This is a genomic window from Streptomyces sp. NPDC093598 (assembly GCF_044764825.1).
Taxonomy (GTDB): Bacteria; Actinomycetota; Actinomycetes; order Streptomycetales; family Streptomycetaceae; genus Streptomyces.
In genome coordinates, this window is the sequence record NZ_JBIWIV010000003.1 from 314,545 (window position 1) to 540,859 (window position 226,315).

204 protein-coding genes, 1 tRNA gene and 7 pseudogenes (1 of these 212 cut by a window edge) are annotated in these 226,315 nt (G+C 71.9%); 112 read left to right on the top strand and 100 right to left on the bottom strand.

Translation table 11 applies throughout. The features are described from left to right. Positions 1-672, bottom strand: partial view of a D-alanyl-D-alanine carboxypeptidase family protein gene (locus ACIRDU_RS13230; RefSeq protein ID WP_403578030.1) — the 5' portion only. It extends 228 nt beyond the left edge of the window; only the first 672 of its 900 coding nucleotides appear in the window; its start codon is at positions 670-672; its stop codon lies off the left edge, out of view. Between the two features lie 208 nt (positions 673-880). On the opposite strand from ACIRDU_RS13230, the gene ACIRDU_RS13235 reads away from it, so the two are divergent. Together ACIRDU_RS13235 and ACIRDU_RS13240 are read left to right on the top strand one after the other, a co-directional pair. Further along, a complete protein-coding gene (locus ACIRDU_RS13235) occupies positions 881-1,531 on the top strand; it encodes a GntR family transcriptional regulator (protein ID WP_403578033.1) in 651 nt (216 codons plus the stop codon). Next, the gene (locus tag ACIRDU_RS13240; RefSeq protein ID WP_403578035.1) at positions 1,528-2,823 is read left to right on the top strand and encodes a nitrate/nitrite transporter; all 1,296 of its coding nucleotides are present in this window, start codon (positions 1,528-1,530) and stop codon (positions 2,821-2,823) included. The genes ACIRDU_RS13235 and ACIRDU_RS13240 overlap by 4 nt, the downstream gene beginning before the upstream one ends. Before the next feature lie 207 nt (positions 2,824-3,030). Here ACIRDU_RS13240 and ACIRDU_RS13245 read toward each other — a convergent pair whose 3' ends face one another. Then, positions 3,031-3,771, bottom strand: a complete 741-nt coding sequence (locus tag ACIRDU_RS13245) for an SAM-dependent methyltransferase (protein WP_403578037.1) — start codon at positions 3,769-3,771, stop codon at positions 3,031-3,033. Between the two features lie 128 nt (positions 3,772-3,899). Next, positions 3,900-4,724, bottom strand: a complete 825-nt coding sequence (locus tag ACIRDU_RS13250) for a maleylpyruvate isomerase family mycothiol-dependent enzyme (protein WP_403578040.1) — start codon at positions 4,722-4,724, stop codon at positions 3,900-3,902. 181 nt (positions 4,725-4,905) lie between these two features. On the opposite strand from ACIRDU_RS13250, the gene ACIRDU_RS13255 reads away from it, so the two are divergent. Further along, on the top strand, positions 4,906-5,703 hold the full coding sequence (locus ACIRDU_RS13255; RefSeq protein WP_403578042.1) for a carbon-nitrogen family hydrolase: 798 nt from the start codon (positions 4,906-4,908) through the stop codon (positions 5,701-5,703). Positions 5,704-5,736: 33 nt separating this feature from the next. Here ACIRDU_RS13255 and ACIRDU_RS13260 read toward each other — a convergent pair whose 3' ends face one another. Both ACIRDU_RS13260 and ACIRDU_RS13265 read right to left on the bottom strand, forming a co-directional pair. Then, positions 5,737-6,228: an LURP-one-related/scramblase family protein gene (locus tag ACIRDU_RS13260; RefSeq protein WP_403578045.1), complete on the bottom strand. Its 492-nt coding sequence runs from the start codon at positions 6,226-6,228 to the stop codon at positions 5,737-5,739. Then, positions 6,225-7,223: a GlxA family transcriptional regulator gene (locus ACIRDU_RS13265; RefSeq protein WP_403578048.1), complete on the bottom strand. Its 999-nt coding sequence runs from the start codon at positions 7,221-7,223 to the stop codon at positions 6,225-6,227. The genes ACIRDU_RS13260 and ACIRDU_RS13265 overlap by 4 nt, the downstream gene beginning before the upstream one ends. Positions 7,224-7,275: 52 nt before the next feature. Here ACIRDU_RS13265 and ACIRDU_RS13270 point away from each other — a divergent pair, with 52 nt between their 5' ends. Further along, positions 7,276-7,668 (top strand): cupin domain-containing protein, encoded by a 393-nt coding sequence (locus tag ACIRDU_RS13270; protein WP_403578051.1) that lies wholly within the window; start codon positions 7,276-7,278, stop codon positions 7,666-7,668. A gap of 73 nt (positions 7,669-7,741) precedes the next feature. On the opposite strand, the gene ACIRDU_RS13275 is transcribed toward ACIRDU_RS13270, so the two are convergent. The 4 genes from ACIRDU_RS13275 to ACIRDU_RS13290 form a co-directional block, all read right to left on the bottom strand. After that, a complete protein-coding gene (locus ACIRDU_RS13275) occupies positions 7,742-7,996 on the bottom strand; it encodes a DUF6458 family protein (RefSeq protein WP_031137490.1) in 255 nt (84 codons plus the stop codon). A gap of 88 nt (positions 7,997-8,084) precedes the next feature. Next, entirely contained in the window at positions 8,085-9,383 is a 1,299-nt protein-coding gene (locus tag ACIRDU_RS13280; protein WP_403578054.1) for a M18 family aminopeptidase, read from the bottom strand. A gap of 75 nt (positions 9,384-9,458) precedes the next feature. Beyond that, positions 9,459-11,285 carry an acyl-CoA dehydrogenase gene (locus ACIRDU_RS13285; protein ID WP_403578057.1) on the bottom strand — a complete coding sequence of 609 codons (1,827 nt, stop codon included), beginning with the start codon at positions 11,283-11,285 and terminating at the stop codon, positions 9,459-9,461. A gap of 134 nt (positions 11,286-11,419) precedes the next feature. Beyond that, positions 11,420-12,241: an intradiol ring-cleavage dioxygenase gene (locus ACIRDU_RS13290; RefSeq protein WP_403578060.1), complete on the bottom strand. Its 822-nt coding sequence runs from the start codon at positions 12,239-12,241 to the stop codon at positions 11,420-11,422. Positions 12,242-12,363: 122 nt separating this feature from the next. Here ACIRDU_RS13290 and ACIRDU_RS13295 point away from each other — a divergent pair, with 122 nt between their 5' ends. Beyond that, entirely contained in the window at positions 12,364-12,828 is a 465-nt protein-coding gene (locus ACIRDU_RS13295) for an SseB family protein (protein ID WP_030846788.1), read from the top strand. A gap of 49 nt (positions 12,829-12,877) precedes the next feature. Here the strand turns inward: ACIRDU_RS13295 and ACIRDU_RS13300 are convergent. Continuing rightward, positions 12,878-13,072 (bottom strand): annotated as a pseudogene (locus ACIRDU_RS13300) (TetR/AcrR family transcriptional regulator); the annotation flags it as partial. A gap of 171 nt (positions 13,073-13,243) precedes the next feature. On the opposite strand from ACIRDU_RS13300, the gene ACIRDU_RS13305 reads away from it, so the two are divergent. Further along, positions 13,244-14,221: a pirin family protein gene (locus tag ACIRDU_RS13305; RefSeq protein WP_403578063.1), complete on the top strand. Its 978-nt coding sequence runs from the start codon at positions 13,244-13,246 to the stop codon at positions 14,219-14,221. A gap of 6 nt (positions 14,222-14,227) precedes the next feature. Here ACIRDU_RS13305 and ACIRDU_RS13310 read toward each other — a convergent pair whose 3' ends face one another. Further along, complete coding sequence (locus ACIRDU_RS13310) at positions 14,228-14,977, bottom strand: hypothetical protein (RefSeq protein WP_403578066.1); 750 nt, start codon at positions 14,975-14,977, stop codon at positions 14,228-14,230. 185 nt (positions 14,978-15,162) lie between these two features. After that, positions 15,163-17,301 carry a SpoIIE family protein phosphatase gene (locus ACIRDU_RS13315; protein WP_403578068.1) on the bottom strand — a complete coding sequence of 713 codons (2,139 nt, stop codon included), beginning with the start codon at positions 17,299-17,301 and terminating at the stop codon, positions 15,163-15,165. A 179-nt stretch (positions 17,302-17,480) separates the two neighbouring features. Between ACIRDU_RS13315 and aspS the strand changes: the two genes are divergently transcribed. Beyond that, positions 17,481-19,244 (top strand): aspartate--tRNA ligase, encoded by a 1,764-nt coding sequence (gene aspS, locus ACIRDU_RS13320; RefSeq protein WP_403578071.1) that lies wholly within the window; start codon positions 17,481-17,483, stop codon positions 19,242-19,244. Between the two features lie 66 nt (positions 19,245-19,310). Continuing rightward, positions 19,311-19,415: pseudogene (locus ACIRDU_RS13325) on the top strand (dioxygenase); the annotation flags it as partial. Between the two features lie 124 nt (positions 19,416-19,539). Here the strand turns inward: ACIRDU_RS13325 and ACIRDU_RS13330 are convergent. The 3 genes from ACIRDU_RS13330 to ACIRDU_RS13340 form a co-directional block, all read right to left on the bottom strand. Then, positions 19,540-19,773, bottom strand: a complete 234-nt coding sequence (locus tag ACIRDU_RS13330; RefSeq protein ID WP_403578074.1) for a hypothetical protein — start codon at positions 19,771-19,773, stop codon at positions 19,540-19,542. Positions 19,774-19,994: 221 nt separating this feature from the next. Then, the gene (locus ACIRDU_RS13335) at positions 19,995-20,606 is read right to left on the bottom strand and encodes a Uma2 family endonuclease (RefSeq protein ID WP_403578077.1); all 612 of its coding nucleotides are present in this window, start codon (positions 20,604-20,606) and stop codon (positions 19,995-19,997) included. A 47-nt stretch (positions 20,607-20,653) separates the two neighbouring features. Continuing rightward, complete coding sequence (locus tag ACIRDU_RS13340; protein ID WP_403578079.1) at positions 20,654-21,544, bottom strand: helix-turn-helix domain-containing protein; 891 nt, start codon at positions 21,542-21,544, stop codon at positions 20,654-20,656. Between ACIRDU_RS13340 and ACIRDU_RS13345 the strand changes: the two are divergent. Further along, positions 21,479-21,634, top strand: a pseudogene (locus tag ACIRDU_RS13345) (DUF397 domain-containing protein); the annotation flags it as partial. The gene ACIRDU_RS13340 and the pseudogene ACIRDU_RS13345 overlap by 66 nt on opposite strands. Here the strand turns inward: ACIRDU_RS13345 and ACIRDU_RS13350 are convergent. From ACIRDU_RS13350 to ACIRDU_RS13360, 3 genes are all read right to left on the bottom strand, one after another. Beyond that, positions 21,616-21,981, bottom strand: a complete 366-nt coding sequence (locus ACIRDU_RS13350) for a PH domain-containing protein (protein ID WP_030846758.1) — start codon at positions 21,979-21,981, stop codon at positions 21,616-21,618. The pseudogene ACIRDU_RS13345 and the gene ACIRDU_RS13350 overlap by 19 nt on opposite strands. A 126-nt stretch (positions 21,982-22,107) precedes the next feature. Further along, positions 22,108-23,826, bottom strand: coding sequence for a methionine--tRNA ligase (metG, locus tag ACIRDU_RS13355; protein WP_403578082.1), 1,719 nt, complete (start codon positions 23,824-23,826; stop codon positions 22,108-22,110). Between the two features lie 160 nt (positions 23,827-23,986). Next, entirely contained in the window at positions 23,987-25,996 is a 2,010-nt protein-coding gene (locus ACIRDU_RS13360; RefSeq protein WP_403578085.1) for a VWA domain-containing protein, read from the bottom strand. Between the two features lie 280 nt (positions 25,997-26,276). Here ACIRDU_RS13360 and ACIRDU_RS13365 point away from each other — a divergent pair, with 280 nt between their 5' ends. Continuing rightward, on the top strand, positions 26,277-28,358 hold the full coding sequence (locus tag ACIRDU_RS13365) for a PhoX family protein (RefSeq protein ID WP_403578088.1): 2,082 nt from the start codon (positions 26,277-26,279) through the stop codon (positions 28,356-28,358). A gap of 176 nt (positions 28,359-28,534) precedes the next feature. Here ACIRDU_RS13365 and ACIRDU_RS13370 read toward each other — a convergent pair whose 3' ends face one another. Continuing rightward, positions 28,535-29,536, bottom strand: a complete 1,002-nt coding sequence (locus ACIRDU_RS13370) for an endonuclease/exonuclease/phosphatase family protein (RefSeq protein WP_403578091.1) — start codon at positions 29,534-29,536, stop codon at positions 28,535-28,537. Positions 29,537-29,579: 43 nt separating this feature from the next. Further along, a complete protein-coding gene (locus tag ACIRDU_RS13375) occupies positions 29,580-30,389 on the bottom strand; it encodes an alpha/beta fold hydrolase (protein ID WP_403578094.1) in 810 nt (269 codons plus the stop codon). Between the two features lie 78 nt (positions 30,390-30,467). Here ACIRDU_RS13375 and ACIRDU_RS13380 point away from each other — a divergent pair, with 78 nt between their 5' ends. Further along, the gene (locus ACIRDU_RS13380) at positions 30,468-31,817 is read left to right on the top strand and encodes a PLP-dependent aminotransferase family protein (protein ID WP_403578097.1); all 1,350 of its coding nucleotides are present in this window, start codon (positions 30,468-30,470) and stop codon (positions 31,815-31,817) included. Here the strand turns inward: ACIRDU_RS13380 and ACIRDU_RS13385 are convergent. Further along, positions 31,714-32,682: a hypothetical protein gene (locus ACIRDU_RS13385; RefSeq protein WP_403578100.1), complete on the bottom strand. Its 969-nt coding sequence runs from the start codon at positions 32,680-32,682 to the stop codon at positions 31,714-31,716. The genes ACIRDU_RS13380 and ACIRDU_RS13385 overlap by 104 nt on opposite strands. A 69-nt stretch (positions 32,683-32,751) precedes the next feature. Continuing rightward, complete coding sequence (locus ACIRDU_RS13390; protein ID WP_403578102.1) at positions 32,752-33,192, bottom strand: hypothetical protein; 441 nt, start codon at positions 33,190-33,192, stop codon at positions 32,752-32,754. Positions 33,193-33,313: 121 nt separating this feature from the next. Between ACIRDU_RS13390 and ACIRDU_RS13395 the strand changes: the two genes are divergently transcribed. Further along, on the top strand, positions 33,314-34,519 hold the full coding sequence (locus ACIRDU_RS13395; protein WP_403578106.1) for a PP2C family protein-serine/threonine phosphatase: 1,206 nt from the start codon (positions 33,314-33,316) through the stop codon (positions 34,517-34,519). Positions 34,520-34,584: 65 nt separating this feature from the next. After that, entirely contained in the window at positions 34,585-35,646 is a 1,062-nt protein-coding gene (locus ACIRDU_RS13400; protein WP_403578109.1) for a hypothetical protein, read from the top strand. A gap of 36 nt (positions 35,647-35,682) precedes the next feature. On the opposite strand, the gene ACIRDU_RS13405 is transcribed toward ACIRDU_RS13400, so the two are convergent. Continuing rightward, positions 35,683-35,829 carry a hypothetical protein gene (locus tag ACIRDU_RS13405; RefSeq protein WP_403579030.1) on the bottom strand — a complete coding sequence of 49 codons (147 nt, stop codon included), beginning with the start codon at positions 35,827-35,829 and terminating at the stop codon, positions 35,683-35,685. A 134-nt stretch (positions 35,830-35,963) separates the two neighbouring features. Between ACIRDU_RS13405 and ACIRDU_RS13410 the strand changes: the two genes are divergently transcribed. The 4 genes from ACIRDU_RS13410 (at position 35,964) to ACIRDU_RS13425 (ending at position 40,164) form a co-directional block, all read left to right on the top strand. Next, a complete protein-coding gene (locus ACIRDU_RS13410; RefSeq protein ID WP_403578112.1) occupies positions 35,964-37,307 on the top strand; it encodes a tetratricopeptide repeat protein in 1,344 nt (447 codons plus the stop codon). A gap of 70 nt (positions 37,308-37,377) precedes the next feature. Next, complete coding sequence (locus ACIRDU_RS13415) at positions 37,378-38,385, top strand: permease (protein ID WP_403578115.1); 1,008 nt, start codon at positions 37,378-37,380, stop codon at positions 38,383-38,385. After that, positions 38,382-39,113, top strand: a complete 732-nt coding sequence (locus ACIRDU_RS13420) for a TIGR03943 family putative permease subunit (RefSeq protein ID WP_403578999.1) — start codon at positions 38,382-38,384, stop codon at positions 39,111-39,113. Before ACIRDU_RS13415 ends, ACIRDU_RS13420 begins: the two co-directional genes overlap by 4 nt. Positions 39,114-39,372: 259 nt before the next feature. Beyond that, positions 39,373-40,164 (top strand): GAF and ANTAR domain-containing protein, encoded by a 792-nt coding sequence (locus ACIRDU_RS13425; RefSeq protein WP_403578118.1) that lies wholly within the window; start codon positions 39,373-39,375, stop codon positions 40,162-40,164. A 26-nt stretch (positions 40,165-40,190) separates the two neighbouring features. On the opposite strand, the gene ACIRDU_RS13430 is transcribed toward ACIRDU_RS13425, so the two are convergent. After that, positions 40,191-40,976, bottom strand: a complete 786-nt coding sequence (locus tag ACIRDU_RS13430; protein WP_403578120.1) for a hypothetical protein — start codon at positions 40,974-40,976, stop codon at positions 40,191-40,193. 349 nt (positions 40,977-41,325) lie between these two features. Here ACIRDU_RS13430 and thrS point away from each other — a divergent pair, with 349 nt between their 5' ends. Beyond that, the gene (gene thrS, locus ACIRDU_RS13435) at positions 41,326-42,546 is read left to right on the top strand and encodes a threonine--tRNA ligase (RefSeq protein WP_403578123.1); all 1,221 of its coding nucleotides are present in this window, start codon (positions 41,326-41,328) and stop codon (positions 42,544-42,546) included. A gap of 2 nt (positions 42,547-42,548) precedes the next feature. Here thrS and ACIRDU_RS13440 read toward each other — a convergent pair whose 3' ends face one another. Next, positions 42,549-43,094 (bottom strand): pyridoxamine 5'-phosphate oxidase family protein, encoded by a 546-nt coding sequence (locus tag ACIRDU_RS13440; RefSeq protein ID WP_403578125.1) that lies wholly within the window; start codon positions 43,092-43,094, stop codon positions 42,549-42,551. Between the two features lie 54 nt (positions 43,095-43,148). Then, positions 43,149-44,105, bottom strand: coding sequence for an RNA polymerase sigma factor SigJ (gene sigJ, locus ACIRDU_RS13445; RefSeq protein ID WP_403578128.1), 957 nt, complete (start codon positions 44,103-44,105; stop codon positions 43,149-43,151). 155 nt (positions 44,106-44,260) lie between these two features. Here sigJ and ACIRDU_RS13450 point away from each other — a divergent pair, with 155 nt between their 5' ends. Continuing rightward, positions 44,261-44,800, top strand: a complete 540-nt coding sequence (locus ACIRDU_RS13450; RefSeq protein WP_403578131.1) for a YceI family protein — start codon at positions 44,261-44,263, stop codon at positions 44,798-44,800. An 86-nt stretch (positions 44,801-44,886) separates the two neighbouring features. Beyond that, positions 44,887-45,861, top strand: coding sequence for a nucleoside hydrolase (locus tag ACIRDU_RS13455; RefSeq protein WP_403578133.1), 975 nt, complete (start codon positions 44,887-44,889; stop codon positions 45,859-45,861). Between the two features lie 63 nt (positions 45,862-45,924). Here the strand turns inward: ACIRDU_RS13455 and ACIRDU_RS13460 are convergent, their stop codons facing one another. Next, positions 45,925-46,860, bottom strand: a complete 936-nt coding sequence (locus ACIRDU_RS13460; protein WP_403578135.1) for an LAETG motif-containing sortase-dependent surface protein — start codon at positions 46,858-46,860, stop codon at positions 45,925-45,927. Positions 46,861-47,155: 295 nt separating this feature from the next. Here ACIRDU_RS13460 and ACIRDU_RS13465 point away from each other — a divergent pair, with 295 nt between their 5' ends. Beyond that, on the top strand, positions 47,156-48,838 hold the full coding sequence (locus ACIRDU_RS13465) for a glycoside hydrolase family 13 protein (RefSeq protein WP_403578138.1): 1,683 nt from the start codon (positions 47,156-47,158) through the stop codon (positions 48,836-48,838). Between the two features lie 147 nt (positions 48,839-48,985). Next, positions 48,986-49,714 carry an Ig-like domain-containing protein gene (locus ACIRDU_RS13470; protein ID WP_403578141.1) on the top strand — a complete coding sequence of 243 codons (729 nt, stop codon included), beginning with the start codon at positions 48,986-48,988 and terminating at the stop codon, positions 49,712-49,714. Here ACIRDU_RS13470 and ACIRDU_RS13475 read toward each other — a convergent pair. Both ACIRDU_RS13475 and ACIRDU_RS13480 read right to left on the bottom strand, forming a co-directional pair. Further along, positions 49,708-50,196: a hypothetical protein gene (locus ACIRDU_RS13475; protein ID WP_403578144.1), complete on the bottom strand. Its 489-nt coding sequence runs from the start codon at positions 50,194-50,196 to the stop codon at positions 49,708-49,710. The two genes, ACIRDU_RS13470 and ACIRDU_RS13475, sit on opposite strands and share 7 nt — an antisense overlap. A gap of 24 nt (positions 50,197-50,220) precedes the next feature. Further along, the gene (locus ACIRDU_RS13480) at positions 50,221-50,595 is read right to left on the bottom strand and encodes a DUF6479 family protein (RefSeq protein WP_403578146.1); all 375 of its coding nucleotides are present in this window, start codon (positions 50,593-50,595) and stop codon (positions 50,221-50,223) included. Positions 50,596-50,846: 251 nt separating this feature from the next. Here ACIRDU_RS13480 and ACIRDU_RS13485 point away from each other — a divergent pair, with 251 nt between their 5' ends. Continuing rightward, positions 50,847-51,098, top strand: a complete 252-nt coding sequence (locus ACIRDU_RS13485) for a hypothetical protein (protein WP_403578148.1) — start codon at positions 50,847-50,849, stop codon at positions 51,096-51,098. A 197-nt stretch (positions 51,099-51,295) separates the two neighbouring features. Beyond that, positions 51,296-51,709 carry a DUF5994 family protein gene (locus tag ACIRDU_RS13490; RefSeq protein WP_403578151.1) on the top strand — a complete coding sequence of 138 codons (414 nt, stop codon included), beginning with the start codon at positions 51,296-51,298 and terminating at the stop codon, positions 51,707-51,709. Between the two features lies 1 nt (position 51,710). Here ACIRDU_RS13490 and ACIRDU_RS13495 read toward each other — a convergent pair whose 3' ends face one another. Beyond that, positions 51,711-52,073, bottom strand: a complete 363-nt coding sequence (locus ACIRDU_RS13495) for a DUF1304 domain-containing protein (protein ID WP_403578154.1) — start codon at positions 52,071-52,073, stop codon at positions 51,711-51,713. Between the two features lie 318 nt (positions 52,074-52,391). Here ACIRDU_RS13495 and ACIRDU_RS13500 point away from each other — a divergent pair, with 318 nt between their 5' ends. The 5 genes from ACIRDU_RS13500 to ACIRDU_RS13520 all read left to right on the top strand — a co-directional run bounded on the left by ACIRDU_RS13500 (position 52,392) and on the right by ACIRDU_RS13520 (position 57,275). Continuing rightward, complete coding sequence (locus tag ACIRDU_RS13500; RefSeq protein WP_403578156.1) at positions 52,392-54,317, top strand: hypothetical protein; 1,926 nt, start codon at positions 52,392-52,394, stop codon at positions 54,315-54,317. A 221-nt stretch (positions 54,318-54,538) separates the two neighbouring features. Then, positions 54,539-55,090 (top strand): tellurite resistance TerB family protein, encoded by a 552-nt coding sequence (locus tag ACIRDU_RS13505; RefSeq protein WP_403578159.1) that lies wholly within the window; start codon positions 54,539-54,541, stop codon positions 55,088-55,090. A 181-nt stretch (positions 55,091-55,271) separates the two neighbouring features. Further along, positions 55,272-56,243: a class A beta-lactamase gene (bla, locus tag ACIRDU_RS13510; RefSeq protein ID WP_403578162.1), complete on the top strand. Its 972-nt coding sequence runs from the start codon at positions 55,272-55,274 to the stop codon at positions 56,241-56,243. Further along, positions 56,240-56,602, top strand: coding sequence for a DUF952 domain-containing protein (locus ACIRDU_RS13515; RefSeq protein WP_403578165.1), 363 nt, complete (start codon positions 56,240-56,242; stop codon positions 56,600-56,602). The genes bla and ACIRDU_RS13515 overlap by 4 nt, the downstream gene beginning before the upstream one ends. Before the next feature lie 4 nt (positions 56,603-56,606). Then, on the top strand, positions 56,607-57,275 hold the full coding sequence (locus ACIRDU_RS13520; protein WP_403578167.1) for a DUF4328 domain-containing protein: 669 nt from the start codon (positions 56,607-56,609) through the stop codon (positions 57,273-57,275). Here the strand turns inward: ACIRDU_RS13520 and ACIRDU_RS13525 are convergent. After that, positions 57,269-58,120 (bottom strand): putative RNA methyltransferase, encoded by an 852-nt coding sequence (locus ACIRDU_RS13525; RefSeq protein ID WP_403578170.1) that lies wholly within the window; start codon positions 58,118-58,120, stop codon positions 57,269-57,271. The genes ACIRDU_RS13520 and ACIRDU_RS13525 overlap by 7 nt on opposite strands. A 316-nt stretch (positions 58,121-58,436) precedes the next feature. Between ACIRDU_RS13525 and ACIRDU_RS13530 the strand changes: the two genes are divergently transcribed. After that, the gene (locus tag ACIRDU_RS13530; protein WP_403578173.1) at positions 58,437-59,429 is read left to right on the top strand and encodes a cytochrome c oxidase assembly protein; all 993 of its coding nucleotides are present in this window, start codon (positions 58,437-58,439) and stop codon (positions 59,427-59,429) included. A 10-nt stretch (positions 59,430-59,439) separates the two neighbouring features. On the opposite strand, the gene ACIRDU_RS13535 is transcribed toward ACIRDU_RS13530, so the two are convergent. From ACIRDU_RS13535 to ACIRDU_RS13550, 4 genes are read right to left on the bottom strand one after another with little or no spacing between them, the layout of a single operon-like run. Next, on the bottom strand, positions 59,440-59,979 hold the full coding sequence (locus ACIRDU_RS13535; RefSeq protein WP_403578176.1) for a hypothetical protein: 540 nt from the start codon (positions 59,977-59,979) through the stop codon (positions 59,440-59,442). Further along, positions 59,963-60,454: an RNA polymerase sigma factor gene (locus tag ACIRDU_RS13540; RefSeq protein WP_403578178.1), complete on the bottom strand. Its 492-nt coding sequence runs from the start codon at positions 60,452-60,454 to the stop codon at positions 59,963-59,965. Before ACIRDU_RS13540 ends, ACIRDU_RS13535 begins: the two co-directional genes overlap by 17 nt. Further along, complete coding sequence (locus tag ACIRDU_RS13545; RefSeq protein WP_403578181.1) at positions 60,451-61,065, bottom strand: class F sortase; 615 nt, start codon at positions 61,063-61,065, stop codon at positions 60,451-60,453. Before ACIRDU_RS13545 ends, ACIRDU_RS13540 begins: the two co-directional genes overlap by 4 nt. Next, positions 61,062-61,442 carry a sortase-dependent protein gene (locus tag ACIRDU_RS13550; RefSeq protein ID WP_403578184.1) on the bottom strand — a complete coding sequence of 127 codons (381 nt, stop codon included), beginning with the start codon at positions 61,440-61,442 and terminating at the stop codon, positions 61,062-61,064. Before ACIRDU_RS13550 ends, ACIRDU_RS13545 begins: the two co-directional genes overlap by 4 nt. Positions 61,443-61,667: 225 nt before the next feature. Here ACIRDU_RS13550 and ACIRDU_RS13555 point away from each other — a divergent pair, with 225 nt between their 5' ends. From ACIRDU_RS13555 to ACIRDU_RS13565, 3 genes are all read left to right on the top strand, one after another. Then, the gene (locus ACIRDU_RS13555) at positions 61,668-63,047 is read left to right on the top strand and encodes a hypothetical protein (protein ID WP_403578186.1); all 1,380 of its coding nucleotides are present in this window, start codon (positions 61,668-61,670) and stop codon (positions 63,045-63,047) included. A gap of 136 nt (positions 63,048-63,183) precedes the next feature. Then, positions 63,184-64,425, top strand: a complete 1,242-nt coding sequence (locus ACIRDU_RS13560; RefSeq protein ID WP_403578189.1) for an AAA family ATPase — start codon at positions 63,184-63,186, stop codon at positions 64,423-64,425. Beyond that, on the top strand, positions 64,422-65,690 hold the full coding sequence (locus ACIRDU_RS13565; protein ID WP_403578191.1) for a VWA-like domain-containing protein: 1,269 nt from the start codon (positions 64,422-64,424) through the stop codon (positions 65,688-65,690). The genes ACIRDU_RS13560 and ACIRDU_RS13565 overlap by 4 nt, the downstream gene beginning before the upstream one ends. A gap of 4 nt (positions 65,691-65,694) precedes the next feature. On the opposite strand, the gene ACIRDU_RS13570 is transcribed toward ACIRDU_RS13565, so the two are convergent. The 7 genes from ACIRDU_RS13570 to ACIRDU_RS13600 all read right to left on the bottom strand — a co-directional run bounded on the left by ACIRDU_RS13570 (position 65,695) and on the right by ACIRDU_RS13600 (position 74,124). Next, complete coding sequence (locus ACIRDU_RS13570; protein WP_403578194.1) at positions 65,695-66,333, bottom strand: response regulator; 639 nt, start codon at positions 66,331-66,333, stop codon at positions 65,695-65,697. Further along, positions 66,330-67,520 (bottom strand): sensor histidine kinase, encoded by a 1,191-nt coding sequence (locus ACIRDU_RS13575; protein WP_403578196.1) that lies wholly within the window; start codon positions 67,518-67,520, stop codon positions 66,330-66,332. The genes ACIRDU_RS13570 and ACIRDU_RS13575 overlap by 4 nt, the downstream gene beginning before the upstream one ends. Positions 67,521-67,525: 5 nt before the next feature. Continuing rightward, positions 67,526-69,730: an MMPL family transporter gene (locus ACIRDU_RS13580; protein ID WP_403578199.1), complete on the bottom strand. Its 2,205-nt coding sequence runs from the start codon at positions 69,728-69,730 to the stop codon at positions 67,526-67,528. 113 nt (positions 69,731-69,843) lie between these two features. Further along, a complete protein-coding gene (locus ACIRDU_RS13585) occupies positions 69,844-71,799 on the bottom strand; it encodes a glycoside hydrolase family 97 catalytic domain-containing protein (RefSeq protein WP_403578202.1) in 1,956 nt (651 codons plus the stop codon). A 236-nt stretch (positions 71,800-72,035) separates the two neighbouring features. Further along, positions 72,036-72,998: a prolyl aminopeptidase gene (gene pip / locus ACIRDU_RS13590; protein WP_403578205.1), complete on the bottom strand. Its 963-nt coding sequence runs from the start codon at positions 72,996-72,998 to the stop codon at positions 72,036-72,038. An 85-nt stretch (positions 72,999-73,083) separates the two neighbouring features. After that, positions 73,084-73,341 (bottom strand): hypothetical protein, encoded by a 258-nt coding sequence (locus ACIRDU_RS13595; RefSeq protein WP_403578208.1) that lies wholly within the window; start codon positions 73,339-73,341, stop codon positions 73,084-73,086. Between the two features lie 432 nt (positions 73,342-73,773). After that, positions 73,774-74,124, bottom strand: a complete 351-nt coding sequence (locus ACIRDU_RS13600; protein WP_403578211.1) for a winged helix-turn-helix transcriptional regulator — start codon at positions 74,122-74,124, stop codon at positions 73,774-73,776. A 48-nt stretch (positions 74,125-74,172) separates the two neighbouring features. Here ACIRDU_RS13600 and ACIRDU_RS13605 point away from each other — a divergent pair, with 48 nt between their 5' ends. Beyond that, positions 74,173-75,105, top strand: coding sequence for an NAD(P)-dependent oxidoreductase (locus ACIRDU_RS13605; RefSeq protein ID WP_403578214.1), 933 nt, complete (start codon positions 74,173-74,175; stop codon positions 75,103-75,105). A gap of 192 nt (positions 75,106-75,297) precedes the next feature. Here ACIRDU_RS13605 and ACIRDU_RS13610 read toward each other — a convergent pair whose 3' ends face one another. Continuing rightward, positions 75,298-76,284, bottom strand: coding sequence for a LacI family DNA-binding transcriptional regulator (locus ACIRDU_RS13610; protein WP_403578216.1), 987 nt, complete (start codon positions 76,282-76,284; stop codon positions 75,298-75,300). Positions 76,285-76,589: 305 nt separating this feature from the next. On the opposite strand from ACIRDU_RS13610, the gene ACIRDU_RS13615 reads away from it, so the two are divergent. Continuing rightward, a complete protein-coding gene (locus ACIRDU_RS13615) occupies positions 76,590-78,647 on the top strand; it encodes a glycoside hydrolase (protein ID WP_403578218.1) in 2,058 nt (685 codons plus the stop codon). Positions 78,648-78,758: 111 nt separating this feature from the next. Further along, positions 78,759-78,966: pseudogene (locus ACIRDU_RS13620) on the top strand (hypothetical protein); the annotation flags it as partial. Positions 78,967-79,062: 96 nt separating this feature from the next. On the opposite strand, the gene ACIRDU_RS13625 reads toward ACIRDU_RS13620, so the two are convergent. Beyond that, a complete protein-coding gene (locus ACIRDU_RS13625; protein WP_403578220.1) occupies positions 79,063-80,514 on the bottom strand; it encodes a DEAD/DEAH box helicase in 1,452 nt (483 codons plus the stop codon). Between the two features lie 151 nt (positions 80,515-80,665). After that, positions 80,666-80,869 (bottom strand): cold-shock protein, encoded by a 204-nt coding sequence (locus ACIRDU_RS13630; RefSeq protein WP_030846597.1) that lies wholly within the window; start codon positions 80,867-80,869, stop codon positions 80,666-80,668. A 349-nt stretch (positions 80,870-81,218) separates the two neighbouring features. Between ACIRDU_RS13630 and ACIRDU_RS13635 the strand changes: the two genes are divergently transcribed. The 3 genes from ACIRDU_RS13635 to ACIRDU_RS13645 all read left to right on the top strand — a co-directional run bounded on the left by ACIRDU_RS13635 (position 81,219) and on the right by ACIRDU_RS13645 (position 85,445). Then, a complete protein-coding gene (locus ACIRDU_RS13635; RefSeq protein WP_403578222.1) occupies positions 81,219-83,426 on the top strand; it encodes an MMPL family transporter in 2,208 nt (735 codons plus the stop codon). A 106-nt stretch (positions 83,427-83,532) separates the two neighbouring features. After that, positions 83,533-84,768 (top strand): sensor histidine kinase, encoded by a 1,236-nt coding sequence (locus tag ACIRDU_RS13640; protein WP_403578224.1) that lies wholly within the window; start codon positions 83,533-83,535, stop codon positions 84,766-84,768. Continuing rightward, on the top strand, positions 84,765-85,445 hold the full coding sequence (locus tag ACIRDU_RS13645; protein ID WP_403578227.1) for a response regulator: 681 nt from the start codon (positions 84,765-84,767) through the stop codon (positions 85,443-85,445). The genes ACIRDU_RS13640 and ACIRDU_RS13645 overlap by 4 nt, the downstream gene beginning before the upstream one ends. A gap of 9 nt (positions 85,446-85,454) precedes the next feature. Here the strand turns inward: ACIRDU_RS13645 and ACIRDU_RS13650 are convergent, their stop codons facing one another. From ACIRDU_RS13650 to ACIRDU_RS13665, 4 genes are all read right to left on the bottom strand, one after another. Continuing rightward, positions 85,455-86,618 carry a serine hydrolase domain-containing protein gene (locus tag ACIRDU_RS13650; RefSeq protein WP_403578229.1) on the bottom strand — a complete coding sequence of 388 codons (1,164 nt, stop codon included), beginning with the start codon at positions 86,616-86,618 and terminating at the stop codon, positions 85,455-85,457. Positions 86,619-86,713: 95 nt separating this feature from the next. Further along, on the bottom strand, positions 86,714-87,427 hold the full coding sequence (locus tag ACIRDU_RS13655; protein ID WP_403578232.1) for a response regulator: 714 nt from the start codon (positions 87,425-87,427) through the stop codon (positions 86,714-86,716). Continuing rightward, positions 87,424-88,599, bottom strand: a complete 1,176-nt coding sequence (locus ACIRDU_RS13660; RefSeq protein WP_403578235.1) for a sensor histidine kinase — start codon at positions 88,597-88,599, stop codon at positions 87,424-87,426. The genes ACIRDU_RS13655 and ACIRDU_RS13660 overlap by 4 nt, the downstream gene beginning before the upstream one ends. Positions 88,600-88,711: 112 nt before the next feature. Then, complete coding sequence (locus ACIRDU_RS13665) at positions 88,712-89,698, bottom strand: helix-turn-helix transcriptional regulator (RefSeq protein ID WP_403578237.1); 987 nt, start codon at positions 89,696-89,698, stop codon at positions 88,712-88,714. A gap of 61 nt (positions 89,699-89,759) precedes the next feature. On the opposite strand from ACIRDU_RS13665, the gene ACIRDU_RS13670 reads away from it, so the two are divergent. Next, positions 89,760-91,241 (top strand): MFS transporter, encoded by a 1,482-nt coding sequence (locus ACIRDU_RS13670; protein WP_403578240.1) that lies wholly within the window; start codon positions 89,760-89,762, stop codon positions 91,239-91,241. Between the two features lie 28 nt (positions 91,242-91,269). Here ACIRDU_RS13670 and ACIRDU_RS13675 read toward each other — a convergent pair whose 3' ends face one another. Genes ACIRDU_RS13675 through ACIRDU_RS13685 form a run of 3 tightly spaced genes read right to left on the bottom strand, consistent with a single transcriptional unit; the run spans position 91,270 to position 93,958 of the window. After that, positions 91,270-92,673 carry a tol-pal system YbgF family protein gene (locus tag ACIRDU_RS13675; RefSeq protein ID WP_403578243.1) on the bottom strand — a complete coding sequence of 468 codons (1,404 nt, stop codon included), beginning with the start codon at positions 92,671-92,673 and terminating at the stop codon, positions 91,270-91,272. Further along, positions 92,670-93,113, bottom strand: coding sequence for a hypothetical protein (locus tag ACIRDU_RS13680; protein ID WP_403578245.1), 444 nt, complete (start codon positions 93,111-93,113; stop codon positions 92,670-92,672). Before ACIRDU_RS13680 ends, ACIRDU_RS13675 begins: the two co-directional genes overlap by 4 nt. A 5-nt stretch (positions 93,114-93,118) precedes the next feature. Beyond that, a complete protein-coding gene (locus ACIRDU_RS13685; RefSeq protein WP_403578248.1) occupies positions 93,119-93,958 on the bottom strand; it encodes a glycoside hydrolase family 16 protein in 840 nt (279 codons plus the stop codon). A gap of 280 nt (positions 93,959-94,238) precedes the next feature. Here ACIRDU_RS13685 and ACIRDU_RS13690 point away from each other — a divergent pair, with 280 nt between their 5' ends. Further along, positions 94,239-98,042, top strand: coding sequence for a WD40 repeat domain-containing protein (locus ACIRDU_RS13690; RefSeq protein ID WP_403578250.1), 3,804 nt, complete (start codon positions 94,239-94,241; stop codon positions 98,040-98,042). Between the two features lie 6 nt (positions 98,043-98,048). Here the strand turns inward: ACIRDU_RS13690 and ACIRDU_RS13695 are convergent, their stop codons facing one another. Beyond that, positions 98,049-98,948, bottom strand: coding sequence for a hypothetical protein (locus ACIRDU_RS13695; protein ID WP_403578253.1), 900 nt, complete (start codon positions 98,946-98,948; stop codon positions 98,049-98,051). Between the two features lie 168 nt (positions 98,949-99,116). Between ACIRDU_RS13695 and ACIRDU_RS13700 the strand changes: the two genes are divergently transcribed. From ACIRDU_RS13700 to ACIRDU_RS13740, 9 genes are all read left to right on the top strand, one after another. Next, a complete protein-coding gene (locus ACIRDU_RS13700) occupies positions 99,117-100,028 on the top strand; it encodes a LysR family transcriptional regulator (RefSeq protein ID WP_403579002.1) in 912 nt (303 codons plus the stop codon). 153 nt (positions 100,029-100,181) lie between these two features. Continuing rightward, a complete protein-coding gene (locus ACIRDU_RS13705; RefSeq protein WP_403578256.1) occupies positions 100,182-101,351 on the top strand; it encodes a CaiB/BaiF CoA transferase family protein in 1,170 nt (389 codons plus the stop codon). 19 nt (positions 101,352-101,370) lie between these two features. Continuing rightward, positions 101,371-102,147 (top strand): crotonase/enoyl-CoA hydratase family protein, encoded by a 777-nt coding sequence (locus ACIRDU_RS13710; RefSeq protein WP_403578259.1) that lies wholly within the window; start codon positions 101,371-101,373, stop codon positions 102,145-102,147. A gap of 7 nt (positions 102,148-102,154) precedes the next feature. Continuing rightward, entirely contained in the window at positions 102,155-102,901 is a 747-nt protein-coding gene (locus ACIRDU_RS13715) for an acetoacetate decarboxylase (RefSeq protein WP_403578262.1), read from the top strand. After that, the gene (locus ACIRDU_RS13720; RefSeq protein WP_403578265.1) at positions 102,898-103,848 is read left to right on the top strand and encodes a 3-hydroxyacyl-CoA dehydrogenase NAD-binding domain-containing protein; all 951 of its coding nucleotides are present in this window, start codon (positions 102,898-102,900) and stop codon (positions 103,846-103,848) included. The genes ACIRDU_RS13715 and ACIRDU_RS13720 overlap by 4 nt, the downstream gene beginning before the upstream one ends. A gap of 1 nt (position 103,849) precedes the next feature. Continuing rightward, positions 103,850-105,052, top strand: a complete 1,203-nt coding sequence (locus ACIRDU_RS13725; protein WP_403578268.1) for an acyl-CoA dehydrogenase family protein — start codon at positions 103,850-103,852, stop codon at positions 105,050-105,052. A gap of 112 nt (positions 105,053-105,164) precedes the next feature. After that, entirely contained in the window at positions 105,165-105,353 is a 189-nt protein-coding gene (locus ACIRDU_RS13730; RefSeq protein WP_403578271.1) for a hypothetical protein, read from the top strand. Between the two features lie 912 nt (positions 105,354-106,265). Continuing rightward, positions 106,266-107,474, top strand: a complete 1,209-nt coding sequence (locus ACIRDU_RS13735; RefSeq protein ID WP_403578274.1) for a cation:proton antiporter — start codon at positions 106,266-106,268, stop codon at positions 107,472-107,474. Between the two features lie 410 nt (positions 107,475-107,884). Continuing rightward, complete coding sequence (locus ACIRDU_RS13740) at positions 107,885-108,328, top strand: hypothetical protein (protein ID WP_403578277.1); 444 nt, start codon at positions 107,885-107,887, stop codon at positions 108,326-108,328. Positions 108,329-108,403: 75 nt separating this feature from the next. Here ACIRDU_RS13740 and ACIRDU_RS13745 read toward each other — a convergent pair whose 3' ends face one another. Beyond that, positions 108,404-108,829 (bottom strand): organic hydroperoxide resistance protein, encoded by a 426-nt coding sequence (locus tag ACIRDU_RS13745; RefSeq protein ID WP_403578279.1) that lies wholly within the window; start codon positions 108,827-108,829, stop codon positions 108,404-108,406. Between the two features lie 171 nt (positions 108,830-109,000). On the opposite strand from ACIRDU_RS13745, the gene ACIRDU_RS13750 reads away from it, so the two are divergent. Next, positions 109,001-110,044 (top strand): alpha/beta fold hydrolase, encoded by a 1,044-nt coding sequence (locus ACIRDU_RS13750; protein ID WP_403578281.1) that lies wholly within the window; start codon positions 109,001-109,003, stop codon positions 110,042-110,044. A gap of 103 nt (positions 110,045-110,147) precedes the next feature. On the opposite strand, the gene ACIRDU_RS13755 is transcribed toward ACIRDU_RS13750, so the two are convergent. The 8 genes from ACIRDU_RS13755 to ACIRDU_RS13790 form a co-directional block, all read right to left on the bottom strand. Continuing rightward, positions 110,148-110,435 carry a DUF4190 domain-containing protein gene (locus tag ACIRDU_RS13755; RefSeq protein WP_403578284.1) on the bottom strand — a complete coding sequence of 96 codons (288 nt, stop codon included), beginning with the start codon at positions 110,433-110,435 and terminating at the stop codon, positions 110,148-110,150. A gap of 122 nt (positions 110,436-110,557) precedes the next feature. Continuing rightward, entirely contained in the window at positions 110,558-111,154 is a 597-nt protein-coding gene (locus ACIRDU_RS13760; RefSeq protein ID WP_403578286.1) for a TetR/AcrR family transcriptional regulator, read from the bottom strand. 19 nt (positions 111,155-111,173) lie between these two features. Beyond that, positions 111,174-113,237, bottom strand: a complete 2,064-nt coding sequence (locus tag ACIRDU_RS13765) for a discoidin domain-containing protein (protein WP_403578288.1) — start codon at positions 113,235-113,237, stop codon at positions 111,174-111,176. 225 nt (positions 113,238-113,462) lie between these two features. Then, complete coding sequence (locus tag ACIRDU_RS13770) at positions 113,463-113,813, bottom strand: MerR family transcriptional regulator (RefSeq protein ID WP_403578291.1); 351 nt, start codon at positions 113,811-113,813, stop codon at positions 113,463-113,465. Between the two features lie 457 nt (positions 113,814-114,270). Continuing rightward, positions 114,271-114,504, bottom strand: a complete 234-nt coding sequence (locus tag ACIRDU_RS13775; protein WP_403578294.1) for a CBS domain-containing protein — start codon at positions 114,502-114,504, stop codon at positions 114,271-114,273. Positions 114,505-114,547: 43 nt separating this feature from the next. Continuing rightward, a complete protein-coding gene (locus ACIRDU_RS13780) occupies positions 114,548-116,032 on the bottom strand; it encodes a DEAD/DEAH box helicase (protein WP_403578297.1) in 1,485 nt (494 codons plus the stop codon). Between the two features lie 179 nt (positions 116,033-116,211). Further along, a complete protein-coding gene (locus ACIRDU_RS13785; RefSeq protein ID WP_020119326.1) occupies positions 116,212-116,415 on the bottom strand; it encodes a cold-shock protein in 204 nt (67 codons plus the stop codon). Between the two features lie 577 nt (positions 116,416-116,992). Further along, the gene (locus ACIRDU_RS13790) at positions 116,993-117,718 is read right to left on the bottom strand and encodes an SDR family oxidoreductase (protein WP_403578300.1); all 726 of its coding nucleotides are present in this window, start codon (positions 117,716-117,718) and stop codon (positions 116,993-116,995) included. 103 nt (positions 117,719-117,821) lie between these two features. On the opposite strand from ACIRDU_RS13790, the pseudogene ACIRDU_RS13795 reads away from it, so the two are divergent. Continuing rightward, a pseudogene (locus ACIRDU_RS13795) lies at positions 117,822-118,678 on the top strand (LysR family transcriptional regulator). A 171-nt stretch (positions 118,679-118,849) separates the two neighbouring features. After that, positions 118,850-120,181, top strand: coding sequence for a phosphatase PAP2 family protein (locus ACIRDU_RS13800; protein ID WP_403578303.1), 1,332 nt, complete (start codon positions 118,850-118,852; stop codon positions 120,179-120,181). 99 nt (positions 120,182-120,280) lie between these two features. Here the strand turns inward: ACIRDU_RS13800 and ACIRDU_RS13805 are convergent, their stop codons facing one another. The 3 genes from ACIRDU_RS13805 to ACIRDU_RS13815 form a co-directional block, all read right to left on the bottom strand. Then, the gene (locus tag ACIRDU_RS13805) at positions 120,281-121,012 is read right to left on the bottom strand and encodes a cation transporter (RefSeq protein ID WP_403578305.1); all 732 of its coding nucleotides are present in this window, start codon (positions 121,010-121,012) and stop codon (positions 120,281-120,283) included. Next, a complete protein-coding gene (locus ACIRDU_RS13810; protein ID WP_403578308.1) occupies positions 121,012-121,347 on the bottom strand; it encodes an ArsR/SmtB family transcription factor in 336 nt (111 codons plus the stop codon). Before ACIRDU_RS13810 ends, ACIRDU_RS13805 begins: the two co-directional genes overlap by 1 nt. A 96-nt stretch (positions 121,348-121,443) precedes the next feature. After that, the gene (locus tag ACIRDU_RS13815; RefSeq protein WP_403578311.1) at positions 121,444-123,222 is read right to left on the bottom strand and encodes a hypothetical protein; all 1,779 of its coding nucleotides are present in this window, start codon (positions 123,220-123,222) and stop codon (positions 121,444-121,446) included. A gap of 96 nt (positions 123,223-123,318) precedes the next feature. Here ACIRDU_RS13815 and ACIRDU_RS13820 point away from each other — a divergent pair, with 96 nt between their 5' ends. Then, the gene (locus ACIRDU_RS13820; RefSeq protein ID WP_403578314.1) at positions 123,319-124,152 is read left to right on the top strand and encodes a polyprenol monophosphomannose synthase; all 834 of its coding nucleotides are present in this window, start codon (positions 123,319-123,321) and stop codon (positions 124,150-124,152) included. A 195-nt stretch (positions 124,153-124,347) separates the two neighbouring features. Here the strand turns inward: ACIRDU_RS13820 and ACIRDU_RS13825 are convergent, their stop codons facing one another. From ACIRDU_RS13825 to ACIRDU_RS13840, 4 genes are all read right to left on the bottom strand, one after another. After that, positions 124,348-124,773 (bottom strand): BlaI/MecI/CopY family transcriptional regulator, encoded by a 426-nt coding sequence (locus ACIRDU_RS13825; protein ID WP_403578317.1) that lies wholly within the window; start codon positions 124,771-124,773, stop codon positions 124,348-124,350. A gap of 264 nt (positions 124,774-125,037) precedes the next feature. After that, positions 125,038-125,715, bottom strand: a complete 678-nt coding sequence (locus tag ACIRDU_RS13830; protein WP_403578320.1) for a phosphatase PAP2 family protein — start codon at positions 125,713-125,715, stop codon at positions 125,038-125,040. After that, the gene (locus ACIRDU_RS13835) at positions 125,712-126,317 is read right to left on the bottom strand and encodes a phosphatase PAP2 family protein (RefSeq protein ID WP_403578323.1); all 606 of its coding nucleotides are present in this window, start codon (positions 126,315-126,317) and stop codon (positions 125,712-125,714) included. Before ACIRDU_RS13835 ends, ACIRDU_RS13830 begins: the two co-directional genes overlap by 4 nt. Beyond that, positions 126,314-127,006 (bottom strand): DedA family protein, encoded by a 693-nt coding sequence (locus ACIRDU_RS13840; protein WP_403578326.1) that lies wholly within the window; start codon positions 127,004-127,006, stop codon positions 126,314-126,316. The genes ACIRDU_RS13835 and ACIRDU_RS13840 overlap by 4 nt, the downstream gene beginning before the upstream one ends. Positions 127,007-127,121: 115 nt before the next feature. Between ACIRDU_RS13840 and ACIRDU_RS13845 the strand changes: the two genes are divergently transcribed. The 4 genes from ACIRDU_RS13845 (at position 127,122) to ACIRDU_RS13860 (ending at position 130,837) form a co-directional block, all read left to right on the top strand. Then, complete coding sequence (locus tag ACIRDU_RS13845) at positions 127,122-127,493, top strand: BlaI/MecI/CopY family transcriptional regulator (protein ID WP_403578329.1); 372 nt, start codon at positions 127,122-127,124, stop codon at positions 127,491-127,493. Beyond that, on the top strand, positions 127,490-128,431 hold the full coding sequence (locus ACIRDU_RS13850) for a M56 family metallopeptidase (protein WP_403578332.1): 942 nt from the start codon (positions 127,490-127,492) through the stop codon (positions 128,429-128,431). The genes ACIRDU_RS13845 and ACIRDU_RS13850 overlap by 4 nt, the downstream gene beginning before the upstream one ends. Positions 128,432-128,548: 117 nt before the next feature. Next, the gene (locus ACIRDU_RS13855; protein ID WP_403579005.1) at positions 128,549-129,349 is read left to right on the top strand and encodes a hypothetical protein; all 801 of its coding nucleotides are present in this window, start codon (positions 128,549-128,551) and stop codon (positions 129,347-129,349) included. Positions 129,350-129,601: 252 nt separating this feature from the next. Continuing rightward, positions 129,602-130,837, top strand: coding sequence for an ABC transporter substrate-binding protein (locus ACIRDU_RS13860; RefSeq protein ID WP_403578335.1), 1,236 nt, complete (start codon positions 129,602-129,604; stop codon positions 130,835-130,837). Between the two features lie 271 nt (positions 130,838-131,108). On the opposite strand, the gene ACIRDU_RS13865 is transcribed toward ACIRDU_RS13860, so the two are convergent. Continuing rightward, the gene (locus tag ACIRDU_RS13865) at positions 131,109-131,744 is read right to left on the bottom strand and encodes a TetR family transcriptional regulator (protein WP_403578338.1); all 636 of its coding nucleotides are present in this window, start codon (positions 131,742-131,744) and stop codon (positions 131,109-131,111) included. 154 nt (positions 131,745-131,898) lie between these two features. Between ACIRDU_RS13865 and ACIRDU_RS13870 the strand changes: the two genes are divergently transcribed. The 5 genes from ACIRDU_RS13870 to ACIRDU_RS13890 all read left to right on the top strand — a co-directional run bounded on the left by ACIRDU_RS13870 (position 131,899) and on the right by ACIRDU_RS13890 (position 140,081). Continuing rightward, complete coding sequence (locus ACIRDU_RS13870) at positions 131,899-134,433, top strand: beta-glucosidase (RefSeq protein ID WP_403578341.1); 2,535 nt, start codon at positions 131,899-131,901, stop codon at positions 134,431-134,433. A gap of 74 nt (positions 134,434-134,507) precedes the next feature. After that, positions 134,508-135,806, top strand: a complete 1,299-nt coding sequence (locus ACIRDU_RS13875) for an extracellular solute-binding protein (protein WP_403578344.1) — start codon at positions 134,508-134,510, stop codon at positions 135,804-135,806. A gap of 28 nt (positions 135,807-135,834) precedes the next feature. Next, the gene (locus tag ACIRDU_RS13880; RefSeq protein WP_403578347.1) at positions 135,835-136,812 is read left to right on the top strand and encodes a carbohydrate ABC transporter permease; all 978 of its coding nucleotides are present in this window, start codon (positions 135,835-135,837) and stop codon (positions 136,810-136,812) included. Between the two features lie 6 nt (positions 136,813-136,818). Further along, positions 136,819-137,694, top strand: coding sequence for a carbohydrate ABC transporter permease (locus tag ACIRDU_RS13885; protein WP_403578350.1), 876 nt, complete (start codon positions 136,819-136,821; stop codon positions 137,692-137,694). Positions 137,695-137,801: 107 nt separating this feature from the next. After that, positions 137,802-140,081 carry a discoidin domain-containing protein gene (locus ACIRDU_RS13890; RefSeq protein WP_403578353.1) on the top strand — a complete coding sequence of 760 codons (2,280 nt, stop codon included), beginning with the start codon at positions 137,802-137,804 and terminating at the stop codon, positions 140,079-140,081. An 81-nt stretch (positions 140,082-140,162) separates the two neighbouring features. Here the strand turns inward: ACIRDU_RS13890 and ACIRDU_RS13895 are convergent. The 3 genes and pseudogenes from ACIRDU_RS13895 to ACIRDU_RS13905 all read right to left on the bottom strand — a co-directional run bounded on the left by ACIRDU_RS13895 (position 140,163) and on the right by ACIRDU_RS13905 (position 145,122). Beyond that, positions 140,163-140,684, bottom strand: a pseudogene (locus ACIRDU_RS13895) (GH32 C-terminal domain-containing protein). A 342-nt stretch (positions 140,685-141,026) separates the two neighbouring features. Further along, complete coding sequence (locus tag ACIRDU_RS13900) at positions 141,027-144,791, bottom strand: FG-GAP-like repeat-containing protein (protein WP_403578356.1); 3,765 nt, start codon at positions 144,789-144,791, stop codon at positions 141,027-141,029. Positions 144,792-145,048: 257 nt separating this feature from the next. Continuing rightward, positions 145,049-145,122: transfer RNA gene (locus ACIRDU_RS13905), tRNA-Gly, on the bottom strand. A gap of 568 nt (positions 145,123-145,690) precedes the next feature. On the opposite strand from ACIRDU_RS13905, the gene dcd reads away from it, so the two are divergent. Beyond that, entirely contained in the window at positions 145,691-146,266 is a 576-nt protein-coding gene (gene dcd, locus ACIRDU_RS13910; RefSeq protein WP_053670409.1) for a dCTP deaminase, read from the top strand. An 11-nt stretch (positions 146,267-146,277) separates the two neighbouring features. Next, entirely contained in the window at positions 146,278-146,790 is a 513-nt protein-coding gene (locus tag ACIRDU_RS13915; RefSeq protein ID WP_403578360.1) for a phosphoribosyltransferase, read from the top strand. 61 nt (positions 146,791-146,851) lie between these two features. On the opposite strand, the gene ACIRDU_RS13920 is transcribed toward ACIRDU_RS13915, so the two are convergent. The 6 genes from ACIRDU_RS13920 to ACIRDU_RS13945 all read right to left on the bottom strand — a co-directional run bounded on the left by ACIRDU_RS13920 (position 146,852) and on the right by ACIRDU_RS13945 (position 154,028). Further along, positions 146,852-147,859 carry a Yip1 family protein gene (locus ACIRDU_RS13920; RefSeq protein WP_403578363.1) on the bottom strand — a complete coding sequence of 336 codons (1,008 nt, stop codon included), beginning with the start codon at positions 147,857-147,859 and terminating at the stop codon, positions 146,852-146,854. Between the two features lie 112 nt (positions 147,860-147,971). Continuing rightward, the gene (locus ACIRDU_RS13925; protein ID WP_403578366.1) at positions 147,972-149,324 is read right to left on the bottom strand and encodes an FG-GAP and VCBS repeat-containing protein; all 1,353 of its coding nucleotides are present in this window, start codon (positions 149,322-149,324) and stop codon (positions 147,972-147,974) included. Between the two features lie 16 nt (positions 149,325-149,340). Beyond that, positions 149,341-150,786 carry an FG-GAP-like repeat-containing protein gene (locus tag ACIRDU_RS13930; RefSeq protein WP_403578369.1) on the bottom strand — a complete coding sequence of 482 codons (1,446 nt, stop codon included), beginning with the start codon at positions 150,784-150,786 and terminating at the stop codon, positions 149,341-149,343. A 32-nt stretch (positions 150,787-150,818) separates the two neighbouring features. Next, positions 150,819-152,243 carry a hypothetical protein gene (locus ACIRDU_RS13935; protein WP_403578372.1) on the bottom strand — a complete coding sequence of 475 codons (1,425 nt, stop codon included), beginning with the start codon at positions 152,241-152,243 and terminating at the stop codon, positions 150,819-150,821. Positions 152,244-152,278: 35 nt separating this feature from the next. Beyond that, positions 152,279-153,694, bottom strand: a complete 1,416-nt coding sequence (locus tag ACIRDU_RS13940) for an FG-GAP repeat protein (RefSeq protein ID WP_403578375.1) — start codon at positions 153,692-153,694, stop codon at positions 152,279-152,281. Between the two features lie 64 nt (positions 153,695-153,758). Beyond that, the gene (locus ACIRDU_RS13945) at positions 153,759-154,028 is read right to left on the bottom strand and encodes a hypothetical protein (protein WP_403578378.1); all 270 of its coding nucleotides are present in this window, start codon (positions 154,026-154,028) and stop codon (positions 153,759-153,761) included. 298 nt (positions 154,029-154,326) lie between these two features. On the opposite strand from ACIRDU_RS13945, the gene ACIRDU_RS13950 reads away from it, so the two are divergent. Next, positions 154,327-155,394 carry a PP2C family protein-serine/threonine phosphatase gene (locus tag ACIRDU_RS13950; protein ID WP_403578381.1) on the top strand — a complete coding sequence of 356 codons (1,068 nt, stop codon included), beginning with the start codon at positions 154,327-154,329 and terminating at the stop codon, positions 155,392-155,394. Between the two features lie 88 nt (positions 155,395-155,482). Continuing rightward, positions 155,483-157,525: a SpoIIE family protein phosphatase gene (locus ACIRDU_RS13955; protein WP_403578384.1), complete on the top strand. Its 2,043-nt coding sequence runs from the start codon at positions 155,483-155,485 to the stop codon at positions 157,523-157,525. A 334-nt stretch (positions 157,526-157,859) separates the two neighbouring features. Here ACIRDU_RS13955 and ACIRDU_RS13960 read toward each other — a convergent pair whose 3' ends face one another. From ACIRDU_RS13960 to ACIRDU_RS13985, 6 genes and pseudogenes are all read right to left on the bottom strand, one after another. Further along, complete coding sequence (locus ACIRDU_RS13960; protein WP_403578387.1) at positions 157,860-158,441, bottom strand: dihydrofolate reductase family protein; 582 nt, start codon at positions 158,439-158,441, stop codon at positions 157,860-157,862. 98 nt (positions 158,442-158,539) lie between these two features. After that, positions 158,540-159,826 carry a glycosyltransferase gene (locus tag ACIRDU_RS13965; RefSeq protein ID WP_403578389.1) on the bottom strand — a complete coding sequence of 429 codons (1,287 nt, stop codon included), beginning with the start codon at positions 159,824-159,826 and terminating at the stop codon, positions 158,540-158,542. A gap of 41 nt (positions 159,827-159,867) precedes the next feature. Beyond that, a complete protein-coding gene (locus ACIRDU_RS13970) occupies positions 159,868-160,041 on the bottom strand; it encodes a hypothetical protein (RefSeq protein WP_403578392.1) in 174 nt (57 codons plus the stop codon). A gap of 27 nt (positions 160,042-160,068) precedes the next feature. Beyond that, complete coding sequence (locus ACIRDU_RS13975; RefSeq protein WP_403578394.1) at positions 160,069-161,334, bottom strand: nucleotide sugar dehydrogenase; 1,266 nt, start codon at positions 161,332-161,334, stop codon at positions 160,069-160,071. A gap of 787 nt (positions 161,335-162,121) precedes the next feature. Beyond that, positions 162,122-162,499, bottom strand: a pseudogene (locus ACIRDU_RS13980) (UTRA domain-containing protein); the annotation flags it as partial. 269 nt (positions 162,500-162,768) lie between these two features. Further along, positions 162,769-165,078, bottom strand: coding sequence for a (Fe-S)-binding protein (locus tag ACIRDU_RS13985; RefSeq protein ID WP_403578397.1), 2,310 nt, complete (start codon positions 165,076-165,078; stop codon positions 162,769-162,771). A 274-nt stretch (positions 165,079-165,352) separates the two neighbouring features. On the opposite strand from ACIRDU_RS13985, the gene ACIRDU_RS13990 reads away from it, so the two are divergent. The 7 genes from ACIRDU_RS13990 (at position 165,353) to ACIRDU_RS14020 (ending at position 173,589) form a co-directional block, all read left to right on the top strand. Then, positions 165,353-166,372, top strand: coding sequence for an MraY family glycosyltransferase (locus ACIRDU_RS13990; RefSeq protein ID WP_403578399.1), 1,020 nt, complete (start codon positions 165,353-165,355; stop codon positions 166,370-166,372). 94 nt (positions 166,373-166,466) lie between these two features. Continuing rightward, positions 166,467-168,326 (top strand): molecular chaperone DnaK, encoded by a 1,860-nt coding sequence (gene dnaK / locus ACIRDU_RS13995; RefSeq protein ID WP_403578402.1) that lies wholly within the window; start codon positions 166,467-166,469, stop codon positions 168,324-168,326. Next, the gene (gene grpE / locus ACIRDU_RS14000) at positions 168,323-168,988 is read left to right on the top strand and encodes a nucleotide exchange factor GrpE (RefSeq protein WP_403578405.1); all 666 of its coding nucleotides are present in this window, start codon (positions 168,323-168,325) and stop codon (positions 168,986-168,988) included. Before dnaK ends, grpE begins: the two co-directional genes overlap by 4 nt. A gap of 36 nt (positions 168,989-169,024) precedes the next feature. Next, on the top strand, positions 169,025-170,212 hold the full coding sequence (gene dnaJ, locus ACIRDU_RS14005) for a molecular chaperone DnaJ (RefSeq protein ID WP_403578408.1): 1,188 nt from the start codon (positions 169,025-169,027) through the stop codon (positions 170,210-170,212). Positions 170,213-170,217: 5 nt separating this feature from the next. Next, entirely contained in the window at positions 170,218-170,670 is a 453-nt protein-coding gene (locus tag ACIRDU_RS14010; RefSeq protein WP_403578411.1) for a heat shock protein transcriptional repressor HspR, read from the top strand. Positions 170,671-170,939: 269 nt separating this feature from the next. Beyond that, complete coding sequence (locus ACIRDU_RS14015) at positions 170,940-172,049, top strand: sugar ABC transporter substrate-binding protein (protein ID WP_403578413.1); 1,110 nt, start codon at positions 170,940-170,942, stop codon at positions 172,047-172,049. A 490-nt stretch (positions 172,050-172,539) separates the two neighbouring features. Continuing rightward, positions 172,540-173,589 carry a LuxR C-terminal-related transcriptional regulator gene (locus tag ACIRDU_RS14020; protein ID WP_403578416.1) on the top strand — a complete coding sequence of 350 codons (1,050 nt, stop codon included), beginning with the start codon at positions 172,540-172,542 and terminating at the stop codon, positions 173,587-173,589. 81 nt (positions 173,590-173,670) lie between these two features. Here ACIRDU_RS14020 and ACIRDU_RS14025 read toward each other — a convergent pair whose 3' ends face one another. Beyond that, the gene (locus ACIRDU_RS14025; protein WP_403578419.1) at positions 173,671-174,630 is read right to left on the bottom strand and encodes a helix-turn-helix transcriptional regulator; all 960 of its coding nucleotides are present in this window, start codon (positions 174,628-174,630) and stop codon (positions 173,671-173,673) included. A 370-nt stretch (positions 174,631-175,000) separates the two neighbouring features. Between ACIRDU_RS14025 and ACIRDU_RS14030 the strand changes: the two genes are divergently transcribed. Next, positions 175,001-175,336, top strand: coding sequence for a hypothetical protein (locus tag ACIRDU_RS14030; protein WP_031142435.1), 336 nt, complete (start codon positions 175,001-175,003; stop codon positions 175,334-175,336). A gap of 167 nt (positions 175,337-175,503) precedes the next feature. Here the strand turns inward: ACIRDU_RS14030 and ACIRDU_RS14035 are convergent, their stop codons facing one another. Then, on the bottom strand, positions 175,504-175,920 hold the full coding sequence (locus ACIRDU_RS14035) for a pyridoxamine 5'-phosphate oxidase family protein (RefSeq protein ID WP_062928194.1): 417 nt from the start codon (positions 175,918-175,920) through the stop codon (positions 175,504-175,506). A gap of 104 nt (positions 175,921-176,024) precedes the next feature. Here ACIRDU_RS14035 and clpB point away from each other — a divergent pair, with 104 nt between their 5' ends. After that, positions 176,025-178,622, top strand: a complete 2,598-nt coding sequence (clpB, locus tag ACIRDU_RS14040; RefSeq protein WP_403578423.1) for an ATP-dependent chaperone ClpB — start codon at positions 176,025-176,027, stop codon at positions 178,620-178,622. Positions 178,623-178,626: 4 nt separating this feature from the next. Here the strand turns inward: clpB and ACIRDU_RS14045 are convergent, their stop codons facing one another. After that, entirely contained in the window at positions 178,627-179,100 is a 474-nt protein-coding gene (locus tag ACIRDU_RS14045) for a hypothetical protein (RefSeq protein WP_403578426.1), read from the bottom strand. A gap of 165 nt (positions 179,101-179,265) precedes the next feature. On the opposite strand from ACIRDU_RS14045, the gene ACIRDU_RS14050 reads away from it, so the two are divergent. After that, positions 179,266-179,793, top strand: coding sequence for a YbjN domain-containing protein (locus ACIRDU_RS14050; RefSeq protein ID WP_033310117.1), 528 nt, complete (start codon positions 179,266-179,268; stop codon positions 179,791-179,793). Positions 179,794-179,907: 114 nt separating this feature from the next. Here ACIRDU_RS14050 and ACIRDU_RS14055 read toward each other — a convergent pair whose 3' ends face one another. Further along, a complete protein-coding gene (locus ACIRDU_RS14055) occupies positions 179,908-180,363 on the bottom strand; it encodes an ATP-binding protein (RefSeq protein ID WP_403578429.1) in 456 nt (151 codons plus the stop codon). A gap of 176 nt (positions 180,364-180,539) precedes the next feature. Between ACIRDU_RS14055 and ACIRDU_RS14060 the strand changes: the two genes are divergently transcribed. The 7 genes from ACIRDU_RS14060 to ACIRDU_RS14090 all read left to right on the top strand — a co-directional run bounded on the left by ACIRDU_RS14060 (position 180,540) and on the right by ACIRDU_RS14090 (position 184,717). After that, entirely contained in the window at positions 180,540-181,457 is a 918-nt protein-coding gene (locus ACIRDU_RS14060) for a Scr1 family TA system antitoxin-like transcriptional regulator (RefSeq protein ID WP_403578431.1), read from the top strand. Next, the gene (locus tag ACIRDU_RS14065; RefSeq protein ID WP_403578434.1) at positions 181,417-181,551 is read left to right on the top strand and encodes a DUF397 domain-containing protein; all 135 of its coding nucleotides are present in this window, start codon (positions 181,417-181,419) and stop codon (positions 181,549-181,551) included. Before ACIRDU_RS14060 ends, ACIRDU_RS14065 begins: the two co-directional genes overlap by 41 nt. A 262-nt stretch (positions 181,552-181,813) precedes the next feature. Continuing rightward, on the top strand, positions 181,814-182,689 hold the full coding sequence (locus tag ACIRDU_RS14070) for a hypothetical protein (protein ID WP_403578436.1): 876 nt from the start codon (positions 181,814-181,816) through the stop codon (positions 182,687-182,689). Positions 182,690-182,786: 97 nt separating this feature from the next. Further along, on the top strand, positions 182,787-183,443 hold the full coding sequence (locus tag ACIRDU_RS14075) for a DUF433 domain-containing protein (protein ID WP_403578439.1): 657 nt from the start codon (positions 182,787-182,789) through the stop codon (positions 183,441-183,443). After that, entirely contained in the window at positions 183,433-183,561 is a 129-nt protein-coding gene (locus ACIRDU_RS14080; RefSeq protein ID WP_403578440.1) for a hypothetical protein, read from the top strand. Before ACIRDU_RS14075 ends, ACIRDU_RS14080 begins: the two co-directional genes overlap by 11 nt. Beyond that, complete coding sequence (locus ACIRDU_RS14085; protein ID WP_403578443.1) at positions 183,521-183,676, top strand: hypothetical protein; 156 nt, start codon at positions 183,521-183,523, stop codon at positions 183,674-183,676. The genes ACIRDU_RS14080 and ACIRDU_RS14085 overlap by 41 nt, the downstream gene beginning before the upstream one ends. Before the next feature lie 321 nt (positions 183,677-183,997). Further along, positions 183,998-184,717, top strand: a complete 720-nt coding sequence (locus ACIRDU_RS14090; protein ID WP_403578446.1) for a response regulator transcription factor — start codon at positions 183,998-184,000, stop codon at positions 184,715-184,717. 14 nt (positions 184,718-184,731) lie between these two features. Here ACIRDU_RS14090 and ACIRDU_RS14095 read toward each other — a convergent pair whose 3' ends face one another. Next, the gene (locus ACIRDU_RS14095; RefSeq protein WP_403578449.1) at positions 184,732-186,369 is read right to left on the bottom strand and encodes a sensor histidine kinase; all 1,638 of its coding nucleotides are present in this window, start codon (positions 186,367-186,369) and stop codon (positions 184,732-184,734) included. Between the two features lie 290 nt (positions 186,370-186,659). On the opposite strand from ACIRDU_RS14095, the gene ACIRDU_RS14100 reads away from it, so the two are divergent. Next, a complete protein-coding gene (locus ACIRDU_RS14100) occupies positions 186,660-187,019 on the top strand; it encodes an SH3 domain-containing protein (protein ID WP_403578451.1) in 360 nt (119 codons plus the stop codon). Positions 187,020-187,122: 103 nt separating this feature from the next. On the opposite strand, the gene ACIRDU_RS14105 is transcribed toward ACIRDU_RS14100, so the two are convergent. The 5 genes from ACIRDU_RS14105 to ACIRDU_RS14125 form a co-directional block, all read right to left on the bottom strand. Continuing rightward, a complete protein-coding gene (locus ACIRDU_RS14105; RefSeq protein WP_403578454.1) occupies positions 187,123-188,433 on the bottom strand; it encodes an ABC transporter permease in 1,311 nt (436 codons plus the stop codon). Beyond that, entirely contained in the window at positions 188,430-189,140 is a 711-nt protein-coding gene (locus ACIRDU_RS14110; RefSeq protein WP_403578457.1) for an ABC transporter ATP-binding protein, read from the bottom strand. Before ACIRDU_RS14110 ends, ACIRDU_RS14105 begins: the two co-directional genes overlap by 4 nt. Next, complete coding sequence (locus ACIRDU_RS14115; RefSeq protein WP_403578460.1) at positions 189,137-190,399, bottom strand: peptidoglycan-binding protein; 1,263 nt, start codon at positions 190,397-190,399, stop codon at positions 189,137-189,139. Before ACIRDU_RS14115 ends, ACIRDU_RS14110 begins: the two co-directional genes overlap by 4 nt. 17 nt (positions 190,400-190,416) lie before the next feature. Then, positions 190,417-190,995: a hypothetical protein gene (locus ACIRDU_RS14120; protein WP_403578463.1), complete on the bottom strand. Its 579-nt coding sequence runs from the start codon at positions 190,993-190,995 to the stop codon at positions 190,417-190,419. 419 nt (positions 190,996-191,414) lie between these two features. Continuing rightward, a complete protein-coding gene (locus ACIRDU_RS14125; protein WP_403578466.1) occupies positions 191,415-192,614 on the bottom strand; it encodes a pyridoxal phosphate-dependent aminotransferase in 1,200 nt (399 codons plus the stop codon). Positions 192,615-192,742: 128 nt separating this feature from the next. Between ACIRDU_RS14125 and ACIRDU_RS14130 the strand changes: the two genes are divergently transcribed. The 19 genes from ACIRDU_RS14130 to ACIRDU_RS14220 all read left to right on the top strand — a co-directional run bounded on the left by ACIRDU_RS14130 (position 192,743) and on the right by ACIRDU_RS14220 (position 212,991). Continuing rightward, a complete protein-coding gene (locus ACIRDU_RS14130; RefSeq protein ID WP_403578469.1) occupies positions 192,743-193,021 on the top strand; it encodes a hypothetical protein in 279 nt (92 codons plus the stop codon). A gap of 567 nt (positions 193,022-193,588) precedes the next feature. Then, on the top strand, positions 193,589-194,116 hold the full coding sequence (locus ACIRDU_RS14135) for a DUF2617 family protein (RefSeq protein ID WP_403578472.1): 528 nt from the start codon (positions 193,589-193,591) through the stop codon (positions 194,114-194,116). Positions 194,117-194,278: 162 nt separating this feature from the next. Next, positions 194,279-195,934, top strand: a complete 1,656-nt coding sequence (locus ACIRDU_RS14140; RefSeq protein WP_403578475.1) for a polyamine aminopropyltransferase — start codon at positions 194,279-194,281, stop codon at positions 195,932-195,934. Positions 195,935-196,059: 125 nt separating this feature from the next. Beyond that, complete coding sequence (locus tag ACIRDU_RS14145; protein WP_403578478.1) at positions 196,060-196,887, top strand: SRPBCC family protein; 828 nt, start codon at positions 196,060-196,062, stop codon at positions 196,885-196,887. 271 nt (positions 196,888-197,158) lie between these two features. Then, positions 197,159-197,947 carry an aldose 1-epimerase gene (locus tag ACIRDU_RS14150; protein WP_403578481.1) on the top strand — a complete coding sequence of 263 codons (789 nt, stop codon included), beginning with the start codon at positions 197,159-197,161 and terminating at the stop codon, positions 197,945-197,947. A gap of 10 nt (positions 197,948-197,957) precedes the next feature. Then, positions 197,958-198,506 carry an orotate phosphoribosyltransferase gene (gene pyrE, locus ACIRDU_RS14155; RefSeq protein WP_184848200.1) on the top strand — a complete coding sequence of 183 codons (549 nt, stop codon included), beginning with the start codon at positions 197,958-197,960 and terminating at the stop codon, positions 198,504-198,506. 148 nt (positions 198,507-198,654) lie between these two features. After that, positions 198,655-199,677 carry a class II fructose-bisphosphate aldolase gene (fbaA, locus tag ACIRDU_RS14160; protein WP_403578485.1) on the top strand — a complete coding sequence of 341 codons (1,023 nt, stop codon included), beginning with the start codon at positions 198,655-198,657 and terminating at the stop codon, positions 199,675-199,677. A gap of 66 nt (positions 199,678-199,743) precedes the next feature. Then, positions 199,744-201,246, top strand: coding sequence for an MFS transporter (locus tag ACIRDU_RS14165; RefSeq protein ID WP_403578488.1), 1,503 nt, complete (start codon positions 199,744-199,746; stop codon positions 201,244-201,246). A 250-nt stretch (positions 201,247-201,496) separates the two neighbouring features. Next, complete coding sequence (locus tag ACIRDU_RS14170) at positions 201,497-201,910, top strand: DUF3151 domain-containing protein (protein ID WP_033310134.1); 414 nt, start codon at positions 201,497-201,499, stop codon at positions 201,908-201,910. Positions 201,911-202,060: 150 nt separating this feature from the next. Beyond that, positions 202,061-202,891, top strand: coding sequence for a tryptophan 2,3-dioxygenase family protein (locus tag ACIRDU_RS14175; protein WP_403578492.1), 831 nt, complete (start codon positions 202,061-202,063; stop codon positions 202,889-202,891). Beyond that, entirely contained in the window at positions 202,884-204,122 is a 1,239-nt protein-coding gene (gene kynU, locus ACIRDU_RS14180) for a kynureninase (protein WP_403578495.1), read from the top strand. The genes ACIRDU_RS14175 and kynU overlap by 8 nt, the downstream gene beginning before the upstream one ends. A 189-nt stretch (positions 204,123-204,311) precedes the next feature. Further along, a complete protein-coding gene (locus ACIRDU_RS14185) occupies positions 204,312-205,175 on the top strand; it encodes an alpha/beta hydrolase (RefSeq protein ID WP_403578498.1) in 864 nt (287 codons plus the stop codon). Positions 205,176-205,362: 187 nt separating this feature from the next. After that, on the top strand, positions 205,363-206,364 hold the full coding sequence (locus tag ACIRDU_RS14190) for an alpha/beta hydrolase (protein WP_403578501.1): 1,002 nt from the start codon (positions 205,363-205,365) through the stop codon (positions 206,362-206,364). Continuing rightward, positions 206,357-207,565, top strand: coding sequence for an acyltransferase (locus ACIRDU_RS14195; RefSeq protein ID WP_403578505.1), 1,209 nt, complete (start codon positions 206,357-206,359; stop codon positions 207,563-207,565). The genes ACIRDU_RS14190 and ACIRDU_RS14195 overlap by 8 nt, the downstream gene beginning before the upstream one ends. Next, entirely contained in the window at positions 207,558-208,934 is a 1,377-nt protein-coding gene (locus tag ACIRDU_RS14200; RefSeq protein ID WP_403578507.1) for a sensor histidine kinase, read from the top strand. Before ACIRDU_RS14195 ends, ACIRDU_RS14200 begins: the two co-directional genes overlap by 8 nt. After that, a complete protein-coding gene (locus ACIRDU_RS14205; protein WP_403578510.1) occupies positions 208,931-209,614 on the top strand; it encodes a response regulator in 684 nt (227 codons plus the stop codon). Before ACIRDU_RS14200 ends, ACIRDU_RS14205 begins: the two co-directional genes overlap by 4 nt. Positions 209,615-209,729: 115 nt before the next feature. Further along, positions 209,730-211,055, top strand: coding sequence for a sensor histidine kinase (locus ACIRDU_RS14210; RefSeq protein ID WP_403579007.1), 1,326 nt, complete (start codon positions 209,730-209,732; stop codon positions 211,053-211,055). Further along, positions 211,052-211,717, top strand: coding sequence for a response regulator (locus tag ACIRDU_RS14215; RefSeq protein ID WP_403578512.1), 666 nt, complete (start codon positions 211,052-211,054; stop codon positions 211,715-211,717). Before ACIRDU_RS14210 ends, ACIRDU_RS14215 begins: the two co-directional genes overlap by 4 nt. 53 nt (positions 211,718-211,770) lie before the next feature. After that, on the top strand, positions 211,771-212,991 hold the full coding sequence (locus ACIRDU_RS14220; protein WP_403578515.1) for a cytochrome P450: 1,221 nt from the start codon (positions 211,771-211,773) through the stop codon (positions 212,989-212,991). Between the two features lie 44 nt (positions 212,992-213,035). Here the strand turns inward: ACIRDU_RS14220 and ACIRDU_RS14225 are convergent, their stop codons facing one another. Beyond that, positions 213,036-213,917 (bottom strand): diacylglycerol kinase family protein, encoded by an 882-nt coding sequence (locus ACIRDU_RS14225; RefSeq protein ID WP_403578518.1) that lies wholly within the window; start codon positions 213,915-213,917, stop codon positions 213,036-213,038. A 185-nt stretch (positions 213,918-214,102) separates the two neighbouring features. Between ACIRDU_RS14225 and ACIRDU_RS14230 the strand changes: the two genes are divergently transcribed. Continuing rightward, positions 214,103-215,386 (top strand): adenylosuccinate synthase, encoded by a 1,284-nt coding sequence (locus tag ACIRDU_RS14230; protein ID WP_403578521.1) that lies wholly within the window; start codon positions 214,103-214,105, stop codon positions 215,384-215,386. Between the two features lie 280 nt (positions 215,387-215,666). Here ACIRDU_RS14230 and ACIRDU_RS14235 read toward each other — a convergent pair whose 3' ends face one another. From ACIRDU_RS14235 to ACIRDU_RS14245, 3 genes are all read right to left on the bottom strand, one after another. Continuing rightward, entirely contained in the window at positions 215,667-216,317 is a 651-nt protein-coding gene (locus ACIRDU_RS14235) for a hypothetical protein (RefSeq protein WP_403578524.1), read from the bottom strand. A gap of 121 nt (positions 216,318-216,438) precedes the next feature. Further along, positions 216,439-217,140, bottom strand: coding sequence for a GntR family transcriptional regulator (locus tag ACIRDU_RS14240; protein WP_403578527.1), 702 nt, complete (start codon positions 217,138-217,140; stop codon positions 216,439-216,441). Between the two features lie 118 nt (positions 217,141-217,258). Beyond that, positions 217,259-218,614 carry an aspartate aminotransferase family protein gene (locus tag ACIRDU_RS14245; RefSeq protein ID WP_403578530.1) on the bottom strand — a complete coding sequence of 452 codons (1,356 nt, stop codon included), beginning with the start codon at positions 218,612-218,614 and terminating at the stop codon, positions 217,259-217,261. A gap of 162 nt (positions 218,615-218,776) precedes the next feature. Here ACIRDU_RS14245 and ACIRDU_RS14250 point away from each other — a divergent pair, with 162 nt between their 5' ends. The 4 genes from ACIRDU_RS14250 to ACIRDU_RS14265 all read left to right on the top strand — a co-directional run bounded on the left by ACIRDU_RS14250 (position 218,777) and on the right by ACIRDU_RS14265 (position 223,586). Then, positions 218,777-219,394, top strand: a complete 618-nt coding sequence (locus ACIRDU_RS14250) for a type 1 glutamine amidotransferase family protein (protein ID WP_403578533.1) — start codon at positions 218,777-218,779, stop codon at positions 219,392-219,394. Continuing rightward, positions 219,391-219,849, top strand: a complete 459-nt coding sequence (locus ACIRDU_RS14255) for a MarR family winged helix-turn-helix transcriptional regulator (protein WP_403578536.1) — start codon at positions 219,391-219,393, stop codon at positions 219,847-219,849. Before ACIRDU_RS14250 ends, ACIRDU_RS14255 begins: the two co-directional genes overlap by 4 nt. Before the next feature lie 79 nt (positions 219,850-219,928). After that, the gene (locus ACIRDU_RS14260; RefSeq protein ID WP_403578539.1) at positions 219,929-221,902 is read left to right on the top strand and encodes a serine/threonine-protein kinase; all 1,974 of its coding nucleotides are present in this window, start codon (positions 219,929-219,931) and stop codon (positions 221,900-221,902) included. Between the two features lie 130 nt (positions 221,903-222,032). Continuing rightward, on the top strand, positions 222,033-223,586 hold the full coding sequence (locus tag ACIRDU_RS14265; RefSeq protein WP_403578542.1) for a substrate-binding domain-containing protein: 1,554 nt from the start codon (positions 222,033-222,035) through the stop codon (positions 223,584-223,586). 6 nt (positions 223,587-223,592) lie between these two features. On the opposite strand, the gene ACIRDU_RS14270 is transcribed toward ACIRDU_RS14265, so the two are convergent. Next, positions 223,593-224,351: an SLATT domain-containing protein gene (locus ACIRDU_RS14270; RefSeq protein ID WP_403578545.1), complete on the bottom strand. Its 759-nt coding sequence runs from the start codon at positions 224,349-224,351 to the stop codon at positions 223,593-223,595. 275 nt (positions 224,352-224,626) lie between these two features. Here ACIRDU_RS14270 and ACIRDU_RS14275 point away from each other — a divergent pair, with 275 nt between their 5' ends. From ACIRDU_RS14275 to ACIRDU_RS14285, 3 genes are all read left to right on the top strand, one after another. After that, a complete protein-coding gene (locus tag ACIRDU_RS14275; RefSeq protein ID WP_114254461.1) occupies positions 224,627-224,968 on the top strand; it encodes a YbaB/EbfC family nucleoid-associated protein in 342 nt (113 codons plus the stop codon). A 94-nt stretch (positions 224,969-225,062) separates the two neighbouring features. Further along, complete coding sequence (gene recR, locus ACIRDU_RS14280) at positions 225,063-225,662, top strand: recombination mediator RecR (protein ID WP_333932126.1); 600 nt, start codon at positions 225,063-225,065, stop codon at positions 225,660-225,662. Next, on the top strand, positions 225,655-226,314 hold the full coding sequence (locus tag ACIRDU_RS14285; protein ID WP_403578549.1) for a DUF5063 domain-containing protein: 660 nt from the start codon (positions 225,655-225,657) through the stop codon (positions 226,312-226,314). The genes recR and ACIRDU_RS14285 overlap by 8 nt, the downstream gene beginning before the upstream one ends. The last annotated feature ends 1 nt before the right edge of the window (position 226,315 follow it).

The window sequence follows — 226,315 nt, forward strand, 5'->3', positions numbered from 1 at the left end:
GGTCTTGGTGGTCGTCTTCGCCGTGTACTTCTTCGTCTTGACGACCGTGCGGAACATGCTGTTCTTCATCGCGGCGCTGGCGAGCTTCGTCAGGTCGCGCGGCGTGGAGTAGTTGGCGCCGTGGCCGATGCCGTCGAACGAGTCGAAGTGGGTGTTCTTCAGACCCAGGTTCTTGGCGGTGGTGTTCATCTTGCCGATGAACGACTTCACGCGCGCCGAGCGCGTCGAGCCCGAGCCGAACTTGTCGGCGAGCGCGTACGCCGCGTCGCAGCCGGACGGCAGCATCAGCCCGTACAGCAGCTGGCGGACGGTGACCTTGTCGCCGACGATCAGCTTGGCGTTGGACGCGTAGTTGTTGTCGACGATGTAGTCGCTGTACGCCTTCTGGACCGTGACCTTGCTGTCCAGGTTGAGGTTCGACTGCTTCAGCACCACCAGAGCGGTCATGATCTTGGTGGTCGAGCCGGTCGAGCGGCGGGTGTCGGCCGCCTTGGTGTAGAGCGACTTGCCGGTCGCGTTGTTCATCACGTAGCCGCCCTTGGCGGCGATGGAGGGCGCCGAGGCGGCCTGCGCCGGCGCGACGGTGAGGGCACCGGTCGCGAGCATGGCGCCGGTGGTGACGCCGACGGCCGCAGCTCTGCGGAGACGAGTGCCCTGAATGCCGGTTATCAAGTGAAGTACCCCGATTACGTCGAATGCCCCAACGGTGCGGCCGAGTTGAGGACGAGGGGAAAGGGGCCGCACGTGTCTGACTCGTAACTAGCACACGTGGTTGTGCTGTTGCCGAGGCGGACCCCCCGTTTGCCACAGATGTGTGACATTCGAGTCCGCATATTGGACGTATCGATCCATGCGTACCTGTTGTATCTATGCTGTCGGCATGACCCTGGCCGTGAAGCAACCGCCCGCCGCCGACCGTGTCTACGCCCACGTCAAACGGGGCGTCCTGGAGCGCCGCTACGAGGGCGGGACCCTCCTCACCGAGGGCGAGCTCGCCGAGGCCGTCGGGGTCTCGCGCACGCCGGTGCGCGAAGCGCTGCTCCGGCTGGAGGCCGAGGGGCTGATCCGGCTCTACCCCAAGAAGGGCGCCCTCGTCCTGCCCGTCTCCGCGCAGGAGATCGCCGACGTCGTCGAGACGCGGCTGCTCGTCGAGGAGCACGCGGCGCGCAAGGCCGTGCCCGCGCCCGCCGGGCTCATCGAGCGTCTGGAGGAGCTGCTGGCCCGGCAGAAGAAGCAGGCCGCCGCCGGGGACCTCGCGGGCGCCGCCGTCACCGACCGCTGTTTCCACGCCGAGATCGTCCGCAGCGGCGGCAACGAGATCCTCTCCCGCCTCTACGACCAGCTGCGTGACCGCCAGCTGCGCATGGGCGTCGCCGTCATGCACTCCCACCCCGACCGCATCGCCAAGACCCTCGCCGAGCACGAGGAGATCCTCGACGCGCTGCGCTCCGGTGACGCGGAGGCAGCGGTCGGCCTCGTCCACCGGCACATCGGCTGGTTCTCGCACCTGGCCCGGGGGGAGGTCCGATGAGCTCCACCACGCTCCCGGACGATCCGCCGGGCGGCCGACGGGCCCTGGGCGTCTGGGGCGTCGGCGTCTCGGTCTACTTCGTCGCGGTCATCTTCCGCACGTCCCTCGGCGTCGCCGGCCTCGACGCCGCCGACCGCTTCCATGTGAACGCCTCCGCCCTGTCCACCTTCTCCATCCTCCAGCTGCTGGTCTACGCGGGCATGCAGATACCCGTCGGCCTGCTGGTCGACCGGCTCGGCACCAAGAAGGTGCTGGCGCTCGGCGCGGTGCTGTTCACGGCCGGGCAGCTGGGCTTCGCGTTCTCCCCCTCGTACGGCACGGCGCTCGCCTCCCGGGCGCTGCTCGGCTGCGGTGACGCGCTGACGTTCATCAGCGTGCTGCGCCTCGGCAGCCGCTGGTTCCCGGCCCGGCGCGGGCCGCTCGTCGCCCAGTTCGCGGGACTGGTCGGCATGGCCGGCAACCTGGTCTCCACACTCGTCCTGGCCCGGTTGCTGCACGGCATCGGCTGGACGGCGGCGTTCGCGGGCAGCGCGGCCGCCGGGGCCGTGGTGTTCGTCCTGGTGCTGCTGTTCCTGAAGGACCACCCCGAGGGCCATGAGCCGGAGCCGCTCCCGCACCGGGGCGCGGCCTACGTGCGGCGGCAGATCGCCGCCTCCTGGCGGGAGCCCGGGACGCGACTGGGCCTCTGGGTGCACTTCACCACCCAGTTCCCGGCGATGGTGTTCCTGCTGCTGTGGGGCCTGCCGTTCCTCGTCGAGGCGCAGGGGCTCTCCCGGGCAGCGGCAGGCGAGCTCCTCACGCTCGTCGTGCTGTCCAACATGGTCGTCGGCCTCGTCTACGGCCAGGTCGTCGCCCGGCACCACGGGGCGCGGCTGCCGCTCGCCCTCGGGACGGTCGGCACGACGGCGGCCCTGTGGGCGGCGACCCTCGCCTACCCGGGCGCGCACGCCCCGATGTGGCTGCTGATCGTGCTGTGCACGGTGCTCGGGGCGTGCGGGCCGGCGTCGATGATCGGCTTCGACTTCGCCCGCCCCGCCAACCCGCCCGAACGGCAGGGCACCGCCTCCGGCATCACCAACATGGGCGGCTTCGTGGCCTCCATGACCACGCTCTTCGCGATCGGCGTGCTCCTGGACGCCACCGGCGACGACTACTCCGTGGCCTTCTCGGTGGTGTTCGTCCTCCAGGCGGTCGGAGTCTCCCAGATCCTGCGGCTGCGCAGGCGGGCGGCCCGGCGGGAGCGGGAGCGGCTGGTGGCCAGCCGCGTGGAGACGGTGCACGTCCCGGCGTAGGGCCTGTCGTATCCAAACGACAGGCCCTAGGGGGTGTCCGCAAAGTCCCGCCTGCCCCGCGACGCCCGGCACGCACTTCCGCCGCACCGGGCGAACACCCGAGTACAACCAGTACGCGGGTGCCCGCCCGGCACGCCGAGAGCACGCACCGAACGCCGCGGGGCCCGCCCTCCGGGCGAACGACGCGATGTGCGGACACCCCCTAGGTCAGCGGACCGCCACCGGTACGAGGGTGAGGTAGGCGAGGCCGAGGACGCCTCGGTAGGTGAGCCACCTGGCCCGGTGCCGGTCGACGCGCTCGCGGGTCTCCGCCGCCAGGGGGTCGTCGGGGTGCTCGGCGAGCCACACCTCGGTGTCCGCGAGGTAGCCCGACTCGAACTCCTCCCATTCGTCGAGGCTCGCGGTCTGCGTCCACTCCGGCCTGAAGCCCGCGTCGACCGCCAGGCCGATGAGCGTCGCGAGGTCGGGGTGGTCGGTGACCGCGGCGTCCGGCCACATGCGGGACAGTTCGGCGGGCGTGGGGGTGCGCTGCCAGAAGCCCTCGCCGAGCAGGACGCGACCGCGGTCGGTGACCAGGCGGCGGAGTTCCCCGAGCGCCTCGGGGAGTCGGTCGCCGAGGGCCTGGCTCGACCCGACGCACAGGACGAGGTCGGCGGGGCCGTGGGTCGTTCCGGTGGCGGACTCCTCCAGGAAACGGGCCCGGGACGCCAGTCCGCGGTCCGCGGCGGCCTTCCGCCCTCGTGCCAGGTCGTCGGTGTCCAGGTCGATGCCGGTGCCGGTGGCCTCCGGCGCGGCGGCCAGGACGCGGAGCATGAGCTCGCCGGTGCCGCAGCCGATGTCCAGGACCGTGGTGGGGCGGTGGCGGGTGAGGCGTCGCACGAGGGCGTCCGCCCGGGTTTCGGACAGGGGGCCGTGGAAGGTGAGGCGGGTGCGGTGGGGTGGGGTCATGCCGAGGGACGCTACGGGTGGGGGTGGGGCTGAGGCACGGGGTTTTCCGTGCTCGCGCCTCCCCCCAGCTCTCGGCTGCGCTCGGCAGGGGGCCTCCCCTCGCCCGCCCGTGCCCGCTGCCGGGCGGCTTACTGCGTCACCGTGAAGTTCCTCAGGATCGCCGCCGTCAGTTCCGGGTCGCCCTCCGTCTTCAGGCGGTCGGAGACCGCATCCGGGGTCACGCGGCCGCAGGCCAGGCGGACGTACGTCTCCCAGTCGAGCGTGAGGGTCGCGGCCGGGCCGAGGGCCGGGGCCGTCTCCAGGGTGCCGCGGCCCTGGATGTCGACGCGGATCGTGCGCAGGAACTCCACGGGCCCGTGCACGTCGAAGACGATCGCCGAGCTGCGCGGCGCCTGCGCGTCCTCGGCCACCACGCGCGGGAGTTCGCCGAGCAGCACGTCACGGGTGACCAGTGCGCCGGGCGAGTCGAGGTTGCCGGGGCGGCCGAGGGCCGTGCGCAGGTCCTGCTCGTGCACCCACACGTCGAAGGCGTGCCGCCGCATCGACTCCTCGAGGGTGAGCTCGCTGCCGAGCGGCCCGCGCACCTTCGTGCCCGGGTCACGCGACTCGTTCCGCAGCTGCCGGTTGCGGCGGATGATCACGTACTCCAGCTCGGAGGTCATCTCCGGCGCCGTGTGGTGGCGGCGGACGTCGACCTGCATCTCCATGTAGCGCTGGTGTTCGTTGGTGACGTGGAAGAGGTCGCGCGGCAGGCTGTGGATGGGGCGCGGGTCGCCGAGCATCTCGCAGTCCAGACCGATGACATGGGAGACCACGTCCCGCACCGACCACCCGGGGCACGGCGTCCGCCGGTTCCATTCGGCTTCCGCGAGCGGCTGGAGCAGCTCGGATATCGCTTCGATGGAGTGGGTCCAGGCGTCGGCGTAGGGCTGGAGGGTGGGATGCAGACTCACGGAACGGGACCCCTCGGCGGTCGGTGCACGGGCAGGTGGTGGCGGCGTTGCCAGTGGGAGGTGGCGGCTGTCGGCGGGCGTCTTGCGAGCTAAGTTACGCTGCTGAGAGGCACCCCGGCAGTGCTTTCGTGTGACGATCGTAGGCCCGTGTGGACGGCTCGAATGCCAGGACGGTGGTAGTGTGCGCGCCTCTGTGATCCAGATCGCCGTAAACGAGGACGAACCGGTCGAAGCGCGCCGTCAGCGGGCGGCTGCGATGGTCCGTGATCAGGCCGGAGCCGATCTCGTCGTCCTGCCGGAGCTGTGGACCACGGGTGCCTTCGCCTACGAGGAGTTCGGACGCGAGGCCGAGCCGCTCGAAGGGCCGACCTGCGAGGCGATGGCCAAGGCGGCGAGCGACGCGGGTGTGTGGCTGCACGCCGGTTCCATCCCGGAACGGGACCCTGACGGCCCGCTCTACAACACCTCCCTCGTCTTCACCCCCTCCGGCGATCTGGCCGCCGCCTACCGCAAGATCCACCGCTTCGGCTTCGACAAGGGCGAGGCCGTGCTGATGGGCGCGGGCACGGAGCTGGTGACGGTGCGTCTGCCCGCGACGACCCTGGGCCTCGCCACCTGCTACGACCTGCGCTTCCCAGAGCTCTTCCGCGGTCTCGTCGACGCCGGTGCCGAGACGCTCGTGGTGTCGGCGGGCTGGCCGGAGCGCCGCCGGTCCCACTGGACGCTGCTGGCCCAGGCGCGGGCCGTGGAGAACCAGTCGTTCCTCCTCGCCTGCGCAACGGCCGGGACGCACGCCGGGGTTCCCCAGTCCGGTCACTCGATCGTGGTCGACCCGTGGGGCGAGGTGCTGGCCCAGGCCGGTGCCGGCGAGGAGGTCCTCACGGTGGAGTTCGACCCGGGGAAGGTCGCGACGACCCGGGAGCAGTTCCCGGCCCTGAAGGACCGGATGCTGGGCCTCCAGCCTCCTCGCCGGACCTGAGGACGCGGCCCCGAGCACGGGCTCCCGGGCGGCTCAGTCCTCCCGCTCCTTCTCCGCCAGGTGGATCACACACACGGCCACCGCGATCAGCAGCGCCGGATCCGCGTCCTCGCGGACGACGACCACGCCGTAGGTGTCCCGTACGGTCAGCCACCGCCGGGAGATCACCGCCAGCAGTTCCCCGTCGTACTCGACGGCGAACTCCCGGTCGAGGATCTTGCCGCTGACGTCCAGTTCGTTGCCGTCGGCCAGGGACACGCGGTAGTGGTTGCGCAGCAGGGACAGCCGTTTCCTGCGGATCGTCGCCAGCGGCTCCCCGCTGCGCTGGAGCACCATCGTGTCGCGCAGGGCGAGCATCTTCTGGTGGATGTCGACGAGGACACGCCCCTGGGTGTCCTTCAGCTCCCAGGTGTCCCGCAGCCGCAGCGCCTTGCCGTCGACGAGGAACACCTTGCTGCCGTTCTCGTCCTCGATCCAGTAGTCGTCACCGAAGCCGAGGAGCCGGTCGTACACGAGGAATCTCATGAGACCAGGGCTTCCCCGCAGCCGGCTCCGAAACGCCGCCGATAGGCCGACGGGCTGAGGCCGGTCGCGCGTCGCAGCCGGGCCCGCAGGTTGGCGGCCGTACCGAGCCCGCTCCTGGCCGCCACCACGTCCAGCCGTTCCTCGCCCCGCTCGATCAGCCGGCAGGCGAGGGCCACACGCTCCCCGGTGAGCCATGCCAGCGGGGTCGTCCCGAGCTGGGCGCGGAAGCGGCGGTGCAGCGTGGCGGGACTGACCCGCACGCGTGCGGCCAGATCCGCCACCGTCAGCGGCTCGCCCAGACGCTCCTGCGCCCACGCCAGCAGGGGCCCCAGGGACTCGTCCCGCACCTCGGGCACCGGCCGCTCCACGAACTGGCGCTGCCCGCCGTCCCGGTGCGCGGCGAACACCAGCCGCCGGGACACGTGGTTGGCGATCTCCGCGCCGTGATCACGCCGCCAGATGTACAACCCGAGGTCGAGCGCGGCCGCGCTGCCCGCGGCGGTGAGGAGGTCGCCCTCGTCGACGAACAGCACGTCCGACTCCAGCAGTACCCCGGGGTGCAGCCGCCGGAAGGAGTCCGCCCAGCGCCAGTGGGTCGCAGCCCGCCGCCCGTCCAGCAGTCCGGCCTCGGCGAGGGCGAAGGTGCCGGTGCAGAAGCTGATGACCCGGGCGCCACGCGAGTGTGCGCGCCGGATGGCGTCGAGGACGTCGGGCCCGCGCGGCACGACGTTGTCCGGCCGGCCCGGCACGACCAGCGTGTCCGCCTCCGCCACGGCGTCCAGGCCCCGGACGCCGGTGAGGGTGAAGAAGCCGTGGTTCATCCGGATCTCCGGGGCGGGCGCGCACAGCGTCACCTCGTACAGCGGCCCCGGCAGCCCCAGTTCGGGCCGCGGCAGCCCGAACAGTTCGGTGGCCACCCCGACCTCGAAGGGGTTGGTGCCCTCGTCGACGATCACGGCGACCCGGTGCGGGCGCTGCGAGGATTCTTGCGGCATGTGCGATTCCTAGCACTCCCACGACGTCCACGGCACCCCGCAGGATCGCCTCATGACCCAGGAACCCGTTTCCCTGACCCGCGCCCTGGCTTCCTTCTCCGACCGGTGGAGCCCCCGCATCGTCACCGCCGTCAACGACTACGACGTCCGTATCGCGAAGGTCGAGGGTGAGCACGTCTGGCACGTCCACGACCACACCGACGAGTTCTTCCTCGTCCTCGACGGCGAACTCCACATCGGTCTGCGCGAGCCAGCGGGCGAACGCACGGTGGTGCTCCGCGGGGGCAGCGTCTTCACGGTCCCGCGCGGCACCGAACACAAGCCGTACGCCCCGGTGCCGACCGCGATCCTCATGTTCGAGCCGACGGGCACCCTGACGGTCGGCGACCGACACGACGACGTCCCGGACCACGTGGATGCCACGACGGGGCACGCGTTGGGCTGAGCGAAGGCCTCCTGGAGCTTTGCTCCAGGAGGCAGCCCGGGCCGCGAATCCCCTCCCTCGAGGGCGGGAGGATTCAGACCCCGTATCCGTCGCTGTAGCCGTCGCGGCGGTGGTGGTGTGCCGCCGGGTCTTCGACGACCTGCGTCGTGGGGGGCACCACCACGCGCCGGCGCCTGGCGATGCTGCTGAACGTGGTGACGCCGATCAGTCCGACGATCATCAGGATGATGCCGACCAGGTCGAGGTTGACCCCCTGCATGTCCCAGTCGGTCGCGAACGTGAGGATGGCTCCCACGGCGATGAGGATGATGCATCCGCCGAGGCCCATGTGTGTCGCCTCCCTGTACGGTCCGGTCGTTCCGGTCCCGGAACACCGGGTACCCCGGAGGCGAACACCCATGCGGTGACGGCCCGTTCTACCTCTCGAGGAACGCCGTCAGCGCGTTGGCGAGCAGGAACGGGTCGTCGGCGCCGCACAGTTCGCGTGCGCTGTGCATCGACAGGATGGCCACGCCGATGTCGACGGTCCTGATGCCGTGCCGGGCGGCGGTGATCGGGCCGATCGTGGTGCCGCAGGGCATGGAGTTGTTGGAGACGAAGGACTGGAAGGGCACGTCGGCCGCCTCGCAGGCCGCCGTGAACTCCGCGCGGCCCGAACCGTCCGTGGCGTAGCGGTTGTTGACGTTGACCTTGAGGATCGGGCCGCCGTTGACGCGCGGGTGGTGCGTCGGGTCGTGCCGCTCGGCGTAGTTGGGGTGGACGGCGTGGCCCGTGTCGGAGGACAGGCAGACCGTGCCGGCGAAGGCGCGGGCCCGGTCCTCGTAGGAGCCGCCGCGGGCGTAGACCGAGCGCTCCAGCACGTTGCCGAGCAGCGGTCCGTCCGCGCCGGTGTCCGACTGGGAGCCGTTCTCCTCGTGGTCGAACGCGGCCAGGACCGGGATCGACGCCGGTTCGGACGCTCCCGATGCCACGGCCGCGAGGGCGGCGGTGCCGGCGTGCACCGACAGCAGGTTGTCCATGCGCGGCCCGGCCAGCAGTTCGCGGTCGCGCCCCAGGTAGGCGGGCGGTTCCACCGAGTGGGTCATGAGGTCCCAGCCGGTGACCTCGCCCGCCGGGATGCCGGCTGTCTCCTCCAGGAAGGCGATCAGGTCGCCGTCGCGGACGTCGCGGCCGAGGCCCCACACCGGCTGCATGTGCCGCTGCTTGTCGAGCTTGAGGCCGTCGGCCGTCACCGAGCGGTCCAGGTGGATGGCGAGCTGCGGGACGCGCAGCAGCGGCCGGTCCACGTCGATCAGGCGCGTCGAGCCGTCGCGCAGGGTCAGCCGGCCCGCGAGGCCGAGGTCGCGGTCCAGCCAGGAGTTGAGCAGCGGTCCGCCGTAGATCTCCACGGCCACCTGGCGCCAGCCGTGCGCCCCGCTGTCGGGGAGCGGCTTGACGCGCAGGTTGGGGGAGTCGGTGTGGGCGCCGACGATCCGGAACGGTGTGTGGGGTGCGGCGCCCTCCGGCACGTACCAGGCGACGATCGCGCCGCCGCGCAGCACGTACTTGCCGCCGCTCGTCCCGTCCCACGCGGCCGTCTCGGCGACCTGCCGGAAGCCCGCCTTCTCCAGCCGTTCGGCGGCGGTGGCCACGGCGTGGTACGGCGAGGGGCTCGCCGCCAGGAAGGTCATGAGGTCGTCGGTGTGGCCGCGGTCGAAGCGGGCTGGTTCGGTCATGGGTTCACCTTAACGACGGACGAGGGCCCGTTCCCCTGGAAGGGAACGGGCCCTCGTACCGAGGACGTGAGGGTTCTAGAACGCGGCCTCGTCCAGCTCCATCAGGTCCAGCTCGACGCCCTCGGCGACCTTGCGGGCCAGGGTGACGCCCGGCAGGACGTTGGCGGCGAAGAACTTCGCGGCGGCGATCTTGCCGGTGTAGAAGGCCTTGTCCTTGGCGGAGGCCGTCTGAAGCTTCTCGGCGGCGACCGAGGCGCCCTTGAGCAGCAGGTAGCCGACGACGACGTCACCGGAGGCCATCAGCAGGCGGGTGGTGTTGAGCCCGACCTTGTAGATGTTCTTGACGTCCTGCTCGGTGGCCGCGAGGTCGGTCAGCATCAGGCCGACGATGGCCTCCAGCTCGACGGCGGCCTTGGCGAGGTGCTCGCGGGCGCCGGCCAGCTCCTCGCCGCCCGTGCCGAGCGCCAGGAACTTCTTGATGTCCTCGGCGAGGGAGTTCAGCGCGGCGCCCTGGTTGCGGACGATCTTCCGGAAGAAGAAGTCCTGGCCCTGGATCGCCGTGGTGCCCTCGTAGAGGGTGTCGATCTTGGAGTCCCGGATGTACTGCTCGATCGGGTACTCCTGGAGGAACCCGGAGCCGCCGAAGGTCTGCAGCGACTGGGCGAGCTGCTCGTAGCCCTTCTCGGAGCCGTAGCCCTTCACGATGGGCAGCAGCAGGTCGTTGAGGGCCTCCAGGGTGGAGGTGTCCTCGCCGGCGGCTTCCTTGATCTGGATCTCGTCCTGGATCGCGGCGGTGTGCAGCACCAGGGCGCGCATGCCCTCCGCGTACGCCTTCTGCGTCATGAGCGAGCGGCGCACGTCCGGGTGGTGGGTGACGGTGACCTTGGGCGCCGTCTTGTCCATGAAGTTCGCCAGGTCGGGACCCTGGACGCGCTCCTTGGCGTACTCCAGCGCGTTCAGGTAGCCCGTGGAGAGCGTGGAGATCGCCTTCGTGCCGACCATCATGCGGGCGAACTCGATGATGCGGAACATCTGGCGGATGCCGTCGTGCTTGTCGCCGATCAGCCAGCCCTTGGCGGGGTGCTGGTCGCCGAAGGTCATCTCGCAGGTGTTGGAGGCCTTCAGGCCCATCTTGTGCTCGACGTTCGTGGCGTAGACGCCGTTGCGCTCGCCCAGCTCGCCGGTCTCGAAGTCGAAGAGGTACTTCGGGACGAGGAACAGGGACAGGCCCTTGGTGCCGGGACCGGCGCCCTCGGGGCGGGCGAGGACGTAGTGGAGGATGTTCTCCGACATGTCGTGCTCACCGGAGGTGATGAAGCGCTTCACGCCCTCGATGTGCCAGGAGCCGTCCTCCTGCTGCACGGCCTTGGTGCGGCCGGCGCCCACGTCGGAGCCCGCGTCGGGCTCGGTGAGCACCATCGTGGAGCCCCACTGCTTCTCCACGGCGACCTTGGCTATGTGCTTCTGGACCTCGTTGCCCTCCTCGAAGAGGATGCCGGCGAAGGCGGGGCCCGAGGAGTACATCCACACGGCCGGGTTGGCGCCCAGGATCAACTCGGCGTACGCCCAGATCAGGGAGCGGGGCGAGGTGGTGCCGCCGATCTCCTCGGGCAGGCCCAGGCGCCAGTACTCGGAGTCCATGAAGGCCTGGTAGCTCTTCTTGAAGGACGCGGGGACCGGCGCGGTGTTGGTCTCCGGGTCGAAGACCGGCGGGTTGCGGTCGGCGTCGATGAAGGACTCCGCCAGCTCGTTCTCCGAGAGCCGGGTGAGCTCCTCCAGGATGCTCTTCGCGGTCTCGACGTCCATCTCCCCGAACGGGCCGGTGCCGTACACCTTGTCGCGCCCGAGTACTTCGAAGAGGTTGAACTCGATGTCGCGGAGATTCGACTTGTAGTGCCCCATGGTGACGGCTCCCGGCTCCGTAGAGAGATCGGCGAGGCACTGAATCCTCGCGCTAGTTCACGTACCAACAAGTAGCTACGATGATGCTACCCGCCAGTAATAAGACGCAACCCCATCCTGGCATCTGTGACAGGTCACACCGGAACGGTCAGTGTCGCGGTGTAGCCGTCCCCGGTGCTGCCCCTCGTCGTCGCCAGCTGCCGGTCGTAACCGTCGCTGAAGATGCCGTCGCTCTCAAGGGAGAGACCGCTCAGATTCCGCACACTGGCGCCGTAGCCGTCCGTGGCGTACACCGCGTCGCAGACGTCCTCGGGGAAGGCGAGCTGCGAGGTGTTCGTGATCGACGTGACCGCGGTGGCGTCGGCCAGGCTGCCGTAGACCTCGAAGTGGACGTGCGGCCAGCGGCCCGGGTAGCAGCCGGGGAAGACGCTCCGGAAGGTGACCCGCCCCTGGTCGTCCGTCTCCTGTACGCCCCGCAGGTAGTTCTCGTCGGTGACGCCCTCGGAGTACAGGGAGTAGGCGCCGTCCCGGTCGCACTGCCAGAGGTAGACGGCGGCGCCCTTCTTCGGCGCGCCGCAGCCGGAGTCCGCGTCCACCACCGTGAGCGTGATCGTCAGGGGAATCCCCTCGGCCGTGCCGCCCGCGGAGTCGCCGAAGCTCCGGGTGATGTCGCTGCGGACGACCCCGCTGTCCCTCGGGACGTTCACGCCGTTCGAGCCGTCGCCGGGGAAGGGCCCGGCCGTCTCCTCGGGGATCTCCGCGCACGCCGCGGACGAGGAAGGGGAAGGGGAAGGTGAAGGGGACGCCGGGGTCTTCTCCTCCGACGTGCAGCCCACCAGCGGGACCAGGCTCGCCCCCGCCATCAGCCGGATCATCCGGCGGCGGGCGAGGACGGGGAGATCGTGGCAGAGGCCTCCGCCGTGCTCGTGCGGGCCCTCGTCATGGCGTCCGTTCATGACACGACGCTACGAGCGACGACCGTGGCGATCCACAGAGCGGGCGCTGTCAACTCGCTGTCGGTTTGCCGGGAGGGCCGTACCGGCCCGCCGGCCCATCCGCTCTCGGTACGCTTGCGCTCATGTACGGCTACGACCAGACAGCGGGCCCGCAAGGGCAGTACGCCCCTCCGCAGCAGCCGATGTCCGGCGGGTACGGGCAGCAGCCGCCGCTGTACCCCGAGCCGTCCCCGCCCTCCCTGACGGACGCGGTGCGCGCCTTCACCACCGGGCAGATGGCCGCCGAGGACTTCCAGCAGGTCTTCGCGACGTCGAAGGTGTACTGCCCGCGCGGCGACAACCCCGGCTTCCTCGCGCTGCACAACACGCAGCAGCCGGTGATCCCCATGTTCAGCACGCTCAAGGAGCTGCGCCGGTACGCGGGCAAGGAGTCCAAGTACTTCGTGATCACCGGTGCCGAGGTGCTGGACCTGCTGCCGACCGGCTACGGCTTCGTCCTCGACATGGAGGGCGAGCACCGCATGGTGTTCGACGCGAAGGCCGTGGAGCAGATGGTCGAGTTCGCGATGCGCCGGATGTATGGCTAGACGCCCTTGCCGGACGGCGGCTGAGGCCCGCGTCCCTCCCTATGTCGTCGTCGGGGCTCAGGTGGGCGAGCCCCGCCTGCCCCAGCGCCAGGGTCGGCCAGGGATGCCGTAGCGCCGTCGTGCGGAAGGATCCGGCCGCCGCGGTGACGGCCGCGCGCCAGTCGGGGCCGCCGGCCGGCGGGACGTGGATCTCGGCGGCGTCCACCGCGAGCTCCATCAGCTCGTCCTTCGTCGCCACATGCCGGACACCCGAGGGCCGTCACCCCGCTGCGGGGTGACGGCCTTTCGCCGTGCCGGTCTCCCGTGGTTCGCTGCGCCGTCCCCCGGGTCGGGAATGCCCTCCCGGTTTTCTCTGTTCGGGGTAGCAGGAAGTTCAACGCTCAACTAAACTGGGCGTACACGAGGAGGAACCGACATGCCTGCAGTGACCGTCGAGAACCCGTTGACGCTGCCCCGCGTGACCGCGCCTGCCGATGCCGTGGCACGTCCCGTGCTCGTCGTCACCACCGCTCCGAGCGGTTTCGAGGGCGAGGGCTTCCCGGTGCGCCGGGCGTTCGCGGGGATCAACTACCGCCACCTCGACCCGTTCATCATGATGGACCAGATGGGCGAGGTGGAGTACGCGCCGGGCGAGCCCAAGGGCACGCCGTGGCACCCGCACCGTGGTTTCGAGACCGTCACGTACATCATCGACGGCATCTTCGACCATCAGGACTCCAACGGCGGTGGCGGCACCATCACCGACGGGGACACCCAGTGGATGACCGCGGGCTCGGGTCTGCTGCACATCGAGGCCCCACCCGAGCATCTCGTCGTGTCCGGCGGGCTCTTCCACGGCCTCCAGCTGTGGGTGAACCTCCCGGCCAAGGACAAGATGATGGCCCCGCGCTACCAGGACATCCGCGGCGGTTCGGTCCAGCTGCTCAGCACCCCCGACGGCGGCGCGCTGCTGCGGGTCATCGCCGGTGAGCTGGACGGGCACGCGGGCCCCGGCATCACGCACACCCCGATCACGATGGTCCACGCGACCCTCGCGCCGGGTGCCGAGCTCACGCTGCCGTGGCGGGAGGACTTCAACGGGCTGGCGTACGTCCTGGCCGGCCGTGGCTCGGTCGGTGCGGAACGGCGTCCGATCCACATGGGCCAGACGGCCGTGTTCGGTGCGGGCTCCTCGCTGACCGTCCGCGCGGACGAGAAGCAGGACTCCCCCACGCCGGACCTCGAGGTCGTCCTGCTCGGCGGGCAGCCGATCCGTGAGCCGATGGCCCACTACGGACCGTTCGTCATGAACACCAAGGACGAGCTCATGCAGGCCTTCGAGGACTTCCAGAAGGGCCGCCTGGGCACGGTTCCGGCAGTGCACGGCATGACCGCGAGCGGTCCGCAGGACTGACGCGCGTCACTGCGCCTCGGAGCTGTCCCAGAGGGTGACGTCCATGGTGACGGACGACAGGCCATTGCTGTCCTTCTGCCAGCCGAGGACAGTGATGGCGGCCACCCGGTTCTCGTCGGTGAGCACACACGCGGTGAGCCCCTTGCCGATGTTCTTCTGATCGATGGTGAAGCCGAAGTCGGTGGCCGCGGCGCAGCTCTCGGCGGTCGCCGGACCCTCCACGGTGGCGAGGTCGCCGCTGTCGCCGCCGAGGGTCCAGCCGCGGCCGTTCGACGGCATCGTGAAGGTGATGTCGGAGATTTGGTTGGTGAAGTCCAGATCGACGTTGGACGCGGACCGCAGCACCACCTTGCGGTGCTCCCGCACCACCGCCGCTCCCGCCCCGCCGTCGGCCGCCGAAGTCGCGCCGCCGGGCGGTGAAGCGGGCGGGCCGGAGGTGGCCGGCGCCGGATCTGTCGTGCTGCCCGTGGTCGCGGCCGTCGTGTTCGTGTCCGACGTCGCGCCGGCGCCGGACGTCACGCTCGTACCCGGCCCGGCCCCCGTGCCGCCGGCGTTGCCCTGGCCGTCGAGCAGCTGATGAGCGACCACGCCTCCCGCGGCCACCAGGGCGAGCGCCACCACGGCGGTGGCAGGGCCCTTGTACGAGAGGCGACCCAGTTCGACGTGGGTGGAGGGGTCGCGTTGGCCGGCGCCCTCGTACGACACCGAGAACGAGGACCTCTTGTCCCGGTCCTCCCGGGATGCGGACTTGCCCATGCGACTTCCTTGCCTGCGGTCGGAATCGGCCAGGGCACTCATCGTGCAGGCGGTGTGGGGGACGTCGTCGTCACTCACCCGGCGGTCACACGAAGGGGTGGATTGACGTCAGTCTGTTGACGCCGGTGTTGTGGTGGCGCCCCAGGCCGGTGTGGCGGTGCGACCGCCACGGCGCCCAGAACCCGTCACGGCGACCAGGTTCCGCCGCCCGAGCCATCCACGGATTCGTAGAGCTCGAACCAGATGCTCTTGCCCTCGCCCCGCGGCTCCACCCCCCAGGCGTGCGCGAGGAGTTCGATCAGGACCAGGCCGCGGCCGGAGGACGCCAGCTCCCCGGGGCTGCGCTTGTGCGGCAGGTCGTCGCCGGCGTCCGCGACCTCGATGCGCAGCCGCCGCTCACCCACCCCGCCGGTGATCTCGGCGACCAGCAGCGCGTCGGAGTCGGTGTGCACGAGGACGTTCGTCAGCAGCTCGGACAGCAGCAGTACCGCCGAGTCGACCTGGTCCGGCGAGGCCCAGTCGTGCAGCAGCTCGCGCATCTGCTGCCGGGCGGCCGCGACCCGCTCGGGCTCGGCCTGCGCGACGGTCAGCACCGAGCGGCGCACCGGGGGCCGGACGACCATCGAGTCACCGCAGCCGCAGCCGTCACCGTCCCGGCTCAGCAGCAGCATCGCGATGTCGTCCTCACGCCGGTCCGCCAAGGGGCCGGTGGTGTGGTGCGAGGACGGCCCGAGCACGGCCTGGACCAGGGTGTCGGCGAGTTCCTCCAGATCACCCTTGTGGTCCTCCAGGATCACCCGCAGCCTCCGCCAGCCGGTGTCCAGGTCGTGGCCGCCGGTCTCGATCAGGCCGTCCGTGCAGATCAGCATCGTCTCGCCGGGTTCCAGGACGAGCCGGGTCGTGGGGTAGTCGGCGTCCGGGTCGATGCCCAGCGGCAGACCGCCCGACGTCGGCCGGGACAGCACCGTGCCGTCGGCCAGCCGGATCGCCGGGTCCGGGTGCCCGGCACGGGCGATGTCCAGCACACCCGTCGCCGGGTCGACCTCGACGTACACACAGGTCGCGAAGCGCGGGTCCGCCGGGTCCTCGTCGCTGATGCCGTGCAGGAAGCGGGAGGCGCGCGAGAGCACCGCGTCCGGGCGGTGCCCCTCCGAGGCGTAGGCCCGCAGGGCGATCCGCAGCTGGCCCATCAGCCCTGCCGCCCGCACGTCATGGCCCTGCACGTCACCGATGACCAGCGCGAAGCGCCCGCTGGGCAGGGGGATCACGTCGTACCAGTCGCCGCCGACCTGGAGTCCGCCGCCGGTGGGGACGTAGCGGGCGGCGACGCTCATGCCCGGGATGCGCTGCGGGCCGAGCCTCGGCAGCATCGTGCGCTGGAGCCCGTCGGTCAGTGCCCGCTCGCTCTCGGCCACCCCCGCCCGGGCCAGGGCCTGCGCCAGCATCCGCGCCACCGTCGCCAGCACGGACCGCTCGTCCGGGGTGAACGCCACCGGGTAGGTGAACGCCGCCATCCACGCGCCCATCGTGCGCCCGGCCACGGTCAGCGGCAGGAACGCCCAGGAGCGGCGGCCGAAGCGCTCGGCGAGCGGCCAGGTCAGCGGATAGCGGGCCTTGTACTGCTCGGCGGAGGACAGATACACGGCCCGGCCGGTCCGCACCACCTCGGCGGCCGGGTAGTCCGTGTCCAGCGGCATCTCCGAGAAGGGGCTCTCGGTGCCCCGCTGCTGCCCGTGGTGGCCGATGATCGTCAGGCGGTCGCCCGAGACCCCGAACACCGCCAGGCCGTCCGGTGAGAACCCGGGCATCGACAGATTGGCCGTGACCCGCAGGACCTCCTGGGTGGAGCGCGCCTCGGCCAGCGCCCGGCCCGCGTCCAGCAGGAACGCCTCCCGCGAGCGCCGCCAGTCCCCGGTGACCGCGCTGCGCCCGGCCGGGGTGCCCGGCGTCGGCTCGGTGACCTCCTGGAGCGTGCCGATCAGCCGGTACGCCTTTCGGGCCCGGTCGAAGGACGGCTTGGAGCGGCTGCGGACGACCCGGACGACCCGGCCCTGCCCGTCCATGATCCGGATCCGGACCTCGGCGAGGGTGCCCTCGGCCACGGCCAGCTGGATCACGCCGGTGATCTCGTTCCAGTCGACCGGGTGCAGCCGGGCCCGGGCCTGGGCCTCCGTCAGGCTGACCTGCTCGGCGGGCAGCCCGAGCAACCGGGCTGCCTCGGCGTCGACCGTGACCAGCCCGGTGGCGGTGTCCCAGTGCCACAGGCCGGTCGCGAGGGCGGCGAGAGCCTCCCCCACGGCGGGCAGAGGCTCGCCAGTGCGCATTGCCCTACTTTAAGAAGACGCGATCGAACGCTGCCACCGATAGCGGACGGGTGCCCGAACCGCGACGAGAGTGTGCTCGGTCGATAACTGTGGAGAGCCGGTCTTCACCTGCCCGGTACGCTGGGGACCAGTTTCACGTGAAACACAGACCCCGATCAGCGAAGACTGGATGAACGACGATGCATCGGTACAGGTCCCACACCTGCGGCGAGCTCCGCTCCTCTGACGTCGGCAGCGACGTCCGGCTGAGTGGCTGGCTGCACAATCGGCGCGACCTGGGCGGCATCCTCTTCATCGATCTGCGCGATCACTACGGCATCACGCAGCTCGTGGCCCGTCCCGGCACCCCCGCCTACGAGGCCCTCGACAAGCTCTCCAAGGAGTCGACCGTCCGCGTCGACGGCAAGGTCGTCTCCCGGGGCGCCGAGAACATCAACCCCGAGCTGCCGACCGGTGAGGTCGAGGTCGAGGTGGGCGAGGTCGAGCTGCTCGGCGCCGCCCAGCCGCTGCCCTTCACCATCAACGCCGAGGACGGCGTCAACGAGGAGCGGCGCCTGGAGTACCGCTTCCTGGACCTGCGCCGCGAGCGCATGCACCGCAACATCCTGCTGCGCACGTCGGTCATCTCGGCGATCCGCCACAAGATGACGGCGCTGGGCTTCAACGAGATGGCGACGCCGATCCTGTCCGCGACCTCCCCCGAGGGCGCCCGCGACTTCGTCGTCCCGTCCCGCCTGAACCCGGGCAAGTTCTACGCCCTTCCCCAGGCGCCCCAGCAGTTCAAGCAGCTGCTGATGATCTCCGGCTTCGACCGCTACTTCCAGATCGCGCCCTGCTTCCGCGACGAGGACGCGCGTGCCGACCGCTCGCCGGGCGAGTTCTACCAGCTCGACATCGAGATGAGCTTCGTCGAGCAGGAGGACGTGTTCCAGCCCGTCGAGAAGCTCATGACCGAGCTGTTCGAGGAGTTCGGCAAGGGCCGCCACGTCACCTCGCCGTTCCCGCGGATCCCGTTCCGCGAGGCGATGCTGAAGTACGGCTCCGACAAGCCCGACCTGCGCGCCCAGCTCGAACTCGTCGACATCACCGACATCTTCGAGGGCTCGGAGTTCAAGGCGTTCGCCGGCAAGCACGTACGGGCCCTGCCCGTGCCGGACGTCTCCGGCCAGCCCCGCAAGTTCTTCGACCAGCTCGGCGACTACGCCGTGTCGCAGGGCGCCAAGGGCCTGGCCTGGGTCCGGGTCGGCGAGGACGGCTCGCTGTCCGGCCCGATCGCGAAGTTCCTCACCGAGGAGAACGTCGCCGAGCTGACCAAGCGCCTGTCGCTCGCGGCCGGCCACGCGGTCTTCTTCGGCGCGGGCGAGTTCGACGAGGTCTCCAAGATCATGGGCGCGGTGCGGGTGGAAGCCGCCAAGCGTGCCGGGCACTTCGAGGAGAACGTCTTCCGGTTCTGCTGGATCGTCGACTTCCCGATGTACGAGAAGGACGAGGAGACCGGCGCGATCGACTTCTCGCACAACCCGTTCTCCATGCCGCAGGGCGGTCTGGAGGCCCTGGAGACCCAGGACCCGCTGGACATCCTCGGCTGGCAGTACGACATCGTGTGCAACGGCGTCGAGCTGTCCTCCGGCGCGATCCGGAACCACGAGCCGGAGATCATGCTCAAGGCCTTCGAGATCGCCGGGTACGACCGCGAGACCGTCGAGGAGAAGTTCGCCGGCATGCTGCGCGCCTTCCGTTTCGGCGCCCCGCCGCACGGCGGCATCGCCCCGGGCGTCGACCGCATCGTCATGCTGCTCGCCGACGAGCCCAACATCCGCGAGACCATCGCCTTCCCGCTCAACGGCAACGCCCAGGACCTGATGATGGGTGCGCCGACGGAGCTGGAGGAGGCGCGGCTGAAGGAGCTGCACCTGTCGGTGCGCAAGCCGCAGCCGAAGTAGGACCTTCCGCTCGTGGAGTGGCTCGGAACCGGCATCGGTTCCGGGCCACTTTCGTACCCAGGGCTTTTAGACGAGGCGTCCGTGCTGGCCACGGCCGAGGTCGAGCCGTACTCCACCAACACCGCCACCCGCACCACCCTCGACGAGGACACCATCTACCCGGGCAACGGCCGCGGGCTGATGGGGTGGCGTGGCTACGGGGCAGCCGGTCGTGGGGGAGGCCCGTTGACCCGAGCCGACTCAGGCATGAGGCCCGCTCCTTGTGAAAGGGCGGGCCCTTGCCTTTGCCGCTCGATCACACGTCGGCGAACAGGTCCTCTGCCGTGGTGGCCGTCAGGGAGCGGTCGAACCAGAGGGTGAGGCTGTCGAGGTCGGTGCAGGTGGTGATGCGGTCGCGGGTGTCCTGGGGGATGTCGATGCCGCGCTTCTCCAGGACGCTCAGGATGGACTCGGCCTTGCCCTCCGCCTTGCCCTCCAGGTACGTCTCCTCGAAGAGGGTTCCCCTGCCCGGGAAGTAAGTGGCGACCATCTTCTCCAGCTCTCTCCATGTCTCCCGAACCGGAGTGTTCTCCAGTCCGACTTCCAGCCATTCGCACCAGTACTTTGCTGTTGCCTTGTCGAACGACCGCATCCCGCGGGCCAGCAATTCCAGTATGGCGGCGGCGTTTGCGCTTTCGCAGGCAGCGGGCGGGTGAGCGGACCGCTAGCCGTCTTGCGTCGTTGCTGGCCGCTTAGGCCACCGCAAGGGGCTCAGCGCTGCCGGCCCGTGCCGTCTTCGTAACGTGGCAGGTTCTCGGTGGGGATCGTCCAGTCGGCGATGGTGACGTCCTCGCCGTAGACGAAGTCCTTGCGGGTGGCGTAGCGGGGGCCGTCCGGGGTGGCATGGATGTCGGTGAGGACGGTGCCGGTGCCGGTGCGGGGGTCGAAGATCGCGTAGACGGGTACGCCCATGAGGGGGTAGTCGCGCATCTTGGTGACCCAGTCGTTGTCCGGGTTCGAGCGGGAGATGACCTCCACGGCGGCGACGAGCGACCGGGGGTCGAACGAGCCCTCCCCTTCCATGTCCGCCTCGGCGATCACCATCACGTCGGGGCGCCGCATGATGCCCTCGGGTTCGTCCTCCACGTCGGGCTCACCCGTGTGGGCCACGATCTCGTCCGGCATCACCTTTTCCAGGCGCTTCCGGACGCGCAGCACGGTGAGTTCGTGCGGCTTCATGGGCGACATCATGTCGAGGACGATCCCTTCCTTGGTGATCTCGAACTTGCCGGGGAGGTTGTCGTCCGCCGACTGAACGAAATCCCGCATGACCCGGTACAGGTGGGAGGCGCCCTGCCGCGCGTTCTCCGGGGCGATGGTCATGGCGCTCGCTCCTCGTCGTCTGTGCCCAGGGGCAAGGATCGTCACGTTCATGCTAGGCGGCCTCCGGGGGGATCGGGTCGGCACGTGCGGCAGCGGCCGGGGGCGGGGCCGCGGAAGGCGTGGTCGCAGCCGTCGCAGTTCTGGAGGGGGTGGCGGACGGCCGGTGGCGCCTCGGGCGTGCGGAACGGCGGCAGGGGCGGCAGTTGGGCCGTGAGGCGGTGGGCCAGGAGGGCGGCCGGGCGGCGCAGGGGTTCTGGTGGCAGGTCGCTGGTCAGGGCGTGGCGTACGGCGGTGGGGGTGAGGTCGCGTTCCAGCCAGGCGGCGACACCGGGGGCGAGGTGCTCGGCGTCGGTGGCGGAGAGGAGCAGGCGGGGGTCCGCGCGGCGGAGGCCGACGAGGACCTCGATGGCCGTCCGGAGGAGGGCGGGGGAGCTGTACACCGGCCGGGGCACGGCGGGGAGGGCCCGTGGGCGTGCGGGTTTCCGCTGAGGGGCGGTGGCCGTCCGGGGCGCCGGGGGCTCGGGCGGTGCCGCTTCGGGCGTGGCGTGGTCGCGTCGGCGGCCTGGCTGGTTGCAGGAGACGGTGCGGGTGACGATGCGGCCGGTCGGCGTGCGTTCGCGGGTGCGGCTCAGGTAGCCGTGGGTCTCCAGCTCGCGCAGAGCGGCGGCGATCCGGGTCGGGCCCTCGGGGAAGCGGGCGGCGAGGGACTTGATGTCGATGCCCGCGCCGGTGGGCAGCGACTGGATGTGGCAGGCCAGTCCGATGGCGAGGAGCGACAGGTCCGGGTGTTGTGTGAGGTGGTTGCCGATCACCGTGAAGCGGGTGGTGTGGCGGGTGTTGTCGTGGATGACGCCGCCGGATGAACTGCTCGGTCGGCGAGCGGAGGAAATGACGGCAACTCCTGCGTTGAGCTTGCCGTTACCCCCGGCGCCGTGCATGTTCGCGACTCCAAGAACGTCGAAGGCCCCCGGCTCGCCATCACGCCCGGCGCCTGGGCGGACTTCTTGCCCTACCTCGCCACGAACTGAGTCAGGATCGCCTGGACCTCGTAGATGTCGACGCCCTTGGTGAAGGTCTTCTCGATGGGGGTCGGGGTGCCGGAGATCCAGATCTTCAGCTCGGCGTCCAGGTCGAACGTGCCGGCCGTTTCCACCGCGAAGTGGGTGATGCTGCGGTAGGGGACGGAGTGGTATTCGACCTTCTTGCCGGTGATGCCCTGCTTGTCGATCAGGATCAGGCGGCGGTCGGTGAAGAGGATGGTGTCGCGGATCAGCAGGAACGCGGCGTGGACCTGCTCGCCGTGGCCGAGGAGGCGGGCGTAGTCCTGCTGGGCCGACTGCGGGTTCACCGTGTGTGCGTTGCCGAAGAGTGCCATGTGTTCCCCCTGGTCGAGTCGGGGCGGCCTTCGTGGCCGTCCTGAGGGGATCTTCGCAAAGCACGGGGCCCGGGAGAAGGCTCTCGTTCTCCCGGGCCCCGTGCTGTAGCGAGCGCGTTACGCCCGTTACGCGGCCGGTTCGCCGCCGAAGCGCTCCTTGTACGACTCCAGGTCCTCGTCCGTGAGCTTGGCGAACAGGACCGGCGGGATCGTGAAGGGGGTGCCGGCGGGGACGGCGGTGAGGGAGCGTGCCTCGTCCGCGGTGACCCAGAGCGCGGTGTCGTCCTTCAGGGAGAACGCCTCGCGCATCTTCTTCGCCGAGGTCGGGATGAACGGCTCGGAGACCACGGCGTAGAGGTGGATCAGGTTCATCGCCGTCCGGAGGGTCAGCGCGGCGCCCTCCGGGTTGGTCTTGATCTCCAGCCAGGGGGCCTTCTCCTCCAGGTAGGAGTTGCCCGCCGACCACAGGGCGCGCAGCGCGGCCGCCGCCTTGCGGAACTGGATGGCCTCCATCTGCGACTCGTACTCCGCGAGCAGACGGGCGATCTCCTCGCCCAGCTTCGCCTCCGCCTCGCCGGGCTCGGCGCCCGCCGGGACCTCTTCACCGAAGCGCTTCTTGGAGAAGGACAGGACGCGGTTGACGAAGTTGCCGAGGGTGTCGGCCAGGTCCTTGTTCACCGTGGCGGTGAAGTGCTCCCAGGTGAAGGACGAGTCGTCCGACTCCGGGGCGTTCGCCATCATGAAGTAGCGCCAGTAGTCGGCCGGCAGGATGTCGAGGGCGTCGTGCGTGAAGACGCCCCGGCGCTGCGAGGTCGAGAACTTGCCGCCGTAGTAGTTCAGCCAGTTGAAGGCCTTGATGACGTCGACCTTCTTCCACGGGGCGCGGGTGCCCAGCAGGGTCGCCGGGAACATCACGCTGTGGAAGGGGACGTTGTCCTTGCCCATGAACTGCGTGTAGTGGACGTTCGCGTCCGACTCCCACCACCAGGAGCGCCAGTCGCGGTTCTCCGGGTCCTGGTCCGCCCACTCCTTCGTCGCGCCGATGTACTCGATCGGGGCGTCGAACCAGACGTAGAAGACCTTGCCCTCCGCGGCGAGGTCCGGCCAGGTGTCGGCCGGGACGGGGACGCCCCAGTCCAGGTCACGGGTGATCGCGCGGTCGTGCAGGCCCTCCGTGAGCCACTTGCGGGCGATGGAGGAGGCCAGCACCGGCCAGTTGTCGGCGCGCTCGTCGACCCACGCCTCCACCTCGCCGGCCAGCGCCGACTGGAGCAGGAACAGGTGCTTGGTCTCGCGGATCTCCAGGTCGCTGCTGCCGCTGATCGCCGAGCGGGCGTCGATCAGGTCGGTCGGGTCCAGGACCCGGGTGCAGTTCTCGCACTGGTCGCCGCGGGCCTTGTCGTAGCCGCAGTGCGGGCAGGTGCCGATGATGTAGCGGTCGGGCAGGAAGCGGCCGTCGGCGTTCGAGTACACCTGGCGGATCGCGCGCTCCTCGATGAACCCGTTCGCCTTCAGCTCGCGGGCGATCTCCTGCGTGATCTCGTGGTTCTGCGGGGAGGAGCTGCGGCCGAAGTAGTCGAAGGCCAGGTTGAAGCCGTCGTAGATGGCCTTCTGCTGGTGGTGCGCCTCGGTGCAGAACTCGTCCACGGGCACGCCCTGCTCCTTGGCGGCCAGCTCCGCGGGGGTGCCGTGCTCGTCCGTCGCGCAGATGTACAGGACCTCGTGGCCCCGCTGGCGCAGGTAGCGGGAGTAGACGTCCGCCGGGAGCATGGACCCCACCATGTTGCCCAGGTGCTTGATCCCGTTGATGTACGGAAGGGCGCTGGTGATGAGGTGTCGAGCCATCGCGGGCTGCTCCCAAGTCGCTACGTGGGGTGACGATCTCGTGGTCTCGGTCGTCTACGGAACCTTGAAATCGTAGCTGACACGGGTACGCCGCCCGCCTCCCCTTTTACGGGGTGGGAAGCGGGCGGCGTCGGGTGGGCCGGGATGGGGCCGGGGAGGGTTACGGGCGCCAGTTCGCCAGTACGCCCTCGTAGAGCTCCTTGTCCGTGAGCTCGCGGGGGGTTTCGCCGGCGAGGAAGTGGGAGGTGTTCGGGGTCTTGAGCTTGCGGAGGTAGTCGAAGGCCTTGTTCTCCGGGTCTCCGAAGGCGACGAAGGAGAAGAAGACGGCGGGGTGGGACTCGGCGGCGGCGGTGAGGGCCTGGGTGGCGGGGGTCTTCGCGTCCGGGGCGCCGTCGGTCTGGAAGATCACCAGGGCGGGGGTGCCGGGGGCTTCGGCCTTGTCGTGCCGGGCGAGGACCGCTTCGACCGCCGCGTGGTAGCTGGTGCGGCCCATGCGGCCGAGGCTCCCGTGCAGGTCGTCGATCTTGTTCTCGTGGTCGGTGAGGGTGATCTCGCCGGTGCCGTCGAGTTCGGTGGAGAAGAAGACGACCGGGACGGTTGCCTCGGGGTCGAGGTGGGCCGCGAGGGCGAGGGTCTGCTCGGCGAGAGCCTGGGCGGAGCCGTCCTTGTAGTACGGGCGCATGGAGGCGGAGCGGTCGAGGACGAGGTAGACCTTGGCCCGGGTGCCGGTGAGGTTGTTGGTCTCGAGGGTGGTGGTGGCGGCCTTGTAGGCGGTGGTGAGGCCGGGGGCGCGGGTCTTGACGCGGGTGAGGGGGAGGGCGGGTCCGGCCTCGGCTTCGCCTTCGGCCGTGCTGTTGTTCCCACCCGCACCCGCATCACCCGTGCTGCTTTCGTCGCCGGGTGCGGGTGGCCCCTGCGGGGCCGGGTCACCGTCGGCGGCCGCGGGTTCGGGGACGGCGTCGGCCTTGGCTTCAGGGGCCTTGGCTGTAGGGGCCTTGGCTTCAGGGGCCGCCGTCTTGGGCTTCGTCCCCGTGTCGGCCTCCGCCTCCGCCTCCGCCTTCGGCGCGGCCTTCCCCTTCGCCTTGGGCTCGGGCTTCGGCTTCGCATCGGCCGCGGGCTCGGCCTCGGCCTTGGGCTCGGGCTTCGCGTCGGCTGCGGGCTCGGGCTTCGCGTCCGCTGCGGGCTCGGGCTTCGCGTCGGCTGCGGGCTCGGGCTTCGCGTCCGCTGCGGGCTCGGGCTTCGCGTCGGCTGCGGGCTCGGCTTCGGCCTCCTTCGGCTCCGTTTCGGGCGTCGCCTCGGCCGCCGGCTCCGCCTCCGGCGTGGAGTGCGCCTTCGGGGTGGGGGCCTCCGCGGCTGCCGGTGCGTCCGCCTCGGCCGCAGCCTTCGCGTCTGTCGTCACCGCGGGCTCGGGCTGGGCCTCGTCCGCCGCGTCGGCCTCAGGCTTCTCCGCCGTAGCCTCGTCCGTCACCGCCGGCTCCGCGGCGACCGGCGTCTCCGCCGAAGTCGCCTCCGTCGCCTGCTCCGCTACCGGCGCCGCCGCAGCCTCCGGCTCCTCGGTGGCCGTGGGCTCCGCGACAACCGCCGCTTCCTCGTCAGCAGCCGCCTTCTCCCCAGCCGGCTCTTCAGCAACGGCCGACTCCTCGGCGGCGGCCGGTTCCTCGGCAACGGCCGGCTCCTGGGCAGCGGCCCGTTCCTCAGCAGCGGCCGGCTCCTGGGCAACGGCCGGTTCCTCGGCGGCGGCCGGTTCCTCGGCAACCGTCGGCTCCCCGGCGGCGGCCCGTTCCTCGACAACCGTCGGCTCCTCGGCAGGCGTCGAGTCCGCCGCAGCGTCCGGCTCGCCCTCCGTCGACCGTGCGGGCCTGGGGACCGTCACATTGTCGAAGGCCGCCGACACCAGGTCGTGTTCGTCGGAGGACGACGTCCGGGGTTCGGGGACGTTGGCCGTGGGTGTGGGCTTCGGTTCCGGGGAGGGGGACGGCACCTTCGGGTCGGCGGAGGCGGTCGCCTCCTGGGGCCGATCGGCAGGGGTGAGCGTTTCGCGGCTGGTCTGTTCCTCGGTCCCGCTGGTCTCACCGGCGGCCGTCGTCGTCCGCGCCGCACCCTCCGCCTCGGCGGTCCGTGACTTGCGTGACCGTCCGAACGCGTTCCGCAAGAGAGTGAGAATGCCCATGTGCGCGCAACCCTTCGCGTGAGTTGAAGCCCGTCAATCCCTGGCCAGGACGGACACGTAAGGTTAGCGGCCCTCCTGCGTGATCTTGGGCAGGGTCTGTTGTGCCTGGTCCACCCTGTCAAGGGGGACATCCGGCCTGCGCAGGTGTCGCCCTGCTGAATGACCGCAACCCCCGTACGGCTGCCACGGGTTCACTCGTTGTTCACCAGGGCGCCCGGCTACCGCACGTATGTGCCCCTACGGTCACGCTGACACCAAGGGCATCCATGGGGAGAGTAAAGTGCGCAAGCTGCTGCCGTTGATCGGAACGCCGTCCGGTTCGCACCCTGGCGGCCGGTCCGCCATGACCTGTCGTTTCCGGTGTGGTGACGCCTGCTTCCACGAGGTGCCCAACACCAGTTCCAACGAGTACGTCGGTGACGTGATCGCCGGTGCGCTCAGCCGCCGGTCGATGATGCGCGCGGCGGCCGTGGTGACCGTGGCCGCCGCCGGAGCGGGTGCCGCAGGTGTCGCCCACGGCCCGCAGGCCGCCGCCGCACCGGCCTCCGCTGCCGCCTCCGAGGCTGCCCGGCGCAAGAACAAGGGCGCGCGTGGGCTGCGGTTCGCGCCCGTCGCGCCCAACACCGCCGACGCGGTGACCGTGCCGGACGGCTACCGGCAGAGCGTCGTGATCCGCTGGGGCGAGCCCATCCTGCGCGGTGCCCCCGCCTTCGACCCGGAGAAGCAGACCGCGAAGGCCCAGGCCGGTCAGTTCGGGTACAACTGCGACTTCCTCGCCCTCCTTCCGCTGCCCGGGGAGCGCGGCCGGCAGCTGCTCGTCGCCAATCACGAGTACACCGACGAGATGCTGATGTTCCGCGGCTACGACGCCGCCAACCCGACCCGTGAGCAGGTCGAGATCTCCTGGGCCGCGCACGGGCTGTCCGCCGTCGTGGTGGAGGGGGACCGCAAGAGCGGGAAGCTCACCGCCGTCTCCCGGCACCAGCTGAACCGGCGTGTCACCGCCACCACCGAGTTCCGGCTCACCGGGCCCGTCGCCGGGTCCGAGCTCGTGAAGACCTCCGCCGATCCGACCGGCACCAAGGTGCTCGGCACCCTCAACAACTGCTCGGGCGGCGTCACCCCGTGGGGCACGACCCTGCACGGCGAGGAGAACTTCAACCAGTACTTCGCCAACAGCAGCAGGGCGACCGACAAGCGGTACGGGATCGGCACCGGGGCGACCGAGCGCAAGTGGGAGAGGTTCGACAAGCGGTTCGACGTCGCCCAGGAGCCGAACGAGGTGCACCGGTTCGGGTACGTGGTGGAGTTCGATCCGTACGACCCCACCTCCACGCCCCGCAAGCACACGGCTCTCGGACGGTTCAAGCACGAGGCCGCCACCGTGCGGCTGACGCACGACGGGCGGCCGGTCGTGTACTCCGGTGACGACGAGCGCTTCGACTACTTCTACAAGTTCGTCGGCAGCAAGCGGATGAAGCACGGCACCTCCCGGGCCGTCCGCGAGCACAATCTGTCCCTGCTCGACGAGGGCACGCTGTACGTCGCCAAGCTCACCGGTGACTCTCCCGCCATCGAGATCGACGGCACGGGCAAGCTCCCGAAGGACGGCGAGTTCGACGGGAGCGGCGAGTGGATTCCGCTGGCCACCGCCACCGCGAAGGGAGCCGTCTCGCACGTGGAGGGCATGAGCGCCGAGGAGGTGTTCGTCTTCACGCGGCTCGCCGGTGACAAGGTGGGCGCCACCAAGATGGACCGGCCCGAGGACATCGAGCCGAACCCGGTGACCGGCAAGGTGTACGTCGCCCTCACCAACAACAGCAACCGGGGCGTCGGCTCCAACGCCAAGGCGGACGAGGCCAACCCGCGCAACGCCAACAAGCACGGGCACGTGCTGGAGCTCACCGAGCGGTGGAACCGGCCCGAGAGCACCCGCTTCGCCTGGTCGCTGTTCCTGGTCGCCGGTGACCCGGACGACCCGGCGACCTACTTCGCCGGGTTCCCGAAGGACGCCGTCAGCCAGATCTCCTGCCCGGACAACGTGGCCTTCGACCCCTACGGCAACCTGTGGATCTCCACCGACGGCGCCCAGCTCGGCTCGCACGACGGCCTGTTCGGCGTGGCGACCCGGGGTGAGCGGCGCGGTGAGCTCAAGCAGTTCCTGACCGTGCCGAAGGGTGCCGAGACCTGCGGCCCGATCATCCAGGACCGGCGTGTTCTGGTCGCCGTGCAGCACCCGGGCGAGATCGACGGCGCGTCCGTGGAGAAGCCCGCCAGCACCTGGCCCGACGGGCCCGGCACATACGTCCGTCCGGCCGTCGTGGCCGTGTGGCGTGCCGACGGGTGCGACATCGGCGTCTGAGCCGTTCGACGGCAGCGGTTCAGGGAAGGACCGGGCTCGGCGGTCCGAGAGGGCCGTCGGGTGCCGGTCTCCGTACGGGCCGCGGCGAGCAGCGCGACCGAGCGGTCCCGTGTGGACCGGCTGTGGGCCAATGGCCTGGCCGCGGCGGTGGACAAGGCCCTGAGGAAGTCGGCCCGTCAGCGGCGCTCGTGGAGCGTGAGGTCCGTGACGACCGCGCGGTGGTCGGTGTCGGCCAGGTCCAGGATGCGGGTGCGGTCCGCCCCGAAGTCCTCCGACACCAGGACGTGGTCGATCTGCGCGCCGAGCGTGGGGGCCGTCCGGGCCGGCCAGGTGGCCGTGCGGTCGGCGCCGTCCAGGCGGGAGGCGTCGCGCAGGCCGGTGTCGAGGATGCGGCGGAAGGCCGCGTGGTCCTGGGAGGCGTTGAAGTCGCCGGCCAGGACGAGAGGGGTGCCGGGGTCGGCGGCGGCCGCGTCGCGCAGGGCGCCGAGCTCCCGGCGCCAGAGATCCACCTGGCCGGGCAGCGGGGGCATGGGGTGGGCGAGTTGCAGCCGTACGGCGTGCCCGTCCACGTCGGCGACCGCCCCGGGCATGCCCATCGTGCCGCGCACGCCCTCGGTGGGCCGCAGCGGGAAGCGGCTGAGGATGACGGACCCCTCGGAGCCGCCGCCCTCCACGGCCCGGCGGTGCGGGTAGTCCTGGGAGAGGTCCCGCTTCAGCCGCGCGTCGCACGCGTAGTCGCATTCCTCCACGAAGAGCACGTCGGGCTGCTCGCGGCGGACGGCGGTGACCAGGGAGCCGGTGCCCTGCCCGAACTCGACGTTGGAGGTCAGCACGCGCAGTTCGGCGACCGGGCGGCCCCCGGGGTCGTCGGCCTTGCCGTACGGCTCGATGTACCAGGCCAGCACGCCGAGCAGGGCGACGCCCCACACCGTCCCGGGCCACCGGCGGGACAGCAGCGTGAGCAGCAGCCCCACGGCGGTGGGCACGAGCAGCCAGGGGAGGAAGGCCAGGAGCTGCGGGACGGGGGTGATGCCGTCGCTGTCGGCGGCGCGGAAACCGACGACCACGCTCACACCGGCGAACAGCAGGCCGGCGCACCAGGCGCCGAACCGCCGTCCGGGCGGACGGTGCTCGCGCCCGTCGTCCCCGGCGGTCCACTCGGCAGCGGCGGTGTCCAAGGCCCGGCCTTCCGTTCGCGGGGTGGGATGCCCGCATCCTCCCTCAAAGACGGGGTGGGGCGGGGGAAGGTTGCCGGGCATCGACCCGGGCCAGGAATTCCTCCAGCGCCCGGTCGAACACCTCCGGGCGTTCCAGGTTCGGCATGTGGGCGGCGCCCTCGATGATGTGCAGCTCCGCGTCCGGGAGGGCGGCGTGCATGGCCCGGGCGTCGGCCACCGGCGTGAAGGTGTCGTCGGCTCCCACGACGACCAGGGCCGGGACCAAGACGCGGGTCAGCAGGGTGTCGTAGCCGGGGCGGCGGGCCCGGGCGCGCAGGGCCGCGGCGGCGCCCTCGGGGGCGGTGGCGGTCATCATGCCGTGGACGTGCGCCTTGACCTCGGCGGACGCGTACGGCGCGACCATTCGCTCCAGGACCTCGTCGGCGTAGCCGCGCATGCCTTCCGTGAGGAGGCGGTCCGCCATGGCGTCCCGGGCGCGCACGCCCTCGGGGGTCTCCGCGGACGGGAAGGTGTCCGCGAGCACGAGGCCGCGCACGCGCTCGGGGAACAGGCGGTAGCAGTCCATGACGATCTGGCCGCCCATCGACAGGCCCGCGAGGACGAACGACTCCACCTTCAGCTCGTCCAGCAGGGCCTCGATGTCCCGGGCGAACCCGGAGAAGTCCGTGACGGCCGGGGCCGTCGGCGAGGCGCCGTAGCCGCGCAGGTCGGGGGCGATGACGCGGCGGGTACCCGGGAACCTGTCGAGCTGCGGGGCCCACATCGTGCGGTCGAAGGGGTGGCCGTGGACGAGGACCAGGGGCACCCGATGCGTATCGGGGCCTTTGTCCTCGTATGCGAGGAAGGGTGCCATGGCGTCGACCCTAGGCCGCTCAACTACTCGGTGCAATAAGATCTTTGCTCTCGGTGCAATCCAAGGGGGTCCGGGCCGATGAGTGACTACCGGCGTATCGCCGACCGCATCGCCGACGACATCGCCGCCGGACGGCTGCGGCCGGGGCAACGGCTGCCACCGCAGCGGGCGTTCGCGCGGCGCCGGGGCGTCGCCCCGTCGACGGCGGGGCGGGTGTACGGCGAACTCGTGCGCCGCGGGCTGGTCGTGGGGGAGGTAGGGCGCGGCACCTTCGTACGGGCCGCCCCGGCGCTGGGGCAGGCGGGGCGGTCGCTCACCGAACCCGGGCCGGGCGCAGCGCCCGTCAACCTGGAGCTCAACTACCCCTCCGCGCCCGGCCAGCCGGAGCTCCTCGCCCCCGTGCTCGCGCCGCTGCTGCGCCCCGACGTGCTGGCCGAGGCACTGTTACCGGCGGCCGCCACCGGCACCGAGGCCGCGCGGGAGGCCGCGGCAACGCTGCTCACCACCCCGGGCTGGCGCCCCGCCCCCGAGCGGCTGCTGTTCACCGGAAACGCCCGGCAGGCCATCGCCGCCGTCCTCGCCTCACTGGTCCGGCCGGGCGGCCGGGTCGGTGTGGAGCAGCTGACGTATCCGCTGGTCAAGGAGATCGCGGTGCGGCTCGGCATCACACTGGTGCCGCTGGCCGGGGACGCGGCCGGGCTGCTCCCGGAGGCCGTCGCCGCGGCACACCGTACGGCGCCGCTGTCCGCCCTCTATGTGCAGCCGACGCTGCACAACCCGACGTCCCTGACGACGAGCCGGCCGCGGCTGCTGCAACTCGCCCAACTGGTCCACGACCTGAACCTCCCCGTGGTGGAGGACCGCATCTGGTCCTTCCTGCGAGAGCCCGGTGATCCGCTCGCCGTGCACGCCCCGGCCCTCACCCATGTCGTCGACGGGCTCTCCAAGCGGGTCGCCCCGGGGCTCACCGTCGGATTCCTCGTCGTACCGCCGCACCGGGTCGCCGCCGTGGCCGACGCCGTGCGCTCGGGCGGCTGGAGCGCGGGGCGGTTCGCGCTGGAGGCGGCCGTGCGGTGGGCCGGGGAGGGGACGGTGGAGCGGCTGGTGGCGGCCAAGCGGGCGGACGCGGCACGGCGGCAGCGGATCCTCGCCGAGGAACTCGCGGGCTTCGCCGTACGGTCCGACCCGGGCGCCTACTTCGCCTGGTGGGAGCTGCCCGCCCCGTGGCGCGCGGACACCTTCACGGGCGCCGCCGCGGCGCACGGCATCGCCGTCACGCCCGGCCCCGCCTTCGCCGTCGCCCCCGGGCACACGCCCGACGCCGTCAGGCTCGGGCTCGCGTCGGCTCCGGAGCCGGATCTGCGCCGGGCACTGCGGACCCTCGCGCAGATCGCCGCGCGGCGAGCCGGGGAGCGAACCGGCCCGTGACCCAGGTGACGGCCGCCACCGTCAGGCCCAGCACGCACAGCAGCCAGGACACGGTGCGCAGGGTGGCCGTGAGGGCGTCGTAGACCGCGCCCGCGGCGGGGCGGTGCAACGCGTCGGGCAGGTCGGCGAGGGTGAGGCGGCGGCCGATCGCGACGGCGAGGACCAGCAGCGCGCCGCCCACGGCCGTGCCCAGGCCGAGGGCGGTGACCGCGCGGCGGCGGCAGGCGGCGACGGCGATCCCGGCGATGGCGAGGACGGCGGTGGCGAGCGGCAGCCAGAAGGCGGCGGTGTCCAGCACGTGGTACCCCTTGCGCAGTCGGTCCACGTCGTCAGCCGGGAGCACCGGGATCCGCGTGTGCGTGACCGGGATGCGGTGGGCGAACGGCACGTGGTCGTCGGAGAGTTGCTGCTTGACCCGGGCGATGACGGGGGCCGCGTCGACGGTGACCGGGGCTCCGTGGGCGCCGTCGTCGCGCAGGGCGCGCAGCACCGCGTCGTGCACGGCCCGGTTCGACGCGTCCCAGGCCGCGCGGTACGCCTCGGTGCGGGTGAAGGAACGCGCCGCGTCGTGCACGAAGGGCCCCACCGCCCCACGCAGCGCGCCGGTGTCGAACTCGTGCCCGGCCTCCCGCATGACGCCGTCCCCGACGGCGTCCGCGACCGCGCGCCGCACGTCCGGGTCGGCGGCGAGCGGCGCCATCGTCCGGACGTAGCGGCCCGTGTCGGTCAGCCCGTGGGCGGCCCAGGACGCCAGCGCGCCGAACGGCAGGAGGAGGCACGCCAGGCTGAGCAGAACGGCCGACAGGACGTTCCGCGTTCGTGGGGGCGCCTTCGCGGGTACGGGCGCCCGGTCGCGCGGGGACACCCTTCCAGGCAAGGCGCCCCGGGCCCGTTCCGCGAGCGCGGCTCCTCCGAACGGGTGTCCTGGTCCCCGTCAGCCGATGCGCCGGCCGGCGGCGTCCTGGTGCGTGTAGGAGCGGTAGAACACCATGGCGGACATGCCGGCTCCCACCAGCAGCCCCAGGCCGCTGGAGCTGTACACGGACGCCCCGGTCTGGTTGAAGAGGAAGCCGATCGCGCAGCCCGTGAAGACGAACCAGCTCAGCGCGTGCAGTTCGCGGGGCAGCCGCGGGGCCAGTCGCCACACGGCGGCGAACAGCACGGCGAACACGAGCGCCGTGACGAAGCCGAACAGCAGGTTCCAGCCCGTGACGGGCCCGCCGTAACGCTGGTTGGCCGCGGCCCAGAAGCCGTAGACCAACCCGAGGACGACGGGCAGCGCCACCTTCGCGACGGCGTGGGTCCGCGCGCTGAAGACATCGGGCCTACGACGTTGCGTGATCACCTTGCGCGAGGCGGGTGCCGCATGAGCCATGACAGCTCTCCTCTCTGTCCCTGCCCCTGGATCCAGGGCACACCGGCGGGCAGCCCCTGGCAAGTCGGCGGAGCGCCCGGAACGGGATGCGGCCGGTCCTGCCCCGTGTTTCGCTGGGGCCGTGAGCCGCCACCGTGGGGGGCACGGCCCGCTCGTCCGGCACGCCCGGGCCGGGGGCCGGAACGTCGTGCGGCGGCAGGAGCTGCTGCGGGTGCGGGGCCGCAGCGTGGCCTGGGCGCCGCCACTGCTGCTGCTCGTCGCCATCGCGGTGGCCGACTACCACACCATCGGCGAGTTCCGCATGATCTCCTGGATCGTGCTGGTGCCGGCCATCGCCGCCTCGATCTGCGGGGTGTGGGGCACGGCCTTCTTCGCGGTCCTCTCGCTGGTGACGTACGTCGTCGCGGACAGCGCCTGGCCGCACGAATACCGGGCCGGACGGGCCGACTTCGTCCTCGTCGCCCTCGGCGGCATCCTCGCCACCCTGGCCTGCGCGATCCGCGTGCGCGACGAGCGCCGGGCGCTGCACATGGGCGACGTCACCGACACCATCCGCCGTACCGTCCTGCGCCCGCTCCCGGCGGGCTGGGGCGGCCTCGACCACGCCGGTGTCTACCTCACCGCCGACGCCCACGCCCGCGTCGGCGGCGACTTCTACGACATCCAGCCCGGCCCGCACGGCACCCGCGTCCTGGTCGGTGACGTGCAGGGCAAGGGCCTGGGCGCGGTGGAGGCGGCGGCCGCGCTGCTCGGCACGTTCCGTGAGGCCGCGTACCACGAGGCGGACCTGGCGAGGGTCGCCGAGCGGCTGGAGACACGGATGATCCGGCACCGCGGGCACACCGTCGCCCTGGGCCGCTCGGACGGTGACAGGTTCGCGACGGCCGTCCTGCTCGCCTTCCCCGACGACCACCGGGAGGCGGTGGACGTCCTGCTGTTCGGGCACGAGCCGCCGCTCGCCGTCGGGCCGGGCGGAGTGCGCACCCTGTCGGCCGGGACCGGGCTGCCGCTCGGCTTCCGGGCCCTCGCGCCCGGGCCGCCGGAGATCCGGCGGTGGCGGGTCGCCGGTGACGAGACGCTGCTGCTCGTGACGGACGGGGTGACGGAGGCCCGGGACGGCACCGGGGCGTTCTACCCGCTCGCCGACGAGGTGGCCCGGGCCGTCGCCGAGGACCCGGGCACCGCCGAACCGGCCCGTCTGGCGGCCTTCGTCCGGGACGGCACGCTGCGGCACGGCGGCGGGCACCTCGCCGACGACACCACGGTGTTCGCCGTCCGCAGGAGCACGGGGGGCGAAGCCCCCGAAGGCGGACGTTTGCGGTCCTGAGACCCCCCTTTGCAGCCGCAGCGGTTACCGTGCTGACGTACGTGATCGACACAGGGGGTGGGGCGATGCCCGGAACCGTGCTGCTGCTGGCGGCCTCGCCGGTGGGCAAGGGGCGCCTGGTGGACGCCGCCTCCGTGCTCCCCGTCCTCGCCGCCGTACCGCCCGCCGTGCTGTCCGGCACCGACACCGCGAACGTCGTCGAACTCGCCGACCCGCTGGAGCCGCAGGCCGTCCTCACCCGGCTCCGCGCCGCCGCCGCGGCCCCCGGCCCGCTCACCGTGTACGTCACCGGCCAGCTCCAGCTCGACCGCCGGCAGCGCCTGCCCCACCTCGCGCTGGCCCGCACCACCGCCTCCACCACCCGCTACACCGCCTTCCCCTGGCACTGGTTCCGGGAGGAACTGCGGCTTCGGCCCGCCGGCGCCACGACCCTCCTGCTCGACCTGCACGCCGACGCCGAGACCTGGGAGCTGCTGCGCGGCGCCCCGCTGGACTCGGGCCGCGGCAACGCCGTTCACGGTCGCATCGCGCCCCCGCCGTCCAGACGCACGGTCGCGGTACCGGCGTACATGAAGGCCGTCGCGACGATCCTGCGCAGCGGATTCAGGCCGCCGGTCGAGCAGTTGCACCAGCAGGCGCTCACCCGGATCGCGCCGGAGAGCGCGGGCACGGACCTGGTGCTGAGCACGCCGGGCCCGACGGGCGGGGATCCGCACGCCGCCATCACCGCCGCCGTGCAGTCCGGCCGGCACGCCGACGCCGACGCGCTCGCCGCCCGGCACGAGCAGAGCGCCGTCACCGCGCACGGGCCCGCCTCCGAAGAGGCCCTGCACTGGGCCGAGGTCCGCGCCGACCTGGCGATGTTCGCCGGGGACGCCGCGCGCAGCTGCCGCACCTGGCTGATGATCGCCACCGCCCGCCTGAACGCCGGGCAGGCGCCGGACGCCCCCGCCGTCGAGGCCGCCGTGGACCGGGCGCACCACCAGTGGGGCCAGGTCCGCGACACCGCCCCCGCCCGCGAACTGGGCGCCGCACTCGCCGCGTTGCGCGGGCGGGTGCCCGGGCGGCGCGAGGGGGCGCTGGACCATGTGCAGCGGCAGCTGAGGCAGTTGCAGACCCAGGGCTGAGCCGGGTGCGCCGGGGCGCGGGGCGTGACGTCGTGCTCAGCGGGAGTCGGCGACGGCCTGTGGCACCGGGTGTGGTGTCTCGGCTCTCGCCGGTCCCGCGTTCGCCGCGAGCAGCAGGGTCGCCACGGCGACGAGGGCGGCGGTGAAACCTCGGGCGTACCGCTCGGCGGTGCGTGTGCGCATCAGCACGGCGACCTCGCAACTGGGGCGGCGACTACGGCGACAACGTGTTAAGCGTGTTCGACAATCAGGCTTAACACTCCGTTTAACCTAGGGGCAGTTCAGGCCGAACGGCAAGAGGCACAGGGGGAGTTGGCGTGGGGGAGCGTGACGATCCGGGGACCATCGGTCGCCGGGTGCAGCGGTTGCGTGCGGAACGCGGACTGACGCAGCGGCAGCTGGCGGAACCCGTGTACACGCCGGCCTACATCTCCACCCTGGAGTCGGGCCGGGTGCGGCCCTCCGACGACGCCCTGCGGCATCTCGCGGAGCGCCTCGGCGTCGCCTTCGACGAACTCGCCGGCGGGCGCTCCGCCCGGCTCGTCACCGGGCTGCGGCTGCGGCTGACCGAGGCGCAGCGCACCTTCGCCGTCGGCGAGGCCGAGGCGGCGGCCGGGCAGTACGCCGAGCTGCTCGTCGAGGCCGAGACGCACCAGCTGGCCGCCGAGCAGTACGCCGCCCTGCTCGGGCTCGGCGAGTGCGCCCTGGAGACGGGCGATCTCGTGGCCGGCCGGCAGTACTTCGAGCGGGCCGAGGAATGCCTGGCCGGAGCGCCGCTGCCCGCCCGGGTCCCGGCCCTGCGCGGCCGGGCCGTGGCCCACTACCTCGCCGGTGAACTGCGCTACGCCGTCTACCTGCTGGAGACCACCCTCGACGAGCTGAACCGCGGCGGACTGCACGACCCCGACGCCCTGCTGCTGCTCTACGCCAGCGCCATCGGCCCGTACATGGACATGGGCGCGCACGCCCGGGCCGCCCAGGCCGCCGAGTTCGCCCTGGCCCTCGCCCCGCGGTCCGGCGACCCCGCCCTGGTCGCCCGCATGCACCGGTCCGTCGCCCGCACCCTGGTCGCCGAGGGCCGCCTCGCCGAGGCCGACGCCTCCCTGGCCAAGGCCGCCGAACTGTACCGGGGCCTGCAGATCCGTACCGAACTCGCCAACTGCCACTGGATGCGCGGCTACGTCTACGCCCAGGACGGACAGCTGGAGCGGGCGGAGGCCGAGCTGCGGGAGGCCCTGGGCATGCTGTCGGCCAAGCGCGCCGCCCTCTACAGCAGCCAGGTCACCGTCGAGCTGGCCGACGTCCTGCACCGGCGCGGCAGGTCCGACGAGGCGGCGGCCCTGCTGCACGACGTCCTCGGGCACCTGTCCCCCGAGCGTGGCGCCGTCCACTCCGCCGCCGCGCACCGGCTGCTCGGCATCATCGCCGAGGACGCCCGCCGCACGGAGGACGCCGAGGAGCACTACGTCCGCGCCCTGAGCCTGCTGGAGCGGGCCGGTGCCGCCGGTGACCTGGCCGACCTGTGCCGGCTGCTGGGCGACCTGCTGCGGCGGACCGGGCGGGTGGAGGCGGCCCTGGACGCCTACCGGACGGGCCTCGGCCACCGTACGGCCCCCGGCACCACCACCCTCGGGCCCCCGCCCGCACAGCCTCCTCTGTGAGGAGACAGGGTCCTTCCACAGCCGTGCGGGTTAGCCTCCTTCCCGGGATGTGAACGACCGGGGCGGGCGCGTGGAGAACCGACGAACGGTGGCCGACGGCATACGGCTGGGCCTGCGGGCCGTGGTGTACGCCGTCCTCGGCGGCGCCGCACTGCTCGCCATCGCGACGGTGGCGTCGGTGCTCGGGCCCATGCTGGCGCTCGACCTCTACACCCCGCCCGTCGCGGCCTGGTGGACGGTGTTCACCGCGATCACCGTCCAGGGCGTGCCGTTCCTGCTGCTGGGCACGGTCGTGTCGGCGGCGATCGGGGCGTTCGTGCCCGAGCGGGTGTTCCAGCGGGTGCTGCCCCGCCGTACGGTGCTGGCCGTGCCGGTCGCGGGGGCGGCGGGGGTCGTGCTGCCCGGGTGCGAGTGCGCGTCCGTGCCGGTGGCGGGGAGCCTGATGCGGCGGGGTGTCGCGCCGGCGGCCGCCCTCGCCTTCCTGCTGTCGGCGCCCGCGATCAACCCCGTCGTCCTGGTGGCGACCTCGGTCGCCTTCCCGGGGAAGCCGGAGATGGTCCTCGGGCGGCTGGTCGCCTCGCTCGGCACGGCCGTGGTGATGGGCTGGCTGTGGGCGCGGTTCGGGCGGGAGGAGTGGCTGCGGCTGCCGAGACGGGGCACCGGGCAGGTACCGGGCGGCGGCCCGCGCGCCTTCGTCTCCGGGCTTCAGCACGACTTCCTGCACGCGGGCGGGTTCCTCGTCCTCGGGGCGGCGGCCGCGGCGACGTTCGACATCGTCGTACCGCGCGCGCTGCTGGAGGTGTTCACCGGGTCGGCCTGGCTGTCGGTGCTGCTGCTCGCGCTGCTCGCGGTCGTGCTGTGCGTGTGCAGTGAGGCCGACGCGTTCGTGGCGGCGTCGCTGAGCGGCTTCTCCCCGACCGCGCGGCTGGCGTTCATGGTGGTCGGGCCGATGGTCGACCTGAAGCTGATCGCGTTGCAGACGGGCACGTTCGGCAGGGCCTTCGCGGTGCGGTTCTCCTCCGCGACCTGGCTGGTGGCCATCGCGAGCAGCGTCCTGGTGGGGTGGTGGCTGCTGTGAGGCGCTACGGACCGGCCGTACTGCTCACGCTCGTGGGTGCGGCGATCCTGCGGGTGTCGCTCTTCAGCGAGCTGTATCTGAGGTACGTCCAGGCGGGGCTGCGGCCGTACCTGGTGGCGTCCGGGGCGGCGCTGGTGCTGCTGGGTGTGGCGGTGGCGGTGCTGACGCCCAGGGGGGACGACGAGCACGAACAGGGGGACGACCGCGGCCACGCAGGGCACGGTCACGGCCCCGCCGGGCCACGCGTCGCCTGGTTGCTCACGCTGCCCGCCCTCGCCCTCCTGCTGTTCCCGCCGCCCGCCCTCGGTTCCTACAGCGCGGAGCGCGAGGCGGCCCGGAGTGCCGCCCGGGGCCTCGGCACCTTCCCCGCCCTGCCGTCCGGCGACCCGGTCGATCTCGACCTCGGGGAGTTCGGCTCCCGGGCCGTCTACGACAGCGGCCGCTCCCTGGAAGGCCGTACGGTCCGGCTCACCGGCTTCGTCACCCGTGACGACGACGGCTCCTGGTACGTCACGCGCCTCCTCGTCTCCTGCTGCGCCGCCGACGCCACCACCGCCAAGGCCGAGGTACGCGGCGCGCAGGCCCCGCCGGTCGACACCTGGGTGACGGTCACCGGCACGTGGCACCCCGAGGGCGAGCCGGGCTCGGCCGCCGCCTGGCCACCGGTCATCGACGTCACCTCCGTACGGCGGGTGCCGCAGCCCGACAACCCGTACGAGAAGCGCTGAGGCCGGTCCGCCGCGCCGGGGCCCCGCGCAGGGGTTTTGCCCCCCTGGCTACGGGTAGTCGGGCACGGTTCCGGGAGGGCTCGGAGTGATCCGGGCGGGTGTCGGGCGCGGAGCCGTGCGGGTCGCGGCGGCGCGGGCGCCGGCCCGGCCGGAGGCCGCGCACCGGCCGTCCGCGCAGCCGGTCGTACGACGGTCCGCCCCGCCCGTGCGGCCCGCCCCGGAAACGGCGAGGTGCAAGCCGCGGTGATGCGAGGAGGCGGTGGCCGTGCGGCCCAGGGACGACCCGCGAGGCGCTCCCGACGGTGACCCGGGTCCCGGCCGCGCCTGGGGTGGTGGACCGGATCCGGACGGAGTCGTCGCCGCCGACGTGATCGCCAGAGGCGTGCGGGGCGCCGAGCCCGGAGAGGTGCCGGGGCGGCTGTGCGAGGTGGCGGTGGAACTGCTGCCGGTGATCGGCGCGAGCGTGTCGCTGCGCGGCGAGGGCATGCCCGTGCAGCTGAGCGCGAGCAGCGAGCAGGCCGCGCATCTGGCACAGATCCAGGCGACGTTGGGAGACGGCCCCTGCCAGAGCGCGCTGGAGGACGGCGCGCCCGTGCTCGCCTGCGACCTGACCACGGGCCGGGACGCCGGACGCTGGCCGGTCTTCGCCCAGCAGGCGACGCAGGCCGGGGTCCGGGCGGTGTACGCGGTGCCGCTGGGCAGCGGCGCGGTGTGCGTGGGCACCCTCGACCTGTACCGCGACCGCCCGGGCGGACTCACCGAACGCCAGCTGCACGTGGCCCGGATCGTGGCCGGTGTCATGACCGTGGCCCTGATGGCGCTGCCGCACGGGGACGAGCCCGGGACGCCGGACGGGGAAGAATGGCTGAGCGGGCTGGCCGCGGACCACGACGAGGTCTACCAGGCCGTCGGCATGATCATGGCGCAGCTCGGCGTGGGCGCGGACGACGCGCTGGCGCGGCTGCGGGCGGACGCCTTCGCGCGCGGGCGTACGGCCCTGGACGTGGCACGGGACGTGATCGCCCACCGCACGCGTTTCGACCGGTACTGAAGCCTGGGGCCGCTGGGACCGGGGCGTCAGATCTGTGCCCTGCCCTGCTTCCGGATCTCGGCCAGGCGCTGCGCCCCGAGCCGCACGGTCTGCTGGGTGACCTCCGCGTCCACCTCGTCGAGTCCGGCGTTGGTGAGGGTGATCGCCTCCTCGCCGACGCGGACGGCGGCGATGTCCATCGTGAGGTACGTCAGCTCCCCCTCCTCCGTCTCGCCGGCCAGCGTGACGCGCAGGGCCTGCCGGGCGTCTCCCACCGGCGGCAGCGGCAGATCGCGGACCTCGACGCCCTGGCTGACGCCTCGGGTGGTCGCGGCCGTGAACTGGCCGCATCTGCCGGGCAGCGACTGCATCCAGTGCAGTGTGCGGTCCACGTCCGCCGGGCGATGGGCGGCGACCTGGTAGCGCAGCTGGGCGTCGGTGTCCCCGTCGTCGAGTGCGGACGTCGCCTGCGGGCCCTTCGGGGTGCCGAAGGGCTCCTCCGTGTAGAGGACGTCCAGCAGCCGCTGGCAGTCCCGGTCCTCCGTGGTCGCCTTGAGCAGCCCGTCCCGCCAGGTCCGCGCGCCCCGGGTCGGCCCCCACGGCTCCCCCAGATCGGCCTCGGTGAGCAGCGCCGCCCGGGCCTGCGCCTCGGTGAGGGCGGCTCCGGAACCGGCCGGCTGCTCGACGGCGGGTGACGCGCCGGAGGCGGACGCGGAGGCGGAGAACCACCGGGGCCGCGGCTCGCCGTCGATGGAGCAGCCGGCCGTGGCCAGCAGGGCGGTCACGGACAGCGCGGAGGCGATGAGGGCGCGGGTGGCCGGAGGGTGGGTCATCGGAGTGCCTCCTGCGGGGGCTCATGGAGGCGCCTCCGGGCGGGGCGGGCTCTCCAAGATCGGGTGGGTGCTCTTACGGCACCACCGCGACCGCCCGCCCACCAGCGATACGGTCCGTCCGGGTGAGCGGACCGGGACACCCATGCCCCTCGTCCGAAAACCCTTCGTCCCGCTCGCGGCCCCTCTGTTACGGTCACGCCCATGCAGCGTGTCCAGCCGTTCCCGTCCGCCACGACGACGCCGGAGAGTGTCCCGGCGCGCTGACAGCTGACCCAGATGTCCGAAGCCCCGGGGCGAGTGCCCCGGGGCTTCGTCGCGTGGTGCTCGCCTCAGACCCTGAGGAGCCACCGTGCACGACCACCGCCGACTCGGCCGTGAACTGGACCTGTTCGACACCGATCCGCTGATGGGCGCGGGGCTGCCGTACTGGCTGCCCGACGGCGCGATCGTGCGGCACACCCTGGAGGAGTACATCCGCGACGCGGAACGGCGGGCCGGCTACCGGCACGTGTACTCGCCGGTCCTCGGCAAACGCGAGCTGTACGAGACCTCGGGGCACTGGGACCACTACGGCGACGACATGTTCCCGCCGATGGACGTGGGCGCCGAACAGGTCCTGCTGCGCCCCAGCCTCTGCCCCCACCACGCCCTGATCTACCGCTCCCGCTCCCACAGCTACCGCGAACTCCCCTTGCGCATGGCTGAGTTGGGCGGCATGTACCGCTCGGAGTTGTCCGGTGTCCTCGGCGGTCTGACCCGGGTGCGGGCCATCACCCTCAACGACGCGCACATCTTCTGCACCCTGGAGCAGGCCGTGCAGGAGGCCCGGGCCGCGCTCAAGCTGATCGGCCGTGCCTACGCGGACCTGGGCATCCGCGCGGCCCGATACCGGCTGTCCCTGCCCGGCGAGGGCGGCAAGTACGTGGCCGACCCGGAGCTGTGGCGGCGCGCCACCGCCCTGCTGCGGGAGGTCCTGGACGGCTCCGGCATCGCGTACGAGGCGGCCGAGGGCGAGGCGGCCTTCTACGGTCCCAAGATCGACGTGCAGATCACCGATCCGGCCGGCCGGGAGGCCACCCTCTCCACCGTCCAGATCGACTTCCACCAGCCCGAACGCTTCGATCTGCACTACATCGGCCCGGACGGGGCGAAGCACCGCCCGGTCATGGTGCACCGCAGCATCATCGGCAGTGTGGAGCGCGCGGTCGCGCACCTCGTCGAGGAGCACGGCGGCGCCTTCCCGCCGTGGCTGGCGCCGGTGCAGCTGGCCGTCCTGCCGGTGGCGGACGAGCAGTTCGAGGCGGCCGACGCCCTGGCCGGACGCGCCCGGGAGCTCGGTCTGCGCGCCGAGGTCAGCGGCCCGGAGCAGGGCACCCTCGCCGCCCGTGTCCGCGCGGCCCGGCTGGTGCCGTACCAGGCGGTGATCGGTGGGCGGGAGGCCGCCGCCGGGCTCGTGGCACCCCGCCTGCGTGACGGCAGCCGGCCGGACGCCCTGCCCGGCGCCGAGCTGCTGCGCCGTATCGGCGACCGGGTGGCGGCCCGCGGCACCGGGCTGTGGGACCCGTCGTAGGTTCAGAACGCCCAGCGCGTGTGGCTGTAGACCCCGTTGTCCCGGCCGAAGCCGTACGCCGTGTCCGGGGACACCGCGAACACGACGTCCTCGCCCCTGCGGATCGCGTCCCCGATGCCGTGGAAGGTGCCCTCGGGGGAGGTGATGTGCGGCCCGTACTTCGTCTCGAAGGCCGTGATCACCTCCTCCAGGGCCGCCGGGTCGTCGACCGTCCGCGCCCGGCCCTCGACCACGAGGTCCAGTCCTTCGGTGAGCGAGTTCCTGCCGGTGGTCAGCGCGCAGTGGGCGTCGTGCGCGAGGTTCTTCGCCTTCTGCTCCTGGCGGCCGGTGGAGAAGTACAGCGCCCCGTCGTGCCAGGCGGCGATGCAGGGCGTGACGTGCAGCCGGCCGTCGGGCCGCACGGTGGACACCCAGAAGATCTCGGCGGTCCCCAGGTGCCGTTGCGCCTCGGCCCATTCGGTGGCGGTGACCTCCGAGGCACCCGGGCGGGGGGTGAGTGCGGAGCTGTAACGGGCGTCGAGCTCGGTTGTCGGTCGCTGTGCGGACATGGCGGGACTCCTTCCTCGTTGTCTCCTCGTAACGACCGGCCGCCGGGGCAGGAATCATCGCCGCGTCCGTTCGTGTGGCCGGGGCGGGGCAGGGCGGTCCGCCGTCCAGGGCCGGAGCTTGTCGGGGTTGAGCACGGCCCAGACGTGCTGGATGCGATCGCCCGCGATGTCGAACGCCAGCACCGACACCGTGACGCCGTCCTTGCGGGCCACCAGGCCGGGCTGGCCGTTGACCGCGCACTCCAGGAGCGAGACGCCGGGTACCGCGCGGGCCCGTTCGGCGAAGAAACGGGCGACCCGCTCGGCGCCCTCGACCGGGTGGAGCGCGGCCGGCACGAGTCCGCCGCCGTCGCCGGTCGCGGTCGCGTCGGGGGCCAGCACGCCGAGGAGGCCGTCGATGTCCTGGTCCTCCCACGCCCGGCGGAACGCTCGGACGACCTCCGCGCGCCGGGCCGCCGGCGTCGCGGGAGGCCGCTCCGCCCGGACGCGGCGGCGGGCCGAGGAGGCCAGCCGGCGGCAGGCGGCCGGGGTCCGGCCGACGATCTCGGCCACCTCGGCGAAGGAGTAGCGGAAGACGTCGTGCAGGACGAACGCGACGCGTTCGGCCGGGGTCATCGACTCGAGCACGACGAGGAAGGCCATGGTGACCGACTCGTCGAGGGTGACGCGGTCGGCGGGGTCGGCCGGTCCGGCCGAGGCGCCGCCGACCCACTCCGTACGGCCGGGCAGCGGCTCCGGGATCCATTCGCCCACGTACCGCTCCCGCCTGGCCCGGGCCGAGCGGAGCAGGTCGAGGCAGATCCGGCCGGCGACGGTCGTCAGCCAGCCGCCGGGGGAGGCGATGGCGTCCCGCTGCTCCGCGGACTGGGCGTACCAGCGGGCATAGGTCTCCTGCACGACGTCCTCGGCCTCGGCCAGCGAGCCGAGCAGCCGGTACGCGAGATTGATCAGCTGCCGCCGCTCGCGCGTGATCGCGTCGAGGTCGTCGGCCGGTTCGGACGGGGTGCTCATGGTGTGTCCCTCGGTCGCGGGTGCTCTCACTCCTTCGACGAAACAGCACGCCGGAATGTGAGGCGCGCGCCGGCCTCACATTCGGCGGGGCTGTGTCGTCGTACCGCTGAGACCGAATCCAGGGGATCACCACCCCTCTCCCTTCAGGAGCGAGCATGAGCACTGCGACCGCACTCGGCGAACTGACCGGCGACTACGTCCTCGACACCGACCGCACCCGCCTCGGCTTCACCGCCCGGGCCGCGATGGTCAGCAGGGTGCGCGGACGGTTCGACGCATTCGAGGGCAGCGCGCGGCTGGACGGGGGCAGCCCCTCGAAGTCGGCCGTCCGGCTCACGATCCGGGCGGCGAGCGTCCAGACCCGCAATCCCAAGCGTGACGAGCATCTGCGCAGCGGCGACTTCCTGGACGCCGGCGCCCACCCGGCCCTCACCTTCACCTCGACCCGCGTGGAGCCGACCGGCGGGACCGGCTTCGAGGTCACCGGCGATCTGACCGTGCGTGGCGTGACCAGGCAGGTCACCGTGGGCTTCGAACTGACCGGCGCCGGCAGCGACCCGCAGGGCGCCTTCCGGGTCGCCTTCACGGGCCGGACGGTCATCGACCGCGAGGACTGGGGTGTCAGCGGGGCCCGCGGCCTGGTCGGCCGGAAGGTGACGCTGGAGTTCGACGTCGCGGCGATACGGCGGTCCTGACACCGCGCGCCCGGAACGGGCCGTCGCGCAGGCCGTAAGGTCGCAGTACGGAGCTTTCCCGCGCACCACTGGAAGGAGTCCTCGCCGTGACGGACGGTCAGCGCATCCCGGTGATCATCGACTGCGACACCGGCGTCGACGACGCCCTCGCCCTGCTGTTCGCCGTACGGCACCCGGCGCTCGACGTGCGGGCGATCACCTGCGTGGCCGGGAACACCGACGTGGACGGCGTCGTCCGCAACACCCTGACCGTGCTGGAGCAGGCGGGCGCCCCCGAGATCCCGGTCGCCCGGGGCGCCGAGCGGCCGCTGATCGAGGCTCCCCGGTCCGCCCGGCACGTGCACGGACACGACGGCATGGGGGACCTGGGCCTGCCGGAGCCGGCCCGGGGGCCCGCCGACGTCGACGCGGTGACGCTGCTGCGCCGCGAGATCCTCGCCTCCCCGCGCCCGGTCACCCTCATCCCCACGGCCCCCCTCACGAACATCGCGCTGCTCCTGCGCACACATCCGGAGGTGGTCCGCAACATCGAGCGGATCGTCTTCATGGGCGGCGCGGCGGCCGCGGGGAACGCCACGCCCGTCGCGGAGTTCAACGTCTGGCACGATCCGGAGGCGGCCGCGATCCTGCTCACCGCCGGGGTGCCGATCACGATGTACGGACTGGACGTGTTCACGCGGGTCGTGGTCCCCGCGGCGGATGTGCGCAGGCTGCGCGCGAGCGGCGAGCCCGGGGCGCGGCTGGCCGGGGAGCTGCTCGCCCACCGTCCGGCCCGTCCGGACAGCCGTCCCGACGACCCCTCCGAGACGGCCGGCGGTCTCGGTGACGCGGGTGCGGTGTGCGCGGTCGCCGACCCGGAGGGCCTGACGACCCACCGCCTCCCGGTGGACGTCTCCCTCGCGCCCGGACCCACGCGCGGCATGACGATCGTGGACCGCCGCCCCCGGCCCGGCGAGTCGGAGATCCACGAGGGCACGCGCGAACAGCCCCTGGTCGACGTGGGTTTGGACGTGGACGTGGAGCGCTACGTGAAGCTCTACCTGGCGACGGTCGAGGCATGACGACGCCCGAGGTGCTGTCGCCGCCGGACGACAGCACCTCGGGCGTCTTCGGGTTCCCGCGTCCTACGCGTCGCGCCTGGCCGCGCGGCGGCGGGTCACGACGACGAGGGCCGCGCCGCCCGCCAGCAGGGCCGCCGCGCCGAAGGCGATCGGGCCGGTGCTGCTGTCGGCGCCCGTCTCGGCGAGGTCGCCGCCACCGCCGTTCGGCTTGGGCGCGGTGGGCGTCGACTCGGAGGCGCTCGGGGTGGGCGTGTCCGTGTCGGAGGACGGCGGCGTCGAGGGCTCGGCCGGCTCGGACGGGGACGCCGGGGGCGTCGTCTCCTCGGCCGGCTCGGTCGGCGTCGCGGGCGGCGTGGAGGCGGGGGGCTCCTCCTCGGTCGGCGGCGGGGTCGTGCAGTCCTTCGTGCCGCCGTTCCAGGCCGCGATCAGCTTGTCCTTGATGACCGGGCGGTCCGGGCCCTTGGGCAGCTCGCCGTGCTCGAAGCCGTCCTTCGCGTCGAGCTCGCCGTCGAACTTCACCGCGCCCCGGTAGAGGTCGATCTGCCCGAAGCAGCCCTTGTCCGGGATGGCGATGTCGAGCGACTCGGTGCCGCCCGGCTTGACCGTCACCGTGTCGAAGTCGACGAACACCTGCTCGCCGGAGGTCGCGAACGTCGCGCCGTGGGCGAGGTAGGACGCGAGGGAGGCCGTGCAGGTGGCCGCGTCACCGGCGGTGCGGACCGTGACGTGGACCTTGCCGTCGTCGGTCGGCTTCAGGTTCTGGTCGTCGACCTTGACCGAGTCGTAGAAGTTCGTGCCGTCGAGCGAGAACTGGCAGCGGTCGGTCCCGGTCTCCGTGCCCGCGCCCGTGCCGGGCTTGTAGCTGCCGCCGGACGACCAGCCGTCACCGCCGGGCGTACCGTGGGCGAACGCGGTGGTGGCGGAGGCGGCGCAGAGGGCGAGGGCCGCGGCGCCCGTCCCCAGCAGGCGGCGCGCGGTGACACGTCTCGCTATGGACATGCGTATCCCATTTCTTGGCGTGTGCAGAACCCGGGTGACGGCATGTGGGCAGCGCGCGGCGCACGGCTGCCGGGGCCGAACCGGGGAGTGAGTGGTTGAGAAACACTGGGCTCATTGGTCACATGCACCTCAGTGAGCCCCCATCGTGGCGGCGCCGCAGCACGCTGTCAACCTGCGGTGATGCAAAGGAAGTTGCGCCGCCATCACACTTCCATCACAGCAGGAATGGATCACTCCGATCAACGCGATGGTTCCTTTTTCCGGCATTCTGGACAGATTCAATGCTGTCGCCCGTATGCCCTTCGAAGGAGGCCGCGTGACCGATCGCTCCACCCTCGACCTGTCGTCCCGGGACCCCGACTGGTGGCGCCAGGCCGTCGTCTACCAGATCTACCCCCGCAGCTTCGCCGACGCCGACGGCGACGGACTCGGCGATCTGCGCGGCATCACGCGCCGCCTCGGTCACCTCGCCGCCCTGGGCGTGGACGCGCTGTGGCTCAGCCCCTTCTACCCCTCCGAGCTCGCCGACGGCGGCTACGACGTCGCCGACCCCCGGGGCGTCGACCCGCGCCTGGGCACCCTCGACGACTTCGACGCCCTGGTCGCCGAGGCCCACCGCCTCGGCCTGAAGGTCATCGTCGACATCGTGCCCAACCACTCCTCGCACCGGCACGCGTGGTTCCAGGAGGCCCTGTACGCGGGACCCGGCTCGGCGGCCCGCGACCGCTACGTCTTCCGCGACGGACGCGGCGAGCACGGCGAACACCCGCCCACCGACTGGCAGTCCGTCTTCGGCGGCAGCGCGTGGCAGCGGGTGCCCGACGGCCAGTGGTACCTGCACCTGTTCGCCCCGGAGCAGCCCGATCTCAACTGGGAGAACCAGGAGGTCCGCGCCGACTACCGCACCACCCTGCGCTTCTGGTCCGACCGTGGCGTCGACGGCTTCCGCATCGATGTCGCCCACGCCCTCGTCAAGGACCTGAGCGAACCCCTGCGCGACCTCGGCCGGCCCGAGCTGAGCCGCGAGGAGGCGCTCACCGCCCTGCCGCCCGGCACACACCCCTTCTACGACCGTGACGACGTGCACGAGATCTACCGCGACTGGCGCAAGATCCTCGACGCCTACCGCCCGCCCCGCATGGCCGTCGCCGAGGCGTGGGTGCCCGGAGCCCGCCGCGCCCTGTACGCCCGCCCGGACGAGCTGGGCCAGGCCTTCAACTTCGAGTACCTGGAGGCCGGCTGGGACGCGCAGGAACTGAGGCAGGTCATCACCGACTCGCTCGCCACCGCCCGGGCGGCCGGCGCCTCGGCCACCTGGGTGCTGTCCAACCACGACGTGATCCGCCACGCCTCCCGCCTGATGCTGCCGCCGGACACCGACCCCAACGCCTGGCTGCTCTCCGGCGGCCACGCCCCGGCGGTCGACGAGGCGGCCGGGCAGCGCCGGGCCCGGGCGGCCACCCTGCTGATGCTGGCGCTGCCCGGCTCGGCCTACGTCTACCAGGGTGAGGAACTCGGCCTGCCCGAGGTCGCCGACCTGCCCACCGAGGTGCTCCAGGACCCGATCTGGGAGCAGACGGGCCACGTCCGCAAGGGCCGCGACGGCTGCCGGGTGCCGCTGCCGTGGACGACGGCCGGACCGTCCTACGGCTTCGGGCCGGGCGGTGCCTGGCTGCCGCAGCCGCCCGGCTTCGCCGCCTACGCCGTAGAGGCCCAGGACGGGGTCGAGGGCTCCACCCTGGAGCTCTACCGCACGGCCCTGCGGCTGCGCCGCAAACTCCTCGACGGCGAGGAGCTGACCTGGTCGGCGGACGCGCCGGACGGCGTGCTCCGGTTCGACCGCTGCGAGGGCTGGCGCTGCGTCACGAACCTGTCCGACGCACCGGTGGAGCTGCCGGCCGGTGAGGTCCTGCTGACCAGCGCACCCCTGGAGGACGGCCGGCTCGGCCCGGACACGACGGCGTGGCTCGGGCGTTAGCCCGCACCCGGGCGGGGCGGCGGGCGGGGCGGTACGACCCCTGCCGCCCCGTCACCCGAACGGCCCATCCGCACGCGCCACCGGCCCGCGCGGCCCGGAGACTCGCTGGCAGAGCGCCGTCGACGTCGCACAGGGAGCCCCGCCCGCATGAACAGGTACAGGAAGACCGCAGCCGTTGCGGGCGCCGTCGCGGCGGGGGTGCTCGCGCTCCCCGGCCCGCCCGCGGCGGCCCGGGACGGCGAGCTGTGGGGTGCGGCGACCATCGCACCCGGCCGGGAGGGCATCGTCGAGGTCGCGGGCGTCCAGGAGACGGCCGCGGGCGCGACGCTGACGCTGACCGCGCCACGGGGCACCCGGGTGACCGGCACGCCGCTCGACGCGTCCGGCTACCGCGGCTCGGTCGCCGCCGACGGACGCAGCGCGACGTACACCGTCACCGGTGACGCGGCCGGGCAGGACCGGGTGTTCCCCTTCGTGCTGGCCGTGCCCGGGACTGCCGTCCCGGGCAGCCGGCTGCGGGACTGCGCCCTGCGGGTCACCGACGCCCGGGGCGTGCAACGGGCCGTGGGCCGGTGTGCCGTGACCGTGGGCCTGGCCGGGCCGACGCTGACCCGCCCGCTGTCCGGCGTACCGCTGACCGCCCGGCCGGAGATCTCCGGCACGGCCCACCCGGGCGCCCAGGTCACCGTCCGTGACAAGGACGACCAGGAGGTCTGCACGACCACCGCCGCCGCCGACGGCACCTGGACCTGCACCCCGGGCCCCGGCCTCCCGGCGGGCGCCGGCCTGTTGCAGGCGGTCGCCTCCCTGAACGGGGTGAGTGCGATGAGCGAGCAGATAGACATCTCGGTCGCTCAGGACGGCGAGGGTCAGTAGCGGACCGCCCGGGCCACCTCGGTCCGGACCTCACCGGACAGGTCGTGGGTGCTGCGGGCGGTGGCCGTGGCGGAGTGGCCGGCCTGCACGTGGTCCACCGTGACGATGACCGTGTCGACCAGCTGTCCCCCGGCGTCCCGGAAGTCGACCTGGACGGCGAAGGACCGGGACGAGTCGTCGGTGTTGCGGGCGGTGACCTCCGTGCGGACCCGGCCGTCGGATGCGGTGACGGGCGGGCCGGTCGTCACGTCGTCCCGGACGTCGGTGCCGTCCTGGATGTCGTCGAGCCGCTGCCGGGCCTCGGCCGAGGCGGACTCCACCGCCTCGCCGGCCTCCGAGGCGATCGACCCCACCGCGGACTCGGCCTTGCTCGCGACGTCCGCGGGGCTGTCGTCCCCGGTGCAGCCCGCGAGCACCGCGGACAGGGCCAGCGCCGAGGCCGCCCCTCCCGTCGCCCAGCGCGTCCGGTGGCGGGCAGCCATGTCGCCTCCCTGGGGCCTACGGCCTCACGTGCGTCCGAGCCCGCCGCCGCCGAAGGACCCGCTGGATCCCGGCGACCAGCGGCGCGGTTTCTGGTCCTTCCCCGTCCGGGTGCTCGCACGGTGGAGCTCATGGGGCATGAGCCGCTGACCGTCGCGCGCCACGACCGGCACGTCGTCGGGCTCCCGCATCTCCCGCATCTCGCGGACCGGCCCGGTGTCCGGCATGTGCGGCTGCTCCTCCGGGGCGGGGTGATGGGTGTCCTTGTCCATGACCTGCATCCCGACCCGCACGGCCCAGATCAGCGCGCAGGCCACGATCAGCCCGCCGACGAAGGCGATGGTCACGGCGACCGCGTGATCTGACGACGCCGCCAGTTCTGCATACGTTGCCGTATTCATGCCCCAAGTATCGCCGACGAAATGCCATAAAGCGCCCGGAATGCCGCACGGTAGGGCCGGGCAGCCCCGGCCGCGCCGGGGACGACCTCACGGTGACACCCTCCCCCCGCACGAGGAGATCACCATGCGCAGACACCTGGCGCGGCTGCTCGCCGTGCCGGCGGCCGCGTTCGCCACGCCCGGCACGGCGTCCGGCAGGGCGCAGGCCGCCGACGAGTGGAACGGCCAACCGGGGCAGCGTCAGCTACTGCGTGAGCTGGGACTCCGACGCCCCGTTCAGCGCCGCCCTGCGCGACCGGATCCACGCCGCGCTGAAGAAGCAGTGCGGCAAGCTGATGTCCGCGATGGTGGTGAACGGCAAGGGGCACGACGCCTGGCCGTACACCACCGTCCCCGTCGGCATCGTGGGCTGGGCGGTGAAGAACCGCTCCACCCTCCAGTGGTCGACACGTGGATGCTGCGCGACTTCCGGCGCCCATCTGAAGAGCCGCTACGGCTTGTGACCGACCGTGGGCGGTGCGGGCGGCCCCGGCCCCCGTGCCGCCCCGCGGGGTACGGTGGAGGAACCGGGGGTACCTCGCAACCGGTGGCCGAACCGGTCTCGCCCCCGGCGCTCCACGCACTCCCAGGACCCTTCCCGACCGGGCTCGCGGCTTTGCCACCTCCTGGCCACGCACCCCTTCCGCAGCAGGAGCCCCCGATGACGTCCGCCTCTTCGCCCCCGCCGCCCGTCCCCGCGCCCTCCGAGGTCCGGCTACGGCTCGCGGACCAGCCGCGCCAGGGCCGCACGGCCCGCCGGATCGACGGGGCGTGGTGGCCCCGCTCGTACGACCTCGCCACCGAACTGCCCGGACTGCTCGGCGGACTGCCGGGCGCCTGGGGCCGGATCAGCAGCGTCCTGGTCAACGGGGACACCTGGCCGGACTGCCCGGATCGGATGGTCGTCGCGGGCCAGGAGGTGCACGTGGGCCGCACGGACTCGCCGACCGCGCCGCACACCGTCTGCCTGCTCGCCCCCGGCCGCGGCCGCTGGGACCTGCTGGTGGTGCCGCCCGCCACCGGGGAGGCGGAGGCCGGCCGGCTCATGGAACGCGCCGTCACACAGGGCGTCTGACTCAGCGGGCGACCAGCACCAGGGCCAGGGCGGCCAGCGCCGGGACGGTCTGGACGAAGAGGATCTTCCGGCTGGCGGTGGCCGCGCCGTAGAGCCCCGCGACCGCCACGCACACCAGGAAGAACACCGAGACCTGGAAGCCCACCGGGTCGGACGCCACCGCGCCCCACACCAGACCGGCCGCGAGGAAGCCGTTGTAGAGGCCCTGGTTGGCCGCGAGGGCCTTCGTCGAGGCGGCGAACTCGGCGCTCGTGCCGAAGGCGGCCCGGGCCCGCGGCGTGGTCCACAGGAACATCTCCAGCACCAGGATGTAGACGTGGAGCGCGGCGAGGGCCAGCACCGCGAGCGTGGCGAGGGTCGACATGCGCTCATCATCACAGGCCCACCCGGCCCCTCCCCGTTCGGGCCCTCCCGGGAGGCGGCGCGCTGCGCCGGGTGGCAGATTGCGGCCAGAGGAAGGCCGGGTCCGGCCGTCGCGTCCCCGCGTGTGCCGCTCGGGAGCCGGGCCCGGCCTTCCCGCATGCCGCGCCTGGGCAGGTCCGTCCCGTGTCCGGAATCAACCATTCTCGGTTGACCAAGGGCCTCAGGTTTGATCAGCTGTCCCACCAGTCGTGTTCGATTCTGATCGAGCAGTTCATGGCTCCCTGGGGGGGAGCTTGTGACAAGTGGGGGAGTTTTCTTGATGCATCACGGTTCCGCCGTGCCGCGGCGCGCCAGATTCCGGCGCGGCGCCGCGGCCCTGACCTTCGTGGCGCTGACCGCCGGCACCGCCCTGACGGGCGCGCCGGCCGCGACGGCCGCCGGCAGTGCGGCGCTCGCCGGGAAGGCGTGCACACCGACGGAGGGCTTCTCCGGCTGCCGCCTGTTCGATCCGACCACGGCGAAGCAGGAGTTCAAGGTGCCGTCCGGAGTGACGGGCCTGGACGTACGGGCCTGGGGAGAGGGCGGCGCCGGCAACTCCATGACGAACGGCGGTGCGGGCGGCTTCGTCGCCGGCACCCTGAAGGTCAGCCCCGGAGAGGCGCTGAGCGTCGCCGTCGCAGGGCTGAACGCCGGTGACGCCCTCGGCGGCAAGGGCGGCAGCAGCGGCGCCGAGCGCGGCGGCAACAGCAGCGCCATCCGCACGAGCGGCGGCTCGGCGCTGGTCGTCGCCGGCGGCGGTGGCGGCGGTGGCGGCGACATCGCCCACGGCCAGGCCGGTGCCGCAGGAGGCGAGAACGGCCAGGACGCCACCGAGAAGGACCGCGGCGGCAAGGGCGCCACCGGCGCCGAGGGCGGTGCGGGCACCGGCAACGGCGCCGCGGGCGCCGACCACGCCAAGGGCGGTGCCGGTGGCGCCGGCGGCGCGGGCCGCTACGGCGGTGGCGGCGGCGGTGCCGGCTACGCGGGCGGTGGCGGTGGCACGGGTGCCGAGACCGGCTCGTCCACCGGCAACGACCCGACCACCGGCAGCGGTGGCGGCGGCTCCAGCTACGCCGAGCCGGCCCGGGTGGACGATGCCCGGTTCGTCGTCGGCAGCGGCTACAAGGCGCCGGAGAAGTCCGATCCGTTCTGGGCCTCCTCCGACAACCCGATCGACTCCGGTGTGGCCGAGGGCGGCGTCAACGCGCCCGGCGGCCCCGGCCGGATCGTCCTGCAGTGGCGGGGCCTCCCCGTCGACCGGCTGGCCCGGGTCTCCGGCACCGACGTGACGACCCAGCCGGGTCACGACGTCAAGCCGCTGGCCGTGGTGGCCCAGGGCAAGGACGGCAAGCCGGTCGCGGACGCCTCGGTGACGTACACGATCGAGGACCCGGACGGCCTGAAGCCGCTCTTCTACCTCACCGGCGGCCCGGACGACGACGAGACCGTCGTGGCGACCGACGCCCAGGGCCGTGCGCAGACCCCGTGGATCAACCTGAGCGGAAGCAAGGAGGGCTCGTTCACCGTCCGGGCCGAGACGCTGGGCGCCTCGACGGCCTTCACCGTCCGGGTCAAGGAGTCCCCGTACATCGTGAGCGCCGCCGGCGGCGACAAGCAGAAGGCCGAGCAGGGGCAGGACTTCGCCGACGCGCTGATCGCCCGGGTGGTCGAGTCGGGCAAGGCGGCACCGGCCGGCACCGAGGTGGAGTTCCGCGTCGAGGACACCGCCGAGGACGCTCCCCGTTTTGAGGGCGAGGACCGGGTCGTCCGCGTGAAGACCGACGACTCGGGCCAGGCGACGGCCCCGGCCCTGACCGCCGGTGAGGGCACCGGCACGTACACCGTGGCCGCCTCGGTCGGCGACGCCATGACCCAGTTCGCGGTCGAGGTCGTCCCCGGTGACGGCACGGAGGAGCCCGGCCCGGGCGACGAGTCCGGTTCCCCGTCCCCGAGCCCCACGACCGACCCGAGCCCCTCCGCGGAGCCGAGCCCGTCGACCAGCACCGGCACGTCCGGCACGACCGGGGGCGACGGCACCTCGACCACGGGCGGCACGTCGACGAACCTCGACGGCGGCAGCCTCGCCTCCACCGGCGCGGGCGGCATCGGCCTGCTCCTCGCGGCGGCCGCGGCCCTGGCAGCGGTGGGCTTCGCGGCCTTCCGCTTCGCCCCGCGCCTGAAGCTCCGCTCCCGCGACGACGCCTGACACCCCGTCGCTGAGACTGCCCGCACCCGGCCCCCGGGTGCGGGCAGTCGCCGTTTCGACCGCGCGCACCCGGGCTGCCGACCCTGCCCCGGCCCGGCGGCGGTCCAGGTCATGAGACGGAGGCACTTTGCGGAACCTTTGCCCGGGGGCCGGGCGTTGGGTGGGTGTGCGCGCGTGAGCGGGTGCGGTAGGTGATGCCGACTAGTACCGAGGTGACGTCAATGGCAGTGTGGGACCGGCTCAAGGACCAGGCCAAGTCTCTCCAGCAGGGTCAGGCCGGGCGGGGCGCGACGCCCGGCGGGCACAGCGGCGGGACGAGCTCCGGCGGTGGCGGCAAGGCCCAGCTGGTCGGTCTGCTGAAGACGCAGCTCGGGTCGCTGAAGAACGAGTTGAAGAGCGGTGCCTACCGGGACGCGAGCATGGCGATGTGCGCCCTGGTCGCGGCGGCCGACGGGCATGTGGACCCGGCCGAGCGGCAGCAGGTCGAGTCGATGATCCTCAGCAACGACGTGTTGCAGAACTTCCCGCCGGAGCAGCTCCGCCAGCGCTTCCACAAGCATGTGGACCAGCTGACCGCCAACTTCCAGCTCGGCAAGTCGGAGGCCATGCAGGAGATCGCCAAGGCCGCCAAGAAGCCCACCGAGGCCAGGGCCGTGATCCAGACCGGCATGGTCATCGCCGGTGCCGACGGCCACTTCTCCCAGGCCGAGGCGACGGTCCTGCGCGAGGCCTGCGCGACGCTGGGGGTGTCCCCGGCCGAGTTCCAGCTCTGACCAGCGAGCCGGGCGAGCTCCTGCCCGCCGTGGCAGGAGCACGGCACGGCTCCTGTCCGCGGTGACAGGAGCCTCCCGGCGGGACCGCCGTGCAGGAGCACCGCGTAGGAGCACCGCGCATGAGCGGACCGCGTGACAGGAGCACCGCGTAGGACCGGGCCGCCTGACAGGAGCACCGCGTATGACCACCGACCGGATCGCGTCGTCCCGGCGTGCCCTGCTGGCCGCCGCGGCCCTGCTCCCGCTCGCCGCCTGCGGGACGGACGACCGTCCCGCCGACGGCGCGAGCCGGACCCCCACGCCCACCGGTGCGCCGTCGGGCAGCCCCCCGGTGTACCGCCCCCGGCTGGCGGACCTGGAGCGTGCGTACGGCGCCCGCGTCGGCGTCCACGCCCTCGCGACCGGCACCGGTGCCAGGGTCGTCCACCGCGCCGGCGAGCGCTTCGCGTTCTGCTCGACGTTCAAGGCGCTGGCCGCGGCGGCGGTCCTGCACCACCGTTCCCCGAGCGGCCTGGACCGCCGCGTCACCTACACCGAGGCCGACCTGCGCTCCACCGCGCCGATCACCGGCAAGCGCGTCGCGACCGGGATGACACTCCGTGAGCTCTGCGACGCCGCCGTGCGCTACAGCGACGGCACGGCGGGCAACCTCCTGATGCGCGACATCGGCGGTCCCGCCGGCCTCACCGCCTATCTGCGCCGGCTCGGCGACACCACGAGCCGTATGGACCACTACGAGCCCGAACTGCACGACGTACCGCCGGACGACCCCGCCGACACCACCACCCCGCAGGCGATCGCCACCGACTTCCACGCGCTCCTCCTGGGCACCGCCCTGCCCGCCCGCGAACGCGGGCTCCTCATGGACTGGCTCTCGCGCAACGCCACGGGCGTCGGCGCCCGCCGCATCCGGGCCGGGCTCCCCCGGGACTGGAAGGTGGCCGACAAGACCGGGACGGGCAACTACGGCAGGGCCAACGACATCGCGATCGTCCACCCGCCCCGCAGCGAGCCGCTCGTCCTGGCCGTCATGACCGACCGGCCCGGATACGACAGCGAGCCCTCGGACGCCCTGATCGCCGAAGCGACCCGGCGGACCATCGCCGCCCTGAAGCTCCCGGGGCTCCCGTCGGCGTCTATAACGGGGCCATGATCTATCACGTCGTACCGCACACCGTCTGGAGCACCACCCCCGGCCAGGCGTACGCGCCCGCCTCCCTCGCCGAGGAGGGCTTCGTGCACTGCTCCCCGGACGAGGCGACCACCCTGGCCGTCGTCGACGCCTTCTACCGGGACGCGCCCCGGCCCCTGCTCGTGCTCGCCCTGGACGAGACGCGGCTCACCGCCAGGGTGGAGTGGGAGGCGGCGGCCCCCGCCCCGCCGCCCGGCGTGTCCGGAGACGTTCTGTTCCCGCACGTGTTCGGGCCCCTCGACCGGGACGCCGTCGAGCACGTCCTGGAGGTGCGGTGGGACGAGGAGGGCCGGGCCTCGCAGCTGCGTACGGCAGGATGACCGGGTGACCGAACAGAAGTCCACCCCCACCGCCCCCACCTTGCGCCCCGTCCGCGGAGCGGCCCGCTGCGCCATCGTGGCCCTCGTCCTCGCCGGAGTCACCTGGGTGGCCCGGGCGGTCTGGCACATCCGGCTCGCCGTGACCGGGGAGCCGGCGTCCGGCCCGCCCGACCAGGGCGGCGGCGTGCACCGCCCCCTGAACGCCCTGGAGGACTCCTACCACCTGGTCGCCTCCGTGGGCGGCGGTGTCACGGCCGTCTGCGCCATCGTGTTCCTGTTCTGGCTGGACCGGGTCAGGGACAACGCCAAGGCCCTCTCGGGCGCGGCCCCGCGCTACAGCCACCCCTGGCTCTGGCTGGGCTGGATCGTGCCCGTGGTGAACCTGTGGATACCCCGGGGCCTCGTCGCGGACGTCCACCGCTCGGTCTTCCCCGAGCGGCGGCTGCCCGCCGTCGTGAACTGGTGGTGGGGCCTGTGGCTGGCCGGTCTGGCCGGTGGCGTGGGACTCATCTACGCCGACGACACGGACGAGGTCATCGCCCGCGCCTATCAGGGCGTCCTGCCCCTGCTCGCCGCCGACCTGGTGATCGTGGCCGCGGCCGGGGCCGCCGCCCTCATGGTCCACATGCTCACGACGGCGCAGCAGGAGCACATCGCCGGCCAGGACTACTGACCGGGCGTCAGCGGCCGGTACACCGACACGGCGAACGAGGCCGTCACCGGCGCCGGCGTGCGCAACCGCTCGGTGCGGCCGCGCAGTTCCGCGGCCGTGAGGTGATGCGCGGTCGGACTCATGCTCACCAGGCGGGTGATGTCCTCGGCCGTGAGCCTCATCGCGTACTCCAGCGACTCGGTGCGATCGAGCCGGAAGTGGGCGTCCAGGGCCCGGCGCAGGCGCTCCTCCTTCCTCGGGTCGACCGCCAGCAGCCCGACCGGGTCGTGCAGTTCGCGCAGGTGCCGACCGCTGGGGGTGACGACGAGCAGCGCCCCGTCCGGGGCGAGGACGCGGCGGAACTCGGCTCCGTTGCGGGGTGCGAAGACGTTGAGCACGAGGTCGGCGCAGCCGGTGCGGACGGGCCACGGCCGCCAGACGTCCCAGCCTGCGGCCTCCGCACGGGCATGTGCGCGGGCCGCTGCGCGCAGGGCGGGGACGGAGCTGTCCAGCCCCAGCCCCAGGGCCCGGGGGAGGGCGTCCAGGACCGCCGCGAGGTAGTGGCCGGTGCCCGCTCCCGCGTCCAGCACGGTCGCGTCGGGCGGGGCCAGTTCCGTGGCGAGCCGCGCGAGGGTACGGGCGAGCGGGTCGTAGTGCCCGGTGCCGAGGAACGCGGCGCGGCAGCGGACCATGTCGGGGGAGTCGGCGCTCGGGGCGCGCCGGTGGCCGGTCAGCAGGCTGACGTAGCCGTGGCGGGCGATGTCGAAGGTATGGCGGCCGGCGCAGCGCAGGGCGCCGCGGACGGGTTCGAGGCCGGCCGGGCACAGGGGGCAGGTCAGGACGGACAGGAGTCGGTCGGACGGCATGGGTGCTCCTCGGAACGCGGCGCACCGCCGGGAAGCGGGGGCGCCGCGTGCGGATGGCGGACGGTGAGGCGTCGGCGCCCGCCGGCCGGCCGCCGGGAACCGGCAGCCGGGGCGGGTACGCCGAGGACGGCGACGTGAGGGGCTCACGTCGCCGTCCTCACCGCGGCGTCAGAGGAAGCAGTGAGGCAGGGCGTTGCATGCCAGGGCCATACGGCAAGGCTACCGACCGCCGCCGGACGTCACGACGAGCCGCCCGTGCGAGGCGTGCGCCGACCCTGCCGCCGACCCCCGGAACTTCGGCGGTTATCGTCCGCTCGTGAGCGAACTGTCGGCTGTGTACCTGCCGGAACCGACCGCCGGACGGCTGCTGGGATCGTGGCAGCCGGACGTCCCCGCGCTGCTCCTCGTCGCCGTGCTGGGCGGGCTCTACGCCTGGGGTGTGATCCGGGTGCGCGGCCGGGGCGGGTCCTGGCCGCCGGTGCGGTGCGCCGCCTTCGTGCTGCTCGGGCTGGGGACGATCGTCGTGGCCACGATGTCGGGCCTGGCCGTCTACGACCGTGAACTGTTCTGGCCGGCCGCCGTGCAGAACGTCGGACTCGACCTGCTCGCGCCGCTGGGCCTCGCCCTGGGCGACCCGCTGCGGCTCGCGGTGGAGGCGCTGCCGGAGGGCGGCGCGGTCCGGGTGCGGCGGGCGCTGACCGGCAGGCTGGTCAGGCTGCTGACGTTCCCGCTCGTCAGCACGGTCCTGGTGCTGGCCACCGAACTGACCGTCTACTTCACGCCGTACTTCGCCACCGCGCTGCGCGTGGGCTGGCTGCACGAGCTGATGTATCTGCATCTGCTGGCGGCCGGCTGCCTGTTCGTCCTGCCGGTGCTCACCCGCGAGCAGGCCCTGCCCGCCTGGTGCACCCACCCGGTGCGGGCGGCCCTGGTCTTCCTGGACGGGGTCGTCGACGCGCTCCCGGGACTGGTGGTCATGACGCACGGCACCCTGATCGCGGGCGCCTGGTACCTGCACCACGCACCACCCTGGTCGCCCGACGTCCACCACGACCAGCAGGTGGGCGGCGGCGCCATGCTGGGCATCGCCGAACTGGTCGCGATCCCCTTCCTGCTGACGGTCCTCGGGCAGTGGGTGCGGGCCGAACGCGCCCAGACGGCCGTGCTGGACCGGCGCCTCGACCGCGAACTCGCCCCCGCCGCCCCCGCGGCGGCTGCGGAGGAGTCGTCCGAACTCGTCCGGCCCTGGTGGGAGACCGAGCAGGGTGAGGTGGCGGAGCGGATGCGGCGGCAGGGGCGAAACGGCTGACCCGGGCCGGTCAGCGGCTGTCGGCCGCTGACCGGTCCGTGCTCGGGCGGGCCGCCGAGGGGACGGGGCGTATCGAGGTGGGGGTGGCCGACGGGGCGCGGGACGGCGCCGCCTGGCCGGTCGCCGCCTCCTCGGGGGCGCGGGTGCCGGGGCTGGACGCACGGGGGTCGCCGGTGCCCGGGCGGAGCGTGCCCGGGGACGAGGGGCGGGAGTCGGATGCGGACGGGGACGGCACCGGGGTGGGGGAGGTCGAGTCGGTGGCCGGCGCCGGTCTCGTGGTGGGCGGGGCCATCGGGATCGTCGGGGTCGTGGGGTGCTCGGGCGCCGTGAGGCGCAGCGGGAGCGCGATGAGGGCGGCCGCGACGCAGCACAGGCCCGCCCCGGCCGCGGTGCGCAGCAGACGGCGGCGGTTCGCCCGGCGGCGGATCGCCTCGTACTGGCCGGCGGGCGCGCCCAGGTAGTCGGGTGAGGAGGGACGCAGGATCACGGCGAGCGGGTCGTCGGGGGCGGACTCCGGGTCGCCCGGGTCGTCGTCAAGGCGTGTGGTCAAGGCTTCTCCTCAGGTGGACGCGGAGCAGTTCCCGGGCCGCGTGCAGGTCGGCCTTGACGGTTCCTTCCTTGCGCCCGGTCAGTGCGGACACCTCCCGGATCGGCATGTCAGCGTAGTAGTGGAGGAGGATCGGGACGCGCAGTCGTTCGGGCAGGGACTGCACGAGCAGCCGCACCGACGGGTCGGCCTGTTCGGAGTGGGGGCGTACGGCGGCTTCCGAGGTGACGCGGTGCAGGGCCCGCCGCTCGCGCTCCAGCTTGCGCCAGTGGTCCCGGACGAGATTGGCCGCGGTGACGTAGAGGAAGCCGCGCGGCTCCTCCACGGACGTCCAGCGGGCCCAGAGCCGGGTGAACGCCTCCGAGGCGATCTCGTGGGCCGTCCCGTCGTCGTCGACGAGACGGCGGCACCAGCCGGCGAGGCGCGGGTAGAGGGCGGCGAACAGCTCGGACGCTGCCTTCTCGCGGGACCGTTTCAACGCTCTCCAGGGGTGGGGGACCCGGCACCGCTCAGCGCCGCGAACACGATCACGTTGTCCGCGTAACCGTCACCGGTCCGCGCACCGCCGCAGGTGATGAGCCGCAGCTCCGGGCGGTCCACGTTCCCGTAGACGTCGTCCGCCGGGAAGTCGGTCTTCGGGATCGTGCGTACGGCCGTGACGGCGAACTCCGCCGCTGTGCCGTTCTCCAGGCGCGCCACGATCCTCTCGCCCCGGCGCAGCCGGGCGAGGTGGCGGAAGACGCCGTCGCCGTACGGGCCGACGGTGACATGACCGAGGAGCACCGACGGGCCGGTCCGGCCGGGCGTCGGCGAGTGCTGGTACCAGCCCGCCCGGTCGTGGGCCGTGACCGGCGGCACCTGCACGGTGCCGTCGGCGGCCAGGCCCAGCCGGATGACCGGGGTGTCGACGCCGATGGCCGGGATCAGCAGCCGTACCGGGACCGAACGGGCCAGGGGGCGCGCCCTCTCGGCAGGAACCGGCGAAGCGGTGCTCTTCGGCGGCGGTGCGGTGGCCCCGTGGCCCGCGCACGCCGTCAGCAGGGCCGCCGGCGCCCCGGCCGTGAACGCGCGCCTGGAGAACGCCCTCATGCCCCGGTCGTCCGGCGGCGGCGTACGACGAACACCGTGCCGCCGCCCAGGGCGAGCACCGCGGCGGCGCCCGCGCCGATCGCCGTGCCGCCGGACCGGGACGCCGGGGACGCCGCCGTCACACCGGTGTCGGGCGCGCCGCTCGGCACGACGGAGACCTGGTCCTCGGCGGGTGCCGGGGTCGGTTCGGCACTGGCCGGCGCCCGGGTCGGTTCGGCCGCCCGGGTCGGTTCGGCGCTCTCCGCCGGCTGGGCGGTGGGCGCGGCGGACGACGGGACCGGGCTCGGGGTCGTCGCCCCGTCCGCGAACGCGGGCCCGGTGCCGATCAGTACGGCGGTGCCCGCGAGGGCCAGGGCACTGAGGACGGTTCGGCGCATGGAATCGCACTCCTTCATCGGTCCGCCCGACGGTCGGCGGGCTGGGTGACAGATCGTGCGGAGAGACGAGGCGGCGGCGGGGCAGGTTGTAAAGAGATGGCAAAGTCGTCGCGGTGGCTCTGAAATATCCGGCTGCGCGCGGGAGTCGGGGCGGCTAGCATCCGTCGCGATGACGACTCACTCCGTGAACAGATTGGGGGACCCGTCCGCGCAAGGTGAGTGCTGATGCTCACCGACCTCGCGAACGGGGACTTCCCGCTTTCCTCTTGGCCGCCTTCCTTCCGGCCGCTTTCCTTCTGGCCGCGCGTGCGCGAGTTCGCCGTGCCGCCCTCCATGATCGAGACCGCTACGGCGCGCCGCCGCGCCGGTGACTGGGCGGGCGCCTGTGCCGCCGCGCGCATCGACGTCGACCTCCAGCCACGCCTCGTGGCGCGGCGCCACGGCCGGGAGCTCGCCGCCCGGCTCCGGGCCGACCTCCGGCACCTCGCCCCCGACCTGCTGCGCTGGCACATGCCGAGGATCGCGCCCGACGGGCTGCTGCGGCCGGGCCTGACCCTCACCCTGGCCCGGTACGGCACAGAAGGCGCGGGACCACTGCACCTCGTGGTGCGGACCCCGCCGGCCCGGGCGGACGCCGGTCAGCGGATCAGTCTCGCCCTGTGGGACGCGTCCCGCGCACGGGAGGCCGACCGGCGTCATCCGCACCCCCGCCCCAGTCGGCGTTTCCGGCTCGACCTGCACCGCCACCTCTGGGACGCGCGCCGGGCCGGTGAGCTGCGGGCCCGGTCGGGCGACGGCCGTTCGGCCGGGGACCCGGAACTGCCCGGGCCGCTGCCGCACGGGCAGCGGTGTGCCGTCGACCGGTGGGCGGCCGAGGCGGAGATCCTGCTGCGCGCCGAGGGACGGTCCGCCGGCAGGGTCTGCGTGCGGCTCGGGGCGCGCCACCGGATCGTCCTGGCCGTGTCCGACGGCGGTGAAGAGACCGCCATGTCGTACGCGCGCGCCCCCGACTCCTCGCTCCCCGTGCTGCCCGACGCGGCGACCTGGGTGCTGCCCGACCTGGAGCTCCTCCACGCCGGGGCCATCGACGCCGGACGCCTGCATCCCCTGGTCGCCTCGGCGTTGGGGGTGGAGGGGGCCGGCGCCTCCGGCGGGGTGCCCGAACGGACGGGTGATCCACGGGTCGTGGAGTGCCGGGGTGCCCGGCACCGGATCGGCCTGGTCGGCGGCGAGCTGGCCGCGCTCGACCACGATCCGGCCGAGATCCGGCGGGAGGAACTGCTCGCCGCCTTCGGCGGACCGCCGCTGCCCTGTCTGCGGGCCGTCGACGAGGCACACCGCCGGCCCGACTGCCTCCCCGGCGTCCGCGAACGCCTCCACCACGGGGACGTCGCCGGCGCGCTCGCCGCCGTCGAGAGTCTGCTGGGCCCCGAAGCGGTGCTGCGTGACGGCCCGTTGCGGGACGCGCTGGAGACGGCCGCGCGGCGGCGCATCGCCCACGGGCTGTTCCGGGCGGGCCTGGAGGGCCCTTCGCCCGGCAGCCTGCGCCCCTGGGACCGCCGCCGCTCCCGCGGCGACGGCCCGCACCCTCGCCACATGACCTGACCCGCATGTGACCGGGTCCGGCTCCGCCCGTCCCTGTCCCCGTCCGCTCCTCGTTCCGCTCTGTTCTGCTCCGTTCTGCTCTGTTCTTCTCTTCTTCCGCCGAGACGGCTCACCACCGGCACACAGGTGATCACACATGCGCACTCACATCGCGTCCCTGCCCGACACCGCTTCCCGGCTCGACGTGGCCGGCGACCTGCTGGCCCTGCTGCGGGACACCACCGCCGAACCGCGCCCCGACGCCCAACTGGAGGCCCTCACCCTGGCCGTGGCCGCGGACCTGCCCGTGCTGCTGTGGGGCGAGCCGGGCATCGGCAAGACCGCGGCCCTGACCCAGCTCGCCGCGGCCCTGGACCTGCCGCTGACCACGGTGATCGCGAGCGTGCACGAGCCGTCCGACTTCTCGGGACTGCCGATCGTCGGCGACGACCCCGCCGAACAGGGCGTGCCGATGGCCCCGCCGGACTGGGCCGTGCGCCTGGTGCGGGCCGGCCGGGGGCTGCTGTTCCTCGACGAACTCTCCACCGCGCCGCCCGCCGTGCAGGCCGCCCTGCTCCGACTCGTGCTGGAGCGGCGGATCGGCGCGCTGCGGCTGCCGCCCGGCGTGCGGATCGTGGCCGCCGCCAACCCGCGCTCCTCCGCCGCCGACGGCTGGGAACTGAGCCCGCCGCTCGCCAACCGCTTCGTCCATCTGCAGTGGACGCACGACACCGACGTGGTCGTCCGCGGCCTCGGCGGGATCTGGCCGCGGGCCACCCTGCCCCGGCTCGACCCGGGGAAGCTGCCGGAGGCCGTGGACCACGCCCGCCGTGCCGTGTGCGGGCTGCTCACCGCACGGCCCGGGCTGGTCCACCGGCTGCCCAGCGGCGAGACGCGCCGGGGCGGGCCCTGGCCGTCCCCGCGCAGCTGGGAGATGACGCTGCACCTGATCGCCTTCGCGACCGCGGCCGGCTCCTCCCGCGACGTCCTCTCCCTGCTGGTGCGGGGTACCGTCGGGGACGGGCCCGGACTCGAACTGCTGGCGAGCCTGGACCGGATGGACCTCCCGGACCCCGAGACGCTGCTCACCGACCCGGCCGCCGCGGTGCTGCCCGAACGCGGGGATCTGCGCCAGGCCGCGCTGGACGGTGTCGTCGCAGCGGTCCGCAACCGCCCGGAGCGGCGCCGCTGGGACGCGGCCTGGGCGCTCCTGGTCAAGGCCGTGGAGACCGGCCCCCCGGACGTGGTGGTGGTCCCCGCGACCACGCTCGCCTCGCTGCGCCGCGACGACTGGGACGTCCCGGCGTCGATCGAGCGCCTGGCCGGGGTGGTGTCCCTGTCCCGGCGGGCGGACCGGACCACGGCCGCCGTAGCGGCCGCGGCGAAGGCGGGCCGATGACCACGAAAGCGCCCCGGACCACCCCCGAGACCGCCCCCGGCACCCTCGACCGGGACAAACTCTTCACGGCCCGCCTGCACGCCGCCCGCGTGCGCCCCTACCTCGCCACCGCCCTCTTCGCCCTGCACGTCGTCGAGTCGCGGCGGGTGCCGACCATGGGCGTCGACCGGTACTGGCGGTGCTACGTGAACCCGGGGTTCGTGGACCGCACGCCCGTCGAGGAACTGGCGGGTGTGTGGATGCACGAGGTGTCGCACCTGCTGCGCGACCACCACGCGCGCAGCGACCGGGTCGCCCGGGAACGGGGCCTGACCGGCCCGGGGGAGCGGCTGCGGATGAACATCGCCGCGGACTTCGAGATCAACGACGACGTCTACGGCGACGGCCTGGCCCGCCCGGAGGGGATCGTCGAGCCGGGTCATCTCGGCCTGGCCGAGGGCGAGTTGATGGAAGAGTACCTGCGGCAGTTCAGCCTGGGCCCGCGGATGCAGGACCTGGCCTGGCTGGACTGCGGCAGCGGCGCCGACGGCCTGGACCGGGAGTGGGAACTGGGCCCGGACGGCGCACACGGCCTGAGCGAGCAGGAGCGGGACGCGGTCCGCTTCCGGGTCGCGCAGGGCATCACCGGCCGCCCCGGCAACGCCCCGCAGGGCTGGCGGCGCTGGGCCGAGGAGGCCTTTCACCCACCGCAGCCGTGGCGGCAACTGCTGGGCGCGGCGGTCCGCTCGGCGGCGTCCGCCCCCGGCGCGGGCGAGGACTACACCTACGGCCGGCCCGCCCGGCGCTCCACCGCCCTGCCCGGTACGGTCCTGCCGAGCCTGCGCCGCCGCCCGCCCCGGGTGTCCGTCATCATCGACACCTCCGGGTCGGTCAGCGACGCCGAACTGGGCAGCGCGCTGCTGGAGGTCGCCGCGATCGCCCGGGCCGTGGGCGGCCGCCGCGACCTGGTCACCGTGGTGCCCTGCGACGCCTCCGCCGGGATCGCCCGCCGCCTGTGCCGTGACGAGGGGATCCCGCTCACGGGCGGAGGCGGCACGGACCTGCGCGCCGGCTTCACCCGCGCCCTGCGCACCCGCCCGTCCCCCGACGTCATCGTCGCCCTCACCGACGGCCAGACCCCCTGGCCGGGCACCCGGCCCCCGTGCCGGACGGTGGTGGGCCTGTTCCCCCGCCGCCACGAGAACCACTCCTACGACGAGTCCGACTCCGAGTACGTCCCGGACTCACCACCCGACTGGGCGCGTGTGGTGGACATCGGGTCGTGACGGGCTACGGTCTGTGCAGCAACCCCCGTTCCATCGCCACCACCACCGCCCTCGTCCGGTCGTTGACGTCGAGTTTGGCGAACAGGCGGAGCAGATGCGTCTTCACCGTGGCCTCGGCGATGACGAGGCGGCGGCCGATCTCGGCGTTGGTGAGTCCGTCCGCGACCGCGTTGAGGACGTCCGACTCGCGGGCGGTGAGCGGGATCTGGGCGGGCTGGCGCATCCGGGCGACCAGGCGTTCGGCGACCCGGGGCGCCAGCACCGTCTCGCCGCGGGCCGCCGCGTGGATCGCGTCGGCCAGCTGCTCACGGGTGGTGTCCTTCAGGAGGTAGCCGATCGCCCCGGCCTCCACCGCGCGCTCGATCTCCGCGTCCGTGTCGTACGTGGTCAGGATCAGCACCCGGGTGCGGGGGAAACGCGCCACGATCTCGGTCGTCGTGGCCACGCCGTCCAGGACGGGCATGCGCAGGTCGACCAGGGCGACATCGGGCTCGTGGCGCTCTACGAGGTCCAGGGCCGCGCGGCCGTCGCCCGCCTCGCCGACGATCTCGATGCCGGTCCCGGAGGCGAGGAGGGCCACCACTCCGGCCCGCATGACGGTGTGGTCGTCCACGACGACGATGCGCAGCGGTCCGTCCGTCATGCCGCAGCCTCCAGGGGTATCAGTGCCATCACCCGTGTCCCGTCCCCCACCGAACTCGTCACCGTCAGCCTCCCGCCCAGCTCCGCCAGCCGCTTGCGCATGCCGTCCAGTCCGAAGCCCGACGACTCCTCCACCAGGAACCCCGCCCCGTCATCGGTGATCTCGAGCTCCACCCCGTACGGCTGCCGGGCCAGGACCACGCCGACCGTGGAGGCGCGGGCGTGCTTGCGGACGTTGGCCAGGGACTCCTGGGTGCAGCGCAGCAGCGCGATCCGGGTCTGCTGGTCGCACTCCAGGTCCGCCAGTTCCGCGTCGACGGTCAGGCCGGTGTCCTCGGCGAAACGGTCCAGGGTGCGGCGGAGGGTTTCCGCCACCGAACCCGCCGCGGTCTGCTCCGAACGCTGGGCCGAGCCGACCAGCTCCCGCGCCTCGGCGAGGTTGTCCCGTGCGGTGGACTCGATCGACCGCAACTGGTGGGCACTGCGGACCGGATCGGCGTCGAGCCCCGCCCGGGCGGCCTCGGCCAGCACGATGATCGAGGCGAACCCTTGCGCGAGGGTGTCGTGGATGTCCCGCGCCATCCGCTCCCGCTCGTCCGCCGCGCCCTGGCGCTGGTGCGCCTGCGACAACTCGGCCTGCGCCTGTTCCAGTTCGGTGATCAGCCGGGCCCGCTCGGCGCTCTGCGCGACCACCGAGTGCGCCCACAGCCCGATCAGCACCCCCACGGCGACGACGATCAGCGTGGACACGAGGACCTCGGTGAAGAACTCCACCGTCCAGCCGTCCTGCCGCAGCACGTTCCCGGCCAGGGTCGCGGCCGTGGCGAGCCCCAGGAACACCATCGAGGCCCGGGGCGTCCGCCCGAACATCCAGTAGTGCGGCAGCGTCACCATGAACAGCGCCGCGTAGTTCCCGCGCAGATACGCCAGCCCGCCCAACACGACCACCAGCACGGAGAGATACCCGTGCGGCCGGACCACCGGGTTGGACGGGAAGCGGTCCAGGACCGCGTAGCACAGCACCATCCCGCCGAGCAGGGCCAGCGCCGCGTACTTGCTCCCGTCGGGCCGGTCGATGGCGACCAGCCCGACGGCCATCACGGCGAACAGCAGCCAGCACACCGCGTTCCAACGGCGCAGCGAGGTGGTCCAGAAGGCGTCGGCGGTGGACCCGGCGAGAGCGCTCATACCGATCAACGTACGTCGGCCGCCGCGCGCGAGGGGCTCCTTTTCTCCGGGGCGACCGACGTCCGCCGTACCGCCCGCGAGGGCCACCAGCTCGCCTCCCCCAGCAGCAGCATCGCCGCCGGCAGCACCATGACACGCACCACGAACGCGTCGATCAGCACGGCCGCCGCCAGGACGAAGCCGATCTGCTTCATCTCGATGATGTGCAGGAAGACGAAGCCGGCGAACACGGTCGTCATCACGACCGCGGCGCTGGTCACCACGCTCGCCGAGGACCGGATCCCGTCCAGCACGGCCTGCCGCGTGGGCACCCCGGCGAGCGTCGCCTCCCGGATCCGGCTCACCACGAACACCTGGTAGTCCGTCGACAGACCGAAGAGGATCACGAAGAGGAACAGCGGCACCCGGGAACCGATCGACCCGGTGGAGTCGAAGCCCAGCAGGCCCTCGGCCCAGGTCCCCTGGAAGACCAGCACGAGCAGTCCGAGCGCCGCCGCCGCGGACAGCAGGTTCAGGGCGACGCCGAGCAGTCCGAGGACCACCGAGCGGAAGGCGTACACGGTCATCGCGAACGTCACCAGCAGCAACGCGCCCAGCACCAGCGGCAGTTTGCCGTTCTGGTGGGCGGGATAGTCGGCGTAGCGGGCGACGTCCCCGCTCACGCCGTACTCGGCGCCGGCGATCCGGCCGACGGTGGCGGGCAGGAAGCCGTCCCGGAGCCGGTCGAGGGAGGCGTACGCCTCGTCGGAGTTGCCGAGGTAGGGCACCTTCAGTTCGAGGGTGCTGGTGCGGTCGTCGGCGGAGGTCCGGATCCGCGAGGCCCCGGTGAACAGCGGATCGGCCTCCACCCGCCGGACCACCTCCCGCAGGGCGGCGGTCACCGCCGCCGACCGCGAGGCGTCGGAACGCACCACGACCTGATGGGTCACCCGCAGCTCGGGGAACGCCTCGTTGAGCCGGTCGTACACCTTCATCGCGGGAATCTCGCGCGAGTGCGTGTCCCGGCTCATCTCGGTGATCTTCAGTCCGGTCAGCGGGACGGCCAGTGCCAGCAGTGCGACGACCGACACGCACAGGGTGGCCAGGGGATGCCGGGCCGCGGGCCGCAGCAGCGCGCTCCACGCCCGGCTGCCGCCACTCTCGCCCCGCACCCTGCGTACGGGCTTGCCGCGCTCGGCCCGCCGCAGCGCCCGGCGTTCCGCCCGCTGCCCCAGCTTCACCAGCAGCGCGGGCAGAGCGGTCAGCGAACTGGCCACCGCGACCAGCACGACCACGATGGTGCCGGTCGCGAGGGAGGAGAAGATCACGTCGGAGGCCAGGTACAGCGTCGCCGTGGAGGCGACCACCGCGAACCCGGAGACCACGACCGTCCGTCCCGAGGTCGCCGCGGCCAGCTCCACCAGCGCCTCGGAGGAGAGCCGGCCGCCGGAGCGGGCCCGTTCCTCCCGTTCCCGCTTGAGATAGAAGAGGGTGTAGTCGACGCCGACCGCGAGGCCGATCATCAGGATGACGTTGGTGCCGACCCCGGCGTCGGGCGACACGTGCGAGACGACCATCGACAGACCGACCGCCGCCGCGATCGACGACAGCGCCAGCAGCAACGGCACCCCGGCCATGGTCACCGACCCGAACACCACCAGCAGCGTCACCAGGGTGACGGGAAGGGTGATCGCTTCGGACAGCGCCAGGTCGTCACCGCGCTGCTTGTCGACTCCCTTGCTGACGGAGGGACTTCCGGTCTCCTCCAGCAACAGCCCGGGGTGGCCCTTCTGCACCGCGGCGGTCTGCGCCAGCAGCGCGTCCACCTTGTCCTTGGCGTCCCGCTCCTCGCCCTTCAGCGCCACCTCGACCATCAGGATCCGCCGGTCCCCGGAGAGCAACGGGTCGGCTACGCCCGCCACGTCCGGCAGTCGCCGCATCCGGTCGGCCAGATCCTCCGCGGCGGCCCGGGCGGCGCCGTGGTCCAGGGCACCGCCCGACCGTGAGGAGATCAGCACCTGCTCGGCGGATCTGCGTTCCAGGTGCGCCTCGGCCGCGAGGGCCTCGGCCCGGCCGGCCTCACCGACCCGGTAGTCCGCCGTCTTCGCACTGTTCATGCCGACAGCACTGCCGGCCCCCAGACACAGCACCACGAACACCAGCCAGCCGACGATCGCCCGCCAGGGATGTCGCGCACTCCAGCGCGCCACGCGCACAGACAATGAATTCATGCCCGAAAGCCTTGCCGAGCTGGGCAGTTGCCGGACAGAGGCACTCGGTTGAACCTGCCGTCCACCGATCGGTCGACCCGGGCCATGGGGGAAACCCCCGGCCCCCCTCGGGGTCAGCTCGGTCTCAGGACGACCGCCTGACCACCCGCCGGGGCCATGGCCACGTCGAGCGTGTCGTCACGGGTGACGGTCCTGGTGCTCACCACGACCGGGGTCCGGTACGGACTCGTGCCCGGCGTGCCGTCGGCGTAGACCGTCGCCGTGTAGGTGCCGCTGCCGAGGAAGGAGAGGGGGAGAGACAGGGTGCGGGACGACTCGTCGGTCATCGCGCCCAGGTACCAGTCGGAGCCGCTGCGCCGGGCCACCGCGATGTACTCCCCGATCGCACCGGCGAGGGTGCGGCTCTCGTCCCAGGTGACCGGGACGGCGTTGAACCAGGGCAGGCCGGGCCAGTTGGCCGGGTTGTTGTACTTGGACGGCTTGTCGTACCAGAAGAGGAAGTTGAGCGGCTGGTAGTAGACCGCGGCCATGGCCATCTGGTGGGCGTTGGTGGTCTTGTCGCGGGACTGGCCGTAGCAGATCGTGTAGTCCATCGGGCCGCCGATGTTGCGCGCGAAGGGCAGCGTCACGTTGTGCGTGGCCGTCGGGAACTGCTCGTTGCCGCGCACGCCCTCCAGGCTGATCCAGTTCGGGTAGGTGCGTTCGCAGCCGAACGGCCGGACGTCGTCGTGCATGTCGATGAGGAGTTCGTACTTCGCCGCCGTCCTCGCCCAGTCGATGATCTGGTCGGTCATCGTCCGCGTGCCGTCGTTGATGAACCCGAGCTTGATGCCCTGCACGCCCCAGCTCTTGTAGAGGCCGAACAGGGAGTCCGCGTCGGTCAGCGCGAGCCGGTTGACGTAGAGGAAGACACCGATGCCCTGGCTCGTGGCGTACGAGATGACCGACGGCAGGTCGATGGCGGCGATGGGCTCGGTGGCGTCGGGCGTGCTGAACTCCGGGCCGTACCAGCCGGCGTCGTACTCGATGTACTCAAGGCCCCGGGCCACGGCGAAGTCGACGCCTTCGAGGCCGGCGGCGGTGCTGAGCTCGCAGCGGAAGACCTTGCCGGGCTTGATCCAGGAGGTGTCGGGCAGGGCGTTCGGCGGGGCCAGGTCGAGGACCAGCTCGGCGTTGTCGACGAGTTCCGCGTGGGTGGCGCCGATGACGACGGCACGCCACGGGGTGGCGAAGGGCGTGGTGACGGTCGTGGTCGTCTCCACCGGGCCGGTGCCGCGGGCCGTGTGCTCCATGAGGAACGCGGCGAGCGTGTTCGGCTCCCCGGGGACCGAACCGAGCATGAGCCGCGGGTAGTTCACCCGGGACGCCTCGCAGACGCAGGCGATGAGTCCGTCGCTGAGGGTGGCGGTCAGCGGCAGGTCGGTCAGGGGGCCGTTGTCCGTGGTGGAGGTGCCGGTGACCGGGATGGCACCCGGCGCCACCGGCTCGTAGGGGTTCTCGTCGCGGGCGCTGTAGACGGTGGTGCCGTCGGGGAGGACGAACGTCGTCAGCTCGTCGGCGATGGTGGCGGTGCCCTGGTCGAGGAGGAGGTAGCGCAGGGCGACGCCGGTCCTGTAGGAGCGGACCTGCACGCCGAACCGGATGCCGGAGGCCCGGTCCCTGAGGTCCCAGCGCTGCTCGCGGTAGTGGTCGGTGACGGTCGCGTTGCGGCCGTAGACCGGGGTCCAGGTGGTGCGGCGGGTGCGGTGCCGCTCCCGGATCACCCGGACGTCACCTCCGAGGACGGTGCCGTCTTCGAGTCTGAGACCGAGGGCCGATGCGGCGATGACCGTTGTGCCGTTGCGGCGGGCGGACCAGCGGAGCCGTCCGTGGGTGACGGAAAGGGTGATGGAGGTGCCGCCCAGCCGGGCGGTGACGCTCTCCGGCCGGTCGCCACCGGCCGCGGACGCCGAGGGTGCGGTGCCGATCCCGGCGGCGGCCAGTCCGGCGGTGGCGGCGGCGCCCTTGAGCACGACCCGGCGGGAAGCCGACCCCGCGGTGGGCTCTTCCCGCTCTCCCGAAGCTCTCATCGTCAGGGACCTTCCCTCGCAGTAATAGGGTAGTAACCGTTTTCTGCCGGTGGCGAGTGCAGTTCTACGCGCAGCCGCGGAGGCGGGTCAAGACCCCGGAGCTCCCGTGGTGCCGTGGGGCGGCAGCTTCTCGAAGGCGGCCCGGGGGCCGCCGTCGCCGAACCCGCACGTGGCCGGGTCCGCCTTGCACCAGGCGAGGAACGAGGAGCTCCGCCGTGGTGTCGTGAGCGGCGCCCTCACGCCGTCCGGAACCGGTCCGTCGCCGCCAGCACCGCCGCCGTCGTGGACACCCCCGACAGCCCGTGTCCTTCGCCGCCGATCAGGACGAGCTCCGCGTCCGGCCACACCTGCGCCAGCCGCCACGCGATGTCCGGAGGCCCGCTGATGTCCATCCGGCCGTGGATCATCACCCCCGGGATGCCGGCCAGCTTCCCGGCGTCGCGCAGCAGCGCCCCGTCCTCCAGGAAGGCGGCGTGCCGCCAGTAGTGCGTGACGAGGCGGGCGAAGCGCATCCGGAAGCGCGGGTCCTCGTAGCGGGGGTCGGGCCGGTGCCCCGGCTGGGTGGAGACGTGCACGTCCTCCCAACGGCACCACTCCCGCGCGGCCCGCTCCCGAACGGCCGGGTCGGGGTCGGCGAGCATCCGGGCGTAGGCGTCCACCAGACTTCCGTCGCGCTCCGCCTCCGGTACGGCGTCCCGGAACCGGGCCCACTCCTCAGGGAAGATCCGCCCCATGTCCCGGGTGACCCACTCCACCTCACGGCGCGTGGTGCTGGTGACGCTGAAGAGAACCAGCTCGGACACGGAGACGGGGTGCTGCTCGGCGTAGGCCAGGGCCAGGGTCACGCCCCAGGAACCGCCGAGGACCAGCCACTTCTCGATGCAGAGGTGCTGCCGCACCTGCTCGATGTCGGCGATCAGACGCTGCGTGGTGTTGGCGGCGAGCGAGGTCTGCGGATCCGCGGCGTCGGGCGTACTCCGCCCGCACCCGCGCTGGTCGAGGAGCACGACGCGGTACGCCGCCGGGTCGAACAGCCGGCGCCAGAACGGCCCTGCCCCCGACCCCGGCCCGCCGTGCAGCACGAGAGCGGGCTTGCCCGCGGGATTTCCGCAGGTCTCCCAGTACACGCGGTTGCCGTCGCCGACGTCGAGCATGCCGTGTGCGTACGGCTCGATGCCGGCGGAATACAGCTCGGCCATGCGGAAGGTCCTCTCCTGACCTGCCTGCCCCGGATGTGACAGCGCGATGTGACAGCCGTGCCAGAGTACGAAGTTCAGACCTGGGCTACTTGATCTCGGTCCAGCCCGCAGGGGTCACCTTGAAGTGGTCCCCGTCGTCGGCGTCCATCCGCGAGCTCGCGTGCACCTGCACGTGGTCCCGCTCGAGGTGGTACCGGAAGCCGCCCATCATGCCGACCACCGTGAAGACGACCCGCACGGCGGGCCCCTCCGTGAGGGGAGCCAGCGGCGGCAGCAGGTGCTCGATCTCCTCGAAGCACCGGCCGGTCGTCTCCCGCATCAGGGTGTGGAAGTGCTGCTCCAAGGCGTCCGGCGGGGCGGGCAGGGGCCGTACCGTGACCGGTTCGAGGAGGTCGAGCAGGTGCGTGTGCCCCTGCTCCCGGGCGATGTCGACGGGGCGGCGGCCGTCCCGGGTGCGCTGGGTGCGCCAGGCGCCGGAGACGGTTCCAGTCGGCGTCCCGGGCCAGGTCCGCGAACTGGTCCCGCTCGTCCCGGTACCACCCGTTGAAGCGCTCCCGGTCGGTGAGACCGTCCCATTCCAGCAGCCTGATCACCCGGCCACGCCAACCGACCCGGTCCGGGGCGCGCAGGACGGCGAGGGCGGTGAGGCCTTCCCCCGTGCCCGCCGGAGTACCCACCTTTTTGTGGGGACTTGGCAGCACGCCGGCGCCGGGCGAACCTGGTGGTGGGCGGCCGGTGAGGCACAGGATCCGGAAGGAACGGAGGTGGCACCCGCTCAGGAGGCCGGCCGGGTGGCCTCGGCCAGTTTCTCCAGGTGACGGTGGCCCCAGTCGGACAACGGCGCCAGTGCCTCGGCGAGTTCACGGCCGAACGCGGTCAGGGAGTAGACCGTCTTCGGCGGCAGCACGTCGTACACCTCCCGGTGCACCAGCCCGTCCGCGGCCATCTCCCGCAAGGCCTCGGTCAGCACCTTCTCGGACAGGCCCGGCAGTTCCCGGCGCAGCTCCGCCGGGCGGCGCGGGCCCGACTCCAGCAGCCAGAGCAGGGCCGTCTTCCACTTGCCGTCGACCACGGCGATCGCGGCGGTCACGCCGCAGACGTCCGGATCCTGGCGCCGACGTGTCACATCCGCCCCCTTCGTCGTCCATTGTCATGCAGATCAGAGGAGTTCACGATGACTTCGTACAGCGCTTCCCCGGCCCCGGCGCATTCCGGCCGGCCGCCCGCCGATGGCCCGGCCGCCACGGTCACCGTCCTCGGTCTCGGCCCGATGGGCCGTGCCCTGGCCGGTGCGTTCCTCGACGCGGGCCTGCGCACCACCGTCTGGAACCGCACCCCGGGCCGGGACCGGGAGCTCCTCGGCCGCGGTGCGGCGGGCGCGGCGTCGGCGGCCGAAGCGGCGGCGGCGAGCGATGTGATCGTCGTCTGCGTGGTGAACTACGACGCCGCCGACGCCGTGCTGCGTCAGGACGAGGTCGCGACCGCCCTCAAGGGCCGTACGGTCGTGAATCTGACCGCCGACACCCCGGACCGGGCCCGCGACACCGCCGCCTGGGCCGCCGCGCACGGCGTCCGCTACCTGGACGGCGCGATCATGACCCCGACGACCACCATCGGCACACCCGGGGCGGTCTTCCTGTACAGCGGCCCCGAGGGCCTCTACCACGAACTCGCCCCCGTGCGCGAGGCGTTGGGCGGGAACCACACTCACCTCGGCGAGGAGACGGGCCGGGCCGCGGCCTTCGACATCGCCCTGCTCGACATCTTCTGGACGGCGATGGCGGGCTACGCGCACGCCCTGGCGGTGGCCCGGGCCGAGGGGGTCACCGCGACCGAACTGGCCCCCTTCGCCCAGGGCATCGGCGCGATCCTCCCTCCGCTGTTCGCGGAGACCGCCGCGGACGCCGACGCCGGCGCCTACTCCGGCGAGGGCAACCCGCTCACCTCGGCCGTGTCGTCCATGGCCCACATCGTCCACGTCTCCGAGTCGCACGGCATCGACGCCGGCGTCATGCGCGCGGCCGAGGGAATGGCCCGCCGCGCCATCGGGCTGGGTCACGGGCAGGACGGCTTCCTCCGCGTCGCGGAGGTCATCGGACGACGGTGACCGCTGCACGGCGCTGACGGGCTCGCCGAACGCCCGCCCGCGGTGCGCGTTGCCTGAGCGCGGCGTCGGCGGCAGCCAGGACGCGGAGGAAGCCGAGCACGGTCTCCCGTGCGGGCACGGCCCCGTGTGCCGGACCGGACCCTCCGCCGGACCGTCCCCGCGATCCGGGTCGGTCACCGCGATCCGGGTCGGTCACCGCGGCCTTGGCGCCGTACTCGCCCGCCGCACCAACCGCGTCGGCACCAGCGTCGTCCCGTGCTCCGTCCCGTCCTCACGCATCTTGCTGAGCACCCCCTCCACGCACAGCCGCCCCACCTGCGCGAAGTCCTGGTGGATGGTGGTGAGGGGCGGGAGGAAGGACGCCGACTCGGGGATGTCGTCGAAGCCGATGACGCTGATGTCGTCGGGGACGCGACGGCCGCGTTCGTGCAGGGCGCGGAGCAGGCCCAGCGCCATCTGGTCGTTGGCCGTGAACACCGCCGTGCAGTCCGGCTCGTCGGCGAGGAGGAGGCCGGCCCGGTAGCCGGATTCGGCCGACCAGTCGCCGCGGACCAGGGGTGGCGGGGTCCGGCCCGCCTCGGTGAGTGTGGTGCGCCAGGCGTTGGCGCGGCGCTGGGCGGCGAAGGAGCCCTCGGGACCGGCCAGGTGCCAGACCGTGTCGTGGCCGAGGTCGAGGAGGTGCCGTACGGCGTCCCGGGCGCCGCCCGCCTGGTCGGTGTCGACGACGGTGTAGCGGTCCCCGGCGTCGGAATCGGCCACCACGACCTGTACACCGGGCGGGAGGGAGACCGTCGCCGCGTCGAGCAGGTGGATCTCCATGATGACGATGACGGCGTCCACGGCGAGCTCACCCAGCCGGGAGAAGGCGCCGTTCACCTCGTCCTGGGTGGGGACGGCCACGGGCAGCAGGGTGACGGCGTAACCGTGCTCGGCGGCGGAGTTGGCGATGGCCTCCAGGGTGCGGATGTTGCCCATGGTGGAGAGGGAGAAGGTGATCACGCCGAGGGTGCGGAACTCGCCCCGGCGCAGCGCCCGGGCCGCGCTGTTCGGGCGGTAGCCCAGTTCCCGCATGGCGGCCAGGACCTGCGCGCGGGTGTCCTCGGTGACGCCCGGGAAGCCGTTCGAGACGCGGGAGACCGTCTGGGACGAGACCCCGGCGAGCTGGGCCACGTCCGCCATGGAGGCACCCTGACGGGGCCGGGCCGCACGTCTTCTCGTACGGCTCGTGCCCCTCGACTGGCTCTCGCCGTCCACTGTGCCCACATTCCCCTCCCTACGCGCCCGGCGCGCAAGTTTCGGTCCGGAACGAGTCCTTGACCCGTGAGATTCGGACAGTGTAGACATCCCGCCAGTGGATGTTTACGTAAACATTGCCTAGTCGAAATCGTATGAGAAGGCGCCAAACCCGCACCAGTCGCACCACGTAGGCCCCGATCTCTGCGTCCGCCGGGACGCGTGCACGCAGAAGAGCTGGAGTACTCGAGATGGCACACCGCACCCGTAAGAGAAGGCTCCTCGGGGCCATCGGCGTCACCTTGGCGACCGGAACCGTCCTGGCCACCGCCTCCCTGCCCGCCGCGCACGCCGAGACGACGGCTGCCGAGGCCGCCGCGGCCGGCGTCACCGTGCAGCCCGACCCCTCCTACTCGGGGGAGAAGTTCGAGGGCTGGGGCACGAGCCTGGTCTGGTTCGCCAACGCCACCGGCGACTACCCGCCCGCGGTCCGCGAGAAGCTCTACAAGCTCCTCTTCGGCGACGACGGCCTCGCCCTGAACATCGCCCGCTACAACATCGGCGGCGGCAACGCCCCCGACGTCAAGGACTACCTGCGGGCCGGCGGCGCGGTCGAGGGCTGGTGGAAGGCCCCGGCGGGCACCACCCGCGAGGACGTCGACTGGTGGGACGCGGACGACCCCGCGGACTGGAACAAGAACGCGGACAAGACGCAGCGCTGGTGGGTCGACCGCATCAAGAAGGACATCACCCACTGGGAGACCTTCAGTAACTCCCCGCCCTGGTTCATGACCGAGAGCGGCTACGTCTCCGGCAACTTCGACGCGGGCAAGGACCAGTTGAAGCCCGAGTCCGTCGAGGACTTCGCCAAGTACCTGGTGGGCGCGACCGAGCGGCTGGAGAAGGCCCACGGCATCAAGGTCGACACGCTCGACCCGTTCAACGAGCCGAACACCAACTACTGGGGCACCAAGCTCGGCCCGGACGGCGAGCCGGTCGGAGGCCGCCAGGAGGGCGCCCACATCGGCCCGGAGCTCCAGCAGAAGGTGATCCGCGCGCTGGCCCCGGTCCTGGAGAAGTCCCGCTCCGGCGCGGAGATATCCGCGATGGACGAGACGAACCCCGGCACGTTCGCGACGAACTGGAACTCCTACCCCCAGGAGGTCCGCGACCTCGTCGGCCAGATGAACGTCCACACCTACGGCACCGGCCAGCGCACCACCGTCCGCGACCTGGCCAAGGCCGCCGACAAACCGCTGTGGATGAGCGAGGTCGAGGGCGACTGGGGTGACGGCCAGAGCTTCACGGACATGCGGCCCGGCCTGGGCCTCGCCCAGCGCATGGTCGACGACCTGCGCGAACTGGAGCCCAAGGCCTGGGTGTTCTGGCAGCCCGTCGAGGACTACGACAACATGAAGCCGGGCGGGGAGTCCGCCAAGGGCGGCAACTGGGGCGAGATCCAGCTCCCGTTCAGCTGCACCTCGAAGGACACCCTGAAGTCCTGCCCGATCTACACCAACACCAAGTTCGACACGGCCCGCAACTTCACGCACTTCATCAAGCCCGGCGACCGGCTGATCAAGACGAACGACACGTCCAGCACCGCGGCGGTCTCCCGCAAGGGCGACGCGGCGACCGTCGTCCACGTCAACAGCGCCACCGAGGTGCATGAGGTCACGCTCGACCTGTCGAAGTTCGGCCGGGTCTCCTCCCGCGCCACGGTCACCCCGGTGGTGACCAGCGCCGACGGCAAGCTGGAGAAGCAGCAGCCGGTCCGCGTCACCGGCAAGCAGGCCACGCTCACGGTGCCCGCCCAGTCGGTGACGTCCTTCCTCGTCAAGGGCGTCTCGGGGGTCGCGAAGGACGCGGCCGAACTGCGCAAGGGCCACACCTACCGCCTGACCGGCGTCCAGAGCGGCAAGGACCTCACCATCGCCGGCAACGGCACGGGCCTGGTCATCAAGACCCCGAACGCGTCCGACCCCAGCGGCCGCCAGTGGCGGGTCGAGCAGATCCGCGGTGACGGCAACCGCAAGCGCTACGTCCTCACCGAGGCCGGCGCGGACAAGCGCCTGGCCATCCGCGACGGCGCCCTGGTCGCCGAACCCGACGAGGGCCGCCGCGACGCCGCCGCGCAGTGGATCGCGTCCTCGACCGGCGACGGCACGTGGACGCTCGTGAACGTGGCGACCGGCCAGCTCCCGGACGTCGGGGGCCAGTCCACGAACGACGGTGCGCCGGTGGGCGTCTGGCAGCCGAACTCCGGGTCCAACCAGCGCTGGAAGATCACGGACGTGACGGGCGGCTGACCTTTCGTCCGGCGTCCGGACTCGACGCCCCCGGCTGCGCGGCCCCTACCGGCCGCGGAGCCGGGGGCGTCGTGCGTCAGCCGGCCTCCGCGTGACTCCCGTCGCCCGCCGAGCGGGCAGGTCTGGCGCCTCCCGCCCGACGGCGGGGTGCCCGAGGTTGTCACCGAGGACGTGCACGACCCCGTAGCGGTCCGCTTCGACCAGGGCGGCGTCCTGCACGTCCTCTCACGCTGACCCGAGGGCATCGTCACCCGCGTCGACCTGCACGGCAGCGGCGCGCTCGCTCGTCACCAGCGGGGTCACGGGCCCGGACAAGGCACGGTCCTGCGGCTGGCGGCGAGCACCCAGGGGGTGCCGTTCGGATCAGGCCGCAGACGCGGGACCTGATCCGAACGACCCCTCCCAGGGGCCCGGTTCAGCGGCGGCGGCCCCGGGGCGGCCTGTTCCGCCGTCCGTTCGGGGCGGAACCCGTGCGCGCGGGGGCCTTCTCGGCGGCCGGCGGGGTGAGGACGACGGGCACGCCCGAGGGCTCCTGCGCCCCGGTGATGCGGCTCAGTTCGGCCTCTCCCGAGCGGACCCGGGTGACCTGCGGGGTGATGCCGGCATCGGCCATCAGCCGGGTCATCTCGCGCCGCTGGTGGGGCAGGACCAGGGTGACGACGGTGCCGGACTCGCCGGCGCGCGCCGTACGGCCGCCGCGGTGGAGGTAGTCCTTGTGGTCGCCGGGCGGGTCCACGTTGACGACGAGGTCGAGGTTGTCGACGTGGATGCCGCGCGCCGCGACGTTGGTGGCCACCAGGACCGAGACGTGGCCGTCCTTGAAGCGGGCCAGGGTCCTGGTCCGCTGCGACTGGGACTTCCCGCCGTGCAGGGCCATGGCGCGCACGCCCACGGCCAGCAGCTTCTTGGCCAGCCGGTCGGCGGCGTGCTTGGTGTCCAGGAACATGATCACGCGGCCGTCGCGGGCGGCGATGCGGGTCGTGGTGGCGTGCTTGTCGTCGTCCTCCACGTGCAGCAGGTGGTGCTCCATCGTGGTGACGGCGCCCGCCGACGGGTCGACGGAGTGCACCACCGGGTCGTGCAGGTAGGTGCGGACCAGCCGGTCGACGTTGCGGTCGAGGGTGGCGGAGAACAGCATCCGCTGCCCGCCGGGACGCACCTGGTCGAGCAGGGCGGTGACCTGGGGCATGAAGCCCATGTCGGTCATCTGGTCGGCCTCGTCGAGGACGGTGACGCCGACGTGGTCCAGCCGGCAGTCGCCTCGGTCTATGAGGTCCTTGAGGCGTCCGGGCGTCGCGACGACGACCTCGGCACCGGAGCGCAGGGCGTTCGCCTGCCGGCCGATCGGCATGCCGCCGACCACCGTGGCGAGCCGCAGCCGCAGCGCGCGGGCGAAGGGGGTGAGGGCGTCGGTGACCTGCTGGGCCAGTTCCCGCGTGGGCACGAGGACGAGGGCCAGGGGCTGCCGGGCCTCCGCCCGCTGTCCGTCGACACGGGCCAGCAGGGCGAGCCCGAAGGCGAGTGTCTTGCCCGAACCGGTGCGTCCGCGGCCCAGGACGTCCCGGCCGGCCAGCGAGTTCGGCAGCGTCGCAGCCTGGATGGGGAACGGCGCGGTCAGGCCCTCGGCGGTCAGCGCGGCCAGCAGCCGCTCGGGCAGGTCGAGGTCGGCGAACGCCTCCACGGCGGGCAGCGCCGGGGTGACGGTGGCGGGCGGTGCGAACTCCCCGCTGGGGGCGGGGCGGCGGCCTCCTCGGCCACCGCCGCCCGCGGGACGGGAAGCGGTGCCTGCGCCGCCCGACTTGCGGGACCGGAAACCGTTGCCGCGGGAGTGGGGGGAGCCGTTGTTCTTGCGAGCCGTGCGGTCCAAGGGGAACCTTCCTCGATGCGGCACGCGTCGAGGAATGCGCGGCGGCGCCGGAGTGCCGCAGGCTTCGCAAGAGTTGAGCCGGAGAAGAGCAAAACGAGCCGGGGCCCGCACCGCGAGGGTGCGGGCCCCGGTCAGGGCATTCGCGTACGCGTCAGGCGGGAACGATGTTCTCGGCCTGCGGGCCCTTCTGGCCCTGCGTGACGTCGAAGGTAACCTTCTGGCCTTCCTGAAGCTCGCGGAAGCCGGAGGTGGCGATGTTCGAGTAGTGGGCGAAGACGTCCGGGCCGCCACCCTCCTGCTCGATGAAGCCGAAGCCCTTTTCCGCGTTGAACCACTTCACGGTGCCAGTTGCCATGTGTATCTCCCTTGAGGGGCAGTACCCGAGATCCGCACTTTGCTGATTCGGGGTCGCTGAGATGATCACCCTCCGGAGAGATTCGAAAATCCTCGGATAACAAAAAGAGTGCTCGTCGACAAAGGTCGATAGAGCACTCGAAGTCTCTGGGAACCAAAACTGCAACGCCAACCAAGGTAGCACAGGTCGGCCCCGATGGCTCGGAAATCTCGTACCCCGGGTGGAGCCGCCCTCCCGTGCGTACTGCGTTTCGAGTACCGGAGAGTGTCGGCAGCCGCACGACGACGGGACGGCCCGCCCCCGGACAGGCTTGGCAGACGTTCGACACCAGATGTGGAGACTTCCTGCCGTGGCTGAATTCCTGTATCGAGTGGGCCGGTCGGCCTTCCGGCGGCGCTGGTACGTCGCCCTGGTCTGGGCGGCCGTCCTGGCCGCCGTGGGGCTGGGCTCCCTCAAGGCGCCCGGGGCCGTCGACGAGGAGTTCTCGATGCCCGGCATCGAGTCCCAGAAGGCGTTCGACCTGATGGAGGAGCGCTTCCCCGGAGCCACGGCCGACAGCGCGACGGCCAGGGTCGTCTTCATCGCGCCGGGCGGCGAGAAGGTCACGGCCGCCGGGAACAGGAAGTCCATCGAGAAGACCGTGGCCGGACTCGCCGACGGCACCCAGGTCGCGAGCGCCGTCGACCCGTTCGCGGCCAGGACCATCAGCAAGGACGGCTCGACGGCCTTCGCGACCGTCACCTACAAGGTCGGAGCGAACGACCTCACGGACGCCAGCCGCAGCCATCTGGAGCGGACCATCGACCAGGCCCGGGACTCCGGGCTGACCGTCGAGGCGGGCGGCACCGCGCTGGCCGCCGAGGGCGGGCCGGGCGGCACGGCCGAGGTGATCGGCATCGCGCTCGCCGCCGTCGTGCTCCTGATCACCTTCGGCTCGCTGGCCGCCGCCGGACTGCCCCTGCTGACGGCCGTGATCGGTGTCGGTGTGAGCATGGCCACCATCCTCGCCCTGTCCAGCGCCCTGGGCCTGTCCACGACCACCGGCACCCTCGCCATGATGCTGGGCCTGGCCGTCGGCATCGACTACGCCCTGTTCGTCGTCTCCCGCTACCGCGAGGAGCGCGCCAAGGGCCGCACGCCGCAGGAGGCCACCGGGCTGGCCGTCGGCACGGCCGGGTCGGCGGTCGTGTTCGCCGGGCTCACCGTCGTCATCGCCCTGGCCGGGCTCGCCGTGGTCGGCATCCCGATGCTCACCAAGATGGGGCTGGCCGCGGCGGGCGCGGTCGTCGTCGCCGTACTGATCGCGCTGACCCTCGTCCCGGCGCTCCTCGGCTTCTGGCCGAACGCCGTGCTCACCCGGCGGGCCCGCAGGAGCGGCCGGATCGAGGACGGCACCGAGGCCAACGCCGGCACCCGCTGGGCGCGGTTCGTGCTGCGCCGCCCCATACCCGTCCTGCTCCTCGGCGTCGTCGGCCTCGGCGCCCTCGCCCTGCCCGCCGCCGACCTCCAGCTGGGCATGCCCGGGGACGAGGCCAAGCCGGCCTCCACCACCGAGCGCCGGGCCTACGACGCGCTCGCCGAGGGCTTCGGGCCGGGCTTCAACGGGCCGCTGACCATCGTCGTCGACGCCAAGGGAGCTGCCGACCCGAAGGCCGCAGCCGGCACCATCGCGAAGGAGATCGGCGGCACCGAGGGGGTCGTGTCCGTGTCCCCGGCCCGCTTCAACGACGCCGGCGACACCGCGGTCTTCTCGGCCGTGCCGTCCACCGCGCCGACCGACGAGAAGACCAAGGCCCTGGTGACCACCATCCGGGACGAGCGGCCCGGCGTGGAGTCCGGCACCGGCGCGAGCTACGAGGTCACCGGCACCACCGCGATGAACATCGACATCGCCGAGAAGGTCCAGGCCGCGCTGATCCCGTACCTGGTCGTCGTGGTCGGCCTGGCGATCGTGCTGCTGCTGGTGGTCTTCCGGTCCCTGCTCGTCCCGCTCAAGGCGGCCCTCGGCTTCCTGCTCTCCGTCCTGGCCTCCCTCGGCGCGGTCGTCGTGGTCTTCCAGCAGGGTCACGGCGCTGAACTCCTCGGTGTGGAGCAGACCGGACCGATCATGAGCCTGATGCCGATCTTCCTGGTCGGCATCGTCTTCGGCCTCGCGATGGACTACGAGGTGTTCCTCGTCTCCCGGATGCGGGAGGCGTACGTCCACGGCGAGTCGTCCGACCGGGCGGTCGCGTCCGGCTTCCGGCACAGCGCCCGGGTGGTCGTGGCCGCCGCCCTGATCATGATCGCGGTGTTCGCCGGGTTCATCGGCGAGAGCGACTCCATGATCAAGATGATCGGGTTCGGGCTGGCCTCCGCCGTCCTGTTCGACGCCTTCGTCGTACGGATGGCGATCGTGCCGGCCGTCCTCGCCCTGCTCGGCGACAAGGCCTGGTGGCTGCCGAAGTGGCTGGACCGGGCGCTGCCCCGGGTCGACGTGGAGGGCGAGGCCCTCAGCCGGCCGGAGCGGGAACCGGCCCCCGAGACCGCGCCCGGCCTGGAGCCGGCGCGTACCTGAGGAAGCCGCTCCCAGGGCCGCCCGTGGCGAAGGACACGGCGGCCCCTCGGGCATTCGCGCCCGAAGTCGACCACGATGGTCCCAGCCCCACCGACCGGAGAGCCCGATGAGCATCCCCCTGGAGCGGCGCTACGCGGATCGCCTCGAGCAATTCGCCGAGCAGCACCCCTTCCTCGTCGACCTGGCGACGGCCCTGGCGCTGATGGGCTGCGCGACCTTCGGCACCTCCCTGTCCCTGCCCGGCGCGGATCCGCCCGCCCAGGACAAGGCGGGAGTCGCCCTCATGGGCGTGGCCTGCCTCGCCCTGGTCAAGCACCGCGCGTACCCGCGCACCGTCGTCACGATCACCGCCGGCTGCACCGTGACGGCCGTCGCGATGGGCTATCTGCTCACGCCCCTGCTGCTGGCGCCGATCATGGCGGCGCTGTACTGGCTCGCCACTCTCACCGACCGCGGAACCACCCGTGTCTACGGCGTCATCACCATGGTGGCGGTGATCGTCGCGGCCGTGTTCACCGACTCGATGGACCACCTCTCGCTGCTGCTGCGGACGATCGGCCCGTTCTTCTGGCTGATGCTGCCCCTCGCCGCCGGCAACATGACGCGACTGCGGCGCGCCTACCTCCAGGCCGTGCAGGCCCGGGCCGAGCACGCCGAGCGCACGCGGGAGGAGGAGGCCCGGCTGCGGGTCACCGAGGAACGGATGCGCATCGCCAGGGAGCTGCACGACGTCGTCGCCCACCACATGGCCCTGGCCAACGCCCAGGCGGGCACCGCCGCGCACCTGGCCCTCACCCGCCCCGAGCAGACCCAGAAGATCCTCAACGACCTGACCGGCACCACGTCCTCCGCGCTGCGGGAGCTGAAGGCCGCGCTGGGCCTGCTCCGCCGGGACGACGAGAGCCCCGGCTCCGAGTCGCTGGACCCGTCCCCGGGCCTGTCCCGGCTGCCCGAGCTGGTCTCGGTGTGCGAGTCGGCGGGCCTGGAGGTCACCGTCACCACGGAAGGGGAGCCGCAGCCGCTGTCGCCCGGAGTGGACCTGACCGCCTACCGGATCGTGCAGGAGGCCCTGACCAACGTCACCAAGCACGCCACCGCCGAAGCCGCCCACGTGCTCCTCGCCTACACCGGCTCCCGCCTGCTGATCACCGTCACCAACGACGGCCCCAGCAAGCCGGAGGTGGTCCGGGGCCGCGGGTTCGGCGTCATGGGCATGCGCGAACGTGCCCTGTCCATCGGCGGCGAACTGTGCGCGGGCCCGCGTCCCCAGGGCGGCTTCGAGGTCACCACCGCGCTGCCCCTGCAACCCTCCGTCCACCTCGCGGAAGGAACGACCGCATGAGCATCAGGGTGCTGCTCGCCGACGACCAGGCGCTGCTGCGGGCCACCTTCCGCATCCTCATCGACTCCTGCCCGGACATGGAGGTGGTCGCCGAGGCCTCCGACGGCGCCGAGGCGGTCGAGCTGACCCGTGAGGTGCGCCCCGACATCGTCCTGATGGACATCCGCATGCCCGGCACCGACGGCCTCACCGCCACCGCGGAGCTGTGCGCCGACCCGGAGCTGTCCTCGACCCGCGTCCTGATCCTGACCACCTTCGAGACCGAGGACTACGTCGCCCAGGCCCTGCGCGCCGGCGCCAGCGGTTTCCTCGGCAAGGACGTCACCGCCGAGACCCTCCTGGCGGGCCTGCGCACGGTGGCCTCGGGGGAGGCCCTCCTCTCGCCCGTCGCCACCCGATCCCTCATCACCCGCTTCCTCATGGCGCCCGCCCCCGGGGCCGGCCTCGCGCCCCCGGAGCGCCTCGCCGATCTCACGGTCCGTGAGCGCGAGGTGATGGCGCTGGCCGCGGAGGGCAGGTCCAACACGGAGATCGCCGAGGACCTCACGCTCAGCCCGCTGACCGTCCGCACGCACATCCACCGGGCCATGACCAAGCTGCACGCCCGGGACCGTGCGCAGCTGGTCGTCATCGCGTACCGGACGGGGCTCGTACGGGCGACGCCACCGGGGACGTGAGCAGGTGGCCTACGGCCTGCCGTAGGCCGCCACCATGAGGGCCTCGGCGGTCCTGTTCATGTCCTGGCCCTTCGCGTCGGTGGAGTTGACGCTGTACACGAGGGTGCGGGAGCCGTTGCGGGTGGAGGCGATGGCGGCGTTGTACCCCCAGCGCCCGCCCGTCTTGCCCCAGACCTCGCGCCCGCCCAGCACCTTCATGGACAGACCGGCGGAGTGGGCGGCCGGCTTCCCGGTCCTGAAGTCGGTCACCTCCGGCAGCGTGAACATCTCCTCCAGCAGCGGCCCGCGCACGATCCGCCCCCGGAACAGGGCGTTGGTGAACCGCTCCAGGTCGGCGGTGGTCGAGACGATGTCCCCGGCCGCCCAGCCGTCCGTCGCCCCCCAAACGGAGACGTCCCGGAGCCCGGTCGTGCCGTCGTCGAGACGCATGGTCTGGTAGCCGTGGTTGTGCGGCCCGGCGATGCGCGGGTTCGCCCCCGGCGCATAGGTGTTCCGCAGCCCCAGCGGCCGGAGCACCCGCCGGGCGACCTGGCGCTCGTAGGAGTCGTGGGTGACGCGCTCGATGAGCAGACCGGTGATGGTGTACCCGATGTTGAGGTAGTGCTGCCGCTCGCCCGGCGCGAACTCGGGCTTCTTCGACGTCGCCGAGCGGACCATGTTCCGGGGGTCGTGGACGCGGAAGCGGTTCGCGTACCACTCCTCGACGGTGGTGCCGGGGAAGTCCGGGGCCGGGATGCCGTGCGTGTGGTTGAGGAGCTGCCGGACGGTGACGTCCTCGTACGACGGCGGGATCAGGTCCGGCAGGTACGAGCGGGCGCTGCGGTCCAGGTCCAGCCGTCCCTCCTCGGCCAGTTGCAGGGCGACCGCGGCCGTGAACACCTTGGTGACGGACCCGGCCCGGAAACGGGCGGCCGGATCCGCGGGCCGGCCGGTCCGCAGATCGTGCACGCCCGAACTGCCGTGCCAGACGCCCTCCTTGCCGCCGACGCGGACGAGGGCGGCGGTGGCGTCGGCGCTGGGGAGGCCCGCGATGGCGGCTTCGAGCGCGGGGTTGGGGGACTGCGCGGCCGTCGACGCGGCCGGGGCGGAGGCGGCGGCCGGGAGGACGGACGGCCCCGCGGCGATCCCCACGACGAGCACGGCGGCGGTCAGCAGGCCGGTACGGGTTTTCATGTGAACTCCACTGGGACGGACCGAGGTTGTGTGACGGCTTCATCCTCCGGAGCCCAGCGGCCGCGCGGATCGCTCCCACAGGCGGTCCTGCGGCGTCACTTCCTCGCCGACGCGGGGGAGGTCCCGGCCCGGGCCGCTCCCCCGGGCGGGGGATCCCCGGCCGCGACGAGGCCGGTCTCGTAGGCGCAGATCACGGCCTGGATCCGGTCCCTGAGGCCCAGCTTCGCGAGCACGTTGCCGACATGCGTCTTGACGGTGTGGTCGCTGACCACCAGCTCGGCGGCGATCTCGGCGTTGGACAGACCTCGGGCGAGCAGCAGCAGCGTCTCGCGCTCCCGGGCGGTCAGGACGTCCAGCCGGGGATCGGGCCGGCGGGCCCGGGCGGTGGCGGGCCGGGTGTACTGCTCCACCAGACGCCGGGCGACGGAGGGCGCGAGCAGCGAGTCGCCCCGGGCGACGACGCGCACGGCGTGCACCAGGTCGTCCCGGCGGACGTCCTTGAGCAGGAAGCCGCTCGCGCCCGCGTGCAGCGCGTCGTACACGTACTCGTCGGAGTCGAAGGTCGTGAGCATCACCGTGCGGCAGTCGCCCGCCGCGCTGATCGCGCGGCAGGCCTCGATGCCGTCCATGCGGGGCATCCGGATGTCGAGCAGCGCCACATCGGGTGCGTGCCGCCGCACCGCGTCGACGGCCTCGCCGCCGTCACCCGCCTCGGCGACGACCTCGATGTCCGGCTGCACGTCCAGGATCATCGCGAAGCCGCTGCGCACGAGCTCCTGGTCGTCGGCGATCACGACACGGATCGTCACGACCCCACCTCGGCCGCCGCGGAGAGGGGAATCCGCACCCGCACCTCAAAGCCGTGCCCGTCCGCTCCCGGCCCGGCGACCGCGCTGCCCCCGTGGGCCGCGGCCCGCTCACGGATCCCGACGAGCCCGTGCCCGCCCCGGCGGGCCACGGCTTGGGCCCCTCGCCCGTCATCGGTCACAGCGACCTCCAACTCCGCTCCCGAACACGTCAGTTGCACTGTCACGGTCCGTGCATCAGCATGCCTGACGACATTGGTCAGGGCCTCCTGGACCACCCGGAAGACGGTGACCCCGACCTCGTCGGCCACCGGCCCGACGTCACCCACGGTCCGGTACACCACGTCGAGCCCGCTCCCGCGTACCCGGTCGAGGAGTCCGGGCAGCGCGGCGAGCCCGGGCTGCGGCTCGCGCGGTGCGGTGCCGCCGGTGTCGTCGGTGCCGTCCCGCAGCACCCCCAGCATGTGACGCAACTGCGCCATGGCGTCCCGCCCGGTCGCGGAGATGGCGTCGAAGGCGGCCTCCGCCCGCTCGGGCGCGGCACGGACCGCCACCGGCCCGGCCTCGGCCTGCACGATCATCAGGCTCACGGCGTGGGAGAGGATGTCGTGCATCTCCCGGGCGATCCGGGCCCGTTCGCGTGCGGCGGCCTGCTCGGCCTCGACGTGGTTCGCCCGCTGCCGGGCGTCGGTCAGCCGCCCGAAGACATAGGCGGCCGCGAACACGAAGAGCGAGAAGGTCAGTTCACGGGCGGACCGGGTGTTGAGCCACACGCCCACCGGCACGGCGACCAGCAGCACTCCGCTGGTGAGGAGCCGCTTGCGTGCCGACGACAGCGCCGCAATCGTGTACACGACCACCAGCCCGGTGTACGGCAGCGGCTGCCCGGGCCCGTCGACGGTCAGCCGGTACAGCGCGTTGGCGGCCAGCACCGCGAACAGCACAGCGACGGGGGCGGGCCGCCGCCAGACCAGGGGGACGACGGTGAGCGTGCTCAGCCCGTACGCGGCCCAGGTCGCCGGCGGTGCCTCGGCCGCCCTCGGCACGACGAACGGCATGGTCATCGCGCCCTGCACGAGGAGCGCGATCCCGATGTCGACGACCAGCGGCTTGGCGGCCCCCCATGCCCGCCCGCGCTCCCACCACTCCCGTATGTCCCTGCGTATGCCCCCCACGCCTGCACACGGTAATGGGCCGCGTCCCAACCCGGGGAGCCCGGACGGTGACTGCCGACGGACGGCTCCACAGGGTGCCGACCATGTTCACGACGTCGGCTGAGCTTGTCGTTCAACCCCTGGCGGCGCTGTCACCGGGACGCAGTCCTTCGTCGATGCGGGTGCGCAAGGAGCGCAGCGCCTGCCTCAGTTCTGCCGGTTCGATGTCCGTGAGGTCGGCGTCGAAGGTCAGGAGCAGTCCTGCCACCCCTGCCCAGGACCACGCGCCGAGCGTGAGCCGGCAGCTGGAGTCGGTGTGGTGCTCGACCGTCGATCCGCCGGGGGCGAACCGGGCGACGACGGGTGCGGGCAGGGCGATGAGCGCCGACCCGCGGCACGGCCATGCCGCCGGGGTGTCGCCGCGGTCGTGCGTGCTCATGACGAACGCGACCGGATCGCCGTGCGGGACGTCGCGGCGGTCGAAGGTCTTCCCCGTGGGCATGCGTGGTTCGATGCGGTCGACCCGCATCGCGCGCCATCGGTCCGCATCCGGTTCGAACGCGACGAGGTACCACCGTGCCGCCCACACGACGAGGTCGTGCGGTTCCAGCGTGAGCGTCGCCGGTTCGTCCTCGCCCGTGCAGTCCGCGCGGATGATGTGCTGCCGGTGGATCGCGCCACCGATGACGCGGATGATCTCGGCGTCGATGGGCGCCGCGGGGAACTCCCAGTAGTTGCGCGCCGCGGAGACGGTGAAGGCTTCGGCGTGGGCACGGCTGCGGGCGGGCATCGCCTGCCGCAGCGTGGCGAGGGCGCGGGCCGAGTTCTCGCGAATGCCGTACAGGATCGTGGGGACGGTCTGGAGCGCGACGGCCGCGGCGACCGCCTGGTCCTCGTCGAAGACGACCGGCGGCAATCGGGTGGCGCGACCGAGCCGGTAGCCTCCGCCCGCCCCGCGCACGGCCTCGATCTCGTACCCGAGCTCTCTGAGCGTGTCGATGTCGCGTCGCACGGTCCGCACCGACGTCCCGAGCCTGGAGGCGAGCTCCCCGGCGGTCAGGGTCACGCCGATCCCGAAGATCGACAGCAGCTTGAGCGTCCGCGCGGAGGTGGCGGCCATGGCTCTTCCCTCCACACAAAGCGGTCACTCGATGGCAACAATACCTGCCATGGTGCCCGGCATGACCGCTTCACAGAGTCCTCAAGAGGACACGCGTGCACCCGCCGCTGCCTCGGCACTCATCTCCGGCGCGGGCGCGAACGCAGCGCTCCTGGTGGTGCTCTTCGGTTCCTTCATGGACCTTCTCGACGCGACGATCGTCACCGTCGCGGCCCCGGCGGTGGCCCAGGATTTGGGGGCCGGCGACGCTCAGATCCAGTGGACGATCGCCGCCTACGTCCTCGCCCTGGGGGCGGGCCTGATCACCGGAGGACGGCTCGGTGACCAGTACGGCCGCAAACGACTGTTCATGATCGGGCTGGCGGGGTTCATGCTCACCTCCGCACTCTGCGCGCTGGCCGCCGATCCGGACATGCTCGTCGGCATGCGCGCCGCACAGGGACTGACCGCAGGGGTCATGGTCCCGCAGGTGTTCGGGATCATCCGGGCGTCGTTCGCTCCGGGCGAGCGTGCCAAGGCGTTCGGCGCCTACGGGGCGGTGCAGGGGCTGGCGGCGGTCGCCGGCCCGCTGCTGGGAGGACTCCTCGTCGACAGCGACCTGTTCGGTCTGGGATGGCGCACGATCTTCTGGATCAACGTGCCCGTCTCGATCCTGGCGCTGATCATCGGCGCGAAGGTGCTGCCTGAGTCCCGCTCCACCTCGACCGCGCGGCTCGACCTCCTGGGCGCGCTGCTCGCGGCCTCGGGCATCCTGCTGCTGCTCCTGCCGATCATCCAGACGGAGACGTGGGGATGGACCTGGGCCAGTCACGCCCTCCTCGCCGCCGGAATCATCGTGCTGACGATCTTCCTCGCCTACGAACGCCGCCTCGGCGGACGTGGGGACGAACCCGTCTTCGATCCGGCTCTGCTCCGAATCCGCGCCTTCGCGATCGGCCTGAGCGCGTCCGTGCTCTTCTTCGGCGGCATCGGGTCGTTCTTCCTCACCCTGTCGATCTACCTCCAGCTCGGCACCGCCCGCACCGCGTGGGAAACCGGCCTGGTGATCCTGCCCTACGCGCTCGGCTCGATGATCACGTCAGGAGCCGGTGTCGCTCTCGCCGCCAGGGCCGGGAAGGCTCTGCTGATCACCGGCTCGCTCACCATCGCGGCATCCCAGCTCGTCCTGTGGGCGATCATCAGGGACGGCAACGACCCCGGATACTGGCACCTTGCCCTCGCCCTCTTCATCGGCGGACTCGGGCTCGGTCTGGCCGCCCCCGTCCTCGTCAACGTCGTCCTGGCCGGCGTCCCCGGACGCCATGCGGGCGCCGCGGGCGGCGTTCTCTCCACCGTCAACCAGATCGGCGGCGCCATCGGCATCGCCGTGCTCGGCACGGTCTTCTTCACCACCGCCACCGGAACGACGAACGGCACACCGGGACGTGCCGACTACAGTCACGCGCTCGGCATCGTCCTCGTCGCCTCCACGGTGCTCTATGTCGTCGCGGCACTCATGATGCTCGCGCTCCCGAGAGCCGCGGCCGAGCAGGTCGATCAGTGACCCCGTGGCGGGGGAGAACCGCACCTGGTCAGCGGCCGACGACCGGGCGGAACGCGTCCCGTACGGCGGACTTGGACGTGGAGACGAACTGGTCGCCCGGCCCCAGGTCGTACATGTAGTACTCGTAGCGCAGCACGCTCGGGCAGCTGCTGCCGCCGATCTGGACCGAGCGCGGGTCGAGGCGCTTGCCGGTGCGCAGTTCGTAGACCTTCACCGGGATCTTGACCTTGTGGAACGTCACCTGGTGGGGGAGGTACCTGGACTTCTTGTTCTCGTACCTGCACGTCTCCACCGCTGCCCCGTTCTCCGCCTCGCCCGCGCAGACCACGAGGGCTGCCTTGGCGGGGTCGCCGGTGCGCCAGGAGCGGGGGAGCCGGTCGGTGTACTCGGAGTCGCCGAGGAACAGGGCGCGGCCGGAGCCCTTGCGGTGGGGCGGGGCTCCGCTGTACTTCGCCGGCTCGGCGCAGTAGCCGGAGGACGCGTCGGAGGTGTCGTCCACCAGGCCGCGCACCTCGGCCAGTTCGATGGCGAGGGTGGCCTTGCGCACGCCGCCGCGTGCCTCGGCCGTGCGCGGGTCGTCCGGGTAGGTGTCGAGGAGCTGCTGGTAGTGCTCCCGCGCCTGCGGCCAGGCGTCCTCGGCCAAGAGGTGGTCGCCGCAGCCGACCAGGGCGGCGGGTTCGGTGCGGGCCGCCGCGTCGGCGGAGCGGTCCAGGACGTCGTGACTCCGGCCGCGGTCGCGGAGCCAGGCGGTGAGGGCGGCGGTGTCGCAGGAGTCGTCGGTCGGCAGTGCGTCGAGGAAGGTGTCCAGGGCCGCCCTGACGGTCGGCTCGTTGCCGGGGCCGTCGTTCAGGACCTCTGCGAGCGTGCCGAAGCCGCGCCCCAGGTCCTCGGTGCTGCCGGTGCGCGCGGCGCGGGCCAGGGTGGACGCAGCCCCGGCGAGCCGGTGGCAGGCCCGCACGACCGCGTCGCCGGGTTCCACCACCGGCGCGCCCGCCAGCCGGTGGCCCCACCACACCTCGCCCTGTGCGGCGACGGCCGTCTCGCAGTCGCCGCTCTCCCGGGCCTCGGTGACGCGGTTCTCGATGCGGTACGCGTCGACGCGGAGCAGCGCGGCGGTCAGCACCACCGCCAGAGCGAGGGCGAGCGTGCCCGCGCGCTGACCGAGACGTACGGCGTGCTCGGGGCTGCGGCGGGCCAGGAACCAGCCGTGGGCGGTGCCGGCCGCCCACCACAGGAGCAGCAGGATCTCGTAGCGGGAGTCGGCGGTCGTGGCCGTGAGGTCGAGCAGCACGGCCGAGCCCAGCACGGCGATCGCGGCCGGCCGCCACCGGCGCAGCAGCACATAGCCGATGCCGAACAGGGTGGCGTTGCCGAGGGCCACCGCGAGGGGGTCGACGGACCCTCTCGGGGGTTCGTACGTCTGGTACGTCATGAAATCCGTACCTCCGCGCGTACGGAGAAGTACCGGCGGCCCGTCTCACCGCACACCGTCCACAGGGCCGCCAGGTCCGCGAACGCGAACAGGAACGCCGGGAGGCTCGGCGCCCCGGCGGTCAGCGAACCGAGCGCGGCGAAGACCATCCCCAGGGCCGCGATGGACAGGCACACGATGAGCGCGACACGCACCCAGGAGCGCCGCCCGCGCGCCAGCACGACGCAGGTGACCTGGAGCGCCGCCAGCCCGCAGCAGAACAGCGCCAGCAGCCAGGCCAGGGCCATCGGCATCAGGGGGTCCTGGCCGTGGTCCAGCTTGCTCCGGTTCTCGTCGATGATCGCCCAGCCGCCGAAGAAGGTTCCGAGCGCGTGCGCGCTGACCAGGACGAGGATCCAGATCAGGGACTTCGGCATGCGGGTCGTCGTGGAGTCCGGCATCGCGGTCACCTCACGCTCTCGTCGTCCGGCAGGCCGTAGACCCGCGCCCAGTCCACTTCGTAGACGGCGCTCTGCAGGCCGTTCCCGTGGAAGTTGTCCAGCTGGATGGTCTGGTGCATCGACGGCGCGCACTGGACGCAGTCCCGGTCCTCGTTCGCGCCGCCGGAGAAGCGGAACCACTCCTCGCCGTCGATGAAGCCGCGCAGGTGCTCAGGGGTCCACTCGACGGCGACGTCGTGCCACTGCGACAGGTCCACGCCGCACGTGCGGGCGGACTCCTGCTGTACGGGGACGTCCTCGGGGTGCGGGTAGTGCAGGAACGCCTCGGCGCAGCTCTCGCCGGGCGCGCCGTTCTCGAGGTAGTCGTACTCGCCGTCCTCGGGGTGCTCGTTCGAGTCCGGCCAGAGGATGAGCAGCGGGTGGTACGTCCGGCCGTTGTCGGGCGCGGTGGCCAGGGAGCGGACGCGCGCCTCCCACCGGCCGTACTTCTGGCCGTACCGCGAGGCGAGCCAGCCGGTGTCGCCGTCCGTCCCGCCGGTCATGCGCAGGACCCCGCCGACGACGCGGGTGTTGGCGTCGCAGCGGCGGCCGTTGCCGGCGTGGCCGGGCCAGCACCGGTCCGGTCCGCCGCCCGCCAGGCGCCACTTGGAGCGGTCCGGTACGGCCGGGTCCGCCCCGGAGCCGTAGTCGAACTCGTCCGACCAGGCGGCGAGCGGGTCGCCCCAGCCGTGCCGCTCCGCCGCGGTGCTCGCGGAGCCGGGCGCCGTCGTCGCCGTGAGCGTCAGCGTCAGTGCCGCCGCGCCCATCCCCACGGCGAGGCGCCGGGCGCGATGTCGTCCGTACATGGCTCTCCTCCAGCCTGTCGCGGATGTGCGGACGCGCGGCGGCCCGAGCCCTCCCCTCGCCGGGTTCGGACCGCCGCGTCACGGCCCGTCCGGGCCGCGTCCTCGATCCATTCGACCGCCGTCCGCGGTTGTTCGGCTGGCCCCTCACCAGCACCGAACAACCCCGGGGCGCGAACCGCACCGAGTGGCCTGGAGGAAGCGTGAGGATCGGGTGAACGCCCGTGTCCTGTCCGGGGATACAGCCGATGGTCGGGGAAGGGCGTACGAGGGGGGCTGGAGCATGCCGGGACAGGCGGGGCCGGGTCGGGCCGAGGGCGAGCTGGATCCTGAGGCCGGACCGGTGCAGCGGTTCGCCGCCGGGCTGCGGGCGCTGCGCGAGTCGGCCGGCAGACCCACCTACCGGGAGATGGCCCGGCAGGCCCGCTACGGCGTGACCACCCTGTCGCAGGCGGCGGCCGGGAAGCAGCTGCCCACCCGCGCGGTGACGCTCGCCTATGTGAAGGCGTGCGGCGGTGACCCCGCCGAGTGGGAACGTCGCTGGCGCGAGGCGTCGGACGAACTGGCCGCCGAGGCCGCCGCCGCCGACACCGCCCGGCCGCCCTACCGCGGCCTGACCCGCTTCGAGCCGGGCGACGCCGGACTGTTCTTCGGCCGCGACCAGCTCGTGGAGCGGCTCACCGAACTGAACCGCAAGCACCGCTTCACCGCCGTCTTCGGCCCCTCCGGCAGCGGCAAGTCCTCCCTGCTGCGGGCCGGTCTGATCCCGCGGCTGCGGGCGGCCTCCGACGAGGACGTGCCTCCGGCGGCCGTGCGGGTCCTCACCCCCGGCGCGGACCCGCTGCGCACCCACGCCGACCGGCTGGAGCCCTTACCGGACACCGACGCCGACACCTGGCTGATCGTCGACCAGTTCGAGGAGCTGTACACCCTCGGCGCCGACCCGGCCGACCGGGACACCTTCATCGACCGCCTCGTCGCCGCCACCGACGCCGGCAGCAGGCTGCGCGTCGTGATCGCGGTACGGGCCGACTTCCTCGGCCGCTGTGCCGAACACCCCGCTCTGACCGCCGCGTTGCAGGACGCCACGCTGCTGGCCGGGCCGATGAGCCGTGCGGAGCTGCGGGAGGCCATCGTGCGCCCCGCCGCCGCGGCCGGTCTGATCGTGGAACGCGCCCTGACCGACCGCCTCCTGGACGAGGTCGAGGACGCGCCCGGCGGACTGCCGCTGATGTCGCACGCCCTGCTGGAGACCTGGCGCCACCGCAGCGGCCGTGCCCTGACGGAGGCCGCGTACGAGTCCGCCGGCGGACTGCACGGCGCCGTCGTACGGACCGCCGAGCAGGTCTACGAGGAACTGACCAGTGAGCAGGCGGAGTTGGCCCGGCGCATTCTGCTGCGCCTGGTGGCGCCCGGGGACGGCACCGCCGACACCCGCCGCCCCACCGACCACGCGGAGCTCGGCTTCGGTGACCCCGCCGACACCCGGCTGGTGCTGGAACGCCTGGCCAGGGCCCGCCTCATCACCTTCGACGACGGCACCGCCGACCTCGCCCACGAGGCCCTCATCACCGCCTGGCCCCGGCTGCGCGCCTGGATCGACGCCGAACGCGACCGGCTGCGCGTCCACCGCGCGCTCTCCGAGGCCGCCCGCACCTGGCAGGACCTGGGGCAGGAGAGCGCCGCGCTCTACGCCGGCTCGCGGCTGAGCGCCGCCCGCGACGCCTTCCCGCGCGACACCGCGCAGCCGGACCCGGGCGACGACGAACTCACACCGCTGGAGAGGCATTTCCTCACCTCCTCCCTCCGCCGCCGGCACCGCGCCGCGCTGCTGCGCCGCACGGTCGTGGCCGTACTCGCCGCGCTCGCCCTGCTCGCCACGGGCACCGCCGTCGTCGCGCTCCAGGCTCGGGCCACGGCACAGGCCGAACGGGACGACGCCGTCTTCGGGCAGCTCACCGCCGAGGCCGACCGGGTCCGTGACACGAACGCCGGGCTGGCCGCGCGGTTCGACGTCGCCGCGTACGGCATGCGCTCCACGCCGGACCTGCGGACCCGGCTGGCCTCGGACGCGGGAAGGGTGCTGGCCACGCGGCTGCCCGGACACGACGGTGTCGTCAGTTCCGTGGCGTTCGCACCCGACGGCCGCACTGCTGCGAGTGGCGGCCACGACGGCACCGTCCGGCTGTGGGACACCGGCGGCCGGGCCCTCGGCGCGCCCCTGCGTCTCGGCACGAGCCGGGTCGGCGCGGTCGCTTTCGCGCCGGGCGGCCGCGACCTGCTGGTCGCCACCGGCGAAGGCGGCGCCGTCCGCCTGTGGGACCTGCACGACCGGAACCGCCCGCGCGCCCTGGGCGGGCCGTCGGCGAGCCACGACGGGCGGAACATCGTCACCGTCGCCTTCGCGCCCGGCGGCCGCACCCTGGCCACGGCCGGCGACGACGGCACCGTACGGCTGTGGGACGTGTCCGATCCGGCGCGAGTGGAGGCGCTGGGGAAGCCCGCCGCGGCCGACGCGTCGCCCGACCGCAGCGTCCGCGCCGTCGCGTTCGCCCCGCACGGCAGGACGCTCGCGACGGCGGGCTACGACGGCACCGTACGGATGTGGCGGTACGGCACGGACGACGGCATCGCACCGCTGGGCGAGCCCCTGCGCGCCCACAGCGACCCGGTCTGGACCCTGGCCTTCTCCCCCGACGGCCGCACCCTGGCCACCGCCGGTTTCGACGAGACGGTACGCCTGTGGGACGCCTCGGAGCCGGACCACGTGGAGTCCCTGGGCGAACCGCTCACCGGGCACACCGCGCCCGTCATGTCGGTCGCGTTCAGCCCCGACGGCGAAACCCTGGCGAGCGCGGGCGAGGACGACGCGCCGCTGCTGTGGAACGTGGCCAACCCCGCCTATCCGCAGCAGCTCGGGCAGCCGCTGACCGGCCACACGGAGGCCGTGTGGGAGGTCGCCTTCAGCCCCGACGGCCGCACCCTCGCCAGTGCCGGCGCCGACGGCGGCGTCCTGCTGTGGCACCGGCCGCCCACCGTCCTCACCGACTTCACCAATCCGGTGACCGCCGTCGCCTTCAGCCCCGACGGCCGCCTGCTCGCCGCCGCCAGCACCGATGACGGACTGGTCCGCCTGTGGGACGTACGCCGCCCGGACCGCCCGCGCCGGCTGCCGCGGACGCTCGGCCACGAGGACCGGGTGCTGTCCGTCGCGTTCGCACCGGACGGCGCAACGGTCGTCAGCGGCAGCGCGGACGGCACCGTACGCCTGTGGGACGTCTCCACGCCCGACCGCCCCGCCCCGCTCGGCGAACCCGCGCCCGCGCACGACGGGGGAGTCGACGCCGTCGCGTTCGCGCCGGACGGCCGCACGCTCGCCACCGGGGGCGAGGACGACACCGTGCGGCTGTGGGACGTCCGGCGACGGGACCGCGCCCGCCCGCTCGGCGCACCACTGCGAGGCCACACGGACGCCGTCACCTCCGTCGCCTTCTCGCGTGACGGCCGCCTGCTGGCCACCGGCGCCGAGGACGCCACGGCCCGCCTGTGGCACGTGCGCGCGGGGACGTCGGCCCGTCCCGCGGGCGCCGCCCTCACCGGACACGACGAGGCGGTGAACGCGGTGGCCTTCGCCCCGGACGGCAGGACCCTGGCCACGGGCGGCGACGACCGCACGGTCCGGCTGTGGGACGTGGAACGGAGCGGTTCCGCGCGTCCGTCGGGCAAGGAGCTGACCGGGCACCGGGCGGCGGTCAGAGCCCTGGCCTTCGCCCCGGACGGGAAGACGATGGTGACCGGCGGCTCAGACCACACGGTCCGCCTGTGGGACGTGTCCGACCCGGCCCGCACCGAGCCCTTCGGCCAGGAGCTCACCGGCCATGTCGACAGCGTCACCACCGTCGCGTTCGGCCCCAGAGGCGACACGATCGCCTCCGCGGGCTACGACCTGACGGCCCGGGTGTGGACCCTGGACACGGACCGCGCCGCACACTACGTCTGCGACCACACCGGCGGGGTCCTCACCCGGGCCGCCTGGAAGGAGCATCTGCCGCAGCTCGGGTACCGGGAGGTGTGCGGGGAGCGTTAGGCCTGCCTAGGGGCGCGAGAACTCGATCACGGCGCCGTCCTCGGTGTGGGCGACGACGGTGGCCTTCACGGCGTCGTCGAACCCCGCCTCACCGCCCGCGCCACCCAGCTGGATCAGGGAGCCGCCGCCCGACTGGAAGGTGACGGAGTCGTCCGCCACGGAGACATGCAGGTTCTTCCCCCTGGCCCTGATCTCAGCCGTGGACGTCACCAGCACCTCGCACGCGCCGTCCGAACAGGCCGCGTAGTTCGTGCCGTCCGCGGCCTCGGGCAACGGGCCGGTGGGGTCGGGCGACGGTGAGGAGTCCTCCTGGGCGGAGGGTTTCCAGCCCGGGGCGCACTGCTCTGCCTGCTCGTACGCGGCGGCGAGTTGCGGATCCTGCTGCGCCAGCGCGGGCAGGTCCGGCTGCGGCGGGGTGAGGGACCGCACCTTCTTGTCGACGTCCACGGCGGTGGCCTCGGCTTGTTCGAGGGGTACGGCCGGTGACACCCCGTCGAGCTCGGCTACGACACCCTTCACCTTCTTCTGCCAGGCGTCGAGGAGCCGGTCGGCCGCGGGAACGCCCGACGGGCCGAGGTCCTCCAGATCACTCGCCACGGCCTCCACGTCCGACGGCGTGGAGAAGAGGTACCCGACGGCGCGGGACCGGGCGAGCAATCCGGTTTCGTCGTCCGCGTTCCGGATCTCCTTCAGATCCGCGGCGCTGTCCGTCCGCAGCTTCTTGAGCGCGGCCGTCGACTCGCACAGCTCGCCGGCCCATTCCACGAGTTCGCCGGACACCTTCCGGCTCGGCGTCGCCTCGGCCGCCCTGGTGCCCTCCTCTTCGTCCGTCCCGCCGCCCCCGCACCCGGCGACGGCCAGTACCAGACCGGCCACCGCGACCGTGACAGCCTTGCTCGCGCCCATCCCGACGTCCCCTCTCCGCGCTACGACTCGTCCCACAGGCCCAGTTCAGCCGCGGCGCACATTGTTCGGCCACCTCTTCCGTGGCCTGAACAACGCGTGGGACGACCGTCGGCGGTGGCCTCGGGTTCTTGGAGTGGGGGTGTGACCACAGCGACTAGTCTGAACGCCGTGGAGCTCCTGCACCTGCGCTACTTCCTCGCCGTCGCCCAAGAACTGAACTTCTCCACCGCGGCCCGCAAACTGCACATGGCCGCCTCCCCGTTGAGCCGGCGGATCAAGGATCTCGAGAACGAGGTCGGGCACCGGCTGTTCGACCGGGACACCCATCATGTGCGGCTCACCCCGGCCGGCAACGCGCTGCTGCCGATCGCGCGCGGGGTGCTGGAACAGGTCGACTCCATCCGGTGGCGGCTGGACGAGACGGCCCGGCCGCGGCGGACCACCCTGCTGCTCGGTGTCCCCAGTGGCGTCCATCCCGACCTGCGGGAACGGATGGACGCCCTCGCCGAGCGGGTCAGCGACCGGTTCGAGATCAAACGCTGGCCCGGCGGCACCGACCGGCTCGTCGACGCGGTGTGCGACGGCAGACTGGCGCTGACCCTGGCCCGGCTCCCGGCCGGCGGTGACCCGGCGCTGGAGCAGTTGCCGGTGATGTCGGAGCGGCTCGGCGCGGTCGTGCCCCGGGACCGGTTCGCGGGGCGGGAGTCCGTCGCCCTCGCGGAGCTGGCCGAACTCGCCTACGCGGGCTCCCCGACGGCGGCGACCAACGCCTACTTCCGCGGCCTCGACCAGCAGCTCGCCGAACTCGGCATCAAAAAGCGCGTGGAACTGGGCAGTGCCTCATTCGACGGAGTGTCCGAAATAGTGTCCAGTGGGCTGGCGTTCTCCATTTCCATGCTGGACCCCAGAAGTCCCGTGCAGAATTACCGTCTGGAGAATGTCACGGTCCTGCCCTTCTCCGATTTCCATCCCCGTCTGGAGACCGGGCTGATCTGGCGAAAGGACCGGGCTCACGGCGGTGACCTGGAGGAAGTCGTGGCTGTGGCTCGTGAGGTGTTCGCCGAGCCACTCCACTCATAATCACCGAAAAACCTTCACACAAAGCGGTATGACCACTGCGGTCATACCGCTTTTCGTTATTCGGTCATTCCATTCGTTTCCATTCGGCGACTCTGCGCGCTAACTTAGTTTCCAGATACACATACATGGCGAACCGAGGAGTGAAGAAAACCGATGACGGACACCACCGACATCGTCGCCGGCCCGCTGGAGGGCGTCCGCGTGATCGACCTCTCGACCGTGGTGATGGGCCCCTACGCCGCCCAGATCCTCGGCGACCTGGGCGCCGACGTGATCAAGATCGAGTCGCCGGCCGACACCGTGCGCGTCGGCCACTACCGCACCACGCCGGGCATGACCCCGCTGAACCTCAACGTCAACCGCAACAAGCGCAGCGTGTCCCTGAACCTCAAGGACGACACCGACCGCGAGCGGGCGCTGAGGCTGATCGACACCGCGGACGTGCTGATCACCAACATGCGCCCCGGCGCCCTGCACCGCCTCGGCCTCTCCTACGACGACATCGCCGCCCACAACCCCGGCCTCGTCTACGCGCACGCCCAGGGCTTCCGCAGCGACTCCGACCGGGCCGGCAACGCCGCGTACGACGAGACCGTGCAGGCCGCATCCGGTCTGGTCGACATCGCCGACCGGGCGCTCGGCGAGCCCGTCTACCTGCCGACCATCATCGGCGACAAGGTCTCCTCCCTGACCATCGCCTACAGCGTCCTGGCCGCCCTGCTGCACCGGAACAACACCGGGCAGGGCCAGCTCATCGAGATCCCGATGACGGACACCCTGATCGCGTTCAACCTGGTCGAGCACCTCGCGGGCCACACCCACGTGCCCGAGACGGGCCCCACCGGCTTCGCCCTGTCGATGCTCAAGGGCCACAAGGCCGTGCGCACCAAGGACGGCCTGGCCTGCGTCATGCCGTACAACCCGCAGAACTACCGGGACTTCCTCACCGCCGCCGGACGCCCGGACCTCGCCGAGGACCCGCGCGTGAACGGCGACGCCATCGACAGCGCCGACCACGAGGACCTGGCCGCGCTCCTGGAGACCTGCGCCCCGGCGCTGACCACCGACGAGTGGGCGGAGGTCTGCGCCAAGCACAGCATCCCGATGGCCCCGGTGCTGGAGCTGGAACGCGCCCACGAGGACCCGTACGTCCGCGACGGCCACCTGCTCGACACCGTCGAGCACCCCACCGAGGGCACCGTCCGCACCGTCGGCATCCCGGTCCGGTTCTCCGCCACGCCCGGCTCGATCCGCCGCCTGGCGCCGGTCGCGGGCCAGGACACCGAGGACGTCCTCGCCGAACTCGGCGCCACCGCCCGCTGATCGCCACAGGAGGACCGTCATGAGCACCCCCACACCTTCCGTCGTGCGCACCGAACGCATCGGCTCCGCCCTGCTGATCACCCTCGACCGGCCCGAGGCCCGCAACGCCGTGAACGCGGCGACCGCCACCGCCCTGGCCGCCGCACTCGACGAGCTGGAGGCCGACCCCACGCTGCGGGCCGGCGTCCTGACCGGCGAGGGCGGCACGTTCAGCGCCGGCATGGACCTCAAGGCCGCCCTGCGCGGCGAGTCGCCCGAGGTCGAGGGCCGCGGATTCGGCGGCCTGACGGAGGCCCGGCCGGACAAGCCCCTCATCGCGGCCGTGGAGGGCTTCGCCATGGGCGGCGGCTTCGAACTGGCCCTGGCCTGCGACCTGATCGTCGCCGCCGAGGACGCCCGGTTCGGCCTGCCCGAGGTCAAGCGCGGCCTGATCGCCGCGGGCGGTGGCGTGATCCGGCTGCCCCGGCGCGTCCCGCACCACCTGGCCATGGAGATGCTGCTGACCGGTGAGCCCGTCGACGGCCGCCGCGCCGGTGAACTGGGCCTGGCCAACCGGGTCACCGCCAAGGGGCAGGCCGTCGCCGAGGCGCTCCGGCTGGCCGAACGGGTCGCGGAGAACGCCCCGCTCGCCCTCGCGGCCGTCAAGCGTGTCGTCCGCGCCGCCGACGGAGCGTCCGACGAGGAGGCCTTCGCGTTCCAGCGCGAGGAGATGAAGACCCTGATGGCCTCGGACGACGTCCGCGAGGGCATGACCGCCTTCGCCGAGCGCCGGCCCGCGCGGTGGACGGGGCGGTGAGGCCGGCATGAGGACCGAGGACGTACGACAGCACCTCACCACCCCGCTCATCAGCCCGGCGTACGCGCCGGTGGTCCCGCGGTTCACCGACCGCGAGTACCTCAACGTCGTCTACCGCACCGACCCCGAGGCGCTGCGGGCCGTCGTCCCCGAGCCCCTGCGGGTCGACGAGCCGCTGGTCCGCTTCGAGGTCATGAAGATGGGCGACGTCAGCGGCTACGGCCCCTACACCGAGGCCGGCCAGGCGATCCCCGTCAGCTTCGAGGGCGAGCGGGGCGAGTACCTGCACGCGATGTACCTCGACAACTTCCCGGCGACCGCCTCCGGCCGTGAGGTCTCCGCCTACCCGAAGGTCATCGGCTCCCCGGCGCTGTACGCCGACTCCGGCGCGCTCGTCGGCACCCTCGACCACGGCTCGCTGCGGGTCGCCACCGCGACCATGGGCTACAAGCACCACGAGCTGGACCGGCGCGAGGCCGAGGAACAGATCGGCGTACCGACGTTCATGCTCAAGACCGTTCCCGGCTACGACGGTCTGCCGCGTGTGCAGGAACTGGTCCGCACCCGTATCACCGACCTCACCGTCAAGGAGGCCTGGACCGGGCCCGCCCGGCTCCAGTTGTTCCAGCACGTGCTGGCCCCGCTGGCCGACCTGCCGGTGCTGGAGGTCGTCTCCGCCAGCCACATCCTCACCGACCTGACGCTCGCGGGCGTCGAGCCGGTCCACGACTACCTGAAGGGAGCCGCGTCATGACCCGCACCTTCCGTACGGCGGCGGTGATCGGCGCCGGGACCATCGGACTGTCCTGGACGGCCCTGTTCGCAGCGCACGGCCTGACCGTCCGGGTGAGCGACCCGCGCGAGGACCTCGCCGAGGCCGTCACCGAGGCCCTGGAGCAGTACGCCCCGCACCTGGCCGCCCGCGGCCTGGACGTGACGGGCCTCGCCGACCGGGTGCGCATCGCGGCCGATGTCACCGACGCGGTCCGGGAGGCGGACGTCGTCCAGGAGAACGGCCCCGAGCGGGTCGAGTTCAAGAAGGACCTGTTCGCCACCCTCGCCCGTGAGGCCCCCGCGCACGCGCTGCTGCTCAGCTCGTCCTCGGCGATCCCGTCGACCGCGTTCACGGGGGAGTTGTCCGGCGAGGACGCCGCCCGCGTCCTGATCGGCCACCCGTTCAACCCGCCGCACCTGGTCCCGCTGGTCGAGGTCGTGCCGGGCGAACGCACCGGCGAGGACGCCGTCCGGGCCGCGGTGGACTTCTACACCTCCGTCGGCCGCACCCCGGTCGTCGAGCGCAAGGAGATCCCCGGCTTCGTCGGCAACCGCCTGCAGAACGCCCTCAGCCGCGAGGCGGTGTACCTCGTCGAGCAGGGCGTGGTGACCCCCGAGGACCTCGACACGGTCATGACCAACTCGCTGGGCCTGCGCTGGGCCACGGTCGGGCCCTTCCTCGGCTCGCACCTGGGCGGCGGCCCCGGCGGCTACCGGCACCTGGTCGCACACATCGGGGCGTCGATGCAGCAGACGGGAGCGGGCCACGGCACCCCGTCGCTGAACGAGGAACAACAGGAACGGCTCATCGAAGCCGTGGAAAAGGCCTACGGCTCCTCCACGTACTCGGAACTCACCGAGACGCGCGACCGCAGGCAGCTCGCTGTCCTGGCCGCCCTGGACAGCGCCGACAAGGAGGAGAACTGAGATGACCACCACCATGGAACCGTTCGAGGACCAGCCGGCCGCCGACTTCTACGGCTACGAGTCGCTGCTGCCGGACGACGAGCGCAAGATCCTCCTCACGGCCCGCTCCCTCATGCGCGACCAGGTCAAGCCGCTGGTGAACGAGAACTGGGCCAAGGGCGAGTTCCCGAAGGAGCTCATCACCCTGTTCCGCGACAGCGGCCTGGCGGGCCTGCCCTACGAGGGCTACGGCGAGCACAAGCCCGCCGCGAGCAACCTCCTGTCCGGCATGATCGCCCTGGAGATGACGCGCACCGACGCCTCGGTGTCGACCTTCTTCGGCGTCCACAACGGCCTTGCGATGTACTCGATCTACTCGGGCGGCGACCAGGAGCAGCGCGACCGCTGGCTCCCGGCGATGGCCGCGATGGACAAGATCGGCGCGTTCGCCATGACCGAGCCCCTCGGTGGCTCCGACGTCGCGGGCGGCATGCGCACCACCGCCCGGCGCGAGGGCGACGCCTGGATCCTGAACGGCGCCAAGAAGTGGATCGGCAACGCCACCTTCGCCGACTACGTCGTGGTCTGGGCCCGGGACGTCGACGACAACCACGTCAAGGGATTCGTCGTCGAGAAGGACATGCCCGGCTTCGACCCGGTGAAGATCGAGAACAAGCTCGCCTTCCGGATCGTCGAGAACGCCGAGATCACCCTCACCGACGTCCGTGTGCCGGAGGCCAACCGCCTGCAGAACATCAACTCCTTCCGGGACGTCGCCGAGATCCTGCGCGCGACCCGCGCCGGGGTGGCCTGGCAGGCCCTCGGCGTCATGACCGGCGCCTACGAACTGGCCCTCGACTACGCCCGGGAGCGCCGCCAGTTCGGCCGCCCGATCGGCGGCTTCCAGCTGGTGCAGGACCTGCTGGTCAAGAGCCTCGGCAACATCACCGCGTCCTGGGGGATGCTGGTGCAGCTCGCCCGGCTCCAGGACGCCGGCATCTTCCGTGACGAACACTCCGCCTTGGCCAAGGCGTTCGTCACCTCCCGGATGCGGGAGGTCGTGGCCTGGAGCCGCGAGATCTTCGGCGGCAACGGCATCCTGCTGGAGCACGACATCGCCCGCTTCTTCGCCGACGCCGAGGCGATCTACTCCTTCGAGGGCACCCGCGAGATGAACACCCTGATCGTCGGCAAGTCGATCACCGGCGAGAGCGCCTTCGTCTGACCTCCGGCGCACGCCAGGACGAACCGACCCCGGGTTTCCACCCGGGGTTTCGTCATGCCCGGCGGGGATATTGCCTGGCCCGCACGCCCCGGGGTCGCGTACGGTCGGCGCGATGAGCAGGAGACGCTACGTGGCCAGGGGTGTGCCCGGCGGCTACCGCATCTGGGACAACCGGGGGCGCCGCTGGTGGGGCGACCTCTACGCGTTGTGCCCCGACGACCTCCTGACCGAGCTCAACGGCCGGGCCGACCAGACGCGGATCACCGCGCTGATGAGGCGCTACCGCGCGCAGAAGCGGTAAAAAGCACCCCGGGCGGGGCGGGATGGCCGTTCGCTCACTCCCGGTGCTCTTCGAGGTGGGTGCCGAACGGGGTCGCCGCGGCGTCCCCGTCCACCTTGGCGCAGGCCTTCAGCAGGAGCGCCATGATCTCGTACGGGGGTTCGTCGCTGTCGCCGGTCGTCGGGCGGGTCGAGCCCGTGCCGTCGTAGCGGGCCCGTCTGCAGCAGCAGGACGGTGCCGGCCGGGCAGGTCGGCCGGGTCTGGCCGCGCAGGTTCCGGTAGTCGCCGCGTGCCGTGCGGAAGGCCGCGGGCGTCTGACGGTGCCGGTGCGGCGGCCGCCGGTGGCGCCTCGGAACTCCCGTGCGATCACCGGCTGTTGGCATGCGCTAGGATTCTTTACCGAGCTCTTACGCTCGGTTGAGCATGGCCGCGCACAGTCGTAGGGCCGCGCAGTTTCGTCGACACAGTGGCCGCCCGGTTTCCGGGCCGGTGTGAGGGGGCGTGACATGGGGCGAGTGGTGCCCGTCCGCGTCCACAACGCCGCCCGTGACGGCGTTCCTGATACCGACCGCGCCGCGTGAGCGGTTTCCCGTCCTTCTGACGCACGCGCAGGCGCGTGACGCGTACGCCTGACCTGCCGGCGCGTGACGTGTGCCCAGGCCGACCCGGCCCATGACCGCCGAGGGCGCAGCACGCGCCCGGCGCCACGGCACCGCGTGACCCCGGCCCCCTCGCCGTCCTGACACGAGGTCACGGCCGCGCCTCACCGCTCACCGAGCCGTACCGCCGGGCGTCCGCGAACCCGCCGCCGGTCCGGCCGGGCGGCGCCCACCCCAACCCCGACCACACCTGCGACGTGCCCGGCACCGCGCCCGGCCGTCGCACCGCAATGGCACAGACGCCGCAGACCCGATCAACGGAGGTCAGACGCCCGTGCACGACACCACCGCCATGCTCATCGAACTCGGGGCGATCATCCTCGCCCTGGGACTCCTGGGACGCCTCGCCGGACGGGTGGGCTTCTCGCCCATACCCCTGTACCTGCTGGCCGGACTCGCCTTCGGCCAGGGCGGCATCCTGCCGCTGCGGGCCAGCGAGGAGTTCGTCGCCACCGGTGCCGAGATAGGCGTCATACTCCTGCTGCTCCTGCTCGGCCTGGAGTACAGCGCGTCCGAACTCGTCACCACGCTGAAGACCCAGTACCCCTCCGGCGCCGTCGACTTCGTCCTCAACGCCGTGCCGGGGGCGGCGATGGCGTTCCTGCTGGGCTGGGGACCGGTGGCCGCCGTCGCCCTGGCAGGCGTCACCTGGATCTCCTCGTCCGGCGTCATCGCGAAGGTGCTGGGCGACCTGCGCCGACTCGGCAACCGTGAGACACCGGTCGTTCTCGGCGTCCTGGTCCTGGAGGACCTGGCCATGGCGGTCTACCTGCCGATCCTCACCGCCCTGCTGGCCGGGGTGAGCCTGGCGGGCGGCGCGGTCACGCTGCTGATCTCGCTGGGCACCGTGGGCGCCGTCCTCTACGTGGCGTTGCGGCACGGCCGGCTGGTCAGCCGCGCGGTGTCCTCGGACAGTGCCGAGCTGCTCCTGCTAGCCGTCCTCGGTCTGACCCTCCTCGTGGCGGGTCTCGCCCAGCAGCTGCACGTCTCCGCCGCCGTCGGGGCGTTCCTGGTCGGCATCGCCCTGTCCGGCGAGGTCGCCGAGGGCGCCAGCAGTCTCCTCAGCCCGCTGCGGGACCTGTTCGCCGCGGTGTTCTTCGTCTTCTTCGGACTGCACACCGACCCGGCCGCCATCCCGCCCGTGCTGCTGCCCGCGCTCGCCCTTGCCGCCGTCACCGCCCTGACGAAGATCGCCACCGGCTACTGGGCCGCCCGCCGTGCCGGGATCTCGCCCAGGGGCCGCTGGCGGGCGGGCGGCACGCTGGTCGCACGCGGCGAGTTCTCCATCGTCATCGCCGGTCTCGCCGTCGGCGCCGAACCCCGCATCGGCCCCCTGGCCACGGCCTACGTCCTGATCCTGGTCGTCCTGGGCCCTCTCGCCACCCGCTGGACGGAGCCCCTCGCCACCCGTGTCACCCGCCGCGCGACGCCCCGGATACCGGTCGTCGAGCCACCCAGGAAACCGGCTCCGGCGCCCCGTTGACCCGCCCCACCGGCAACCCCGGGGCGCCAGCGCACACGGCCGACGGCCGTCGACTAGCCCAAGGAGACGGCGCCCGCGCCCCGTTGCCCCTTCACGCGCCGGGTAGCCCCGGCCCGCCCCGCGCGCACGGCCGGTGGCCCTGGTGTACTGCCGGCCGTGCGCCGCCCGCCGGCCGAGCCCTTGGCGCGCCACATCGCCTCGGCACCGGACACCCGCCACCGGCAGGTCGTCGAATCATCCAAGGGGACAGCGCCCGCGGCCCGTTGCTACGTCGCCCTCCGGTAGGGCCGGCTGTCCGGATCGGGTGTTTCCCGGAGGGAAGCATGCTGGCACCCTGGCGAGCACCCCGGGAAACGGCAGAGGGGCCAGGGGAGAATTGCCGTTCGGAAGGACCGGAAGGAAGCGCCGGCATGATCGAGTGGAAGCCCCTGGGCACCGGAGCGAGGCCCGTCCCCCAGCCCGTGGCCACGCCGCTGGTGTGGGCCGGGGCCGGCGGCGGCGCACTGTCGCTGGTGGCGCTCCTCAACACCGTGGTGGGGCCGGACCGGCCCGAACTGGCCCTGCCCGCGCTGTCTCTGCTGGCGGCCGTGCTGGGCCTGTGCGCACGGTTCACGGCCGCCCCCGGCACAGCCGTCCTGTGCTGGCTGTTCCTCAACGGCTTCGCCATTCCGCCCGCCGGCGCCCTCACCTGGGCCGGCCCCCGTGACACCACCTGGCTGGCCTGCCTGCTCACCGCCGCCCTCATCGGCACGGCCCTGGCGCGCCTCGTCCACGCCCGCGCCGCCTACCGCCGCCTGGCCCCCGACCGCCCCCGGCCCGACACCGCGGCCGGCGACGTACCGTACGACTCCTGACGCCCGGGGCACCCCCACGCGACCGGCCGCGCCGGCGCCCCGCCCCGGCAGTGACGAACACGGTGAGGCAGGGGGTCAGACGGCGGCGGCCGACACGGTGACCGGGATGTTGCCCCGCGTGGCCTTGGAATAGGGGCAGATCCGATGGGCCGCGGCGCCCAGTTCCGTGGCGGTCTCCTGGTCGACGCCGCCGAGCTCGACGCTCAGCACGGCGGCCAGGCCGAACTCGCCGTCGTCACCGTGGTGGAGGGTGATCTCGGCGGTGATGGCGGTGCTCGTCGGCCTGACCTTGCGCTCGGCCGCGGCGCGGCGCACGGCCCCCAGGAAGCAGGCCCCCCAGCCCGCCGCGAACAGCTGCTCGGGGTTGGTGGCGTCGCCGGCGCCGCCCAGCTCCTTCGGGATGGCCAGCATGGTCCGCAGAAGTCCGTCCTCGGACCGCACGCTGCCGCCGTTGCGGCCCTCTCCGTCGACCTTCACGACCGCGGTGTAGCTGACTGCCATCACTCTCTCCTTTTCGTCACCTGTTCAAGCGGTGACGAGATCGTGGCAGTGCATCGTGCTGACAGTCAAGGAGTATCGACCAACATGTCGTCACCGGTTTGACTGGTGACGATCCGCATGCAACAGTCAGGCATCGCACCAGCCGGTCCACGTCACACCACGGAGGTCCACGTGATCAGCAGGCGTAGTTTCGGCAAGGCCGTGGGAGTGGGCGCGGGCGCGGCCGCCGTGGGGGTGGGCGGGCCCGCAAGCGCGTCAGCGGCGGCAACCGTTCCGGCCGCCACCCCCGCCCCGGGCGCCCACCCCACCTTTGCGCGGATCAAGCAGATCAGGGCCGGTGTCCTGGACGTCGGCTACGCCGAAGTGGGCCCCGCCCACGGCCCCGTGGTCATCTGCCTGCACGGCTGGCCGTACGACATCCACAGCTACGCCGAGGTCGCCCCGCTGCTGGCCGGGCAGGGGTACCGGGTGATCGTCCCGTACCTGCGCGGGCACGGCACGACGCGTTTCCTGTCCGACCGGACGTTCCGCAACGCCCAGCAGTCGGCGATCGCCATGGACGTCATCGCGCTGATGGACGCCCTGAAGATCGACAAGGCCGTGCTGGCCGGCTTCGACTGGGGTTCACGCACCGCCGGCATCATCGCCGCGCTCCGGCCCGAACGCTGCACGGCCCTGGTGTCGGTGAGCGGCTACCTCGTCACCAACCTCGAGGCCAACCTGAAGCCGCTGGCGCCCAAGGCCGAACTCGCCTGGTGGTACCAGTACTACTTCTCCACCGAGCGAGGCCGGCTCGCCTTGGAGGACAAGACCCTGCGCCACGACCTGACCCGGCTCGTCTGGGACACGGTCTCCCCGACGTGGGACTTCGACGACGCCACGTTCGAGCGCACCGCGGCGGCCTTCGACAATCCCGACTACGCGGCCGTCGTCGTCCACAACTACCGCTGGCGGCTGAGCCTCGCCGACGGTGAGCGCCGCTACGACCGCCTCGAGAAGCGGCTCGCCGCCCGCCCCACGATCGGGGTGCCCACCCTCACCCTGGACGCCGGGCGGGACCCCTTCACCGCTCCGGGCGACGGCGCCTCGTACCGGGACCGGTTCACGGGCCCGTACGAGCACCGGACCCTGCCGGGCATCGGCCACAACGTGCCCCAGGAGGCGCCCGCGGCCTTCGCGCAGGCCGTCGTCGACGCCGATCACCTGCGCGGCTGAGTCGACCGAGCGCGGGGCATGCGGCGGCTGTGGTGCGGGATGGCGGCGACAAGATCAGGCAGCCGCGTACCGCGCCCACGCCCCGCGTCGGTCCGGACGGTTGCTAGCCGCCGACGTACCAGCTGAATCCGCCGTTGCTGCTGGCCACGGCCACGAGCACGAGCCACAGGACCACGTCGACGATACCGAGGATGATGCCGGCCTTCGCCATGCCGGCGCCGTTCTTGACCGACGCCTGGCGGCGGGCGATGGCACCGAAGATGATGGCCAGCGGGCCCAGAACGATGTTCAGCAGGAACAGGCCGATGACGCCGCAGCACAGGCTCGCGATCGCCAGGCCGTTGGTGCGCGAACCGGAGGACGCGGCAGAGGAACCGCCGTAACTCGCCATGGAAAACTCCCAGTTGTCGATGGCACGGACCGAACGGGCCGCACTCTCCTCACTTTCGACTTGTTTTGTTCGAATGCCCCTCTGTGGCGTTCCCATGACAACCAATTCGGGAGAGTGTTCCGTCAGTTCTCGTGCACCAGCCCGGCGATGTGCGCGGTGACCGTGTCGAGGATGCCCGTCCAGGCCGCGTCGTCCCCCAGAACCAGGTAGTTGAGGGTCAATCCGTCGGTCATGGCGGCCAGGTAACGGGCCAGGACGGGAACGGGCACGCGCAGACGCAGCCCCAAGGTCTGCCGCAGCTGGTCGATGAGCTCGGTGTACGTCTCGGCGTACAGCTCGTACTGACGGCGTGCCAGGTGTTCGAAACCGGGCCGGCGCAGCGCGTACTGGGTGAGCTCGTAGGTGAGCATGTGTTCGTCGGGGTGGGCCCGTACGTGGTCCCAGTACGCCTGGAAGCCGGCCCGGACGGTCTCCTCGAGGGTGGCTCGGGGCCGTATGGCCTCCTTCACCACCGTCACGTAGTGCCCGGTGATGGTGGTGATGACGGACTCGATCAGCTGCTGCTTGGAGTCGAAGCAGTAGTGGAAGACGCTCAGCGAGACGCCCGCCTCGGCGGCGATGGACCGGGTCGTCGTCCTGGGGACGCCGTCGCGGGCCATCGCCCTGATCGCCGCTTCGGTGAGCTGTCGCCGCCGCTCGGCGGACGGCAACCGTGACATGGAGCCCCTCTCGTGGGTGTCAGCCGCTGTGGACGCCGACCTCGTGGAGGGAGTAGCCCCAGCCGGTGGCGCGTTCCAGTCCGTGGACGCGGACGTACCGGGCCGGTGTGCCGGCGAAGCGCGCGGTGTCCAGGCCGCCGTCACCGGCGGTCGTGGACCAGGCGGTCCGCCAGTTCACGCCGTCGGTGGAGAGCTCGATCCGGTACGACTTGGCGTACGCGCGCTCCCAGTCGAGGGTGACCCGCCGGACGGTCCGCGGGGAGCCGAGGTCGACCTGGTACCACTGGTCGTCGCTCCAGTCGCTGGCCCAGCGGGTGCGGCGGTCACCGTCGACGGCCCGGTGCGGCTGGTAGTTCGTGAACAGGCTCCACTCCGAGGAGCTGGCCGACGCGGCGGAGCCGGCCGCGAGGTTGACGCCCGCCTTGTGGTTCTCGGAGGCCGCCCAGGTGTCGAGGTAGGACTCGGCGCCCCGGAACAGGTCGTCGACCACGTCCTGGCCGCCGACCCGGCGGATGTCCTCGATCCAGTCCGGGACGAGACCGTAGTGGGCGGCGCCGTCGGTGTTCAGGTCCCAGGTGCGCTCGCCGGTGGTCTGCCGGTCGATGACCGAGCCGCCGTCGACGCTCTTGAACGGGTATGTGACCTTGTTCGGCGCGTCCGCCCCGCGCGGTCCCGGCCAGCCGCCGACGCCGTTCATGTCGGTGCCGTACCCGTAGCCCACACCGTACTTGTCCCGCAGGGACTCGGTGCGCTTCGCCTCCGCGATGAAGCCCTCGGAGCCGTGCATGTACTGGGCGATGAAGCCGCCGAGCCCGTAGACCCGCTCGGTCCAGTCCATGTCCATCCAGCTGTGCGAGGAGAGCACGCCGGGGTAGGACTCGGCCTCGAAGATGTCGAGCACCCGGCCGGTGGCCTTGACGCTCATGTGGTCGATCTCCAGCATCATGCCGCGCTTCATCATGCCGCGCACGGCGTACTCGCCGAGGTCGGTGAGCCCCCGCACGTTGCACCGGGCGTCGGCGCTGTACGAGGGGACCTCCTCACCCGCCGGCAGCTTCTCCTCGGCCGCGGCCGCCGGGGCGTTGCCGATGGGGTTGTCGGCTTGCGGGCCCGTGCACTTCTCCGTCTTCCAGTACGTGCCGGTCGACAGGAACTGCCCGACGTTGATGGCCGTCCCGAGCGAGCCCGAGTCGAAGCGCACCCCGCACAGGGCGTTGTCGAACTTGTGGCACAGGAACATGCTGCGCACGCCCAGCGCGTGCAGTTCGTCCAGGCCCTTGTCGATGTCCGCCCTGCTGCACTGCGCGATGTCCAGGACCTGCTTGCAGCCGAAGGGCTCGGAGGTCTCGACCCCCATGATCACCGCGAGCTTGCCCTGCTCGATGACGTTGCGGGCCTGCGCGCTGTCGGTGACGACCCGGAACCAGCCCTTGCCGGGCCCGCCGTACATCCGGTCGACGAAGGCCTGCATGTCGTACGTCAGCCTGGCCTGGAGCCGGATGGACGTCATCTCGTCGCAGGAGCGGTCCTTGAAGAAGTACACCGAGCAGATCACGCCGTTGGTGACGAGGTCGTTGACCAGCACCCGCTGGCCGCCGCGCCAGGCCCGCTCGATCCAGGCGTAGTAGTTCTGCTGGTGGGTCAGCGAGTCGTGGGCGGGCCAGTCCTTGAAGGTGGGCCAGCCGTTCGGGTCGTGCTTGCCGTCGCCGCCGTTGGTGATGAAGTCGAAGATCGCGAGCGAGCCGTCGGGGTAGTGCTCGGGGCAGTCCTTGAGCGCGTCGGCCACGCCCTGCTCGGAGAATGCCTTTCCGCAGATCAGACGGCCGCCGAAGGCCTCGTTGGAGAAGATGTGGTCGTGCGCGTCGACGAACCCGCGCACCTCGCCCTCGGCGTTGGTGCCGGTGAAGGGCTCGCCCGTGACGTTGATCCGGGAGTCCGGAGCGGGCCGTGCTGTCGGGTCCCACCAGTCGTTACCGGCCGCCGAGCTCGGGGTGGGGCCGAGCGCGATCGACAGCACGAGCAGGAGGAGCGACACAACGGTGAGGTTCTTGCGTCTGCGGTACGGGCGTCCGGAACTGGTCACAGCCCACGTCCCTCGGTCGGCGGGTCGCTCGGTCGTCTTGTCATGACCTCGCAAAGTGTGCGACGAGAATCGCCACTACCGCTTGACGAGTCAAGGGTCCGGGACGGTGACCTGATGCGGGGGCACCCGGGTACGGGACTCCGGACCTGCCGGGGCAACAACAAACCCCAGGCCGCCGACCTGGGGTTTCATGGAACGGATGACCGGCCCCCGGCTTTCACGTGATCAGCCCGGGCCGGGATCGGCACCGGCGGCCGCTTCCTTCGCCGCGCGGCGGTACTCGGCGTTGATGCGCTGAGCCTCCTCGAGCTGGTCCTCGAGGATGACGATGCGGCAGGCGGCCTCGATCGGCGTACCCCGGTCGACGAGCTCACGGGCGCGAGCGGCGATCCGCAGCTGGTAGCGGGAGTAGCGGCGGTGTCCGCCCTCCGAGCGCAGCGGAGTGATCAGACGGGCGTCACCGATGGCCCGGAGGAAGCCCGGGGTGGTGCCGAGCATCTCGGCGGCCCGGCCCATGGTGTAGGCGGGGTAGTCGTCGTCGTCCAGCCGGTCGCTGAGCGGGGTATCTGCTGCCATGTCACCTCGTAGTACAACGCGTCGAGGGGCCCTGGTGCCGTACGGCACCAGGGCCCCGAAGGAAATTCAACACCATCTGTCGGCCCTCATGCTGTGCCGACCTTCTGTTTCCGCTACCCGGCCCGACGACGGGAGGGGTGCGGGGATCGCGGCTGCGTGACCGGGGACCACCATCCATTCCGGGGTCTTGCGGTACCCGGACCGGAGGCTTCCCGGGCCGGGCGATCCTGATGGCGTCTGCTCCTCCGTCCTTCCTCGGTTCTCGTCTGATCATGTCTACGAGAAGAATGCTAACCATGGCGAGGGGCAATGTCTACTCCGACAAAGACAGATTTTGCTGTCCGTCGGACGCAGGCCTCCGGTGGTCCGATCGCGTGGCGACATGACAGGGAGGGCCCTGCCGACGCGCATCGGCAGGGCCCTCCCTGGTTCCTGGTGGCGGCTGACCGCCAGTGCCTCACCTCTCCGGGACGTCCCGGATCCGGACGCGGTCCGTGTAGGTGGGGGCGTCCCGGCAGACGCTGAGCCGGGACAGGGTGACCAGGCCCGTGGACTGGTCGTCCCCGTCGCAGAGGACCAGGTGGTCGACCCGGGCCCCGGCCATGAGCGACAGCGCCACCTCGACCGTCATGTCGTCACGGATCCGGGGTGCGTGGACCATGGCGTGGTGCTGCGTCTGAGCCGGCGTCATGGGTGTCTCCTGCCGAGAGGGGATGGCTGGTGGGCGCAGGGCGCTACGCGGCCGAACCGAAGCCGGTCCGCCGCTGCGCCCTGGGACGCGCCGCCTCGCCGGCGGGGCGGCCCTGGCCGGTGGGGCGGCGGCCCCGGCGGCCCCGGGAGCCGGCGGACGCGCCGCGGGGGCGTTCCGCGCGCGGCGCGGTGATGACGACCGGGACACCGGAAGGGGCCTGGGCACCGGTGATGCGGCTCAGCTCCGCCTCGCCGGACCGCACCTGGGCGACCTGCGGAGTGATGCCCGCCGACGCCATCAGCCGGCTCATACCGCGACGCTGCCCCGGGGTCACCAGGGTGACCACGCTGCCGGATTCGCCGGCGCGGGCCGTACGGCCGCCGCGGTGCAGGTAGTCCTTGTGGTCACTGGGCGGGTCCACGTTGACGACGAGGTCGAGGTTGTCGACGTGGATGCCGCGCGCCGCGACATTCGTCGCCACCAGTACCGTCACGTCCCCGGTCTTGAACTGGGCGAGGGTCCGGGTCCGCTGGGGCTGGGACTTGCCGCCGTGCAGGGCCGCGGCGCGCACCCCGCTGCTCAGCAGGTGCTGGGTCAGCCGGTCCACGGCGTGCTTGGTGTCGAGGAACATGATCACGCGGCCGTCCCGCGCCGCGATCTCGGTGGTCGTGCGGTGCTTGTCCGCGTCGTGCACATGGAGTACGTGGTGCTCCATCGTGGTGACGGCGCCCGCCGACGGGTCGACGGAGTGCACCACCGGGTCGTGCAGGTAGGTGCGGACCAGCCGGTCGACGTTGCGGTCCAGCGTGGCGGAGAACAGCATCCGCTGCCCGCCGGGACGCACCTGGTCGAGCAGAGCCGTGACCTGGGGCATGAAGCCCATGTCGGCCATCTGGTCGGCCTCGTCGAGCACCGTGACGCCGACATCGTCCAGCCGGCAGTCGCCCCGGTCGATGAGGTCCTTGAGCCGCCCCGGTGTCGCGACGACCACCTCGGTTCCGGCGCGCAGCGCACCGGCCTGCCGGCCGAGGGACATCCCGCCGACGACGGTGGCCAGCCGCAGGCTCACGGAGCGGGCGTAGGGAGTGAGCGCGTCGGTGACCTGCTGGGCGAGCTCACGGGTGGGTACGAGGACGAGGGCGAGCGGCTGCCGCGGCTCGGCGCGCTTCCCCGCCGTACGGGCCAGCACGGCGAGACCGAAGGCCAGGGTCTTGCCCGAGCCGGTGCGGCCACGGCCCAGGACATCACGGCCGGCCAGGGAGTTCGGCAGGGTCGCGGCCTGGATCGGGAACGGCGTGGTCACGCCCTCGTGGCCGAGCGTGGCAAGCAGCCGCGCGGGCATGCCGAGGTCGGCGAACGACTCGACGGCGGGCAGCGGGGGTGTGACCGTCTTCGGCAGGGCGAACTCGCCCTGGGGAGCCCGGCGGCTGCCGTAGCTCTGAGCGCGGCGCGGTCCACCGGAGCGGCGGGCGGCGCCGTCGCCTCCTGCGAAACGGTCACGGGTACGGGATGTGTGGGCACGCTTCATGCGGGACCTTCCTTGACGGGCGCGTAGCAAGGAAATCCCGCAGCAGAGGAGCGGCGCAGAGAATCTCGAGACGAGCCGAAGTCGATACGGCCGGTTCGGACCGGCGGGGAAAACAGCGAGCTGGGGCCCGCACCCCAGAGGTGCGGGCCCCAGCTGCGAAATATGCGCGAGCGCCGGTGTCAGGCGGGCACGATGTTCTCGGCCGTCGGGCCCTTCTGGCCCTGCGCGATGTCGAACGACACCTTCTGGCCTTCCAGCAGCTCGCGGAAGCCCTGGGCGGCGATGTTCGAGTAGTGGGCGAAGACGTCGGCGCCGCCGCCGTCCTGCTCGATGAAGCCGAAGCCCTTTTCAGAGTTGAACCACTTCACGGTGCCAGTAGCCATTTTGTTTCTCCTTCGGAGGCGGTTTCAGGAACCCACCCTGTGTGAATTCCGTGTCGCCGTGATGATTACCCCGTAGGAAATGAACCTTCTGGCAACCACACCTGCAACTGAGATCGACAGTAGCACGGTGCGATCGGGCCTGTGCTGTGCGAAATTTCCGTTGCGGACGGCGTTCGAGGAATATTCGGCGGGCCCCGCTTCTCTTTCTCATTTTGCGAGCACAGATATTGCCGTCCGAGGGCATGGCCCTTCCTGCCGCGCCCTCGCGTCCCAGCCCTGTGACCTCCACCGACGGCAGATGTGCCGCTGCCGCCGCCGTCGACGGACGGCACGGCGGCGAGCGCGCCGGAATCCCGCTCCCGCGAGGAAGGTCACATCCGGGTGGAGGCACACCCGACGGGCAACTACGTGGACATGTCACCGATCGGCGACGGCGTCGTCCGGGAACGACGACGCCGGGATCCTCCCGGCTCCCAGCCCCCTCACAGTGATCGAGAAGCACCGAGAGGCCAACTGGCACACCTCCGCGGCCGACGCCGTTCCCTTCAGCTGAACGGAACCGCGGCTCCCGACGGGTCTACCAGGGCACCACTCCCTCGTCGTCGAAGAAGCTGCCGGACGGACCGTCGTCGGGCAGCGTCGCCAGCCGGATCGCGACCGCCGCGCCCTGCTGCGGGGTGCGCACGCCGCGGAAGCCGTTGAGGTCGGTCGCGCAGTAGCCGGGGCAGGCGGCGTTGATCAGGATGTTCGTGTCGTGGAGCTCCTTGGCGTACTGGACGGTGACGGCGTTCAGGAACGTCTTGGACGGCGTGTAGGCGACGGCGATCGGACCCGTGTCGCTGCCCGGGGTGGTCTGCCGGGTGAGTGAGCCGACGCCGCTGGACATGTTCACGATCCGCGGTGACGACGAGCGGCGCAGCAGCGGCAGCATCGCGTTGGTGACGCGGATGACGCCGATCACGTTGGTCTCCACGACCGTTCGCACCGTCGCCGGATCCACCGAGGTGGGCAGCTGCGGCACACCGCCGGTGATCCCCGCGTTGTTGACCAGCACGTCGAGACGTCCGGCGCGCTCCTCGACCAGCCCGGCGGCGCCGGTCACGCTCGCGTCGTCGGTCACGTCGAGCGGTACGCCGAACGCGTCGACGCCGGCCGCCCGCAGTTTCGCCACGGCGCTCTCGCGCCGCTCCCGGTCCCGGGCGCCGACCCCGACCCTCCAGCCGAGGGCGCCCAGGCCGGCCGCGATCTCGTATCCGATGCCCTTGTTCGCGCCGGTCACCAGCGCGATGGTCTGTTCGCTCATGCCGTCGATCCTGTCCGGGCCGGGCGGCGACCGGCCAACACCGATCGGGTGGGCAGCGATACCGCACGGGTATCGACCGAGGTCGCAGAAGTACGATGACGGCGTGGAGACAAGGGAGTTGCGCTACTTCGTCGCCGTCGCCGAGGAGTTGCACTTCGGGAGGGCCGCACAGCGGCTGGGGATCGCGCAGCCCCCGCTGTCCCGCGCGATCGGCCGGCTCGAACGGCGCCTCCGCACGCCGCTGTTGGAGCGCACCAGCCGCGCGGTCACCCTGACGGAAGCCGGGGCGGTGCTCGTGCGGGAGGCCCGGGCGGCGCTCGACGCGGTCGAGGCGGCCGAGCGCCGCACCCGCCGCGCCGCGCTCGCCGCGACCGGCCAGGCCGGTGTGGTCCTCGCCACGAAGGCCGGTGCCTCCAGCGAACTGCTGGCGGAACTGCTCGGCGCCTACGCGGCCGAACCGGACGCGGTCACCGTCGATCTGCTGCTGTGCGGAATGGGCGAGCAGGGACCGATGCTGCGCGACGGCCGGGCCGACGTGGCGCTGCTGCACCTGCCGTTCGACACCACGGCCGGCCTGGACACCGAAGAACTCGGCACGGAGGGCCAGGTCGTGGTCCTCCCCGCCGGACACCCCCTCGCCGGCCGGCCCCACGTCCGCACGGCCGACGTCACCGGCCTGCCCGACCTGCCGATGCCGCGCTGGCCCGGCCCCGACGGCACCTACCCGGACGGCCCCGGCCCGCGCGAGCCCGGGACCACGCGCAACTGCTCCAGCTGATCGCACTCGGCCGCGCCTGCTGGATCGCACCGGAGTCGTGCCGGACCCAACTGCGCGAGGGTCTCGCCGCGGTGCCGGTACTGGACGCGCCGACGGTCACGACGCTCATCGCCTGGCCACCCCACAGCCGGTCCCGGGCGGTGGCGGGGCTGGTCCGCACGGCGATGCGGGTGAGCTCGTGAGAGGGGCGGTGCCGCCCCGGCCGGCCGACGCAGCAGCCGAGCCACGGCACTCCGATAGCATGTTCGAACTCGCGATGGTCCCCCATCGCTCTCCATCGACCCAGCCATTCGGATGAATCGGCCAAGAGATTGATACCCAGGGCATCGCGGGCGTTTTCGCGAACAAGCGGCATGACTTCGTGGGGCGCGTGGCGCCACTGGCGCGCGATGTTGTGGATCGCGGCGGGTGTGATCGCTTGCGGATTCCTCATCACGCTGGAGATCGCAGCACGCCGCTACGGCGAACCGGGCCCGATCACCAACCAGGTGCGGGCCCTGGTCTTCGCCCCCAAGCCGGGGCCGCTGTACGGCGGTCTGGCGTTGATGATGGTGGTGCTCACCTGGCGGCAACGGTTCATCGCGGCCGGCGCCGCGATCGGTATCGACGCCGTCCTGCTGCTGGCGCGACGGGTCGTCGACGCCGACATGTCCGACGGCCATGTCTTCGGCACCGGTGCGCTCTGGGTGATGCTGGGCTGCGCGGTCGTCGCCGTCACACGCCGCACCGGCCGCGAACGCGTCCTGCTGCTGAAGGGCGTCGGGCTGGGCCTGTTGCTGGTGGCCGCCCGCAAGACCGGCGACACCTGGCTGCTCATCACCTCGAAGACCCGCCCGACGGTGCTCGACCAGTACGTGGCGATGGCCGATCACGCGCTCGGCAACCCGTCGTGGCTGGCGGGCCGGATCGTCGAGGCCACCGACCCGTACAGCACCCATCTCCTCCAACTGGTCTACGGGCAGCTGGCGGTGGCCGCGGTCGTCGTCGCGTTCCACCAGCTGCGCAACGTGGCGGCCGAACGCCGCTTCCCGAGCCACCACCTGGTGCGCACCTTCCTGGTGATCGGCCTTCTCGGGCCGGGCATCTACATGCTCTTCCCGGTGGTCGGCCCGGTCTTCGCCTACGGCCCGGGCGCCTCGGGCACCGGCGGCGTGCAGTGGGCGGCGGCCGACCTGTGGCCGCACACGCCGTTGCCGATCACCGCCCCGGCCCCGATGACGTACGACGGGATCACCCCCCGCAACTGCATGCCCAGCCTGCACACGGCCTGGGCTGTCGCGATCTTCATCCACACCCGCAGGGCCCCGCGGCTCCTGCGGTTCGCGGGCACGTTCTGGCTGATCGCCACCCTCTCCGCGACGCTGGGATTCGGCTACCACTACGGCGTGGACCTAGTCGCCGGCGTGGTGTTCGCCCTCACCATCGAGGCGGCCCTGCGCTCGCACCAGCGCGGCTGGGACCCGCGAGGAATCCAGCTGGTCCTCTACGGCACCACGGTCTTCACCGCGCTGCTGGTGTCGTACCGCTACCTGCCGATGGAAATGGCCGGACATCCGGAGGTGTCCGGCCCCCTTCTCATCCTGCTGATGACCTCGGTGATCTACGGCTACGTACGGACCACCAGACGGTGGGAACCGACGGCCGCACCGACGCGGCAACCGGAACCCCAACCCGAACCGGTCTGAGAACCACCGCGGCGCCCGCAGGAACCCTGTCGTCGGCTGCCGTCACTCGTCGTCCGGGACGCCGCTTGGCGCCGTCAGCGGCCGTTGGGCGGCGGGTCGTCAGCCGCAGCATGCGCACCCAGGACGACAGCCGCACGCGTCCTCTTCGACGTCGGCAGACGGCACCGCTGATGCGGTGGGCGAGGCGCAGCAGCCCTCTCCCCGCCAGGCATCGCGGCCTTCCTTGACGGCGATCGCGGCGATCACGAGGGCGGCGACGGGGTCGGCCCACGACCAGCCGAGGATGGCGTTGAGGACCAGGCCGACCAGCAGCACGGCGGAGAGATAGGTGCACAGCAGGGTCTGCTTGGAGTCGGCCACCGCGGAGGCGGAGCCGAGTTCGCGGCCGGCGCGGCGCTGGGCTGCCGACAGGAACGGCATCACGGCCAGCGACAGGCCGGCGAGCACGATGCCGGGGACGGAGCGTTCCGCTTCTCCGGTGCCGCCGAGCGCGCGGACGGCGTCGATGCCGACGTACGCGGCCAGAGTGAAGAACGAGAAGGCGATGATCCGCAGGGTCGTCTTCTCGCGCGCCTCGCGTACGGCGTGGTCGCCGGCGGAGAACTGCCAGGCGACCGCGGCCGCGGAGGAGACCTCGATGACGGAGTCCAGGCCGAAGCCGATCAGCGCGGTGGACGAGGCGATCGTCCCGGCGGTGATCGCGACGATCGCCTCGATGACGTTGTAGGTGATGGTCGCGGCGACCAGCAGGCGTATCCGGCGGGCGAGTGCGTCGCGCCGGGCCGGGGACGGGCCGAGGGATATCGAGATCCCGGATGTCTCGGAGGCCATCAACAGCACCCCTTCTCCGCGGCGTCGGCGCAGGTCCGGTCCGCCTCGACTGCGATCACGGCGGTGCGCAGATCGTCGAGGGCGTGGCCGAGGCGCGCGTCGGACAGTTCGTACCGGGTGCGTCGTCCGTCGGGAACGGTGACGACGAGGCCGCAGTCCCGAAGGCACGCCAGGTGGTTCGACAGTCGCGTGCGGGAGACGCCGAGCACGTCGGCGAGATCCGCGGGGTAGGCAGGGGCCTCACGGAGGGCGAGCAGGATGCGGCAGCGGATGGGGTCGGCGAGCGCGCGACCGAAACGGACCAGGACCTCGATGTCGGGGGCGAGAGTCAGCACCCCCTCATCGTACAGGGAATCCTGAATTCAGGGAAACTTGGATTATTGCGCGCCCCGCCGGTGTCCGTGTTCCCTTCGCCTGGTGCGTGCCGCCGGTCACGCACCGCCTCGGACCGGTAGCGGGACCGGGGTGGTGGTGATCGTCATCGGTGTGCCCGAGACGGCGATGAGGTAGACGCGCGGGTGCCTGCCTCCGGGCAGGCTGTGGAAGCCGCCGGGGGCTCGCAGGACGTACCGGGCCCGTGCGTGCGGGCGCAGGACGGCGGGGCCGGACCTGGCGGCCCACCAGCCGGAGGCACCCTGTCCCGTGCGGGTGGCGAAGTGCGGGGCGATGGCGGTGCCGGTGGTGTTGGTGGCCTGGACGACCAGTGAGGTGATCCCCGTACGGGACGGGAACCGGTGGGTGATCGCCGTCCGGTCGATGGTCAGGTGCAGCGGCGGCGGGCTCGCGGCTGCGACGCCTGTGCACAGGAACGCGGGGGCGAGCAGGCCGGAGGCCAGGGCTGCTCGGGCCCGTCGGCCGCTGATGCGGGGCAGGCTGGGCTGCCAGGCCGTGGCCAGGGCGCGTGAGGGAACGGTCGCCGCGGCAGCCAGCCACAGCGGCGTCATCATCAGGAAGTAGCCGTCCTGGGAGCGGGTGGCGAAGTAGAAGGCGCACCAGGGCAGAACGGTCAGGGCCGGGCCGAGCCGCCGGACGAACAGCACGGTCGCGGCGAGCAGGCCGACGAGCAGCAGGATGCTGGCGTAGGAGTAGTAGTCCAGGCGACTGCTGCCGTCGGTGAAGTAGTAGGAGATGCCCATGGCGCCCTGTCCGTGCAGGATCGCCTTCTGGGTGAGCGGCAGCAGGCTGCCGGTCAGCCAGGCGCCCGGCGCCTGAGCGATGAAGTAGGTGTTCACCAGCAGCCAGGCCAGGAACGCGGTTCCGGCGTACCGGGCGGTCATGACGAGCGCCCGGCGGTGTCCGAGTTCGCCGCGCCGGGCGGCGTAGACCCCGATGAGCAGGAACGGCGTCAGGAACCAGGCGAGTTGCTGGGCGGCGCAGGCCAGGCCGAGGCAGACGGCGCGCAGTGCGCCGTGCCGCCCGAGCCGCCCGCCCGCGCCGGTACGGTGCCAGCGCACGACGACCGGCACGAGCAGGGCGAGTGCGGTGATGGCCGGGTAGCCGTCACGGGCGTAGGAGGGCAGCAAGCCGAAGCCGAGGCACACGGCGGTGGCCGCCGACCGCCAGGGCGCCGGGAGCAGCAGCCACAGCACCACGGTGCCCGTCAGGAGCGCCCCGGTGGTCACCAGGGTCGCGGCCGCCGTCGAGTGGAGGACGGCGTGGACGGGAGCGGCGAGCAGGGCGGTCAGCGGCGGATAGCCGTAGGTGTAGTCGGCACCGCCGGACATCGTCTTCGTGATGCCGACTCGTGGCGTGTCGAACAGCCATGGCCAGGGCTGCCCGTAGATCGGGTGCCCGTGCAGGATCTCGCTCGCGGCCTGCGCGGTGAGCGCCCCCTCGTCGGTGCCCGCGTGGTTGAGCCAGTACCCGCACAGCACCAGCGTGACCGCCAGGACGAGCACGCCGGCGTCGACCCGGGTCAGCGCCCTGCGGGTCCGTACCCCCAGGGTGAGCACCCCGGCGACGAAGATCCCGGCGTAACAGAGGGAGATCACGGCGGCGACGGGCGGCGCGGACAGCGTCGCGCTGGTCCACGCGGCCCGAGTGCCGATGAACAGGCTGATCGTGGCGAGCAGCGTCATGCCCCGGTGCCACTGCGGTGGCGCGACGTCCGGCGGAGGGGCTTCCAGCGGCACGGTGTGCGGCGCCGCCCCCACGGGGAGCGGCTCTGCGGTGGCCGTGGCACCGGCGCCTGTACGCGGATCGTCGTTCACGTGGCCTCTCCCTGAAAGCAACCAGGCGATCACCTACTACATCTTGTAGAGGAGAGATCGCCGTCGGCGGTTCCACCGACAGGAAGGGCGCTGCCCGTGAGCAAGGACACCGATGCGGATCGCATCCTGGTCGTCGTCCCCACCTACAACGAGGCGGACAACATCACCGCCGTGACGAGCAGGCTCCGTTCAGCCGTCCCCCGCGCGCATCTGCTGATCGCCGACGACAACAGCCCGGACGGCACCGGCAAGATCGCCGACGAGCTGGCGGCGGACGACGACCACGTCCACGTCCTGCACCGTCCAGGCAAGCAGGGCCTGGGCGCCGCCTACCTCGCCGGTTTCCGATGGGGCATGGAACGCGGCTACGACGTGCTGGTCGAGATGGACGCCGACGGCTCCCACCGCCCCGAGGAACTGCCGCGGCTGCTCGCGGTGCTCGGCATGGGCGCCGACCTGGTCCTCGGCTCCCGCTGGGTCCCCGGCGGCCGGGTGGTCGACTGGCCTGTCTCCCGCAGGTGGCTCTCGCGTGGTGGCAGCGCCTACTCCCGCCGGCTGCTGCGGTTGCCGGTCCGCGATGTGACCGGCGGCTTCCGGGCGTTCCGCCTGCGCACACTGCGGGGGATCGGCCTGGAGGACGTCGAGTCCCAGGGGTACTGCTTCCAGGTCGATCTGCTCCGTCGCACGGTCGAGCGGGGATTCAGGGTCGCCGAGGTGCCGATCACCTTCGTGGAGCGGCAGCGCGGCGCCAGCAAGATGAACCGGGCCATCGTCATCGAGGCACTGTGGAGGGTCACTGTGTGGGGTCTGCGTTCACGGCTGCGTCCTCTCATGCGGCTGCGGCGGGACGACGCGGGGCGCCGGCGGCGACCGGAAACGGCTCCTCCGGGCACCAACACCGGGCGCGACGTTGAACACCACGCCCACTGAGCCCCGATGGCCCCGGCCGGTCGGCGGCGGGTTCGGTGAGTTGGGAGAACGGTTCCGACAGCTTCCCCGGCGGGGGTCTGGTCCTCATCGTCTCAGCGGCCGCCTGGTGGCGTGCGACCGCCGCCACGTCGGTGCCACCGCCCTTCCGGCGTGGGCGGCCGTGACCGGAGAGGGGCGTACGCTGATCCGCGCCGTTCACGGCCCTTCGGGATACCGCGTGGCGCGGTCGGCGTGGTCATTCCCGGCCAGCAGCCGGTGCAGCAACCGCTCGTCGTGCTCGGAGAGTTCGGAGACGAACCGGGCCAGCACCGCTTCCCGGTCCGAGCCGCGCTCCAGCAGGGTGCGCATCCGTTCGGCGGTGTGGGACGCCTCGTCCCGGCCGGGCTCGTAGGCGTAACCGCGCCCCTCCCGGTGCCGGATCAGCATCCCCTTGTCGTACAGCCGCGAGAGGATCGTCAGCACCGTGGTGTACGCCAGGTCGCCCGGCAGCCGGTCCCTGACCTCTCTCGCCGTCAGCGGGCCGTCGGCCGCCCAGAGCGCAGCCAGCACGCTGCTCTCCAACTCCCCCCGAGCCCGTCTGCGGGACGACCCGCCGGGCTCGTCGTGCTGTCCGTCTTGCACTGTCCATGCCTCTCTCCGGCTCGGACTCTCAGGCTACGGCCAGCACGCCGGAACCGGTCAGCGCGGTGTGCGCCGTTGTCGTCGAAGCCCGGTGGCGGCCACGGCGAGCGACGGAGGTCGGAGACGGGAGAGGCGCGTGCATGCCGGCACGGCGACCGGCGCCCGACAAGGCGTGTACCGCTCGGCGTTTGAAGCTTCGATGAAGGGTGCCCGTGGCCCGCCCGGCGTCCCGCCGCAGTGCACGATGTGCCGGTCAGGATGCGTTCAGGCAGCCGGTGGCTCGGTCGGGGCGCCGCTGACGACCTGCTCGGGCAGCCACCTGGCCGCCGCGCCGAGGCACAACCCCAGCCAGCCGATGCCGAACAGCCAGCCGCCGAGGACGTCGGTGAACCAGTGCACCCCGAGGTAGACGCGGGTGAGTCCGACCGACGTCCCCCAGCAGCAGGCGGCGAGGGCCGGCAGGGTCCTGCCGCGGGGACCGCGCACCGACACGGCGATCGCGAGCAGCCCGGCGGTGAGGGTCGCGGTGGTGGCGTGCCCGGAGGGGAACGACCAACCCGAGGCGTGCGTCGCCCAGTCCGGCTGGGGCGGGCGGGGCCGGGCTGTCAGGTGCATCACGCCGTACCGGACGGCCTGCCCGGCCCCGAGGCAGGCGACGCACAGGCCCACGGTGACCAGACGGCCGCGTACGGTCCGCGCGGCGATGACGCCCGCCAATGCGGCCAGCACGTACGGGACCACACCCGTCCCCGTGGCGGTGAGCCCGCGGGCCAGTGCCAGCGCGACGGCCGGGCGGTGCCCCAAGGGCCAGGCGTGCAGGTCCTCGTCGCTGAACAGCACGTCGCCGTCGCCGCCGGCCACGACCATGGCCAGGACGGTGAACGCGGTCAGGGCGCCCAGCCCGACGGACCCGGCCAGGTCGCCGACGTCCCTGCGGTTCACGGATCCACCAGCAGCGGCCGTAGCCTTGTCGCGCTCAGCCGCCGTGCCAGCGCGTCGGGTCGGCTGCGTACGGCCGCGGTGAGCAGCAGCGCGACGAGTGCCCCGAGCGCCAGGCCGGCCACGACGTCGTGGGGGTAGTGCGCGCCGACCCAGACCCGGGACGCCGCCATCGCGACTGCCGCCACCACCGCGACCGCACCGAGCCGGCGGGAGACGAAGAGCAGCGCGACGGCGGCCGCGGCGGCTATGGCCGCGTGGTTGCTGGGGAACGACCAGTCGCCCGGCGCCGGACACGCCTCCAGCGTCGTCACTCTCAGGCTCTGGCAGGGGCGGTCCTCCCGCACCGCCAGTTTCAGCGCGTCGTTGACCGCGTACGCCGCCACGACGGTCACCGGTGCCGCCAGCGCGATCAGCGCCGGCCGGGCGCCGACGTGCCGCGCCCGCCACCAGCCCACGACCATGAGGACGGCGAAGAGGGCGAGCCCGTACGTCGACCAGGCGGACACGAGGCCGTCCAGCCAGGTGGGGGAGCGGTGGGCCAGACCCACCACGTCGGTGTAGGCGGAACCGTCGATCGAGGCCCCGTCGAAGGCGAGCATCATCCCTCCGCCCCCTTCTGTCCCGCGGCCGCCCCGCGGGAGCGGTACAACTCGGCGGCGAGCGGGGCCAGCGACAGGGCGACGATCACCCCGACCATCGGGAGCAGATAGCGGTCCACGTCCGGAACGGACGAGCCGAGGGCGTATCCGGCGAGGACGAGGCCCAGACTCCAGACGAGTCCGCCGGCCGCCTGCCACACGGTGAAGGTGCGCAGGGACACCCGCAACGCGCCCGCCATGGGATTGAGCACCGTACGCACCACCGGCACGAACCGGGCCAGCACAACGGCCTTCGCATGTCCGTACCGCTCCAGCAGCTCCTCCGCGCGCCGGGCCCCTTGGCGCAGCCGGGCCGAGCGGGAGGGGGCGAGCAGTGCCCCGCCCGCCTTCCGCCCGATCAGATAGCCGCACTGCGAGCCGGCCAGCGCACCCGTGGCGGCGGCGACCAGCAGTGGCACCAGGGACAGCCGCGGGCCGCCGGAGCCCGTCCCGGCGCCCAACAGGCCCGCTGTGAACAGCAGGGAGTCACCGGGCAGGAAGAAGCCGACCAACAGCCCCGTCTCGGCGAACAGCACCACCCCGACCCCCAGCACGCCGAAGGCGGACAGCAGCGACTGCGCGCTGAACACGTTCACCGCCAACTGCGATGTCACAGGCGCGGCCACGGTCGCGAGCCCCGTCACCCCTGTCATGGGCGAGCCCTCTCATACTGGACGGACGGGAGCACGTGGACACGGCGCCCGAGTGACTACAATCCTGTAGACGGTCTACTGCACTGTAGACGATGGCGGGGTGAGGATCGTTCCCATGAGCGACGCGAAGGACGAACGACGGCCGGCGGGCGAGCTCGAGGCCAGTGTCATGGCCGCGCTGTGGGGCGCCGGCGGCCCGCGCACACCCGGGCAGGTGCAGGCCGACCTCGCCGTGGACCTGGCTCGCACCACCGTCACCACGATCCTGACCCGCCTGCACGACAAGGGCGTCGTCGGCCGCGAGCGGCAGGGACGCGGCTACGCGTACTTCCCCGTCGAGGACGCCCCCGGCCTCACCGCCCGCCGCATGCACAGCGAACTCGACCGGGACACCGACCGGGAGACGGTCCTGGCCCGCTTCGTCGCCCGGCTCAGCACCGACGACGAGCGGATCCTGCGCGAACTCCTGGAATCGGGTGAGCAATGACCGCTCCGCTGCTGATCCTGCTGCTCGTCCCGTTGTTCCTGCCGTTCGCCGTCCGGCCGCTGGCCGGGCGCGCACTCGACCGCCTCGGCCCCGTCGCCGCGCTGCGGACGCTGACCCTCGCCGCGCTCGTACTGGCCGGAGCCTCCGTGTCCGCGCTCGGCGCGCTGGTTCTGACGGGCCTGCTCAAGCTGCCCCTCTTCGCCGCGCTCGGCGAGCTCGTCCGTCCCCTGCCCACACCGCCGGACACCCTCGTCCTGCCCGTGGCCGCGGCGGCCACCGGCATTCTCACCGTGAGCGCCTGGAGGCTGCTGCGCTCGGCCGTGCGCCAGATCCATGCCTTCCGCACCGCCCGCAGACAGGCAGACCGCAGCCCCGCCGCGGGCGACCTGTGCGTCGTCGACTCGCCTCACCCGGACGCCTACGCCCTGCCCGGCCGACCGCACCGCATCGTCGTCACCACCGCGATGCTCCGCAGTCTCGGCCCCGCTGAGCGCGAAGCCCTCTTCGCCCACGAGCGCGCCCACAACGCGGGCCACCACTACCGCTTCCTGCTCGCCGCGGAACTCGCGGCGCACTGCCACCCCGGCCTGCGCCGCCTCCGCGACACCGTCCAACTCGCCGCGGAACGCGTCGCCGACGAGGCCGCCGCCATCGCCGTCGGCGACCGCCACCTGACCGCGCGGGCGATCGCCCGCGCCGCCCTCGCCACCCACGCCACGCACTCCACCCGCCCGGACTTCGCCTCGGCCGCGACGACCGGCCCCGTACCGCAGCGCGTCGCGGCCCTCCTCGCGCCTCCTGCGCACCGCCCCCGCACGCCCTCCTGGATCGCCCTGCTCCTCGTCGCCTGCACGGCGTTCTCGGCCTGTGCGGCGGCGGCCGGCGTGGTCACCTTCCACCACGAGGTGGAGGTGGCGCAGGGCGAGGCGTCGCGCTGACCTGCCCCTTCACATTCGGAACTTCAGGTGATGAAGGGAAACTTATCCACCAGAAGCCCAAAAACCATGGCAAAGCGGGCTGGGGAGCGGGTGGTCGACCGTGTCATCGTGCGGGCCATGACGACACAGCACCTCTTTGACGACCTGGACGACCGGCCCCGCCTTCCCCTGCGCCCGATGGCGAACAAGGTGCCCGAAGTGACGGCCTTCTTCTGGATCATCAAGGTGCTGACCACCGGGATGGGAGAGACGGCGTCCGACCTCCTGGCCCGTGTGCTGGGCCCGATACCGGCGGTCGCCACGGGCGGTATCGCCCTGGTGGCCTCACTGGCCGTCCAGTTGGCCGTCCGCCGGCACATCGCTTGGGCCTACTGGACCGCCGTCGTCATGGTCAGCGTCTTCGGCACGATGGCGGCCGACGTCCTCCACGTCGGCCTCGGCGTCCCCTACACGGTCTCGACCCCCGCGTTCCTCGCCGTCCTGGCCGCCGTCTTCGTCCTCTGGTACGCGAGCGAGCGCACGCTGTCCATCCACAGCATCCAGACCCGCCGGCGCGAGACGTTCTACTGGGCGGCCGTCCTCGCCACGTTCGCCCTCGGCACCGCCGCGGGCGATCTCACCGCCACCGCCGGCCTCGGCTACCTGGGCTCGGTCGTCCTCTTCGCGGCCGCGATCTGCGTGCCCGCTCTGGCCCACCGCTTCAGCGGTCTGAACGCGGTGGCCGCCTTCTGGTCCGCATACGTCCTCACCCGCCCCCTCGGCGCCTCGCTCGCCGACTGGATGGCAGTGACCCGCTCCCGCGGCGGCCTCGCTCTGGGACTGGAGCCGGTCACCCTGGCGTGGACACTCGCCATCCTGGTCCTCGTCGCCTACCTGGCCACATCGCAGCGCGACAGGCGTGACCGCGCCGCAGCCTGACCTGGTACGACGCCGTGGAGGGTGACGGTCGCGGCCCGGCGGTGCCGTGGTCGAGAGCACGTTCCAGGGGCGGGCGCGTGCTGTAGAGCAGGGCTCGCATCCGGTTGATCGCGAACCGCCTACGGTCCCGGCAGGCCCGGCAGCCCGGTGTGGCCGGGCCGTGCACAACCCGGCGGTGCAGCGACACATGCGCAAGTGTGCGCCATGTCATAATGCATTCATATCTCGATCAAAAGGACATATGGGCATGTCATGACAGGGGTGCGCATCGCAGCGAGAGCAGCCGTCGCCCTGGCGCTGGCCGGGACGCTGGTCATGGCATGCGACGCCGACGGCGGCGGCTCGAAGCCGTTGACCTGGTCGATGTGGGCCAGCGGTGGTGAGGAACAGCAGGTCTGGCATGAACTCGCGGACCGGGTGTCCCGCGAAGATCCGCAGCTCACGATCAAGCTTGAGACCTCGTCCTTCGATGACTACTTCGCCAAGCTGGGCGCCCGTTTCGGCAGCGGCGATGCGCCCTGCATCGTCTCGATGCAGTCGCTCCGCACCACGGGCTACACCCAGGGCATGCTGCCGCTCGACGATCTGATCGCCAAGAACAAGTTCGATGTGACGGACTTCGACAAGTCCGTCATGGAGGGGCTGAGTGCCGACGGGAAGCAGTACGCGCTGCCGTACGACGTCGGCCCGGTGATCCTCACGTACAACAGGGACATGTTCCGCGACGCGGGGGTGCCGGAGCCCGAGCCGGGATGGACTCTGGCCGAGTTCGAGTCGGTCGCTCGTGAGCTGACCGGGGACCGGAGGTACGGGTTCGTCGCGTCGCCTCAGGATGTGTGGATGTTTCCCATGGTGCTGACCAAGACCGGGGCGCAGCCGGCCGACGGGGCGGGCAAACTGCGACTGACCACCCCCGCCATGACCAACGGCGTGCAGTGGTACGCCGACCTGGCGGCCAGGAAGAAGGTCGCCCCCCGCGTGCCCGAGGCCGATCCCCTGTTCGCCGACAGGGAGTTCCTCAGCGGCAACGTGGCCATGGGCGCCAGCGGTCCGTGGGCGTTGCTGAACCTGAAGAACCAGGCCGGCTTCCAAGTGGGCCTGACCACGATTCCCGCCGGCCCGGACGGCAGCAGGACGTACTCGGCCGGTTCCGGGTTCGGCATCTCCAAGTCCTGCCCGGACCCGGAACGAGCGTTCAAGGCGATCACGCTGATGACCGCCAAGAAGCAACTGGAGTGGCTCGGCGGGGTGGGACGTGCCTTTCCGTCACGTGAGTCGGCACAGCACGCGTGGTACGAGAACGCCCGCATTGCCGGTGCCCGAGAGGTCCTCGAAGCCGCCAACGCCACGGCGATTCCTCTGCGTACGACGAAACACTGGGAGCGGGTCAACCAACTGCTCAACCAGCATGGGAGCAACCTCTTCAACGGGGCGAGCTCCGCGAAACAGGTTCTGGAGCAGGTGCAAAGACAGGCCGGGCAGGATTGATCGGTGCGTGGGTTTCCTACGGCACTGACGGCGGCGATGAGGCCCCATGAGGAGCTCTCCACCCTCTGCCGGACCTCCGTCCGGCGAGCAGCGTTCGGGCGCGAATCCGGCACGCGGCCAGTGATCACAGCGGACAGCAAAAGGGCCCAGGTCTCTGACCTGGGCCTTCTTCTTCGTGGAGCGGGTGACGAGAATCGAACTCGCGCTCCCAGCTTGGGAAGTGACGGCGCTTAGAGAGTCCGGCAGACGGATGCGGGTGACAAGCTCGCCGTCAGGCGGGCTCGCCTGACAGGTCGGCCAGGAGCGCGTTGATGACCCGGTCCGTGACGGCGGCCATGTTGACGGAGTCGGGGGCGAGCAGCCACTGGATCTGGAGGCCGTCCATGACGGCGATGATCGCGGTGGCTGCCTCTTCGAGGTCGAGATCGGGCCGCGTCTCGCCGAGTTCGGATGCCTCGGCGAGAGCCTCGGTGACGAACGCACGCAGGCCCGCGTAACGCTCGCGGAAGTAGTCCTGGGCCGGGTGGTCTTCGGTGACGCTTTCCGCAGAGAGGACGGCGTAGAGCCGGACGATGCCTTCGCGTTCGGTGTTGCGGCGGACGGTGTCGACCAGGTGGCGCAGGAAGGCCAGGCCGCGGGGGCGGTCGGGGCCGAGTTGTTCGATGTCGGTCGCGTCACGCAGGTCCAGGACGCTGGTGAGCAGCTGGGCCTTGGAGCGGAAGTAGTGCAGGACGCCGGCCTGGGTGACTCCGGCGCGGTCGGCGATCTCCTGGAGGGAGGCGTTGTTGTAGCCGCGGGCGGCGAAGGTGTCCATGGCGATCTGCAGGATTTCCTGCCGTCGCTGCTGGGCTTTGAGGCTTCTTCCCGTGCGGGGCTGCCGCTCCCCGTTCGGCGTGCTCTCGCTCATCGTGCGGAGTCTACGGGGCTGTCGATCAGTGGTCACCCTCCGATCAAACCTGAGAAAGAACTTACGCACAAGGACTTACTAAGTACTTAGTAAGTGTGCTTTCCTGCTCCCGTTCCGCCCGCTTCGTGCCGCACCGCGGCCTGGAAGGACGAGCATGAGCCGCCCTGCCCTCCCCGATGACACCGAGCTCCGCGACCGCCTCCGCGGCCTGGACCTGGACTCCAAGGTCCGCCTGCTGACCGGCGCGGACCTGTGGAGACTCCCGTCCGAGCCCCGGCTCGGGCTGTCCGCGGTGACGATGTCCGACGGGCCGCAGGGCGTACGGGGGACCGGTGACGACCCTGACGAGACCGGCCTGCTTGCCCCCGCTCCCAGTGCGCTGGCGGCGGCCTGGGACACCGACCTCGCCGAGCGCCTGGGCGAGCTGTTCGCCACGGAGGCGCGCCGCAAGGGCGTCGACGTGGTGCTGGCACCGGTGGTGAACCTGCAGCGCACCCCGGTCGCCGGGCGGCACTTCGAGTACTTCTCCGAGGACCCCCTGCTCACCGGCACCCTGGCCGCCGCCGTCGTGCGCGGCCTGCAGAGCCGGGGCGTGGGCGCCTGCCTGAAGCACTTCGTCGCCAACGACTCCGAGACCGACCGCACCGAGTACCGCGCCCGGCTGGACGAGCGGACCCTGCGGGAGGTCTACCTCGCTCCCTTCGAGCAGGTCCTCGCCGAGGCCGAGCCGTGGAGCGTGATGGCCGCGTACTCGGGCCTGGACGACGGGACCGTGTCGGCGTCGATGACCGAGAACGCGAGGCTGCTGCGCGAGCTGCTGAAGGGCGAGTGGGGTTTCTCCGGGCCCGTGGTCAGTGACTGGGCCGCGACCCGGTCCACCGCGGCCTCGGCGGTGGGCGGTCTCGATCTGGTGATGCCCGGGCCCGACGGCCCGTGGGGTGACGCGCTCGCGTCGGCCGTGCGCGCTGGCGAGGTGGATGAACACGTCATCGACGACAAGGTGCTGCGGCTGCTGCACCTGGCTCGCCACGTCGGCGCGCTCGACGAGCCGGTGCCGGCCCCCGTGTCGTCCGAGCCCGCTCCGGAGGAGTACCGGTTGTTGCGCGAGGTCGCCGCCCGCGGCACGGTCCTGCTCCGCGACGAGGCCGACCTGCTGCCGCTGACGCCGACCGGTATCCGCAGCGTCGCCCTGATCGGCCCCAACGCAGTGGCGCCGTACCTCCAGGGCGGCGGCAGTGCCTTCGTCCCGGCGGTACGCACCGTCTCCTACGAGGAAGGGCTGCGCGCCGCGCTCCCCGAGGACGTCCGGCTGACCGTGCACCGGGGCGGCGACGCCCGCCTGCGCCTGCCGTACGCCTCGGCCGCATTGCTCACCGACCCCGAGACGGGCGAGACGGGCGTACGCGCCGACCACCTGGACGCCGAGGGCAACCGCATCGGCGGCGAGGCCCGCGCCACCGGCGACTGGACCATGTACGACGGCTTCGCCCCGCAGACCCACCTGGTCTTGCTCCGCACGGAGCTGACCCTCACCGAACCAGGCACGCACCGCCTGGAGTTCGGCTGCGCGGGGCGCTTCAGCGTCAGCCTCGACGGCGAGGAGGTCCTGGCCGGGGACGACGACCGGGGTGTGGAGTTGGTGCTGGAGTCCAGCCACGCCCACCCGCCGATGCGGGGGATCGACGTCGAGGTGGGGCCGCAAGGGCGCAGGCTTGCCCTCGCCCTGGACCTCACCGTCGTCGAGGCCGGTGGCTACGGCCGGTTCGTCACCGCCCAGCTACGGCACACTCCACCGGGGACCACCCCCTACGAGGAGATCGCCGAAGCCGCCGCCGCGGCCCAGGCCGCCGATGTGGCGATCGTCGTGGTGGGCACCAACGAGGAGGTCGAGTCCGAGGGCTGGGACCGCACCGGTCTCGACCTGCCCGGCCACCAGGACGACCTGGTCCGCAAGGTGATCGCCGCCAACCCGCGCACCATCGTGGTCGTCAACGCCGGCGCCCCCGTGCTGCTGCCCTGGGCCGACGAAGCCCCCGCCCTGCTGTGGTCATGGCTGCCGGGCCAGGAGGCCGGGCACGCGCTCGCCGATGTGCTGCTCGGCCGTACTGAGCCGTCGGGCCGCCTGCCCTGGACGCTGCCCGCCCGCGCCGAGGACGTCCCCGTCCCCGACGCCCGCCCTCGCGACGGCATCGTGGACTACACCGAGGGCGTCCACGTCGGTCATCGGGCCTGGGACCGCGACGGGCTCGTCCCGGCCTTCCCATTCGGCCACGGACTCGGCTGGACCCGATGGACGTACGAGTCCGTCACCCTCTCCCCGACTCCCGTCTCCGCCACTCTGCCCAGCCCCGCGGGCGGAGACGGGCTCGACCTGACCGTGGAACTGACCAACAGCGGCTCCCGGGCCGGCCGTGAGGTCGTCCAGGTCTATCTGGAGCCGCCGCAGGACGGCACCGACCGGCCGGTGCGCCTGCTCGCCGGGTTCGCCACGGTCCAGGCGGAACCGGGCGCACGCGTCACCGCCGAGGTGTGCGTGCCTGCCCGCGTCTTCCGGATCTGGGACAGCGAGGCGAGCGCGTGGCGTACTCCGCCCGGCCGCTACCGCCTGCACGTCGGACGCTCCAGCCGTGATCCGCGTCTCACCGCAGAGGTGGCCGTCGACGACGGCCGCCTGTACCCCGCAGTCTGAGCCGTCCCGGCCTGCCCGTCCCTTTTGCCCCACCCCCCGCGCCCTGTTCAGCACGACCGCAAGGAGCCGCAACCATGAGCACCCTCCGTCCCGCCACCAGAACCCTCCAGATCGCCTGTGCCACCGTCGCGGCGGCCCTGCTGGCCACCGGCTGCGGCCGCAGCGACGACTCCTCGGCCGCCGACAACGCCCCTACGAAGATCAGCAGCGGCAAGGCCAAGGGCAAGCTGGTCATGTGGTCCATGGGCGACAAGGCCGACAAGGACCTGCAGAGCCTGGCGAAGAAGTTCGAGCAGCAGAACCCGGACGTCACCGTTCAGATCACCGCGGTGCCGTGGGACGCCGCGCACGAGAAGCTGACCACCGCGATCGCCGGCGGCAACACCCCGGACATGTCCTTGATCGGCTCCACCTGGATGGCCGAGATGGCCTCCATGAAGGGCTTCCAGGCCACCCCGGCCTCGTTCAAGGAGTCCGCGTTCTTCCCCGGCCAGTGGGACACCACGAAGTACCAGGACACCTCCTACGGCGTCCCGTTCATCGCGGACACCTCGGTGATCTACTACCGGACCGACATCACCACCAAGGCCGGCATCCAGGGCGCTCCCGCCGGTGACTGGGACGGTTACCTGAAGGACCTCGAGACCATCCAGGCCACCGCGGGCAAGCAGAACCCCAAGCTGCGCAACGCCACCCAACTGCAGGTCGGCTTCAACTCCTGGCTTTTCTGGCTGCCGATGGTGTGGCAGCAGGGCGGTGACATCTACGACGCCGACGCGAAGAAGTTCACGTTCGACTCGCCCGAGGTCACCAAGGCCCTGGAGTACTACAGCGGCATCTTCAAGGACAAGCTGTCGCCGAACGACAAGACCGACGCCCGCCAGAACCTCCAGAACGGGCTGATCGGCACCGTCCAGCAGGGCCCCAGCACCGGCGGCGACCTGCACAAGAACGCGCCCGAGCTGGACAGCAAGTGGCAGACCATGCCGCTGCCGAAGGGCACGCAGTCGGCCGGCCTGGCCGGCGGCAGTGACCTGGCGGTGTTCAAGGACGCCGACAACGCCGACGCGGCCTGGAAGTTCGTCCAGTTCCTCACCGAGCCGAAGAACCTGGCCGAGTACGCGGACGCCTCCGGCAACCTGCCCGCCGCCGTGCAGTCGTGGTCGGAGGGCGACCTCGCCGAGAACCCGAAGATGGCCGCCTTCGAGACCCAGCTGAAGGTCACCAAGGCGCCCCCGGCGATCACCACCTGGCAGCAGATCGCCGACGCCATCGACTCCGAGCTGGAGAAGCTCGCCTACGGCAAGGCCACCGTCGCCGACGTGCAGAAGACCCTGCAGTCCAAGGCCACCAGCATCGGCACCGGCCGCTGAAGCGCCGCTGCATCCCTCGTACGGACGGATGACAACCATGCCCACCAGCACCATCACCGGGCAGGGCACCCGGAAGCGGGCCGCCGCCGGCAAGCGGCCCGCGGCCGCTCCTTCGCCGCGACGGAGCACCGCACGGGGTCGGCAGGCCCGCGCCGCGTGGGTCCTCGCCGCCCCGTTCCTCGCCCTGTTCCTCGCCTTCATGCTGCTGCCGGTCGTCTGGTCGACGCTGATGAGCCTGACCGACACCAAGAGCGCCGACCTGCGCACCCCGCTGAACGTGTCGTTCGTCGGCCTCGACAACTACGTACGGCTCTTCCAGGACCCGCAGTTCTTCACCGCGCTGCGCAACACGGCCGTGTTCGTCCTGGCGGCCCTGCCTCTGACACTGGCCGCCGGGCTCGCCGCGGCGGTCGCCCTCGACAGCGGCATCCGCCGCTTCCGGGCCGCCTTCCGGGTCGGCTTCTACCTGCCGGTGATCACCAGCATCGTCGCCGTCGCCGTGGTGTGGAAAACCCTCCTCGAACCCCACACGGGCCTGGTGAACACCGTCCTCGCCTGGTTCGGCATCGACGGCCCGGCCTGGCTGGCCGACACCCGTTTCGCCCTGCCCGTCATGATCCTCATGGCCGTGTGGCGCAACCTCGGCACCGTCATGATCATCATGCTGGCGGGTCTGCAGTCCGTCCCCCATTCCCTGATGGAGGCCGCCGAACTCGATGGCGCCGGGCCCTGGCAGCGGTTCTGGCGGGTCACCTTCCCCCTCCTGCGCCCCGCCCTCCTCCTTACCGCGGTCACCACGGGCATCGGCTACCTGCAGTTCTTCGACGAGCCGTTCGTCATGACCGACGGCGGACCGCTGGACTCCACCCTGTCGGCCACGTTGTACGCCTACAAGCAGTTCGGCAACGGCAACTACGACATCGCCTCGGCGGCCGGCTACGTCGTCTTCGTTCTCATCATCGCGCTGACCGTGCTGCAGTTCCGCATACTGCGCGACAAGGACTGATGCCCCATGACCACGACCGCGATCGATCCCGCTGTACAGAAGTCCGTACGCCGTCGCCGCATCCGCCAGGAGTGGGGCCGCCCCTGGCTGTACCTGCCGCTCAGCGGCCTCCTGCTGCTGATGGTCACGCCTTTCCTGTGGATGCTGTCCGGAGCGTTCAAGCCCGAGGCGGACATCCGCAAGATCCCGCCCGACCTGATCCCCACCCGCCCCACGCTCACGAACTTCCAGGAGCTGTTCAGCAGCCTGGACTTCACGAGGATGTTCGCCAACTCCGTGCTCGTGGCCCTCGCCGTCACCGCCGGGAACCTCATCTTCTGCTCGATGCTCGGCTACGCCCTGGCCAAGCTCGAATTCCGTGGCCAGCGGGCCGTGTTCGCCGTGGTCATCGCGACCCTCATGGTCCCGGGCCTGGTCACCTTCGTACCGTTGTACGTCCTGGTGGCCAACATGCAGCTGACCGGCTCTCTGCTCGGGTTGATCCTGCCGTTCCTGGCCACCCCCTTCGGGGTGTTCCTGATGCGGCAGTTCATCTCCACTCTGCCGGACGAGCTGATCGACGCCGCACGCGTCGACGGCTGCCGTGAACTGGCCATCTTCTGGAAGATCATTCTGCCGCTGACCAGGCCGGCCCTCGCCACGCTGGGGATCATCACCTTCCTCGGCTCCTGGAACAACTTCCTGTGGCCGCTGGTCGTCGCCCAGAACGAGAGCCAGTACACCCTCCCCGTCGGCCTCGCCCTCGCCAGCAGCGGACAGGACTTCACCCGCTTCGGCATCCTGCTCGCCGGAGCCGTCGTCGTCCTGCTCCCGGTGACGGTCGTCTTCCTCCTCTTCCAGCGCCACTTCGTCGCCGGTATCGCCACCACCGGCCTGAAGTGACCCCAGCTCCGGCGCCCTTACTCGGCCCCCACGCGCCGGTCCCGCCCCACCCACGTCCTGCACGGGCGCCGCCGTGCCAGGCCGTCATGCCCGCAAGGAGCCGCACCATGAAATCCACCAGCCGGCAACGACGCCGGACCGCCCTTTCCCTGACAGCCGCCGCGACCCTGCTCGCCACGCTCCCCGTCCTTCCGGCGGCCACACCCGCCTCGGCCGACTCCGCGCCCGGCAGGGCGTCGGTCTGGCTCACCGACCCGTCCACCAAGACGTACCTGTCCGAACAATCGCCGGTGACCTGGAAGACCGGCCCGGCACCCGCCGGCGCTGAGGGTTCGACCATCACGGTGGACACCACCCGCAAGTATCAGCCGATGACCGGCTTCGGGGCCTCGTTCACCGACTCTTCGGCCTGGCTGGTCGGCACCAAGCTCAACCCCAGCCAGCGGAACTCGCTGATGCGCGACCTTTTCAGCCGCCGCGACGGCATCGGCCTGAGCTTCCTGCGCCAGCCGATGGCCGCCACCGACTTCACCGTGAACGGCAACTACTCCTACGACGACATGCCCGCCGGCCAGACGGACCCTGCGCTGGCCAACTTCACGATCGACCACGACCGGTCGTACACCATCCGCCTGCTGAAGCAGGCCCGGCAGATCAACCCGCAGCTGACCCTCATGGCCACCCCGTGGAGCCCGCCCGGGTGGATGAAGACCAGCGACTCAATGAACGGCGGCCGACTCGAGCCGGACGCCTACCAGCCGCTCGCCGACTACTTCGTGAAGTTCCTCAAGGAGTACGCGGCGGCCGGCGTCCCCGTCCGCTACATCACCCCGCAGAACGAGCCGCTGCACGAACCGTCGACCTACCCGGGCATGTACCTGCCCGCCGATCAGGCCAAGACCTTCGTCACCGGCTACCTCGCCCCGACGCTGCGCAAGCAGGGTCTGTCCACCGGCATCCTGGGCTACGACCACAACTGGGACGTCACCAGCTACCCCGAATCCTTCTACGCCGACCCGGCGACCGCCCGGCAGGTCACCGGCACGGCCTGGCACTGCTACGCCGGAGACGTCTCGGCCCAGACCGTCGTCCACAACGACTACCCCAACAAACCCGCCTTCCAGAGCGAGTGCTCCGGCGGCAGCTGGGAGGGCGACGAGAAGGGCGCCTTCGCCGGTGTGATGGACAACGTCATCAACGGCCCGCGGAACTGGGCCCAGAGCGTCATCCGCTGGAATCTCGCCCTCGACTCCAGCGGCGGGCCCACCAACAACGGCTGCCAGGGCTGCCGCCCCGTGGTGACCATCTCCCCGAACACCGACGGCAAGTGGACCTACACGCCGACCGCCGACTACTGGGGCCTGGCGCAGGCCAGCAAGTTCGTCCGGCCCGGCGCCCGCCGCGTCGCCTCCAACACCCTGGGCAAGGGCAGCATCGAGGACGTCGCCTACACCAACCCCGACGGCTCCACCGCCCTGGTCACCTACAACTCCGGCAACACGGCACGCACCTTCACCGTGGGCTGGGGCGACCGCCACTTCACCTACACCCTCGCCGCCGGAGCAGCCGCGACCTTCACCTGGACCGGAAACCAGCAGGGCAGCAGTGATCCGGCCGCCATCGGCCCGGTCGACATCCCCTTCCGCAACTCCGACGGCAGCCAGGCCCTGATCACCTACGACAGCGGCCTGCTCGCCCAGCAGCCCCAGGTACGCGTCGGCGACCAGTGGCTCGGCTACACCCTGCCCACCGGGGCATCGCTCACCCCGCCCACCGGCGAGGCGGCCCTGCCCCGCGACAACTGGCAGGCGACAGCCTCCGCGAGCAGCTCGGACGACCCGCCGTCCAAGGCGATCGACGGCGACGCGTCCACCCGCTGGAGCCTGGGCCACGGCATGCAACCCGGCGACTGGTTCCAGCTCGACCTCGGCTCCACCCAGGCCTTCGACCAGATCGTCCTGGACACCAGCGCCTCGTCCGGCGACTTCGCCCGCCAGTACGAGGTCTACACCTCCGACGACGGCACTGACTGGGGGGACCCCATCGCCACCGGACCCGGCAGCACCGTGACCCGGATCCTGCTGCCCAAGACCACCGCCCGCTACATCCGCGTGGTCAACAAGGCCGGTTCCGGCAGCTGGTGGTCCCTCCACGACGTCTCCGTCCTCGCCCCGGAGGGCAAGGCCACGCAGGCCACGGGCACGAGCGCCGGCCTCCAGCGCGAGAACGCGACGCTCCCCGACGGCACCCAGCTGCAGGTGACCTACAACTCCGGCAGCGAAGCCGCCACGTTCGACGTCCCATGGGGCGGCACGACGTACAGCTACCGCCTGCCCGCGGGCGCGGCCGCGATCTTCACCACGCGGCCCGACGGAGACAAGACCTGACGGGCCCGCAGGGAAACGTGGGCCCCGCACAGTGACCTTCGGTGAAGGAAACCGTGCGGGGCCCAGCTGCGACAGGGGCGATTACACCTCCTGCGCTTGCCTCCCATGAAACGGTTCCTGGCGGATCCCGCCCGGGACCAGGTTCCATGCCTCGACCGTGAAGTCGCTGTGGCCGGTGCCTGTCGTGCGAGCTTGAACCCGCCACGGTCCGTCGGTGCGCGGATAGAACCTGAGCGTGAGGACGTGACCGTCAGCGAGAAAGACCTCGGCGACCGAACAGTCCACGATCACGCACAGCTCAACTGCCGTGCCGTCCAGGGCGGCCGGGCATGGGACGGCGTACGCGCCTGCTCATGCACGCTGGTCCAGTGAGGCGTGGCTGCGGTCGACGGTGAGGTGGCCGGTCGTGGCGTCGAGGCTGATGTCGAGGTACTCGGCTCCGTCCGCGGAAGTGATCAGACGCAGGCCGCTCAAGCCCGTCGGGTCAGGCTTCAGGACGGCGGTGAGGTCGAAGCTGTGGCCAACCTTCCCCAGTTCGGCCGACTCGGCCGGTGTGACGTGTCCCGTGCGCCGCAGGACCCGTTCCCCGCGCAGGGCGAGCAGTTCGCGGGCAGGGCGTAAACAAACCCCAGGCCGCTGACCTGGGGTTCATCATGGAGCGGGTGACGAGAATCGAACTCGCGCTCTCAGCTTGGGAAGCGACGGCGCTTAGGGAGACAGATCGCTTCTGACCTGGGGCTATGTGCTCTCGTGTGGCGCTGGAAAGCTTGGGATCGCACCGCTGTTGACCGTGGTTTACCGGTCTTATGGGCACGGACCCGCATGTGCACGGTGTGGTTCTCCCTGCGTGCGGAGTAGCCGGCTGCGAACGTCTCCGCCACTGAGGACGAGGAAGGCCCCGACCGCAACCGGTCGGGGCCTTCCTCGTCCTCTCACGGCGTCGAATCAGAAGAGTGCCTTGTAGCCTTGCCATCCGGTGGCGATCTTCACCCGGCCGGAGAACGAGCCGTTGCCGTTGCCGCTGTTGCGCCACAGGTTGCCGGAGGCGTCCCGAGAGACGAGGTCCGCCTTCCCGTCACGGGTGATGTCCCCGACGCCGACGACGACGTTGTACGCCGCACCCCAGTCGTCGAACACCTTCGTCCGCGATGCGAACTTCCCTGTGCCCGTGCCGTTGTAGCGCCACAGCTCGTTCGAGGCATCCTGCGCCACCAGATCCCCGTGGCCGTCACCGTTCAGATCCCCGACCCCGACGATCTTCTTGTAGCCCCGCCAGTTGTCGTACAGCTTCACCCGCGTCGCCGGCTTCCCGTCGCTGGTGCCCTTGTGCAGGTACACCGCCCCGGTGGAGGAGTTACGGGTGATCAGATCCGCCCGCCCGTCACCGGTGACGTCCCCCGGCGAGGTCAGCACGTTGTACTGGTTCCAGCCCGTGCCCAGCGAGACGTACGACGTCGACGGCGTGACCGCCTTCCCGCAGCCCGGCCGGTACGCCCGCAGGGAGCCGTCGGCCATCCGCACCAGCACGTCGTTGCACCGGTCACCGTTCACGTCCCCGAACGGGATCGCCCTGACCGATGTCGACCAGCCCGAGCCGCTGGTCTTGCCCGAGAAGACACCCGTACCGGAACCATGGTGGAAGGTGAGCGAGCCGCTGGAGTTCAGCGTCAGCAGATCCCCGACACCGTCCGGCACCGAACCGGTACCCGCGTGGTCCCTGGTCGCCGCCGTGATGACGCGTGCGGAGGACTCGGCGGTCGTGCTCTCCCAGCCGCTCTTGCGTGCGGTGACGGCCACGGTCACCTTCTTGCCGCGCAGCGAGGCGGGCACCAGGTACGTGGAGGCGGTGGCCCCCGAGATCACCTGGCCGTCGGCCTTCCACTGGTAGGTGTACGAGTCCGCGGCCGGCGTCCAGGAGCCGGGCGCGGCAGTGAGCTTGGAGCCGACCTGGGCGGTGCCGGTGACGGCCGGGGCCGTGGTGTTCTTCAGCGGGGCCGGGCTGACCGTGAAGGAGCCACGCGGGTACTCCCAGCCGTTGTGGGTGAGGACGCTGAGGTTCCAGTCGCCCGGGGTGAGTCCGCTCAGGTCCAGAACGGCCGTCAGGGACTTCCGGTCGGCGGCCACCGAGGTGGTGGTGGATACGACCGTCTTGCCGGACTTGCTGATCCGTACCTTGTCGTCCTCGTGCAGGGCGGTGCCCGTCACGGTCACCGTGGTCTTGGTGCCGCTGACGCCACTGGTCGGGGTGACCGTGCCGACGGTGATCTTCTCGGTGCCGCAGAGTGAGGACGTGCAGACGAGCTCCGCCTTGTAGGCGGTCTGCGAGGCCTTCTCGGGCAGCCCGACGACCAGGATGCTCGGGGTGACCTCCGTCGTGTACGGCTCATTCACGGAGCACTTGTAGCCGGTCGGGATGTGCAGCGTGCAGGTGTTGTCCAGGCTGGCGTCGTACAGCGCGGGCACGGCCGTCTGGGTCCCGCCCGCGGTGTCGCTGACCACGAAGTCGAAGCGGTCGCTGTACGCGGTGGGCAGCGCCGCGCAGACCGCGGTGTGCTGCTCGTCCAGGGTGCCGGTGACCGGCCCGTACCCGTAGCTGACGTTCGGGGCCTTGGCGCACTCGGCGGCCGGTCCGGCGGGGGTCGCGATGCGTAGCGCGTCGAACCGGTAGGACTCGGCGGCCTTCAGGTTCGCCGGGACGGTGACGAGGACCTGGTAGCTGGTGGAGCCGGTGACCGCGCACGCCTTGTTGCGGTACGAGCAGACGGCGTCGCCCTCCGCGTCGTACACCAGGATGTTGGCGGTGCCCAGCGGGTCGCGGACATCGAGGTGCAGGGTGTCGCCGGCGTCGGCGGTGGTCACCTGACGGCAGAGCAGCAGGCCGGGTGCGGCCGGAGTGCCGCCCGTGGACGGGCCGTCCACCGCGGTCGCCGGGTTCGCCGCGCAGCCCTGGGCGGTGGCGGTGACGTCACGCCGGGCGAGGGTGTACTCGGCGGCGGTGTCGCGGCCGGTGACCAGCACCGTGTGCGCGACGCCCGGGTCGAGGGCACAGGTGGTCCAGGTGGACAGGGAGGACGAGACGCCACAGACCTGCTTGCCGTCGGCGTCCAGCACCGAGAACTTGGCGGTGGAGCCACCGGAGACGGCCCGCAGCTGGAGGTTCTCCATCGCGCTGTGGTCGTCCGCCGGGATGGACAGGCAGTGTGAGAAGACGCCGTCGCCGGTGCCGAACCGGGCCGTGGCGCCGCCGGCGGTGAAGTCGCCCGCAGGAATGGCCGGGCAGCCGTTCGCCGCGTCGGTGCGGTGCAGGGCGATGCGGTACGAGCCGGTCGCCGTGTTGTCGTCGTCGGTGGACACCAGGGCGCGGAACGGGGCGGCCCCGGTCAGCGCGCAGGTGCCCGTGCCGAGGGACTCCCAGTTGCATCGCTGGACGCCGTCGGCGTCGACGACCACGACCTCCGGCTGCGGAGCAGGACCGCTCAGGGGCGTCAGCGCGGCCATCCGGGCACCCTCGGGCAGCGGCAGTGTCAGGCAGTCGGTCTCGCCCGCCGTGGCGAAGGTGCCCTGGTGGGTGCCGAGTTCGACGGGCTCGCAGCCGGCGGTGCCGGCCCGGTCGAGGATGAGGGTGGCGCGGTCGGTGAGGACGGTGTAGTCGCCGGCGGGGATGCCGCAGCCGGCGCACACGGTCTTCCCCCCACGGTCGTACACGGGGAGGGAGGAACGGGCCCCGTCCGTCACCTCGTACACGCTGTACCGTCCCGCCGCCGCGGCGGTGAAGACCTTGCAGCCGGTGGCCGGATCCACCGTGGTGGGCGCGGAGTTGTACGCGTTCACCGGGACACGCGCACAACCCGCGGGGTCGGACAACCGGCGGATCTTCAGGGTGTACGGGGCGGGGAAGCCGCGCTCGGCCTGGCGGACGTGCCCCAGCACCCGGTACGGCCCGTCGCCGGGCAGCACACACCCGTCGCTGTCGTCCTCGTTGAAGTGCGGGCAGATATGGGCACCCGTCTCATCGGTGATCCAGTTGACGCTCTCGCCGTACGTGTCGGTGCCGAAGTCGACCGTGATCCGCTCGCCGGGCTTTCCCTTGAACGGATGACACACGAGGCCGTACGGAGAGACCGCGGAGCCGGTGACCGGGGGCAGGTCCCACGAGGTGCCGGTCTCCTGCGCACAGCCCGCGGTGGCGGCCAGCGGGGTGACGGTCACGGGGATCTCGCGGCTCCCGGTCCCCCAGGTGGTGTTGGTCAGCTTCAGGGTGAAGGCGCCGGCGCGCGGCAGCGCGCACCAGCCGCTGCCCCACGTGGTGTCGTAGCAGTCCAACTGGGTCTCACCGTCGAAGACCTCGGCGGTCGTCGCGGTCCTCTCCGTCAACACGCGGTGCAGGCCGGGCTGCTCGGCGGTGAAGGTGAAGCAGGCGCTGCCGTCGGCGGCGACCGTCGCCTTGCCCACTGCGGAACCCGGGTCGCCGAAGGGGGCGAGCGGAAGGGTGGCGCAGTCTTCGGCGGCGGAGGCCGGGGCGGACGACGCGGTACTGCCGGCCATGGTGGCCGATGTGGTGGCATCGGACGCGGCCGTGGTCATGGTGCCGTTGGACGCCTGTGCCGCGCCGACCGGGAGAAAGGCCGCCAGCAGGACCGACAGTGTGAGTGTGAACAGGAGCGCGGTGTACGCCGCGGGTCTCCCGCGTACGCACAGGCGGTAGGGCATTGCGTTCCCCCCAGGACGGCGTCGAGCGACGCAGGTGAATGCCGGGGCCCCAGGTGACAGCGGGTCGAGGGCGGCGCACGGCGAAATCAGGCGAATGATCGCACAGGTGTGCCTCTTGATACACCTGTGTCGGATGTCTCGGAGCCACCCGCCGAACTGGGAACGCGACACCGCCGCGAAGAAGAACGCCGACGAGCCTTGTGTCAACCGGTCTAGACAACAAAGAACCCCCGGGTCTCTGACCTGGGGGTTTCACATGGAGCGGGTGACGAGAATCGAACTCGCGCTCTCAGCTTGGGAAGCTGATGTTCTACCATTAAACTACACCCGCGTAAGACGCCGACGGAGTCGGTGTCGAATGCTCGCTCACTCTACCTCATGTCAGGCCTCCGGCGTTCGCGCCGTGGGGCCTGAGGGCGTTTCAGGCGTGGGATGCGGCTGCGGGGGAACGGAGTTGGGGCGTACGGTGGTGGGGCGCGAGAGGGCCCGGGCGGGACCGGAGTGCCGCCTGGAGGGCTGTTCCTTTGATCCCGTACTGTGGCTTTTGTCGTCAGGCAAGCAGCAGCCAGACGCGGCTCTTGGGGAAGGGACTCTTGGACTTGATGGAGCGCACCGTCGTCCGTTGTGCCGATGGACACGTGTTCAGTACCGCTTCGTTCCCGATGCAGCAGGCCGATCGGCTCGGCCCCGGGCGGCTGCTCCGGTGTCCGCGATGTGCGCGGCTCCGCAGCGTGGTGCCCGTCAGCTATCAGAAGCGGTAGCAGCGGCAGGAGCGGCAGCAGCCGTAGTAGCCCGTAGTGGCCGTAGCGGCGTAGCGGACAAAGCAATAGGAAACAGGCATAAGGCGCGCGGAGACGTCCGGTGACGGTCGCTCCGCGCGTCTTGCGTATCCTCGGGGCGTGCTTCTCTCTGACAAGGACATCCGGGCCGAGATCGACGCCGGGCGGGTGCGGATCGATCCGTATGACGACGCGATGGTGCAGCCGTCGAGCATCGATGTGCGGCTGGACCGCTACTTCCGGGTGTTCGAGAATCACCGGTATCCCCACATCGACCCCGCCATCGAGCAGGCCGATCTGACCCGGCTCGTGGAGCCGGAGGGGGACGAGCCGTTCATCCTGCACCCCGGGGAGTTCGTCCTCGCCAGCACGTACGAGGTCATCACGCTGCCCGACGATCTCGCCTCGCGCCTGGAGGGCAAGAGTTCGCTGGGGCGCCTGGGGCTGGTGACGCACTCCACCGCCGGCTTCATCGACCCCGGCTTCAGCGGGCACGTGACCCTGGAGCTGTCCAACCTCGCCACCCTGCCCATCAAGCTCTGGCCGGGCATGAAGATCGGGCAGCTGTGCATGTTCAAGCTGAGCTCGCCCGCGGACTTCCCGTACGGGAGCGAGCGGTACGGGTCCCGGTACCAGGGGCAGCGCGGGCCGACCGCCTCCCGGTCCTTCCTCAACTTCCATCGGACCCAGGTGTGAGCGGCTCGGGCATGAGTGACACGAGCGTGAGCGGTGTGCGGGAGAACCTGACCTACGAGAAGTTCGGCGTCGCCGTGCGCGAGCTCGCGCAGGCCATCGCCGACGACGGCTACGAGCCCGACCTGATCCTCAGCATCGCCCGCGGCGGCGTCTTCGTGGCCGGTGGGCTCGCCTACGCCCTCGACTGCAAGAACATCCACCTCGTGAACGTCGAGTTCTACACCGGGGTGGGGACGACCCTCGAGATGCCGGTCATGCTCGCGCCCGTGCCGAACGTGATCGACTTCTCGCGGAAGAAGGTGCTGATCACCGACGACGTCGCCGACACCGGCAAGACGCTCAAGCTGGTGCGCGACTTCTGCCTCGACACCGTCGCCGAGGTGCGCAGCGCCGTCGTCTACGAGAAGTCGCAGTCGCTGGTGAAGTGCGATTACGTCTGGAAGCGCACCGACGACTGGATCAACTTCCCGTGGAGTGTCGAACCGCCCGTCGTGCGGCGGGCCGGCCAGGTGCTCGACGCCTGACAGGCGTGAGAAGAAGAGGGGCTCCCCAGGCGGGGAGCCCCTCTCTCGTGTCTGGGGAACCTCAGACCGTGCCCAGCTTCACGATCGACAGCAGGGCGATCAGCTGGATCGCCGACGCGCCCAGCGCCTTCGGCCAGGGCAGGTCGTGGGAGCGGCCGACCATGAGGGTCAGCAGGGCCCCGCCCGCGATCCAGGTGGCCCAGCCGAGCAGCTGGACGAACATCGCGTCGCCGCCCGCGAACATCGCGAAGACCAGGCGGGGCGCGTCCGTGAGGGACATGATCAGCATGGACAGGCCGACCGTGGGCTGCCAGGCGCCGTCACCGCCGAGCTGGCGGGCCAGGGTGTGGGTGACCACGCCCAGGACGAAAGCGCTCAGCACCATCGCGACGGCCGTCGTCAGGACGATCGGCACGGCATTCGACAGTGTGGCGTTGATCGCGTCCTTGCGGGCGCCGTCGAAGCCGAAGACGGCGAGCAGGCCGTAGAGGAACGTGACGATGAGGGCCGGGCCCCACATCGAGTAGTCCCGCATCTGGAGGAACGTCTGGTTGGGGGCGAGGACGATCCCCCGGAGCAGAGCCTTCCAGTGCAGGCGCGGGCCGATGGGGCCGGGCGCCGGGGCGGCCGAGCCGGCGCGGTAGGTGTCGCCCTGGGTGTAGGGGTCCTCGCCGACCGAGAAGGCCTGGGTGTGGCCCGGGTTGTTCGCCGCGTACGGGTCGGGCGGGCCCTGCGGGCCGGGCGGGTACGCGCCGTCGCCGAAGTACTCCGGCTCGCCCTGGCCGCCGTAGCCGCCGCCGTGCCCGGCGTTCGGCTGCGGCCAGGTGGGGCCGCTGCCGCCGTACGGCTGCTGCTGCGGGTACGGCTGCGGCGCCGGCGGGTAGCCGTACGACGGCCCCTGCGGCGTCTGCTGCCCGTTCGGAGGGTTGTGCGGTCGCGTTTGAGGAGCGCCGTTGTTCCGGCCGCGTCCGATCCTGAATCCAGCCACGTCTTCGAACGTACCTGGTCCCCGGCGGTGGCGTGCCGGGCCCGGGCTTCCGGGCCCGGCTTTGCGGCCGAGCTGTGACATCCCTTAAGGGGCTGGGGCTTTGGGAGTCCGTGGGGTGTCAGGGTTCGGCCGTACGGGGCTCGCCCCTCGGGCCCCACCCGGCCGAAGAAGCCGGGCCACCCTTCAGGCCCGGTCAGTCGGGAAGCGAGCCGCCCAGCTCCGGCAGGACGATCGCGCCGGTCTTCGTCGGCACCGTGCCCGTGCCCGGCATCAGCAGTGCGCCGCCCGCCGCGCCCACGGCCAGGTCCGCCTTGCCGTCGGCGGTCAGGTCGCGCAGGCGGACGGTGTAGCCGAAGGCGGCGTGGGAGTCGGCCGGGCCGAGGACCGTCTGGGCGATCCACGAGGAGCGCGCGCCGCTGAGGCCGCCGGAGCCGCCGCGGAAGACGTGGACGCCGCCTTGGTCCTCCTCGCCGTCGACGTCCTCGTGCGGGACGCCGACGGCGAGGTCCGCGTAGCCGTCGCCGTTGGTGTCGGCGGCCGAGATCGCGTAGCCGAAGTCGTCGTCGGCCTCGGGGCTGCCGGAGACGCCGGAGGTGGCCTGGGTGAGGGTCACCGACGTGCCCGGGCCCGACGACGTGCCGCGCCAGATCGTGACCGCGCCCTTGCCGTTGTCCTTGTCGGGCACGCCGAGGGCGATGTCGCCGTAGCCGTTCTTGTCGAAGTCGCCGATGACCGGGCTCGGGTAGAGGCCCTCCTGCCGGTCGCTGAGGGTCTTGGACGCGCCCGAGGCCAGGCCGGAGGAGGTGCCCTTCAGGTACCAGGCGCGCTCCCGGATGTCGCTGCCGGTGATCTCCGTGCCGATGACCACCAGGTCGGTCCTGCCGTCGGCGTCGACCTTTCCGGCTCCGAGAGCGGTGGAGTACCAGCCGCCGGACTCCTTGTCGATCTTGCTGACCTTGCCGGTCGTGCCCGACTTGGTGAAGGGGCCGCGGTACAGCCACGCCTCCTCGCCGCCGATCACGGCCAGGTCGGGGGAGCCGTCACCGGTGAAGTCGCCGGTCGCCAGGTCGCGGCCGAAGTGGCCGGCGGAGCCGCCGAGGGGGGTGATGTTGGTGCCGCCGGACAGGCCGGACTTGGAGCCCCACAGGACGGTGACCGTGCCGCGGTACTCGTCGCTGCCCACGTGCTCGAACGGGTTGCCGACGACGAGGTCCGCGTAGCCGTCCTTGTCGAGGTCGGCGCTCGCGAGGGACGCGCCGAACTGGTCGTCCTCCTCCCCGGAGCCGGGGACGCCGGCGCTGTCCTGGTGGAGGAACTTCGGGTGGGCGGTGTCGAGGCCGGTGGCGGTGCCGTACACGACGGTGATCGTGCCGCCCTCGCGGTCGACGTCGTTGTAGCCGCCGTAGGCGAGGTCGCGGCGGCCGTCGCCGTTGAAGTCGTCGTAGTGCTTGGCCGGCGCCGCGGAGGCGGGGCCGGTGAGGAGCAGGGGGGTGACGCCGGTCGCCAGCAGGGCGGCGACCAGGGCGGTCGTGGTGGATCTGCGCATGAGGTCTCCTGGTTCGTCAGCCGATGAGGCCGGCGCCGAACGCGCCGTAGGAGCGGGTCTGGCCGAGGCTTCCCGGGCCGAAGGTGCGGGCGCCGTCGGTGACGGGACCGGTGGCCGAACCGCGCAGGGCCGTGATCGCGCCGATGCCCTCGTCCTCGAAACCGGCGGTGACGGTGAACTCGGGGCGGCCGTCCTTGGTGACGTCGGCCAGCAGGACGTCCGCGCCGAAGTAGTCCGTGGCCTCGGCCGAGCCCGGGACGCCCGCGGTGTCCTGGGTGAAGGTGCGGGCGCCGGTGCGCGAGACGCCGGAGGCGGAGCCGTTCATCAGGATGGTGGCGCCGGTGTTCTCGATGGTGCCGACGTCCTCGAAGGTGACGCCGATGGCGAGGTCGCCGTAGCCGTCGGCGTTGGCGTCGCCGATGGAGAGCGCGCCGCCGAACGCGTCGTCCGCCTCGTCGGCGCCGGGGACGCCCTCGGAGTCCTGGGTGAGTTCGGCCATGGGCGCGTCGCCGTTGACCGGGCCGCCCTCCGAGCCGCGGATGACGACGACCTTGCCGCCGAGCGAACCGCTGTGGTCGTTCTCCTTCGACCAGACGTTGCCGATGGCGATCTCGTCGTGGCCGTCGCCGTCGATGTCGCCGAGGGCGAGGGTGGTGCCGCCGTTCAGCGGGCGGGGGAGCGAGGTGTCCAGGCCGGTGGGGGTGCCGAGGTAGGCGGCGCCCTTGGACCAGCTGCCCGACTCGTCCGAGTCGAGGTCGACGCGGTAGGTGAGGGCCAGGTCGGACCTCCCGTCGTTGTTCGTGTCGCCCGCCGCCATGGCGTCGACGCTGTACGACGCCTCGGGCAGGGCGACCCGCTGGACGGCGCCGGTGGTGCCGGTGGTGGTGAAGGGGCCGCGGATGACGTACGGGTCCGCGTAGGCGCTCGCGGCCAGGTCCGCCTTGCCGTCGCCGTCGAAGTCGCCGGCGGTCAGCAGGTTGCCCCAGTGGTTGTGCGTGGAGGCCGCCGGGTCCTTCACCGTGGTGCCGTTCCTCAGGCCGCTCGCCGAGCCCCACAGGACGGTGACGGAGCCACCGTCGACGTCCTCGCCGACATCCTCGCCGGGGGAGCCGACCGCGAGGTCGGTGTAGCCGTCGCCGTTGAGGTCGGCCGGGGCGATCGCCTCGCCGAAGGTGTCCTCGGCCTCGGCGGCGCCGGGCACACCGGCGGTGTTCTGGCTGACCACGGTGTGCTTGGCCGGGTCGAGGCCGGTCGCGCCGCCGTAGACCACGGCGACGTAGCCGGCCATGCCCTGGCCGTCGACCCTGGCGTAGGGGGCGGCGAAGGCGATGTCGCCGTAGCCGTCGCCGTTGAAGTCGGCGGTCGGGCCGGTGCCGGGTGCGGCGGTGGCCGCCGTGGCGGGCAGGGCCGTGAGCAGGCCGGTGGTGAGGGCCGTGGCCAGGAGGAGGGTGCGTGTGCGCATCGGGGTCCCCGTCGGGTCAGGAGCGGTGGTGATCAGGAGTTGAGGGCGGTGCCGTAGCCCGGGGTGCCGGCCGTCGAGATGCCCGTCGTGCCCGGGCCGAAGCTCGTCGAGCCGGTGGCCGTCGGGCCGGTCGCCGTGGCGCGCAGGGACCAGACGGCGCCGTCGCCGGCGTTCTCGCCGGGCGCGGAGACGGACAGGTCGGCGCGGTGGTCGCCGGTGTGGTCGGTGAGCGTGACGCGTTCGCCGAAACGGTCGCCGTGCTCCGAGGCGCCGGGCACGCCCGCCGTGTTCTGGGTGTACGAGGTGGCGCCCTGGGTGGTCAGGCCGGACGCCGAGCCGTACAGCACGGTGACGGCGCCGGCGGAGCTGTTCTCGCCCGCGGTGCCGATCGCCAGGTCGGCGTGTCCGTCGCCGTTGACGTCGCCGAGGGAGACGCCGCTGCCGAAGCGGTCGCCCTTCTCGGAGGCCCCGGGGACACCGGCGGTGTCCTGGGTGAGGACGAGCGGGGCGCGGCCGCTGTCGCGGCCGTCGGGTCCCCCGTAGACGACGGTGACCTTGCCGCCGAGGGCGCCCTCGGGGTCGGCGGAGGCCTCCCGGTCGTTTCCCACGGCGATGTCGGCGTGGCCGTCGCCGTCGATGTCGCCCACGGCGGAGACGAACCCGGCGGGCAGCTTCTGCAGCCAGTCGACGTAGTTGCCGATCTTCATGTCGGCGAGGGAGGTGGCGGCGGCGCCGTTGTGCGCGGCACGGCCGTGCAGGACCACGCGGGGGTGGCCGTCGCCGGTGACGTCGCCTGAGGACAGGTGGGTGACGCCGTGCGAGGACGACCACCAGTCGTTGCTCGAGCCCGAACCGCCGTTGGAGGGGCTGGTCTGCGTGAACGGGCCGTCCACGAGGGAGAGAGTGACCGGGCCGGTGGAGCCGACCGCGACGTCGGTGTCCCCGTCGCCGTCGAAGTCGCCCGCGGCCAGTGCCTGGCCGTAGCGGTCGTAGTCGGTGCTGAAGAAGCTGAACAGCGAACGGGCCCCGGACAGGCCGGACGCCGATCCCCAGACGACGGTGACCGTGCCGTCGTTGGTGTCGCTGCCGTCCTCACCGGGTGTGCCGATCAGCAGGTCGGCGTAGCCGTCGGTGTCCAGGTCGGCGGAGGCGAGCGCGGAGCCGAAGGCGTCGTCGGCCTCGGCGGCGCCGGGCATGCCGGCGGTGTTCTGCGTCAGGAGGGTGCGCGTGGAGCTCTTCGGGCCGCTCGCGCTGCCGTAGACCACCGACACGGCCCCTGCCCTCGCCTGCCCGGCGACCGTGGCGCCCGGCGCGCCGATCACGAGGTCGGTGCGGCCGTCGCCGTTGAAGTCGTAGGGGGCGGCGGCCGTCGCGGCGTGCGCGGCGGGAACGGAGAGGGTGAGGGCGAGCGGGGTCAGGGCCGCGGCGAGGACGGCGGCGGTGATACGGATGCGCATGGGTGTACGTGCCTCACGGGGGAGTCGGCGGGGCGTCACTGGGCCACGGCCGATCCGAGGTTGACGCTGCCCTTGAGGGAGACGGCGGTGGTGGTGATGCCCTGCGCGCCGCTCGTGGTCAGGCCGGAGGCGGAGCCGCGCAGGGTCCACAGACCGCCCGTGGAGTTCTCGCCGTACACGCCGACGACCAGGTCCGCCTTGCCGTCCTTGGTCACGTCGGTCAGGCCGACCGCGGAACCGAAGCGGTCCGAGGACTCGGCGGAGCCGGGCACCCCGGCGGTGTCCTGGGTGTACGACGTCACTCCGCTGCCGGTCCTCAGACCGGAGGCGGAGCCGAACAGCACGGTCACCGAGCCCGCGTCCGTCGCCGAGCCGAGGTCCTCGCCCGGCGCGGAGACCACGACGTCGGCGTACCCGTCGCCGTTGATGTCGCCGGTGCTCACCGCGCTGCCGAAGCCGTCCTCGGCCTCGCCCGCACCGGGCACGCCCGCGGTGTCCTGGTGGACGACGGTCGGCTGCTGCGCCGGGTCGGGGCCGTTCGGGCCGCCGTACCAGACGGTGATCTGGCCGCCCTTGTGGCCGCCGGGCTTGAGGTCGTACGGGTCCGCGGAGTCGCCGAGGACGAGGTCGCCGTAGCCGTCGCGGTTGATGTCGCCGATGGAACCGGGGTAGCCGTCGGCGTTCGGCAGGTCGGCCATCTTGTACGACGTGCCGGTCCAGCGGAAGTAATCGATCTGGCCGCCGGTGTCGCCGTCCACGTTGAACGGGTAGACGCGCTCGGCCGCGCCGTCGCCGGTCATGTCACCCGCGAACACCTCGAACGTGGTGCCGACTTCGCCGACGCGGAGGTTGTTCAGCGGGCCGCCGGTGCGGGTGAAGGGGCCGTGGTAGATGCGGGTGTGGCTCTGGCCGGTGAGCGTGACGTCCGTGTCGCCGTCGCCGTCGAAGTCGCCGGTGGCGATGCCCCGGGAGAAGTTGCCGTACTCGGAGAGCGTCGACGGCTGCGGCAGGCCCTTGCCGCTGGTCAGGCCCGACTTGCTGCCCCACAGGACGGTGCCGGAGCCGACGCCGTCACGGTCGCCGACGCTCTCGTTGGAGGCGCCGACGACGAGGTCGGAGTAGCCGTCCCGGTCCAGGTCGCCGGTGGCCAGGGCGGAGCCGAACAGATCGCCCGACTCGGCGGTGCCGGGCACGCCCGCGGAGTTCTGGGTGATGACGGCCTTGCGGGTGGCCGAGACACCGGTCGCCGAGCCGTACAGCACGACGACGGCGCCGGCGCAGGAGGCCGAGCCGACGTCGGCGCACGCGGCGCCGGCCGCGACATCGCGGTATCCGTCGCCGTTGAAGTCCCCGGCGAGACCGGAGGGGGCGGCGGTGGCGGGGGTGGCGGGCGTGGTGGTGAGCAGGCCGGTGGTGAGCGTGGCGGCCAGCAGGAGGGTGCGCTTGCGCAAGGTGGGGCTCCGGGTGGGAGGGGGCCGGACCTGGAAGGCCCGGCCCCGGGGGATGCGGGGTGGCTCAGTCGGCGAAGGTCGCGCCGAAGTTCGGGTAGCCAGTCGTCGAGACGCCCGAGGCGGAGAACGCCACGTCGCCGATGCCGTAGGCGTTGAAGTCGGCCCGCGGCGCGTGCGCACCGTCCGCGGCCGTCGCCGGGCCGGCCGTGGCCGAGAGCGGCGTGCCGGTCAGCGCGGTCGCCGGGGCAGTCGCCAGGGCGAGCCGCCGGCGGGGGCGCCGGGACGGGTGGGCGGGTGCGTGCCGGCGCCCCGAGGGGCGCTCGTGCTGCTGCATGCGGGGTCTCCTGCTGCATGCGGGGGACGCCTGGCGGGCATCCACAGTCGATGGAGGGCCGGACCGTCCGTGTTCGCCGGGAGTTGTCCGGGCGTTCACAGGTGGTCGGCGATCAAGAGACCCCTGGTGGGACGTAAGGGTTGTACGTGAGTTCGGTTGATTGTCGCGGCCGTGATCGGGGAGCGGCTCCAGCCGTACAAGGGCGTCGCCGGGCATCGAACGACCGCCCGTCGGGGTGGCCATCCAGGCCGGACGGGACGAGCATGAAGGGAAGCCGCGGCGAGGAGGTGTCCCGCCTGTGCGTACTGGGCTCGATTGGTGCCGGAGCGTCTTCGCCGCGCTCGTGGCCTACCTCGTCCTGATCAGCGTGCTGGACGAGGTGACGTACGACTCGGCGATACGCCTGGCGCCGGCCGCGGCGCTGGCGCCGGTCGTGGCCTGCGCGCTGCTCAGCTTGCGCCGGACCGCGGTGATCTGCGCGCTGTACGTGGTGTCGACAGCTCTGCTGTACGGGCCGTGGGGTCTGGACCTCAGCGTGGCGAACAGGGTCACGGTCCTCGGCTCCGCGCTGGCCCTGTCCGTGGTGACTCTGTTCGTCTGCCGGGTGCGGGTGCAGCGCGAGGAACGCTTCAACCGGCTGAGACTGACCGCGGGGGCGGCCCAGCGGTTGCTGCTGCGCTCGCTGCCGCTGCCGGCCGGAGAGGTGATGACCGACGGTTTCTATCTGGCAGCGGAGAAGGAGGCGCTGGTCGGCGGTGACATCTACGAGGTGCTGAGCACTCCCTACGGCGTGCGGGTGGTGATCGGCGACGTCCGGGGCAGGGGCTTGGCGGCGATCGGCGCGAGCGCGGCCGTGCTGACCGCGTTCCGCGAGGCGGCCTACCGGGACCCCGTCCTGCAGACCGTGGTGGACAGGATGGAAGAAGCGCTTGTCCGGTACGAACCAGGAGTGCGCTGCGAGCCTGAGGAGGAGTTCGTCACGGCTTTGGTCGCGGAGATGATGGGACCGGAGGCCCTGCGCGTGATCGACTGCGGTCATGTGCCGCCGTTCGTCATCTCCGGTGACGAGGTCGTGGAAGTCCAGATCAAGGAGCCGGGTCTCCCCCTGGGGCTGCAGGAGCTCGCGGGTGAGCCCCGGTGCCGGCAGGACATCAAGATCCCCCGCGGCGGCAGGATGGTGCTGTGCACGGACGGTGTCATCGAGGCACGTGACCCGGACGGTGAGTTCTACCCGCTGGCCGAGCGGCTGCGGCAGTGGCTGCATCTGCCCACCGCGGAACTCCTGGAGCGGCTGAGGGAGGACCTGCCCAGGCATGCGGGCGGTCACCTCGGTGACGACGCGGCCCTGCTCGTCATCCAGCGCTGAGTCGGCACGTCACGTCGGCAGATCGCATCGGCCCGCGACAGTCGTATATTGCCGTATATCGCCTGAATGGGGTGAGTATGTGAACTCCATGCGAGACCTCAGAGGCAGCTCGGTCGCTGTGGTGTGCGCTCTGCTGGCCCCTCTGCTCGGCTGCCTTGCGCTGGTGCCGTTCCGGGACACCTTCCCGGACTTCGATTCGGCCCTCGTCCTGATGGCCGTCGTGGTGGCCGTGGCCGCGCAGGGGTACCGCGTCGCCGGCCTGGTCGCGGCGGTTTCCGCCACCGTCTGGCTCGACTTCTTCCTGATCTCCCCGTGGGGGTCGCTGTCGGTGTCGAGCAGCCAGGACAGATGGACGGTGGTGCTGATGCTGGGCACCAGTGTCATCGTGTCGGAGCTGGCCGCTCGCGGCCGCAGCCAACGGCGGCGGACACTGAAGGCTCATGGCCGCCTCAAGCTGTTGCATGACGCCGGTACGGCCATCGGCACGACCCTTGACGCGGAGCGGACCGCGCAGAAGCTGACCGAGGTAGCGGTACCCCGCTTCGCGGATTTCGTCACGGTCGACCTCGCGGTGTCCGTTCTGCTCGGTGAGGAGCCGGAGGAGGCACTGGAGCAGGACCGGACGAAAGCACGGCGGGTGGCCATGGCAGGCATCCACGAGCACCATCCGCTCCACTCCGTGGGGGCGCTGGACGGATACAGCTTCACCGTTCCGCAGGCCGACGACTTCTCCCATGGGCGTGCACGGCTGGAGCCCGACCTGCGCGCCTCCACGGCATGGCCGCCTCTCATCCCCGACGACGCCACGGGAGTTCTCGACTACGGCATGCGCTCACTGATCGCGGTGCCGCTGCGAGGGCGGGGCGCACTGCTCGGCACGGTCACCTTCTGGCGCACCCGGCAGACCGAACCCTTCACCCGGGCCGATCTGCCCGACGCCGAGGAACTGGCCGCCAAAACCGCCGTGGCCATCGACAACGCGCGCCGTTACACCCGTGAACGGACCACCGCGCTGGCCCTCCAGCGCAGTCTGCTGCCGCAGCGGCTGCCCGAGCAGACGGCCGTGGACGTGGCCTCCCGCTACCTGCCGGCGGGCCCGCAGACTGCCGGGGTGGGCGGCGACTGGTACGACGTGATCCCGCTTTCGGGCTGCCGGGTCGCGCTCGTCGTGGGGGATGTCGTCGGGCACGGCATCAACGCCTGCGCCACCATGGGACGGCTGCGCACCGCGGTACGTACCCTGGCCGACGTCGACCTGCCGCCCGACGAACTCATCACGCACCTCGACGACCTGGTCATGCACCTCACCGACGACCAGCAGGAGGGCAGAGCCGAAGGCGACGCGGCGGCGGCCGGCGAACTGGGAGCGACCTGCCTCTACGCGGTGTACGACCCGGTCGCGCGGAGCTGCACGGTGGCCTCGGCCGGTCACCCGCTGCCCTTCGTCCTCACCCCCGACGGCAAGGTGGAGCAGGTGCACGGGTTCGTGGGCCCGCCGCTCGGGTTGGGCGGCCTGCCCTTCGAGAGCCTGGAGTTCCGCCCGCCGACGGGCAGCGTACTGGCCCTGTACTCCAACGGCCTGGTCCAGTCGCGTGAGCGCGACATCGACGAGGGCCTGGCCGGGCTGCGCCACGCACTGGAACAGCCGGCGGCATCGCTGGAAGACGCCTGCGACACCGTCATGCACGCGCTGGTCGACCACCACATGGCCGACGACATCACCCTCCTGCTCGCCCGCACCCGTGCCCTCACCGCGGACCAGGTCGCCGTCTGGGACATCCCCGCCGACCCGGCCATGGTGGTGCGCGCCCGGAAGCTCGCTGTCGAACAGCTCGACACCTGGGGTCTGTGGGAGTCGGCCTTCGTCACCGAACTGCTGGTCAGCGAGCTGGTCACCAACGCCATTCGGCACGGTGAACCCCCCGTCGAGCTACGGCTGATCCGCGACTCCGCACTGATCTGCGAGGTCTCCGACGCCAGCAGCACCGCCCCGCACTTGCGCCGCGCGCGGGAATTCGACGAGGGCGGCCGCGGCCTGCTCCTCGTCGCCCAGCTCAGCCAGAAGTGGGGGACCCGCCACGCCGCTGTCGGGAAGACCATCTGGTGCGAGCAGAAACTTCCCGCTGCCTGACCGGTACCTCGCCCGACCCTGCAGGGCTCCGTAGCCGGGGCTCGGATCAGCTGCTCGGATCAGCTCGCCGGCACCGGGCGGTACCGCACGTCCACCGCGGCCGTGCGGTCCTTCCCGGTGAGCAGCTCCAGCCGTACGGGCGCGCCCCCCGGGATCGTCGAACAGCCGGATCCCGTCGCCGAGCAGCACGGGCGCGATGTGCACGAATGCCGGTGGGACCGGGGTGGGCGTCCCAGCCGGCCCGGCCGCCCAGCACCGCCCCGGTCGTCGCGGCGTACTCCTCGACGAGGCCCGGCGGAAGGTGGTCCCCGTCATCCAGCCTCCTCCTGGTTCGTCACGGCTGCCTGCGGACCCGGTAGCGCAGGTGCAGCACCCGGTCGCCCTGGATCACGACGTGCGGGTCCTCGAGCAGGTGCCGGGCGTCGACCGAGCCGAAGTACCGCTTGCCCGAGCCGAAGACCACGGGCACGACGTCCATCGCGACCTCCTCCACCAGGCCGAGGGCGAACGCCTGCCCGCCGACGTCGCCCGCGGCCACGCCGATGTCGCGGTCCTCGCCGGTCAGCTCCCTGGCCCTGTCGACGGCCTCCGCCACGCCGTCGACGAAGTGGAACGGCGCGTCGGGGTGCCACCCGACGGGCCGGGGCCGGTGCGAGACGACCACCAGGTGCTCACCGGCCGGGGGGACGCCCTCCCACCCGTTGGTCATGTCGAACACGTGCCGCCCGACGACCAGCGTCCCGATCCGCGCCATGCTGTGCCGCACGTAGTCGGCGGAGGCCTTGGACACCTTGGCGTACTCGTTGATCTCGACTTCGCCGTTGCCGTACCAGTCGAAGAGGGGGCCTACGTCGTCGTCGGCGTCGGCGATGAAGCCGTCGACGGAGACGACGTTGTGCATGACGACGGTGGTCATGGGATCTCCCAGGCGGTCGGGGGCCCGGATGGCCCTTCCGCATGCAGAGACCCCTCACGAGCCCGAAACTCATCGGCCGGGCTCGTGAGGGGCGGGGCTCACACCTTCAGCAGCTTCTCCGCGGGCGCGCGGTGCCGTCCTCCGGGCAGCGCCGTCTTCGCGGTCAGTCCCCGGGACTGCCATGCGTTGTCGCGGAGCTTGAACAGGGCCCAGTAGCGGGTCGGGCACAGCAGCACGATGTTCATGAACACGGCCGCAGGGGTGCCGACGAGCCAGGAGTGCCAGCGCTGGCGTGCGGTCAGGTCCGGCCGCATGAGGATGTACAGCCCGGACTGGCCGAAGCGCACCACCAGGTACACGGCGAGGTACACCAGGGCGAGGCCGGGGTTGTGGTACCGCCCGCCCAGCGTCATGAGCGTCATGACGACGATCCAGGCCAGCATCACCGGGGTGACGACGAGCTGGAGCAACCCGAACGTCGGCGAGATGAGCTGCTTCGGCGACAGCCGCGCGTACACGAACGGCAGCATCCACCACCAGGAGCGGGCCCACCGCAGCCGCTGCCGGTACGTCTTCTTCAGCGTCGTCGGCATGTCGGTGACGACACCGGCCTCGTTGACGGCCACGACCTCACCGCGCATGAGCGCCCTGAGCGCCAGCCAGCGGTCGTCGCCCGTGCCGCACTCCACCTCGTAGGCGTCGAGGTGGTCGTAGAGCAGCTCGGCCCGGTAGAGGGCCAGGGCGCCCGAGGTGGTCTCCAGGGCTCCGAGCATGGAGCGCGAGGAGCGCATCATCACGCAGGAGGTGCCGATGTCGATGTCCGCGGCCCGGGAGACCCAGGTCTCCTCGAAGTTGCGGACGTAGATCATGCCGGTGGTGGCCTGGATCCGCGGGTTGCTCATGGCGCGCAGCTGCTGCTCCAGCGCGTCCGGGAAGGGCTCGCCGTCGGAGTCGATGGTGAGCACGTACGCGAAGTGCTTGTGCTGCTCCTGGAGGTGCCGCAGAACGGTGACCTGCGCCCCGCGCTTGCCCTTGTTCTCCTGCCGGTGCCAGAAGACCCTGGGGTGGTCGAAGGGCTCGACGGGATGCTGCCGCGAGCCGTCGTCGATGACGTGGATCTCGTCGATCGGGTGGGTCTGCGCCAGCAGCGACCGCACCGTGCGGTGCAGGTTCTCCGTGGGCTCCTCGAAGGCCGGGATGATCGCCACCGTCCGGCCCGGGGCGACCGGGAGGTGGGCGAAGGACCGGCCCTTCAGGAACGACATCAGGCACAGCACGATCACGGCCATGCCCAGCCACCAGTAGAACGTCAGGATCGGGCTCTTCGACTGCACGTGCACCACCACGGTGGCGGCGGCCAGAGCCGCCACCACCACAGCGGTCACCACGGTGAGCCTCACCCGCGGCGCACGACCCTGGAACGCGCTCAAGCGGTCACTCGCTTGCCGCGGGTCGCCATGCGGAACGCCGCGACACCGCCGATCACGAGGACCATCGCTGCCAGCACGATCCACCCGAGCGCGGTTCCGCCGGTCGCGGCCAGGGCGGCTCCGCCCGTGGCGGTCCCGATCGCGGCGCCCACACCGTTCTGTCCGTACATGTTGTCCCTCTTTCCTTCCGTGGCCCTCTAGAGCCGTTCGATGTGGGATGCGGCGGGCATGACGCCGCGGGTGTCGAGCACGTAGGCGGCCTCGGCGGCGAGCCGGACGAGGTCGAACTCGCCGTGCGGGGTGAGCAGGACGACGGCGTCGAAGGCGCCGACGGTCCCGGCCGTGTCCGTCGCCCCGAAGGGGATCTCCCGGCAACCGCCGTCCGCCACCGGCAGATAGGGGTCCACGACGGTGACGTCCGCACCCATCTGCCGCAGCCGGTCGGTGACTTCGACGGCCGGTGACTGACGGGCGTCCGAGGTGCCCGGCTTGTAGGCGGCGCCGAGGGCGAGGATGCGCGCCCCGTGCACGCTCCGCCGGAACCGCCGGCTGAGGGCGTCCTGGAGACGCCGTACGACGTAGTCCGGCTGGCTCTCGTTGATGTCCTGGGCCAGCTCGATGAGCCGGAAGGTCTGCCCGTGCCGTGCCTTGACATGGTGGCTGAGGTAGACCGGATCGATGGGCAGGCAGTGCCCGCCGACCCCGGGCCCGGGCAGGAACCTGGTGAACCCGAAAGGCTTGGTCGCGGCGAGCTCCAGCGTGTGCCACACGTCGACGCCCAGTGTGTGGGACATCCGCGAAAGCTCGTTGACCAGCGCGATGTTGACGTGCCGGTAGGTGTTCTCGAACACCTTCGCCAGCTCGGCCTCTTCGAGCCCCGAGGCGGGCACGGTGACGTCGGTGACGGTGTCGTAGAAGCCCTGCACCCGCCGCAGGCAGTCCTCGGTCAGACCGGCGACGATCTTCGGCGTGTTCTCCAGGCGCCAGTCGGCGTTGCCGGGATCGATGCGCTCGGGGCTGAACCCGACGTGGAAGTCCCGCCCGGCGACGAGGCCGGAGCCCTCCTCCAGCAGCGGGACGAGCACGTCGCGAGTGGTGCCGGGGTGGGTCGTCGACTCGAGCACGACGGTGGCGCCCGGCTCGATCCACTCGGCGAGCACGCGGCCGGCGTCCCGTACGCAACTCAGGTCGGGCGCGCGGTCGGTGAGCGGCGTGGGCACGGTGATGACCGCGACGTCGAACCCCTTGAGGTCCTGCGGGTCGGAGCTGGCGTAATAGGCATCCGAGCCGAGCACCGCCTGAAGCCGGTCGTCGCCGATGTCCTCGACGTACGACGACCCGGCGGCCAGCGCCTCGCAACGCGCCCGGTCGGGCTCGTAGCCGGTGACGGTGTGCCCGACCTCGGCGGCCCTCACGGCCAGGGGCAGGCCGACATAGCCCTGCCCCAGCACACATATGTGCATGGTGGATTCCTCACCCCTGAAGTACGGCCCGCCTGTTCCTGAAGCAGGCGGCCGTGGCGTGGTACTGCGTGAGAAGCGGTGTGGGAACGGCACCACCACCGCGTCACCGGTTCGCCGGGCCCCCTTGCCCGGCCATGCGCAAAGCGCAACCAGTGATCTTCACAAACCCCCCTTATTTGTGGACTTTCATGGTTCAACAATTATTCGCTGAACGGAACCCTCTTTACTGATTTGAGATGTGAAGTGCGGTGGCGCTGGCGCTGGTTGAGGGCTGATTCCGGGTCAACTGCCTGTTGCGAGCTCTGTGGAGATTTGTGATCTTCACAATCTGCGAAGGGTGCGGCCCTGCAGGGCGCGTCGGGGCAGGTGCATTCGCGAACGCCGCGCGCTCCTGAGTGCGCCCCCTGTACCACCCCCGAAACTTGCGCGACCGTCGTCAATCGCCGATGCGTCGCGGTGTTACCTCCGAGCGCACTTCGACAAGGCGGAGTCGTTCCGCGCTACGGTCGGAAGCCAGGGGCAGTCGAAGCGCGAGTCCGGGCGCCCAGGTGATCCGTGGCCCCAGAAAGTCGATGGCCTCGGTCCATCGGAAGCGATCAGCGCCGCCGCCCGCCTTGGTTCCCAGGGCGAGAGTGTCCGAGATGCCGGCGGCCCACCGGGCCTGCGCCAGGCGGAGCGGATCGGTTAGCCGGTCTGGGACTGGATCGCCTCGGTGTCGCGCAGGCCGGCTGATTCCGTTCCCGCAGTGAGCGGCGGTCGTGTGCTTCCGGCTCTGCCCTGGATACGGTCATCCGATTCTGATCTCGTGGCGCAGCTGCTGGCGCCGGGCGGGCATCACCATGAGGTCGACCTGGATCGGCTTGTCATCGCCATCCAAGGTGAGCCTCGTGAGGCGCAGCACAGGCTCGGTCGGTGCGAGCCGCAGAGCCTTTTGCTCCTGCTCATCCGGGAGGTCGGCCGTTGCGTCCTCCCTGACCAGCGCGCCGACATGGCCCAGATCTGCGAGCAGGGTGACGGCTCCACCGCGGATCTTCGCCGTTCCGGCGAGCGGGGTGTCTCGGGCGATGGAGATGGGGTAGTTCGTGTCGGTCAGTTCGTTCGGTTCGTCGTCAAGGAGGATGAGACGGCGTCGTACGACGACGGGTTCGCCGGCCAAGCAGCCCAGCTCGACATGGGTGCCCAGCTCCTCGCCCACGCCGACGACATGCTCCCGGAAGCCACCGAGACGCGACTGCGCTTCCTGAGCGAGCGCCTGACCGAGGCGCTGCGTGACGTCCTCCGTGTTGCCGAGAGCCGGGAGCGGAGGAGCCGCGGGTGCTGCCTGTCGCCCGTGACGACGGCGAGAGCGCCACGCGACCGTACGCCGTGGGGAACGCCGACGCCCCCCACCCGATCATTCGGACAGGGGGCGTCAGGACAACCAGCGGCAACCGGCTACTTCACCGGCTCCGGCTCCGGTGCGTTCTCCGAGTCCGCCGTCCCCGCCGGCGGCTCGTCACCGTCGTCGCCCTCCGCAGGAACCGGCGTCTTCACCGAGTCCAGCAGCAGCTGGGCCACGTCCACCACCTGGATGGACTCCTTCGCCTTGCCGTTGTTCTTCTTGCCGTTGACGGAGTCCGTGAGCATGACCAGGCAGAACGGGCAGGCCGTCGACACGATGTCCGGGTTGACGGAGAGGGCCTCGTCGACGCGCTCGTTGTTGATGCGCTTGCCGATCCGCTCCTCCATCCACATCCGCGCACCACCGGCGCCGCAGCAGAAGCCGCGCTCCTTGTGGCGGTGCATCTCCTCGTTGCGGATGCCGGGGACGGCGGCGATGATCTCGCGCGGGGGCGTGTAGATCTTGTTGTGGCGGCCCAGGTAGCACGGGTCGTGGTACGTGATGATGCCCTCGACCGGCGTGACCGGGATCAGCTTGCCCTCGTCCACCAGGTGCTGGAGCAGCTGCGTGTGGTGGATGACCTCGTAGTCGCCGCCGAGCTGCGGGTACTCGTTGCCGAGCGTGTTGAGGCAGTGCGGGCAGGTCGCGACGATCTTCTTCGAGGACTTCGGCTTCGCCGACTCGGGGACGACCTTGCCCTCGTCGTCCATCTCCTCGCCGAACGCCATGTTCAGCGCCATGACGTTCTCCATGCCGAGCTCCTGGAACAGGGGCTCGTTACCCAGGCGCCGCGCGGAGTCGCCCGTGCACTTCTCGTCGCCGCCCATGATGGCGAACTTGACGCCCGCGATGTGGAGGAGCTCCGCGAAGGCCTTGGTGGTCTTCTTGGCGCGGTCCTCCAGGGCGCCGGCGCAGCCGACCCAGTACAGGTACTCGACCTCGCTGAGGTCCTCGATGTCCTTGCCGACGACCGGGACCTCGAAGTCGACCTCCTTGAGCCACTCCAGGCGCTGCTTCTTCGCCAGGCCCCAGGGGTTGCCCTTCTTCTCCAGGTTCTTGAGCATCGTGCCCGCCTCGGACGGGAACGAGGACTCGATCATCACCTGGTAGCGGCGCATGTCGACGATGTGGTCGACGTGCTCGATGTCCACCGGGCACTGCTCGACACAGGCGCCGCAGGTGGTGCAGGACCACAGGACGTCCGGGTCGATGACGCCGTTCTCCTCGGCGGTGCCGATCAGCGGGCGCTCGGCCTCCGCGAGGGCGGACGCGGGCACACCGGCCAGCTGCTCCTCCGACGCCTTCTCCTCACCCTCCATGGTCTTGCCCCCGCCGGCCAGCAGGTACGGCGCCTTGGCGTGCGCGTGGTCCCGCAGGGACATGATCAGCAGCTTGGGGGAGAGGGGCTTGCCCGTGTTCCAGGCGGGGCACTGCGACTGGCAGCGGCCGCACTCGGTGCAGGTGGAGAAGTCCAGCAGGCCCTTCCAGGAGAACTGCTCGACCTGGGAGACGCCGAAGACGTCGTCGTCGCCGGGGTCGGTGAAGTCGATCGGCTTGCCGCCCGACGTCATGGGCTGGAGCGCCCCGAGAGCCGTCCCACCCGACGCCTCGCGCTTGAACCAGATGTTCGGGAAGGCGAGGAAGCGGTGCCAGGCGACACCCATGTTGGTGTTGAGCGACACGACGATCATCCAGATGAACGAGGTGCCGATCTTGATCATCGCGACCAGGTAGACGAGGTTCTGCAGCGCCGGGACGCTCAGCCCCTTGAACGCGAGCACCAGCGGGTACGACGCGAAGTAGGACGCCTCGTAGTGGTCGACGTGGTGGAGCGCGCCCTCCAGGCCCCGCAGCACGTAGATCGCCAGGCCGATGGTGAGGATGACGTACTCGACGAAGTACGCCTGGCCGGCCTTGGAGCCGGCGAAGCGGGACTTGCGGCCCGGACGGCTGGGCAGGTTCAGCAGGCGGATCACGATGAGCACCGCGATGCCCAGGACCGTCATCACGCCGATGAACTCGATGTACAGCTCGAACGGCAGGAATTCACCGATGACCGGCAGGACCCAGTCGGCCTGGAACAGCTGGCCGAACGCCTGGGCCAGGGTCGGCGGGAGGGTCAGGAAGCCCACGGCGACGAACCAGTGGGCGACACCGACGATGCCCCACCGGTTCATGCGCGTGTGCCCGAGGAACTCCTTCACCAGGGTCACGCTGCGCTGGTAGGGGTTGTCGGTCCGGGTACCGGCCGGGACCGGCTGGCCCAGCTTGAAGTACCGGACGAACTGGCCGATCGCGCGTGCGAGCAGCGCGACGCCGACCACGGTCAGAACCAGCGACACGATGATCGCGGCGAGTTGCATGGGGGCTCCTCGGGCCTGCGAGGGGTTTCGTCGGGGAAACCTGTCGTTCTTCAGGTTCCCCGAAATTACTAAGCGGTAACTTATGCAGTCCGTCTGAGACTACCCTCATCCTCCGCCGCACTGTAGCCGGGTGGGCAGTGATCTGAATCGCTGAGGGTTGCCTCAGAAAAAGACCGGATCCGGTCGCGATCCCCGTGGCGATGTCGCCGTGATCCGATGGCGATCCGTCGTGTTATTCGTACCGAAATGTCATAATCCCGCCTACCTTATATCCGTGCTCTACGGGATCACCGCCGCCGCCACCGCCCTCCTCCTCACCGCCCTGCTCGCGGCCGCCCTGCGGGCCCCCGCCCGGTGGCTGCGGCTGATCGAGCGGCGGCGGCAGCGGGAGGTGCCGCTGTCCGGGGGTGTGGCCGTCGTGCTCGTCACGGGGCTGGTCGTCGGGGCCGGGGAGTGGTGGGGGGTCGCGCCGCCCGCTGACGGGACGCGGGGGGTGCTCGTCGCCGCGGGCGCCGTCGCCCTGCTCGGGCTCGTCGACGACGTGTGGCGGCTGCGGCGACGGGTGCTGGTCGCCGGTACGGGCGTGGCGGCCGCGTGTGTCGTGCCGTACGGGGAGACGGGGGTCGGGACCGGTCTGCTGGCCGTCGGGTGGGTCGTGGCGGTGGTGTTCGGGCTGCGGGGGCTCGATCACGTGGACGGGCTGGCGGGTACGGCCGGGGTCGTGGCGGCCTTCGGGGTGGCGGCCTGCGCGGCCGTCGAGGTGATGGACGGGATCGCGGGGCTGATGAGCGTGCTGGCCGCCGCCCTGACCGGGTTCCTGCTGCACAACTGGCATCCCGCGCGCGTGGCGCTGGGGAGTTGCGGATCCATGTCCGCGGGGTTCGTGATCGCCGTGGGAGCCGTGTACGCGCGGGCCGGGTTCGGGATCGGGGAGAGCGCGGGGGTGCTGTTCGCGCTGACCGCCGTGGTGGGTGCCGACGCCGTACTCGTGCTGGGGACGCGGCGGCTGAGCGGACGGGCTGTGTTCCGCAGCGGGCCCGATCACCTCGCGCACCGGCTGCGGCGGCTCGGGCTGACCGCGCCGGGGGCGACTCTGCTGCTGGGGACCGGGGCGTTGTCCGGGACGCTCGTCGGGGTACTCGCGCACGCCGGCCGGATCGGGGCCGGCGCCCTGTGGTGGGTGGTGGCAGGGGCGCTCGTCGTCGCGATCGCCCTCTCCCGGGTGCCTGTGTACGAACCTCGACGCAGCGTATCGCCGCAGGTCACAGCGCCATTGCGTGTAAGGAACGGATAAGAGTTGAGCCTGCTCGACTCAGCTCTGTTGACCGGTTGGGGGCCGTCGTGCACACTTGAGTCCGTTCCACTCAAGTCAGCTGGAGGAATCAACCATGGCACGTGCGGTCGGCATCGACCTGGGCACGACTAACTCCGTCGTCAGCGTTCTGGAGGGCGGCGAGCCCACCGTCATCACCAACGCCGAGGGCGCCAGGACCACGCCGTCCGTCGTCGCCTTCGCCAAGAACGGTGAGGTGCTCGTCGGAGAGGTGGCCAAGCGCCAGGCGGTCACGAACGTGGACCGGACCATCCGCTCCGTCAAGCGTCACATGGGCACCGACTGGAAGATCGAGCTCGACGGGAAGCCCTTCAACCCGCAGCAGATCAGCGCCTTCGTGCTCCAGAAGCTCAAGCGGGACGCCGAGTCCTACCTGGGCGAGAAGGTGACCGACGCGGTCATCACCGTCCCGGCGTACTTCAACGACTCCGAGCGTCAGGCCACGAAGGAGGCCGGCGAGATCGCCGGTCTGAACGTGCTGCGCATCGTCAACGAGCCCACCGCGGCCGCCCTGGCGTACGGCCTCGACAAGGACGACCAGACCATCCTGGTCTTCGACCTCGGTGGCGGTACGTTCGACGTCTCGCTGCTGGAGATCGGCGACGGTGTCGTCGAGGTGAAGGCCACCAACGGTGACAACCACCTCGGTGGTGACGACTGGGACCAGCGCGTCGTCGACTACCTGGTCCAGCAGTTCCAGTCCGGCCACGGCGTGGACCTGGGCAAGGACAAGATGGCCCTGCAGCGTCTGCGCGAGGCCGCCGAGAAGGCGAAGATCGAGCTGTCCTCGTCCACCGAGACCTCGATCAACCTGCCCTACATCACCGCCTCCGCCGAGGGTCCCCTGCACCTCGACGAGAAGCTCACCCGCGCCCAGTTCCAGCAGCTGACCGCGGACCTCCTGGAGCGCTGCAAGACGCCGTTCCACAACGTCATCAAGGACGCCGGCATCTCCATCAGCGAGATCGACCACGTCGTCCTCGTCGGCGGCTCGACCCGTATGCCCGCCGTCGCCGAGCTCGTCAAGGAGCTGACCGGCGGCAAGGACGCCAACAAGGGCGTCAACCCGGACGAGGTCGTCGCCATCGGCGCCGCCCTCCAGGCCGGTGTCCTCAAGGGCGAGGTCAAGGACGTCCTGCTCCTCGACGTCACCCCGCTGTCCCTCGGTATCGAGACCAAGGGCGGCATCATGACCAAGCTCATCGAGCGGAACACGACGATCCCGACCAAGCGGTCCGAGATCTTCACCACCGCCGAGGACAACCAGCCCTCCGTGCAGATCCAGGTCTACCAGGGCGAGCGCGAGATCGCGGCGTACAACAAGAAGCTCGGGATGTTCGAGCTGACCGGTCTGCCGCCGGCGCCCCGCGGCGTCCCGCAGATCGAGGTGTCCTTCGACATCGACGCCAACGGCATCATGCACGTGACCGCCAAGGACCTGGGCACGGGCAAGGAGCAGAAGATGACCGTCACCGGCGGCTCCTCGCTGCCGAAGGACGAGGTCGACCGCATGCGCCAGGAGGCCGAGCAGTACGCGGAGGAGGACCACAAGCGCCGCGAGGCCGCCGAGTCCCGCAACCAGGGCGAGCAGCTCGTCTACCAGACCGAGAAGTTCCTCAAGGACAACGAGGACAAGGTCCCGGGCGAGATCAAGACCGAGGTCGAGGAAGCCGTCGCCGAGCTGAAGGAGAAGCTCAAGGGCGAGGACTCCACCGAGATCCGCACGGCCACGGAGAAGGTCGCGGCCGTCTCCCAGAAGCTCGGCCAGGCCATGTACGCCGACGCCAATGCGGCCCAGGCCGCCGGTGGCCCCGCCGGTGACGCGGGCGCCGCGGCCGGTGGCGCCAAGGCCGCCGACGACGACGTCGTCGACGCCGAGATCGTGGACGACGAGCGGAAGGACGGTGCCGCGTGACGGAGGAGACCCCGGGCTTCGACGAGCAGCAGTCGCAGCAGCCCGACGTCCCTTCCGGCGCCACCTCCGACGACGCCGAGCCGAAGGCCGCCTCCCCCTCCGCGGAGGAGGGGGCGGCCCCGGCCGGGGACACGGGCCAGGACGTGGCTCTGGTGGCCCAGCTGGACCAGGCCCGCACGGCGCTCAGCGAGCGCACGGCGGACCTCCAGCGCCTCCAGGCCGAGTTCCAGAACTACCGCCGCCGGGTCGAGCGTGACCGGATCGCGGTCAAGGAGATCGCCATCGCGAACCTCCTGACCGAGCTCCTGCCCGTGCTCGACGACATCGGCCGCGCGCGTGAACACGGCGAACTGGTCGGCGGCTTCAAGTCCGTCGCCGAGTCGCTGGAGAGCACCGCGGCGAAGATGGGGTTGCAGCAGTTCGGCAAGGAGGGCGAGCCCTTCGACCCGACGATCCACGAAGCCCTGATGCACAGCTACGCGCCGGACGTCACCGAGACGACCTGCGTGGCGATCCTGCAGCCCGGGTACCGGATCGGCGAGCGCACCATCCGCCCCGCGCGGGTGGCGGTCGCCGAACCCCAGCCGGGGGCACAGACGGTCAAGGCGGACGAGTCCGCCGACGCCGACGACAAGGAGAGCGGTGGCCCGGACGAGGGCTGACGGCATAGACCACGAAGGGAAGGAGGGGCGTCGAGGATGAGCACCAAGGACTTCATCGAGAAGGACTACTACAAGGTCCTCGGCGTCCCCAAGGACGCCACCGAGGCCGAGATCAAGAAGGCGTACCGGAAGCTCGCCCGCGAGTTCCACCCGGACGCCAACAAGGGCAACGTCAAGGCGGAGGAGCGCTTCAAGGAGATCTCCGAGGCCAACGACATCCTCGGCGACCCCAAGAAGCGCAAGGAGTACGACGACGCGCGCGCCCTCTTCGGCAACGGCGGCTTCCGCCCGGGGCCCGGCGCGGGCGGCGGCTCCTTCAACTTCGACCTGGGCGACCTCTTCGGAGGCGGCGGCCAGGGCGGCGGTCAGGGAGCCGGCGGCTTCGGCGGCGGACTCGGTGACGTCTTCGGGGGCCTGTTCAACCGCGGCGGCGCGGGCGGCCCGGGGACGCGCACGCACCCCCGGCGCGGCCAGGACATCGAGTCCGAGGTCACGCTCAGCTTCACCGAGGCGATCGAGGGCGCGACCGTCCCGCTGCGGATGTCGTCGCAGTCCCCCTGCAAGGCCTGTTCGGGCACCGGCGACAAGAACGGCACACCGCGCGTGTGCCCGACCTGCGTCGGCACCGGGCAGGTCGCCCGGGGCAGCGGCGGCGGCTTCTCCCTCACCGACCCCTGCCCGGACTGCAAGGGCCGCGGTCTGATCGCGGAGAACGCCTGCGACGTCTGCAAGGGCAGCGGCCGGGCCAAGTCCTCGCGGACCATGCAGGTGCGCATCCCCGCGGGCGTCAGCGACGGCCAGCGGATCCGGCTGCGCGGCAAGGGAGCACCGGGCGAGCGCGGCGGCCCGGCGGGCGACCTGTACGTCGTCGTGCACGTCGACTCCCACCCGGTGTTCGGCCGCAAGGAGGACAACCTCACGGTCACCGTCCCGGTGACCTTCACCGAGGCGGCCCTCGGCGGCGAGGTGCGGGTGCCCACCCTGGGCGGCCCGCCGGTCACGCTGAAGCTGCCGCCGGGCACGCCCAACGGGCGCACCATGCGCGCCCGGGGCAAGGGCGCGGTCCGCAAGGACGGCACCCGCGGCGACCTCCTGGTCACCGTCGAGGTGAGTGTTCCGAAGGACCTGACGGGGAAGGCTCGTGACGCACTCGAGGCGTATCGCGAGGTGACCGCGGATGAGGACCCGCGGGCGGATCTGTTCCAGGCCGCGAAGGGAGCATGAGTCAGATGGACGGTCGTCGGCGCAATCCGTATGAACTGACCGAGGAGACCCCGGTCTACGTCATCTCGGTGGCGGCCCAGCTGTCCGGCCTGCACCCCCAGACCCTGCGCCAGTACGACCGCCTGGGCCTGGTGTCCCCGGACCGCACCGCGGGCCGTGGCCGCCGGTACTCGGCCCGTGACATCGAACTGCTGCGCACCGTCCAGCAGTTGTCGCAGGACGAGGGCATCAACCTGGCCGGTATCAAGCGCATCATCGAACTGGAGAACCAGGTCGCAGCGCTCCAGTCCCGCGTGGCAGAGCTGGAGGACGCGCTCGACGGCGCGGCGGCGGCCATGCGGCAGCGCGAGGCGGCGGTGCACGCGTCGTACCGCCGCGACCTGGTGCCGTACCAGGAGGTGCAGCAGACCAGCGCGCTGGTGGTGTGGCGGCCGAAGCGGCAGCAGCAGTCCGACTGACGCGTGACGCACGCGAAAGGGCCGGGAGTTGACTCCCGGCCCTTTTCGTCTGCCTTGGGCCGGTTTCTCCGCGTCTCCTATGGATGACCGGCAGGTGCACGGCACTTGGAGATGATTCCGCAGAGTCTTCACATCTGCTGCGGAGCGTGGTGTTGCCATCTCGTTAAGTGGTTCCGCTTGACGCTGGCGGCGCGTCCGCGTTGGCTTTTCAGACACATGGGCCACAAAGCTGTGCCCACGTCCGAATCACACGCGAAGTGAGCCCCCGCATGCGTCGTCGTATCTCCATATCCGTGGCCGCCGCCACGATGTCCGTCACGCTCGCCGGCTGCGGCGTGCTCAACGCGACCGGGAGCAGTGACGACGCGAGCCCGGCGAAGGGCAACGACATCACCGTCGGTCTGCTGCTGCCGGAGAAGGCGAACACGCGGTACGAGAACTTCGACTACCCCATCATCAAGCGCAAGGTCGAGTCGCTCACCAACGACAAGGGCCGCGTCGAGTACGCCAACGCCGAGGCGAGCGCGGACAAGCAGGCGAGCCAGATGCAGCAGATGATCGACGACCGGGTCGACGTGATCCTGCTGGACGCCGTCGACTCGCAGGCCATCGCGAGCGGCGTGAAGAAGGCGAAGGAGGCCGGCATCCCGGTCATCGCCTACGACCGGCTGGCCGAGGGCCCGATCGACGCGTACATCTCCTTCGACAACGAGCTGGTCGGCGAGGTCCAGGGCCGCTCCCTGCTGGAGGCCATCGGCGAGAACGCGAGCCTCTCCGACAAGATCGTCATGATGAACGGCTCGTCGACGGACCCGAACGCCAAGCAGTTCAAGGCCGGGGCGATGTCCGAGCTGAACGGCAAGGTGACGATTGCCGAGTCCTTCGACACCAAGGACTGGAAGCCGGAGAACGCGCAGGCCAACATGAGCGACGCGATCCAGAAGATCGGCAAGGACAACATCGCGGCGGTGTACTCCGCAAACGACGGCATGGCGGGCGGCATCGTCAAGGCGCTGAAGGCCGCGGGCGTGACCGAAATGCCGCCGATCACCGGGCAGGACGCGGAGCTCCAGGCCGTGCAGCGGATCATCAGCGGCGAGCAGTACATGAGCGTGTACAAGTCCTACCCGCAGGAGGCGGAGAACGCCGCGGAGATGGCGGTCGCCAAGGTCCAGGGCCGCGACATCCAGTTCGCCGCCCTCACCCGCGACAAGGTCGACAGCCCCACGGACAAGGCCATCCCGGCACAGCTCGTGCCCGTGGTCGCGCTCACCAAGGAGAACATCAAGGACACGGTGGTCGCGGACGACGTCTACAAGCTGTCGGACATCTGCACGGCCGAGTACAAGGCGGCGTGCCGGGCCATCGGCCTGAAGTAGCCGCGCGGCGGAAACTGCCGCGGGGCCCGGTCCTGGCGTCCGCGGCACCGGCCCCCGTGTCCGGGCAGGCTCCCTCCGGCGGGAGTTCCCCATCGACCGCCTGCCGCGCACGCTCGGAGAGTGTTCGGCGCGTTGACCGACGTGCTGGTGCACGCGACCGGCGAGCGGTCCGCCAGAGAGCGGGTCGAGCGGCGGGCGTGCGAGGCGGAGACCAGCTATGTGAAGCGCCCGTACGGGCAGGGGGGCAAGGCGGTACGCCCCCGGCACGATCGGCCGCGGCCTCCTCGCGGCGGGGTGGCGCGCCGCCGCCCCCGACGGCTCCCGTCCCGCCCGGCACGACTGACCGTCCCCGGTCGCATCACGGCTGCGCATACAGGGATCAACCGGGTCGGCGAGGCGTCCGGTTGCTGTCGAGCCGTGTTGCGGAGCACGTCCGGTCCGCGCATAGTTGCGCTGCGGAAAGACGGCGAAACCGGGGGTGGGATGGGCGATGGCCGGGCACGGGGCGGATGAGCATCCACACGGTGCCGACCGACTGTGCGAGACCGGGGATCGCGTGTACTCCCGGGCCGTACGGCGCGGCCGGGTGTCGCGCCGGGACGCGGAGCCGGTGCCCTGCCTGCTGGAACTCGCCCTGCTGCACCCGGACCCCGACGACATGGACTGGCTGGTGCCGACCTCTCCGCAGGAGGTGATGACCCGGCTGCTGCGCGGGATGCACGACGAGGTCAGTGCGAGCCAGCGGCGGGTGGGTTCTGCCGTCGCGGCCGTCGAGTGGTACGCCGGGCTGGGCCGCCAGGTGCGGCCGGCCGCCTCGGGGGCGGAGGGCCCGGCGATCCGGGTCCTGGACGGACTCGCCCGGATCCAGGCCGCGATGGACGAGGCGACCCAGGCGTGCACGGCGGAGGTGCTCACGGTCCAGCCGGGCGGCATCCGCCGCGAGGCGGAGCTCTCCGAGGGCTTGCACCGGGCGCTGGCGCTGCGCGGCCGGGGCGTGCGGATGAGGGACCTGTACACGCATGTCGCCCGGCACGGGCAGGGTCTGCTGAACTACCTCGAGCTGATGGGCGACGCGGTGGAGGCGCGGACGCTGGACGAGGTGATCGACCGGCTGATCCTCTTCGACCGGACGGTGGCGTTCATCCCGGCCAACACCGACCGCACGATGGCCCTGGAGCTACGGCATCCGGCGATCGTCGAATACCTCGTCACGGTCTTCGACCGGCTCTGGCGCCTCGCCATCCCGCTCGAGGCCCCGCTCCCCGACACGGGCATCGAGGGCATCTCCCACCGGGAGCAGTCCATCGCCGCGCTGTTGGCGGAGGGGCACCAGGACGCCGTCATCGCGGAACGGCTGGGCATAAGCGTCCGGACGTGCCGGGCGCACATCGCGCGCCTCTCGGAGACGCTGGGGGCGGCCAGCCGTACGCAACTCGGCGTACGCATCGCCCAGGCGGGCCTGGACGGACCGCAGCACTCGACCACGCCCCTCAGCGCTCCTGGTCAAGAAACCCCGAGCGTCCGTTCGCCGTCCCGGTGAGGAACCCGATTCGCGCCCTGCTCTGACTGCCCGGCTCATGCCGAGGCGGTCGGCGATGACGGCGTCGGTGCGTCCGCGAGGTCAACCGGCGTCTCCTTCCTGGTCCTGCTTCAGGATGCCGGACTGGGCGATGAGATAGCCCAGTTGGGCACGGCTGCCACTGCCCAGGGCGGACGCGAGCTTGGCGATGTGGGCCCGGCAGGTGCGCACGTTCATGCCGAGGCGCCGGGCGATGGCTTCGTCGACGTGCCCCTCGACCAGAAGCTTGGCTATGGAGTACTGGATCTCCGTGATGCCGTCGCGGGCGGTCTCGTACGGCGTGCCCGTGCTGAGCGGGACCGACCGGTCCCACAGGTACTCGAAGAGCTTGATGAGGTAGCGGACCAGACCGGGGTGGCGCAGTTCCAGGGCCACTTGCTGATCGTCACGGGCCGGGATGAAGGCGACGGACTCGTCGCAGATGATCAGGCGCTCGACGAGTTCGTCGATCGTGCGGTACTCCGCCTTGCCGTTGGAGAGCTGGGCGGCGTAGGCCAGCTGCTCGGGGTTGTAACGGGCGGTGTGCTGGTACAGGGTGCGGATGCGCACACCACGTTCGATCAGCGGCCGGTCCCGCTCCAAGCCGCGCAGGAGGCTGCGCTCGGACATCCGGTCGGTGGGCTGGACGGTGAGCATCTCCGCCTGGCACTGCAAAGTGGCCATGTTGAGCGCGGCGTTGATTCGTTCGCCGCCTTCCAGCACAGTGATGGCGTCACTGGTCGCGGCCAGCTGGGTACCCAGGGCCATGAACGGCTCGAAGGTCTCGGCCAGGCCGGTCGCCATGCGCCGGCGGTCGGCTATCTCCTGCTCCAGCGGGTTGAGCTGCCGGGACAGGGCGACCGCGGGGGGCACCGGCCGCAGCCAGCTCGGGTCGTCCGGGTCGGGGTGGAGCAGGGCGAACTCCATCAGGCACGGAGCGGGCTCCACGTCCTCGCGTGCGATGCGTCCGGCGCGCAGTGCGGTGGCGTACAGACGGCCGCCCTCGTCGCACCACTCGGTCATCGCATGGGGATGTGTCTCCTTAGTCCGATTTGATGCCAAATCTCCACCCCCCAGGGTCCTGAACATGCAGGAACATGATGCATCGATTGTGTGGCCATGACGTGCCCGAATGAGCCATCGTCGTATGCGACGGGGGAAAAGGGGACCTTCAAGTGAGGACGAAGCCGACTATGCGTAACAGAATGCTTCGCTCGGTGCTTGTCGCCGCCTTCTCCGCCGTTGTAGCCCTCGGTGCGCTGAGTGGCTTCTCCGATGTGAAGGACGATGTTCGGGCGAACAGCAGCTGGCCGTCCGTCGCCGTGAACGGCACTCACGGAGCGGAGAACAGCAGCTGGCCGAGCTCCGGGGCAGCCGGATCCGGGAGCTGACCGTGACCACTCCACCCGACGACCGCTCATTCCGTCGTGAAATGGCCACCGCCTACCGCTCCGGCTGGCACTTCATCGACCTGGTCACCGCCATCCCCCACAGCGGTGACTCGTTGATGGTGACCGTGTTCGGCGAGCCGGTGGTCGTCACGCGGGACGAGGACGAGGACGTACGGGCGTACCGGTGTCTGCGGCGGCCTCGGGGGGCGCCGCAGCCAGTGCGATGTGCCGTACGGTACGGAATGATCTTTGTGAACCTGGACCAACGGGACCACCAGCAGGTGGAGGCCGACTCCCCTGCCCCGAGGACCATCTCTGCCACCCCCCGCAGTGCCTGACGCGATTCCCCCGTCGTAACAGATCGCTCAGGTGCTTCCCCCCGCAGCGGCGTCACCGTGACCTGAACACGGTGACGCCGCTGCAGTTTTCGGGGACATTTCCGCGTATCGACCCGATCCGGTGGTGGCTGGATCCAGTCGATCACCGGTGTGGATTTTCACTTCGCTCAACCTCGCCCCATCGCCCGTGTCAGGTGGATCTCGATCACCACGCGCGCCGGGTTCGGCGACGGCGTCCTGCCGTAGCGCTCCGCGTAGCGCCGTTCCGCCTCGGCCACCCGGTCCGGTTCGTCGTGGACGAAGGCCCGGCCCTCCAGCGTCGCCCAGCGGCGGCCCTCCAGCTGGCAGACGGCGACGGCCGCCCCTTGGTCCCCGGCCGCCCGCACGTACCGCACCTTGGCGCTCGCCCGGTTGGTGATCACCCGAGCGAGACGGGCCTCGGGATCGTATGTGACCCCGACGGGTACCAGGTGCGGAGTGCCGTCCGGGCGGGGAGTCGTCAGGGTGCACAGGTGCCGCTCCCGCCAGAAGCTGAGATACGACGGGTCCGGAGCGCCCGGGTCCACGGAGTACTTGGTCGCCATGGCCCGGAACTTAGACCCTCCGGCCCTCCCGGAACCGCCCTTGAGTGCACTAGACTCAACTTTGTGCAAGCCGTTCGGGTCAGTGCAAGGAGGAGAACGCGAACGTGGACGCCGAGCTGACCAACCGGAGCCGGGACGCGATCAACGCTGCCAGCAACCGGGCCGTGACCGAGGGACACCCCGACCTCACCCCCGCCCATCTGCTGCTCGCGCTGCTCCAGGGCCAGGACAACGAGAACATCACCGACCTGCTCGCCGCGGTCGACGCCGACCAGGCCGCCGTGCGCGCCGGAACGGAGCGCGTGCTCGCCGGGCTGCCGAGCGTGACCGGCTCGACCGTCGCGCCGCCCCAGCCCAACCGCGAGATGCTCGCCGTCGTCGCCGACGCGCAGGCCCGCGCCAAGGACCTGGGCGACGAGTACCTCTCCACGGAGCACCTCCTCATCGCCCTCGCCGCGAAGGGCGGCGCGGCCGGCGAGGTGCTGTCCCAGCAGGGGGCGGACGCCAAGAAGCTCCAGGCCGCTTTCCAGAAGACGCGAGGGCAGCGACGCGTGACCACGGCCGACCCCGAGGGGCAGTACAAGGCCCTGGAGAAGTTCGGGACCGACTTCACCGCCGCCGCGCGGGAGGGCAAGCTCGACCCGGTCATCGGCCGGGACCAGGAGATCCGCCGCGTCGTGCAGGTCCTGTCCCGCCGGACCAAGAACAACCCCGTCCTCATCGGCGAGCCCGGCGTCGGCAAGACCGCCGTCGTCGAGGGGCTCGCCCAGCGGATCGTGAAGGGTGACGTGCCCGAGTCGCTGAAGGACAAGCGGCTCGTCGCGCTCGATCTCGGGGCCATGGTCGCGGGCGCCAAGTACCGGGGCGAGTTCGAGGAGCGGCTCAAGACCGTCCTCGCCGAGATCAAGGACTCCGACGGGCAGATCATCACCTTCATCGACGAGCTGCACACCGTCGTCGGGGCCGGTGCCGGCGGCGACTCCGCCATGGACGCCGGGAACATGCTGAAGCCCATGCTGGCCCGCGGCGAGCTGCGCATGGTCGGTGCCACCACGCTCGACGAGTACCGCGAGCGGATCGAGAAGGACCCCGCCCTGGAGCGGCGCTTCCAGCAGGTGCTGGTCGCCGAACCGACCGTCGAGGACTCCATCGCGATCCTGCGCGGGCTCAAGGGACGCTACGAGGCCCACCACAAGGTGCAGATCGCCGACAGCGCGCTGGTCGCCGCCGCGTCGCTCTCCGACCGGTACATCACCTCCCGCTTCCTGCCCGACAAGGCCATCGACCTCGTCGACGAGGCCGCCTCCCGGCTGCGCATGGAGATCGACTCCTCGCCCGTCGAGATCGACGAACTCCAGCGTGCCGTCGACCGGCTCAAGATGGAGGAGCTGGCGATCGGCAAGGAGACCGACGCGGCCTCCCGCGAGCGCCTGGAGAAGCTGCGCCGCGACCTCGCCGACAAGGAGGAGGAGCTGCGCGGCCTCACCGCCCGCTGGGAGAAGGAGAAGCAGTCCCTCAACCGCGTCGGTGAGCTGAAGGAACGCCTCGACGAGATCCGCGGCCAGGCCGAACGCGCCCAGCGCGACGGCGACTTCGACACCGCCTCCAAGCTCCTCTACGGCGAGATCCCCGCCCTGGAGAAGGAGCTGGAGGCCGCCTCCGAGGCCGAGGAGGAGGTCGCCAAGGACACCATGGTCAAGGAGGAGGTCGGCGCCGACGACATCGCCGACGTCGTCGCCTCCTGGACCGGCATCCCCGCCGGGCGTCTGCTGGAAGGGGAGACGCAGAAGCTGCTGCGCATGGAGGACGAGATCGGCAAGCGGCTCATCGGCCAGACCGAGGCCGTACGGGCGGTGTCGGACGCCGTACGCCGCTCACGGGCCGGGATCTCCGACCCGGACCGGCCCACCGGCTCCTTCCTCTTCCTCGGCCCGACCGGCGTGGGCAAGACCGAACTCGCCAAGGCCCTCGCCGACTTCCTCTTCGACGACGAGCGGGCCATGGTGCGCATCGACATGTCGGAGTACAGCGAGAAGCACAGCGTGGCCCGGCTGGTCGGCGCCCCGCCCGGATACGTCGGCTACGAGGAGGGCGGCCAGCTCACCGAGGCCGTGCGCAGGCGGCCGTACTCCGTCGTCCTGCTGGACGAGGTGGAGAAGGCGCACCCCGAGGTCTTCGACATCCTGCTCCAGGTGCTGGACGACGGGCGGCTGACGGACGGCCAGGGTCGTACGGTCGACTTCCGCAACACCATCCTGGTGCTGACGTCGAACCTCGGCAGCCAGTACCTGGTCGACCCGGTGACCAGCGAGCAGGAGAAGAAGGAGCAGGTCCTGGAGGTGGTGCGGACCTCCTTCAAGCCGGAGTTCCTCAACCGCCTGGACGACCTGGTCGTCTTCGCCGCGCTGACCAAGCCCGAGCTGGAGCGCATCGCGAAGCTCCAGCTGGAGCGCCTGGCCAAGCGGCTCGCCGAGCGGCGGCTCACCCTGGACATCACGCCCGAGGCCCTGGCCTGGCTCGCCGAGGAGGGTATGGACCCGGCGTACGGCGCCCGGCCGCTGCGGCGCCTCGTCCAGTCCGCCATCGGCGACCGGCTCGCCAAGGAGATCCTGTCCGGGGAGGTCAAGGACGGCGACACGGTCCGGGTGGACCGCTTCGAGGACGGGCTGCTGGTGGGCCCGGCCACGGGCAAGACGCTGTAGGACGTCACATCGTGAACGCCGAGAAGCGCACCAGCGCCGTCTCGGCGTTCACGTACTCCACCCGCACCTGCACCACGTGTGCCTCCGCCGCGCCGGGCAGGCCGTTCTCGTGGGTCACGTCGAGGCAGAGCGCCCCGCAGGAGCCGCCGCCCGTGCGGGGCTCCGGGGCGTCCGGGTACGTCTCGCCCAGCCAGTCGCGGACGTCCTCGCGCGGCATCCGCAGCACTGCCGAGTACGACGTGTCGATGCCCCGCTGCACGGCGCAGTCGTGGGCGTGGGCGTTCGCGGGGCGCTCTGCGGCGCCGAAGGCCAGGGCCTCCGGGCAGGGAACCGCCGCCGCGCCCGCCCGGGTGCCGTCGTCGTCCGAGTCGGCCCACAGGAACAAGCCGACGATCAGAAGGCCCAGGCCCACGACCGGCAGTGCCAGGAACGGGAGGACGATCCCCCACCGGGTATGACCCCTGTCCGCTGCCCGCATGTGCACCGCCCCCTCCGTCCGCTGCTCAGCAGGACGGTTGTGGGTACCCGGAGGTTGCCGTTGACCGGATCGTGTCAGCCGAGGGCTGACAGGGTCTGTCGGGGCTTGCCACCCCCCTCCCCGCATGGGGGAGGATGGCGGAATCCGTACGAAGGGAAATTCACGGTGACCATCGACCCGTCCTCGATTCCGAACTTCGGGGGCCAGCCCGAGCCGCAGCCCGGCGGTCCGGCCGGCCCCGTCGTCCCGGATCAGGACCTCGTGAAGCAGCTCCTCGACCAGATGGAGCTCAAGTACGTCGTCGACGACGAGGGAGACCTCGCGGCGCCGTGGGAGCAGTTCCGCACCTACTTCATGTTCCGTGGAGAGGGAGACCAGCAGGTCTTCTCCGTGCGGACGTTCTACGACCGGCCCCACGAGATCGAGGCCAAGCCGCAGATCCTGGAGTCGATCGACGACTGGAACCGCCGGACGCTGTGGCCCAAGGTCTACAGCCACACCCACGACGACGGCACGGTCCGGCTGATCGGCGAGGCCCAGATGCTGATCGGCATGGGCGTCAGCCTGGAGCACTTCGTCTCCTCGACGGTCAGCTGGGTGCGCGCCGCGATCGAGTTCGACAAGTGGCTCATCGAGCAGCTCGGTCTCGAGGAGGAGATCAACGAGGCGGAGAAGCCCGAGGACGACGAGTAGGCCCTCCCGCCCGGGCTTTTGCGGCGCGTCGGTGCGTACGAACGGGTACGCGCTGCACGCGCCGTACGCCATTTTTCGGGCTCCGCCACCTCCCCTCCTCGCCGAGCGGGCAGATCAGCTCCCAAGACGCAGCTCCGCCCATACCGTCTTGCCCACCGGGCTGCGAGGCGTCGACCCCCAGCGCTCGGCCAGGACGTCCACCAGGAGCAGCCCCCGCCCGCACTCACCATCGGGAGACGACGAGGGCGCGGCCGTAGGCAGCCGCTTCGTGGAGGCGGCGTCGGCGACCTCGACACGCAGCATGCCCGCGGCCAGGTCCAGGACCAGCCGCAGACCGAATTCCCGGCCGGGAACCCGACCGTGCTGTACGGCGTTCGCGGCGAGTTCGCCGACGACGAGGGCGACCGCGCAGGAGACGTCCGACGCCGGCGGGTGGCCCCGTTCCCCCATCCACCGGACGGCGTGACGCCGGGCGAGCCGCGCACCACGCGGGGAGGAGGGGCACTGCACCGTGAGCGACCGGAGTTCACGCTGCGGCATGTCTCCCGGGGTGGCGGTTTCTGTCAGCACGGCCTGTCCGTCCCTTTCCGTCGGCTCGAGGCGCTCCGCTGCGCACGCGAGTCATCACGTTCCGTACTCAAGGATCGGCCGATCGCCCTACGCTCGACAGGGGGCGCAGCCTTACTTGTGAGGCCGTAAGGAACGGAAGTGATGCCTTGGCCAACGGAATTGACCCCAGTGCGTCGATGGCCGCGCTGTTCGGTGCGCGGGTGCGCAGGCTCCGGACAGCGGCGGGGCTGACCCAGGCCGAGCTGGGCGAGCGGACGCATGTGGTGAGCACGCGCATCACGCAGATCGAGCGCGCGTCCGGAGCGAAGCCGACGCTGGAACTGGCGCGTGCGCTGGACGCGGCACTCGGTGCTGACGATCTCTTGGTCGAGTTGTGGCCGTACGTGTACCGGGAGGCGTTTCCGGACTGGTCGCGGAAGTTCATGCAGTACGCGGAGCGGGCGGTGGCCGTCCGGCAGTATGCGGCTCACGTGGTGCCCGGTTTGTTGCAGACGGAGGACTACGCGCGGGCGGTACTCAGCCTGGACGCCCTGTTGGACGGTGAAGAGCAGTTGGAGGAGCGCGTCGCAGCCCGTATGGGACGGCAGGATCGGCTGAGTTCGCCCGAACGGCCAGAGCTGTGGGTGGTCCTGGACGAGGCAGTACTGAGGCGTCCGATCGGTGGCCAGGCCGTGATGCGGAAGCAGTTGGCGCGTCTGCTCGACGCTGCGGTGGAGCGGTACATCACCGTACAGGTACTGCCGTTCGACCAGGGCGGACACGAGGCAATGGGCGGTTCGCTGACGATCCTGCACCTGCCGGACGGCTCAGAGATGGCCTACACCGAGGGCGCGGACTATGGCCAACTCATCGAGGAACCGGCCAATGTCGGTCGCTACAAGGTGATTTACGATCGGCTGCGGGCGGCAGCCCTGCCCCCGGTCACGTCACTCGACATGATCCGGTCCACGATGGAGGGCGACTACCGTGGCTCGAATGTCCCGTCCCGATCTGAACGACGCCGCCTGGCGCAAGAGCAGTTACAGCAATCAGGCGGGCGGCGACTGCGTGGAGGTGGCCGAGGGGTTCCGAGGGGCCGTCGTCCCGGTCCGTGACAGCAAGGCCCCGGCAGGTCCGGCGCTGTGCTTCGAAGCCGCTGCTTGGGCCGCCTTCATAGGCGAGTTGAAGGACGCGCGCCACCGTCGCTGAGGCGGCTTGCGGACGCACCGGGCCCCTTGTCCGCGAGGGTCCGGTAGGCCACTGACCTCCAGAAAGAAACGGGGGAAAGAACTACCCGCCCACCCACCCTCCCGGCGCCGGAAGGCGGGCGTCACCCGTCCGAGTGACCGGCTTGCAGGTGCGGCTAACGGGCCGTTACGTTCGCCGCGACAACCGCAAACAGATACGGCCCCCGGCCGGGACGGCAATCCCGAACGAGGGCCTGACCGATCAGGAAGTAGAGCCCTTCCCGATGGCTGACCCGCAGTCTAACGCGCGCCTGCGCGCCGACGCCGGAGCTCCGACTACCGGCGTGATCCACGTACGCACCCGCCTCACCGCCGACTTCACGGTGATCTCCAACGCCCTCGCCCAGCGACGCGGCAGCGCGGTCACGATCGGCGTCGCGGCGTACATCGCCTCCCTGCCCGACGGCTCCCCCGTCACCATCACCGCCCTGTGCGAGCACTTCAGCGAGGGCGAGATCCTCATCTCGCGAGCGCTCAGGGAACTCGAATCGGCCGGATACCTGGAGCGCCGCCGCGAACGGACACCCATCGGGCAGGTGCGTACCCGGACGTACTTCTACGACGTACCGCGCGGCGAAGGCCCTGACGACCCGCCCGAGCCGCCGAAGCCCCGGCCACGGAAGCGGCCCACCGTCCCGGAAACCCGACGGGAAGCGGCGTCCGCTCCCGCTCCTGAGGAGCTCGGCAGCCCGGCACCCGCACTCGCCGACGCCGACCCCGAGGCGGTCGCCGTACTGACCGCCCTGCGCCGGGTCGACCCCCGCCTCGTCCTCTCCGCCCACGAGGCCGCCCGACTGGCACCGGCCGTCGCCGAGTGGCTCGGGGCCGGTGTCGGGCCGCGGGAGATCACGGAGCTGCTGACCGTACGGCTCCCCGACCGCTTCCGGGCTCGCCCGGCAAGCGTCCTTGCCTTCCGCCTCCGGGAGACCCCGCTGCCGTTGCCATCCCCTGCACCGCTCCCGCCGAGCGTCGAGCGCCCGGCTGTCCTGCCCTTCCAGACCTGCGACGGCTGCGAGCGTGCCTTCCGCGCCCCGGGGCCCGGACACTGCCGGAGCTGCCGGGACCGTCTCGCCGGGGAATGTCTGCGTGCGGCGGGCTGAGCGGGTGGGCTGGTGTGCCGTCCGCCCCTGGGTGGCAGGCTTGATGTGCGACGATGCGAAACGCGGTACCGGGCATCACGGTGGGAGGAGGTGGGGCATGGTCGACAGGTTCAGAGACGGACTTCTGACTCCCACCGAAACGGCCTCCTACCTGGAGATTCCGCAGTCGACGCTCCATTCGTGGCTGAGGGGCAGGGCTGCAGGGGCCCCCCTGGTTCATCAGGTCGAGCCGCTGCGCAAGGGCCAGCCCTCGGTGCCGTTCATCGCGGTCGCCGAGGCTCACGTCCTCCGTTCGCTGCGCTCCCTCGGGCTCCGGATGAGTGAGATCAGGGAAGCCGCCGCCGCCGTACGGGACGCCTTCGCCACGCCGTACGGCCTCGTGTCGAAGCGGATCGCGACGGACGGCGTGGACATCTTCGTCGAGCATGGCCTCGGCGATCTCCGCAGGGCCCGAGACGGTCAGGCGCCCATCCACGAGGTGGTCTCCGACTATCTCCGCTACCTGAACTGGGAACCCGACGACGACTTCCCCTCCAGCCTGCGGCTGAGGCAGTACCCGGACTCCGTACCCGTCGTGATCGACCCGAGGTTCGGACACGGGACGCCCGTCGTGGCCGCGAACCGTGTCGCGGTCAAGGCCATCATCGACCTTTGGGAGGCCGGGGAGAGCGTCGAGGACATCGCGTACGACTTCGACATGACGCCCGAGCAGGTTCACGAGCTGTGCCGGGCAGTGGTGCGCCTTGCCGCCTGAGTTCTTCCTCGACCGCAATCTCGGACGTCGTGTCGCGGAGGGGTTGCGGGCGTGCGGCTGGATCGTTCACCGCATCGGTGACGTCTTCCCCCGAGGACGGACAGGACGTCGCCGATGAGGAGTGGATCGCGCACGGTCTCGACCAGTCGTGGGTGCCGCTTTCGAAAGACGGCCGGATCAAGAGCCGGTCGAACGGCTTGACGCCCACCGTGAGGCGATCCACCGGGCAGTGAGCAGGGGCGGTCCTGCTGCCTACGCGGTACGACGCGACCGCATCGAGCGCACCTGGCCGCTCTGATCGATTCGGCTCCATCTGCCGTGGCTTCCGCCCGCCCGGCTGTCCGGGAACAGCCTCCCGGGGACCCGGGGAGCTACTCCCGGCCGCCGGTGATCAAGTGATCACCACAACGGATGCCGCCCACGCCGAAGGATGGTCCGCTCGCGGTACTGTGCAGCGAGTGCGGTCGGCCTGGGATTTCCCGGAGGTGGGAATTCCGGCGGCGCGTTGATATCAACGGTGCTGGAATCGTGCAGGGCCTCACTGAGGAGAATCGTTGAGCGCGCGCATCCTGATCGCCGAAGACGACGAAAAACAATCTCGTCTCATCCGGATTTATCTGGAACGGGAAGGCAACGCGGTGCAGGTCGTGGCCGACGGCAGGGCAGCGCTGGAACGGGCGCGTTCGACGGGGCTGGATCTCATCGTTCTCGATGTGATGCTGCCGCTCGTCGACGGCCTCGACGTATGCCGCATTCTGCGGGCGGAAGCCTCCGAGGTACCGATTCTGCTGCTGACTGCCCGCAGCACCGAGGAGGACATGCTTCTCGGCCTCGATCTGGGGGCCGACGACTACCTCACCAAGCCCTACAGTCCCCGCGAACTCACCGCCCGGGTACGGGCGCTGCTGCGGCGCTCCAGGAAAGGCGGCGCGGCCGGGAGCGAGGTGCTGCGGGTCGGCACGGTCGAACTGGACACCGCCCGCTTCGAGGTCCGGGTGGCGGGCCGTCCGGTGGCGCTGACCTCCAAGGAGTTCTCGATCCTGGAGACTCTGGCCCGCAAGCCGGGGCGGGTGTTCACCCGGGCCCAGATCATCGAGTACGCCTTCGGCTTCGACAGCGATGTACTCGAGCGCACGGTGGACGCCCATGTGCGCAACCTGCGCCGGAAACTGGGGGACGACCCGGCCCGGCCACGCCATCTGGAGACCGTGTACGGCCGGGGGTACCGCCTGCTGGACAGCTCAGCCCCCACCCAAGCGCTCCCGGGATCCTGACCGGGGGCGATCAGTCAGCGGCGGCCGGCGGCCGGCGGCCGGCCCGTGGAGAGCGCGACAGTGAAGGTCGTGCCCACGCCGACGGCGCTCTCCACGTCGATCGTCCCCTGGTGATCGGTCACGATCTGGCGGGCGATGGACAGCCCCAGGCCACTCCCTCCGGTGGCGCGGCCCCGTGCCGCGTCCGCCCGCCAGAAGCGGTTGAAGAGATGTGGCAGGTCCTCGGCGGGTATGCCCTTGCCGGTGTCCCGCACCTGAATGAGCGCAAGATCGCCGCTCCGGACCAGGGCGAGTGTCACCGTGCCGCCCGGTGCCGTGGCCCTCAGGGCGTTGCCGACCAGATTGCCGACGACCTGGCGCAGTCGGTCGGCGTCGGCGATGACGTACACAGGTTGTGGCGCCTCCAGCCTCAGCGTGACACCCGCCGCGTCGGCCTGGGCGCGATGGGCCGTGCCGGCGGCTTCGAGGAGCTCGCGCAGGTCGACGCGCGCGCGGTGGTAGGTGAGTGCACCGGCCTCGGCCAGCGCGAGATCCTGTAGGTCGTCCACGATCCGCTGCTGCAGCAGTGCCTCCTCGTGGAGGGAATCGAGCAGCTCGGGGGTCGGTTCGACGATCCCGTCCCGCAGGGCCTCCAGATAGCCGCGCAGATTGGCCAGCGGGGTGCGCAGCTCGTGGGCGATGTCACCGGTGAGGCGGCGCTGGCGTTCCTCGCCGGCCTGTATGGAGTCCGCCATCCGGTTGAAGGCACGGCCGAGTTGGGCGATCTCGTCCCGGCCGGAGACGGGGACCCGCCGCCCCAGGTCTCCCTCGCCCAGCCCCCCGGCGGCCAGGGTCATGGCACGGACGGGGCGCAGCACGGCCCGGCTCAGGAGCAGGGCGCCGACCACGGCGGCGAGGGCGACGCCCCCGGCGACGGCCACGGTGGGTGTTGCGGCCAGGGTGGGCGGGGACTCGTCCCGGACGCCGAGACGGATCTCCAGGCGTGGCGGGGCGGCGGAGCCCACGCGCTCGTTGAACACCCGCTGCAGGCAGGTGAGGAACCGCTGCTCGGGCTCGCAGGTCCTGATCGCCACGAGGTCCTGCGAAGTCCGCGGGTCCGGTTCGCCTGTCGGCTCCTTGCACTGTTTCGGCGGGCGCTCTGCGCGGATCCGCGGCACGCCGGTGTCGTCCGGCCGGGCCGTCACCTCGGCCCCCGCCCGGGTCAGACAGGCCGCGTACGCCGTTTCGGCGCGGTACTGGGCGATCGCGGTCGCCGTCAGCTTCATCGAGGTCCGCGGTATCTGTCCCGCAGGGATCCGCAGGAGGGGACGCGGGTCGACCAGCACCGGCGGCTGGCTGCTCACCGGGCGGGGGGCACGGCCCTGGAGCACGTCGGAATCGGCGAGCAGGACGTCGTTCTCGGTGGCGACCCGGATGCGCTGGCCGGTGTCCTTGGCCAGGCGGCTCACCGTCGGTGAGAGGCCCTCCCAGGTGCCGTGCGCGACCCCGTACGCGCGGAGCTCGCCGGTGATCCGGGAGACCTCCTGCCGTCCCGCGGTGACACTCTCCTGGACCTGGCGGTTCGCCTGACGCAGGGTCAGCCAGGCGGTGGCGGCGGTGGCGGTCATCGCGACCAGCATCAGCAGGCCGAGTACCCGGAGCCTGAAGCTCATCGCGTGCCACCACCGGGAGGTGTGAGGCGCGGGCGTCGGATGCTCGTCAAGAGGGCGCCTTGGGCCAAAAAGACGTGAGAGCGGCGCATTTTCGCTCGTGACATTTTCGGTCCCCCGTCGACAGGATCTGGACAGATGTGGGCGGAATTATTTCTTCAGGATTTTTGTGACTGCGATTGTACTGACGCCACTTGCTCACCGTTTGATGCAGTGGTGGCTGTTTTGCTCAGGTGCCAAGCGGTGCCCGGGGAAGCAGTGCCAGCAGAAAAAGGATTCATGGGGGTACAGAAATGAAGCGTCGACTCGCGGCTGTCGTACCTGCCCTTGCGGCGGTGGCCATGGCCGTCCCGCTCGCCCTCTCCACCCCGGCCTCCGCGGCCGCGTCCTGCGGCAGGACCGCCTCCGACATGGACAGCAGCGCCTGGAACAGGACGGCCAACGGCGCCAACCAGAGAAGCGGATCGAGCACCAGCTGCGCCAGCAACGGCATCGCCTACAACACCCACCGCCTCGACTACCACTGCTACACGCGCATCGGCAGCACCGATGAGACCTGGACGTACCTCCGGAACGACACGACCGGTAGGTCCGGCTGGGTCCGCGACGACCTGCTGAGCGACGGCGGCAGCCTCGTCTACTGCGGCTTCTAGAACCCCGCCGGCACTCCCGCGGGAGTGCTGAGCAGGCCGGGTGATAGTGCGTCAGGGGCGGTCTCGTCGAGGCCGCCCCTGACCCGTACGACGGGCGGGCCGCTCAGGATCCGGACAGGGCCTCCGTCGGTGACAGCCGGCTCGCCCGTACCGCCGGATACAGTCCGGCGATCATGCCGATGACGAGGGTGCAGCCGATCCCCGCCGCACTCGCCCACACCGGGACGACCGTCGGCCAGTCGCGGCTGAGGGCGTAGGCCGCCGTGATCACGGTCCCCAGCACCGTCCCTCCGAGCCCGCCGATGAGCGACAGCAGCAGCGACTCCGTCACGAACTGGGTCCTGATCTGGCCGCGGGTCGCCCCCAGCGCCCGGCGCAGGCCGATCTCCGGGCGCCGCTCCAGGACCGAGATGACCATCGTGTTGCCGACCCCCACGCCCCCGACGAGCAGGGCCACGCCACCGAGGCCGAGCAGCAGCCCGGTCAGCGCCGACTCGGTGGCCTCGCGGGCGGCGAGCGCGTCGGAGGGCCGGGAGATGCGGACCTGGCCCGGTTTCTCCGGGTACGCCGTGGCCGGCAGCACGGCCCGTACCTCCGCGACCTGGCTGTCCTCGGCGCGGACATAGACCGTCGACGGATGGCCGTCGAAGCGCAGGTACGTCCGCGCCGCCGGCCAGCCGACCAGCGCCGCGCTGTCGAGTTCCGGCGCGAGCGGTACCGGATCGAGGACGCCGACGAGGGAGAACCAGCGGCCGCCGAGCCAGACACGGGTCCCCGGCGTGTACACGTCGAGCCGCCCCGCTGCCGTGGAGCCGAGCACGACCGCCGGGTACTCCTCGGTCGCGGAGTCCAGCCAGCGGCCCCGGCGGACGTGGCCGCCGACTGCCGGCAGCAGGTCCCTGTCGGCCGCGAGGACCTCGAGGGAGCCGGTGCGGCCGATGGCGATGTGCTCATTGCGGTAGATGTGTGCGGCGGTTGCGCCCGTGGCGGCGACCTGCTGCACGGGCGGGATGCGGCCGATCATCGCGACGGCCTCGTGGGGCAGCTTGGCCTCGGTGCCGTCGAGCGTGTCGCCGGGGGCGACCCGCAGCAGGTTGGTGCCGAGCGCGTCGAGTCGGCGGTCCACCTCCGACCGGCCGGAGCCGGAGATTCCGACCACCGCGATCATGGCGGCGACGCCGATCGCGATCCCGAGCGCGGAGAGGAAGACCCGCAGGGGACGAGTCCGCAGCCCGGTCCCGCCGAGTCGCACGATGTCCTGGGGACCGAGGCGGGCGGCCCGCAGCCCGCCGCCCGTGCCACCGACGGCACCGCTCGCGCGCCCGCGGCGACGTCCGGCGTTCCTGCGGGGGCCGGACGGCAGGGTGGGTGGGGCGTCGTCCATGGGGAGGCCGTTCGTCGTACCGTCGGTCATCGGACCGCCTCGCTCGGCGCGTCCGTGGTCGTGGTGTCCGCCACCACGCGGCCGTCGCGCATCTCGATACGGCGGGGCAGCCCGGCCGCGATCTCCCGGTCGTGGGTGATGATCACGACCGTGGTCCCGGCGGCGTGCAGCTCGCGCAGCAGACCGAGTACGGCCTCCCCGGAAGCGGAGTCCAGGTTGCCGGTCGGCTCGTCCGCCAGCAGGACCGCCGGTTCGCCGATCACCGCCCGGGCCACCGCCACCCGCTGGCGCTCGCCGCCGGACAGCTGGTGCGGGAGGTGGTGGACGCGGTGGCTGAGGCCGACCCGTTCCAGCGCCACCGCCGCCCTGGCCCGGCGGCGGCGTGGCGGTACCCCGGCGTACAGCAGCCCGTCGGCCACGGAGTCCAGGACCGGAACCCCTACCGCCAGATGGAACTGCTGGAAGACGAAGCCGATCCGGGTGGCCCGCAGAGCCGACACCTCACGGTCGGTCAGCTCCGCCACGTCGTGGCCGTCGACCAGCACCCGCCCGGCGGAGGGCCGGTCGAGGCTGCCCATGAGATTCAGCATGCTGGACTTGCCCGAGCCCGACGGGCCGACGACCGCGACGAGTTCGCCACGCCCGACGCTCAGGCTCACGTCCCGTACCGCCGCCACACCACCGGGGTACGTCTTGGAGACCCCGTCGAACTCCACGACCGCCGACGCTCCGCTCACTCGGGGATCCTCACCTTCATGCCCTCGCGAACCGCGCTCCCGCTCACTTCCACCCGGCCGTCCGCGAAGAGCCCGGTCTTCACCGCGACGAACCGGCCGTCCGCGGTCTCCAGGCCGTGGCCGCCCTCGGCAAGGGCGACCAGCGCGGCGACCGGGACGGTGAGGACGTCCGCCCGTTCCCGCCCCACGTACTCGACGGTGACCGGCGCGCTCTCCAGCCTTCCCACGGATTTCTGGTCGTCGATGGTGATGGTCACCGGAACCGTCGGTGCCCCGGCGCCGCCCTCCCCGCCTCCCTCCTCGGGGTCGGTCGCCCTCTTCCCCACCGAGGCCACCTCGCCCTTCACCGATTTCCCGTCGGGCAGGTCGATCGCGACGGCGGCGCCGCGCACGGCCCAGGAGTCCTCCGCCGCCGAGGCGTTGACGACGACCTTCCGAGACGTACCGGTGTACGTGAGGACGTCCTCGGTGACCGCCGAGCCGAGCCGGACACCCGCGTGGCCGATCCGCACCTTGCCGACGGAGTAGACGACGTCCCCGACGCCGACCGTGCCGGTCTGGGGAAGCCCGAGGGATCTCTGCCAGCGCTTGACCGCGCGGGCGGTGAGGTCGGTGAACTCCTCGTCGACGGTGAAACCGGTGTAGCCGAGAGCGGCGAGATTGCTCTCGAACTGCAGGACGTCCATCCCGCGCAGCGTGCCCCCTGTCCTTCCGGCCCCGGCGCCCCCCGGCGTCGGCGATCCGGAGGGAGCCGGGGCCTGGGAGGCGTCGCCCGTGGGGCCCTGGTCATCCGTGCCCTGGGCGTCCCCTTTGGTCCCGGCGTCCTGCCGGGTGCCCTGCCGGGTGCCCGTGGTCAGGCCCAGGTCCCGGTACATCGGCAGCGTCCCGTACAGCAGCACCACCGGCCGGTCGTCGACGCGCAGCAGAGTGCCGCCGCGCTCCACCGTGCTGCCCTCCGTGGGCAGCCAGGTCACGGTGCCCGTCGACTTGACCGGCAGCGGTATCTCGGTGCCGTAGCCCAACTGGCCGTCCACCGTGGTGCGTTCGGTCAGTGTTGCCCGGGTGACCGGGACGGTGGAGCCGGAGCGGGGCGGGGCGGAGGAGCCGTTCTCCGCGCCGCCTCCGCCGAGGCCCAGCGCACCGACCACGGCGACCGCCGCCACGACGACAAGAGCCGAGGCCACCAGGACCGTACGCCGGCCGCGCCGTCCGCGCGGCGGCGGCGCGGGAGCCGCCCCGTGCTCGTGATCGGTCTGCATGACCGTCTCCGTCATCGTCAGCCCTTGCCCGCGGGCTGGTCCACCGGGTCGCCGATGATCGGAGCGCAGACCCGGGTGGCCCGCTTGGCTCCCGCCGACGTCTGGTCCCACTCGGAGCCCTGCGCGGTCCCGTCGGGGCCGGGATCGGGGAAGTCGGGGGCGCCGTTCTTCTGCATGCAGTCGGCGTAGTCACGCTTGATCTTGATCTGCTCGGGGGTGAGCTCGGGCTGGTTGGCGTTCTCGAGGCTCTCGGGGACGGCCGCCTTGAGCGAGGCGCACTTCTCGGAGGCGTTCAGGAACTTCGTGTCCTTCTTCAGCGCCGCGTTGTCGCCGAAGTCGACCTGCCCCTTGGCGTCCGGGTCGGGGGCGTCGACCCCGTTCTCCCGCAGGCACTTCACCCACTCGCGCTGGGCGTTCACATACGCGGACACGTCGTCGCCACCGCCCGGGGCTGCCGTCTTGCCGGACGCCGCGGACGCGTTGTCGCCGTCGGCCGTCGGGACCTTCGGAGCGTCGCCCTCGCCGCCGCAGCCGGCCAGGGTGATCACCATGACCGACGCCGTCACCACGGCCATCAGCACCCGGTTCGTCCTCATCGGTTCTCCCGCCTCCTGTCGGCCCGACCGCGGGCGCGGCGGGCAGCCCGACCGTAGGCCGGAGGTGATGAAGAACCTTTGAAGAACCTGTTACCCGATCATGCGGGCGCGCTTCGGGCGGGGCGCCACGTCACGGCAGCCGGCGACTCCCGCTCGACGGCGGCGCAGAACCGACCACTCTGCTTCCGTGGCCATGAAGTACGTCCCCTGGGGGCGGTGGACCTCGAAGGCCGCGTCAGCCAGGCGCACGGCGAGCGGGTCGTGCCGGCAGGGGAAAATGAGGTCACGAAGCCAGGCGCCGCAGCCGAACGGCGGCCTCGTGGAGAACGTCGTCCCTCTTGCAGAAGGCGAAGCGGACCTTGCTGGGCCGACCGGAGCCGAAAAGAAGGCCAGGGACGACCGGCCTCCTCTGACGGTGGTCAGCGCTCGACTGCCTTGCGGAGCCGTTCCGTCGCGTCCGCCAGCACCTCGATGCGCTTACAGAATGCGAACCGGACGTAGGGTGCCCCCGTCTCTTTGTGGTCGTAGAAGACCGCGTTCGGGATGGCGACGACCCCGGCGCGCTCCGGCAGGCCGCGGCAGAAGGCGAAGCCGTCACTCTCGCCGAGGGGGCGGATGTCGGTCGTGATGAAGTAGGTGCCCGAGGGGCGGAAGACGCGGAATCCAGCCTTCTCCAGGCCCGCCGCCAGCAGGTCCCGCTTGGCCAGCATGTCGGCCCGGAAGTCCGCGAAGTACGACTCGGGCAGCGACAGCGCCTCGGCGATCGCGTACTGGAACGGGCCCGCCGAGACGTACGTCAGGTACTGCTTCGCCGAGCGCACGGCCGTGACCAGCTCCGGGGCCGCCGTGATCCAGCCGACCTTCCAGCCGGTGAACGAGAACGTCTTGCCGCTGCTGGAGATGGTGACCGTCCGCTCGCGCATCCCCGGGAACGTCGCCAGCGGCACGTGCTCGGCGTCGTCGAAGACCAGGTGCTCGTACACCTCGTCCGTCACCACCAGCAGGTCGCGCTCCACCGCCAGCTCGGCGATCGCGGCCAGCTCCTCGCGCGTGAGGACCGTGCCGGTCGGGTTGTGCGGGGTGTTGATCAGCAGCAGCCGGGTGCGGTCGGTGACGGCGCCGCGCAGCTCGTCGAGGTCGAGACGGAAGCGGCCCTCGTCCTCGTGCGCGCGCAGGGTGACCGGCACCCGGCGCCCGCCCGCCATGGCGATGCACGCCGCGTACGAGTCGTAGTACGGCTCGAAGGCGATCACCTCGTCACCGGGCTCCAGCAGGGCCAGCAGGGCGGCGGCGATGGCCTCCGTGGCGCCGGCGGTGACCAGGACCTCGGTGTCGGGGTCGTAGGACAGGCCGTAGCGGCGCTGCTGGTGGGCGGTGACCGCGGTACGCAGCTCCGGGACGCCGGGGCCCGGCGGGTACTGGTTGCCGCGGCCGTCCCGCAGGGCCCGTACGGCGGCCTCCCGGATCTCCTCGGGGCCGTCGGTGTCGGGGAAGCCCTGCCCGAGGTTGACGGCGCCGGTGCTCAGGGCCAGGGCGGACATCTCGGCGAAGATCGTCGTCCCGAACTCGGCGAGCCGGCGGTTCAGGAAGGGGCGCGCGCTGGAGGTCATGCCGGTCATCCTGCGCCGAAGCTCTGGAGTTCCTCAACTCTGCTTTGGGCCGTGCGCGGGGAGGGCATCACCGCCTCACGCAAGAGCGAGGCGCCCACGGGGGGCCGCTTCGGGGGAAACGGAAGGAGGGTGACGCCATGATCGTAGGCATCATCCTGGCGGTGATCGGAGTCCTCTTCGTCGGGGCGCTGGTGTCCCTCGCACGTAGGGGCGGTTCGCGCGGAGGCGCCGGTCGGACGACGCGTCGCGGGGCGTGGGCGTCCACCGGTTCGAGCAGCAGCAGCAGCGGCAGCTGGTGGGCCGGCGGGGGAGACTCCGGCTCCTCCGGCGGCGACGGACACCACGGGGGACACTCCTGCGGCGGCGGCTCGTCCTGCGGGGGTGGTGGCGGTGGCTGCGGCGGCGGAGGCAGCTGACTGACGTCGGCCGTCCTCACGACGGGGGAAGCCGCAGCCACCGAACGCGGGGTCCGCACCTGGGCGGGCCCCGCGTCGTCATGTCCGGAGTCCCGGACGGATGGTCGCTCGAACTCCTGTCGGGCGCCTTCGGGTGGATCCTGGCAACGTCTCATGCCTGTAGGACAACTCGCGCCGAGCGCCCCGGGTACGGGTGTGACTCCGGCAACTGCGCGCGTCAAACGGTTCTTTCGGGAGCAGTCCCGAACCCCGGGCTCCCGTCCGTCGCGGTTCCGGGCGCGGATCACAGTGCACCGGCGCACGCCTCCCCGGCACCGGCGCACGCCGTGGTTGAACAGTTGAGCTGTGGAGCCCTCTGAGGGATGGAAACCCTACGAACTTGGGTAAAAACGCTGTGGCGGGGCCACCGTTCATGATTCCCTTTAAGCCACCGACGCAGCCCCTCGGACGTCCTGCGGACACCTTCCTGTAACCGGCCGACTGGGCTGACCCGGGCCGACATCCCCCGGTGCGACCGGGGCGCAGCGGACCCATCTCCCTCTCCTTGCGTGCTTGCGGAGCCGATCCATGCTCACGACCCTGAACACCTCCTACACCGACACGCGCGCGGCCGATCTCGCCTGGGCCCTGGGGCGCGAGCCGCTTCCCGCACTGGCCACGCTCGACCTCGAACTGATGGGCAGCAAACTGCAGTTGCGACTCCTCGGCGCGTCCCACCAGGTCCTGCTGGAGGAGAAGCGGGGCATCTGCTCGGAGACGGTGGCGTGCATCGCGGGCAGCAGCACTCCGCTGCCGCTCGGCGTCGCCAAGCGGGTGGGCGACTGGGAGTACGAGTTCGCGGCCCGGGTCGAGGTCCTCTCGCCCGGCTCCTTCGCGGGGCGCGCACAGGAGTTGCTGGCCCTCGTCTCCGACCATCCGCACGGCCTCGCCGGTGTCTTCCCCGGCAGCCCGCACGCCTTCACGGCCCTGCTCGCCCAGCACCACGAGGGGCAGGTGCACTGGCGGACCTGGCACGCCTACCCGCAGGACGGGCAGTTGGTGGCGACCCGTACAAGGGTGGGCGTGCGGGTACCGGCGGCGGTCCTCGCCGACTGACCCCGGGCGACTGCTGCCCGGCCGGCCGAACCGCATGCGGCCAACCGCATGCGGCCGATCGCATGCGGCCGATCGAGTCGCGTATCGAGATGCGGCCTCTGTAAACCAGCACCACACGTGTGGGTGACGAACCGCGGTCGAGGCGTGACGTAACGTCGCAGCGTGATCGAGCCGCACGCGCCCGCCCCACCCGGTTGCCCGCCGCCCCGGAGCGCCCCGGGCGGCCCCGGCGGCCCGGCGCGACTGCCCGTCCGGCCCGGCACCGGACGGTTCCTGGTGCTCGCGGGGGTGTTCGTCTGCGCCGCCTGCGGACTCGTGTACGAGCTGCAACTCGTCGCGATCGCCTCGTACTTGATGGGCGACTCCGTCACTCAGGCGTCCGTCGTGCTGTCCGTCATGGTCTTCGCGATGGGCATCGGCTCCCTCGCCGCGAAGCGGCTGTGCCGGCTCGCCGCGGCCGGATTCGGCGCTGTCGAGGCCACCCTCGCGCTCGTCGGCGGGTGCAGCGCGATGGCCCTGTACGCCGTGTTCGCGTGGACCGGCGACTGGGGCGGGGTGTGGGCCAGTGGGCCGCGCTGTCTGCTGGTCGCCTTCTCCCTGGCCACCGGACTGCTCATCGGCGCCGAGGTTCCGCTGCTGATGGAGCTGATCCAGCGCATCCGACGCCAGGACGCGGGCGGCGCGGTCGCCGATCTGTTCGCCGCCGACTACGTCGGTGCCCTCGTCGGCGGCCTCGCCTTCCCCTTCCTTCTTCTGCCGTTCCTCGGGCAGTTGACCGGCGCGCTGCTCACCGGCGCGGTCAACGCGGTCGTCGGCGGTGCGCTGGTGCTCGGCCTGTTCCGCCGGGACCTGACCCGGCGCGCCCGGTGGCTGCTGCTGCTCGGCAACGCCCTCGTCCTCGCGATCCTCGCCTCGGCCGCCGTCCTCGTCGACGATTTCGAACGGGCCGCGCGGCAGGCGGTGTACGGCGGGGACGTGCGCGTGGCACTCCAGACCGGAGTGCAGGAGGTCGTCCTCACCGGCGGTACGCACGGCAGGCCCCTCGACCTCTTCCTCGACGGCCGGCTGCGGGTCAGCGGACGCGACGAACTGCGCTACCACGAATCCCTCGTCCACCCCGCGATGAGCGGGCCGCACGCGCGCGTGCTGATCCTCGGCGGCGGCGACGGCCTGGCCACCCGCGAGGTGCTGCGCCACCCCGGAGTGGACCGGGTCGACGTCGTCGAACTGGACGCGGAGGTGGTCCGGCTGGCCCGCACCGACCCCGCCCTGTCCGCGCTCAACCAGCACGCTTTCGGCGACCCCCGCGTGCGGGTGACGACCGAGGACGCCTTCGGCCGGCTGCGCGGGGCGACCCCGGCGACGTACGACGTGGTCGTCTCGGATCTGCCGGACCCGGGCATCACGGCGAGCACGAAGCTGTACTCGCAGGAGTTCTACGGCCTGGCGCGGCGCGTGCTGGCCCCCGGCGGGCGGCTCGTGGTGCACGCCGGGCCGGTCGCTGCCCGCCCCCGGGTGTACTGGACGATCGAGGCGACGCTGCGCGCGGCCGGTTTCGACACCGCCCCGTACGGCACGGGCGGCCGTCGCGCCGGTGTCGCCGCCGGGCCCGGCCGTGCTCCCGCCGGCCGTTCCCCGGCGCCCCGGGACTGGGGTTTCGTCCTGGCCGCCCGCACGGACCCGCGGCCGCGGCTCGACCCGGACGGTCCGCGGCCGAGTGTCCTCACGGAGGCGTCCCTGGCGGCGGGGGAGCGGGCGGCGCGGGCGGAGCGGATCGCGGGGTTGCCGGCGTCGACACTGGTGCACCCGCGGTACTGAGCGGCCGGGAGTTGCTGTCGGCGGCCGGCGAGCGGGCCGGGAGGATACGCCTGGCGGGGGTGGTTGGGGGGTGAATCCCTCAGGCGGGGGTGCGTTTCGGGCTGTGCTGGGTAGAGTCCGTCGACATGGAGCACGAGGTGTTCGTTCCGGTTCCGGCGGAGCGGCTCAGGGAGGTGCTGGACGATCCCGCGCGGGTCGCCCGGGCTGTTCCCGGGCTCCAACAGGACGCCGGCGCCGAGCCGGTCGCCGGGCGGCTGAAGATCCGCGTCGGCAGCCACTCCGTCACGTACCGGGGTGCCGTACGGGTGTCCCGGCGGGGTGACGACGCGTACGCCGTCGAGGGCGAGGCGGAGGAGTCGCGCGGCAGCGGCTCGGTCAAGATCGCCCTGCGGATCGCGCTGCGCGAGGCGGAGGACGGCTGCACCGTCGTGTACGACGGCACGGCGTCCGCGGACGGCCGGATCAAGGACTTCCCGGCGGACGCGGTGGAGGGGGCGGTCGCCCGGTTGCTGAACCGTTTCGCGGAGCACCTGGCCGCGTCGTCCCCGGCCGGGGGCGACGAGGGGACGGGGGCGCAGGCCGGTGAGGAAACCGCTGCCGATTCCGGTCCCGCCGAGGAACCCCCGGCTCTCACCGAGGAACCCCCGGCCCCCGAGCGCCCCTCCGTCTTCGGCGCGGACGTTCCGCCCTCCTCCCTCGGACCCGCGGACGAGGAGGACGAGGACGACGAGGACGACGAGGAGGACATCGCCGAAGCGGCGCACGCGCGGCGGACCATGATCGGGCGCAGTGCCGAGGAGGTGGACCACGCGCCGCCGCGCGGCCGGTACGCCCCCGTACCCGCGCCGCAGACCGTGACGCCCCCGGCCCCGCTGCGCTGGGCGGCCCCCGCGGCGGCACTGGCGCTGGCATCGGCCATCGTGGCGGTCCGGGCCCTGCGCAGACGCCGCTGAGCGGCTGCCGCGTGCCGGGGGGCCGATGGGGCCAGTGCGTATCCGTGTCGGGCGGTTGGGTGCTGCCGCGTGCCGGCTGGCGGGCGCTGGGCGCTGGGCGCCGGTTCAGCCAGTGCGCCTCTTCGCCGGAGGCCCGAGCGCCGCTGCATGCCGGGGCCGGTTCCGTCAGGGCGCATCCTCGCCGGAGGCCACCGCGTGGGCCGGGTGGACATGGCCGAAGCATCCCGCAACCCGTGAGGCCCACTTGATCACCCCACAGTAGGGTCGTCTCGTGAGTGACGAAGACATCACGCTGACCGCGGGTGACGCGGAGGTGACCGTGCAGCCGGGCAACGGCGGCCGGGTCGGAGGGCTGCGGATCGGCGGCGTCGAACTGCTCCGCCAGGGTGAGCGTTTCGGGTGCTTCCCGATGGTGCCCTGGTGCGGACGGATCCGGAACGGGCGGTTCCTGGACGGCGCCGAGGTGCGGCAGATGCCGCTGAACGCCCCGCCCCACGCCATCCACGGCACCGTCCGCGACAGCGCCTGGCGCACCGCCCGCACGAGCACGGACGAGGCCGTCCTCACCTGCGAGCTCGTCGCTCCCTGGCCCCACCCGGGGCTCGTCACCCAGATCGTCGCCCTCACCGAGGACGCGCTGACGCTGACCATGTCCGTCGAGACGTACGAGTCGTCCTTCCCGGCGCAGATCGGCTGGCACCCCTGGTTCAACCGGAACCTCGGCGGCGAGGACGTGACCCTCGACTTCACCCCCGCCTGGCAGGAGGAGCGCGGCGAGGATCATCTGCCCACCGGCAACCGCCTCGACCCGAAGCCCGGCCCCTGGGACGACTGCTTCGGGATGCCCGGCGGCGTCGAGGCGACCCTGACCTGGCCCGGGCAGCTGGAGCTCAAGGTGGCCAGCCGGGAGGAGTGGGTCGTCGTCTACGACGAGCAGCAGGAGGCCGTGTGCGTGGAGCCGCAGACCGGCCCGCCCAACGGGCTCAACACCATGCCGCGCCTGGTCACGCCCCTGGAGCCGCTGGAGGCCACCACGACCTGGAGCTGGCGCCGCCTCTAAGCTGGGCGCCATGACGGACACACGCGGCGCGCTGCTGCAGCAGATCAAGGACAAGGCCGTGGTGCACGGCAAGGTGACCCTGTCGTCGGGTCTCGAGGCCGACTACTACGTCGACCTGAGGCGCATCACGCTCGACGGCGAGGCCGCCCCGCTGGTCGGCCAGGTGCTGCTTGACCTGACCGCCGAGCTGGACTTCGACGCCGTCGGCGGTCTCACCATGGGCGCCGACCCGGTCGCCGCCGCCATGCTGCACGCTGCCGCCGCCCGCGGGAAGCGCCTGGACGCCTTCGTCGTACGCAAGGCCGCCAAGGCGCACGGGCTGCAGCGGCGCGTCGAGGGCCCGGACATCGCGGGCCGCCGCGTGCTGGTCGTCGAGGACACCTCCACCACCGGCGGCTCCCCGCTCACCGCCGTCGAGGCGGTGCGCGAGGCCGGGGCCGAGGTCGTCGCCGTCGCGACCATCGTCGACCGGGCGACCGGCGCCGCGGAGAAGATCCAGGAGGGCGCCGGGGTGCCGTACCTCTTCGCCTTCTCCAAGGACGAGCTGGGCCTCGACTGACCGGGACCTGACCAGGGCGTGGACGGTGGCCTGGACCTTCCGGCCAAGTCTGGAAAGATGGGGCCGACGATGACGTCGCACCCCAAGGTCTAGGTCAGGGCCGTTAGACACAGCAGTACGTCAACCCGCAGATACAAGGAGCGGACGCATGCCCATCGCAACTCCCGAGGTCTACAACGAGATGCTGGACCGGGCGAAGGCAGGAAAGTTCGCCTACCCGGCCATCAACGTGACCTCCACCCAGACCCTGCACGCGGCCCTGCGCGGTTTCGCTGAGGCGGAGAGCGACGGCATCGTCCAGATCTCCACGGGTGGTGCCGAGTTCCTGGGCGGTCAGTACAGCAAGGACATGGTGACCGGCGCGGTCGCCCTGGCGGAGTTCGCGCACATCGTCGCCGAGAAGTACCCGGTGAACATCGCGCTGCACACCGACCACTGCCCCAAGGACAAGCTCGACGGGTACGTACGCCCGCTGCTGGCGCTGTCCCAGAAGCGCGTCGAGGCCGGTCTGAACCCGCTGTTCCAGTCGCACATGTGGGACGGCTCGGCCGAGACCCTCGCCGACAACCTCTCCATCGCCCAGGAGCTGCTGGAGCAGGCCCGCGCCGCGAAGATCATCCTCGAGGTGGAGATCACCCCCACCGGTGGCGAGGAGGACGGCGTCTCGCACGAGATCAACGACTCCCTCTACACCACGGTCGACGACGCGATCCGCACCGCCGAGGCCCTCGGCCTGGGCGAGAAGGGCCGCTACCTGCTCGCCGCGTCCTTCGGCAACGTGCACGGCGTGTACAAGCCGGGCAACGTCGTCCTGCGTCCCGAGCTGCTGAAGGAGCTGAACGAGGGCGTCGCCGCCAAGTTCGGCAAGGGCTCGCCGTTCGACTTCGTCTTCCACGGCGGCTCCGGCTCCACGGAGGAGGAGATCCGCACCGCGCTGGAGAACGGCGTCGTGAAGATGAACATCGACACGGACACCCAGTACGCGTTCACGCGCCCGGTCGCGGACCACATGTTCCGCAACTACGACGGCGTCCTGAAGGTCGACGGCGAGGTCGGCAACAAGAAGACCTACGACCCGCGCACCTGGGGCAAGCTGGCCGAGGCCTCCATGGCCGCGCGCGTCGTCGAGGCCTGCGGCAACCTGCGCTCGACCGGCACGAAGATCAAGTAAGTCCCGGTTCGCTCGCGTCGAGCCCGGCACCCGATGTGGTGCCGGGCTCTTCCGTATGCTCCGAGCATGCCCGATGTCCGGCTGGCCTCCCCGCAGGGCAAGTGGATCCTGCTCACCACCGTCCTCGGCTCCAGCATGGCGATGCTGGACGCGACCGTCGTCAATGTGGCCCTGCCGCGCATCGGCCGTGACCTCGACGCGAACCTGTCCGCGCTCCAGTGGACGGTCAACGCCTACATGGTCACGCTGGCAGGGCTGATCCTGCTGGGCGGGGCGCTGGGGGACCGGATCGGGCGGCGGAAGGTGTTCGTCGTCGGCGTGGTGTGGTTCGCGGTGGCGTCGCTGCTGTGCGGGATCGCGCCGAACGAGGGCGTGCTGATCGCCGCGCGGGCCCTGCAAGGGGTGGGCGGTGCGCTGCTCACGCCCGGGTCGCTGGCGCTGATCCAGGCGTCCTTCCACCCCGACGACCGGGGGCGGGCGGTGGGCCTGTGGTCCGGCTTCGGCGGGATCGGGGCGGCGGTCGGGCCGTTCGTCGGCGGCTGGCTGGTGGACGGGCCGGGCTGGCGGTGGGTGTTCCTGCTGAACGTGCCGCTGGCGCTGCTGTGTGTGCCGGTCGCCCTGCGGCATGTTCCCGAGTCGGGTGGGGGCACCGCCCGCTCCGGCGAAGCCGAGCGTGGGGGACATCGGGCGCACGGGCGGTTCGACGTGCTCGGGGCCGTGCTGGGGGCGCTGGCGCTCGCGCTGGTGACGTACGCCCTGATCGAGGCCGGCGGGGGCGGTGCGGTGGTGGCCGTCTCGGCGGTGGCCGGGCTGGCCGCGGCCGTCGCGTTCGTGGTCGTCGAACGGCGCCGGCCCGATCCGATGATGCCGCCGGACATCTTCGCGTCCCGGCAGTTCACGGCCGTCAACCTCGTCACGCTGTGCGTGTACGCGGCCCTCGGCGGGTTCTTCTTCCTCGCCGCGCTCCAGCTCCAGGTGGTCGTGGGCTACTCGGCCCTCGCGGCCGGTACGGCGCTGCTGCCGACGACCGTGCTGATGCTGCTGCTGTCCGCGCGGTCCGGGGAGCTGGCCGACCGGATCGGTCCGCGGATCCCGCTGACGGTGGGGCCGCTGCTGTGCGCGGCCGGGATGCTGCTGATGCTGCGGGTCGGGCCGGGGGCGTCGTACGCGGCCGATGTGCTGCCGGCGCTGGTGGTGCTCGGGCTGGGCCTGGTCACGCTGGTGGCGCCGCTGACGGCGACGGTCCTGGGCTCGGTGAGCGTGGTGCGGGCCGGGCTGGCCAGCGGCATCAACAACGCGGCGGCCCGGGCGGCGGGGCTGATGGCGGTGGCGGCGCTGCCGCTGCTGGCGGGGATGGGGGAGGAGGCGTACCGGGAGCCGGCCGCCTTCGACACGGCGTTCGGGAAGGCGATGGGGTGGTGTGCGGGGGCGCTGGTGGTGGGGGCGCTGATCGCGGCCGCGGTGGTACGCAGACCGCCGCCGGACTGCAAGCGGCCGGAGTGCCTGCGGCACGGCGCAGTGACGGCGCCACCGCTGGAGGGTGAGCCGGTGCGGAAGCGGTTGGGGTAGGGCCGGGTTGGTGCTGAGGCTGTTTCCCGGTGCCGGGAGTTGGTGCTGGGGTCGGCTGGGTGCGCAGCCCGCGTGGCGGCGGGGTGCCGCTGTGCCCACCCGTGCCGCCCTGGGAGGCACCTCCCGGGCCGTTGAGGCACTGAGGGGAGGCAGTGGGGGGAGGTACGGCTGCCCGCAGCTGAGCGGGACGGTGCCCGCAGCTCAATGGGACCGGTGCCCGCAGGTGAGCGGGATGGCGCAGACTTGGGGCATGTCCATTCACGAGAACCTTCTCGGGGGTCCGCCCCCGACCCATCTCCCCGACGACCCCGGGCCGCGGGAAATGCTCGCGTCGGGTGCCGCGCCCGCCGAGGTCGCCGGTGCGCACCCCACCTCCTCGCTCGCCTGGGCGCAGCTCGCCGACGAGGCGTTCGAGCGGGGCGCGGCCGTGGAGTCCTACGCGTACGCCCGCACGGGCTACCACCGCGGCCTGGACGCGCTGCGCCGCAACGGCTGGAAGGGCCACGGCCCCGTGCCGTGGGAGCACGAGCCGAACCGCGGCTTCCTGCGTGCCCTGCACGCCCTCGCCCGCGCCGCGCAGGCGATCGGTGAGCAGGAGGAGTACGAGCGCTGCTCCCAGTTCCTGAAGGACTCCTCGCCGACGGCGGCGCAGGTCCTGGGCTGAGACACGGTCCGTGTACGCGAGGCCCGTCCGCGAAAGGCGGGCCTTGCGGTTTCGGGGGACCATTGCGGAAGATGCCCCTGGGGACCGGGGCCCCCGTGTCGGATTCGGCAGGGGCGGACCGCTACCCGGAGTTATACGCAGGAGACAGCGATGTCCCACGAGGCTCACGAGCCCGAGACCCCGCATCTCGACTTCCACGGCACGACGCCGTACGAGGACTACGTCAAGGCGGACGTGCTCACGCACCTCCAGCACACCCTCTCCGACGACCCCGGAGAGATGGTCTTCCTGGTGACGACCCAGGTGATGGAGCTGTGGTTCACCGTCATCGTCCACGAGTGGGAGACGGCGGCCGGCGCGCTCAGGGGGGACGACATCCCCACCGCCACCGCCGCGCTCAAGAGGTCCGTACGCGAGCTGGAGGCGCTCAACCACTCCTGGAAGCCGCTCGCCCAGCTCACCCCGGCCCAGTTCAACTCGTATCGCAGCGCCCTCGGCGAGGGTTCGGGCTTCCAGTCCGCGATGTACCGGCGCATGGAGTTCCTGCTCGGCGACAAGTCCGCGTCGATGCTCGTCCCGCACCGGGGCGCACCGCGCGTGCACGCCGAGCTGGAGAAGGCGCTGCACGAGCCGAGTCTGTACGACGAGGTCGTGCGGCTGCTCGCGCGGCGCGGGTACGACATCCCGGAGGCCGTGCTGGGGCGCGACGTCTCGAAGCGCTACGAGCCGTCGCCGCAGGTGGAGGCGGCCTGGACGGCCGTCTACTCCGGCGACGAGAGCGACGAGGTCGCCCGGCTGGGCGAGGCGCTGAGCGATGTCGCCGAACTGGTGTGGCGCTGGCGCAACGACCACCTGGTCGCCACCCGGCGCGCGATGGGCGCCAAGACCGGCACGGGCGGCTCCGCCGGGGTGGCCTGGCTGGAGAAGCGCGCGCAGAAGAACGTGTTTCCCGAGCTGTGGACGGCGCGGTCCTATGTCTGAGCTGTCTGAGCTGTCTGAGCTGTCTGAGCCGTCCGAGCTGTCCGAGCCGTCCGAGCTGTCCGATCGCGCGCGGAAGCTGGACGCCGGCGACGAACTGGCCGGCAAGCGCGCCGAGTTCGTGCTGGATGAGGTCGTCTACCTCGACGGCAACTCGCTCGGCGCGCTGCCGGCGGTCGTCCCCGGGCGGGTCGAGGACGTCGTACGCCGCCAGTGGGGCGAGCTGCGCATCCGATCGTGGGAGGAGAGCGGCTGGTGGACGGCGCCCGAGCGGATCGGTGACCGGATCGCCCCGCTGGTCGGGGCGGCGCCGGGCCAGGTCGTGGTGGGCGACTCGACAAGCGTCAACGTCTTCAAGGCACTCGTGGGTGCGGTGCGGATGGCCGGGGACGGCCGTGACGAGCTCCTCGTCGACGCGACGACCTTCCCCACCGACGGGTACATCGCCGAGTCCGCCGCCCGCATGACCGGCTGCACCCTGCGGCCCGTGGCACCGGCGGACGTGCCGGACGCGCTGGGCGACCGGACCGCCGCCGTCCTGCTCAACCACGTCGACTACCGCACCGGCCGGCTGCACGACCTGCCGGGACTGACGGCCGCCGTGCACGGGGCCGGGGCGATCGCCGTCTGGGACCTGTGCCACAGCGCGGGCGCGCTGCCGGTCGGGCTGGACGAGCACGGCGTGGATCTCGCGGTCGGCTGCACCTACAAGTACCTGAACGGCGGGCCCGGTTCACCGGCGTACCTGTATGTGCGCCGCGAGGTGCAGGACCGCTTCGAATCGCCGCTGCCCGGCTGGAACTCGCACGCCGAGCCGTTCGGCATGCGCACCGGCTACGAGCCGGCCCCCGGTGCCCTGCGCGGCCGGGTCGGTACCCCCGACATCCTCTCGATGCTCGCCCTGGAGGCGGCCCTGGAGGTCTGGGACGGGGTGTCGGTCGAGGCGGTGCGGGCCAAGTCCCTCGCGCTGACGGACTTCTTCCTGGAGTGCGTGGCGGCGTATGTGCCCGAGGGCAGGGTCGCGTGCGTGACGCCGGTGGCGCACGAGGAACGGGGCAGCCAGATCGCCCTGCGCTGTGACGACGCCGGTGACGTGATGAAACGGCTCATCGAGCGGGGTGTGGTCGGTGACTTCCGGGCGCCGGACGTGCTGCGCTTCGGCTTCACCCCGCTGTACGTCGGGTTCGCCGACGTGGAGCGGGCGGCGCGGGTGCTGGCGGAGACGCTGGCCTGAGCGGCGGCGGTTGCCGGGTCGCCCCTGCGGTGTCCCGGCCCCGCCGTCCCCGGAACGGCAGGCCCGTCCGATCTTCACCGAGCGTGACATCCCCGTGTCCCCGCACGTCACGCGCCTGGTACCGTCCCGGCCAACGGCCGACCCCTCAACTGGTCGGCCCCGTACGGTTCATCGCTGGAAGGTTGGAGCATGACGGACGACGTCGCAGCAGCACGGGCCGCTGCCGAGGAGAAGTCGGCCTTCTCCCACGCGCCCGTCGACCCCGACGCCACCGCGGCCTACGGCGACCACCCGGACCAGGTGATCGACTTCTTCGCACCGCGCCGGGAGGGCGGCCCCGGACCGGCCCCGGTCGTCGTCGTGCTGCACGGCGGTGCCTGGCGGGCGCCGTACGACCGGCGTCACATCAGCCCCTTCGCGGACTTCCTCGCCCGCCGCGGATTCGCCGTGGCCAGCGCCGAGTACCGGCGCGGTGGCGGCGACGACTCCGTCGCGGGGCGCTGGCCCGACACCTTCGACGACGTCGCCGCGGCGCTGGACGCCCTTCCGGCGCTGGTACGGGAGGTGCTGCCGCAGGCCGACCCGCGCCGTACGGTCCTCACCGGCCACTCGGCGGGCGGACATCTCGCGCTGTGGGGTGCCGCCCGGCACGTCCTGCCGTCCGGCTCGCCCTGGCGCAGCGGCGGCCCGGTGACGCTGCGCGGCGTGGTCGCCCTCGCCCCGATCGCGGATCTCGCGATCGCCGACAAGCTGGACGTGTGCGGGGGCGCGGCACGCCAACTCCTGGGCGGGGACGAGCACTTCGCGGAACGCCAGCCGTACGCGGACCCGGCGCTGCTGCTGCCCACCGGCATCGCCACCACCCTCGTCCAGGGCCGCACGGACCTCGACGTGCCGCAGGCGGTCGCCGAGTCGTACGCCGAAGCGGCGGCGAAGGCCGGGGAGATGGTGGGGGTGACGCTGCTGGAGGGCGTCGGGCACTTCCCGCTCATCGACCCGGCGGCGGACGCCTGCGCGGTGGTGGTGGAGGAGATCGCGCAACTGGCCTGGTGAGCGGTGCGCTGCACGGCTTCGTGGCGGCGTCCCCGGCGGGCCCGTAGGAGTGGTCCCCGGTCATACCCGTAGTACCTGAGAGCTACGCCGCAGGTGAGTTCCTCGGTGTGACGCGGACCAGGTGTCCCGCTCCGTAACTTCCCTTCCACGCAGACCCGATGGCCGGGTGCGCTGGAGGGGGACGACCATGGGGTCCGCATCGGAGTACCGCCGTGGCGACGGCGGCACACGCCGCGCCGGCAGATGGGTCCGCGCCACGCTCGCCGCTCTCATCACGGGCGCGGTGGTGCTCCCCCTCTCCGCGGCCGTGCGGCCGGAGATCCCCGCCCCGTCCCCCGCCTCCCTCGCGCCTCTCAGCGCGTCGACGCTCGACGCGGCGTACGCGGCCAACCGGGCCAACGCCGCCGAGGCGGCCCGCATGGCCGCCGCGCACCACGACGGGGACCGCGCCGCGACGGACCGTCGTCTGGCCGCCCCGGCCCGGCACCTCCTGCGGTTCGACGGCCGCGGCTCCGGCCGGGTGACGGAGGTCCTCGGCGACCTCGCCCGGGCCGACCGCGTCGCCGTCCTGGTCCCCGGCTCCGACACGAGCCTCGACACCTACGGCCGGTTCCACGCGGCGGCCGCCGCCCTGCACCGGCAGCTCACCCGGCAGGCCCCGGCGGGCACGCACACCGCGGTCGTGGCCTGGCTGGGCTACGAGACACCGGGCACGGTCAGCACGACGGTCACGACGACCGGCAGGGCGGAGCAGGCGGCCCCGCACCTGCGGGCGCTGGTCGCCGACCTGCGCGCGATCACCGGCGACGGACCGCGCATCTCGCTGCTCTGCCACTCCTACGGCTCGGTCGTCTGCGGCCGCTCCGCCGCCGGACTCGCCGTCGACGACATCGCGCTCGTCGGCAGCCCCGGCACCGGCGCGGACACCACGGCCGCCCTGCGCACCCGCGCCCGCGTCTGGGCGGCCCGGGGCGCCGACGACTGGGTGGAGCACGTACCGCACCTCGGCGTGGACCTGTTCGGCACCACCGTCGGCTTCGGCACCGACCCCGTCTCCCCGTCCTTCGGCGCCCGGGCCTTCGCGGCCGGCGACGTCGGCCACAGCGAGTACTTCAGCCCCGGCTCGACCTCCCTGACCAACCTGGCCCGGATCGTCCTGGGCGAGACCAAGGCGGTGACCCATGACTGACATCGGCGTACGAGGCATCCGGCAGGGAGTGCGCCGCGGCGCCGACCGCATCGCCACGGCCACCGAGCCCGGCCGTGACCGGGCCGTGGACGCCCTGCGCGCCGCCGCCGTCCTCGGTGTGGTCCTCGGGCACTGGCTGGTCACGGCCCTGGTCTCCGACGGCCCCGCCCTGCGCACGGCGAGCCCGTTGCAGCACATGCCCTGGCTGGCGCCCGTCTCCTGGATGTTCCAGACCCTCGCCGTGTTCTTCCTGGTCGGCGGGCATGTCGCCACCCGTGGCCACGCCTCGGCCCGGGCCCGTGGAGTCCCCTACCACCAGTGGCTGACGGCCCGGCTGTCCCGGCTGTTCAGACCGGTCGCCGCCGTCCTCGGCCTGTGGACGGTCGCCGCCCTCGCCCTGCTGCTGTCGGGCGCCGAGTTCGGCACGGTCCGTACGCTGGTGAAGCTGGCCCTGGCGCCGATGTGGTTCCTGGTGGTGTTCGCGGGCCTGACGGCGGCGACCCCGCTGCTCACCCGGCTCAACCCGCTCTGGCCGCTGGCCGTCGTCCTGCACGTGGACCTGCTGCGTTTCGGCCTGGGTGGCCCCGCCTGGCTGGGCTGGGTGAACGTGGCAGCCGCCTGGATGGTGCCCTACACGCTGGGCGCGGCCTGGACCCGCGGCGAGCTGGAGCGCCGCGCGGGATGGGTGCTGCTGGGGGCCGGGGCGGCGGCGACCGCGGCGCTCGTCGCGTGGGCGGGTTATCCGGCGTCGATGGTCGGCGTCCCGGGCGAGGGCATGTCCAACCTGGACCCGCCGACTCTGGCCGTCGTCACCTTCGGCCTGGCCCAGTGCGGCCTCGCCCTGCTGCTGCGCGAGCGGCTGCGGCGGGCGATGCGCAGGCCGGTGGCATGGGCGGTGGTGGCGCTCGTCAACCTCTCCGCGATGACCGTCTTCCTCTGGCACCAGACGGCCCTCATGGCCACGACCGCCACCGGCCTCCTCGCGGGCCGGCTGCCCGGCCTGCACACGGTGCCCGACGGGCTCGGCTGGGTCGGGGTCCGGCTGCTGTGGCTGCCCGTGTTCGCGCTCGCCCTCGCGGTCTGCTGGGCCGCCTTCCGTTCCTTCGAGCGGGGCGGCGGTGGCCGGGGCCGCAGGTCCCGGGTGGTGCGGGCGCACCGTCCGTCCGACCGGGGCGCACCGGCGGGGGCCCGGCATGTCTAGGCTGGGCCGCGTGACGGACACGGGGGTGGGCCGCGCGCTGCGAGCGCGCGTCACGGGCTGGCTGCGGGGCGTCCGCGGGGAGCTGTGGACCGTCCGGGCGGACCCGCTGCCGCCCTCCACCTGGCTGCGCTGGCTGCCGCACGGACTGCTGTGCCTGGCCGCCTTCGGCATCACGGTCGGCGGCGCGGGCGATCTGGCGGACAACGGCCATCTCGGTTCCGGCCTGGCCCTGCTCGTCGCGGGCGGGCAGGGCGGCGCCGTGGTGCTGGGGCTGTGGCGGCCGGTGCCGGCGTGGTGGCTGTCCCTGGGGGCGTTCACCCTGGGCGCCGTCACGGTGCGCACCCGTATGGGCTTCGACCTGGAGACCTACACCTGGCCCTGGACCGCCGCCGGGATCATCGCCGAGATGTTCGTGCTGCTGCTGCTCGCGCTGCGGGTGCCCACCCGCGCGGCGGTGGCAGCCCTGGCGGTGACCGGGTTCATCACCTACGTCTTCGAGAGAACGTGGACCGGGGAGCCCTACGACCCCACCGGCTTGCTCGCGGTCTCCCTGTTCACCGTCGTCGTGATACTCGGCACCGCCCTGCGCGGCCGGCGCGAGGCCCGTGCGGAACTCGTCGAGCAGACCACGCTCACCGCCGAGGAACGCACCCGGCGCACCCTGCTGGAGGAGCGCAGCCGCATCGCGCGGGAGCTGCACGACGTGGTGGCCCACCACATGTCGGTCATCTCCATCCAGGCGCAGGTCGCCCCGCACCTCGTGGAGAACCCGCCCGACGAGCTCCGGGAGAACCTCGCGGGCATCCGGCAGAACGCGCTGGAGGCCCTGATCGAGCTGCGCCGGGTGCTGGGCGTGCTGCGCTCGGAGCACCCCGGGCCGGGGGAGTCGCTCGCCGGCGCGGGTGACGAGACCACACCGCACGCGCCGCAGCCCACGCTCGACCGGCTCGACGCACTGGTGGAGAACACCCGGGCCGCGGGCCGCGAGGTCGTCACCGACATCAACGGCGAGCGGCGTCCGCTGCCGCCCGGCGTGGAGCTGTCGGCGTACCGGATCGTGCAGGAGGCGCTGAGCAACGCCCTGCGGCACGCGCCCGGCGCGCGGATCACGGTCCGTCTCACCTACGAGCCGGACGGCGTGGAGGTGGAGATCGTCAACGGCCGCCCGACCGGGCCGCCTCCGCCGTCGACGGGGGCGGGGCACGGACTGCTCGGCATGCGGGAGCGGGTCGCGATGCTCGGCGGCACCATGACGGCGCACCCGTGGCACTGGGACGGCTTCAAGGTCACCGCCTTCCTCCCGGAGACCCCGACCGCGGGCACGCCGGGCACCGACCACCCCACGGCCCCCCAGGGAGGGACATCATGACGAGCGGCACCGGCGACCCCATCCGGGTTCTCATCGTCGACGACCAGGCGATGGTCCGGCAGGGCTTCACCGTGCTGCTCGGCACCCAGCCCGACATAGAGGTCGTCGGCGACGCGAAGGACGGTGAGGGCGGCATCGCCAAGGCCGCGGAGCTCGCCCCGGACGTCGTCCTGATGGACATCCGCATGCCCGGTGTCGGCGGCATCGAGGCCACCGAGCGCATCACGGCCGCGCACCCGGACGTCAGGGTGCTGGTGCTCACCACCTTCGACCTCGACGAGTACGTGTACGACGCGCTGCGCGCCGGCGCTTCCGGGTTCCTGCTGAAGGACGCGTCGTCGGAGCAGCTCGCCGAGGCGGTCCGGGTGGTCGCAGCCGGGGAAGCGCTGCTCGCCCCGGTCATCACCCGCAAGCTGATCGCCGAGTTCTCCCGGCTCGACGGCAGGCCCCGCGCCCCGCTCAAGGAACGGATCGGCGACCTGACCGAGCGGGAGACGGAGGTGCTCGCCCTGATCGCGCAGGGCCTGTCGAACGCGGAGATCGCCCGGCACCTGTTCGTGGCCGAGCAGACGGTGAAGACCCACGTCGGCCGGATCCTGGTGAAGCTGGGCCTCAGGGACCGGACACAGGCGGCGGTGTTCGCGTACGAGTCGGGGCTGGTGCGGCCGTCGGGGTACTGAGGCCGCCCGGTGGTCCCCGTAGTACCTGAGAGGGACCTCCTATGACCCCTCTCACTGGGGACGACCGCGACCACGGGGTGCGCCTACCGTTCTGTACGTGACCGAGACGACTCACATGCAGACCACGCCGCCGGGGGACCGGGCCAAGCCGCGCAGTCCGGAGTACCGGGTGGCGGTGGATTCCCTGCGCGGCCTGAGGCAGGACCTCTTCCAGGACGCGTTCGCCTACCGGCCGCTGCCGGCCCGGCGCACGGACGGGCGGCTCGTCCGGCGGCTGCCGGGGCGGCTGCGGGAGTACGCGGCGTGGCTCCCGCACGCCGCGATCACCGTCGCGGCCCTGATCACTCTGGCCTCCTCCACGGTCGACACCGGCGGCCAGGCCCTGCTGCTCGGTCTGCTCTGCACGATTCCCGTGCTGCTGACCATGGTGCGGCCGGTCGGCGCCTTCTGGGCGTCCATGATCTCCACCCCGATCGCCTCCGTGCTCGGCAGCAGCTGGGGCGAATGGCCCTGGGCGCCCGGCAGCTTCGTCTGCCACCTGACCGTGCTGACGGTGGTGGCGATCCGAACCCGGCCGCGCACGGCCGCGTGGATGTGGGCGCTGACGGCGCTGTACGCCGTCCTCGCGGACACCGGTATCGGTCCGACCTACTACGAGTACGGCAGCAACTCCGGACCCATGCTGGTCATATCGGCCCTGATCCTGCTCTGTGTCACCGTCTGGCACATCCGCCGTAACGCCGAGCAGGAGGTCACCGCCCAGCAGACGGTCACCGCGCACGAGCGCTCCCGCCGCACCCTGCTGGAGGAGCGCACCACGATCGCCCGTGAGCTGCACGACGTCGTCGCCCACCACATGTCGGTCGTCGCCATTCAGGCTGAGGCCGCGCCGTACCGGGTGGAGAACCCGCCGCCCGAGCTGGAGAAGGCGTTCGCCACGATCCGGGAGAACGCGGTGGCGGCCCTGACCGAACTGCGCCGGGTGCTGGGCGTCGTCCGCGCCGAGGACTACGAGGCCCCGGACGCCCCGCAGCCCACGCTCGCCGACCTGGACGGGCTGCTGGCCAATGTGCGGGAGGCCGGACTGGCGGTGGAGAAGGTGGTGACCGGGGCGGTGCGGGAGCTTCCGCAGGGCGTGGAGCTCTCGGCGTACCGCATCGTGCAGGAGGCGCTGAGCAACTCCCTGCGGCACGCGCCGGGCGCGCCGGCCCGCGTCGAGATCGGGTACGTTCTCGGCGGCCTGGGCCTGCGCATAGTCAACGGCCCGCCGCCGAACCCGAGTCTGATCAAGCCCTCGCCCGGCGCCGGGCACGGCATCACGGGCATGCGGGAGCGGGTGTCGATGCTGACCGGCGAGATGACGGCGGGCGGCACGGACGACGGAGGTTACGAGGTGGCGGTGTTCCTGCCGGTCGCCCTGCCGGACGAGGGTGACGTATGACCATCCGCGTGCTGATCGCGGACGATCAGATGATGGTGCGCGAGGGCTTCTCGGTCCTGCTGAACGCGATGCCGGACATCGAGGTCGTCGGAGAGGCGGTGAACGGCCGGGAGGCGGTCGCCAAGGTCCGCGAGCTCACCCCGGACGTGGTGCTGATGGACATCCGCATGCCCGAGCTGAACGGCATCGAGGCGACCCGCGAGATCGTCGCCGCCGACGGCGCGGCGAAGGTGCTGGTGCTCACCACGTTCGACCTCGACGAGTACGTGTACCAGGCGCTGCGCGCGGGTGCCTCCGGCTTCCTCCTCAAGGACGCCTCGGCCCGCCAGCTCGCCGACGGGGTGCGGGTGGTGGCGTCCGGGGAGGCGCTGCTGGCTCCGTCGGTGACCAGGCGGCTGATCACCGAGTTCTCCAAGCTCTCCGCGACCCCGCGCCTGATGCCCTCCGGGCAGGCGGCCTACGGGGATCTCACCGACCGGGAGACGGAGGTGCTGGTCCTCATCGCGCAGGGCCTGTCGAACTCGGAGATCGCGGAGCAGCTGGTGGTCGCCGAGTCGACGATCAAGACCCATGTCAGCCGGATCCTGGTGAAGCTGGGCCTCAGGGACCGGACGCAGGCGGCGGTGTTCGCGTACGAGGCGCGGCTGGTGACGCCGGGGTGACGGGTGGGCGCCGCCCCTGGTCAGAGTGGGGGCTGTCGGGCTAGCGTCCGTTCATGGCAGCTCTTTCCGACCTCGGGTTCGACCCGTGGGACCCGGCGTTCCTCACCGACCCGTACCCCGCCTACGCCGAGCTGCGTGCCCAGGGCCGCGTGCACTGGTTCGAGCCCACGAATCAGTGGCTCGTCCCGCACCACGCGGACGTCTCGGCACTGCTGCGCGACCGGCGCCTCGGCCGGACGTACCAGCACCGGTTCACGCACGAGGAGTTCGGCCGCACCGCGCCCCCGCCGGAGTACGAGCCGTTCCACACGCTCAACGACCACGGGATGCTCGACCTGGAGCCGCCGGACCACACCCGCATCCGCCGCCTGGTGTCGAAGGCGTTCACGCCGCGCACGGTGGAGCGGCTGAAGCCGTACGTGCGGGGCCTGGCCGACGAACTGGCGTCCGCGCTGGTCGCGGCGGGCGGCGGCGACCTGCTGAAGGACGTGGCCGAGCCGCTCCCGGTCGCGGTGATCGCCGAGATGCTCGGTATCCCGGAGTCCGACCGTGCCCCGCTGCGCCCCTGGTCGGCGGACATCTGCGGGATGTACGAGCTGAACCCGTCGAAGGAGACGGCGGCGAAGGCGGTCCGGGCGTCGGTCGAGTTCTCCGACTACCTGCGCGATCTGATCGCGGCCCGCCGCAAGGAGCCGGGCGAAGACCTCGTCTCGGGTCTCATCGAGGCCCACGACGAGGGCGACCGCCTCACCGAGCAGGAGATGATCTCCACCTGCGTCCTGCTGCTCAACGCCGGCCACGAGGCCACGGTGAACGCCACGGTCAACGGCTGGTACGCCCTGTTCCGCAACCCGTCCCAGCTCGCGCTGCTGCGCGCCGACCACACGCTCATCCCCTCCGCGATCGAGGAGCTGATGCGCCACGACACCCCGCTCCAGCTCTTCGAACGATGGGTCCTGGACGACATCGAGATCGCCGGCACGACGATCCCCCGGGGCGCGGAGATCGCCATGCTCTTCGGCTCCGCCAACCACGACGATGCGGTGTTCGCGAACCCGTCCGCCCTCGACCTGACCCGCACGGACAACCCCCACATCTCCTTCAGCGCCGGCATCCACTACTGCATCGGCGCACCCCTGGCCCGTATCGAACTGGCGGCCTCGATGGGGGCGTTGCTGGAGAGGGCGCCGACACTCCGACTCGCCGCCGAGCCGGAGAGGAAGCCGAACTTCGTGATCAGGGGGTTGGAGGGGCTGGCCGTCGAGGTCGGCTGATCAGGACCGACAGGCCCCCGAACAGGAGAAGACCGAGGGCCGACTCACCGCCCCGCCGGCAGCGTCAGCCCCCACGCGCCCTCCCGTACCACCCACGTCCGCGTCCGCACCGGCCCCGACACCACCGTGTCCGCCCGGTAGCGGAAGTGCGCCCCCGAGACGGTCACCGTGCGGCCCTCCGCCAGCAGCGGCGAGGCCTCCGCGCCCACCGACACCGGTCTGATCTCCACCGACGCGATGCCCGCCGCGGACGGTGACACCGACACCGCCTCCACCGGCTGGTTCAGGTCGACGAGGGTCTCCCCGTCCACCTCGACCCGCAGCCGGGAGGGCCCCGGCTCGGGCGCGGCGGCGAGCCGGGACGGGCGGGGGACCGGGACCAGAGTCCGGACCAGCGACTGGCAGGTCCGCAGCCACGGGTGACCCGGCGGGTGGCCGGGATCCGGCGCGGCCGGCGGGCCGGCTCCAACCGGGGAGGGCGACAGCGGCGGTATGCGCAGCGCGCCCAGCACCACCCCGTCACTGTCGTCGACCATCAGGTCCATCCGCCGCTCGACCCCGTCCAGCACCGCCCGCGCCGCCGCCACCGTCCCCGTCGGCACCCCCAGCGACCGCGCCAGGGACAGCGCACCGCCGACCGGCACCACCGACAGCGCGCATCCGGCCAGCTCCCGATGCCGGTGCAGCAGCGCCACCGCGCGGAGCAGGGCCCGGTCGTCGCCCACCACCACCGGTCTGCGAGAGCCCCGCCGGGCCAGCGCCCGGGCGAATTCCTCGGGCCCGTCCGGCAGGCACAGCTTCATGCCGGCACCCGCCCCGAGCACGTCTTTCGCGATCCTGACGGACTCGCCGTCCGACCGACGGGCGACCGGGTCGACCACCACCAGCAGCTGCTCGGACGTCGTGGAAGTCGCCACCTCGGCCATGCCTCGCTTCCTCGGGTAGCATCTTTGTGCAAGAGCCCCTTGCGCTATTGCGCCAGGGGCTTCGTCTATTCCGGGGCATCCGGTCCGACGGTTGGCGGCCAACGGCGGTCGCGGTGCACGCGGCTGCGATCCTCCGCGTGCGCCCTCGACCATGGACATGCCCCGCCCGGAAGGGGTGTACGCGCGTGCCCGCACTTGTGCTGCTCGGTGCTCAGTGGGGTGACGAAGGCAAGGGAAAGGCCACCGACCTGCTCGGTGGTTCAGTGGACTATGTAGTGCGCTACCAGGGCGGCAACAACGCCGGCCACACGGTGGTCGTGGGTGACCAGAAGTATGCACTGCACCTCCTCCCTTCCGGAATCCTGTCTCCCGGCTGCACGCCGGTCATCGGTAACGGCGTCGTCGTCGACCCGTCGGTCCTGCTCTCCGAGCTGAGCGGTCTGAACGAGCGTGGCGTCGACACGTCCAAGCTCCTCCTCAGCGGAAACGCGCACATCATCACGCCGTACAACGTGACGGTGGACAAGGTGACCGAGCGCTTCCTCGGCAAGCGGAAGATCGGCACGACCGGGCGCGGCATCGGCCCGACGTACGCCGACAAGATCAACCGCGTCGGCATCCGCGTGCAGGACCTGTACGACGAGTCGATCCTCACGCAGAAGGTCGAGGCGGCTCTCGACGTCAAGAACCAGATCCTCACCAAGCTCTACAACCGGCGCGCGATCGCCGTGGACCAGGTGGTCGAGGAGCTGCTGGCCTACGCGGACAAGCTCGCGCCGTACGTCGCCGACACCGTCCTGGTCCTGAACCAGGCGCTGGAGGAGGACAAGGTCGTCCTGTTCGAGGGCGGCCAGGGGACCCTGCTCGACATCGACCACGGCACGTACCCCTTCGTGACCTCGTCGAACCCGACCGCGGGCGGTGCCTGCACCGGCGCCGGAGTCGGCCCGACGAAGATCGGCCGGGTCATCGGCATCCTCAAGGCGTACACGACCCGGGTGGGGGCCGGCCCGTTCCCCACCGAGCTGTTCGACGAGGACGGCGAGGCGCTGCGCCGTATCGGCGGGGAGCGCGGTGTCACCACCGGCCGTGACCGCCGCTGCGGCTGGTTCGACGCGGTCATCGCCCGCTACGCGACCCGCGTGAACGGCCTGACCGACTTCTTCCTCACCAAGCTCGACGTCCTCACCGGCTGGGAGCAGATCCCGGTCTGCGTGGCGTACGAGATCGACGGCAAGCGCGTCGAGGAGCTCCCGTACTCCCAGACGGACTTCCACCACGCCAAGCCGGTCTACGAGATGCTCCCGGGCTGGAACGAGGACATCTCCAAGGCGAAGAGCTTCGGTGACCTGCCGAAGAACGCCCAGGCGTACGTGAAGGCGCTGGAGGAGATGTCCGGCGCCCCGATCTCCGCGATCGGCGTGGGCCCGGGCCGGGACGAGACGATCGAGATCAACTCGTTCATCTGACCCGTCTCCGTGTCCGCAGGCCGCCCCTCGTGCGTACGGGGGGCGGCCTGCGTTCCCCGCGGGGAGAGTCGCCGGGAACGGCGCCCGAAGCGGCCTGCTTCACCACCGACCACGGCAAGCCGCACCGCCTACCTGTACTTCGACATGCAGGACAGCCGGCAGATGCGGGCGCTCGCCGAGGCCCTTCTTCCTCCAGCTGGGCGCGGAGATCACGTACACGCCGGTGATGAACGTCGAGGACGTGCGGAAGGGCCTCTCCCAGCTGGGACGCTGAGCCGGCTCAGCTGAAGACGATCATCGACCCCTGGGCGAGGCTGCGGGTCACGGCCGCGTGCAGGCCGAGCCAGACGTGCCGCTCTCGGGCGAACGGGCTCGGATCGTACGGGGCGGGGACGGCGGGTTCCTCCAGCTCCGTCGGGGCGAGCGGCGGCTGGGGGGCCGCCGGCGGGTTGCCCGGGTCGATGCCGATGACCGGGGCGACCAGCTCCAGCTCCCGCAGCAGGGCGTGCGAGGAGCCCAGCGGGCCGCCGCCCGCGAGGAGATCGTCGTCGGCGAGCGGGCTGGGGAAGTCGACGGGGACGTAGGCGCCCGCGTGGTCGTAGTGCCAGACCAGGTGCGACTGCTGGGCCGTCGACTCGAACATCTCCAGCAGCTGTTCGTAGTCGCCGCCGAGTTCGTCCACGGGCGTCACCGGCAGGCCGCACACCTGGAGCAGATAGGCGCGGCGCAGGAAGTGCAGCGCGTCGTAGTCGAAGCCCGCGACCGGGGCGACCTCGCCGGACAGGCCCGGCATGTACTGGTACACCGGCACCGGCGGCAGACCGGCCTCCGCGAGCACCTTGTTGTATTGCGCGAGTTCCTCGGCGAAGGGATTGTCCGGCGTGTGGCACAACACGTCGACGAGCGGTACCAGCCACAGGTCACAGGCCAAAGAAGGCTCCTCGCTCAGCGCGGTGGTCGGGTAGCACGGTGGTCAAGAAGGGTAGCGGTGCGGCACGGTCACGGCTCCCGCCGTGCATGTCCCATACCCATACGGGCAGCGGCGACTCAGGTCATCCGGAGGCGAGCCGCTCGATCAGGGTGACCGAGTGCGTGTTGTACGCGGCGATGATCGCCCGGGCGGCGTCGTTGTCACGGTCGATCAGGGCGTCGACCAGCTCGGTGTGACCGGCCCACAACTCGCCGCGCAGATCGGTCAGCCGGCGCAGGTGCTGCACCGCGCAGACCCAGGTCTGGACGCGCAGCCGGTGCAGGAAGTCGGTGAGGTAGGGATTGCCGAAGCAGGCGCCGAGCTCGCGCCAGAAGCGCAGGTCGTAGCCGATGAGGACGGTGAGATCACCGGCGGCGGCGGCCCGCTGCGCCTCCTCGCCGCGCCTGCGGACCCCGGCGACCACGGCGGCGGCACGAGGATCGTCCGGCCGCACCGCGTTGGGGCGTCCCTCGGTGAGCGCGAGGAACATCCCCTCGATGACCAGCCCCCGGGCCTCGATCATGCCGCGGAAGTCCTCGACCGAGTACTCGTGGACCCGGAAGCCGCGGTGCTGGTCGGCTTCGAGGAGCCCCTGCGCGGACAGGTCGACGAGCGCCTCCCGCACCGGCGTCGCGGACACCCCGTACTGCTCGGCGATCTCCTTGACCGTGAACTCCTGCCCCGGCTGGAGCCGCCCGGCCAGCACCTCGTCCCGAAGCGCGTCGGCGATCTGCTGTCGCAGGGTGCTGCGCGTCACGGCGCCGTTGCCGGTGCTGGCGGGCATGGTCAGGGCGTCTCCCTCGTCGCGTTCGGGTGGCGTGCGCGTCCATGTGTACGAGCACGCCACCTTACGCGTTCGATCGAGGCGCGAGAATGTCGGTTACTGACGGGTTTACAGCTCTTTACTCCGTGTACTCGTCGGCGACCGAGAGCGCCGCGTCGAGCGCCGCGAGCCCTTCCTTGAGTTCCGCCTCGCTGATGTTGCAGGGCGGCACCACGTGCGTCCGGTTCATGTTCACGAACGGCCACAGCCCGCCCTTCTTCGCGGCGGCGGCGAAGGCGGCCATGGGGGCGTTCGCCTCACCGGCCGCGTTGTACGGCACCAGCGGCTCCCGCGTCTCGCGGTCGCGGACCAGCTCCAGCGCCCAGAACATGCCGACGCCGCGCACCTCGCCGACGCTCGGGTGCCGCTCGGCGAGCGCGCGCAGCTCCGGTCCGACGACGGACGCACCCAGCCGGGCCGCGTTCTCGACGACGCCCTCCTCCGCCATGACGTTGATCGTCGCGACGGCGGCGGCGCACGCCAGCGGGTGCCCGGAGTACGTCAGACCGCCGGGGTACGGGCGCTTGCCGAAGGTCTCCGCTATGGCGCCGGAGATCGCGACACCGCCCAGCGGCACGTACCCGCTGTTCACGCCCTTCGCGAAGGTCAGCAGGTCCGGCGTGACGCCGGACAGGTCCGCGGCGAACCACTCACCGGTCCGCCCGAACCCGGCCATGACCTCGTCCAGGACGAAGACGATCCCGTGCTTGTCGCAGATCTCCCGCACCCCGGCGAGGTAGCCGGGCGGCGGGACCATGATCCCGGCGGTGCCCGGGATGGTCTCCAGGATGATCGCCGCGACGGTCGAGGGTCCCTCGAAGGCGATCGTCGTCTCCAAGTGCTCCAGCGCCCGCGCGCACTCCTGCTCCTCGGTCTCGGCGTAGAAGCGGGAGCGGTAGAGGTAGGGCGCCCAGAAGTGCACGACCCCGGCCGTGCCGCTGTCGGAGGCCCAGCGGCGCGGGTCGCCGGTGATGTTCACGGCCTGCTGCGTACCGCCGTGGTACGAGCGGTACGCCGAGAGCACCTTCGGGCGGCCCGTGTGCAGACGGGCCATCCGGATGGCGTGCTCGACGGCGTCGGCGCCGCCGTTGGTGAAGAAGATCTTGTCCAGGTCGCCAGGGGTCCGCTCGGCGATCAGCCGGGCCGCCTCCGACCGCGCCTCGACCGCGAAGGCGGGCGCGAAGGTCGTCATCCGTGCCGCCTGCTCCTGGATCGCCGCGACGACCTTCGGGTGCTGGTAGCCGATGTTCGTGTAGACCAGCCCGCTGGAGAAGTCGAGGTAGCGGCGGCCGTCGTAGTCCCAGAAGTACGACCCCTCGGCACCGGCGACGGCGAGCGGGTCGATGAGCTCCTGAGCGGACCAGGAGTGGAACACGTGGTCACGGTCGGCGGCCTTGACGGCGGCACCGGCTTCGGGGTTCGGCTGAGGGGTCATGCGGGCGAGCGTAGGCGCGGGGGAGGGGGCGGTGAAATCGGCGGCCTGTCTGCCGTCGGCGGCCTTCCTCCGACAGGTTGTCCAGACGCCACCCCTCTATTTGACAGCCTACTGTCGAGATGTGAGGATACTGTCATAAGGCACAGGGTCCGAGGAGGAACCATGAACGCCACCGGAACGCGCAAGCCCGTCCATCTCGCCGTCTACGACACCCTCGCCGACTGGGAGACCGGCCACGCCACCGCCCACCTCGCCCGCGCCGGCCGGGAGATCCGCACCGTCGGCCCGTCCACCGCCCCCGTGACGAGCGTCGGCGGCCTGCGCATCCAGCCCGACCTGGCCCTGGACGACCTGCGACCCGAGGACAGTGCGCTGCTGATCCTCCCGGGCGCCGATCTCTGGGACACGTCGGACGACCTCGCCCCCTTCGCCCGCACCGCCCGGGCGTTCCTGGACGCGGGTGTCCCGGTCGCCGCCATCTGCGGCGCCACCGCCGGACTCGCCCGGGAGGGCCTGCTCGACGACCGCGACCACACCAGCGCGGTCTCCTTCTACCTGGCCGCGACCGGCTACGCGGGCGGCGGGCGCTACGTCGAGGCCGACGCCGTCACCGACGGCGCCCTGATCACCGCGGGCCCGACCGAGCCCGTCGCCTTCGCCCGGGAGATCCTCCGGCTGCTCGGGGTCTACGAGGGTGAGGTGCTGGACGCCTGGTACCGGCTGTTCCACGACTCCGACGCGGAGGCGTACGGGGTGCTGGAGAAGGCCGGCGCCCTGTGAGCCGGGAGCGTCAGGACCTGCTCAGCCGCAGCGCCCTCGGGGTGTTCAGGCTCAACGGCCAGTTCCTCGCGGTGGCGGAGGAACTGGCCCGGCCCGCCGGGCTCACCGCCGCCTGGTGGCAGGTGCTCGGCGCGGTCCTCGGCGAGCCGTTGCCCGTCTCCGGCATCGCCCGCGCCATGGGCATCACACGGCAGAGCGTGCAGCGCATCGCCGACCTGCTGGTGGAGCGGGGGCTCGCGGAGTACCGGCCGAACCCGGCGCACCGCCGGGCCAAGCTCCTCACGCCGACCGGGGAGGGGCGTGCGGCGATCGCCCGGATCGACCCCGGGCACGCGGCCTTCGCCGACCGGCTGGCCGAGGCGTTCGGGGAGACGGAGCTGGCGGAGGCGGTCCGCGTCCTCGAACGGCTGTCGAAGGTGCTCGAACAGGCTGGTCCGCCTGTTACCGAACCGTAGACGTCGCCCGGGCCACCCCGCCCCGGCCCCGCACTATTCTCGGTCTGTTGCTCGCGTGTGGGGGGAAGGCGGCTGAGCGATGGAGAAGCTGGGGCCCGGGGATCCGCAACGTATCGGTGCGTACCGGCTGCTGGCGCGGCTCGGCGCCGGGGGCATGGGGCACGTCTATCTGGCCCGCTCCGAGCGGGGCCGTACGGTCGCCGTGAAGCTGGTCCGTGAGGAACTCGCCGCGCAGGAGGAGTTCCGGGAGCGGTTCCGGCAGGAGGTGCAGGCGGCGCGGCGGGTCGGCGGGTACTGGACGGCTCCGGTGCTGGACGCGGACACCGAGGCGGCGGTGCCGTGGGTCGCCACGGGTTATGTCGCCGGGCCGAGTCTCCAGCAGGTCGTCGGGCACGACCACGGTGCCCTGCCCGAGCGGACGGTCCGGATCCTCGCGGCCGGGCTCGCGCACGCGCTCAAGGACATCCACGCCGCCGGCATCGTCCACCGCGACCTCAAGCCGTCCAACGTGCTGGTCACCATCGACGGCCCGCGCGTCATCGACTTCGGCATCGCACGCGCCCTGGAGACCGTGACGGACGGCGGGCTCACGCGCACCGGCGCGCTCGTCGGATCGCCCGGCTTCATGGCGCCCGAGCAGGTGCGGGGCGACCGCATCACCCCGGCGTGCGACGTCTTCTGCCTCGGCTCGGTCCTCGCCTACGCCGCGACCGGGGCCCTGCCCTTCGGCACCGCCAACAGCGGCGTGCACGCCCTGATGTTCCGCATCGCCCAGGAGGAACCGGACCTGGAGGGCGTCCCCGAGGGCATCGCCGACCTCGTCCGGGACTGCCTGCGCAAGGACCCCGCCGCCCGGCCCTCCCTCGACCGCGTCCTGCAACGCACGGGCGCGGACGACACCGTCTCCGACGGCCGCGCCCTCGACCCCTGGCTGCCGAGCGCACTGGTGGCCCAACTGGGGCGGCACGCCGTGCGGTTGCTGGACGCGGAGGATCCGGAGGGGGCCGGCTCAGCCGAGGGAGCGGGTTCTCCCGAGCCGCCCGCCGATCAGCGGGCTTCCGGCCCCGACGAGAACCCCGGCCCCGGCCCCACCCCCGAACACGCCCCCGCCGCCGACGAGTCGTCGCCGCGCCCCGCGCTGCCGGCGGCCCCCGCGGCGGCGCCCGCCGCGACCCCCGGCCCGCCCCCGCCGGGCCTGCCGGGCGAGGGCCCGCCGGTGAACCATCTGCCCACCATGGTCGCCGGTCAGAGCGCGCCCCCGGCGCCCCGGCAACTCCCGGGCACGGGCGCCCCGTCCCACCCGCAACCGCAACCGCAGCCGCCCCCGTACCCGATGTACGGCTACCCCCAGCAGCACCCCCAGCCCGGTGCCCCGGGCGTCGCACCGCCCCACCCCGCCTACGGCGGCCTCGGCTCCACCCCGCCCTACGGCCCGCCGCCCTACGGCACGACCCCGCCCTACGGCCCCCCGCAGCCGGAGCGGGGAAGAGACGGCCGTTCCACCGTGCTGCTCCTTGTGATCGCCCTGGTCGTCGCGCTCGCCGCGGGCGGGTCGGTGTACGCGCTGATGCAGGGCGGCGGCGACGACCGGGCCGACGACGGCCCCGGCCCCACACAGAGCACGGGCGCGCCGCCGACCACCCCGGGCCCGTCCCCCACGACCTCGCGGCCGGACACCTCCCCCTCTCCGGGAGACGGCACGATCCCGGCCGGGTACCTCGGCACCTGGACCACGAGCATCGACAACGCCGACGGCGCGCACAGCCGTTCGCTCACCATCCAGCAGGGCGAACCGGGCGACACGGTCCTGTCCCTCGTGGCCGACGGCCCGACCAAGGGCGGCGGCACCTACCACTGCGTGTTCGAGGGGCGGCTGACCGCGGAACCCGGCTCCGACGGCGCGCTGAGGATCGGCCCGTCCACCGTGAAGGTCGGGCAGCCGCGCACCGCCTGCACCCCGGGCGCGCCCACCGAGGTCACCCTCCTCCCGGACGGCAGGCTCCAGCGTGTGAACACCAGCAGCGGGGAGCGGCTGACGTACACGAGGCAGTGACCAACTCCCGGTCGCAAGCGACTCGTTGAACGTCGGGCGAATTCCGGCCGACGAAGGCCGGATGGGCGCCCGTACGGCCGTACGGTGACCGGACGAGCGAATCGTCCGGGCGGCGGCGGGGGCACCCACGATGCAGTGGCTGAGCGCGGAGAACCTCGTGGCCGTGGCCACGGCCCTCCTCGGCATCATCGCCTCGGGCGTGATGGTCTGGTACGAACGCCGGGTACCGCGCCGCAAACGCATCGGCTACCGCGTGCAGATGGACAATCCCATCGGCGACGACGTGCGCTCGGGCCGCGCCAACCGCCGCCTCGGCCTGTTCGACGAGGCTCCCGACATGTCCGACGCGACTCTCGTCCTGCTGCGCATCGAGAACGACGGCTCGCAGGGCATCGACCGCGACGACTACACCGGCCCCGAACTCCACGGCCTGACCGCGGTGTTCACCGGCCGCACGGTCCGCGGTGTCTCGGTCACCCAGCCGTCGGACACCGACCACCTCATGGACCACTTCACGGCCGGCCGCGGCTTCGCCTACGACGGGAACACGCTGCACATCCCGCGCGTCCCGCTCAACCGCGGCGACCACTTCAAGCTTCTCGTCCTCCTCTCCGGCGGTGACGTCGGCGACGAGATCCGGCTGGTCGGCGGCCTGCGCGACGGCGAGGTGCACCCCAACCGCAGCGCCACCCCGGACGAGAAGCCGCCGCTGTTCAGCAGGGCCGCACGGCTGATCACCATCGCGCTCACGGCGAGCGTGGTCACCCTGGCGGCGATCGTCGTCGCCCAGGACGACACCCCGCCCCCGATCGGCTGCGCGAGCGGCACCCTCACCCTCACCGGCTCGACCGCGTTCGCACCCGTCCTGCGCGAGGTGGCCGCGAAATACGAGCGGGACTGCGGCGGCGACCCGGTCATCGACGTGGACGCCCACGGTTCGACGGCCGGAATACGCGAGCTCACGGCCGCCGGCGACCGGGCGAAACGGGACTCCGAGGGCTCCCCGCCGGTCGTGGCCCTGTCGGACGGCCCCAAGCCGGCCGGTCTGCCCGACCTGCGGGAGAACCGGGTGGCGGTGTCCGTCTTCGCGCTCGTGGTCCACGACGACGTGAAGCTGACCAACCTGTCCACCGACGACGTCCGGCGCCTCTACCGGGGCGAGATCCGCAACTGGCGGCAGCTCGGCGGCCCCGACCTGCCCGTGCACCTCGTCAGCCGGGACGCCAACTCCGGGACGCGGCAGGTCTTCCAGCGCCGGGTGCTGGGCCGGGGCGAGATCGCCAACTCCTCCGTCGACTGCGTCCACAAGGACGACCCGACGGCGGCCGTCCTGCGCTGCGAACTCGACTCCACCGAACAGGTCCTGGCCACGGTCGCCGGCCTGCCCGGCGCCATCGGCTACAGCGAACTCAACCTGGCCGCCCGCGCGAAGGGCCTGCACTCCCTGCGTCTGGACGGCGACCCCGCCTCGGTCGACGCCATCGAGCACGGCTCCAGCGACTACCCCTACCGCGAGATCGAGTACGCCTACACCTACGGCCGGCCCCCGGCCGACTCCCTGGCGTCGAGCTTCCTGACGTACCTGGCCCGCGGCAACGGCCAGGACGTCGTCCGCACCCACGGCCACGTGCCGTGCTGGACACCGGAGGGGCTCACTCTGTGCGCGCAGGACGACGGAAGCTGAGGCCTCTCACCTGGGCTCCGGGGGCCGCTGCCGGGGCATGTTCGGCCGGGCGCCCCCTGCCGGGGGCACAGCGAACCGCCCGTTCACCCCCGCCTCGGCCCCGCGTCCCGGTCCCGGGAACACCACCGCCTGCAATCCCACCGGCGCGGCGCCCCCGGACCGGAACTCCCCCATCCAGTCCGCGGTCTCCACCCGCACCAGCTCCGTCACGTCCTCGGAGAACCTGCGCAGCACCCCCAGGCACCGTTCGGCGGCCTCGCCGGCCGTCCCCTCCGCCGGCCCCAGCACCTCGCGTACGCTCTCCGCCGCCCAGTCGAACTGCAACGCCTGCAGCCGCCGCTGCACGGCCTGCGCGGTGGCCACGTCCCGCATCCACCCGGACGTCACCCCGAAGTACCGGTCGGCGGCCACGCACGCGGCGCCCAGCAGCAGCGCCAGACACCCCCAGGGGGCGATCCCGCCCACGACGCCGGTCAGGTCCAGCAGGGGCAGTGCGACCCCGGTGACCGCCCCGGCCGCGGCCCCGCAGCGCAGCACCCGCGCGCACCGCCGCTTCCACACCCGGTCCACGAGATACCAGGCCGCCGTCCGCAGCGCCCCGTGCTCCACCCACCGGTACAGCTCGTCCAGCCGGACCGCCGGCTCGCCCCAGTCCCCGAGCGGAAAGACCCGCCCGGTCAGATCGCCCGGCCGCAGCCCGGCCGCCGCCTGCTCGCCCCGCCCGTCCTGAGGCGGCCCCTCGGGCTGCATCTCCGGCTGACCCACCCGGCACTCCTCACTGACCACGAATGACCACGTACGGTTCACTCACAAATCACGCTGCGCGATGGACGACATCCGCATCCCCGGCGCGCCCGACTCTTCCTACCTCCCAATGGGTGGCGAAGGCGTAGCTTTCGCCTCTTTTCCGCCCGGAAGTATTCCTTGATCAGGTATAGGGCGCGAGGGGGACTCACTCGAAAGAGTGCTGGGGCGACGGCTGCCCCGACCACGTAGGCTCGTGCCGAACGGGAAAACCCGTACCGAGCAAGGAGCTGATCGTGATCCCCGGTGGTGGCCAGCCCAATATGCAGCAGCTGCTCCAGCAGGCCCAGAAGATGCAACAGGACCTGGCGCGGGCGCAGGAGGAACTGGCGCAGACGGAGGTCGACGGGCAGGCGGGCGGCGGTCTGGTGACGGCCACCGTCACCGGCGCCGGCGAGCTGCGCGCCCTGAAGATCGACCCGAAGGCGGTGGACCCGGAGGACACCGAGACCCTCGCCGACCTGGTCGTGGCGGCCGTCCAGGCGGCCAACGAGAACGCGCAGGCGCTCCAGCAGCAGAAGCTGGGCCCCCTCGCGCAGGGCCTCGGCGGCGGCGGCATCCCCGGCCTGCCGTTCTGACCCCGCGCACCGCCTTCCTCGGAGAGGCGGCTGACAACTACGGTACGTACGGGTGGGTGCGTACCGACCCCGAAGACCCAGGAAGGGCAGTCCGTTGTACGAAGGCGTGGTCCAGGACCTGATCGACGAGCTGGGGCGACTGCCCGGCGTCGGTCCGAAGAGCGCCCAGCGGATCGCCTTCCACATCCTCCAGGCCGAGCCGACGGACGTCCGGCGTCTCGCGCAGGCGCTGATGGAGGTCAAGGCGAAGGTCCGCTTCTGCGCGGCCTGCGGCAACGTCGCGCAGGAGGAGCTGTGCAACATCTGCCGCGACACCCGCCGCGACCCGGCCGTCATCTGCGTGGTCGAGGAGCCGAAGGACGTCGTGGCGATCGAGCGCACGCGTGAGTTCCGGGGCCGCTACCACGTCCTGGGCGGCGCGATCAGCCCCATCGACGGGGTGGGTCCCGACGACCTGCGCATCAGGGAACTGCTGGCCCGTCTCGCCGACGGCACGGTCACCGAGCTGATCCTCGCCACGGACCCGAACCTGGAGGGCGAGGCGACAGCGACGTACCTCGCCCGCATGATCAAGCCCATGGGCCTGAAGGTCACCCGCCTGGCCAGCGGCCTCCCGGTGGGTGGCGACCTGGAATACGCGGACGAGGTCACGCTCGGACGCGCCTTCGAGGGGAGACGACTCCTAGATGTCTGACGCCACGCTGCACGCGACCGACCAGAACCCGGACGATTTCGCGGTCCAGATCGCGGACCAGGTCGAGAGCTTCCTGGTCGCCGTCACGGAGGTCGCGAAGGGCGACGAGCCGGAATCGGCCGTGCCCTTCCTCCTCCTGGAGGTCTCCCAGCTCCTGCTGGCCGGCGGCCGCCTCGGCGCCCACGAGGACATCGTCCCCGACGAGCGCTACGAGCCCGACACGGGCCCGGACGCGGACGTCGACGAACTCCGTGAGAACCTGGCCCGCCTGCTGGACCCCGTCGACGTCTACTCCGAGGTCTTCGACCCCTACGAGCCGCGCAAGGCCCCGGTCCCGGCCCGCATCTCCGACGACCTCACGGACGTGATCACGGACCTGCGCCACGGCATGGCCCACTACCGGGCCGGCCGCACCACGGAGGCCCTGTGGTGGTGGCAGTTCTCCTACTTCTCCAACTGGGGCTCCACCGCCTCGGCCACCCTCCGCGCCCTCCAGTCGGTCCTCGCCCACGTCCGCCTCGACCAGCCCCTGGCCGAACTCGACGGACTGGACACGGACCAGGGGATGGGCGACGACACGCTGGAGATCGAGGCGGGCCGGGTGATGGTGGAGGAGATCGCCGGGCCGCTGGGGCTGCGCGAGGTCAAGTAGC

Coding starts and splice junctions, on each gene's coding strand:
- ACIRDU_RS13235 (WP_403578033.1), top strand. CDS start 881: ATGACCCTGGCCGTGAAGCAACCGCCCGCCGCCGACCGTGTCTACGCC.
- ACIRDU_RS13240 (WP_403578035.1), top strand. CDS start 1,528: ATGAGCTCCACCACGCTCCCGGACGATCCGCCGGGCGGCCGACGGGCC.
- ACIRDU_RS13245 (WP_403578037.1), bottom strand. CDS start 3,771: ATGACCCCACCCCACCGCACCCGCCTCACCTTCCACGGCCCCCTGTCC.
- ACIRDU_RS13260 (WP_403578045.1), bottom strand. CDS start 6,228: ATGAGATTCCTCGTGTACGACCGGCTCCTCGGCTTCGGTGACGACTAC.
- ACIRDU_RS13265 (WP_403578048.1), bottom strand. CDS start 7,223: ATGCCGCAAGAATCCTCGCAGCGCCCGCACCGGGTCGCCGTGATCGTC.
- ACIRDU_RS13270 (WP_403578051.1), top strand. CDS start 7,276: ATGACCCAGGAACCCGTTTCCCTGACCCGCGCCCTGGCTTCCTTCTCC.
- ACIRDU_RS13275 (WP_031137490.1), bottom strand. CDS start 7,996: ATGGGCCTCGGCGGATGCATCATCCTCATCGCCGTGGGAGCCATCCTC.
- ACIRDU_RS13280 (WP_403578054.1), bottom strand. CDS start 9,383: ATGACCGAACCAGCCCGCTTCGACCGCGGCCACACCGACGACCTCATG.
- ACIRDU_RS13285 (WP_403578057.1), bottom strand. CDS start 11,285: ATGGGGCACTACAAGTCGAATCTCCGCGACATCGAGTTCAACCTCTTC.
- ACIRDU_RS13290 (WP_403578060.1), bottom strand. CDS start 12,241: ATGAACGGACGCCATGACGAGGGCCCGCACGAGCACGGCGGAGGCCTC.
- ACIRDU_RS13295 (WP_030846788.1), top strand. CDS start 12,364: ATGTACGGCTACGACCAGACAGCGGGCCCGCAAGGGCAGTACGCCCCT.
- ACIRDU_RS13305 (WP_403578063.1), top strand. CDS start 13,244: ATGCCTGCAGTGACCGTCGAGAACCCGTTGACGCTGCCCCGCGTGACC.
- ACIRDU_RS13310 (WP_403578066.1), bottom strand. CDS start 14,977: ATGGGCAAGTCCGCATCCCGGGAGGACCGGGACAAGAGGTCCTCGTTC.
- ACIRDU_RS13315 (WP_403578068.1), bottom strand. CDS start 17,301: ATGCGCACTGGCGAGCCTCTGCCCGCCGTGGGGGAGGCTCTCGCCGCC.
- aspS (WP_403578071.1), top strand. CDS start 17,481: ATGCATCGGTACAGGTCCCACACCTGCGGCGAGCTCCGCTCCTCTGAC.
- ACIRDU_RS13330 (WP_403578074.1), bottom strand. CDS start 19,773: ATGGTCGCCACTTACTTCCCGGGCAGGGGAACCCTCTTCGAGGAGACG.
- ACIRDU_RS13335 (WP_403578077.1), bottom strand. CDS start 20,606: ATGACCATCGCCCCGGAGAACGCGCGGCAGGGCGCCTCCCACCTGTAC.
- ACIRDU_RS13340 (WP_403578079.1), bottom strand. CDS start 21,544: ATGCACGGCGCCGGGGGTAACGGCAAGCTCAACGCAGGAGTTGCCGTC.
- ACIRDU_RS13350 (WP_030846758.1), bottom strand. CDS start 21,981: ATGGCACTCTTCGGCAACGCACACACGGTGAACCCGCAGTCGGCCCAG.
- metG (WP_403578082.1), bottom strand. CDS start 23,826: ATGGCTCGACACCTCATCACCAGCGCCCTTCCGTACATCAACGGGATC.
- ACIRDU_RS13360 (WP_403578085.1), bottom strand. CDS start 25,996: ATGGGCATTCTCACTCTCTTGCGGAACGCGTTCGGACGGTCACGCAAG.
- ACIRDU_RS13375 (WP_403578094.1), bottom strand. CDS start 30,389: ATGGCACCCTTCCTCGCATACGAGGACAAAGGCCCCGATACGCATCGG.
- ACIRDU_RS13380 (WP_403578097.1), top strand. CDS start 30,468: ATGAGTGACTACCGGCGTATCGCCGACCGCATCGCCGACGACATCGCC.
- ACIRDU_RS13390 (WP_403578102.1), bottom strand. CDS start 33,192: ATGGCTCATGCGGCACCCGCCTCGCGCAAGGTGATCACGCAACGTCGT.
- ACIRDU_RS13400 (WP_403578109.1), top strand. CDS start 34,585: ATGCCCGGAACCGTGCTGCTGCTGGCGGCCTCGCCGGTGGGCAAGGGG.
- ACIRDU_RS13405 (WP_403579030.1), bottom strand. CDS start 35,829: ATGCGCACACGCACCGCCGAGCGGTACGCCCGAGGTTTCACCGCCGCC.
- ACIRDU_RS13430 (WP_403578120.1), bottom strand. CDS start 40,976: ATGACCCACCCTCCGGCCACCCGCGCCCTCATCGCCTCCGCGCTGTCC.
- ACIRDU_RS13440 (WP_403578125.1), bottom strand. CDS start 43,094: ATGTCCGCACAGCGACCGACAACCGAGCTCGACGCCCGTTACAGCTCC.
- sigJ (WP_403578128.1), bottom strand. CDS start 44,105: ATGAGCACCCCGTCCGAACCGGCCGACGACCTCGACGCGATCACGCGC.
- ACIRDU_RS13450 (WP_403578131.1), top strand. CDS start 44,261: ATGAGCACTGCGACCGCACTCGGCGAACTGACCGGCGACTACGTCCTC.
- ACIRDU_RS13460 (WP_403578135.1), bottom strand. CDS start 46,860: ATGTCCATAGCGAGACGTGTCACCGCGCGCCGCCTGCTGGGGACGGGC.
- ACIRDU_RS13465 (WP_403578138.1), top strand. CDS start 47,156: ATGCCCTTCGAAGGAGGCCGCGTGACCGATCGCTCCACCCTCGACCTG.
- ACIRDU_RS13470 (WP_403578141.1), top strand. CDS start 48,986: ATGAACAGGTACAGGAAGACCGCAGCCGTTGCGGGCGCCGTCGCGGCG.
- ACIRDU_RS13475 (WP_403578144.1), bottom strand. CDS start 50,196: ATGGCTGCCCGCCACCGGACGCGCTGGGCGACGGGAGGGGCGGCCTCG.
- ACIRDU_RS13480 (WP_403578146.1), bottom strand. CDS start 50,595: ATGAATACGGCAACGTATGCAGAACTGGCGGCGTCGTCAGATCACGCG.
- ACIRDU_RS13490 (WP_403578151.1), top strand. CDS start 51,296: ATGACGTCCGCCTCTTCGCCCCCGCCGCCCGTCCCCGCGCCCTCCGAG.
- ACIRDU_RS13495 (WP_403578154.1), bottom strand. CDS start 52,073: ATGTCGACCCTCGCCACGCTCGCGGTGCTGGCCCTCGCCGCGCTCCAC.
- ACIRDU_RS13500 (WP_403578156.1), top strand. CDS start 52,392: ATGCATCACGGTTCCGCCGTGCCGCGGCGCGCCAGATTCCGGCGCGGC.
- ACIRDU_RS13505 (WP_403578159.1), top strand. CDS start 54,539: ATGGCAGTGTGGGACCGGCTCAAGGACCAGGCCAAGTCTCTCCAGCAG.
- bla (WP_403578162.1), top strand. CDS start 55,272: ATGACCACCGACCGGATCGCGTCGTCCCGGCGTGCCCTGCTGGCCGCC.
- ACIRDU_RS13515 (WP_403578165.1), top strand. CDS start 56,240: ATGATCTATCACGTCGTACCGCACACCGTCTGGAGCACCACCCCCGGC.
- ACIRDU_RS13525 (WP_403578170.1), bottom strand. CDS start 58,120: ATGCCGTCCGACCGACTCCTGTCCGTCCTGACCTGCCCCCTGTGCCCG.
- ACIRDU_RS13545 (WP_403578181.1), bottom strand. CDS start 61,065: ATGAGGGCGTTCTCCAGGCGCGCGTTCACGGCCGGGGCGCCGGCGGCC.
- ACIRDU_RS13550 (WP_403578184.1), bottom strand. CDS start 61,442: ATGCGCCGAACCGTCCTCAGTGCCCTGGCCCTCGCGGGCACCGCCGTA.
- ACIRDU_RS13555 (WP_403578186.1), top strand. CDS start 61,668: ATGCTCACCGACCTCGCGAACGGGGACTTCCCGCTTTCCTCTTGGCCG.
- ACIRDU_RS13560 (WP_403578189.1), top strand. CDS start 63,184: ATGCGCACTCACATCGCGTCCCTGCCCGACACCGCTTCCCGGCTCGAC.
- ACIRDU_RS13565 (WP_403578191.1), top strand. CDS start 64,422: ATGACCACGAAAGCGCCCCGGACCACCCCCGAGACCGCCCCCGGCACC.
- ACIRDU_RS13570 (WP_403578194.1), bottom strand. CDS start 66,333: ATGACGGACGGACCGCTGCGCATCGTCGTCGTGGACGACCACACCGTC.
- ACIRDU_RS13575 (WP_403578196.1), bottom strand. CDS start 67,520: ATGAGCGCTCTCGCCGGGTCCACCGCCGACGCCTTCTGGACCACCTCG.
- ACIRDU_RS13580 (WP_403578199.1), bottom strand. CDS start 69,730: ATGAATTCATTGTCTGTGCGCGTGGCGCGCTGGAGTGCGCGACATCCC.
- ACIRDU_RS13585 (WP_403578202.1), bottom strand. CDS start 71,799: ATGAGAGCTTCGGGAGAGCGGGAAGAGCCCACCGCGGGGTCGGCTTCC.
- pip (WP_403578205.1), bottom strand. CDS start 72,998: ATGGCCGAGCTGTATTCCGCCGGCATCGAGCCGTACGCACACGGCATG.
- ACIRDU_RS13605 (WP_403578214.1), top strand. CDS start 74,173: ATGACTTCGTACAGCGCTTCCCCGGCCCCGGCGCATTCCGGCCGGCCG.
- ACIRDU_RS13610 (WP_403578216.1), bottom strand. CDS start 76,284: ATGGCGGACGTGGCCCAGCTCGCCGGGGTCTCGTCCCAGACGGTCTCC.
- ACIRDU_RS13615 (WP_403578218.1), top strand. CDS start 76,590: ATGGCACACCGCACCCGTAAGAGAAGGCTCCTCGGGGCCATCGGCGTC.
- ACIRDU_RS13630 (WP_030846597.1), bottom strand. CDS start 80,869: ATGGCAACTGGCACCGTGAAGTGGTTCAACGCGGAAAAGGGCTTCGGC.
- ACIRDU_RS13640 (WP_403578224.1), top strand. CDS start 83,533: ATGAGCATCCCCCTGGAGCGGCGCTACGCGGATCGCCTCGAGCAATTC.
- ACIRDU_RS13645 (WP_403578227.1), top strand. CDS start 84,765: ATGAGCATCAGGGTGCTGCTCGCCGACGACCAGGCGCTGCTGCGGGCC.
- ACIRDU_RS13650 (WP_403578229.1), bottom strand. CDS start 86,618: ATGAAAACCCGTACCGGCCTGCTGACCGCCGCCGTGCTCGTCGTGGGG.
- ACIRDU_RS13665 (WP_403578237.1), bottom strand. CDS start 89,698: ATGGCCGCCACCTCCGCGCGGACGCTCAAGCTGCTGTCGATCTTCGGG.
- ACIRDU_RS13670 (WP_403578240.1), top strand. CDS start 89,760: ATGACCGCTTCACAGAGTCCTCAAGAGGACACGCGTGCACCCGCCGCT.
- ACIRDU_RS13675 (WP_403578243.1), bottom strand. CDS start 92,673: ATGACGTACCAGACGTACGAACCCCCGAGAGGGTCCGTCGACCCCCTC.
- ACIRDU_RS13680 (WP_403578245.1), bottom strand. CDS start 93,113: ATGCCGGACTCCACGACGACCCGCATGCCGAAGTCCCTGATCTGGATC.
- ACIRDU_RS13685 (WP_403578248.1), bottom strand. CDS start 93,958: ATGTACGGACGACATCGCGCCCGGCGCCTCGCCGTGGGGATGGGCGCG.
- ACIRDU_RS13690 (WP_403578250.1), top strand. CDS start 94,239: ATGCCGGGACAGGCGGGGCCGGGTCGGGCCGAGGGCGAGCTGGATCCT.
- ACIRDU_RS13695 (WP_403578253.1), bottom strand. CDS start 98,948: ATGGGCGCGAGCAAGGCTGTCACGGTCGCGGTGGCCGGTCTGGTACTG.
- ACIRDU_RS13705 (WP_403578256.1), top strand. CDS start 100,182: ATGACGGACACCACCGACATCGTCGCCGGCCCGCTGGAGGGCGTCCGC.
- ACIRDU_RS13710 (WP_403578259.1), top strand. CDS start 101,371: ATGAGCACCCCCACACCTTCCGTCGTGCGCACCGAACGCATCGGCTCC.
- ACIRDU_RS13715 (WP_403578262.1), top strand. CDS start 102,155: ATGAGGACCGAGGACGTACGACAGCACCTCACCACCCCGCTCATCAGC.
- ACIRDU_RS13720 (WP_403578265.1), top strand. CDS start 102,898: ATGACCCGCACCTTCCGTACGGCGGCGGTGATCGGCGCCGGGACCATC.
- ACIRDU_RS13725 (WP_403578268.1), top strand. CDS start 103,850: ATGACCACCACCATGGAACCGTTCGAGGACCAGCCGGCCGCCGACTTC.
- ACIRDU_RS13730 (WP_403578271.1), top strand. CDS start 105,165: ATGAGCAGGAGACGCTACGTGGCCAGGGGTGTGCCCGGCGGCTACCGC.
- ACIRDU_RS13740 (WP_403578277.1), top strand. CDS start 107,885: ATGATCGAGTGGAAGCCCCTGGGCACCGGAGCGAGGCCCGTCCCCCAG.
- ACIRDU_RS13745 (WP_403578279.1), bottom strand. CDS start 108,829: ATGGCAGTCAGCTACACCGCGGTCGTGAAGGTCGACGGAGAGGGCCGC.
- ACIRDU_RS13755 (WP_403578284.1), bottom strand. CDS start 110,435: ATGGCGAGTTACGGCGGTTCCTCTGCCGCGTCCTCCGGTTCGCGCACC.
- ACIRDU_RS13760 (WP_403578286.1), bottom strand. CDS start 111,154: ATGTCACGGTTGCCGTCCGCCGAGCGGCGGCGACAGCTCACCGAAGCG.
- ACIRDU_RS13770 (WP_403578291.1), bottom strand. CDS start 113,813: ATGGCAGCAGATACCCCGCTCAGCGACCGGCTGGACGACGACGACTAC.
- ACIRDU_RS13775 (WP_403578294.1), bottom strand. CDS start 114,504: ATGACGCCGGCTCAGACGCAGCACCACGCCATGGTCCACGCACCCCGG.
- ACIRDU_RS13780 (WP_403578297.1), bottom strand. CDS start 116,032: ATGAAGCGTGCCCACACATCCCGTACCCGTGACCGTTTCGCAGGAGGC.
- ACIRDU_RS13785 (WP_020119326.1), bottom strand. CDS start 116,415: ATGGCTACTGGCACCGTGAAGTGGTTCAACTCTGAAAAGGGCTTCGGC.
- ACIRDU_RS13790 (WP_403578300.1), bottom strand. CDS start 117,718: ATGAGCGAACAGACCATCGCGCTGGTGACCGGCGCGAACAAGGGCATC.
- ACIRDU_RS13800 (WP_403578303.1), top strand. CDS start 118,850: ATGACTTCGTGGGGCGCGTGGCGCCACTGGCGCGCGATGTTGTGGATC.
- ACIRDU_RS13805 (WP_403578305.1), bottom strand. CDS start 121,012: ATGGCCTCCGAGACATCCGGGATCTCGATATCCCTCGGCCCGTCCCCG.
- ACIRDU_RS13835 (WP_403578323.1), bottom strand. CDS start 126,317: ATGATGCTCGCCTTCGACGGGGCCTCGATCGACGGTTCCGCCTACACC.
- ACIRDU_RS13840 (WP_403578326.1), bottom strand. CDS start 127,006: ATGACAGGGGTGACGGGGCTCGCGACCGTGGCCGCGCCTGTGACATCG.
- ACIRDU_RS13845 (WP_403578329.1), top strand. CDS start 127,122: ATGAGCGACGCGAAGGACGAACGACGGCCGGCGGGCGAGCTCGAGGCC.
- ACIRDU_RS13850 (WP_403578332.1), top strand. CDS start 127,490: ATGACCGCTCCGCTGCTGATCCTGCTGCTCGTCCCGTTGTTCCTGCCG.
- ACIRDU_RS13855 (WP_403579005.1), top strand. CDS start 128,549: ATGACGACACAGCACCTCTTTGACGACCTGGACGACCGGCCCCGCCTT.
- ACIRDU_RS13860 (WP_403578335.1), top strand. CDS start 129,602: ATGACAGGGGTGCGCATCGCAGCGAGAGCAGCCGTCGCCCTGGCGCTG.
- ACIRDU_RS13865 (WP_403578338.1), bottom strand. CDS start 131,744: ATGAGCGAGAGCACGCCGAACGGGGAGCGGCAGCCCCGCACGGGAAGA.
- ACIRDU_RS13870 (WP_403578341.1), top strand. CDS start 131,899: ATGAGCCGCCCTGCCCTCCCCGATGACACCGAGCTCCGCGACCGCCTC.
- ACIRDU_RS13875 (WP_403578344.1), top strand. CDS start 134,508: ATGAGCACCCTCCGTCCCGCCACCAGAACCCTCCAGATCGCCTGTGCC.
- ACIRDU_RS13880 (WP_403578347.1), top strand. CDS start 135,835: ATGACAACCATGCCCACCAGCACCATCACCGGGCAGGGCACCCGGAAG.
- ACIRDU_RS13885 (WP_403578350.1), top strand. CDS start 136,819: ATGACCACGACCGCGATCGATCCCGCTGTACAGAAGTCCGTACGCCGT.
- ACIRDU_RS13890 (WP_403578353.1), top strand. CDS start 137,802: ATGAAATCCACCAGCCGGCAACGACGCCGGACCGCCCTTTCCCTGACA.
- ACIRDU_RS13900 (WP_403578356.1), bottom strand. CDS start 144,791: ATGCCCTACCGCCTGTGCGTACGCGGGAGACCCGCGGCGTACACCGCG.
- ACIRDU_RS13915 (WP_403578360.1), top strand. CDS start 146,278: ATGAGTGACACGAGCGTGAGCGGTGTGCGGGAGAACCTGACCTACGAG.
- ACIRDU_RS13920 (WP_403578363.1), bottom strand. CDS start 147,859: ATGTCACAGCTCGGCCGCAAAGCCGGGCCCGGAAGCCCGGGCCCGGCA.
- ACIRDU_RS13925 (WP_403578366.1), bottom strand. CDS start 149,324: ATGCGCAGATCCACCACGACCGCCCTGGTCGCCGCCCTGCTGGCGACC.
- ACIRDU_RS13930 (WP_403578369.1), bottom strand. CDS start 150,786: ATGCGCACACGCACCCTCCTCCTGGCCACGGCCCTCACCACCGGCCTG.
- ACIRDU_RS13935 (WP_403578372.1), bottom strand. CDS start 152,243: ATGCGCATCCGTATCACCGCCGCCGTCCTCGCCGCGGCCCTGACCCCG.
- ACIRDU_RS13945 (WP_403578378.1), bottom strand. CDS start 154,028: ATGCAGCAGCACGAGCGCCCCTCGGGGCGCCGGCACGCACCCGCCCAC.
- ACIRDU_RS13955 (WP_403578384.1), top strand. CDS start 155,483: ATGCGAGACCTCAGAGGCAGCTCGGTCGCTGTGGTGTGCGCTCTGCTG.
- ACIRDU_RS13960 (WP_403578387.1), bottom strand. CDS start 158,441: ATGACCACCGTCGTCATGCACAACGTCGTCTCCGTCGACGGCTTCATC.
- ACIRDU_RS13970 (WP_403578392.1), bottom strand. CDS start 160,041: ATGTACGGACAGAACGGTGTGGGCGCCGCGATCGGGACCGCCACGGGC.
- ACIRDU_RS13975 (WP_403578394.1), bottom strand. CDS start 161,334: ATGCACATATGTGTGCTGGGGCAGGGCTATGTCGGCCTGCCCCTGGCC.
- ACIRDU_RS13985 (WP_403578397.1), bottom strand. CDS start 165,078: ATGCAACTCGCCGCGATCATCGTGTCGCTGGTTCTGACCGTGGTCGGC.
- dnaK (WP_403578402.1), top strand. CDS start 166,467: ATGGCACGTGCGGTCGGCATCGACCTGGGCACGACTAACTCCGTCGTC.
- dnaJ (WP_403578408.1), top strand. CDS start 169,025: ATGAGCACCAAGGACTTCATCGAGAAGGACTACTACAAGGTCCTCGGC.
- ACIRDU_RS14010 (WP_403578411.1), top strand. CDS start 170,218: ATGGACGGTCGTCGGCGCAATCCGTATGAACTGACCGAGGAGACCCCG.
- ACIRDU_RS14015 (WP_403578413.1), top strand. CDS start 170,940: ATGCGTCGTCGTATCTCCATATCCGTGGCCGCCGCCACGATGTCCGTC.
- ACIRDU_RS14020 (WP_403578416.1), top strand. CDS start 172,540: ATGGCCGGGCACGGGGCGGATGAGCATCCACACGGTGCCGACCGACTG.
- ACIRDU_RS14025 (WP_403578419.1), bottom strand. CDS start 174,630: ATGACCGAGTGGTGCGACGAGGGCGGCCGTCTGTACGCCACCGCACTG.
- ACIRDU_RS14035 (WP_062928194.1), bottom strand. CDS start 175,920: ATGGCGACCAAGTACTCCGTGGACCCGGGCGCTCCGGACCCGTCGTAT.
- ACIRDU_RS14045 (WP_403578426.1), bottom strand. CDS start 179,100: ATGCGGGCAGCGGACAGGGGTCATACCCGGTGGGGGATCGTCCTCCCG.
- ACIRDU_RS14060 (WP_403578431.1), top strand. CDS start 180,540: ATGGCCGCGCTGTTCGGTGCGCGGGTGCGCAGGCTCCGGACAGCGGCG.
- ACIRDU_RS14070 (WP_403578436.1), top strand. CDS start 181,814: ATGGCTGACCCGCAGTCTAACGCGCGCCTGCGCGCCGACGCCGGAGCT.
- ACIRDU_RS14075 (WP_403578439.1), top strand. CDS start 182,787: ATGGTCGACAGGTTCAGAGACGGACTTCTGACTCCCACCGAAACGGCC.
- ACIRDU_RS14095 (WP_403578449.1), bottom strand. CDS start 186,369: ATGAGCTTCAGGCTCCGGGTACTCGGCCTGCTGATGCTGGTCGCGATG.
- ACIRDU_RS14100 (WP_403578451.1), top strand. CDS start 186,660: ATGAAGCGTCGACTCGCGGCTGTCGTACCTGCCCTTGCGGCGGTGGCC.
- ACIRDU_RS14105 (WP_403578454.1), bottom strand. CDS start 188,433: ATGACCGACGGTACGACGAACGGCCTCCCCATGGACGACGCCCCACCC.
- ACIRDU_RS14115 (WP_403578460.1), bottom strand. CDS start 190,399: ATGCAGACCGATCACGAGCACGGGGCGGCTCCCGCGCCGCCGCCGCGC.
- ACIRDU_RS14120 (WP_403578463.1), bottom strand. CDS start 190,995: ATGAGGACGAACCGGGTGCTGATGGCCGTGGTGACGGCGTCGGTCATG.
- ACIRDU_RS14125 (WP_403578466.1), bottom strand. CDS start 192,614: ATGACCGGCATGACCTCCAGCGCGCGCCCCTTCCTGAACCGCCGGCTC.
- ACIRDU_RS14130 (WP_403578469.1), top strand. CDS start 192,743: ATGATCGTAGGCATCATCCTGGCGGTGATCGGAGTCCTCTTCGTCGGG.
- ACIRDU_RS14135 (WP_403578472.1), top strand. CDS start 193,589: ATGCTCACGACCCTGAACACCTCCTACACCGACACGCGCGCGGCCGAT.
- ACIRDU_RS14145 (WP_403578478.1), top strand. CDS start 196,060: ATGGAGCACGAGGTGTTCGTTCCGGTTCCGGCGGAGCGGCTCAGGGAG.
- pyrE (WP_184848200.1), top strand. CDS start 197,958: ATGACGGACACACGCGGCGCGCTGCTGCAGCAGATCAAGGACAAGGCC.
- fbaA (WP_403578485.1), top strand. CDS start 198,655: ATGCCCATCGCAACTCCCGAGGTCTACAACGAGATGCTGGACCGGGCG.
- ACIRDU_RS14165 (WP_403578488.1), top strand. CDS start 199,744: ATGCCCGATGTCCGGCTGGCCTCCCCGCAGGGCAAGTGGATCCTGCTC.
- ACIRDU_RS14170 (WP_033310134.1), top strand. CDS start 201,497: ATGTCCATTCACGAGAACCTTCTCGGGGGTCCGCCCCCGACCCATCTC.
- ACIRDU_RS14175 (WP_403578492.1), top strand. CDS start 202,061: ATGTCCCACGAGGCTCACGAGCCCGAGACCCCGCATCTCGACTTCCAC.
- kynU (WP_403578495.1), top strand. CDS start 202,884: ATGTCTGAGCTGTCTGAGCTGTCTGAGCTGTCTGAGCCGTCCGAGCTG.
- ACIRDU_RS14185 (WP_403578498.1), top strand. CDS start 204,312: ATGACGGACGACGTCGCAGCAGCACGGGCCGCTGCCGAGGAGAAGTCG.
- ACIRDU_RS14190 (WP_403578501.1), top strand. CDS start 205,363: ATGGGGTCCGCATCGGAGTACCGCCGTGGCGACGGCGGCACACGCCGC.
- ACIRDU_RS14195 (WP_403578505.1), top strand. CDS start 206,357: ATGACTGACATCGGCGTACGAGGCATCCGGCAGGGAGTGCGCCGCGGC.
- ACIRDU_RS14200 (WP_403578507.1), top strand. CDS start 207,558: ATGTCTAGGCTGGGCCGCGTGACGGACACGGGGGTGGGCCGCGCGCTG.
- ACIRDU_RS14205 (WP_403578510.1), top strand. CDS start 208,931: ATGACGAGCGGCACCGGCGACCCCATCCGGGTTCTCATCGTCGACGAC.
- ACIRDU_RS14210 (WP_403579007.1), top strand. CDS start 209,730: ATGCAGACCACGCCGCCGGGGGACCGGGCCAAGCCGCGCAGTCCGGAG.
- ACIRDU_RS14215 (WP_403578512.1), top strand. CDS start 211,052: ATGACCATCCGCGTGCTGATCGCGGACGATCAGATGATGGTGCGCGAG.
- ACIRDU_RS14220 (WP_403578515.1), top strand. CDS start 211,771: ATGGCAGCTCTTTCCGACCTCGGGTTCGACCCGTGGGACCCGGCGTTC.
- ACIRDU_RS14225 (WP_403578518.1), bottom strand. CDS start 213,917: ATGGCCGAGGTGGCGACTTCCACGACGTCCGAGCAGCTGCTGGTGGTG.
- ACIRDU_RS14240 (WP_403578527.1), bottom strand. CDS start 217,140: ATGCCCGCCAGCACCGGCAACGGCGCCGTGACGCGCAGCACCCTGCGA.
- ACIRDU_RS14245 (WP_403578530.1), bottom strand. CDS start 218,614: ATGACCCCTCAGCCGAACCCCGAAGCCGGTGCCGCCGTCAAGGCCGCC.
- ACIRDU_RS14250 (WP_403578533.1), top strand. CDS start 218,777: ATGAACGCCACCGGAACGCGCAAGCCCGTCCATCTCGCCGTCTACGAC.
- ACIRDU_RS14260 (WP_403578539.1), top strand. CDS start 219,929: ATGGAGAAGCTGGGGCCCGGGGATCCGCAACGTATCGGTGCGTACCGG.
- ACIRDU_RS14265 (WP_403578542.1), top strand. CDS start 222,033: ATGCAGTGGCTGAGCGCGGAGAACCTCGTGGCCGTGGCCACGGCCCTC.
- ACIRDU_RS14285 (WP_403578549.1), top strand. CDS start 225,655: ATGTCTGACGCCACGCTGCACGCGACCGACCAGAACCCGGACGATTTC.